At 55.9% G+C, this 230,686-nt stretch carries 208 protein-coding genes, 7 tRNA genes and 2 pseudogenes (1 of these 217 only partly in view); 117 read left to right on the forward strand and 100 right to left on the reverse strand.

What is annotated here, in order from left to right; translation table 11 throughout:
• Nucleotides 1–11: 11 nt before the first annotated feature.
• From tolB to sdhC, 17 genes are all read right to left on the reverse strand, one after another.
• Nucleotides 12–1,304, reverse strand: coding sequence for a Tol-Pal system beta propeller repeat protein TolB (gene tolB, locus PGR10_RS15535; protein WP_015367659.1), 1,293 nt, complete (start codon nt 1,302–1,304; stop codon nt 12–14).
• A gap of 132 nt (nt 1,305–1,436) precedes the next feature.
• Nucleotides 1,437–2,759, reverse strand: a complete 1,323-nt coding sequence (tolA, locus tag PGR10_RS15540) for a cell envelope integrity protein TolA (RefSeq protein WP_396279828.1) — start codon at nt 2,757–2,759, stop codon at nt 1,437–1,439.
• Nucleotides 2,760–2,849: 90 nt separating this feature from the next.
• Complete coding sequence (gene tolR, locus PGR10_RS15545; RefSeq protein ID WP_015367661.1) at nt 2,850–3,278, reverse strand: colicin uptake protein TolR; 429 nt, start codon at nt 3,276–3,278, stop codon at nt 2,850–2,852.
• 3 nt (nt 3,279–3,281) lie between these two features.
• The gene (tolQ, locus tag PGR10_RS15550) at nt 3,282–3,974 is read right to left on the reverse strand and encodes a Tol-Pal system protein TolQ (RefSeq protein WP_015704769.1); all 693 of its coding nucleotides are present in this window, start codon (nt 3,972–3,974) and stop codon (nt 3,282–3,284) included.
• Nucleotides 3,971–4,375, reverse strand: coding sequence for a tol-pal system-associated acyl-CoA thioesterase (gene ybgC / locus PGR10_RS15555; RefSeq protein WP_004859689.1), 405 nt, complete (start codon nt 4,373–4,375; stop codon nt 3,971–3,973). Before ybgC ends, tolQ begins: the two co-directional genes overlap by 4 nt.
• Nucleotides 4,376–4,535: 160 nt before the next feature.
• A complete protein-coding gene (ybgE, locus tag PGR10_RS15560; protein WP_087860209.1) occupies nt 4,536–4,826 on the reverse strand; it encodes a cyd operon protein YbgE in 291 nt (96 codons plus the stop codon).
• Nucleotides 4,826–4,939 (reverse strand): cytochrome bd-I oxidase subunit CydX, encoded by a 114-nt coding sequence (gene cydX, locus PGR10_RS15565; protein ID WP_004100325.1) that lies wholly within the window; start codon nt 4,937–4,939, stop codon nt 4,826–4,828. Before cydX ends, ybgE begins: the two co-directional genes overlap by 1 nt.
• Before the next feature lie 15 nt (nt 4,940–4,954).
• Nucleotides 4,955–6,094, reverse strand: coding sequence for a cytochrome d ubiquinol oxidase subunit II (cydB, locus tag PGR10_RS15570; RefSeq protein ID WP_015367665.1), 1,140 nt, complete (start codon nt 6,092–6,094; stop codon nt 4,955–4,957).
• 15 nt (nt 6,095–6,109) lie between these two features.
• Nucleotides 6,110–7,678 (reverse strand): cytochrome ubiquinol oxidase subunit I, encoded by a 1,569-nt coding sequence (gene cydA, locus PGR10_RS15575; RefSeq protein WP_015367666.1) that lies wholly within the window; start codon nt 7,676–7,678, stop codon nt 6,110–6,112.
• A gap of 791 nt (nt 7,679–8,469) precedes the next feature.
• The gene (gene sucD / locus PGR10_RS15580) at nt 8,470–9,339 is read right to left on the reverse strand and encodes a succinate--CoA ligase subunit alpha (protein WP_015367669.1); all 870 of its coding nucleotides are present in this window, start codon (nt 9,337–9,339) and stop codon (nt 8,470–8,472) included.
• Entirely contained in the window at nt 9,339–10,505 is a 1,167-nt protein-coding gene (gene sucC, locus PGR10_RS15585; protein WP_015367670.1) for an ADP-forming succinate--CoA ligase subunit beta, read from the reverse strand. Before sucC ends, sucD begins: the two co-directional genes overlap by 1 nt.
• Nucleotides 10,506–10,650: 145 nt before the next feature.
• Nucleotides 10,651–11,871: a 2-oxoglutarate dehydrogenase complex dihydrolipoyllysine-residue succinyltransferase gene (gene odhB / locus PGR10_RS15590; RefSeq protein ID WP_020079338.1), complete on the reverse strand. Its 1,221-nt coding sequence runs from the start codon at nt 11,869–11,871 to the stop codon at nt 10,651–10,653.
• Nucleotides 11,872–11,885: 14 nt separating this feature from the next.
• Entirely contained in the window at nt 11,886–14,693 is a 2,808-nt protein-coding gene (gene sucA, locus PGR10_RS15595; protein WP_430923743.1) for a 2-oxoglutarate dehydrogenase E1 component, read from the reverse strand.
• A 253-nt stretch (nt 14,694–14,946) separates the two neighbouring features.
• Complete coding sequence (gene sdhB / locus PGR10_RS15600) at nt 14,947–15,663, reverse strand: succinate dehydrogenase iron-sulfur subunit SdhB (protein WP_020079339.1); 717 nt, start codon at nt 15,661–15,663, stop codon at nt 14,947–14,949.
• A 15-nt stretch (nt 15,664–15,678) separates the two neighbouring features.
• The gene (sdhA, locus tag PGR10_RS15605) at nt 15,679–17,445 is read right to left on the reverse strand and encodes a succinate dehydrogenase flavoprotein subunit (protein WP_430923744.1); all 1,767 of its coding nucleotides are present in this window, start codon (nt 17,443–17,445) and stop codon (nt 15,679–15,681) included.
• Nucleotides 17,445–17,792 carry a succinate dehydrogenase membrane anchor subunit gene (gene sdhD / locus PGR10_RS15610; RefSeq protein WP_015367674.1) on the reverse strand — a complete coding sequence of 116 codons (348 nt, stop codon included), beginning with the start codon at nt 17,790–17,792 and terminating at the stop codon, nt 17,445–17,447. The genes sdhA and sdhD overlap by 1 nt, the downstream gene beginning before the upstream one ends.
• The gene (gene sdhC / locus PGR10_RS15615) at nt 17,786–18,190 is read right to left on the reverse strand and encodes a succinate dehydrogenase cytochrome b556 subunit (protein WP_020079340.1); all 405 of its coding nucleotides are present in this window, start codon (nt 18,188–18,190) and stop codon (nt 17,786–17,788) included. The genes sdhD and sdhC overlap by 7 nt, the downstream gene beginning before the upstream one ends.
• 324 nt (nt 18,191–18,514) lie before the next feature.
• Here sdhC and PGR10_RS15620 point away from each other — a divergent pair, with 324 nt between their 5' ends.
• Both PGR10_RS15620 and gltA read left to right on the forward strand, forming a co-directional pair.
• Nucleotides 18,515–18,646 carry a hypothetical protein gene (locus PGR10_RS15620; RefSeq protein ID WP_418268990.1) on the forward strand — a complete coding sequence of 44 codons (132 nt, stop codon included), beginning with the start codon at nt 18,515–18,517 and terminating at the stop codon, nt 18,644–18,646.
• A 183-nt stretch (nt 18,647–18,829) separates the two neighbouring features.
• Entirely contained in the window at nt 18,830–20,113 is a 1,284-nt protein-coding gene (gene gltA, locus PGR10_RS15625; protein WP_015367676.1) for a citrate synthase, read from the forward strand.
• Nucleotides 20,114–20,210: 97 nt separating this feature from the next.
• Here the strand turns inward: gltA and nei are convergent, their stop codons facing one another.
• From nei to ybgI, 8 genes are all read right to left on the reverse strand, one after another.
• Entirely contained in the window at nt 20,211–21,002 is a 792-nt protein-coding gene (nei, locus tag PGR10_RS15630) for an endonuclease VIII (protein WP_430923745.1), read from the reverse strand.
• Between the two features lie 15 nt (nt 21,003–21,017).
• Nucleotides 21,018–21,662, reverse strand: coding sequence for a pyroglutamyl-peptidase I (gene pcp, locus PGR10_RS15635; protein WP_430923746.1), 645 nt, complete (start codon nt 21,660–21,662; stop codon nt 21,018–21,020).
• Nucleotides 21,663–21,671: 9 nt separating this feature from the next.
• Nucleotides 21,672–22,667, reverse strand: coding sequence for a DUF979 domain-containing protein (locus tag PGR10_RS15640; RefSeq protein WP_430923747.1), 996 nt, complete (start codon nt 22,665–22,667; stop codon nt 21,672–21,674).
• Complete coding sequence (locus PGR10_RS15645) at nt 22,664–23,389, reverse strand: DUF969 domain-containing protein (protein WP_015704763.1); 726 nt, start codon at nt 23,387–23,389, stop codon at nt 22,664–22,666. The genes PGR10_RS15640 and PGR10_RS15645 overlap by 4 nt, the downstream gene beginning before the upstream one ends.
• Before the next feature lie 73 nt (nt 23,390–23,462).
• Nucleotides 23,463–24,206, reverse strand: a complete 744-nt coding sequence (gene pxpA / locus PGR10_RS15650) for a 5-oxoprolinase subunit PxpA (protein ID WP_087860213.1) — start codon at nt 24,204–24,206, stop codon at nt 23,463–23,465.
• Nucleotides 24,196–25,128, reverse strand: coding sequence for a 5-oxoprolinase subunit PxpC (gene pxpC, locus PGR10_RS15655; protein WP_430923748.1), 933 nt, complete (start codon nt 25,126–25,128; stop codon nt 24,196–24,198). Before pxpC ends, pxpA begins: the two co-directional genes overlap by 11 nt.
• Nucleotides 25,122–25,778 carry a 5-oxoprolinase subunit PxpB gene (pxpB, locus tag PGR10_RS15660; RefSeq protein WP_430923860.1) on the reverse strand — a complete coding sequence of 219 codons (657 nt, stop codon included), beginning with the start codon at nt 25,776–25,778 and terminating at the stop codon, nt 25,122–25,124. The genes pxpC and pxpB overlap by 7 nt, the downstream gene beginning before the upstream one ends.
• 14 nt (nt 25,779–25,792) lie before the next feature.
• Complete coding sequence (ybgI, locus tag PGR10_RS15665) at nt 25,793–26,536, reverse strand: radiation resistance protein YbgI (protein ID WP_032707631.1); 744 nt, start codon at nt 26,534–26,536, stop codon at nt 25,793–25,795.
• Between the two features lie 268 nt (nt 26,537–26,804).
• Between ybgI and dtpD (PGR10_RS15670) the strand changes: the two genes are divergently transcribed.
• Nucleotides 26,805–28,283, forward strand: a complete 1,479-nt coding sequence (gene dtpD, locus PGR10_RS15670; protein WP_087860216.1) for a dipeptide permease DtpD — start codon at nt 26,805–26,807, stop codon at nt 28,281–28,283.
• A 3-nt stretch (nt 28,284–28,286) separates the two neighbouring features.
• On the opposite strand, the gene phrB is transcribed toward dtpD (PGR10_RS15670), so the two are convergent.
• Together phrB and PGR10_RS15680 are read right to left on the reverse strand one after the other, a co-directional pair.
• A complete protein-coding gene (gene phrB, locus PGR10_RS15675) occupies nt 28,287–29,696 on the reverse strand; it encodes a deoxyribodipyrimidine photo-lyase (RefSeq protein ID WP_430923749.1) in 1,410 nt (469 codons plus the stop codon).
• Between the two features lie 178 nt (nt 29,697–29,874).
• Nucleotides 29,875–30,081 carry a DUF2517 family protein gene (locus tag PGR10_RS15680; RefSeq protein ID WP_015367687.1) on the reverse strand — a complete coding sequence of 69 codons (207 nt, stop codon included), beginning with the start codon at nt 30,079–30,081 and terminating at the stop codon, nt 29,875–29,877.
• Nucleotides 30,082–30,394: 313 nt separating this feature from the next.
• On the opposite strand from PGR10_RS15680, the gene kdpF reads away from it, so the two are divergent.
• Genes kdpF through kdpE form a run of 6 tightly spaced genes read left to right on the forward strand, consistent with a single transcriptional unit; the run spans nt 30,395 to nt 38,180 of the window.
• Complete coding sequence (gene kdpF, locus PGR10_RS15685; protein WP_020079348.1) at nt 30,395–30,484, forward strand: K(+)-transporting ATPase subunit F; 90 nt, start codon at nt 30,395–30,397, stop codon at nt 30,482–30,484.
• Nucleotides 30,484–32,163, forward strand: a complete 1,680-nt coding sequence (gene kdpA / locus PGR10_RS15690) for a potassium-transporting ATPase subunit KdpA (RefSeq protein WP_113373866.1) — start codon at nt 30,484–30,486, stop codon at nt 32,161–32,163. Before kdpF ends, kdpA begins: the two co-directional genes overlap by 1 nt.
• 20 nt (nt 32,164–32,183) lie before the next feature.
• Nucleotides 32,184–34,232, forward strand: coding sequence for a potassium-transporting ATPase subunit KdpB (kdpB, locus tag PGR10_RS15695; protein ID WP_015704756.1), 2,049 nt, complete (start codon nt 32,184–32,186; stop codon nt 34,230–34,232).
• Nucleotides 34,233–34,242: 10 nt separating this feature from the next.
• The gene (gene kdpC, locus PGR10_RS15700; protein WP_430917158.1) at nt 34,243–34,815 is read left to right on the forward strand and encodes a potassium-transporting ATPase subunit KdpC; all 573 of its coding nucleotides are present in this window, start codon (nt 34,243–34,245) and stop codon (nt 34,813–34,815) included.
• A gap of 3 nt (nt 34,816–34,818) precedes the next feature.
• Entirely contained in the window at nt 34,819–37,506 is a 2,688-nt protein-coding gene (gene kdpD / locus PGR10_RS15705) for a two-component system sensor histidine kinase KdpD (protein WP_087860220.1), read from the forward strand.
• Nucleotides 37,503–38,180 (forward strand): two-component system response regulator KdpE, encoded by a 678-nt coding sequence (kdpE, locus tag PGR10_RS15710; protein WP_047049246.1) that lies wholly within the window; start codon nt 37,503–37,505, stop codon nt 38,178–38,180. Before kdpD ends, kdpE begins: the two co-directional genes overlap by 4 nt.
• Nucleotides 38,181–38,182: 2 nt before the next feature.
• On the opposite strand, the gene PGR10_RS15715 is transcribed toward kdpE, so the two are convergent.
• The 3 genes from PGR10_RS15715 to seqA are packed head-to-tail and all read right to left on the reverse strand — an operon-like array spanning nt 38,183 to nt 40,887.
• Nucleotides 38,183–38,599 (reverse strand): arginine:ornithine antiporter, encoded by a 417-nt coding sequence (locus PGR10_RS15715; RefSeq protein WP_430923750.1) that lies wholly within the window; start codon nt 38,597–38,599, stop codon nt 38,183–38,185.
• 54 nt (nt 38,600–38,653) lie between these two features.
• Nucleotides 38,654–40,294, reverse strand: a complete 1,641-nt coding sequence (gene pgm / locus PGR10_RS15720) for a phosphoglucomutase (alpha-D-glucose-1,6-bisphosphate-dependent) (RefSeq protein WP_087860223.1) — start codon at nt 40,292–40,294, stop codon at nt 38,654–38,656.
• A 32-nt stretch (nt 40,295–40,326) separates the two neighbouring features.
• Nucleotides 40,327–40,887, reverse strand: a complete 561-nt coding sequence (gene seqA / locus PGR10_RS15725) for a replication initiation negative regulator SeqA (protein ID WP_045393006.1) — start codon at nt 40,885–40,887, stop codon at nt 40,327–40,329.
• A 229-nt stretch (nt 40,888–41,116) separates the two neighbouring features.
• Between seqA and ybfF the strand changes: the two genes are divergently transcribed.
• The 8 genes from ybfF to PGR10_RS15765 all read left to right on the forward strand — a co-directional run bounded on the left by ybfF (nt 41,117) and on the right by PGR10_RS15765 (nt 48,759).
• The gene (ybfF, locus tag PGR10_RS15730) at nt 41,117–41,890 is read left to right on the forward strand and encodes an esterase (RefSeq protein WP_113373861.1); all 774 of its coding nucleotides are present in this window, start codon (nt 41,117–41,119) and stop codon (nt 41,888–41,890) included.
• A 133-nt stretch (nt 41,891–42,023) separates the two neighbouring features.
• Nucleotides 42,024–42,317 carry a LexA regulated protein gene (gene ybfE / locus PGR10_RS15735; RefSeq protein WP_015367696.1) on the forward strand — a complete coding sequence of 98 codons (294 nt, stop codon included), beginning with the start codon at nt 42,024–42,026 and terminating at the stop codon, nt 42,315–42,317.
• A gap of 149 nt (nt 42,318–42,466) precedes the next feature.
• Complete coding sequence (gene fldA, locus PGR10_RS15740) at nt 42,467–42,997, forward strand: flavodoxin FldA (RefSeq protein ID WP_015367697.1); 531 nt, start codon at nt 42,467–42,469, stop codon at nt 42,995–42,997.
• Between the two features lie 292 nt (nt 42,998–43,289).
• Complete coding sequence (gene fur / locus PGR10_RS15745) at nt 43,290–43,742, forward strand: ferric iron uptake transcriptional regulator (protein WP_015367698.1); 453 nt, start codon at nt 43,290–43,292, stop codon at nt 43,740–43,742.
• A 113-nt stretch (nt 43,743–43,855) separates the two neighbouring features.
• Nucleotides 43,856–44,782, forward strand: a complete 927-nt coding sequence (gene tcuR / locus PGR10_RS15750; protein ID WP_430923751.1) for a tricarballylate utilization LysR family transcriptional regulator TcuR — start codon at nt 43,856–43,858, stop codon at nt 44,780–44,782.
• A gap of 96 nt (nt 44,783–44,878) precedes the next feature.
• On the forward strand, nt 44,879–46,282 hold the full coding sequence (tcuA, locus tag PGR10_RS15755) for an FAD-dependent tricarballylate dehydrogenase TcuA (RefSeq protein ID WP_430923752.1): 1,404 nt from the start codon (nt 44,879–44,881) through the stop codon (nt 46,280–46,282).
• A complete protein-coding gene (gene tcuB, locus PGR10_RS15760; RefSeq protein WP_430923753.1) occupies nt 46,269–47,408 on the forward strand; it encodes a tricarballylate utilization 4Fe-4S protein TcuB in 1,140 nt (379 codons plus the stop codon). Before tcuA ends, tcuB begins: the two co-directional genes overlap by 14 nt.
• Nucleotides 47,409–47,463: 55 nt before the next feature.
• Complete coding sequence (locus PGR10_RS15765) at nt 47,464–48,759, forward strand: MFS transporter (protein WP_430923754.1); 1,296 nt, start codon at nt 47,464–47,466, stop codon at nt 48,757–48,759.
• A 52-nt stretch (nt 48,760–48,811) separates the two neighbouring features.
• On the opposite strand, the gene chiQ is transcribed toward PGR10_RS15765, so the two are convergent.
• From chiQ to nagE, 4 genes are all read right to left on the reverse strand, one after another.
• The gene (chiQ, locus tag PGR10_RS15770) at nt 48,812–49,144 is read right to left on the reverse strand and encodes a ChiQ/YbfN family lipoprotein (RefSeq protein WP_113373857.1); all 333 of its coding nucleotides are present in this window, start codon (nt 49,142–49,144) and stop codon (nt 48,812–48,814) included.
• 47 nt (nt 49,145–49,191) lie between these two features.
• Nucleotides 49,192–50,592: a chitoporin ChiP gene (gene chiP / locus PGR10_RS15775; protein ID WP_045392987.1), complete on the reverse strand. Its 1,401-nt coding sequence runs from the start codon at nt 50,590–50,592 to the stop codon at nt 49,192–49,194.
• Between the two features lie 435 nt (nt 50,593–51,027).
• Nucleotides 51,028–52,695: a glutamine--tRNA ligase gene (glnS, locus tag PGR10_RS15780; protein WP_045381516.1), complete on the reverse strand. Its 1,668-nt coding sequence runs from the start codon at nt 52,693–52,695 to the stop codon at nt 51,028–51,030.
• Between the two features lie 177 nt (nt 52,696–52,872).
• Nucleotides 52,873–54,825, reverse strand: coding sequence for a PTS N-acetyl glucosamine transporter subunit IIABC (gene nagE, locus PGR10_RS15785; RefSeq protein WP_113373855.1), 1,953 nt, complete (start codon nt 54,823–54,825; stop codon nt 52,873–52,875).
• A 314-nt stretch (nt 54,826–55,139) separates the two neighbouring features.
• Here nagE and nagB point away from each other — a divergent pair, with 314 nt between their 5' ends.
• The 12 genes from nagB (at nt 55,140) to PGR10_RS15845 (ending at nt 62,097) form a co-directional block, all read left to right on the forward strand.
• Nucleotides 55,140–55,940, forward strand: coding sequence for a glucosamine-6-phosphate deaminase (nagB, locus tag PGR10_RS15790; RefSeq protein WP_015367707.1), 801 nt, complete (start codon nt 55,140–55,142; stop codon nt 55,938–55,940).
• A gap of 102 nt (nt 55,941–56,042) precedes the next feature.
• Nucleotides 56,043–57,191 (forward strand): N-acetylglucosamine-6-phosphate deacetylase, encoded by a 1,149-nt coding sequence (gene nagA / locus PGR10_RS15795; protein WP_015367708.1) that lies wholly within the window; start codon nt 56,043–56,045, stop codon nt 57,189–57,191.
• Nucleotides 57,192–57,199: 8 nt separating this feature from the next.
• A complete protein-coding gene (gene nagC, locus PGR10_RS15800) occupies nt 57,200–58,420 on the forward strand; it encodes a DNA-binding transcriptional regulator NagC (protein ID WP_087860229.1) in 1,221 nt (406 codons plus the stop codon).
• Nucleotides 58,421–58,465: 45 nt separating this feature from the next.
• The gene (locus PGR10_RS15805; protein ID WP_045392984.1) at nt 58,466–59,218 is read left to right on the forward strand and encodes an HAD-IIA family hydrolase; all 753 of its coding nucleotides are present in this window, start codon (nt 58,466–58,468) and stop codon (nt 59,216–59,218) included.
• A gap of 279 nt (nt 59,219–59,497) precedes the next feature.
• Nucleotides 59,498–61,162, forward strand: a complete 1,665-nt coding sequence (gene asnB / locus PGR10_RS15810; protein WP_015367711.1) for an asparagine synthase B — start codon at nt 59,498–59,500, stop codon at nt 61,160–61,162.
• Nucleotides 61,163–61,388: 226 nt separating this feature from the next.
• A tRNA-Met gene (locus PGR10_RS15815) sits at nt 61,389–61,465 on the forward strand.
• A gap of 8 nt (nt 61,466–61,473) precedes the next feature.
• Nucleotides 61,474–61,558 (forward strand) — tRNA-Leu (locus PGR10_RS15820).
• 23 nt (nt 61,559–61,581) lie between these two features.
• A tRNA-Gln gene (locus PGR10_RS15825) sits at nt 61,582–61,656 on the forward strand.
• A gap of 36 nt (nt 61,657–61,692) precedes the next feature.
• Nucleotides 61,693–61,767: transfer RNA gene (locus tag PGR10_RS15830), tRNA-Gln, on the forward strand.
• Between the two features lie 23 nt (nt 61,768–61,790).
• Nucleotides 61,791–61,867: transfer RNA gene (locus PGR10_RS15835), tRNA-Met, on the forward strand.
• Between the two features lie 45 nt (nt 61,868–61,912).
• A tRNA-Gln gene (locus PGR10_RS15840) sits at nt 61,913–61,987 on the forward strand.
• A 35-nt stretch (nt 61,988–62,022) separates the two neighbouring features.
• A tRNA-Gln gene (locus tag PGR10_RS15845) sits at nt 62,023–62,097 on the forward strand.
• Between the two features lie 114 nt (nt 62,098–62,211).
• Here PGR10_RS15845 and ubiF read toward each other — a convergent pair.
• Entirely contained in the window at nt 62,212–63,387 is a 1,176-nt protein-coding gene (gene ubiF, locus PGR10_RS15850; protein WP_430923755.1) for a 3-demethoxyubiquinol 3-hydroxylase, read from the reverse strand.
• Nucleotides 63,388–63,557: 170 nt separating this feature from the next.
• On the opposite strand from ubiF, the gene miaB reads away from it, so the two are divergent.
• The 11 genes from miaB to PGR10_RS15905 all read left to right on the forward strand — a co-directional run bounded on the left by miaB (nt 63,558) and on the right by PGR10_RS15905 (nt 76,765).
• Complete coding sequence (gene miaB, locus PGR10_RS15855) at nt 63,558–64,982, forward strand: tRNA (N6-isopentenyl adenosine(37)-C2)-methylthiotransferase MiaB (RefSeq protein ID WP_045381508.1); 1,425 nt, start codon at nt 63,558–63,560, stop codon at nt 64,980–64,982.
• 156 nt (nt 64,983–65,138) lie between these two features.
• The gene (locus PGR10_RS15860) at nt 65,139–66,185 is read left to right on the forward strand and encodes a PhoH family protein (protein ID WP_087860232.1); all 1,047 of its coding nucleotides are present in this window, start codon (nt 65,139–65,141) and stop codon (nt 66,183–66,185) included.
• On the forward strand, nt 66,182–66,655 hold the full coding sequence (gene ybeY, locus PGR10_RS15865; protein WP_087860233.1) for an rRNA maturation RNase YbeY: 474 nt from the start codon (nt 66,182–66,184) through the stop codon (nt 66,653–66,655). The genes PGR10_RS15860 and ybeY overlap by 4 nt, the downstream gene beginning before the upstream one ends.
• Nucleotides 66,656–66,813: 158 nt before the next feature.
• Complete coding sequence (gene corC / locus PGR10_RS15870) at nt 66,814–67,692, forward strand: CNNM family magnesium/cobalt transport protein CorC (RefSeq protein WP_015704743.1); 879 nt, start codon at nt 66,814–66,816, stop codon at nt 67,690–67,692.
• Between the two features lie 22 nt (nt 67,693–67,714).
• Nucleotides 67,715–69,253 (forward strand): apolipoprotein N-acyltransferase, encoded by a 1,539-nt coding sequence (lnt, locus tag PGR10_RS15875; protein ID WP_308957912.1) that lies wholly within the window; start codon nt 67,715–67,717, stop codon nt 69,251–69,253.
• 427 nt (nt 69,254–69,680) lie between these two features.
• Complete coding sequence (locus tag PGR10_RS15880) at nt 69,681–70,592, forward strand: amino acid ABC transporter substrate-binding protein (RefSeq protein WP_087860235.1); 912 nt, start codon at nt 69,681–69,683, stop codon at nt 70,590–70,592.
• Nucleotides 70,593–70,755: 163 nt separating this feature from the next.
• Nucleotides 70,756–71,496, forward strand: a complete 741-nt coding sequence (locus PGR10_RS15885; RefSeq protein ID WP_087860236.1) for an amino acid ABC transporter permease — start codon at nt 70,756–70,758, stop codon at nt 71,494–71,496.
• A complete protein-coding gene (gltK, locus tag PGR10_RS15890) occupies nt 71,496–72,170 on the forward strand; it encodes a glutamate/aspartate ABC transporter permease GltK (protein WP_045381494.1) in 675 nt (224 codons plus the stop codon). The genes PGR10_RS15885 and gltK overlap by 1 nt, the downstream gene beginning before the upstream one ends.
• Nucleotides 72,170–72,895 (forward strand): amino acid ABC transporter ATP-binding protein, encoded by a 726-nt coding sequence (locus PGR10_RS15895; RefSeq protein ID WP_015367722.1) that lies wholly within the window; start codon nt 72,170–72,172, stop codon nt 72,893–72,895. Before gltK ends, PGR10_RS15895 begins: the two co-directional genes overlap by 1 nt.
• A 363-nt stretch (nt 72,896–73,258) precedes the next feature.
• Complete coding sequence (locus PGR10_RS15900) at nt 73,259–74,932, forward strand: ShlB/FhaC/HecB family hemolysin secretion/activation protein (RefSeq protein ID WP_213317392.1); 1,674 nt, start codon at nt 73,259–73,261, stop codon at nt 74,930–74,932.
• A 39-nt stretch (nt 74,933–74,971) separates the two neighbouring features.
• Nucleotides 74,972–76,765 (forward strand): filamentous hemagglutinin N-terminal domain-containing protein, encoded by a 1,794-nt coding sequence (locus tag PGR10_RS15905; protein ID WP_430923756.1) that lies wholly within the window; start codon nt 74,972–74,974, stop codon nt 76,763–76,765.
• A 44-nt stretch (nt 76,766–76,809) separates the two neighbouring features.
• Here the strand turns inward: PGR10_RS15905 and PGR10_RS15910 are convergent, their stop codons facing one another.
• Nucleotides 76,810–77,292 carry a zinc ribbon-containing protein gene (locus tag PGR10_RS15910; protein WP_430923861.1) on the reverse strand — a complete coding sequence of 161 codons (483 nt, stop codon included), beginning with the start codon at nt 77,290–77,292 and terminating at the stop codon, nt 76,810–76,812.
• Nucleotides 77,293–77,518: 226 nt separating this feature from the next.
• Here PGR10_RS15910 and leuS point away from each other — a divergent pair, with 226 nt between their 5' ends.
• The 15 genes from leuS (at nt 77,519) to lipA (ending at nt 92,968) form a co-directional block, all read left to right on the forward strand.
• Complete coding sequence (gene leuS, locus PGR10_RS15915; RefSeq protein WP_430923757.1) at nt 77,519–80,101, forward strand: leucine--tRNA ligase; 2,583 nt, start codon at nt 77,519–77,521, stop codon at nt 80,099–80,101.
• Between the two features lie 14 nt (nt 80,102–80,115).
• Complete coding sequence (gene lptE / locus PGR10_RS15920; protein WP_087860239.1) at nt 80,116–80,706, forward strand: LPS assembly lipoprotein LptE; 591 nt, start codon at nt 80,116–80,118, stop codon at nt 80,704–80,706.
• Nucleotides 80,706–81,737 (forward strand): DNA polymerase III subunit delta, encoded by a 1,032-nt coding sequence (gene holA / locus PGR10_RS15925; RefSeq protein WP_430923758.1) that lies wholly within the window; start codon nt 80,706–80,708, stop codon nt 81,735–81,737. The genes lptE and holA overlap by 1 nt, the downstream gene beginning before the upstream one ends.
• Nucleotides 81,730–82,380, forward strand: a complete 651-nt coding sequence (gene nadD, locus PGR10_RS15930; protein WP_162750181.1) for a nicotinate-nucleotide adenylyltransferase — start codon at nt 81,730–81,732, stop codon at nt 82,378–82,380. The genes holA and nadD overlap by 8 nt, the downstream gene beginning before the upstream one ends.
• 51 nt (nt 82,381–82,431) lie before the next feature.
• The gene (locus PGR10_RS15935; protein WP_430923759.1) at nt 82,432–83,040 is read left to right on the forward strand and encodes an adenosylcobalamin/alpha-ribazole phosphatase; all 609 of its coding nucleotides are present in this window, start codon (nt 82,432–82,434) and stop codon (nt 83,038–83,040) included.
• Nucleotides 83,041–83,283: 243 nt separating this feature from the next.
• On the forward strand, nt 83,284–83,601 hold the full coding sequence (gene rsfS, locus PGR10_RS15940; RefSeq protein ID WP_002894623.1) for a ribosome silencing factor: 318 nt from the start codon (nt 83,284–83,286) through the stop codon (nt 83,599–83,601).
• Between the two features lie 3 nt (nt 83,602–83,604).
• On the forward strand, nt 83,605–84,072 hold the full coding sequence (rlmH, locus tag PGR10_RS15945) for a 23S rRNA (pseudouridine(1915)-N(3))-methyltransferase RlmH (protein ID WP_015367732.1): 468 nt from the start codon (nt 83,605–83,607) through the stop codon (nt 84,070–84,072).
• Nucleotides 84,073–84,099: 27 nt separating this feature from the next.
• A complete protein-coding gene (mrdA, locus tag PGR10_RS15950; RefSeq protein WP_015367733.1) occupies nt 84,100–86,001 on the forward strand; it encodes a peptidoglycan DD-transpeptidase MrdA in 1,902 nt (633 codons plus the stop codon).
• Nucleotides 86,001–87,113, forward strand: a complete 1,113-nt coding sequence (mrdB, locus tag PGR10_RS15955; RefSeq protein WP_008805635.1) for a peptidoglycan glycosyltransferase MrdB — start codon at nt 86,001–86,003, stop codon at nt 87,111–87,113. Before mrdA ends, mrdB begins: the two co-directional genes overlap by 1 nt.
• Nucleotides 87,114–87,123: 10 nt before the next feature.
• Nucleotides 87,124–88,266, forward strand: a complete 1,143-nt coding sequence (gene rlpA, locus PGR10_RS15960; protein ID WP_430923760.1) for an endolytic peptidoglycan transglycosylase RlpA — start codon at nt 87,124–87,126, stop codon at nt 88,264–88,266.
• A 142-nt stretch (nt 88,267–88,408) separates the two neighbouring features.
• Complete coding sequence (dacA, locus tag PGR10_RS15965) at nt 88,409–89,608, forward strand: D-alanyl-D-alanine carboxypeptidase DacA (RefSeq protein ID WP_015367735.1); 1,200 nt, start codon at nt 88,409–88,411, stop codon at nt 89,606–89,608.
• A 113-nt stretch (nt 89,609–89,721) separates the two neighbouring features.
• Nucleotides 89,722–89,985, forward strand: coding sequence for a DUF493 family protein YbeD (gene ybeD / locus PGR10_RS15970; RefSeq protein WP_015367736.1), 264 nt, complete (start codon nt 89,722–89,724; stop codon nt 89,983–89,985).
• 100 nt (nt 89,986–90,085) lie between these two features.
• Nucleotides 90,086–90,727 carry a lipoyl(octanoyl) transferase LipB gene (lipB, locus tag PGR10_RS15975; protein ID WP_087860243.1) on the forward strand — a complete coding sequence of 214 codons (642 nt, stop codon included), beginning with the start codon at nt 90,086–90,088 and terminating at the stop codon, nt 90,725–90,727.
• A 143-nt stretch (nt 90,728–90,870) separates the two neighbouring features.
• A complete protein-coding gene (locus PGR10_RS15980; protein WP_430923761.1) occupies nt 90,871–91,821 on the forward strand; it encodes a YbeF family transcriptional regulator in 951 nt (316 codons plus the stop codon).
• A 181-nt stretch (nt 91,822–92,002) separates the two neighbouring features.
• Nucleotides 92,003–92,968, forward strand: coding sequence for a lipoyl synthase (gene lipA, locus PGR10_RS15985; RefSeq protein ID WP_015367739.1), 966 nt, complete (start codon nt 92,003–92,005; stop codon nt 92,966–92,968).
• Nucleotides 92,969–93,171: 203 nt separating this feature from the next.
• Here lipA and tatE read toward each other — a convergent pair whose 3' ends face one another.
• On the reverse strand, nt 93,172–93,378 hold the full coding sequence (gene tatE / locus PGR10_RS15990; RefSeq protein WP_045381457.1) for a twin-arginine translocase subunit TatE: 207 nt from the start codon (nt 93,376–93,378) through the stop codon (nt 93,172–93,174).
• A gap of 138 nt (nt 93,379–93,516) precedes the next feature.
• On the reverse strand, nt 93,517–94,305 hold the full coding sequence (locus tag PGR10_RS15995; RefSeq protein ID WP_411325853.1) for a deaminated glutathione amidase: 789 nt from the start codon (nt 94,303–94,305) through the stop codon (nt 93,517–93,519).
• Between the two features lie 89 nt (nt 94,306–94,394).
• Here PGR10_RS15995 and crcB point away from each other — a divergent pair, with 89 nt between their 5' ends.
• Nucleotides 94,395–94,778: a fluoride efflux transporter CrcB gene (gene crcB, locus PGR10_RS16000; RefSeq protein WP_087860424.1), complete on the forward strand. Its 384-nt coding sequence runs from the start codon at nt 94,395–94,397 to the stop codon at nt 94,776–94,778.
• Between the two features lie 57 nt (nt 94,779–94,835).
• On the opposite strand, the gene cspE is transcribed toward crcB, so the two are convergent.
• A complete protein-coding gene (cspE, locus tag PGR10_RS16005; RefSeq protein ID WP_012542460.1) occupies nt 94,836–95,045 on the reverse strand; it encodes a transcription antiterminator/RNA stability regulator CspE in 210 nt (69 codons plus the stop codon).
• 193 nt (nt 95,046–95,238) lie between these two features.
• Nucleotides 95,239–95,814: a lipid IV(A) palmitoyltransferase PagP gene (gene pagP, locus PGR10_RS16010; RefSeq protein WP_162750180.1), complete on the reverse strand. Its 576-nt coding sequence runs from the start codon at nt 95,812–95,814 to the stop codon at nt 95,239–95,241.
• Between the two features lie 291 nt (nt 95,815–96,105).
• Here pagP and dcuC point away from each other — a divergent pair, with 291 nt between their 5' ends.
• From dcuC to uspG, 4 genes are all read left to right on the forward strand, one after another.
• Nucleotides 96,106–97,479, forward strand: a complete 1,374-nt coding sequence (dcuC, locus tag PGR10_RS16015; protein WP_213794475.1) for an anaerobic C4-dicarboxylate transporter DcuC — start codon at nt 96,106–96,108, stop codon at nt 97,477–97,479.
• Between the two features lie 93 nt (nt 97,480–97,572).
• Entirely contained in the window at nt 97,573–98,370 is a 798-nt protein-coding gene (gene rna, locus PGR10_RS16020) for a ribonuclease I (RefSeq protein WP_087860247.1), read from the forward strand.
• Between the two features lie 172 nt (nt 98,371–98,542).
• Entirely contained in the window at nt 98,543–98,953 is a 411-nt protein-coding gene (gene rnk / locus PGR10_RS16025) for a nucleoside diphosphate kinase regulator (RefSeq protein WP_015367745.1), read from the forward strand.
• Nucleotides 98,954–99,141: 188 nt separating this feature from the next.
• Complete coding sequence (uspG, locus tag PGR10_RS16030; RefSeq protein ID WP_015367746.1) at nt 99,142–99,570, forward strand: universal stress protein UspG; 429 nt, start codon at nt 99,142–99,144, stop codon at nt 99,568–99,570.
• An 86-nt stretch (nt 99,571–99,656) separates the two neighbouring features.
• Here uspG and ahpF read toward each other — a convergent pair whose 3' ends face one another.
• On the reverse strand, nt 99,657–101,222 hold the full coding sequence (gene ahpF / locus PGR10_RS16035; RefSeq protein ID WP_015367747.1) for an alkyl hydroperoxide reductase subunit F: 1,566 nt from the start codon (nt 101,220–101,222) through the stop codon (nt 99,657–99,659).
• Between the two features lie 128 nt (nt 101,223–101,350).
• On the reverse strand, nt 101,351–101,914 hold the full coding sequence (ahpC, locus tag PGR10_RS16040) for an alkyl hydroperoxide reductase subunit C (RefSeq protein ID WP_004859485.1): 564 nt from the start codon (nt 101,912–101,914) through the stop codon (nt 101,351–101,353).
• Between the two features lie 402 nt (nt 101,915–102,316).
• Between ahpC and dsbG the strand changes: the two genes are divergently transcribed.
• The 4 genes from dsbG to PGR10_RS16060 all read left to right on the forward strand — a co-directional run bounded on the left by dsbG (nt 102,317) and on the right by PGR10_RS16060 (nt 106,149).
• A complete protein-coding gene (gene dsbG, locus PGR10_RS16045) occupies nt 102,317–103,069 on the forward strand; it encodes a thiol:disulfide interchange protein DsbG (protein WP_430923762.1) in 753 nt (250 codons plus the stop codon).
• Between the two features lie 193 nt (nt 103,070–103,262).
• Nucleotides 103,263–104,165 carry a DNA-binding transcriptional repressor CitR gene (gene citR, locus PGR10_RS16050; RefSeq protein ID WP_430923763.1) on the forward strand — a complete coding sequence of 301 codons (903 nt, stop codon included), beginning with the start codon at nt 103,263–103,265 and terminating at the stop codon, nt 104,163–104,165.
• 149 nt (nt 104,166–104,314) lie between these two features.
• Nucleotides 104,315–105,538: a phosphoadenosine phosphosulfate reductase gene (locus tag PGR10_RS16055; RefSeq protein WP_430923764.1), complete on the forward strand. Its 1,224-nt coding sequence runs from the start codon at nt 104,315–104,317 to the stop codon at nt 105,536–105,538.
• On the forward strand, nt 105,523–106,149 hold the full coding sequence (locus PGR10_RS16060) for an IbrB-like domain-containing protein (RefSeq protein ID WP_087860251.1): 627 nt from the start codon (nt 105,523–105,525) through the stop codon (nt 106,147–106,149). Before PGR10_RS16055 ends, PGR10_RS16060 begins: the two co-directional genes overlap by 16 nt.
• Here PGR10_RS16060 and PGR10_RS16065 read toward each other — a convergent pair whose 3' ends face one another.
• Nucleotides 106,150–107,295: a pyridoxal phosphate-dependent aminotransferase gene (locus PGR10_RS16065; protein WP_430923862.1), complete on the reverse strand. Its 1,146-nt coding sequence runs from the start codon at nt 107,293–107,295 to the stop codon at nt 106,150–106,152. It abuts the gene before it with no gap.
• Between the two features lie 184 nt (nt 107,296–107,479).
• Between PGR10_RS16065 and mtnC the strand changes: the two genes are divergently transcribed.
• Complete coding sequence (mtnC, locus tag PGR10_RS16070; RefSeq protein WP_087860253.1) at nt 107,480–108,169, forward strand: acireductone synthase; 690 nt, start codon at nt 107,480–107,482, stop codon at nt 108,167–108,169.
• Entirely contained in the window at nt 108,166–108,708 is a 543-nt protein-coding gene (locus PGR10_RS16075) for a 1,2-dihydroxy-3-keto-5-methylthiopentene dioxygenase (RefSeq protein ID WP_113373842.1), read from the forward strand. Before mtnC ends, PGR10_RS16075 begins: the two co-directional genes overlap by 4 nt.
• 3 nt (nt 108,709–108,711) lie before the next feature.
• On the opposite strand, the gene PGR10_RS16080 is transcribed toward PGR10_RS16075, so the two are convergent.
• Complete coding sequence (locus PGR10_RS16080) at nt 108,712–109,317, reverse strand: methylthioribulose 1-phosphate dehydratase (RefSeq protein WP_430923765.1); 606 nt, start codon at nt 109,315–109,317, stop codon at nt 108,712–108,714.
• A 25-nt stretch (nt 109,318–109,342) separates the two neighbouring features.
• Nucleotides 109,343–110,368, reverse strand: a complete 1,026-nt coding sequence (gene mtnA, locus PGR10_RS16085; protein WP_315709669.1) for an S-methyl-5-thioribose-1-phosphate isomerase — start codon at nt 110,366–110,368, stop codon at nt 109,343–109,345.
• Between the two features lie 104 nt (nt 110,369–110,472).
• On the opposite strand from mtnA, the gene mtnK reads away from it, so the two are divergent.
• Nucleotides 110,473–111,672 carry an S-methyl-5-thioribose kinase gene (mtnK, locus tag PGR10_RS16090; protein ID WP_213794473.1) on the forward strand — a complete coding sequence of 400 codons (1,200 nt, stop codon included), beginning with the start codon at nt 110,473–110,475 and terminating at the stop codon, nt 111,670–111,672.
• Between the two features lie 8 nt (nt 111,673–111,680).
• Here mtnK and PGR10_RS16095 read toward each other — a convergent pair whose 3' ends face one another.
• The 3 genes from PGR10_RS16095 to PGR10_RS16105 are packed head-to-tail and all read right to left on the reverse strand — an operon-like array spanning nt 111,681 to nt 115,263.
• A complete protein-coding gene (locus tag PGR10_RS16095) occupies nt 111,681–112,745 on the reverse strand; it encodes a sugar ABC transporter substrate-binding protein (RefSeq protein ID WP_087860258.1) in 1,065 nt (354 codons plus the stop codon).
• A 20-nt stretch (nt 112,746–112,765) separates the two neighbouring features.
• Nucleotides 112,766–113,764, reverse strand: coding sequence for an ABC transporter permease (locus tag PGR10_RS16100; RefSeq protein WP_032714059.1), 999 nt, complete (start codon nt 113,762–113,764; stop codon nt 112,766–112,768).
• A complete protein-coding gene (locus PGR10_RS16105) occupies nt 113,761–115,263 on the reverse strand; it encodes a sugar ABC transporter ATP-binding protein (RefSeq protein WP_430923766.1) in 1,503 nt (500 codons plus the stop codon). The genes PGR10_RS16100 and PGR10_RS16105 overlap by 4 nt, the downstream gene beginning before the upstream one ends.
• Nucleotides 115,264–115,460: 197 nt before the next feature.
• On the opposite strand from PGR10_RS16105, the pseudogene PGR10_RS16110 reads away from it, so the two are divergent.
• Together PGR10_RS16110 and PGR10_RS16115 are read left to right on the forward strand one after the other, a co-directional pair.
• Nucleotides 115,461–115,571: pseudogene (locus PGR10_RS16110) on the forward strand (hypothetical protein); the annotation flags it as partial.
• Nucleotides 115,541–115,666, forward strand: a pseudogene (locus PGR10_RS16115) (helix-turn-helix domain-containing protein); the annotation flags it as partial. The pseudogenes PGR10_RS16110 and PGR10_RS16115, both read left to right, overlap by 31 nt.
• On the opposite strand, the gene PGR10_RS16120 reads toward PGR10_RS16115, so the two are convergent.
• The 7 genes from PGR10_RS16120 to entC form a co-directional block, all read right to left on the reverse strand.
• Nucleotides 115,663–115,860, reverse strand: a complete 198-nt coding sequence (locus PGR10_RS16120) for a YbdD/YjiX family protein (RefSeq protein ID WP_002893903.1) — start codon at nt 115,858–115,860, stop codon at nt 115,663–115,665. The pseudogene PGR10_RS16115 and the gene PGR10_RS16120 sit on opposite strands and share 4 nt — an antisense overlap.
• A gap of 79 nt (nt 115,861–115,939) precedes the next feature.
• The gene (cstA, locus tag PGR10_RS16125; protein WP_430923767.1) at nt 115,940–118,045 is read right to left on the reverse strand and encodes a pyruvate/proton symporter CstA; all 2,106 of its coding nucleotides are present in this window, start codon (nt 118,043–118,045) and stop codon (nt 115,940–115,942) included.
• Nucleotides 118,046–118,342: 297 nt separating this feature from the next.
• Nucleotides 118,343–118,756, reverse strand: a complete 414-nt coding sequence (gene entH / locus PGR10_RS16130; RefSeq protein WP_087860261.1) for a proofreading thioesterase EntH — start codon at nt 118,754–118,756, stop codon at nt 118,343–118,345.
• Nucleotides 118,757–119,512: a 2,3-dihydro-2,3-dihydroxybenzoate dehydrogenase EntA gene (entA, locus tag PGR10_RS16135; protein WP_087860262.1), complete on the reverse strand. Its 756-nt coding sequence runs from the start codon at nt 119,510–119,512 to the stop codon at nt 118,757–118,759. It abuts the gene before it with no gap.
• A complete protein-coding gene (entB, locus tag PGR10_RS16140; protein WP_430923768.1) occupies nt 119,512–120,363 on the reverse strand; it encodes an enterobactin biosynthesis bifunctional isochorismatase/aryl carrier protein EntB in 852 nt (283 codons plus the stop codon). The genes entA and entB overlap by 1 nt, the downstream gene beginning before the upstream one ends.
• Nucleotides 120,364–120,376: 13 nt before the next feature.
• Nucleotides 120,377–121,984, reverse strand: coding sequence for a (2,3-dihydroxybenzoyl)adenylate synthase EntE (entE, locus tag PGR10_RS16145; protein ID WP_430923769.1), 1,608 nt, complete (start codon nt 121,982–121,984; stop codon nt 120,377–120,379).
• A gap of 9 nt (nt 121,985–121,993) precedes the next feature.
• Nucleotides 121,994–123,169, reverse strand: coding sequence for an isochorismate synthase EntC (gene entC / locus PGR10_RS16150; RefSeq protein ID WP_045361975.1), 1,176 nt, complete (start codon nt 123,167–123,169; stop codon nt 121,994–121,996).
• A 187-nt stretch (nt 123,170–123,356) separates the two neighbouring features.
• Here entC and fepB point away from each other — a divergent pair, with 187 nt between their 5' ends.
• Nucleotides 123,357–124,316 carry a Fe2+-enterobactin ABC transporter substrate-binding protein gene (gene fepB, locus PGR10_RS16155; RefSeq protein WP_113373833.1) on the forward strand — a complete coding sequence of 320 codons (960 nt, stop codon included), beginning with the start codon at nt 123,357–123,359 and terminating at the stop codon, nt 124,314–124,316.
• Between the two features lie 229 nt (nt 124,317–124,545).
• Nucleotides 124,546–126,669: a glycosyl hydrolase family 18 protein gene (locus PGR10_RS16160; protein ID WP_430923770.1), complete on the forward strand. Its 2,124-nt coding sequence runs from the start codon at nt 124,546–124,548 to the stop codon at nt 126,667–126,669.
• Between the two features lie 57 nt (nt 126,670–126,726).
• On the opposite strand, the gene entS is transcribed toward PGR10_RS16160, so the two are convergent.
• Nucleotides 126,727–127,968 carry an enterobactin transporter EntS gene (gene entS / locus PGR10_RS16165; protein ID WP_430923771.1) on the reverse strand — a complete coding sequence of 414 codons (1,242 nt, stop codon included), beginning with the start codon at nt 127,966–127,968 and terminating at the stop codon, nt 126,727–126,729.
• 112 nt (nt 127,969–128,080) lie between these two features.
• On the opposite strand from entS, the gene fepD reads away from it, so the two are divergent.
• The 3 genes from fepD to fepC are packed head-to-tail and all read left to right on the forward strand — an operon-like array spanning nt 128,081 to nt 130,868.
• Nucleotides 128,081–129,088 carry a Fe(3+)-siderophore ABC transporter permease gene (gene fepD / locus PGR10_RS16170; RefSeq protein ID WP_213794466.1) on the forward strand — a complete coding sequence of 336 codons (1,008 nt, stop codon included), beginning with the start codon at nt 128,081–128,083 and terminating at the stop codon, nt 129,086–129,088.
• Entirely contained in the window at nt 129,088–130,077 is a 990-nt protein-coding gene (gene fepG / locus PGR10_RS16175; RefSeq protein ID WP_213317422.1) for an iron-enterobactin ABC transporter permease, read from the forward strand. Before fepD ends, fepG begins: the two co-directional genes overlap by 1 nt.
• Complete coding sequence (fepC, locus tag PGR10_RS16180; protein ID WP_087860268.1) at nt 130,074–130,868, forward strand: iron-enterobactin ABC transporter ATP-binding protein; 795 nt, start codon at nt 130,074–130,076, stop codon at nt 130,866–130,868. Before fepG ends, fepC begins: the two co-directional genes overlap by 4 nt.
• On the opposite strand, the gene citG is transcribed toward fepC, so the two are convergent.
• The 8 genes from citG to PGR10_RS16220 are packed head-to-tail and all read right to left on the reverse strand — an operon-like array spanning nt 130,865 to nt 137,934.
• The gene (gene citG, locus PGR10_RS16185) at nt 130,865–131,716 is read right to left on the reverse strand and encodes a triphosphoribosyl-dephospho-CoA synthase CitG (RefSeq protein WP_430923772.1); all 852 of its coding nucleotides are present in this window, start codon (nt 131,714–131,716) and stop codon (nt 130,865–130,867) included. The genes fepC and citG overlap by 4 nt on opposite strands.
• Entirely contained in the window at nt 131,694–131,888 is a 195-nt protein-coding gene (locus PGR10_RS16190; protein ID WP_430923773.1) for a hypothetical protein, read from the reverse strand. Before PGR10_RS16190 ends, citG begins: the two co-directional genes overlap by 23 nt.
• A 13-nt stretch (nt 131,889–131,901) precedes the next feature.
• Complete coding sequence (gene citF, locus PGR10_RS16195) at nt 131,902–133,419, reverse strand: citrate lyase subunit alpha (protein WP_430917107.1); 1,518 nt, start codon at nt 133,417–133,419, stop codon at nt 131,902–131,904.
• A gap of 22 nt (nt 133,420–133,441) precedes the next feature.
• Nucleotides 133,442–134,314, reverse strand: a complete 873-nt coding sequence (gene citE / locus PGR10_RS16200) for a citrate (pro-3S)-lyase subunit beta (protein WP_113373827.1) — start codon at nt 134,312–134,314, stop codon at nt 133,442–133,444.
• A complete protein-coding gene (gene citD, locus PGR10_RS16205; RefSeq protein ID WP_113373826.1) occupies nt 134,314–134,604 on the reverse strand; it encodes a citrate lyase acyl carrier protein in 291 nt (96 codons plus the stop codon). The genes citE and citD overlap by 1 nt, the downstream gene beginning before the upstream one ends.
• Nucleotides 134,605–134,632: 28 nt before the next feature.
• Nucleotides 134,633–135,673 carry a [citrate (pro-3S)-lyase] ligase gene (gene citC / locus PGR10_RS16210; protein ID WP_430923774.1) on the reverse strand — a complete coding sequence of 347 codons (1,041 nt, stop codon included), beginning with the start codon at nt 135,671–135,673 and terminating at the stop codon, nt 134,633–134,635.
• An 11-nt stretch (nt 135,674–135,684) separates the two neighbouring features.
• On the reverse strand, nt 135,685–136,566 hold the full coding sequence (locus PGR10_RS16215; RefSeq protein ID WP_430923775.1) for a fumarylacetoacetate hydrolase family protein: 882 nt from the start codon (nt 136,564–136,566) through the stop codon (nt 135,685–135,687).
• 21 nt (nt 136,567–136,587) lie between these two features.
• Nucleotides 136,588–137,934, reverse strand: a complete 1,347-nt coding sequence (locus PGR10_RS16220; RefSeq protein WP_113373823.1) for a 2-hydroxycarboxylate transporter family protein — start codon at nt 137,932–137,934, stop codon at nt 136,588–136,590.
• A gap of 305 nt (nt 137,935–138,239) precedes the next feature.
• On the opposite strand from PGR10_RS16220, the gene PGR10_RS16225 reads away from it, so the two are divergent.
• Together PGR10_RS16225 and PGR10_RS16230 are read left to right on the forward strand one after the other, a co-directional pair.
• Nucleotides 138,240–139,877: an ATP-binding protein gene (locus tag PGR10_RS16225; protein WP_430923776.1), complete on the forward strand. Its 1,638-nt coding sequence runs from the start codon at nt 138,240–138,242 to the stop codon at nt 139,875–139,877.
• Nucleotides 139,858–140,568, forward strand: a complete 711-nt coding sequence (locus tag PGR10_RS16230; RefSeq protein ID WP_113373821.1) for a response regulator — start codon at nt 139,858–139,860, stop codon at nt 140,566–140,568. The genes PGR10_RS16225 and PGR10_RS16230 overlap by 20 nt, the downstream gene beginning before the upstream one ends.
• A 99-nt stretch (nt 140,569–140,667) precedes the next feature.
• Here PGR10_RS16230 and entF read toward each other — a convergent pair whose 3' ends face one another.
• From entF to fes, 3 genes are read right to left on the reverse strand one after another with little or no spacing between them, the layout of a single operon-like run.
• Complete coding sequence (gene entF, locus PGR10_RS16235; protein WP_430923777.1) at nt 140,668–144,549, reverse strand: enterobactin non-ribosomal peptide synthetase EntF; 3,882 nt, start codon at nt 144,547–144,549, stop codon at nt 140,668–140,670.
• 10 nt (nt 144,550–144,559) lie between these two features.
• Nucleotides 144,560–144,763 carry an MbtH family protein gene (locus PGR10_RS16240; protein ID WP_430923778.1) on the reverse strand — a complete coding sequence of 68 codons (204 nt, stop codon included), beginning with the start codon at nt 144,761–144,763 and terminating at the stop codon, nt 144,560–144,562.
• Between the two features lie 3 nt (nt 144,764–144,766).
• Nucleotides 144,767–146,035: an enterochelin esterase gene (fes, locus tag PGR10_RS16245; protein ID WP_430923863.1), complete on the reverse strand. Its 1,269-nt coding sequence runs from the start codon at nt 146,033–146,035 to the stop codon at nt 144,767–144,769.
• Between the two features lie 236 nt (nt 146,036–146,271).
• Here fes and fepA point away from each other — a divergent pair, with 236 nt between their 5' ends.
• Nucleotides 146,272–148,500: a siderophore enterobactin receptor FepA gene (gene fepA / locus PGR10_RS16250; RefSeq protein WP_058676001.1), complete on the forward strand. Its 2,229-nt coding sequence runs from the start codon at nt 146,272–146,274 to the stop codon at nt 148,498–148,500.
• A gap of 44 nt (nt 148,501–148,544) precedes the next feature.
• On the opposite strand, the gene PGR10_RS16255 is transcribed toward fepA, so the two are convergent.
• Together PGR10_RS16255 and PGR10_RS16260 are read right to left on the reverse strand one after the other, a co-directional pair.
• On the reverse strand, nt 148,545–149,486 hold the full coding sequence (locus PGR10_RS16255; protein WP_430923779.1) for a transketolase family protein: 942 nt from the start codon (nt 149,484–149,486) through the stop codon (nt 148,545–148,547).
• A complete protein-coding gene (locus PGR10_RS16260; protein ID WP_087860274.1) occupies nt 149,479–150,309 on the reverse strand; it encodes a transketolase in 831 nt (276 codons plus the stop codon). The genes PGR10_RS16255 and PGR10_RS16260 overlap by 8 nt, the downstream gene beginning before the upstream one ends.
• Before the next feature lie 373 nt (nt 150,310–150,682).
• Between PGR10_RS16260 and PGR10_RS16265 the strand changes: the two genes are divergently transcribed.
• The 10 genes from PGR10_RS16265 (at nt 150,683) to PGR10_RS16310 (ending at nt 161,950) form a co-directional block, all read left to right on the forward strand.
• Nucleotides 150,683–151,633, forward strand: coding sequence for a sugar-binding transcriptional regulator (locus PGR10_RS16265; RefSeq protein WP_087860276.1), 951 nt, complete (start codon nt 150,683–150,685; stop codon nt 151,631–151,633).
• Nucleotides 151,634–151,981: 348 nt separating this feature from the next.
• Nucleotides 151,982–153,502 carry an FGGY family carbohydrate kinase gene (locus PGR10_RS16270; RefSeq protein ID WP_430923780.1) on the forward strand — a complete coding sequence of 507 codons (1,521 nt, stop codon included), beginning with the start codon at nt 151,982–151,984 and terminating at the stop codon, nt 153,500–153,502.
• 169 nt (nt 153,503–153,671) lie between these two features.
• Nucleotides 153,672–154,607, forward strand: coding sequence for a D-ribose ABC transporter substrate-binding protein (locus tag PGR10_RS16275; protein WP_015367786.1), 936 nt, complete (start codon nt 153,672–153,674; stop codon nt 154,605–154,607).
• 43 nt (nt 154,608–154,650) lie between these two features.
• Complete coding sequence (locus tag PGR10_RS16280; protein WP_430923781.1) at nt 154,651–155,271, forward strand: DUF2291 family protein; 621 nt, start codon at nt 154,651–154,653, stop codon at nt 155,269–155,271.
• A 1-nt stretch (nt 155,272) separates the two neighbouring features.
• The gene (locus tag PGR10_RS16285; RefSeq protein ID WP_087860279.1) at nt 155,273–156,817 is read left to right on the forward strand and encodes a sugar ABC transporter ATP-binding protein; all 1,545 of its coding nucleotides are present in this window, start codon (nt 155,273–155,275) and stop codon (nt 156,815–156,817) included.
• A 17-nt stretch (nt 156,818–156,834) separates the two neighbouring features.
• The gene (locus PGR10_RS16290) at nt 156,835–157,902 is read left to right on the forward strand and encodes an ABC transporter permease (RefSeq protein WP_015367789.1); all 1,068 of its coding nucleotides are present in this window, start codon (nt 156,835–156,837) and stop codon (nt 157,900–157,902) included.
• Nucleotides 157,903–157,964: 62 nt separating this feature from the next.
• Nucleotides 157,965–158,762: an SDR family oxidoreductase gene (locus tag PGR10_RS16295; RefSeq protein WP_087860280.1), complete on the forward strand. Its 798-nt coding sequence runs from the start codon at nt 157,965–157,967 to the stop codon at nt 158,760–158,762.
• Nucleotides 158,763–158,850: 88 nt separating this feature from the next.
• Nucleotides 158,851–159,636, forward strand: a complete 786-nt coding sequence (locus tag PGR10_RS16300) for an SDR family oxidoreductase (protein WP_087860281.1) — start codon at nt 158,851–158,853, stop codon at nt 159,634–159,636.
• A gap of 275 nt (nt 159,637–159,911) precedes the next feature.
• Nucleotides 159,912–160,892, forward strand: coding sequence for a DUF1852 domain-containing protein (locus PGR10_RS16305; protein WP_430923782.1), 981 nt, complete (start codon nt 159,912–159,914; stop codon nt 160,890–160,892).
• A 26-nt stretch (nt 160,893–160,918) separates the two neighbouring features.
• The gene (locus PGR10_RS16310; protein ID WP_430923783.1) at nt 160,919–161,950 is read left to right on the forward strand and encodes a methionine synthase; all 1,032 of its coding nucleotides are present in this window, start codon (nt 160,919–160,921) and stop codon (nt 161,948–161,950) included.
• A gap of 67 nt (nt 161,951–162,017) precedes the next feature.
• On the opposite strand, the gene betT is transcribed toward PGR10_RS16310, so the two are convergent.
• Nucleotides 162,018–164,051 carry a choline BCCT transporter BetT gene (gene betT / locus PGR10_RS16315; RefSeq protein WP_015704693.1) on the reverse strand — a complete coding sequence of 678 codons (2,034 nt, stop codon included), beginning with the start codon at nt 164,049–164,051 and terminating at the stop codon, nt 162,018–162,020.
• A 128-nt stretch (nt 164,052–164,179) separates the two neighbouring features.
• On the opposite strand from betT, the gene betI reads away from it, so the two are divergent.
• The 5 genes from betI to PGR10_RS16340 all read left to right on the forward strand — a co-directional run bounded on the left by betI (nt 164,180) and on the right by PGR10_RS16340 (nt 169,990).
• Nucleotides 164,180–164,773 (forward strand): transcriptional regulator BetI, encoded by a 594-nt coding sequence (betI, locus tag PGR10_RS16320; RefSeq protein ID WP_045392822.1) that lies wholly within the window; start codon nt 164,180–164,182, stop codon nt 164,771–164,773.
• Between the two features lie 11 nt (nt 164,774–164,784).
• Nucleotides 164,785–166,257 (forward strand): betaine-aldehyde dehydrogenase, encoded by a 1,473-nt coding sequence (betB, locus tag PGR10_RS16325; protein WP_430923784.1) that lies wholly within the window; start codon nt 164,785–164,787, stop codon nt 166,255–166,257.
• Between the two features lie 14 nt (nt 166,258–166,271).
• Nucleotides 166,272–167,936 (forward strand): choline dehydrogenase, encoded by a 1,665-nt coding sequence (betA, locus tag PGR10_RS16330; RefSeq protein ID WP_032714033.1) that lies wholly within the window; start codon nt 166,272–166,274, stop codon nt 167,934–167,936.
• Nucleotides 167,937–168,094: 158 nt separating this feature from the next.
• A complete protein-coding gene (locus PGR10_RS16335; protein WP_430923785.1) occupies nt 168,095–169,210 on the forward strand; it encodes a YbdK family carboxylate-amine ligase in 1,116 nt (371 codons plus the stop codon).
• A 48-nt stretch (nt 169,211–169,258) separates the two neighbouring features.
• Nucleotides 169,259–169,990 (forward strand): phosphodiester glycosidase family protein, encoded by a 732-nt coding sequence (locus PGR10_RS16340; protein ID WP_430923786.1) that lies wholly within the window; start codon nt 169,259–169,261, stop codon nt 169,988–169,990.
• A 40-nt stretch (nt 169,991–170,030) separates the two neighbouring features.
• Here PGR10_RS16340 and PGR10_RS16345 read toward each other — a convergent pair whose 3' ends face one another.
• Nucleotides 170,031–172,754 (reverse strand): cation-transporting P-type ATPase, encoded by a 2,724-nt coding sequence (locus PGR10_RS16345; protein WP_430923787.1) that lies wholly within the window; start codon nt 172,752–172,754, stop codon nt 170,031–170,033.
• Nucleotides 172,755–173,255: 501 nt separating this feature from the next.
• On the opposite strand from PGR10_RS16345, the gene PGR10_RS16350 reads away from it, so the two are divergent.
• Entirely contained in the window at nt 173,256–173,504 is a 249-nt protein-coding gene (locus PGR10_RS16350) for a DUF1158 domain-containing protein (RefSeq protein ID WP_015367805.1), read from the forward strand.
• A gap of 57 nt (nt 173,505–173,561) precedes the next feature.
• Here the strand turns inward: PGR10_RS16350 and PGR10_RS16355 are convergent, their stop codons facing one another.
• Entirely contained in the window at nt 173,562–173,903 is a 342-nt protein-coding gene (locus PGR10_RS16355; protein ID WP_015367806.1) for a RamA family antibiotic efflux transcriptional regulator, read from the reverse strand.
• Between the two features lie 32 nt (nt 173,904–173,935).
• Nucleotides 173,936–175,051, reverse strand: coding sequence for an MBL fold metallo-hydrolase (locus PGR10_RS16360; RefSeq protein WP_430923788.1), 1,116 nt, complete (start codon nt 175,049–175,051; stop codon nt 173,936–173,938).
• 173 nt (nt 175,052–175,224) lie between these two features.
• On the opposite strand from PGR10_RS16360, the gene PGR10_RS16365 reads away from it, so the two are divergent.
• The 3 genes from PGR10_RS16365 to nfsB all read left to right on the forward strand — a co-directional run bounded on the left by PGR10_RS16365 (nt 175,225) and on the right by nfsB (nt 176,948).
• Nucleotides 175,225–175,806 carry a TetR/AcrR family transcriptional regulator gene (locus PGR10_RS16365; protein ID WP_087860289.1) on the forward strand — a complete coding sequence of 194 codons (582 nt, stop codon included), beginning with the start codon at nt 175,225–175,227 and terminating at the stop codon, nt 175,804–175,806.
• On the forward strand, nt 175,806–176,174 hold the full coding sequence (locus PGR10_RS16370; RefSeq protein WP_430923789.1) for an MmcQ/YjbR family DNA-binding protein: 369 nt from the start codon (nt 175,806–175,808) through the stop codon (nt 176,172–176,174). The genes PGR10_RS16365 and PGR10_RS16370 overlap by 1 nt, the downstream gene beginning before the upstream one ends.
• Before the next feature lie 120 nt (nt 176,175–176,294).
• Nucleotides 176,295–176,948 carry an oxygen-insensitive NAD(P)H nitroreductase gene (gene nfsB, locus PGR10_RS16375; protein ID WP_015367810.1) on the forward strand — a complete coding sequence of 218 codons (654 nt, stop codon included), beginning with the start codon at nt 176,295–176,297 and terminating at the stop codon, nt 176,946–176,948.
• Nucleotides 176,949–177,419: 471 nt separating this feature from the next.
• Here the strand turns inward: nfsB and PGR10_RS16380 are convergent, their stop codons facing one another.
• Together PGR10_RS16380 and PGR10_RS16385 are read right to left on the reverse strand one after the other, a co-directional pair.
• Complete coding sequence (locus PGR10_RS16380; protein WP_430917080.1) at nt 177,420–178,457, reverse strand: DUF2157 domain-containing protein; 1,038 nt, start codon at nt 178,455–178,457, stop codon at nt 177,420–177,422.
• A gap of 24 nt (nt 178,458–178,481) precedes the next feature.
• On the reverse strand, nt 178,482–179,351 hold the full coding sequence (locus PGR10_RS16385; RefSeq protein ID WP_162750177.1) for a helix-turn-helix transcriptional regulator: 870 nt from the start codon (nt 179,349–179,351) through the stop codon (nt 178,482–178,484).
• A gap of 109 nt (nt 179,352–179,460) precedes the next feature.
• Here PGR10_RS16385 and PGR10_RS16390 point away from each other — a divergent pair, with 109 nt between their 5' ends.
• The 3 genes from PGR10_RS16390 (at nt 179,461) to PGR10_RS16400 (ending at nt 182,760) form a co-directional block, all read left to right on the forward strand.
• Complete coding sequence (locus PGR10_RS16390) at nt 179,461–180,888, forward strand: MFS transporter (RefSeq protein WP_213317357.1); 1,428 nt, start codon at nt 179,461–179,463, stop codon at nt 180,886–180,888.
• A gap of 77 nt (nt 180,889–180,965) precedes the next feature.
• Entirely contained in the window at nt 180,966–182,210 is a 1,245-nt protein-coding gene (locus PGR10_RS16395; RefSeq protein ID WP_430923790.1) for a mechanosensitive ion channel family protein, read from the forward strand.
• 133 nt (nt 182,211–182,343) lie between these two features.
• Nucleotides 182,344–182,760 (forward strand): Exc2 family lipoprotein, encoded by a 417-nt coding sequence (locus PGR10_RS16400; protein ID WP_045381305.1) that lies wholly within the window; start codon nt 182,344–182,346, stop codon nt 182,758–182,760.
• A 36-nt stretch (nt 182,761–182,796) separates the two neighbouring features.
• Here the strand turns inward: PGR10_RS16400 and pheP are convergent, their stop codons facing one another.
• From pheP to PGR10_RS16415, 3 genes are all read right to left on the reverse strand, one after another.
• Entirely contained in the window at nt 182,797–184,173 is a 1,377-nt protein-coding gene (gene pheP / locus PGR10_RS16405; RefSeq protein ID WP_047054926.1) for a phenylalanine transporter, read from the reverse strand.
• 106 nt (nt 184,174–184,279) lie between these two features.
• A complete protein-coding gene (locus tag PGR10_RS16410; RefSeq protein WP_316424388.1) occupies nt 184,280–185,584 on the reverse strand; it encodes an NAD(P)/FAD-dependent oxidoreductase in 1,305 nt (434 codons plus the stop codon).
• Nucleotides 185,585–185,911: 327 nt separating this feature from the next.
• On the reverse strand, nt 185,912–187,396 hold the full coding sequence (locus PGR10_RS16415) for an aldehyde dehydrogenase family protein (protein WP_213317355.1): 1,485 nt from the start codon (nt 187,394–187,396) through the stop codon (nt 185,912–185,914).
• A 158-nt stretch (nt 187,397–187,554) separates the two neighbouring features.
• Here PGR10_RS16415 and PGR10_RS16420 point away from each other — a divergent pair, with 158 nt between their 5' ends.
• From PGR10_RS16420 to PGR10_RS16435, 4 genes are all read left to right on the forward strand, one after another.
• Nucleotides 187,555–188,856 (forward strand): NAD(P)/FAD-dependent oxidoreductase, encoded by a 1,302-nt coding sequence (locus tag PGR10_RS16420; RefSeq protein ID WP_087860297.1) that lies wholly within the window; start codon nt 187,555–187,557, stop codon nt 188,854–188,856.
• Between the two features lie 13 nt (nt 188,857–188,869).
• Nucleotides 188,870–189,235: a cupin domain-containing protein gene (locus tag PGR10_RS16425; RefSeq protein ID WP_113373801.1), complete on the forward strand. Its 366-nt coding sequence runs from the start codon at nt 188,870–188,872 to the stop codon at nt 189,233–189,235.
• A 373-nt stretch (nt 189,236–189,608) separates the two neighbouring features.
• Complete coding sequence (locus PGR10_RS16430; protein WP_087860299.1) at nt 189,609–191,108, forward strand: APC family permease; 1,500 nt, start codon at nt 189,609–189,611, stop codon at nt 191,106–191,108.
• Nucleotides 191,086–191,640: a DUF3156 family protein gene (locus PGR10_RS16435; RefSeq protein WP_213794443.1), complete on the forward strand. Its 555-nt coding sequence runs from the start codon at nt 191,086–191,088 to the stop codon at nt 191,638–191,640. Before PGR10_RS16430 ends, PGR10_RS16435 begins: the two co-directional genes overlap by 23 nt.
• 18 nt (nt 191,641–191,658) lie before the next feature.
• Here the strand turns inward: PGR10_RS16435 and PGR10_RS16440 are convergent, their stop codons facing one another.
• The 5 genes from PGR10_RS16440 to PGR10_RS16460 all read right to left on the reverse strand — a co-directional run bounded on the left by PGR10_RS16440 (nt 191,659) and on the right by PGR10_RS16460 (nt 195,547).
• The gene (locus PGR10_RS16440) at nt 191,659–192,021 is read right to left on the reverse strand and encodes a helix-turn-helix domain-containing protein (RefSeq protein WP_172408062.1); all 363 of its coding nucleotides are present in this window, start codon (nt 192,019–192,021) and stop codon (nt 191,659–191,661) included.
• Nucleotides 192,022–192,324 carry a type II toxin-antitoxin system HigB family toxin gene (locus PGR10_RS16445; protein ID WP_045393363.1) on the reverse strand — a complete coding sequence of 101 codons (303 nt, stop codon included), beginning with the start codon at nt 192,322–192,324 and terminating at the stop codon, nt 192,022–192,024. It abuts the gene before it with no gap.
• A 116-nt stretch (nt 192,325–192,440) separates the two neighbouring features.
• On the reverse strand, nt 192,441–193,556 hold the full coding sequence (locus tag PGR10_RS16450; RefSeq protein ID WP_308958075.1) for a class II histone deacetylase: 1,116 nt from the start codon (nt 193,554–193,556) through the stop codon (nt 192,441–192,443).
• A complete protein-coding gene (locus tag PGR10_RS16455) occupies nt 193,553–194,746 on the reverse strand; it encodes an MFS transporter (RefSeq protein ID WP_430923791.1) in 1,194 nt (397 codons plus the stop codon). Before PGR10_RS16455 ends, PGR10_RS16450 begins: the two co-directional genes overlap by 4 nt.
• A gap of 117 nt (nt 194,747–194,863) precedes the next feature.
• The gene (locus PGR10_RS16460) at nt 194,864–195,547 is read right to left on the reverse strand and encodes a helix-turn-helix transcriptional regulator (RefSeq protein ID WP_015367829.1); all 684 of its coding nucleotides are present in this window, start codon (nt 195,545–195,547) and stop codon (nt 194,864–194,866) included.
• Between the two features lie 425 nt (nt 195,548–195,972).
• Here PGR10_RS16460 and PGR10_RS16465 point away from each other — a divergent pair, with 425 nt between their 5' ends.
• The 4 genes from PGR10_RS16465 (at nt 195,973) to PGR10_RS16480 (ending at nt 200,620) form a co-directional block, all read left to right on the forward strand.
• Nucleotides 195,973–197,160: an anaerobic sulfatase maturase gene (locus PGR10_RS16465; RefSeq protein WP_430923792.1), complete on the forward strand. Its 1,188-nt coding sequence runs from the start codon at nt 195,973–195,975 to the stop codon at nt 197,158–197,160.
• Nucleotides 197,161–197,204: 44 nt separating this feature from the next.
• Nucleotides 197,205–198,938, forward strand: a complete 1,734-nt coding sequence (locus tag PGR10_RS16470; protein ID WP_430923793.1) for an arylsulfatase — start codon at nt 197,205–197,207, stop codon at nt 198,936–198,938.
• Between the two features lie 88 nt (nt 198,939–199,026).
• A complete protein-coding gene (locus PGR10_RS16475; protein WP_087860306.1) occupies nt 199,027–199,803 on the forward strand; it encodes an SDR family NAD(P)-dependent oxidoreductase in 777 nt (258 codons plus the stop codon).
• Nucleotides 199,804–199,828: 25 nt separating this feature from the next.
• Nucleotides 199,829–200,620 (forward strand): MoaF C-terminal domain-containing protein, encoded by a 792-nt coding sequence (locus tag PGR10_RS16480; protein WP_430923795.1) that lies wholly within the window; start codon nt 199,829–199,831, stop codon nt 200,618–200,620.
• A 114-nt stretch (nt 200,621–200,734) separates the two neighbouring features.
• Here the strand turns inward: PGR10_RS16480 and PGR10_RS16485 are convergent, their stop codons facing one another.
• From PGR10_RS16485 to PGR10_RS16495, 3 genes are all read right to left on the reverse strand, one after another.
• A complete protein-coding gene (locus PGR10_RS16485; protein WP_213794435.1) occupies nt 200,735–201,688 on the reverse strand; it encodes an aldo/keto reductase in 954 nt (317 codons plus the stop codon).
• A gap of 129 nt (nt 201,689–201,817) precedes the next feature.
• Nucleotides 201,818–202,594: an ABC transporter substrate-binding protein gene (locus PGR10_RS16490; RefSeq protein WP_430923796.1), complete on the reverse strand. Its 777-nt coding sequence runs from the start codon at nt 202,592–202,594 to the stop codon at nt 201,818–201,820.
• A gap of 19 nt (nt 202,595–202,613) precedes the next feature.
• Nucleotides 202,614–203,792: a M20 aminoacylase family protein gene (locus PGR10_RS16495; RefSeq protein ID WP_087860309.1), complete on the reverse strand. Its 1,179-nt coding sequence runs from the start codon at nt 203,790–203,792 to the stop codon at nt 202,614–202,616.
• A 236-nt stretch (nt 203,793–204,028) separates the two neighbouring features.
• On the opposite strand from PGR10_RS16495, the gene PGR10_RS16500 reads away from it, so the two are divergent.
• The 3 genes from PGR10_RS16500 to PGR10_RS16510 all read left to right on the forward strand — a co-directional run bounded on the left by PGR10_RS16500 (nt 204,029) and on the right by PGR10_RS16510 (nt 207,441).
• Entirely contained in the window at nt 204,029–204,619 is a 591-nt protein-coding gene (locus PGR10_RS16500) for a YSC84-related protein (protein WP_430917050.1), read from the forward strand.
• 163 nt (nt 204,620–204,782) lie between these two features.
• Nucleotides 204,783–206,327 (forward strand): nucleoside hydrolase-like domain-containing protein, encoded by a 1,545-nt coding sequence (locus tag PGR10_RS16505; RefSeq protein ID WP_430923797.1) that lies wholly within the window; start codon nt 204,783–204,785, stop codon nt 206,325–206,327.
• Nucleotides 206,328–206,424: 97 nt separating this feature from the next.
• Nucleotides 206,425–207,441 (forward strand): ROK family protein, encoded by a 1,017-nt coding sequence (locus PGR10_RS16510; RefSeq protein ID WP_430923798.1) that lies wholly within the window; start codon nt 206,425–206,427, stop codon nt 207,439–207,441.
• Nucleotides 207,442–207,501: 60 nt separating this feature from the next.
• Here the strand turns inward: PGR10_RS16510 and PGR10_RS16515 are convergent, their stop codons facing one another.
• The 7 genes from PGR10_RS16515 to PGR10_RS16545 all read right to left on the reverse strand — a co-directional run bounded on the left by PGR10_RS16515 (nt 207,502) and on the right by PGR10_RS16545 (nt 212,547).
• Complete coding sequence (locus tag PGR10_RS16515) at nt 207,502–207,966, reverse strand: RcnB family protein (RefSeq protein WP_113373789.1); 465 nt, start codon at nt 207,964–207,966, stop codon at nt 207,502–207,504.
• A 174-nt stretch (nt 207,967–208,140) separates the two neighbouring features.
• On the reverse strand, nt 208,141–208,566 hold the full coding sequence (locus tag PGR10_RS16520; RefSeq protein WP_045393394.1) for a hypothetical protein: 426 nt from the start codon (nt 208,564–208,566) through the stop codon (nt 208,141–208,143).
• A gap of 115 nt (nt 208,567–208,681) precedes the next feature.
• The gene (locus tag PGR10_RS16525) at nt 208,682–209,824 is read right to left on the reverse strand and encodes an HlyD family secretion protein (protein WP_411325827.1); all 1,143 of its coding nucleotides are present in this window, start codon (nt 209,822–209,824) and stop codon (nt 208,682–208,684) included.
• Nucleotides 209,824–210,159, reverse strand: a complete 336-nt coding sequence (locus PGR10_RS16530) for a DUF3302 domain-containing protein (RefSeq protein ID WP_020079414.1) — start codon at nt 210,157–210,159, stop codon at nt 209,824–209,826. The genes PGR10_RS16525 and PGR10_RS16530 overlap by 1 nt, the downstream gene beginning before the upstream one ends.
• A gap of 93 nt (nt 210,160–210,252) precedes the next feature.
• Nucleotides 210,253–210,894 carry a helix-turn-helix domain-containing protein gene (locus tag PGR10_RS16535; protein ID WP_430914478.1) on the reverse strand — a complete coding sequence of 214 codons (642 nt, stop codon included), beginning with the start codon at nt 210,892–210,894 and terminating at the stop codon, nt 210,253–210,255.
• 118 nt (nt 210,895–211,012) lie between these two features.
• Complete coding sequence (locus tag PGR10_RS16540; protein WP_087860313.1) at nt 211,013–211,951, reverse strand: LysR substrate-binding domain-containing protein; 939 nt, start codon at nt 211,949–211,951, stop codon at nt 211,013–211,015.
• A gap of 110 nt (nt 211,952–212,061) precedes the next feature.
• Entirely contained in the window at nt 212,062–212,547 is a 486-nt protein-coding gene (locus PGR10_RS16545; RefSeq protein ID WP_271032031.1) for a DUF1097 domain-containing protein, read from the reverse strand.
• A gap of 259 nt (nt 212,548–212,806) precedes the next feature.
• Here PGR10_RS16545 and PGR10_RS16550 point away from each other — a divergent pair, with 259 nt between their 5' ends.
• The 6 genes from PGR10_RS16550 (at nt 212,807) to PGR10_RS16575 (ending at nt 219,754) form a co-directional block, all read left to right on the forward strand.
• On the forward strand, nt 212,807–213,412 hold the full coding sequence (locus PGR10_RS16550; protein WP_430917262.1) for an ankyrin repeat domain-containing protein: 606 nt from the start codon (nt 212,807–212,809) through the stop codon (nt 213,410–213,412).
• Nucleotides 213,413–213,451: 39 nt separating this feature from the next.
• On the forward strand, nt 213,452–214,315 hold the full coding sequence (locus tag PGR10_RS16555) for a DUF2877 domain-containing protein (RefSeq protein WP_430923799.1): 864 nt from the start codon (nt 213,452–213,454) through the stop codon (nt 214,313–214,315).
• Nucleotides 214,305–215,852: an acyl-CoA synthetase FdrA gene (gene fdrA / locus PGR10_RS16560; RefSeq protein WP_430923800.1), complete on the forward strand. Its 1,548-nt coding sequence runs from the start codon at nt 214,305–214,307 to the stop codon at nt 215,850–215,852. The genes PGR10_RS16555 and fdrA overlap by 11 nt, the downstream gene beginning before the upstream one ends.
• On the forward strand, nt 215,852–217,270 hold the full coding sequence (locus PGR10_RS16565; protein ID WP_213794424.1) for a DUF1116 domain-containing protein: 1,419 nt from the start codon (nt 215,852–215,854) through the stop codon (nt 217,268–217,270). The genes fdrA and PGR10_RS16565 overlap by 1 nt, the downstream gene beginning before the upstream one ends.
• A gap of 127 nt (nt 217,271–217,397) precedes the next feature.
• Nucleotides 217,398–218,348, forward strand: coding sequence for a carbamate kinase family protein (locus tag PGR10_RS16570; RefSeq protein ID WP_430923801.1), 951 nt, complete (start codon nt 217,398–217,400; stop codon nt 218,346–218,348).
• A gap of 17 nt (nt 218,349–218,365) precedes the next feature.
• Nucleotides 218,366–219,754 carry an amidohydrolase family protein gene (locus tag PGR10_RS16575; protein ID WP_430923802.1) on the forward strand — a complete coding sequence of 463 codons (1,389 nt, stop codon included), beginning with the start codon at nt 218,366–218,368 and terminating at the stop codon, nt 219,752–219,754.
• A gap of 58 nt (nt 219,755–219,812) precedes the next feature.
• Here PGR10_RS16575 and lysS read toward each other — a convergent pair whose 3' ends face one another.
• From lysS to cadC, 5 genes are all read right to left on the reverse strand, one after another.
• A complete protein-coding gene (lysS, locus tag PGR10_RS16580) occupies nt 219,813–221,330 on the reverse strand; it encodes a lysine--tRNA ligase (protein WP_015704650.1) in 1,518 nt (505 codons plus the stop codon).
• 162 nt (nt 221,331–221,492) lie between these two features.
• Complete coding sequence (gene dtpD / locus PGR10_RS16585) at nt 221,493–223,007, reverse strand: dipeptide permease DtpD (protein ID WP_430923803.1); 1,515 nt, start codon at nt 223,005–223,007, stop codon at nt 221,493–221,495.
• Between the two features lie 60 nt (nt 223,008–223,067).
• Entirely contained in the window at nt 223,068–225,215 is a 2,148-nt protein-coding gene (gene cadA, locus PGR10_RS16590; protein WP_015367858.1) for a lysine decarboxylase CadA, read from the reverse strand.
• 82 nt (nt 225,216–225,297) lie between these two features.
• Nucleotides 225,298–226,635 carry a cadaverine/lysine antiporter gene (cadB, locus tag PGR10_RS16595; protein WP_015367859.1) on the reverse strand — a complete coding sequence of 446 codons (1,338 nt, stop codon included), beginning with the start codon at nt 226,633–226,635 and terminating at the stop codon, nt 225,298–225,300.
• A gap of 365 nt (nt 226,636–227,000) precedes the next feature.
• Nucleotides 227,001–228,527 carry a lysine decarboxylation/transport transcriptional activator CadC gene (gene cadC, locus PGR10_RS16600; RefSeq protein ID WP_087860322.1) on the reverse strand — a complete coding sequence of 509 codons (1,527 nt, stop codon included), beginning with the start codon at nt 228,525–228,527 and terminating at the stop codon, nt 227,001–227,003.
• Between the two features lie 205 nt (nt 228,528–228,732).
• On the opposite strand from cadC, the gene PGR10_RS16605 reads away from it, so the two are divergent.
• Complete coding sequence (locus PGR10_RS16605; protein ID WP_430923804.1) at nt 228,733–229,839, forward strand: alkene reductase; 1,107 nt, start codon at nt 228,733–228,735, stop codon at nt 229,837–229,839.
• A gap of 102 nt (nt 229,840–229,941) precedes the next feature.
• On the opposite strand, the gene PGR10_RS16610 is transcribed toward PGR10_RS16605, so the two are convergent.
• Together PGR10_RS16610 and PGR10_RS16615 are read right to left on the reverse strand one after the other, a co-directional pair.
• Entirely contained in the window at nt 229,942–230,214 is a 273-nt protein-coding gene (locus tag PGR10_RS16610) for a DUF1471 domain-containing protein (protein ID WP_015367862.1), read from the reverse strand.
• Nucleotides 230,215–230,442: 228 nt separating this feature from the next.
• Nucleotides 230,443–230,686, reverse strand: the end of a protein-coding gene (locus PGR10_RS16615; protein ID WP_087860324.1) for a Kdo(2)-lipid IV(A) acyltransferase. 677 nt of this gene lie beyond the right edge of the window; only the last 244 of its 921 coding nucleotides appear in the window; its start codon lies beyond the right edge, outside the window — the gene reads right to left on this strand; the stop codon is at nt 230,443–230,445.

A 230,686-nucleotide genomic window follows, 5' to 3' on the forward strand; every position in this document is an offset into this window, starting at 1 on the left:
ATTATTTATTATCACAGATACGGCGACCAGGCAGGGAATTTTACCTGTCCATCAGTTGCCGGAAGACGCGCTTTGAAACGCCCATCTGTAGAAACCAGATTCAGCACGGATCCCATCCCCTGAGAAGAGCTGTAGATTACCATAGTGCCGTTAGGTGCCAGACTTGGCGTTTCATCTAAAAACGTTGATGACAGAACCTGTACACCACCCGCTTCCAGATCTTGCTTAGCAATGTGTTGCTGACCGTTGGCCGAGCTCACCATTACCATAATTTTACCATCAGCGCTGACGTCAGCATCCTGGTTCTGCGAACCTTCCCAGGTAATACGCTGCGGCGTACCGCCGTTGATGTTGACTTTATACACCTGAGGACGGCCAGCCTGGTCGGAAGTAAACGCCAGATTCTGGCTATCCGGGAACCAGCTCGGTTCGGTGTTATTGCTGCGACCGTTAGTCACCTGACGAATCTGGCCGGAGCCGAGGTCCATCACGTACAGGTTCAGGCTACCGGTTTTCGACAGTGCGAATGCCAGTTTGCTGCCGTCCGGCGAGAAGGCCGGTGCGCCGTTATGCTGCGGGAAGGAAGCAATCTGACGGACTGCGCCATTCGCCAGCGTCTGGACTACCAGCGCGGAGCGGCCGCTTTCGAAGGTCACATAGGCCAGTTTAGAACCGTCCGGAGACCATGCCGGCGACATCAGCGGCTGCGATGAACGGTGAACCAGGAACTGGTTGTAGCCATCGTAGTCAGAGACGCGCAGCTCATACGGGAACTGGCCGCCGTTGGTGCGAACCACATAAGCGATACGGGTACGGAAAGCGCCTTTAATCCCGGTCAGCTTTTCGAATACCGCGTCACTGGCAGTATGTCCGGCATAACGCAGGTACTGCTTGGTCACTTTGAAAGAGCCTTGCGACAGGATGGTACCCGGCGCACCGCCGGTATCCACCAGCTGATAGGCAACCTGGTAAGAACCGTCAGGGTTCGGCGTCACCTGGCCTACGACCACGGCGTCAACGCCCAGCGCAGACCATGCCGCAGGCTGCACTTCCTGAGCGCTACCCGGCTGCTGAGGCAGGCGCGAGCGATCCAGCGGATTAAACTTGCCGCTGTTACGCAGGTCAGCCGCTACCACGCCGCCAATATCTTCAGGCGCAGCGCCCGGGCCAGCCCACTGGAATGGCACCACACCGATGGGGCGCGCCGAGTCCACCCCCTGGGTGATCTCGATGCGTACTTCTGCGTGCAGCACCGCCGCCCACAGCATCAAAAAACCAAATGCTACTCGTAATGCCTGCTTCATCATATCTCCCTTATCCGGGCGGAAAGCCCACGATAATTTAGCAGAATGTTAACAAACCCAAATACACAAAACTACCAAAACCCTGTGACTACCATAGATTGTTTTTCCCCGCTTGCACGGGGAATTTTCTACTTATGGTTTAAAGTCCAGTGGCGCATTTTTGAATGTTTCATAAATAGCCTGTGACGGCGGTTTAGGGAACTTCGTCATCCGGTTTGTCGCCGCCAGCATTTGCTGACAGAACGCCGGATCGCCGCCTTCAGATTTCACACTCAACAATGTTCCATCCTGAGCCAGGTTCACACGCAAAGTACAGGTTTTGCCCTTATAGGTATCCCAGTCATAGAGATGGCCTCTAATGGCATTCTGAACCAGTTGACTATAGTTGTTAATCTCAGCCTGAGATGCTCCACCCTGCCCCTGCTTACTTCCTTTAGCAGGAGAAGAGCCCCCAGCGCTACCGCTGGTGTTACCTTTCGGCGCATTCTTACCTGAACTCAGATCGCCGAGCAGATCGTCAACCCCGCTTGCTTCTTTAGCAGCAGCAGCTTTCTTGGCCGCGGCGGCCTTCGCGGCTGCGGCTTTGGCCGCTTTATCAGCCGCCGCTTTTTCTGCGGCGGCTGCTTTGGCGGCAGCGGCTTTTTCGGCAGCTGCGGCTTTTTCAGCAGCGGCCTTCTCGGCGGCAGCTTTTTCCGCGGCAGCTTTCTGGGCAGCGGCTTTCTCAGCGGCGGCCTTTTCTGCCGCAGCCTGTTTCGCCGCTTCCTGCTGGGCTTTCTTCTCGGCCTGCTGCTGCGCTTTCTTCTCTGCATCCTGCTGAGCTTTTTTCGCAGCTTCCGCTTCGGCTTTCTTCTGCGCATCCGCGGCGGCTTTGGCCGCTTCGGCTTCCGCCTGCTTCTTGGCGTCGGCAGCCGCTTTAGCCGCCGCCTTAGCGGCAGCCGCTTCCGCGACTTTCGCCTGAGCATCGGCCTTAGCTTTGGCATCAGCAGCGGCTTTGGCGGCAGCTTCCTGCGCCTCTTTCGCCTGGGCATCCGCTTTCGCTTTTGCCGCGGCGGCAGCCTTAGCTGCGGCCTCTTCAGCCTGTTTCTGCTGTTCTTTCGCTTCTTTCGCCGCTTCCTGCGCCTGCAGACGTTCTTGTTCCATTTGCTTCAGGCGTTCCTGCTCGGCCGCCTGTTTTTCCCGCAGCTCTTCAGCCTGCTGCTGAGCCTGCTTTTCTCGCTGCTCGGCCGCGCGACGCGCGCTGGACTGCTGCTGTTGCTGGCGGTTGTAGTTGTTGACTACCGCGCCTGGATCGACCATGACTGCATCAATGGATGAACCTCCGCCGCCGCCGGCAGAAGCATCCAGATGCTCATCGAACGAACTCCAGATCAGTAGCGCAATCAGAATGATGTGCAGCACCACTGAAACTATGATCGCTCGTTTAAGCTTATCGTTTTGTTCGGTTGCCTTTGACACTATCGGTTCCCAAAAACTGTTCGCCTGTTGCCGCTTAAAAGCAACGGCGGAATGCTATCGATATCCACCGCCGCTCGCTTTGCGGGCCGATTAAATAGGCTTGGTCATTAAGCCAACCGATTTAACCCCTGCACTATGCAACAGGTTAAGCGCTTTAATAATTTCATCGTAAGGCACATCTTTCGCGCCGCCGATAAGGAACACCGTCTTCTCATTCGCTTCGAGTCGGCGCTTCGCTTCAGCAATGACCTGCTCCGGCGGCAACTGAGACAACGTTTCCTGACCGACTTTCACGCTGTACTGCCCTACTCCGGAGACTTCAACGATAACCGGTGGTTCATCGTTGCTTTTCACCGCTTGCGATTCCGTGGCGTCCGGCAGATCGACTTCCACGCTCTGCGTAATGATCGGCGCTGTCGCCATGAAGATCAGCAACAGCACCAACAGGACATCCAGCAGCGGAACGATGTTAATCTCGGACTTCAGTTCGCGACGTCCGCGTCCACGTGCTCTGGCCATGGCTTACCCCTTATTGCTTTCGCTGCTGGTAAACGCCTGACGGTGCAAAATGGCGGTGAACTCTTCCATAAAGTTGTCGTAGTTCAGTTCAAGTTTGTTCACGCGCTGGTTCAGACGGTTGTAGGCCATAACCGCCGGGATGGCGGCGAACAGACCGATTGCCGTGGCGATCAGCGCTTCCGCGATCCCCGGCGCAACCATCTGCAGCGTCGCCTGCTTCACCGCGCCGAGGGCGATAAAGGCGTGCATGATCCCCCAGACGGTACCGAACAGGCCGATATACGGGCTGATAGAACCCACGGTGCCAAGGAACGGAATATGCGTTTCCAGCGTTTCCAGTTCGCGATTCATCGAGATACGCATCGCGCGCGACGCCCCTTCGACAATCGCTTCCGGCGCATGGCTGTTGGCGCGATGCAGACGCGCGAACTCTTTAAAGCCGCTGTAAAAAATCTGCTCGGAACCGGCGAGGCTATCGCGACGGCCCTGGCTCTCCTGGTACAGGCGAGACAGTTCAATGCCGGACCAGAACTTATCTTCAAACGCTTCGGCTTCGCGGCTGGCGGAATTGAGGATACGCGTTCTCTGAATAATAATAGCCCAGGAAGCGATAGAAAAACCAATCAAAATCAACATGATAAGTTTAACCAGAAGGCTCGCCTTCAGGAACAAATCAAGGATATTCATGTCAGTCACTGCTTAAACTCCGCGACAATAGACTTGGGAAGCGCACGAGGCTTCATTAAGAGTGGATCAACGCACACAATGAGAACTTCAGCTTCGTTCAAAACTGTATTCTCGGCGTTGACGATTCGCTGCGTGAAAACCAAAGAGGTGCCTCGCATCGAGGTAATTTCCGTCTGGATTTCGAGCATGTCGTCGAGTCTGGCGGGCGCAAAATACTCCAGCGTCATTTTGCGAACGACAAAGGCAACTCGTTCAGCCAACAGAACCTGCTGACTGAAGTGATGGTGGCGCAGCATCTCTGTGCGTGCTCTTTCATAAAAAGCGACGTAACTGGCGTGGTAAACCACACCACCGGCATCGGTATCTTCGTAGTAGACCCGGACCGGCCATCGAAACAGCGTTGTATTCACTTTACATCCCGGTAATGCAAAAAAAGAGTAGTGCTTTCAAACTTCGCTACTATACGCGCGGGAATCGTGGTTTGGAATGGGAGAAAGTAAACGGCGAGTAAATTTTTATGGGCTTATGCAAGCCCATGCGGTTAACAGACTTCTCTTATACTCTTATCTTTCAAAAGAAGAAAAAGATCAGGCCTGCGAAGAGAACGATATCAGCGATAAGCGGACAAAAAATCCCCTGCCAGTGCACGGCTTTCGGACGGAAGCCCACACCGTGAATGACGCCAGCGCACACCGCCCACATCAGCAAGAATCCATGCCAGATTTCAAGCTCGCTGGTCTTCGCCGCAAAGCGCGACGGATCCCAGAAGATGCAGCCTGCCAGCAGCAGCGCCAATAATAAGGAAAGCGCCCTTAACGGGCGCTTGTCCATTATCGCGTAAAGGGTCGCGATAATTTTCATCAATGCTCTTCTTTACCTGCTTTGGTGGCTTCTACGTGCTCAAGCGCCAGCGCGGTAATCACCCCAAAGGCACAGGCAAGCAGCGTTCCCAAAATCCATGCGAAGTACCACATATATAGCTCCTTACCTTAGTACAGCGAGTGGGTGTTCTTTTCGATGTCTTCGCGGGTAATGCGGCCAAACATCTTCCAGTAACACCAGGTGGTGTAGCCGAGGATAATCGGCACAAACACGATAGCCACGTAGGTCATCACATTCAGCGTCAGCTGGCTGGAGGTGGCATCCCACATCGTCAGGCTCGCATTCAGCATCGTGCTGGACGGCATGATGAACGGGAACATCGCGATACCCGCGGTCAGGATGATGCAGGCCAGCGTCAGCGAGGAGAACAGGAACGCCATCGCGCCTTTATCTGCTTTTGTTGACGCGACGGTCAGCAGCGGCAGCACCACGCCCAGGGCAGGAATAGCCCACAGCGCTGGCATATTGTTAAAGTTCACCATCCACGCGCCGGCTTCACGCGCCACTTCTTTGGTCAGCGGGTTAGACGGGCCGGTATGATCCAGCACCGATTTCACCACATAGCCGTCGATGCCGTAGTAGACCCAAACGCCCGCCAGCGCGAAGCAGACCAGCGTCACCAGCGCCGCCACCGTGGAGACGGTGCGGGTGCGCAGATGCAGTTCGCCTACGGTACGCATCTGCAGGTAGGTCGCGCCCTGCGTCAGGATCATCGCCACGCTGACGATACCCGCCAGCAGACCAAACGGATTCAGCAGCTGGAAGAAGTTGCCGGTGTAGTACAGACGCAGATACTCATCGATATGGAACGGTACGCCCTGCAGCAGGTTGCCGAAAGCCACGCCGATAACCAGCGGCGGCACAAAGCTCCCCACGAAGATGCCCCAGTCCCACATGTTGCGCCAGCGGGTATCTTCAATCTTGGAACGGTAGTCAAAGCCCACCGGACGGAAGAATAAAGACGCCAGCACCAGAATCATCGCCACGTAGAAACCGGAGAACGCGGCGGCGTATACCATCGGCCAGGCAGCAAACAGCGCGCCGCCGGCGGTGATGAGCCACACCTGGTTTCCGTCCCAGTGCGGGGCGATGGAGTTGATCATGATTCGACGCTCGGTGTCATTACGACCGAGGAAACGGGTGAGCATGCCCACCCCCATGTCGAAACCGTCGGCGACGGCAAAGCCAATCAGCAGAATGCCGATCAGTAGCCACCAGATTAAACGCAATACTTCATAATCGATCATTTGACGACTCCTGTCTTAGCGTGCCGACTGAATAGCCGCGGAGGACTGTTCAAAGTGATAGCGACCCGTTTTCAGGCTGCTCGGTCCTTTGCGGGCAAACTTGAACATCAGGAACAGTTCAGCCACCAGGAACAGCGTATACAGACCGCAGATCAGCAACATCGAGAAGATCAGATCGCCCGCGGTCAGCGATGAGTTCGCCACCGCTGTAGGCAGCACTTCACCAATCGCCCACGGCTGACGGCCATACTCGGCAACAAACCAGCCCGCTTCAACGGCAATCCACGGCAGCGGCAGACCGAAGAACGCGGCGCGCAGCAGCCATTTTTTCTCGCCAATGCGGTTGCGAATCACGGTCCAGAAAGAGGCGCCGATAATCAACAGCATCAGTACGCCGCACGCCACCATGATACGGAAGGCGAAGTACAGCGGCGCTACGCTCGGAATAGAGTCTTTGGTCGCTTTAGCGATCTGCTCTTCCGTGGCGTCAGCGACGTTCGGGGTATAGCGCTTGAGCAGCAGGCCATAACCGAGGTCTTTCTTAACATCATTGAACCGATCGCGTACCGCCTGATCGGTGGAGCCGGCGCGCAGCTGTTCCAGCAGCGCATAGGCTTTCATCCCGTTACGGATACGCTCTTCATGCTGCGCCATCAGATCTTTCAGACCGATAACCGGCTTATCCACCGAGCGGGTAGCGATGATACCCAGCGCGTAAGGGATCTGGATGGAGAAGTGGTTGGTTTGCGCTTCCTGATCGGGAATACCAAACAGGGTAAAGGCAGCCGGCGCCGGCTGAGTTTCCCATTCCGCTTCAATCGCCGCCAGTTTGGTTTTCTGCACGTCACCCATTTCGTAACCGGACTCATCGCCGAGGACGATAACGGAGAGGATAGCGGCCATACCAAAGCTTGCAGCAATCGCGAAGGAACGCTTAGCAAAGGCGAAATCACGGCCTTTAAGCATGTACCAGGAGCTGATGGCAAGGATGAACATCGCGCCAGTCACATAGCCGGAGGCCACGGTGTGGACGAATTTAACCTGAGCAACCGGGTTCAGGACCAGCTCGGAGAAGCTGACCATCTCCATACGCATGGTTTCAAAGTTGAAATCCGATGCGATCGGGTTCTGCATCCAGCCGTTGGCCACAAGGATCCACAGCGCGGAGAGGTTAGACCCCAGCGCGACCAGCCAGGTCACCGCCATGTGCTGAACTTTGCCCAGACGATCCCAACCGAAGAAGAACAGACCTACAAAGGTAGATTCGAGGAAGAAGGCCATCAGACCTTCAATGGCCAGCGGCGCACCGAAGATATCGCCCACATAGTGAGAATAGTAAGACCAGTTAGTCCCGAACTGGAACTCCATGGTCAAACCGGTTGCGACACCCAGAGCGAAGTTGATACCAAACAACTTGCCCCAGAACTTGGTCATATCTTTATAAATCTGTTTGCCGGAAAGGACGTAGACCGTTTCCATGATGGCCAGCAGGAACGCCATACCGAGCGTTAGCGGCACAAAAAGGAAGTGGTACATCGCGGTCAAGGCAAACTGTAAGCGCGACAGTTCGACTATATCTAACATCATGACTCCTTGCTCATCGCATGAAGACTCCGAGAACGAACCCAAAATTCAGGTTCATACGCATGCCCCAATACAAAATTATTTGCTCCCTGGTACGTTACTGCTCATCTGGCGATGAAACAGCGCCCTCGCAAAGGTTACAAATACGTTAACGAAAAAACCAAATGATTCTCTAATATATTACGCCGCAATAACCTTACAATAAATAGGATTTTATTGTTCCAGCTTTACATTTTTCGACGGTGATCAATATATAGCGAAAATGCCCTGAATAGGCCAATTTGATTTGCGACAATTTAACGTTTTTTGGGGATTTTTTCCAAGTATTAAGCATTGATATAAATCAATTTTTCCCACCCATGTTAATTATGTGGCGCAATAAAGAATAACAGTGAAATTGATGTTAAAAATGTGTTTAAAATCTGCCGCTAGCGGTTACTAAAAAGAGAGAGATGAGAATTATAGGTAATATAATTTTAACTTTGACCAATTTAAGGTAAGAAATGATGCGATCCTAATAATGTTAGACCGGTCACACTATTTTTCCCAATCGAAATGCAAAAAATAACGTCTGCGTTTTTCTGTTTATTTTCACATAAAATTAACCATCTCCCCTCCCCCGGAAAGCGGCGAGTGATTATTCCCAATAATATTCATCAAATCAATACAATAGCGTTTTTTAACGCAAGGGAGAGCCTGCGGCATGACGACAAGGCAAAAAAAAGGCCACCTGACGGTGGCCAACCATGTCGAAATCGGACATTAGTCTGCTCCTGAGGAGCAGTGAGGGTTTACTTGATGATTGCTTTCAGCGCTTCGCCGATATCCGCCAGGCTGCGAACGGTTTTCACACCGGCCGCTTCCAGCGCAGCAAATTTCTCATCAGCAGTACCTTTACCGCCCGCGATGATGGCGCCGGCGTGGCCCATACGCTTGCCTTTCGGCGCGGTAACGCCCGCGATGTAGCCGACAACCGGCTTAGTCACGTGCTCTTTAATGTAAGCTGCCGCTTCTTCTTCCGCGCTGCCGCCGATTTCACCGATCATGACGATCGCTTCGGTCTGCGGGTCTTCCTGGAACATTTTCAGGATATCGATGAAGTTGGAGCCCGGGATCGGGTCGCCGCCGATACCGACGCAGGTAGACTGGCCGAAGCCGTAGTCGGTGGTCTGCTTAACCGCTTCATAGGTCAGGGTACCGGAACGGGAAACGATGCCCACTTTACCCGGCTTGTGAATGTGACCCGGCATGATGCCGATTTTGCATTCGCCCGGAGTGATAACGCCCGGGCAGTTAGGGCCGATCATGCGAACGCCAGCTTCGTCCAGCTTCACTTTCACGGTCAGCATATCCAGGGTCGGGATACCTTCGGTGATGGTGATAATCAGCTTAATGCCCGCGTCGATAGCTTCCAGAATGGAGTCTTTGCAGAACGGCGCCGGAACGTAGATGACGGTCGCAGTCGCGCCGGTGGCTTCAACGGCTTCGCGCACGGTGTTAAATACCGGCAGGCCCAGATGAGTGGTGCCGCCTTTACCTGGCGTTACGCCGCCAACCATCTGAGTGCCGTAAGCGATCGCTTGTTCAGAGTGGAATGTACCCTGGCTACCGGTAAAGCCCTGGCAGATAACCTTGGTGTCTTTATTAATTAAAACTGACATTATTTCCCCTCCACTGCGGCAACAACCTGCTGTGCTGCGTCCGTCAGACTTTTCGCTGCAATAATATTCAGGCCGCTGTCAGCCAGTTTTTTCGCGCCCAGTTCGGCGTTGTTACCTTCGAGACGAACCACAACCGGTACGTTAACACCCACTTCTTCAACCGCGCCGATGATGCCGTCAGCGATCAGGTCGCAACGTACGATACCGCCGAAGATGTTAACCAGAACCGCTTTAACGTTGTCGTCAGAGAGGATGATTTTGAACGCTTCGGTCACGCGCTCTTTGGTTGCGCCGCCGCCAACGTCGAGGAAGTTAGCCGGTTCGCCGCCGTGCAGCTTAACGATGTCCATGGTGCCCATCGCCAGGCCTGCGCCGTTAACCATGCAACCGATGTTGCCGTCGAGGGCAACGTAGTTCAGTTCCCACTGCGCCGCCTGAGCTTCGCGCGGATCTTCCTGAGACTGGTCGCGCATTTCGCGCAGATCCGGCTGGCGGAACAGCGCGTTGCCGTCAGCGCCCAGTTTACCGTCAAGGCAGATCAGGTCGCCCTGCTTGGTGATAACCAGCGGGTTGATTTCGATAAGCGCCAGGTCGCGCTCCAGGAAGATGGTCGCCAGACCCATGAAGATCTTGGTGAACTGCTGAACCTGTTTACCTTCCAGACCCAGTTTAAACGCCAGTTCACGCCCCTGGTAAGGCATCGGGCCCGCCAGCGGATCGATAGCGATCTTGTGGATCAGGTGTGGGGTTTCTTCCGCCACTTTTTCGATTTCCACGCCGCCTTCGGTAGACGCCATGAACACCACGCGACGGGAGCTACGGTCAACAACCGCGCCCAGATACAGTTCTTTATCAATATCGGTCGCCGCTTCAACCAGAATCTGGTTTACCGGCTGGCCGTTAGCATCTGTTTGGTAAGTCACCAGGCGTTTGCCCAGCCAATGCTCAGCAAAAGCGCGAATCTCTTCTTTGCTCTTAACTACTTTCACACCGCCCGCTTTACCGCGGCCACCAGCGTGAACCTGACATTTCACTACCCACGGACCCGCGCCGATTTTTGAAGCGGCTTCTTCTGCTTCACGCGGAGTAGTACAGGCATAACCCACCGGCGCCGGTAAGCCATAGCGGGCAAAAAGTTGTTTTGCCTGATATTCATGTAAGTTCATGTGTTCAGTCCATCCTTCAGGTAATAATTATCTTTAAACCTGTAGGCCTGATAAGACGCGTAAGCGTCGCCATCAGGCATCTCATCAACGCCGGATGGCGGCGCGAACGCCTTATCCGGCCTACGGTAGGTAATACTCTTACTGACTACACGTCCAGCAGCAGACGAGTCGGATCTTCCAGCAGCTCTTTAATCGCTACCAGGAAGCCTACCGATTCACGTCCATCGATCAGACGGTGGTCGTAGGAGAGCGCCAGGTACATCATCGGCAGAATTTCTACCTTGCCATTCACCGCCATCGGACGGTCTTTAATGGCATGCATACCCAGGATGGCGCTCTGCGGTGGGTTGATGATCGGCGTGGACATCAGAGAACCGAATACGCCGCCGTTGGTAATGGTGAAGTTACCGCCGGTCAGGTCATCTACGGTCAGCTTGCCGTCACGGCCTTTCACTGCCAGCTCTTTAATATTCTTTTCGATATCCGCCATGCCCAGCAGGTCAACGTCACGCAGAACCGGAGTCACCAGGCCGCGCGGCGTAGAAACCGCCATACTTACGTCGAAGTAGTTGTGATAAACCACGTCGTCGCCATCGATGGAAGCATTCACTTCCGGGTAGCGTTTCAGCGCTTCAACCACCGCTTTCACGTAGAAGGACATGAAGCCCAGACGGATACCGTGACGTTTTTCGAACGCTTCGCCGTACTGCTTACGCAGATCCATAATCGGCTTCATGTTGACTTCGTTGAAGGTGGTCAGCATGGCGGTAGAGTTTTTCGCTTCCAGCAGACGCTCGGCAACGCGTTTACGCAGACGGGTCATCGGTACGCGTTTTTCAGAACGGTGGCCCAGTTGCGCAACCGGCGCCGCAGCAGCGGCTGGCGCTTTCGCTTCAGCTTTCGCCGGCGCGCTCGCCAGATGCTTCTCAACGTCTTCGCGGGTCAGGCGGCCGCCAACGCCGGTGCCTTTAATCGCCGCCGCGTCGAGGCTGTGTTCAGCCAACAGACGACGGATAGCCGGGCTAAGCGCGTCGTTGCTTTGCTCTTCCAGAGACGCTTGCTGACGCTGAGCCGGGGTGGACTCTTTAGTATCAGCTTTCGCATCAGCGGCTTTACCGGCGCTGTTGCCTTCACGCAGGCGGCCCAGAATCTGACGAGACAGCACGGTGGCGCCTTCGTCTTCCAGTACTGCATCCAGAATGCCGTCCGCTGATGCCGGTACTTCCAGTACCACTTTGTCAGTTTCGATTTCGACCAGAACTTCGTCGCGGACTACCGCGTCGCCCGGTTTTTTGTGCCAGGTGGCGACGGTTGCGTCAGCTACGGACTCAGGAAGGTCGGGAACCAGAATATCTACGCTACTCATTGTGTATCCTTTAATTAATCGACGTTCAGCGCGTCATTGACCAGATCTTGTTGCTGTTTCTGGTGAACGGACATATACCCTACCGCCGGAGAGGCGGAGGCCGGGCGGCCTGCATAACGCAGAGAGGCCCCAAATGGAACTACTTCACGAAGGTGGTGCTGGCTGCAGTACCATGCGCCCTGGTTGAGCGGCTCTTCCTGGCACCAGACAAAATCGTGGACGTGCGAATAAGCTTTCAGCGCTTCCTGCACCGCCTGATGCGGGAACGGATAGAGCTGTTCGATACGCACGATGGCGACATCTTTTTGCTCGTTTTTGCGGCGCTGTTCCAGCAGGTCGTAGTAAACCTTACCAGAGCACAGTACGACGCGTTTCACGGCTTGCGGATCGAGCTCGTCGATTTCGCCAATCGCCGGCATAAAGGTGCCGTTCGCCAGTTCGTCCATGCTGGAAACCGCCAGCGGGTGGCGCAGCAGAGATTTCGGCGACATGACCACCAGCGGACGGCGCATACCGCGCAGCGCCTGACGACGCAGCATGTGGTAAACCTGTGCCGGAGTGGACGGTACGCAAACCTGCATGTTCTGCTCAGCGCACAGCTGCAGATAACGTTCCAGACGCGCGGAGGAGTGCTCCGGGCCCTGCCCTTCGTAGCCGTGCGGCAGCAGCATCACCAGGCCGCACATCCGGCCCCATTTCTGCTCGCCGGAGCTGATGAACTGATCAATCACCACCTGCGCGCCGTTGGCGAAGTCGCCGAACTGCGCTTCCCAGATGGTCAGGGTGCGTGGTTCCGCGGTGGCGTAACCGTATTCGAATGCCAGTACCGCTTCTTCAGACAGCACGGAGTCCCAGACGCGGAACTGGCCCTGGCCGTTGTGTACGTTCTGCAGCGGCGTATAGGTAGAGCCGTTGCTCTGGTTATGGATAACCGCATGACGGTGGAAGAAGGTGCCGCGACCGGAGTCTTCGCCGGACAGACGTACCGGAATACCTTCGTCAACCAGGGTGGCGTACGCCAGGTTTTCCGCCGCGCCCCAGTCGAACAGCTTCTCGCCCGCCGCCATCAACTGACGGTCGCCGTAGATTTTCGCTACGCGAGACTGCATCTCAACGCTTTCCGGTACCGTGCTGATGCGTTTGGCCAGCTCTTGCAGACGTTTTGGCTCAACTTTATCCGGGTAGCTCTCGTCCCACTCATGGTTGAGGTACGGAGACCAGGTAAAGGAGTGCATGTTCATCGGACGCCATTCCGCTACCACGCAATCGCCGGCATCCAGCGCATCGCGGTAGAGGTTAACCTGTTCGGTAGCGTCTTCCAGCGTCGCGACTTTGTCCTGCTCCAGCTTGTCAGCATAGATTTTGCGCGGAGTCGGATGCTTTTTGATTTTCTGGTACATCAGCGGCTGGGTTGCGCTCGGCTCGTCGGCTTCGTTGTGGCCGTGACGGCGGTAGCACACCAGGTCAATGAAGACATCGCGTTTGAAGGTATTACGGAAATCCAGCGCCAGACGGGTAACGAAAGCGACCGCTTCCGGGTCATCCGCGTTAACGTGGAAAATCGGCGCCTGAACCATCTTACCGATATCGGTGCAGTAAGGCGTAGAACGCGCATCCAGCGGGTTGGACGTGGTGAAGCCAACCTGGTTGTTGATAACGATGCGAACGGTACCGCCCACTTCGTAACCGCGCGCTTTGGACATGTTCAGGGTTTCCTGAACCACGCCCTGGCCGGCTACCGCGGCGTCGCCGTGGATGGTGATTGGCAGAACTTTGTTGCTGCTCGGCTCGTCCAGACGATCCAGACGGGCGCGTACGGAGCCGATAACCACCGGGCTTACGATTTCCAGGTGCGACGGGTTAAACGCCAGCGCCAGGTGAACCAGGCCGCCTTCGGTTTCCATATCGGAAGAGAAGCCCATGTGGTACTTCACGTCGCCGGTGCCGAGGTGTTCTTTATGTTTGCCCGCGAATTCGTCGAACAGATCCTGCGGTTTTTTACCCAGCACGTTAACCAGTACGTTCAGACGACCACGGTGCGCCATGCCCAGCACCACTTCACGGGTGCCGCTCTTACCGGCGTGACGGATGATCTCTTTGAGCATCGGGATTAACGCATCGCCGCCTTCCAGCGAGAAGCGTTTCGCGCCCGGGAATTTGGCGCCGAGGTAGCGCTCCAGGCCTTCCGCGGCGGTCAGTTCGCTCAGGAAGCGCTTTTTCTCTTCCGCGGTGAAGCTCGCTTTACCAGCTACTGACTCAATACGCTGCTGGATCCAGCGTTTTTCTTCAGTAGAGGTGATATGCATGTATTCCGCGCCGATGGAGCCGCAGTAGGTTTGCTTAAGCGCCGCAATCAGGTCGCCCAGCTTCATCGTGTCTTTTCCGATGGCGAAAGAACCTACGTTATAGCTTTCCTGGAAATCGGCCTCGGTGAGATCGTGGTAAGCCGGATCGAGATCCGCCACTCTCTCTTGCTGCCACAGTCCCAGCGGATCGAGATTCGCCTGCTGGTGACCGCGGAAACGGTATGCGTTGATGAGCTGCAGGACTTTAACCTGCTTCACATTGGTATCAGGGTCGGATATCGAAGAAGTGTAACGTGAGACATCCTTCGCCAGTCGACGGAAATAATCACGTGTTTTCGAATGAAATTGATCCGGTTTAACTCCGGTGCCAGGTAACTGCTGGAACATCGAACGCCAGTTGGCGTCAACAGAGTCAGGATCGGTTAAGAAGTCTTCATAGAGCTGTTCTATCCAGCTCTGGTTCGAACCAGAGAGGTAAGAAGAGTCCAGCCAGGCTTTCATTGCGCCGTTCTGCATCGTGATCCCTTAAGCATTTTTATGCTTATTTCGCCGTAGAAACTACCACGCACACCGAGTGCACGTGCCGGGGTTCACTTGTTGCGGACGAGTTGTGGTTTCTATCCGCTAAGGAACCTTTAAAAACTGTCTAACTATCAGGGGCAGTTTTTAGAGGTTTCCTGCTATATCCCCGGCGGCGCTAAGGCTTGCCGGGGCTACTGCTTTGGTAGCCCGGATAAGCGCACGCGCCATCCGGGACAGACCGTGTTGCTTACGCGCTGCGCTGCAGCAGCATCGACTTAATATGGCCGATGGCGCGCGTTGGGTTCAATCCCTTAGGACAAACACTGACGCAGTTCATGATGCTGTGACAGCGGAATACGCTGAAAGCATCGCTCAGACCTTCCAGACGCTCGCTGGTTTCGGTATCGCGGCTGTCGATCAGGAAGCGATACGCGGCCAGAAGGCCTGCCGGGCCGATGAACTTGTCCGGGTTCCACCAGAACGACGGACAAGAAGTCGAACAACATGCGCACAGAATACACTCGTACAGACCATCGAGTTTCTCGCGCTGCTCAGGCATCTGCAGATGCTCGCGAGCCGGAGGATTTTGCCCATTATTCAATAAGTAAGGCTTGATCTTCTCATATTGTGCGTAGAATTGCCCCATGTCTACCACCAAATCGCGGATAACCGGCAATCCAGGCAGCGGACGGATAACAATTTTCTTACCCGGCTGATTCAGCGCGGAGATCGGCGTGATGCACGCCAGACCATTTTTACCGTTCATGTTCAGACCATCGGAACCGCACACCCCTTCACGGCAGGAGCGGCGGAACGACAGCGACGGATCTTTTTCTTTCAGCTGGATAAGCGCATCCAGCAGCATCATGTCGCGACCTTCTTCCGCGTCGAGGGTGTAATCCTGCATATGCGGAGCGTCATCAACATCCGGGTTATAGCGATAAATTGAAAACTCGAGTTTCATATTCCTGTCTCCGCATTAATAAGTACGAATCTTCGGCGGGAATGCCGGACGCAGTTTCGGTTCCATGTTGACCGCTCGACGCGTCATGGATTCCGACTCTGGCAGATACAGGGAATGGCACAGCCAGTTTTCATCATCACGTTCCGGGAAGTCGAAGCGGCTATGCGCGCCGCGGCTTTCGGTACGGAAGTTAGCGGATACCGCCGTGGAATACGCCGTTTCCATCAGGTTATCCAGCTCCAGGCACTCAACGCGCTGGGTGTTGAACTCGCTGGAAGTGTCGTCCAGGCGCGCATTTTTCAGACGCTCGCGGATCTCTTTCAGCTGTTCCAGACCTTTATGCATCGCGTCGCCTTCACGGAAGACCGAGAAGTTATGCTGCATACATTCCTGCAGCGCTTTGCGGATAGCAACCGGGTCTTCGCCGGAACGGGTGTTGTTCCAACGGTTGAGGCGATCCAGGGAAGCTTCGACATCGGACTCGCTGGCAGCACGCAGCGCGCCCTGCTCGGCGATGGACTCCTGCAGATGCAGACCCGCCGCGCGGCCGAAGACCACCAGGTCCAGCAGCGAGTTGCCGCCCAGACGGTTGGCGCCGTGTACCGATACGCAGGCGATTTCGCCAACGGCGAACAGGCCCGGAATCACCGCATCTTCGCCCTTCTCGTTCACGGTCAGCGCCTGGCCGGTCACTTTGGTCGGAATACCGCCCATCATGTAGTGGCAGGTTGGGATAACCGGAATCGGTTCTTTAACCGGGTCAACGTGGGCAAAGGTACGAGACAGTTCAAGAATGCCCGGCAGACGGGATTCCAGCACTTCTTTACCCAGGTGATCCAGTTTCAGCTTGGCGTGCGGGCCCCACGGACCATCGCAGCCGCGGCCTTCGCGGATTTCGATCATGATGGAACGCGCCACCACGTCACGACCCGCCAGGTCTTTCGCGTTCGGCGCATAACGCTCCATGAAGCGCTCGCCGTGTTTGTTCAGCAGGTAACCGCCTTCGCCGCGGCAACCTTCGGTGACCAGCACCCCTGCCCCGGCGATACCGGTCGGGTGGAACTGCCACATTTCCATATCCTGCACCGGAACGCCCGCGCGCAGAGCCATACCGACGCCGTCGCCGGTGTTGATGTGGGCGTTGGTGGTGGATTGATAAATACGGCCTGCGCCGCCGGTCGCCAGCACGGTAGCGCGGGCTTTGAAGTACACCACTTCACCGGTTTCGATGCACAGAGCGGTACAACCGACCACCGCGCCGTCCTGGTTTTTCACCAGATCGAGGGCATACCATTCGGAGAAGATAGTGGTGTGGTTTTTCAGGTTCTGTTGATACAGGGTGTGCAGCAGCGCGTGACCGGTACGGTCGGCCGCCGCCGCGGTACGTGCCGCCTGCTCGCCGCCGAAGTTTTTCGACTGGCCGCCAAACGGACGCTGATAAATACGGCCGTCATCAAGACGGGAGAACGGCAGGCCCATATGTTCCAGCTCAAGAATCGCTTCCGGGCCGGTCTTACACATATATTCGATGGCGTCCTGGTCGCCGATATAGTCCGACCCTTTCACGGTGTCGTACATGTGCCATTCCCAGTTATCTTCATGGGTATTACCGAGCGCAACGGTGATGCCACCCTGCGCGGAAACGGTATGGGAACGGGTAGGGAAAACTTTAGAGAGCAGCGCACAGGTCTGTCCGCTCTGGGAAATCTGCAGCGCCGCGCGCATACCTGCGCCGCCGGCACCAATTACAACTGCATCAAATTCTCTGACTGGCAATTTCATTACACACCCCACACCACAACAAATCCATAAAGAACGTAAGCCACCAGCGCCACAACGATAATCAGTTGCAGAACTAAGCGCACGGCCAGTGGTTTAACGTAGTCCGTCAACACCTGCCACATACCGATCCAGGCGTGAATCAGGATGGAAACGAGAGCCAGCAGGGTAAAGACTTTGGTGAACGCGGAGGAGAAGAATCCGGTCCAGATTTCCCAGGAGATCTCACCGGAGGTGGCGAAGAAGCCAACCATGTAGATGATGTAGAGGGTCAGAACGATGGCGGTAGCACGGACCAGAATAAAGTCATGTACGCCGTTGCGTCCCAGTGCTGAGGCGTTGCTTACCATACGAGGACTCCTGCGAGAAGTGAAAGCACGACAGTAATAACAAAAGAAATTTTGGCGGAGCGTGTCCCTGCTTCGAGGGTTTCTTCCAGATAGCCAAAGTCCATCAGCAGATGGCGGATACCGACAACGGCGTGATAAGCCAGCGCGGTGAGGATGCCCCACATGATGAACTTCACGAAGAAGCTATTCATGATGGAAGCGGCCGTCAGGAAGCCCTCCGGAGAGGAAAGGCTGGTGCCCAGCAACCAAAGCAGAATACCGACCGCCACAAAAGTGATCACACCGGATACGCGATGGAGAATGGACGCTATCGCCGTGATTGGGAATCGAATCGTTTGTAGATCCAGATTGACAGGTCTTTGTTTTTTCACATTTCTTACCATGAATAACGCCCACATGCTGTTCTTATTGTTTCCTTCCTCCGGTCTGCTTGCGGGTCAGACAGCGTCCTTTCTATAACCAGAAGTCATGTTAAAACCCCTTTCCAGGAGTAAAAGCGTGACCAAACAACGCTGGGTGGCTCGGGATTGCAGGGTGTTCCGGAGACCTGGCGGCAGTATAGGCCGTTCACAAAATCATTACAATTAACCTACATATAGTTTGTCGGGTTTTGTCCGGAACAGTGATCAAGGTCACGATTACAACATTATTTTAAATTTTAATCACCTGATTTGACAAATATTAAACATTATTGTTACAACCATTACTAGATTAATGCAATAATGCCCAAAAGTTATGGGGTCACTCTTTCACCTGAGAATAAGTTATGTAACAGTGTGATGGTATTGACCGATGTAATCAGGACAGTTATTAGTGGTATACAGGTTTTAATATTCGGGCTGCTAAAACGCTGATTTGCTGCCGTTTCACTCCCGGGCTGAAGACGTACCATCAAGCGCCTGCGCTCTGTACCCTGCAATTTTCGCGACACAGAGCTGTGAGCAACATAACAATCTGGTAACGTAGTCAGGTTCGGGCCGAATGCAAATCCACCACCCGGCAGTCTTAAGCAATAAAAGGCGCTAAGGAGACCATAAATGTCTGATGCTAAAGCAAAAATCACCCTGGGTGGTGACACTGCTATTGAACTTGATGTGCTAAAAGGCACGCTCGGTCAGGATGTTATTGATATTCGTAGTCTTGGTTCAAAAGGTGTCTTCACCTTCGACCCCGGTTTCACTTCAACAGCCTCGTGTGAATCTAAAATTACTTTTATCGACGGCGATGAAGGGATCCTGCTCCACCGCGGTTTCCCGATCGATCAGCTGGCTACCGAGTCAAATTATCTTGAAGTGTGCTACATCCTGTTGAACGGCGAAAAACCGACTCAACAGCAGTACGACGAATTCAAAACTACCGTTACCCGCCACACCATGATCCACGAGCAGATTACCCGTCTGTTCCACGCGTTCCGCCGCGACTCTCACCCGATGGCGGTGATGTGCGGTATTACCGGCGCGCTGGCGGCGTTCTATCACGACTCCCTGGACGTAAATAACCCACGTCACCGTGAAATCGCTGCCTATCGTCTGCTGTCTAAAATGCCGACCATGGCAGCAATGTGTTACAAATATTCTATCGGCCAGCCTTTCGTGTATCCGCGCAACGATCTCTCCTACGCGGGTAACTTCCTGAATATGATGTTCTCCACGCCGTGCGAAACCTATGAGGTTAACCCGGTACTGGAACGCGCAATGGACCGTATCCTGATCCTGCACGCTGACCACGAACAGAACGCATCAACCTCTACCGTGCGTACCGCTGGCTCTTCCGGCGCTAACCCGTTCGCCTGTATCGCTGCGGGTATCGCCTCCCTGTGGGGACCGGCGCACGGCGGCGCCAACGAAGCCGCGCTGAAAATGCTGGAAGAGATCAGCTCCGTTGAACACATTCCGGAATTCGTGCGCCGCGCGAAAGACAAGAATGACTCTTTCCGCCTGATGGGCTTCGGCCATCGCGTGTACAAGAACTACGATCCGCGCGCCACCGTAATGCGTGAAACCTGCCACGAAGTACTGAAAGAGCTGGGCACCAAGGACGATCTGCTGGAAGTGGCGATGGAACTTGAGCACATCGCGCTCAACGACCCGTACTTCATCGAGAAGAAACTGTATCCGAACGTCGATTTCTACTCCGGCATCATCCTGAAAGCGATGGGTATTCCATCCTCGATGTTTACCGTCATCTTCGCGATGGCGCGTACCGTCGGCTGGATTGCCCACTGGAACGAAATGCACAGCGACGGTATGAAAATTGCCCGTCCGCGTCAGCTGTATACCGGCTACCAGAAGCGCGATTTCAAGTCCGATCTCAAGAAGTAATTTCACCCCTTTTGGGGTTAGCAAAAAAAATCGGGGACCTTCCCCGATTTTTTTTATTTAAGCGTACAAAAAAATTTGAATCACTCAACAACTGGCGTTAGTGCTGGCAGCCAGGGCACCAGTAAAAGGGTCGCGATGACAGCATGGTTTTCTCAATGATACTGCCGCAACGTTCGCAGGCCTCACCCTCGCGATGGAAAACCTTAAAGCGGAATAGCGCGCCATGATGTTTGTTTTCATCCACCTGGCCGCGGGTGCGGTAAGAAAGGCGCGGGATATCCAGCAGCGCGTGCGCCAGCGCATCGAGCTGCGTGTCATTGAGCTCGGCGGCCTTATGCTGCCCGGTCAGCCCTACCTGCCACAGGATCTCCACCCGCAGATAGTTACCGAGCCCGGCGAGAAACGCCTGGTCCAGCAACAGGCCGGAAAACTGGCGATTGCGGAATTTCGCCGACAGCAGGCGCTCTCTGACCTGCCCGGCGGTTAACGTCATATCCAGCACATCCGGCCCGACCCGTTGTAAAAACGGATGATCGGCCAGCTGTTGCGCCGTCAGCATCTCAATCTCCGAGGCGCTATAGAGCAAAATCGCCTTGCGTGCGGTCTGCAGTCTGACGCGCAGTACGCGGTTCGATTGCGGCTCAATGCCAGCATCCACCACGCGCCAGACCCCATACAGCTGGTTATGGCTATACAGCGTCAATCCGCCGGAGAAGTGGGTTAACAGGGCCTTGCCGCGGGTGGCGATATGGGTCACCCGTTGGCCAATCAGCTGGCTTTGATAGGGTTGCAACTGTGGAAAGGCGAACCAGGCTTCGGTTAACGGTTCGCCTTTGATAGCCGCCTCCAGGTTATCCGCCGCGCGGCGGATCTCCGGGCCTTCAGGCATAGTATCGTCCTTCTGTTAGTGCGTGGCGCCGCCGCCAATTTTGACGTCGTCATCCTGTTCAAGAGCGACGGCAATCGCCGTTTCCAGCGCCGCGCGTACCGTCTCGACCGACATACTCGCCTGCCCCGGATGAGCCGCCGCCTGTTCAGGCAGATACGGAATATGGATAAAACCGCCCTTCTGCCCGGCTTTGCCCTGCAACTGATGCAGCAAGCCATACATCACGTGATTGCAGACAAAAGTGCCCGCGGTTTGCGACACCGAGGCCGGGATCCCCTGCTGGCGCAACGCGCTAACGATCGCTTTGATCGGTAGCGTACTGAAGCATGCCGCGGGGCCGTCAGCGACGATCGGCTCATCGATCGGCTGCTGGCCTTTATTGTCGGGGATCCGCGCATCATCGACGTTGATAGCCACACGTTCGACGGTAATATCGACACGGCCTCCGGCCTGCCCGACGGCAATCGTTAGCTGCGGTTGATAGGTTTCCAGCGCGGCCTTCAGCGCCGTCAGCGCCTCGCCGAACACGCAGGGTAACTGTTTAGCCACCACCTGCTGCCCGCGAATCATCACGCCATCAAGCTGCTTAACCACTTCCCATGAAGGGTTAATCGTTTCGCCGCCGAACGGCTCAAAACCGGTAATTAATACGCCAGCCATCATCCCTCCTTACAGGAACATCAGGAAATAGAGTAAGAATACGTTGACGATCAGCAGCGGGATACCGGTCGGTACCTGGGCTTTAATCACCGCGTTTTTATCCGGCAGTTCGAGCAGCGCCGCCGGCACGATATTAAAGTTCGCCGCCATCGGCGTCATCAGCGTACCGCAGTAGCCGGAAAACATACCAATCGCCGCCATCACCGCCGGATTGCCGCCGTGCTGCAGGACTAAAATCGGAATGCCAACCCCGGCGGTCACGATCGGGAAAGCGGCAAAGGCGTTGCCCATCACCATCGTCAGCACCGCCATGCCGATGGCGTACACGGCCACGGCGATAAAGCGGTTATCTACCGCCAGATAGTGCTCGGTCAGCCATGAAATGCTGGTTCCGACGCCCGCCGCGGTAAATAGCAGCCCCAGCACCGCGAGGATTTGCGGCAGGATAAAGGCCCAGCCGACGGAATCCAGCAAACGGCGCGCTTCCTGCATCGGTTGCGCCACCGTTTCATGCGTCATACGAATCGCCATCGCCAGGCCAATCAGCGTACCGACGGTCATCGAGAACAGGGTAATCAGCGTCGCGTGGTTGCCCGGCCCGAAGAGCGCCACCTGCCATGAAGGCAGATTGTTAAACAGCAGAACGCCAATAACGGTGACGACCGGAATCGCCAGCGCCGGGTAGAAAAGTTTGTTGCCGAGGCGTTTCGCGCTGGCGGTTTTCTCTTCCTGGGTACGCTGATGGTAGCTGCCGAGGCGCACGCCGCCAAAACCAGCGATTAACGCCAGTACAACCACCAAGCCGCCGACGGCGATGTTCACCGTACGCTTATCGCCCACCAGTTGATACGTCCAGTCGCCGAGCAAGAACACCAGCCCGTACAGGCCCCAGAACAGGCCGGTTGTCAGGCGCCGCGGATTGCTTTTGTCGCGCCAGGACATGATAGCCACGACCAGCAGTACCGCGCCGGCCAGCCAGTATAAATACGTTTGTTGGAAGTTCATGCCGCACCGCCTTTCGCCTGCCCGGCGTTAACGCGGTCCAACTCGCGCTGGAGATGGCGATCGAGGCGCCACAGGCGCGCGGCGTGGATCAGAAAGGCGCAGATAGCCGTCGGGATCCCCCACAGGGCAATATGCAACGGTTCCGTCTGGATCCCGCCCGACTCCAGCATAAAGTTGTGCATGAAGATGATCGCGCCAAAGGCGACAAAAATATCTTCACCGAAGAACAGGCCAACGTTGTCGGTCGCCGCCGACATCGCACGCAGGCGGTAGCGCACATGACCCGGCAGCGGGCCAAAGCGCTTTTCCGCCGCCCCCTCCGCCATCGGCGCCAGCAGCGGGCGCACCATTTGCGGATGTCCGCCGAGGCTGGTCAAGCCCAGGGCGGCGGTGGCTTCGCGCACAAACAGATAGACGATCAGCAGACGTCCGGCGGTCGCGCTATGGATCTTCGCGATCCACGCCTGCGCCCGCTCTTTCAGACCATGGCGCTCCAGCAGCCCGATCACCGCCAGCGGCAACAGCAGAATAAACGGCAGATTACGGGTATTAAGGAAGCCCTCGCCCAGTTTCTCCAGAATAGTGGCTATTGGCATATGCGCCGCCACGCCGGTGACGATCCCGGAGATAATCACCACCAGCACCGGGTTAAAGCGTAATACAAAACCGACCACAATCACGGCAATGCCGATCAGCGGCCAGAGGGATATCGCCTCTTGCATAATAACGTCCTGTTCAGTTGTGAGTGTTGTTAGTTATTTGATTTAATTATTATTAAAATACTAAGGCGGACGATTAATCGATGTCCGCGCTGACGTCGATATTGCGCCCTGCGAAAGCAGCGCGCAAGCGTCGGGCGAAATCGAGCGCATGAGCGCCATCGCCATGCAGGCAGACCGTTTCCGCCTTCACATGCGCCCATTCGCCGCTCAGGCTGCGCACCCGGTTGTGCTGCACCATTTCCAGCGTTTGCGCCAGCGCCTGCTCTTCGCTCTCAATCAGCGCGCCCGGCTGGCTGCGCGGCACCAGGCTACCGTCAGCGAGATAACCGCGATCGGCGAAGACTTCCTGACGCGTCGTCAGCTGATAATGCTGTCCGGCGCGAATAAGCTCGCTCCCCGCCAGCCCGACCAGCACCAACCCGGCGTCGGCATCGCGCACCGCACGGGCGATGGCATCGGCCAGCGGTGGCTCTTTCGCCGCCTGGTTGTACAACATGCCATGCGGTTTGACGTGCCGCAGCTCGCCGCCCTGGGCATGCACAATCGCCGCCAGCGCGCCAATTTGGTACAGCACCTGGGCGTAGACCGTTTCTGGCGGTAACTGCATTGCGGTTCGACCGAAATTTTCCCGGTCCGGGAAGCTCGGGTGTGCGCCAATAGCGACGCCGTTTTTCAGCGCCTCGCGCACGCACTGCTGCATAAGCAGCGCATCGCCGGCGTGAAAGCCGCAGGCGATATTGGCGGAAGAGACCAGCTGCAGCAGCGCGCTATCGCTGGCGCAGCCTTCACCGAGGTCGGCATTTAAATCAATTTTCATCGCTCAATCTCCAGGCCAGTTGTTCAAGGTAACGCTGCTGGTCGGCGCGCGCTTTCAGCGCTTCTTCCAGCGAACAGGGGACGAAATGGATCGGCTGACCCAGCGGAATTTGCGCCAGTTGGTACATATCGGCTTCAATAATGCAGGCTATACGCGGATAGCCGCCGGTGGTCTGCGCATCGTTCATCAATACGATCGGCTGGCCGTTATGCGGCACCTGTACCACCCCAGGCAGTAGGCCATGGGAGAGCATTTCACGGTCGGTTGTGCGCTTGAGCGGCTGACCCTGCAGGCGGTAGCCCATACGGTTGCTCTGCGGGCTAAGCCGCCACGGCGAACGCCAGAACGACTCCTGCGACACGCTGTCGAATTCGTGATACTCCGGCCCCGGCAGCGCACGAATGATATTACCGGTCGGTAGCTGTTTAACGCCGCACGAGACGCTAAAGCGGCGGGAGGATTTCCCAATCTTCAATTGATCGCCATCCTGCAATCGGCGCCCTTCGATTCCGCCGATGCCAACTTTCAGATCGGTAGAGCGGGAACCTAAAACTTCAGGTACGTCGATGCCGCCCGCCACCGCCAGGTAGCTGCGGATCCCATGCTGAGGATTTTTCAGCACCAGCCGCTGTCCGGCCTTTGCTTCCATTCGCCAGCCCAGCCAGACCGGCGCGCCGTCGAGCGTCGCTTCACAGGCGGCGCCGGTCAACGCGAACCAGCAGTGGCGGGTAAACTGCACATCGATCTGACCCAGCGTAATTTCCAGCGCCGCCGCCTCCGGCGCATTGCCTACCAGCAGATTGGCAATGGTCATCGCCGGTTTATCCAGCGCGCCGCAGCGGCTAATCCCCCACTGCCGCTGGCCTTCCCGGCCGCCATCCTGTACCGAGGTGTACATGCCGGCGCGGATAAATTTCAACATACCCCCTCCTTCTGCGGCACAAAGCGTACGCGATCGCCAGAACGTAGTAGCACCGGTTCTTCACGCTTTGGATCGAATAATGCCAGCGGCGTGCGCCCCAGCAGCTGCCAGCCGCCCGGCGTCGCCAGCGGATAAATACCGGTTTGCGATCCGCCGATACCGACGGATCCCGCCGGTACCAGTACGCGCGGCTCGGCGCGACGCGGCATGGCCAACTGCTCCGGCAGGCCGCCAAAGTACGGAAATCCCGGCTGGAACCCCAGAAACCACACCACATACTCCACCGAAGAGTGCAGTTCGACCACCTGTTTTTCGCTCAACCCGCTATGGCGCGCGACGTCGCCAAGATCTGGCCCCGCTTCACCGCCATAGATAACCGGGATACTTATCTCACGGGATTCCGGCTCCAACGTATCGCTCTCTTCCCACCAGCACTGCAGCTTGTCAATCGCCTCCCACGCCATCTCCTGCGGACGACGCAGCACAACGGTGATGTTGTTCATCCCCGGGATCACTTCAATCACCTCTTCGCGATCGGTTAACCGCTGCGTCAGGCCCCAGATACGTTTTTGGCTCTCCAGGGTCACCGGAGGCTCAAGCTCCAGGACCACCGCCGTTTCACCTAATAGATAACAACGCGCTCGCTGCACTTTTTTCTCTCTCATCAGGCCGGGTTAGGGATATCAATGAAGGTGACGTCCAGGTCGGTATTTTCCGTCAACCACTCGCTCAGGGCGCGAATACCGCCACGCTCGGTGGCATGATGGCCGGCGGCATAAAAATGCAACCCCTGCTCACGAGCGGAATGGATGGTCTGCTCAGACACTTCACCGGTAATAAAGGCATCGACGCCAAAGCGGGCCGCGCTATCGATAAAGCTCTGGCCGCCGCCGGTACACCAGGCGACGCGGGTAACTTTGTCCGGCCCGGTATCGCCGCACCACAGCGGTTTACGCCCTAATCGCGCTTCAATCCACGATGCCAGTTCCAGCCCGGATACCGGCATAGACAGCTCGCCCCAGGGCACCAATGGTTCGATTTCCCCCATCACATTGATCCCCAGCAGCTGCGCCAGTTGGGCGTTATTGCCCAGCTCCGGATGCGCATCCAGCGGTAAATGCCAGCCATAAAGATTGATATCGTTGGCCAACAGCGTTTTCAGGCGATTGCGCTTCATGCCGCGGATCACCGGCGATTCGCCTTTCCAGAAGTAACCGTGATGCACAATCACCGCATCCGCCTGCAGACGCACGGCTTCATCGAGCAGCGCCTGGCTGGCGGTGACGCCGGTGACGATTTTCCGCACCGTCTCCCGCCCTTCCACCTGCAGGCCATTCGGGGCGTAATCACTGATGGCCGCGCTATTCAGTTTTTCGTTAATTAATTGTTCCAGTTCGCTATTTTTCATTGCCGCTCCATCAGAAAATCTGTTTGTACAAACCTATAACATAACCACATCCGCCCGAGTCGTCGATAGCGACGCCAAAGGGTCCATTTCAGCCATTCGCATAATCGCCCAAATTGCCTCTTCCCCTCACCGCGCATTAGTGTATATTTATGCACTTATAAAGCATATTAAATAACCAGAAAGCCATTTAGGCCATGAATAACACCAGACAAACGCTATTCATGCAGAAAGATCGACTTTCGTTTTACGGCCAGGAAATGAACGTTACATGAACAGACAAACTTCACAGCCACGGGCGATTTACTACGTCGTTGCGCTGCAAATTTGGGAATACTTCAGTTTTTACGGCATGCGGGCGCTGTTAATCCTGTACCTCACCAACCAGCTCAAGTACGACGATAATCACGCCTATACCCTGTTTAGCGCCTACTGCTCCCTGGTCTATGTCACCCCTATTCTCGGCGGCTTCCTCGCCGACAAACTGCTCGGCAACCGCATGGCGGTGATGCTCGGCGCGCTACTCATGGCTATCGGCCATCTGGTGCTCGGCGCCAGCGAAGTCGCCCCCACCTTCCTCTATTTATCGCTGGCGATTATCGTTTGCGGTTACGGGCTGTTTAAATCCAACGTCAGCTGCCTGCTTGGCGAACTGTATGAGCCGACCGATCCGCGCCGCGATGGCGGCTTCTCGCTGATGTACGCCGCGGGAAATATTGGTTCGATCATCGCGCCTATCGCCTGCGGCTACGTGCAGGAAGAGTACAGCTGGGCGATGGGCTTTGCGCTGGCGGCAGTCGGTATGATTGCCGGTCTGGTGATCTTCCTCTGCGGCGGTCGCCACTTCCGCCATACCACCGGCGTTAACCGCGAGGCGCTGCGCGCGCGGACCTTCCTCCTGCCGAACTGGGGCTGGCTGCTGGTATTGCTGGTGGCGACGCCGCTGTTGATTACCGTGCTGTTCTGGCAGGAGTGGTCGGTGTATGCGCTGATCGTCGCGACGGTGATTGGCCTGGCGGTACTGGCGCGTATTTACCTGCGCGCGGAGAACGACAAACAGCGTAAAGAGCTGCGTCTGATTATCGTCCTCACCGGTTTTAGCCTGCTGTTCTGGGCCTTTGCCCAGCAGGGCGGCAGCTCCATCAGCCTCTATATCGACCGTTTCGTGAACCGCCACGTCATGAGCTATGAAGTACCAACCGCGATGTTCCAGTCGGTTAACGCCTTCGCGGTAATGCTCTGCGGTATGGTGCTGGCATGGCTGGTCAAAGAAAACATCAAGGGCAACCGTACCGTGCGTATCTGGGGGAAATTCGCCCTCGGTCTCGGGCTAATGAGCGCCGGGTTCTGCATTCTGACCTTAAGCGCCCGCTGGTCGGCCGCGTATGGCCACTCCTCCATGCCGCTAATGGTTCTAGGGCTGGCGGTGATGGGTTTCGCCGAACTGTTTATCGACCCGGTAGCGATGTCGCAAATCACCCGGATCGAAATCCCCGGCGTCACCGGAGTGCTGACCGGTATCTATATGCTGCTTTCCGGGGCGATCGCCAACTATCTGGCCGGCGTCATCGCCGACCAGACATCGCAGGCGTCGTTTGATGCCGCGGGCGCGGTTAACTATTCGATTGAAGCCTACATCGACGTCTTCAGCCAGATCACCTGGGGCGCGCTGGCCTGCGTCGGCCTGGTGCTGGTCATCTGGCTGTATCACTCCGTGAAGGTCAAAACCCGCCAACTGGCGGTAGAATAAAAACTATCTGGCGGCTTCCCAGGCCGCCAGCGTCTCCAGCCGCGCCTGCTTATGGTCAACCAGCGGGCGCGGATACCTCAGCGCTACCCCCTGTTTATCCGCCCACAGCCACGGCTGATGCAGCGCTTTCTCTGGTACTTCAGCCAGTTCCGGCAGCCAGCGGCGAATAAACTCGCCCTGCTTATCAAACTTCTCCCCCTGGGTCGTCGGATTGAAAATACGAAAATAAGGGGCTGCATCGGTACCGGTCGAGGCCGCCCACTGCCAGCCGCCGTTGTTGGCCGCCAAATCGCCGTCGATCAGCTGACTCATGAAATAGCGCTCTCCGTGCCGCCAGTCGAGACGAAGGTCTTTCGCCAGGAAGCTGGCGACAATCATCCGCAGGCGATTGTGCATCCAGCCGGTGGCGTTAAGCTGCCGCATGGCGGCATCGACGATGGGGAAACCGGTTTGCCCCTGTTGCCAGGCCCGCAGTTCATCCTCATTGCTGCGCCAGGCGACCTTGTCGGTCCAGGCGACAAACGGCCGGCCTTTACACAGTTTCGGGTAGTAAACCATCAGATGACGATAGAACTCGCGCCAGATAAGCTCGTTCAGCCAGCTTGCGCCCGCTTCGCCATCCAGCGCGCCGGGCTGCTCCCGTAACAAGCGATGCAGGCACTGGCGCGGCGACAGTACGCCTATCGCGAGACACGGCGATAGCCTGCTGGTTCCTTCTATTGCCGGGAAATCGCGCTGCTGATCGTAATCCGCCGCCGGCTGCTGGCAAAACGCGCGCAATCGAGCCAGCGCCGTTTTTTCATCCGCCGCGAACAGATCGGTGTCAAATGCCGTTTGCGGATAGTTGATCTCAGGCAGCGGCGGCGCCTGCCCGGCGGCTGACTGGCGTGCTTTCGGCGCCGCCACGCACTCCGGCAGCCCTTCACGCAGGCGGCGGATAAACGCATTTTTAAACGGCGTAAAGACTTTATACATCTCACGGTTGCCGGTCATCACGCTGCCCGGCGGCAACAGTACGCTGTCGTCAAACCCCTGGCAGGTAACTTCTGTCAGGGTTTTCTCGACGTCGGCGTCGCGCCGGCGCTCATTAAACTCATACTGATAGTTATAAAATAGATGGCTCACCTGGTGCTGTTTACAGAAGCGCGTCAGCAACTCGATGCTGGCGGCGAAATCGTCCGCCTCTTCTACCAGCAGCGGAATACCGCGTTCCGCTAATGCCGCGTGCAGACTGCGTAAATGGCTGGCGATAAAGGCCGCCTGGCGCGACGCCATATGATGCTGGCGCCACTGCTCTGGCGTGGCGATATAGAGCGCCAGCACCCGCGCCTGCGGGTCGCGGCAGGCGGCGGCCAGCGCCAGATTATCGTGTAGGCGTAAATCCATGCGAAACCAGACCAGATGGGTGGCCATAAAACTCCTCACTCTCCGTAAGCAAAACTCATCACTCAGGCCGGCAAAATAGCGCGCTGCGACAAAATAAGCACCTGCCAATTCTGCCACGGCGCGTGAAAGCTAAGTGTAGACAGCGGACGAAAAAAAACCGCCGGTCGTCAACCGGCGGTTTTTATATTCGTCGCAGCAACGCGGATTAGTAGAAGTCGTGCGCGGCTTTTTCCGCCTGCGCCATCCATACCGGCTGTTCACTGGTTTTCGCCCATACGCGATGCAGCCAGCTGTAGTAACGGGCGCGATCTTTCCAGAACAGCATCACCGGCAGCGCAGCAACCCCGGCCACGACGGCGAAAGCGCGACGCATCAGGATAATGTGAGCAGGATAAGCTTTGTACAACGCCATAATTTCTCTCCCCTTTGTCAGGCCGGCAAGCAGCGCCGGTAAATGTCACAATGTTTGTCTGCACAAATAGTACCGCGCTGGTTGTAATTTTACTACTCATCCGACCACTAAAAAGCACTTATTTATACTTAATTTACATTCACGGCGTAACTGAGTTACAAAAAAGTTAAATTAATACTAACCATTAGTTAAATTGTGCCTTTAGCCATTTTTATACTTTTTTTACACCGCCCGCGGCGATTTTTGCGAAATCTTTGCGCCGAAATTCCTACCCTCTCGGTATATCAATAAGAGACACACCCGGAGGTGGAAAGTGACTACAGGCATCATTGCTGGCGTAACGCTGGTATTCCTGCTGCTGGCGTATCTGGTCTATGCCCTGATACATGCGGAGGCGTTCTGATGGCCGCGCAAGGGTTCTTACTTATCGCCAGCTTCCTGCTGGTACTGCTGGTACTGGCGCGGCCGCTCGGTTCGCTGCTGGCGCGAATGATCAACGACCTCCCGCTCCCGGGGCTTGCCGGCGTTGAGCGCGGTATCTGGCGGCTGGCGGGGATTCGCAGCCAGGAGATGGACTGGCGGCAGTACTTGATCGCCATTGTGCTGTTTAACGCGATTGGTCTCGCGGCGCTGATGGCGCTGCTGATGTGTCAGGGTTGGCTGCCGTTCAATCCGCAGCACTTCCCCAATCTGTCCTGGGATTTAGCGTTGAATACCGCGGTAAGCTTCGTCAGCAACACCAACTGGCAGGCCTACGCCGGGGAAACCACCATGAGCTATCTCAGCCAGATGGTAGGTCTGGCGGTGCAAAACTTCCTGTCGGCCGCGACCGGTATTGCGGTTATCTTCGTGCTGACCCGCGCCTGGGCGCGACAGAAAGTCAGCACCCTCGGCAACGCCTGGGTCGACCTGACCCGCATTACGCTGTGGCTGCTACTGCCTCTTTCTCTGCTGATCGCGCTGTTCTTTGTGCAACAGGGCGTGCCGCAGAACCTGCAGGCTTATCAGCCGTTCACCAGCCTGGAAGGCGTTCGCCAGTGGCTGCCGATGGGACCGGTCGCCTCGCAGGAAGCGATCAAAATGCTCGGTACCAACGGCGGCGGCTTCTTTAACGCCAACTCATCGCATCCGTTTGAGAACCCGACGGCGTTAACCAACCTGGTGCAGATGCTGGCGATCTTCCTGATCCCGGCGGCGCTGTGTTTTGCCTTTGGCGAAGCGGTCGGCGATCGCCGTCAGGGACGCGCAATCCTGTGGGCAATGGCGCTGATTTTCGTGGTCTGCGTGGCGGTGGTGATGTGGGCGGAAACTCGCGGAAATCCGCACCTGCTCAGCCTTGGCGCCGACAGCAGCCTGAATATGGAAGGGAAAGAGAGCCGCTTTGGCATTCTCGCCAGCAGCCTGTTTGCGGTAGTCACTACCGCCGCCTCCTGCGGCGCGGTCAACGCGATGCATGATTCCTTCACCGCGCTGGGCGGCATGGTGCCGATGTGGCTGATGCAAATTGGCGAGGTGGTCTTCGGCGGCGTGGGCTCCGGGCTGTACGGCATGCTGCTGTTCGTCATGCTGGCGGTATTTATCGCCGGGCTGATGATTGGCCGCACGCCGGAATATCTCGGCAAGAAAATCGACGTGCGCGAAATGAAAATGATCGCGCTGGCGATTCTGGTGACCCCGACGCTGGTACTGCTCGGCACCGCGTTGGCGATGATGACCGAAGCCGGTCGCAGCGCCATGTTGAATCCGGGCCCGCACGGCTTTAGCGAAGTGTTGTACGCGGTCACCTCGGCGGCCAACAACAACGGCAGCGCCTTCGGCGGCTTAAGCGCCGGCACGACCTTCTGGAACCTGCTGCTGGCGTTCTGCATGCTGGTGGGCCGCTTCGGGGTGATCGTCCCGGTGATGGCGATTGCCGGGTCGCTGGTGAACAAGAAAATTCAGCCCGCCAGTTCCGGCACGCTCGCCACCCACGATGCGCTGTTTATCGGCCTGCTGATCGGTACCGTCCTGCTGGTCGGCGCCCTCACCTTTATCCCCGCACTGGCGCTCGGCCCGGTGGCGGAACACTTCTCTTTACTTTAAGCGATGCGGAGCAGCCTGTTATGAGTCGCAAACAATTAGCCCTGCTGGAGCCGACGCTGGTGCGTCAGGCGCTGCTGGATGCCGTGAAAAAACTCAGCCCTTCGGTGCAGTGGCGTAACCCGGTGATGTTTATCGTCTGGATTGGCAGCGTGCTGACCACCCTGCTGGCGATGGCCATGGCCGGGGGATATCTTACGGGTCACGCCGGCTTTACCGCAGCCGTGAGTCTGTGGTTGTGGTTTACCGTGCTGTTCGCCAACTTCGCCGAAGCGATGGCCGAAGGACGAAGCAAAGCGCAGGCCAACAGCCTGAAAGGGGTGAAAAAAACCGCTTTCGCCCGTAAGCTGCGCGCGCCGCAGCACGATGCCCCGATGGATCACGTCCCAGCGGAAGAGTTACGCAAAGGCGATATCGTACTGGTGGAAGCCGGCGACATTATCCCCTGCGACGGCGAAGTGATCGAAGGCGGCGCTTCGGTAGATGAAAGCGCCATCACTGGGGAATCCGCGCCGGTTATCCGCGAGTCCGGCGGCGATTTCGCCTCGGTCACCGGCGGCACCCGGATCCTCTCTGACTGGCTGGTGATCCGCTGCAGCGTCAATCCGGGTGAAACCTTCCTCGACCGGATGATCGCCATGGTTGAAGGCGCGCAGCGCCGTAAAACGCCGAACGAAATCGCATTGACGATCCTGTTGATCGCCCTGACGCTGGTGTTCCTGCTGGCCACTGCCACCATCTGGCCCTTCTCGGCGTGGAGCGGTAATGCGGTTAGCGTGACCGTACTGGTGGCGCTGCTGGTATGCCTTATCCCAACCACCATCGGCGGCCTGCTCTCCGCTATCGGCGTCGCCGGGATGAGCCGAATGCTCGGCGCCAACGTTATCGCCACCAGCGGGCGCGCGGTGGAAGCCGCCGGCGATGTCGACGTACTGCTGCTGGATAAAACCGGCACCATCACCCTCGGCAACCGTCAGGCCTCAGCTTTTCTGCCGGCTCGCGGCGTCGAAGAGCGCGTGCTGGCCGATGCCGCCCAGCTATCGTCGCTGGCGGATGAAACGCCAGAAGGCCGCAGCATCGTGGTGCTGGCGAAACAGCGCTTTAATCTGCGCGAACGCGACCTGCAGTCGCTGCACGCCACATTTGTCCCCTTCACCGCCCAGACCCGTATGAGCGGTATTAACATCGACCAACGCATGATCCGTAAAGGGTCGGTGGACGCGATTCGCCGCCATATCGAAGCTAACGGCGGCCACTTCCCGGCCGATGTCGATAAGCAGGTAGAAGAGGTCGCCCGCCAGGGGGCCACGCCGCTGGTCGTCGCCGAGGGCGAACGCGTGCTGGGGATTATTTCGCTCAAAGATATCGTCAAAGGCGGCATTAAAGAGCGTTTCGCCCAGCTGCGCAAAATGGGCATTAAGACGGTGATGATCACCGGTGATAACCGTCTGACCGCCGCCGCCATCGCCGCCGAAGCGGGGGTTGATGATTTTCTTGCCGAAGCGACGCCGGAAGCCAAGCTGGCGCTGATTCGCCAGTATCAGTCGGAAGGACGGCTGGTGGCGATGACCGGTGACGGTACCAACGACGCCCCGGCGCTGGCGCAGGCTGATGTGGCGGTCGCGATGAACTCCGGCACCCAGGCAGCGAAAGAGGCGGGCAACATGGTGGATCTCGACTCGAACCCGACCAAACTGATTGAAGTGGTGCATATCGGTAAACAGATGCTGATGACCCGAGGGTCGTTAACCACATTCAGTATCGCCAATGACGTCGCCAAGTATTTCGCGATTATTCCGGCCGCCTTCGCCGCCGCCTATCCGCAGTTGGCGATGCTGAACGTGATGCATCTGCACTCGCCCTCTTCGGCGATCATGAGCGCGGTTATTTTTAACGCCCTGATTATCGTCTGCCTGATCCCTTTAGCGCTGAAGGGCGTGAGCTATCGTCCGCTGTCGGCATCGGCGATGCTGCGCCGCAACCTGTGGGTTTACGGCCTCGGCGGGCTGATCGTGCCTTTTGTCGGTATTAAAGCTATCGACCTGTTGCTGACCCTGACCGGTCTGGTGTGAGGAAATTACCATGTCATTGATTCGTCCGGCACTTGTGCTATTTATTCTGTTAACCCTGCTCACCGGCGGCCTGTATCCGTTACTGACTACCGCCTTAGGGCAGTGGTGGTTCCCGCAGCAGGCTAACGGCTCGCTGATCCATCTCGACGGCGAGGTGCGCGGCTCCGCTCTGATCGGGCAGAACTTTACCGCCGCCGGTTATTTCCACGGCCGCCCTTCCGCGACGGCAGAGGTGGCGGATAATCCGCTGGCCTCCGGCGGCAGTAATCTGGCGGTCAGCAATCCGGCGCTGGATAAAGCGATAAGCGAACGGGTACAGGCATTACGCGCCGCTAACCCGCAAGCGAGCCCGACGGTGCCGGTCGAGTTGGTTACCGCGTCGGCCAGCGGACTGGATAATAACCTGACCCCAACCGCGGCGCTGTGGCAGGTACCGCGCGTCGCCAAAGCGCGCAATCTCAGCGATGCGCAGGTGAAACAGCTAGTGGATCAGGCGACGCAAAAACCGTTGCTCAGTTTTCTCGGTCAACCTGTGGTAAATATACTGCAACTGAATATGGCGCTGGATGCCCTAAAGGATTAATCAATGAGTGACGAGCCGCTGCGCCCGGACCCCGACCGTCTGCTGCAACAAACCGCTGCGCCGCATCGCGGCAAGCTGAAGGTGTTTTTCGGCGCCTGCGCCGGGGTGGGCAAAACCTGGGCAATGCTGGCGGAAGCGCAGCGGCTGCGCGCTCAGGGGCTGGATATTCTGATCGGCGTGGCGGAAACCCACGGCCGCAAAGATACCGCCGCCATGTTGGAGGGGCTTAGCGCCCTCCCGCAAAAGCGCATTTCCCACCGCGGACGCTACGTTCATGAGTTTGATCTTGATGCCGCGCTGGCCCGCCGCCCTGCGCTGATCCTGGTGGACGAACTGGCGCATAGCAACGCGCCGGGTTCGCGCCACCCAAAGCGCTGGCAGGACGTCGAAGAACTGCTCGAAGCCGGTATCGACGTCTTCACCACCGTCAACGTCCAGCATCTTGAAAGCCTCAATGATGTAGTCAGCGGTATTACCGGCGTGCAGGTACGCGAAACCGTCCCCGACCCCTTCTTTGACGCCGCCGATGATGTGGTTCTGGTGGATTTGCCGCCGGACGATCTGCGCCAGCGCCTGAATGAGGGCAAGGTGTACATCGGCGGCCAGGCCGAACGCGCCATCGAAAACTTCTTCCGCAAAGGTAATCTGATCGCCCTGCGCGAACTGGCGCTGCGTCGTACCGCCGATCGGGTAGATGAACAAATGCGCGCCTGGCGCGACCGCCAGGGGCAGGAAAAAGTCTGGCACACCCGCGACGCCATTCTGCTGTGCATCGGGCACAATACTGGCAGCGAAAAACTGGTTCGCGCCGCCGCCCGGCTGGCGGCCAGGCTCGGTAGCGTCTGGCACGCGGTCTATGTAGAAACGCCCGCGCTGCACCGTCTACCGGAGGCCAGGCGGCGGGCAATCCTCGCCGCGCTGAAGCTAGCGCAAGAGTTAGGCGCCGAAACCGCGACGCTCTCCGACCCATCGGAAGAAAAAGCGGTGCTGCATTACGCTCGCGAGCACAACCTCGGCAAAATTGTGATTGGTCGCCAGGGAGAGCGCCGCTGGTGGGAACGAGCCGGGTTTGCCGACCGTCTGGCGCGTCGCGCCCCGGACCTCGATCTGGTGGTGATCGCGCTGGATGAAAAACCGGCCTCCCTGCCCGCCCGCGCAAATGACAATCGTACGGCTATTGATAAATGGCGCCAACAGTTGAAGGGTTGTCTGTTGGCCGTGGCGCTGTGCGCCATTATCACCGTGGTCGCCATGCAGTGGCTGATGGCTTTTGAAGCCGCCAACCTGGTGATGCTCTATCTACTTGGCGTGGTGATAATCGCCCTGCTGTATGGCCGCTGGCCATCGGTGCTGGCGACCTTTATCAACGTGATTAGCTTCGATCTCTTTTTTGTCGCCCCACGCGGTACGCTGGCGGTTTCCGACGTTCAGTACCTGCTGACGTTCGGCGTGATGCTGACCGTTGGTCTGGTGATCGGCAACCTGACCGCCGGGATGCGATACCAGGCGCGGGTGGCGCGTTATCGCGAGCGGCGTACCCGCCATCTGTATGAAATGTCAAAAGCGCTGGCGGTCGGCCGCAGCCGTGAAGATATCGCCGCCACCAGCGAACGCTTTATTACTTCCACCTTTCAGGCCCGCAGCCAACTACTGCTGCCTGATGAGAACGGGCAGTTGCAGCCGATGACCCAGCAATCCGGCGTTTTCTCGTGGGATGATGCGATTGCCCGCTGGAGTTTCGATAAAGGTCAGCCAGCCGGGGCCGGTACCGACACTCTCCCCGGCGTGCCGTATCAAATTCTGCCGCTACAAAGCGCCGCCCGCACCTGGGGGCTGCTGCTGGTCGAACCGGAAAATCTGCGCCAGCTGATGATCCCCGAACAACAGCGACTGCTGGAAACCTTTACCCTGCTGGTGGCCAGCGCGCTTGAGCGCCTGACCCTGACCGCCAGCGAAGAGCAGGCGCGCTTGACCAGCGAACGCGAAAGCCTGCGCAACTCACTGCTGGCCGCCCTCTCTCACGATCTGCGGACGCCGCTGACGGTCCTGTTCGGCCAGGCGGAGATCCTGACCCTCGATCTGGCCAGCGAAGGGTCGAAGCACGCGCCGCAGGCCAACGAAATTCGCCAGCACGTGCTCAACACCACCCGGCTGGTGAATAATCTACTGGATATGGCGCGTATTCAGTCCGGCGGTTTTAATTTGCATAAAGAGTGGTTAACTCTCGAAGAGATCGTCGGTAGCGCCCTGCGTATGCTGGAGCCTGGGCTTGGCGGCCAGCGCATCCAGCTGTCGCTGCCGGACCCGCTGCTGCTGGTCCACGTTGACGGCCCGCTGTTTGAACGGGTGCTGATCAACCTGCTGGAGAACGCGCATAAATACGCCGGCGCACAGGCGCAGATTGGCATTCATGCCGAAGCGGATACACAACAGTTGATCATCGAAGTCTGGGATAATGGTCCAGGGATCGCGGCAGGCCAGGAACAGGCTATCTTTGATAAATTCGCCCGCGGTAATAAAGAGTCGGCCATCCCCGGCGTCGGCCTGGGGCTGGCGATTTGCCAGGCCATTGTCGAGGTGCACGACGGCAGCATTACCGCCAGCAACCGTCCGGAGGGCGGCGCCTGTTTCCGTGTTACACTGCCGCGAGAAGCCCCCCCAGAACTGGAAGAGTTAGCCGAGGAAATGTGATTAACGTTTTAATCATCGAAGACGAACACGCTATTCGCCGCTTTCTGCGCACCGCGCTGGAAGCCGACGGCATGCGCGTATTTGAAGCCGAAACCCTGCAGCGCGGACTCATCGAAGCCGCCACCCGCAAACCGGATTTAGCGATCCTCGATCTTGGCCTGCCGGACGGCGACGGTAATGATTTTATCCGCGAAGTCCGCCAGTGGAGCCAGATGCCGATTATCGTGCTGTCGGCGCGCAGCGAAGAACATGACAAGATCGCCGCCCTTGACGCCGGCGCCGATGACTACCTAAGTAAACCGTTTGGTATAGGCGAACTGCAGGCGCGGCTACGCGTCGCGCTGCGCCGTCACGGCAGCGCGCAGGCCGATGAGCCGGTGGTGCGTTTTGCCGATATTAGCGTCGACATCCCCGCCCGCCGTATCGTGCGCGGCAGTGAAGAAATTCACCTGACGCCCATCGAGTTTCGCCTGCTGGCAGCGCTGCTGAACAATCCGGGCAAAGTGCTCACCCAGCGCCAGCTTCTGAATCAGGTATGGGGACCTAACGCCGTCGAACACAGTCACTATTTGCGGATTTATATGGGACACTTACGGCAAAAGCTGGAGGTTGACCCGGCGCGGCCGCAGCATCTGCTGACCGAAACCGGGATTGGCTATCGTTTTATGCCCTGATGCTATTTCCTGAACCGCCACACGGTATACATTTTTAGCGCTTCAGAAAGCAGTAGAAATGATAAATTTAATATGACATTACCAATTTGCATTTTGTTTAGGAGCCATACCCCCACGAAGAGCGAAGGCATCACAAAAAACAAACGGAACGGCGCTTGTATCCACATCGCCGCGGTGGCATAGCGGCTTTGTTTAAAAAACAGGATCATCGACAGCGGAATACTAAGAACAAGCAAGATGCTTACCGGGAATTGCCAGGCTAGCGCGGGGTCGATAGAGTCCAGCAATTGCACAAATGCCAGGGTATCGTCATAGATGGGGATTCGGCGTAAGGAAAAGTTACACCACATTATGTCGAGAATGAAACATAGATCCATCCATCCCCAAAACAGTAATACGTTTTTCCGTTGCAATTTCATCGCATTCCTTGCGAAAAAATCAGGCCCGCAGGGGGCCTGATGCTGATAGGACAATCAGGCGTTTTTCAGCACTTCGCTGACAATCTCTACCGCTTCTTTTTCAATTAGCTTGCGATGCTCTTCGCCAAGGAAGCTCTCGCAGTAGATTTTGTAGGCGTCTTCGGTGCCTGACGGACGGGCCGCGAACCAGCCGTTGTCGGTCATCACTTTCAGCCCGCCGATAGAAGCGCCGTTGCCCGGCGCCGCGGTCAGACGCGCGGTGATCGGATCGCCCGCCAGCGTATCGGCGCTCACCATTTCCGGCGAAAGCTTAGACAGCGCCGCTTTCTGCGCGGAAGTGGCCGATGCCTGCAGACGGTTGTAGCTCGGGGCGCCAAAGCGTTCCGCCAGCTCGTTGTAGTGTTCCTGCGGGTTCTTACCGGTCACCGCGGTGATTTCCGCCGCCAGCAGGCACATGATGATACCGTCTTTATCGGTGGACCACGGCGTGCCGTCGAAACGCAGGAACGATGCCCCCGCGCTCTCTTCGCCGCCGAAGCCGAAGCTGCCGTCGAACAGACCGTCAACAAACCATTTAAAGCCTACCGGCACTTCCACCAGCTTACGGCCCAGATCGTTAACCACGCGGTCAATCATCGCCGAAGAAACCAGCGTTTTACCAACCGCAACATCTTTGCCCCACTGCGGACGATGCTGGAACAGGTAGTTGATAGCCACCGCCAGATAGTGGTTCGGATTCATCAGGCCAGCCGGGGTCACGATACCGTGACGGTCGTAATCCGGATCGTTGGCGAAAGCCAGATCGAACTTATCGCGCAGCGCCAGCAGACCCGCCATCGCACACTCGGAGGAGCAGTCCATGCGGATCGCGCCATCTTTATCAAGGTGCATAAAGCGGAACGTCTGATCGACCTGATCGTTGACGATGGTCAGATCCAGCTTGTAGTGCTGGCCGATGCGTTTCCAGTATTCGATACCCGAACCGCCCAGCGGGTCGACGCCCAGTTTCAGGCCCGCTTTCTGGATAGCCGCCATATCGACGATATCCGCCAGCCCTTCAATAAACGGCTGTACCAGGTCCTGCTCTTTCACGTGGCCGGAAGCCAGCGCGGCGTCGAGAGAAATACGTTTCACGCCCTGCAGACCAGCAGCCAGCAGTTCATTAGCGCGGTTCTCTACCACTTTAGTCACGTTAGTATCAGCCGGGCCGCCGTTTGGCGGGTTGTACTTAATACCGCCATCTTCCGGCGGGTTGTGCGACGGGGTAATGACAATACCATCCGCCAGCGGCCCGCCTTTTTTGTTATGCACCAGAATCGCGTTGGAAACCGCCGGCGTCGGGGTGAAGCCGTTGTTTTCCTGAACGATCACATCAACACCGTTTGCCGCCAGCACTTCCAGCACGGAAATGAAGGCCGGTTCGGATAAAGCGTGGGTATCCTTACCCACGTAGCACGGGCCGGTGATGCCGTTTTTCGCGCGGTTTTCCGCAATCGCCTGCGCAATCGCCAGAATATGCTGCTCATTGAAATTGTGGCGCCCTGCGCTACCGCGATGGCCGGAGGTGCCGAATTTAACCGCATGCTCCGCATTGCCCGCTTCCGGCTTCAGCACATAGTACTGAGCGGTCAGCTGGGCGACGTTAATCAAATCACTCTGTTGTGCCGGCTGACCCGCACGTTTATCGATTGCCATTGCCTGATCCTTCTGGTGCAAAGTTTAATTAACTAGATCGTGCCGCAAACCTTTTCAATCAGCTCCGCAGGGAACTGCATTGATTGCATGATGTGTTCGATCATGCTGCATTTACGGCCGGTATTAGTATTGGTGATAACCCACCACGGCGTACCAGGAACCTGTTTCGGTTTGGTCTGATTACCGCTTTTCAGCAGCGTCCGTGAATCTTCGGCGAAGTATACGCGGGTGCGCCCGTGCAGAGATTCAGTGGCTTCTGAAAAAGCCTTACTGTCTAACGAGTAAAGCGTAGTCAATACCAGCATGAAGCGGTTAACCGCGCGCTTTTGTTCCGCGTATTCGTCAGATAACAGCAGCTCGCGCATCGCGCGGACTTTATCTTTAACCGGGTTGGCCGGCTTCGCTTCGACGACTGGCGCCGCCGCAGGAGCAGCCGCCGGCGCGGCTTTCGCCGCAGGCGCGCCAGATGCAGGTTGAGAAACGGCGGTAAATTTCAGCATGCGCCGTAAAATGTCGGATGCGCTCTCGCCGATATGCAGAGTGTGGCTGGCAATATAGCGGTAGAGCTCATCATCAACTTCGATTGTTTTCATCTTAATCCAGTGCGATTTCTTTGTTTCTGAATACAAGTCGTCGGGATTAACTATCCTTTGTCTTTCACGCCGCAGCGCAACAGGCAGCAGATAGAGGACAAATCCCAACCGCGAATAGCGTCAAACCAGGATGGCGTTAAAACTCAGAATGCTTCCGGGTCTTGCAGCCTAATGGCAGAATGTCCAACATAATACCCTAACCCGACGGAGCGAAAAAAAGAACTTTGCCATGAAATTAAATAGCCGAGCGCAATCTGCACAAAACCCGCACAATAAATCCCCAATCGTCCTGGTACATGGCCTGTTCGGCAGCCTGGACAATCTTGGGATCCTCGCCCGCGATCTGGTCGCCGACTACGATATATTGCAGGTCGATATGCGAAACCACGGTTTATCCCCGCGTTCGCCGGAGATGACCTACCGCGCGATGGCGCAGGATCTGCTGGATACTCTTGACGATCATCAGATAGAGAAAGCGACTTTTATCGGCCATTCGATGGGCGGCAAAGCGGTGATGGCGCTGACCGCGCTGGCGCCGGATCGCATCGCCGGGCTGGTGGCGATTGATATTGCGCCGGTGGCTTATCACGTCCGCCGTCATGATGAGATCTTCGCGGCGATTAACGCGGTCAGCGAATCCGCCGCCAGCACCCGCCAGCAGGCGGCGCAGGTGATGCGCGAGCATATAAAGGAAGAAGGCGTCATTCAGTTTCTGCTGAAATCCTTTGTCGACGGCGCGTGGCGCTTCAACGTGCCGGCGCTGTGGGATCAATACCCGCATATTGTCGGCTGGGAAACCGTGCCAGCCTGGCCGCACCCGGCGCAATTTATTCCCGGCGGCAACTCCCCTTATGTCACCGATGAATACCGCGACGCGCTGCTGGCGCAGTTCCCGCAGGCCCGCGCCCACGTCATTGCCGGCGCCGGACACTGGGTGCATGCGGAAAAACCCGAGGCGGTTTTACGCGCAATTCGCCGTTATCTGAGCACAATTGAAGCCTGAGTGGCTAAAAAACGCCCGACCGCGCGGCAGAATGCCCGCGGTCGTTGGCGCAGCGGTTCGCCTGATGTATTATGGCGCGCTATCTGCGCCGGCTATAGCCCGGCAGCTTGTTTCCCCGAAGTCACTCTGAATCATGGCAAAAGAACAAACGGACCGAACGACATTAGATTTGTTCGCAAATGAGCGTCGCCCGGGTAGACCGAAAACCAATCCGCTTTCGCGCGATGAACAACTGCGCATCAACAAACGCAATCAGCTCAAACGCGATAAGGTTCGCGGCTTGAAGCGCGTTGAGTTGAAGCTCAACGCCGATGCGGTCGACGCGCTTAATGAGCTGGCGGAAGCCCGCAATATGAGCCGCAGCGATCTTATCGAAGAGATGCTGATGCACCAACTGGCCTGCCTGCGTAACCAGGGCGAAGTCTGAAAAACGCAAAAAAATCGCTTTCATGTAGCAGAGTGTGCACCAGGACGTTATTGCTGTTTCCGCGCCCTTCCCTGTTCTGCTATGATTGCCGTTAACTGTAGGCATAATGCCACTACCACATCATTAAGTTTCAAGAGGTTATTTTACTCATGGCAATCATCGGCATCTTTTTTGGCAGCGACACCGGCAACACCGAAAATATTGCAAAAATGATCCAAAAGCAGCTCGGTAAAGACGTTGCTGAAGTTCACGACATTGCCAAGAGCAGCAAAGAAGATCTGGAAAGCCACGATATTCTGCTGCTCGGCATCCCAACCTGGTACTACGGCGAAGCGCAGTGCGACTGGGACGACTTCTTCCCGACGCTGGAAGAGATCGACTTCAACGGTAAGCTGGTAGCCGTCTTTGGCTGCGGCGACCAGGAAGATTACGCAGAATACTTCTGCGATGCGCTGGGCACCATTCGTGACATCATTGAACCGCGCGGCGCAACCATCGTTGGCCACTGGCCGACCGCGGGCTACCACTTTGAAGCGTCGAAAGGCCTGGCGGACGACGATCACTTCGTAGGTCTGGCGATTGATGAAGACCGTCAACCGGAACTGACCAACGAGCGCGTTGAGAAGTGGGTGAAGCAGATTTCCGAAGAGCTGCATCTGGAAGAAATCAAAAACGCCTAAGAATCAAACGGCGCAGCTATTAAGCTGCGCTGAATTAATAGATAAAAGCAATCAAACTAATAGCTACAAGTTTTTAACTTTTCATCACATATCTGTACAATGTCCTCTGATTCCACGAGGTCACGTGACACAGTTTGTAGCTGGTAATTCGTTTTTGACAGCTTACAAGGCGCGATGCTTGCAGTTTTCATTTCAGAGTAGCAGCTCTATAATGAGACGCATTACATCGGGTGATTCTCTGTATTGCTTCCCTTTGAAGGAAGCCGATCTTTAGCAACAGGACAGATTCCGCATGACTGACAACAATATCGCATTAAAGAAGGCTGGCCTGAAAGTCACACTTCCCCGACTGAAAATTCTGGAAGTGTTGCAGGAACCGGATAACCATCACGTCAGTGCGGAAGATTTATATAAACGCCTGATCGATATGGGTGAAGAGATTGGTCTGGCTACCGTTTACCGCGTGCTGAACCAGTTCGACGATGCAGGCATCGTGACTCGTCACAACTTCGAAGGCGGTAAATCCGTATTCGAGCTGACTCAGCAGCACCACCACGATCACCTGATTTGCCTCGACTGCGGCAAAGTGATCGAGTTCAGCGATGATTCTATCGAATCCCGCCAACGTGAAATTGCTGCGCAACACGGCATCCGCTTAACTAACCACAGCCTGTACCTGTACGGCCACTGTGCGGAAGGCGACTGCCGCGAAGATGAACATGCCCACGATGCGGTGAATAAATAATTTCCCGTCTCGTTTGTCGTAAAAAGCCAACCTGAAGGTTGGCTTTTTTTATGGGCGAAATCCGCCTGAATGCGTATTCTGTCAGAGCCTATCGCCTTGTACGGAGAGTCACTATGGAGCTGCGCCAGCTACGCTATTTTGTCCGCATCGTGGAAACCGGCAGTATGGGCCGCGCCGCGCTCGATCTGAATATTGGCGTCTCTGCGCTCAGCCAGCAAATGGCGCGTCTGGAAAATGAACTCGCTATCCGCCTGCTGCAACGGACTTCGCGTGGCGTAATGCCCACCAGCGCCGGGCTGGCCTTTTACCCACAGGCGCAACTGGCGCTGCGCCATGCTGACGATGCCATTCTCGCCGCGCGTGAAGCACGCCTTTCCGGTCACGTCAGCGTCGGTATGGCGCCCAGCACCGCTTCTGTACTTGGCGTACCTTTTATCAACGCCATGCGCGAAAGCTACGCCGACGTCCGCCTGCACCTGGTGGAGAGCCTCTCCGGCAATCTGGAACGGATGATCAATACCCGCCAGCTCGATTTAGCCATCGTTTTCCAGAAAGAGAAGATCCTGCGCTGGAGCGCCAGACCCATTCTCGAAGAGCGCCTGTTTCTCATTGGCGCCCATGACGTGCTGGCGCCGCTGCCCGGCGATAGCATCTCCCCGAACCAACTGGCCGCCATCCCGCTGATTATGCCAAGCCAGGGGCATGGCCTGCGCGGCAGGCTGGACGCTATTTGTCAGGAGCACGCCATCAACGTTGACGTGGTGGCTGAAATCGATGGCCTGGCCCTGCTGATGCGCGCCGTCCGTGACGGGCTCGGCGCCACGCTGCAGCCGGGCGCGGCGATTTCTCATCTCGACAGCGAGGCGCTAAGAGTGATCGGCGTCGACAATCCGGTACTAAGCCGACCTAATTTTCTGGTCAGTCTCTCAGATGATGAACTCACCCCGGCAGGCCTTGCCGCGCGCGTGATATTGACCAAAGTCATGCGTCAGCTTGTGGAAACTGGCTGCTGGCCGGGCGCCAGTCTTTACACTTACTAAACCCCTCTTTAGCTTTACGCCATAGCGCCTGCCGCCCCTACATCTTACATTTCCATTACAAATTTAACAATTAGTCAAAGCGTAATGGAGCCGATAATGGTGGATGTACTGGTGATTGGCGGCGGCAACGCCGCGTTATGCGCCGCCTTAACCGCCCGGGAAGCAGGCGCATCCGTCCTGCTGCTGGAGGCCGCGCCGCGGGAATGGCGTGGCGGTAACTCTCAGCACACGCGTAACCTGCGTTGTATGCACGATGTGCCGCAGGATGTCTTAGTCGACAGCTATCCGGAAGAAGAATACTGGCAGGATCTGCTGCGCGTGACCGGGGGCAACACCAACGAAACGCTGGCCCGGTTGGTGATCCGCACCTCGTCGCAATGTCGGGACTGGATGCGCCGTCATGGCGTTAACTTTCAACCGCCCTTATCCGGCGCCCTGCACGTCGCACGCACCAACGCCTTTTTTATGGGCGGCGGTAAAGCCCTGGTCAATGCCTATTACCGCAGCGCCGAGCAGATGGGCGTGCAGATCCGCTATAACACTCCGGTGCAGGCGCTTGAATTACGTGATGGCGAATTCGTCGCCGCGCTGGCGGGCACCGAGCGGATCGCCGCGAAAACCTGCGTGCTCGCCGCCGGCGGTTTTGAATCTAACCGCGAGTGGCTGCGCGAAGCCTGGGGGCAAAATGAGCGCGGCGAATGGCCTGCCGACAACTTTCTCATCCGCGGCACCCGTTTTAATCAGGGGGTGCTGCTCAAATTTATGATCGACGCCGGGGCCGATATCATCGGCGATCCTTCGCAGTCGCACTGCGTCGCCATTGACGCCCGGGCGCCGCTCTATGACGGCGGCATCTGTACCCGCGTCGACTGCGTGTCGCTGGGGGTGGTGGTGAACCGCGATGCTGAGCGCTTTTATGATGAAGGGGAAGATTTCTGGCCCAAACGTTACGCCATCTGGGGCCGTCTGGTCGCCCACCAGCCGGGGCAAATCGGCTATTCGATCATCGACAGCAAAGCCGTTGGACAGTTTATGCCGCCCGTATTTCCGGGCGCCCAGGCCAATACCATCGCGGAACTGGCGCGCCAGTTGGGGCTGGACGGCGAACGTTTGTCACAGACCATCGCCAGCTACAATGCCGCCTGTACGCCAGGCCAGTTCGACCATACCCGTCTTGATAACTGCGCCACCGCCGGCCTGACGCCGCCGAAGACCCACTGGGCGCGGCCTATCGATACGCCGCCTTATTACGGTTATGCCCTACGTCCAGGGATCACCTTCACCTACCTCGGGCTGTACGTCAATCAACACGCCGCCGTCCACTTTGCCGGCAAGCCGAGCCGCAATCTGTTTGTCGCCGGCGAAATGATGGCCGGCAACGTGCTGGGCAAAGGCTATACCGCCGGCGTAGGCATGTCGATCGGGACCACATTCGGCCGCATTGCCGGTCAGCAAGCCGCCCTGGCGGCGCAGCAGGAGAAACATCATGAAGTCGCTTGAAAAGCTGATCATCGAGGCGCAAATCATCACCGAGCCGGAAGCGGAAGTCGAACGGGTGATGCAGGTCTGTAACGCCTGCCGCTATTGCGAAGGCTTTTGCGCCGTATTTCCGGCCATGACCCAGCGTCTGTCCTTTGGCAAGGCGGATATTAACTATCTGGCGAACCTGTGCCACAACTGCGGCGCCTGCCTGCACGCCTGCCAGTATGCCCCGCCGCACGAGTTTGCGATTAATGTTCCCAGAGCGATGGCGGAAGTGCGGCTGGAAACCTATCAACATTACGCCCGGCCCGCCGCTTTCGGCAGTTTATATCGCCGTGCGGGGATCGCCACGGTGCTGGCGCTGGTCGCGGGTCTTGTCCTGTTTCTGCTGCTGGCGATGGGGCTCAAAGGCTCGCTGCTGCACCCGCCGCTGGCCGGCGATTTCTACCAGATTTTCCCACATAACCTGCTGGCGTGGATGTTTGGTTCAGTCTTTATTTTGGCCATCGGTTTACTGATGAGCGGGGTGATTCGTTTCTGGCGCGAGATCTCGCCGGGCCAACCGCAGGCGGCTGATATCGCCAGGGCCTCACATGATGCGCTGACCTTGAAATATCTCGACGGCGGACACGGTAAAGGCTGTAACGAGGCCGATGACGCCTTCACCCTGATGCGCCGCCGTTTTCACCACTTCACCTTTTACGGTTTTATGCTCTGTTTCGCCGCCACGGTTGTGGCCACCGGCTATCACTACTTCGCCGGCTGGGAAGCGCCCTACCCGTTCTTCAGCGTACCGGTGCTGCTGGGCACGCTTGGCGGGATCGGGCTGCTGGTAGGCCCTGCGGGTTTGCTATGGCTGAACCTGCGCCGCTCGCCGCTGCACGGCGACGCGCGGCAAAAACCGATGGATCGTGGTTTTATCTTGCTATTGCTGCTGACCAGTTTTACCGGGCTCGCGCTCCTGGCGGGCCGGGACACCTCGTGGATGGGCATTCTGCTCGCTATCCATCTCGGGGTGGTGATGGCGCTGTTTTTAACGCTGCCTTACGGAAAATTTGCCCACGGATTTTATCGCTGTGCGGCGTTACTCAAGTGGGCGATTGAGAAGCGGCGCGGAAAACAGGCGGCAGTCGCAGGCGACTAACCCGCTCACTCTTACCTCTATAACAACAAGATAAAGACAATGGAGAGCAAACTCTATGACTCAACCAACATCGCGCGCCGGTACCTTCGGCGCAATTCTCCGCGTAACTAGCGGTAATTTTCTCGAGCAATTCGACTTCTTTCTGTTTGGTTTCTATGCCACCTATATCGCCAGAACCTTCTTTCCGGCAGAGAGCGAGTTTGCGGCGTTGATGCTCACCTTTGCCGTATTTGGTTCCGGCTTTCTGATGCGCCCCATTGGCGCGGTGGTGCTGGGCGCCTATATCGACAGGATCGGGCGCCGTAAAGGACTGATGGTCACCCTGGCGATTATGGGCTGCGGCACGTTACTGATTGCGCTGGTGCCGGGTTACCAAACCATCGGCGTGCTGGCGCCGGTGTTGGTATTAATTGGCCGTTTGCTGCAAGGATTCTCGGCCGGGGTCGAGCTCGGCGGCGTGTCGGTCTATCTGGCGGAAATCGCCAAACCGGGGAAAAAGGGGTTCTATACCAGTTGGCAGTCCGCCAGCCAACAGGTGGCCATCGTCATGGCGGCGCTGATTGGCTACGCGCTGAACGAGACGCTGGGTCACGACGAGATTGCAGAATGGGGCTGGCGCATTCCCTTCTTTATCGGCTGCCTGATTATCCCGCTGATTTTCGTGCTCCGGCGTTCGCTGCAGGAGACCGAAGCCTTTCTTCAGCGTAAGCATCGTCCCGATACGAAAGAGATACTGACCACAATTGTTAAAAACTGGCGCATCATCAGCACAGGCACCTTACTGGTAGCGATGACGACCACCACCTTTTATTTTATTACCGTCTATACCCCAACTTACGGCAGAGCGGTACTGCATCTGAGCGCACGCGACAGCTTGCTGGTCACGATGCTGGTCGGTATCTCTAACTTTATCTGGTTGCCGATTGGCGGGGCGCTGTCAGACAAAATAGGTCGTCGTCCGGTGCTGATGGGAATCACCGTCCTGGCGTTGCTGACCACCTGGCCGGTGATGCAATGGCTCACCGCCGCGCCGGACTTCACCCGCATGACGCTGGTGCTGCTGTGGCTCTCGTTCTTCTTTGGTATGTATAACGGCGCAATGGTGGCGGCGCTAACGGAAGTGATGCCGGTCTACGTTCGCACCGTGGGCTTTTCGCTGGCGTTTAGCCTCGCCACCGCTATCTTCGGCGGCCTGACGCCGGCTATCTCTACCGCGCTGGTGGAAATCACCGGCGATAAGAGCGCGCCGGGCTGGTGGCTGATGTGCGCGGCGCTATGCGGATTCGCCGCCACCGCCATGTTGTTCATGCGTCTGAGCCGCGGCTATCAACCAGCGGAAATACCGCGTTAAAATAGCGACGGGCGGAGTGTGCGCTCCGCCCGTATACGCTTAACTGTCTGCTTTACTTAGTGGTGTTATTACTGCGGATCTCCTGCCAGATTTTATCGCAGCGCGCTTTGACCGCCTGGTCATTACCGGTGCGCGTCGCCTGAATACAGGCCTGATAATCCAGCACTCTGACACTCTCCTGCGTCGCAAACTGCTGATGCGGTTTCTCTTCCTTCAGGACATTGAGCACGCTCTGACAGGCTTCAATTTTGTCCGGATTACCTTCCGCCGTGTTGATACAGGCGCTATAGGCATCTTTCAATTTGGAATCTTCTTTCGGCGCTGGCGATTGCGCGCAGGCAACCAAACCCGATGCCATGATGGCGATGAGCAGCAGCTTTTTCATAATTATTCTCCCGGAGGGGCGGCAGGCTCACGCCCGCCGCGCAGGCATCAGAAAATGGTGAACGGTGCGATAACCATAAACTTCACGTCACGCTCATCCTGGAAGATGTTGCCGTAACCGCCGCTCCAGCTCGGGATGTCGGAGTGGTTGTCGTATTGCGTGAAGTGCAGTTTGAACATCGTTCCTTTCGCGCGGCCTTCCTGCAGGGTGTAGATAGCATCCAGGCTGTAGGCGGATTCTTTCAGACGATAGTTAGGATCGTAGTAAGCATCCGGGGATGCCATTCTGCCAGGCTTAGCATCCCAGGCGTAAACATAGGATGCGCCAAACGCCCAGCCCGGCATGTCCCAGTTCTTCATGTCGTACATCGCACCGAAGAACACCGCTTTCTCGCCGTTGGCGTTAAAGTCAGAGCGGTTATCCCACCAGATATCGAGACGACCGTTAGAGGAGGCATAGGTTGGCGTCATACGCTGCAGGAAGTAGCCCTGCTGACCATCGGCTTTCACCCAGGTCCCTTCCAGACGCAGATCCAGCACATCGGCCGCTTTATAGCCGAAAGTGATCGCCTGCAGCCACGCGGTGCCGTCGTAGATATCGTTGACGCCGCCGTTGCTGACTTTATCGCGGGTACCGTAGAACTGATAGCTGGTGCTCAACGGCGAACCCGCGATATCAAATTTGTAGCTGGCTTTAGCAAAGTACTGATCGATATAGCCCTGGGCCTGTCCAAATGCGGCTTCCAGCACCAGATCGTTTTTAAAATCGTACTTCGCGCCAAGAGAGTGAAGATAGTCAACTTTGGTTTTCTTATCGTTCTGGTAGAAATCATCCATCTCGATATGCCACGGCGCCTTATATTCGTTAGTCCACATATAGGAGAAACTCAGCGCGCCGTTATCGCCATAGTCGAAGTTGGCTCCGGCTTCCGCACCCTGATAGGTACCCGGCATAAAGCTCCAGTGCGGCGCCAGCAGCGTTTGTCCGGTCGGCTGGATATAACCCGCGCGCGCCCACGCCGGGCCAAATTTAAATTTTGCTGCCGCTTTATACAGGCTTATCCCGCTCTTATCGCCGGTATAATCTTCGCTGTACGCACGGTTGCTGGAGGAGAAAGCAATTTCGTTCGGATGGCCGCTGTCGCCGTTTTCCGCCATTTCAATCGCGGTGAAGGCAGCAATATCCAGACCAAACATATCGGCGGCATAGCCGGACTGGAAATCCAGGTTGGCGTTCCAGGTAGAATGGGAAAGGTTAGTTTCGTATTTGTCGGTTTCTACGTTTTTACGGTCGCGCTCGCGCTGCCAGTAATAGATACCGCCGGTTAAGGTAGAATCATCGATAAAGCCTGCTGCGCTGGCCTGTGGAGCCACAACCCAACCCGACATCGCGGTGACGGCGGCAATAGCCAGCGCCAGCGTACTACGTTTGCCACTAAACGTACGCATGTGCATATCCTCTTTGACGTTTTAAAATTGCGATTGCCAAAGGCAGCTCGCTAAAAAAATAAAAAAGTACTAAAAGCGGTGCGGTTAAAAGTCCGCGAAACCACTATGGATAGACTATTTTTCGTGACGCGAATTATCAATCTCTTTCGCAGAGCAAAGCTTAAGATTATGACAAAGCGCACATAATTTATGTCGTTTTGTTACAGACTTACTTCTCAGCTTTTTTAACGATAAGTCATGGTTATATCGAAAAAAAATTGAAAATCCGTCAAAGCTGAAACGGTTAAATGTAAATACGCAGGCAGGAAGAGATGGGGAATTATTACTGCGTTTTAATAAGATTAATTCGCATCGAAAAAATATCGATTCTTAATTCACTGATTCTGAAATAAAAAAAACGCCGCAGTGCGCGGCGTTTCATGAAGACGGTGAGCATTACTCGCCGATTTTAGCCCAGGTGTCACGCAGGCCAACGGTGCGGTTGAAGACCAGATGGCTCTCGGTGGCGTAGCGGCTGTCGAGGCAGAAGTAACCTTCGCGCTCGAACTGGTATGCTTTACCCGCCTGCGCTTTCGACAGGCTCGGCTCCGCGAAACCTTGCTTGATGACCAGCGATTCCGGGTTCATTACCGCCAGGAAGTCATCCGCCGCGCCCGGGTTCGGCACGCTAAACAGACGGTCATAGAGGCGAATTTCAACCGGCAGCGCGTGCGCCGCGCTCACCCAGTGGATAACGCCTTTAACCTTGCGGCCATCGGCCGGGTCTTTGCTCAGGGTGTCGGCATCGTAAGTACAGAAGATGGTAGTGATATTACCTTCTGCATCTTTCTCAACGCGTTCCGCTTTAATCACGTAGGCGTTGCGCAGACGCACCTCTTTACCCAGCACCAGACGCTTGTACTGTTTGTTGGCTTCTTCGCGGAAGTCCGCGCGATCGATCCAGATCTCAGCGCTGAATGGTACCTCGCGGCTACCCATTTCCGGCTTGTTCGGATGGTTCGGCATCGCCACCATTTCGCTTGCGCCCTGCGGATAGTTTTCGATAACCAGTTTAACCGGATCGATTACCGCCATCGCGCGCGGCGCGTTTTCGTTAAGATCTTCACGAATGCACGACTCCAGCGACGCCATCTCAATGGTGTTGTCCTGCTTGGTCACGCCGATGCGTTTGCAGAACTCGCGGATGGATTCAGCGGTATAACCACGACGGCGCAGACCGGAAATAGTCGGCATACGCGGGTCATCCCAACCTTCCACGTGCTTTTCCGTCACCAGCTGATTCAGCTTACGCTTGGACATCACGGTGTATTCGAGATTCAGGCGCGAGAATTCATACTGACGCGGATGCACCGGAATACTGATGTTGTCGAGCACCCAGTCGTACAGACGACGGTTGTCCTGGAACTCCAGGGTACACAGCGAGTGGGTGATACCTTCCAGCGCATCGCTGATGCAGTGGGTGAAGTCGTACATCGGGTAGATGCACCACTTGTTGCCGGTCTGATGGTGTTCCGCAAATTTAATGCGATACAGCACCGGGTCACGCATCACGATGAACGGCGACGCCATGTCGATCTTCGCGCGCAGGCAAGCTTTACCCTCTTCAAAGCCGCCGGTGCGCATTTTTTCGAACAGCGCCAGGTTCTCTTCCACGCTGCGATCGCGGTATGGGCTGTTTTTACCCGGTTCTTTCAGGGTACCGCGGTATTCGCGGATCTCGTCGGCGGACAGTTCGTCAACGTAGGCCAAACCTTTGTTGATCAGTTCAACCGCATACTGATGCAGCTGATCGAAGTAATCAGAGGAGTAGCAGACATCGCCGGACCAGTGGAAACCTAACCACTGCACGTCGTTTTTAATCGACTCCACGTATTCGATATCTTCTTTCACCGGGTTGGTGTCATCGAAACGCAGATTACATTGACCTTGGTAATCCTGAGCGATGCCGAAGTTCAGGCAAATGGATTTTGCATGGCCAATGTGCAGGTAGCCGTTCGGTTCCGGCGGGAAGCGGGTATGAACGGTGGTGTGCTTACCGGTAGCCAGATCTTCATCGATGATCTGACGGATAAAGTTAGTCGGGCGGGCTTCTGCCTCACTCATCACGGGTTCCTCAAAGCGTAAACAACGTATAACGGCACATGATCTTACAAGCAGGGCGCAGAGACAACTATTAGTTACGCAAAATACGTATCTGTTGTTGGATATGGGGGTATTTGCGGCAAAAAAAAGCGGCGCAGGTTTCGCTGCGCCGCTGAGGCAAAACTCTACTCAGGAGCCTTACTTGCCTTTAATCTCGAACAACGGCGTTTGGCCGGCGACAACGTTACCCGTTGCCTGAATCACCAGCGCGCTGTAATCATCGCTGTTGCTGCAGACGACCGGACTAATCATCGAGCGGGCGTTGGCGTTGAGGAACGCCAGATCCATTTCCAGAATCGGCTCGCCGGCTTTCACCTGTGCGCCCTCTTCAACCAGACGTTTAAAGCCTTTGCCTTCCAGCGCGACGGTATCGATGCCCATATGGACGACGATTTCCGCGCCATTATCGGTTTCCAGGCAGAATGCGTGGTTGGTGTTGAAGATTTTCACCACCGTACCGGCCGCCGGCGCGACAACGATGTTATCGGTCGGTTTCACCGCGACACCGTCACCGACGGCTTTGCTGGCGAAGGCTTCATCCGGCACCTGCTCAAGCGCCACCACTTCGCCGGTAATCGGGGAAACCAGCGCTTCGACGGTTTTAGCGTTTGCAACCGCCTGCGGTTTGGCCGCAGGCGCGGCGGCTGGCGCGCTGTCAGTCGAGACGGCGGTAGCGGCAACCGGACCACGGGCAACCACTTTCTTCATGGCGTCGCCAACGGATTCCGCTTTCGCGCCAACGATGACCTGGATAGTCTGTTTGTTCAGTTTCACCACGCCGGAGGCGCCGAGACGTTTACAGGCGGCATCGTTGACTTTCGCCGAGTCGCCGACGGTCAGACGCAGACGGGTGATACAGGCATCAATGGCTTTCAGGTTATCGGTACCGCCTACGGCTGCGATGTAGTTGGTCGCCAGCTGAGTCAGACCTTCTTCGGTGTTGCTGTTAGCTTCTTCAGTCACGACGTCGTCGGTTTTATCTTCACGACCCGGCGTTTTCAGGTTGAACATGCGGATAACCGCGCTGAACAACAGGAAGTAAACGAAGAAGAACACCACGCCCATCACCAGCAGCATCCAGACGTTTTTGCTGGCTGCCGGCAGGCTGTACATCAACACGTAGTCGATAGCGCCCGCGGAGAAGGAGAAGCCCGCATGGATACCCAGCGCCGTTGCGATGAACAGGCTGATACCGGTCAGGATAGCGTGCAGGAGGTACAGCAATGGCGCCAGGAACATGAACAGGAATTCCAGCGGCTCGGTCACACCGGTCAGGAAGGCGGTGATGGCCACGGACAGCAGCATACCGCCGACCATCGGACGACGCTCTTTCGGCGCAGCCATGTACATCGCCAGCGCAGCGCCCGGCAGACCAAACATCATGATCGGGAAGAAGCCGGACATGAACATCCCCGCGGTACCGTCACCGGCATAGAAGCGGTTGATGTCGCCGTGGAAGACCGCGCCCGCGGCGTTGGTGAACTCGCCAATCTGGAACCAGGCGATGGTGTTCAGCACCTGATGCAGACCGGTTGGGATCAGCAGACGGTTGATGAAACCGAAGATACCGGAACCCAGCGCGCCCGCAGACACGATCCATTCGCCGCCCGCATGAATAGCGTGCTGCACCGGCGGCCAGACATAGCCGAAGATGGCAGCCAGCACCAGACAGAAGAAGCCGGTAGCGATAGGTACGAAGCGTTTACCGCCGAAGAAGCTCAGGAAGTCTGGCAGTTTAATGCCGGCCCAACGGTTATAAACAGCACCCGCGACCAGACCGGTAATGATACCCGCCAGCACGCCCATGTTAATTTCCGGGTTAATGGTGACCATCGCTTTGGTCATCACGAAATAACCTACCGCGCCGGCCAGCGCCGCAGAACCCGCGTTATCTTTGGACCAACTTGATGCCACGCCGATGGCGAAGATCAACGCTAAGTTGTCAAAGATTGCCCCACCCGCTTGCGCGATGAAGGGTACGTTCAGCAGATCTGGTTGCCCGAATCGCAGCAGCAAGGCCGCGACCGGCAGCACTGCGATAGGGAGCTGTAACGCCCTACCCAGCCGCTGAAAGAAACCTAAAATATTCATCTTATTCCCCCTATGAGACCCCGATGAGGCTCATTTCAAAGCCACTTTTTTATTGTGTAACAAGGTCGGATTTATCACTTACCGGCAAAGTGTGTGAAAAATTAATTCGTATCGCAAATTAAACGGGTATTTTTTGTGACTATAATCACCAAATATCGTATTCCCCCCTCCCTTTGACTGGCTAACATCGAAAACTTATTTTATCATTCAAAAAATCAACACGGATTGACCCCGGTCGGCGCAGTTGCTGCAATACTCTTCATAGTATGCTGGCGCCAATCCGCCAGGTTCTAATTTAACTATAGAGGTGAAGAATGAGACTGATCCCCCTGGTAACAGCTGAACAAGTAGGTAAATGGGCTGCCCGTCATATCGTTAACCGCATTAACGCGTTCAAACCGACCGCGGACCGTCCGTTCGTACTGGGTCTGCCTACCGGTGGTACGCCTCTTACCGCTTACAAAGCGCTGGTTGAAATGCATAAAGCAGGCCAGGTTAGCTTCAAGCACGTTGTTACCTTCAACATGGATGAGTATGTCGGCCTGCCGAAAGAGCATCCAGAAAGCTATCATAGCTTCATGCACCGCAATTTCTTTGACCATGTTGATATTCCAGCTGAAAATATCAACCTGCTGAATGGTAATGCGCCGGATATCGATGCAGAATGCCGTCGTTATGAAGAAAAAATCCGCTCCTACGGTAAAATCCACCTGTTTATGGGCGGCGTAGGTAACGATGGTCATATCGCGTTTAACGAACCGGCCTCTTCTCTGGCGTCCCGTACCCGTATTAAAACCCTGACCCATGACACCCGCGTGGCCAACTCCCGCTTCTTCGACGGCGATGTGGATCTGGTGCCGAAATATGCGCTGACCGTGGGCGTGGGTACTCTGCTGGATGCGGAAGAAGTGATGATTCTGGTGCTGGGCCATCAGAAAGCGCTGGCGCTGCAGGCGGCGGTCGAAGGTAACGTCAACCACATGTGGACCATCACCTGTCTGCAGCTGCATCCGAAAGCGGTTGTGGTCTGCGACGAGCCGTCCACGATGGAACTGAAAGTGAAGACTCTGAAATATTTCAACGAATTAGAAGCTGAAAATATTAAAGGTCTGTAATGTAGTCCGTCTCGCGCCCTGGCGTGGGACCATCTTTTTCTTTGTATGCCACACCAGAACAATGCGAGTTGAGCTGGTGGGGCGTATATACCGGGGGTCGTAATGTATGCATTAACCCAGGGCCGGGTTTACACCGGTCATGAAATTCTCGATGACCATGCGGTTGTTATCGCCAATGGCCGTATCGAACGTCTCTGTCCGCTGGCTGATTTGCCGTCTGAAATTGAGCAACGCTCGGTCAACGGCGCGATTATTGCCCCCGGTTTCATCGACGTCCAGCTGAACGGCTGCGGCGGCGTGCAGTTCAACGATAGTCCGGATGCGGTCACCGTCGAAACGCTGGAAATTATGCAGAAAGCGAATGAACGTTCCGGCTGCACCAACTTCCTGCCGACGCTGATTACCTCCAGCGATGACCTGATGAAGCAAGGCATTCGCGTGATGCGCGAATACCTGCAAAAACACCCGAACCAGGCGCTGGGTCTGCATCTGGAAGGGCCGTGGTTGAATATCGTTAAAAAAGGCACTCACAACCCGGACTACGTGCGTAAACCGGACGCCGCGCTGGTCGACTTCCTGTGCGACAACGCCGACGTTATCACCAAAGTGACGCTGGCCCCTGAACGCGTCGAACCGGAAGTGATCCGTAAACTGGTTGCCGCCGGCATCGTCGTTTCGGCAGGCCACTCTAATGCTACGCTGAAAGAGGCGAAAATCGGTTTCCGCGCCGGTATCACTTTTGCGACGCACCTTTATAATGCCATGCCATATATTACCGGTCGCGAACCAGGCCTGGCCGGCGCCATTTTCGACGAGCCGGATGTCTACTGCGGTATCATCGTCGACGGTATGCACGTCGATTACGCCAACGTGCGTAACGCTAAACGCCTGAAAGGCGATAAACTGTGCCTGGTGACTGACGCCACCGCGCCGGCAGGAGCTAATATTGACCAGTTCATTTTTGCTGGTAAAACAATATACTACCGCAATGGTCTGTGCGTGGATGAAAACGGCACCCTCAGCGGCTCTTCGCTGACCATGATTGAAGGGGTACGTAACCTCGTTGAACATTGCGGCGTGGCGCTGGACGAAGTGTTGCGTATGGCGACGCTCTACCCGGCGCGCGCGATTGGCGTGGACAAGCAGCTCGGCAGCATTGCGCCGGGTATGGTCGCTAACCTGACCGCTTTCAGCCGCGATTATAAAATCATCAAGACCATCGTTAATGGTAACGAGGTCGTCACTGAGTAAGTAAAAGTATGACAGCAGGCGGACAAGCTCAAATTGGTAACGTCGATCTGGTAAAACAGCTGAACAGCGCGGCCGTCTATCGGCTGATTGACCAACATGGTCCCATCTCGCGCATTCAGATAGCGGAACAAAGTCAGCTTGCCCCTGCCAGCGTAACCAAAATTACGCGTCAGCTTATTGAGCGCGGCCTGATCAAAGAAGTCGATCAGCAGGCCTCCACCGGGGGGCGCCGCGCCATCTCTATCATTGCTGAGACCCGCAATTTCAACGCCATCGGCGTGCGGCTTGGCCGCTATGACGCCACCCTGACCCTCTATGATTTAAGCAGTAAGACGCTGGAAGAAGAGCATTTCCCGCTGCCGGAGCGTACCCAGGAAACCCTCGAGCACGCGCTGCTGAATATCATCGCCACCTTTATTGAAAATTGTCAGCGCAAAATCCGCGAGCTTATCGCCATTTCGGTCATTTTGCCGGGGCTGGTCGATCCGGAAAGCGGCGTTATCCGCTATATGCCGCATATTCAGGTCGAGAACTGGGGGCTGGTCGGCGCGTTGGAAAAACGCTTTAGCGTCACCTGTTTTGTCGGCCACGATATCCGCAGTCTGGCATTGGCCGAGCACTATTTTGGCGCAAGCCAGGATTGCGAAGACTCCATCCTGGTGCGCGTACACCGCGGTACCGGCGCGGGCATTATTTCCAACGGGCGTATTTTTATCGGCCGTAACGGTAACGTCGGTGAAATTGGCCATATCCAGGTTGACCCATTAGGCGAACGCTGTCACTGCGGCAACTTCGGCTGTCTGGAAACCGTCGCCGCGAACGCCGCCATTGAGCACCGCGTCCGTCATCTGCTTGAGCAGGGCTATCAAAGCCGTATCACGCTTGATGACTGTAATATCAAAACCATCTGCAAAGCGGCAAATAAAGGCGATGCGCTGGCCTGTGAAGTGATCGAATACGTTGGTCGTCATCTGGGTAAAACCATCGCCATCGCCATCAATCTGTTTAACCCACAAAAAGTGGTGATTGCCGGCGAAATCGTCGAGGCGGAAAAGGTGCTGCTGCCGGCCATTGAAGGTTGTATCAACGGCCAGGCGCTGAAAGCGTTTCGTAAAAACCTGCCCGTGGTACGTTCGACGCTCGATCACCGCTCGGCCATCGGCGCCTTCGCGCTGGTCAAGCGCGCGATGCTCAACGGCATCCTGCTACAGCATTTGCTGGAAAGCTAATCCAGCTTTATAGTTTCGCCTTTCGTTAATGATGTTGGACTGTCCATGACCATTCAAAACGTAATTTGTGATATCGACGGCGTGCTGATGCACGATAACGTGGCTGTTCCCGGCGCCGCTGAATTTATCAAACGCATCCTGGATAAAGGCATGCCGCTGGTGATGCTGACCAACTATCCTTCGCAAACCGGCCAGGACCTGGCCAACCGTTTCGCCACCGCCGGTATCGAAGTGCCGGATACCGCGTTCTACACCTCCGCCATGGCCACCGCTGATTTCCTGCGTCGCCAGGAAGGTAAAAAAGCCTATGTGGTTGGCGAAGGCGCGCTCATCCACGAACTGTATAAGGCCGGCTTCACCATCACCGACGTTAACCCTGATTTCGTCATCGTTGGCGAGACTCGCTCCTTTAACTGGGAAATGATGCATAAAGCGGCTTTCTTTGTCGCCAACGGCGCGCGTTTCATCGCTACCAACCCGGATACCCACGGCCGTGGCTACTACCCTGCCTGCGGCGCGCTCTGCGCGGGAATCGAAAAAATCTCCGGCCGTAAACCGTTTTATGTCGGTAAGCCGAGCCCGTGGATTATCCGTTCCGCGCTTAACAAAATGCAGGCCCACTCCGAGCAAACGGTGATCGTCGGCGATAACCTGCGTACCGATATCCTCGCCGGCTTCCAGGCGGGCCTTGAGACCATTCTGGTGCTCTCCGGAGTCTCCACACTGGATGATATCGATAGCATGCCGTTCCGCCCGTCGTGGATTTATCCATCGGTCGCCGAAATCGACGTTTTTTGAACCCAAACCACGTCCCAGGACGTGGTTTTTTATTTTTGGTGCTGCCAAAAATAGATTCATCTAATGAAAATGGCTTACCACTAAACAATCATCAATAAAGCCGCGCTAAACATACTCATTTTTCAACATCCGGCAATCAGTATTGCACTTTTTACTTTTCAGCCGGTAAATCTCTTGCGCCCCACTCTCCTTTACGGCATTTTCTTTAACACGCACTAAGACCTTGCAAGAGACGAGGTCTGCACAACATCACTACAAGACAGGGTAACGGAGAAGGCTATGTGTTCTATTTTTGGCGTACTGGATATCAAAACTGACGCAGGCGAACTGCGTAAAAAGGCACTGGAACTTTCCCGCCTGATGCGCCACCGCGGACCGGACTGGTCCGGCGTTTATGCCAGCGATAAAGCGATTCTCGCCCACGAACGTCTGTCGATAGTCGACGTCAACGCCGGGGCCCAGCCGCTCTATAACCAACAAAAAACCCATGCGCTGGCGGTCAACGGTGAAATCTACAACCACCAGGCGCTGCGCGCCGAATATGGCGATCGCTACCAGTTCCAGACCGGTTCCGACTGTGAAGTAATCCTCGCGCTGTACCAGGAAAAAGGGCCTGAGTTCCTCGATGAACTGCAGGGGATGTTTGCCTTCGCGCTGTATGACAGCGAGAAAGACGCTTACCTGATTGGCCGCGACCATATCGGTATTATCCCGCTGTATATGGGCCACGACGAGCACGGCAACTTCTACGTCGCCTCTGAAATGAAAGCGCTGGTGCCGGTCTGCCGCACCATTAAAGAGTTCCCTGCGGGTAGCTACCTGTGGAGCCAGGATGGCGAAATTCGCCAGTACTATCAGCGCGACTGGTTCGACTACGACGCGGTAAAAGACAACGTCACGGATAAAAACGAGTTGCGTCAGGCGCTGGAAGAGTCAGTAAAAAGCCACCTGATGTCCGACGTACCTTACGGCGTGCTGCTCTCCGGCGGCCTGGACTCGTCGGTGATTTCGGCCATTACCAAAAAATACGCCGCCCGCCGCGTTGAAGATCAGGAGCGCAGCGAAGCCTGGTGGCCGCAGCTGCACTCATTCGCGGTCGGCCTCGAAGGCTCCCCTGACCTGAAAGCGGCGCAAGAAGTCGCGAACCACCTCGGCACCGTGCATCACGAAATTCACTTTACGGTGCAGGAAGGGCTGGATGCGATCCGCGACGTTATCTATCACATCGAAACGTATGACGTGACCACCATTCGCGCCTCGACGCCGATGTACCTGATGTCGCGTAAAATTAAAGCCATGGGCATTAAAATGGTGCTCTCTGGCGAAGGTTCCGATGAAGTCTTCGGCGGCTATCTCTACTTCCACAAAGCGCCGAACGCCAAAGAACTGCATGAAGAAACGGTGCGTAAACTGCAGGCGCTGCACATGTTTGACTGCGCCCGCGCCAACAAAGCGATGTCTGCCTGGGGGGTAGAGGCCCGCGTGCCGTTCCTCGATAAGAAATTCCTCGATGTGGCGATGCGCATCAACCCGCAGGATAAAATGTGCGGCAACGGCAAAATGGAAAAACATATTTTGCGCGAATGCTTTGAGTCCTATCTGCCAGCCAGCGTCGCCTGGCGCCAGAAAGAGCAGTTCTCCGACGGCGTGGGCTATAGCTGGATTGATACGCTGAAAGAAGTGGCGGCAAAACAGATTAGCGACCAGCAGCTGGAGACGGCAAGCTTCCGCTTCCCGTACAACACGCCGACCTCTAAAGAAGGCTATCTGTACCGCGAGATCTTCGAAGAGCTGTTCCCGCTGCCAAGCGCGGCGGAATGCGTACCCGGCGGCCCGTCCGTCGCCTGCTCTTCAGCGAAAGCCATCGAGTGGGATGAAGCGTTCAAAACCATGAACGATCCATCAGGACGCGCGGTCGGCGTGCACCAGTCAGCTTATAAATAAGCCATTCTGGCGAACAACGGACCCTACGGGGTCCGTTTTTTTTATGCCGAATTTGGCAAATAAAAACGATAAATAATCAATTCTTGCCGATTATTGCACCATGCTGTTCGCAACCTAACCAAACAGTCACATTACGACGATTTTCCTTGAAAAAGTGGTTGACGCTCGCAGGCCCAATACGCATAATGCGCCCCGCAACGCCGATAAGGTAACGCGAAAAAAAGATGGCTACGTAGCTCAGCTGGTTAGAGCACATCACTCATAATGATGGGGTCACAGGTTCGAATCCCGTCGTAGCCACCATCTTTTTTGCGGGAGTGGCGAAATTGGTAGACGCACCAGATTTAGGTTCTGGCGCCGCAAGGTGTGCGAGTTCAAGTCTCGCCTCCCGCACCATTCACCAAAAAGCGTTGCACGGATGGGGTATCGCCAAGCGGTAAGGCACCGGTTTTTGATACCGGCATTCCCTGGTTCGAATCCAGGTACCCCAGCCATATTTCTTCGATATTTGCGGTTAGCCGCGACGGTATTGGGGTATCGCCAAGCGGTAAGGCACCGGTTTTTGATACCGGCATTCCCTGGTTCGAATCCAGGTACCCCAGCCATCGAAGAAACAGCATGACAATTTGGCTACGTAGCTCAGCTGGTTAGAGCACATCACTCATAATGATGGGGTCACAGGTTCGAATCCCGTCGTAGCCACCATATTCAGGACTATCGGTTAACATCGGTAAATCCGTAAAAATTTGTTGGGGTATCGCCAAGCGGTAAGGCACCGGATTCTGATTCCGGCATTCCGAGGTTCGAATCCTCGTACCCCAGCCAAATTCAAAAGACGTTCCTCTGTGAACGCAGCCTGTTGGGGTATCGCCAAGCGGTAAGGCACCGGATTCTGATTCCGGCATTCCGAGGTTCGAATCCTCGTACCCCAGCCACTTATTCACAAAAAAGCTCACTTCGGTGAGCTTTTTTGCTTTCTGCGGATAGTCACATTGCCGATGTAGGTACTGCAAAACCTCAGTCTGCAGCCCCCATCGGCAAAAGCTCCTTTACAACCCTAGTGCATACTTCAATGCCTGGCGCTTTAATACTCCAGCACGTTCGGCTGCCATCAAGCCAATATTACGTAACACGCGTACCGGCGCTAAATCGTTGCTGAAGCCCGCATAGAACAGATCCATGCCGGATTGCATAATAAAGTTATCCGCCCGACGCCGCGCCTGATAGCGCTTCAGCACCGGCAAGCTGGACCAGGCTTCCCCGCGCCCGCGGGCTTCCGCCAAAATATCCAGCAGCGCGTCAACGTCGCGATAGCCAAGGTTAACCCCCTGCCCCGCCAGCGGATGAATGGTATGCGCAGCGTCCCCCACCAGCGCCAGTCCCGGTTGCACGTACTGCAATGCATGACGGCGGGTTAACGGGAAGGCGCCGGCGCTCATCGGCGTCACGCCGCCCAGACGTTTCGGAAAATGCGCGCTGATTTCCTGCTGCAGTTGGGACATCGACATCCCCTGCAGCTGGCGGATGCGCGCCGGGGTGTCGTACCACACCAGCGACGCCCAGTTATCGAATAGCGGCAGGAAGGCGCGCGGCCCGCTGGGGGTAAACTGTTGCCAGGTGCTATCACCGGGATCGTCGGCGCACTGCACGCTAATTAGCATACAGGATTGTTGATATTGCCACGCCTGAACGCCGATGCCGGCCAGTTCGCGCACCTGAGAATTCGCGCCGTCTGCGCCGATCGCCAGTTGCGCCGTGCAAACGCTCTCATCGCTCAGGCGCAGCGAAACGCCCTGCGGCTCACGATTAAGCTCGCTTAACGTCACGCCAACCCGCAAGGTCACCTGCGGATGGGCTTCGAGCGCCTGCCACAGCGCCAGCTGTAGCACGTTATTTTCCACCATATAGCCAAGCTCAGGCAGCTTCAGTTCGGCGGCATTAAAGTCAACGTGCGCGCTTTCCCACTCCCAGGTTTCAAGACGACGATAAGCATGCGCGCGCATAGCGCGCACCGCCTCCCAGACGCCGAGGCTTTTGAGCAAGCCGACCGACGATGCGCTGATCGCCGAAATACGCATATCCGGCGCCGCAGCGGCATCAAAGGCCGGAGGCGCGTGTTTTTCTATCACCGTCACCGAAAACCCGTGTTGCGCCAGCCCCAGCGCCAGCGCGCCGCCGACCATTCCGCCGCCGACAATGGCGATATCTGTTGCATGAATTGTCATGGCAATTATCCTTAAAGCTGATTTCCTTAAGTTTACCGGATTTTTTGCGCCTTGCGGGGGATCGTGGTCGCACTGGTCAGGTGGCAACCAAAGCATTACAATGCGTACCCTGCAAACGAATTCTAATTCTTAACTTATACCCGTCTTTATAATTGAGCATGAGCAAGTCGATGACAAAAAAACTCCATATTAAAACCTGGGGCTGTCAGATGAACGAATACGATTCATCCAAGATGGCCGATCTGCTGGATGCCACCCATGGGTATCAACTCACAGAAGTGGCCGAAGAAGCGGACGTGCTGCTGCTCAACACCTGCTCAATTCGCGAGAAGGCGCAGGAAAAAGTGTTCCATCAGCTTGGCCGCTGGAAACTGCTGAAAGAGAAAAAACCCGGCGTGATTATCGGCGTCGGCGGCTGTGTCGCCTCCCAGGAAGGCAAGCTGATTCGCCAGCGCGCCCATTACGTTGACATTATTTTTGGCCCGCAGACGCTGCACCGCCTGCCGGAGATGATCGACGCGGTGCGCAACAACCATAAACCGGTTATCGACGTGAGCTTCCCGGAAATCGAAAAATTCGATCGCCTGCCGGAACCGCGCGCCGAGGGGCCGACCGCCTTCGTTTCCATCATGGAAGGCTGCAACAAATACTGCACTTACTGCGTGGTGCCCTATACCCGCGGTGAAGAAGTAAGCCGCCCGTGCGACGATATTCTGTTTGAAATCGCCCAACTGGCGGCGCAAGGGGTGCGTGAAGTCAATCTGCTCGGGCAGAACGTGAACGCCTGGCGCGGCGAAAACTACGACGGCACGACCGGCAACTTTGCCGATCTGCTGCGTCTGGTCGCCGCCATCGACGGTATCGACCGTATTCGCTTCACCACCAGCCACCCGATTGAGTTTACTGACGATATCATCGAGGTCTATCGCGATACCCCTGAGCTGGTGAGCTTCCTGCATTTACCGGTGCAGGCCGGTTCCGATCGCGTACTGAACCTGATGGGCCGTACCCACACCGTGCTGGAATATAAAGCGATTATCCGCAAGCTGCGCGAAGCGCGCCCGGATATTCAGATTAGCTCCGACTTTATCGTCGGCTTCCCGGGCGAAACGACGGAAGACTTCGAAAAAACCATGAAGCTGATTGCCGAGGTTAACTTTGACGTCAGCTACAGCTTTATCTTCTCTGCCCGCCCGGGCACCCCGGCGGCGGATATGGTCGACGATGTCTCTGAAGCCGATAAAAAACAGCGCCTGTACATTCTGCAGGAGCGTATTAATCAACAGGCGATGGCGTGGAGCCGCCGCATGCTCGGCACCACCCAGCGTATTCTGGTAGAAGGCACGTCGCGTAAGAGCCTGATGGAGCTCTCCGGGCGCACCGAGAACAACCGCGTGGTGAACTTCGAAGGTACGCCGGATATGGTCGGTAAATTCGTCGACGTGGAAATCGTCGATGTCTACACTAACTCACTGCGCGGCAAAATTGTCCGCACCGAAGACGAGATGGGGCTGCGCGTCGTGGAATCGCCGGAATCGGTCATTGCGCGTACGCGTAAAGAAAACGATCTGGGCGTCGGCATCTATCAGCCGTAATCCCCGCAGGCCTGTCGGTTCCGACAGGCCTTGTATTTCCCCTCCTCGCCCCTATATCTACAGCAATGCTTGCGCCATATTCCCGTGACGTGAATAATTTCCTTATTGGCCGGATGACGAACGCCCTCCGGCAACACGCGTAATAAGAGGAACAGTTTGAACATAGAAACCCGTGAAATTACCCTGGAGCCAGCGGACAACGCCCGCCTGTTAGGGCTGTGCGGCCCGTTTGACGACAACATCAAACAGCTGGAGCGCCGGTTGGGTATTGAGATCAACCGCCGCGACAATCATTTTAAACTGACCGGCCGCGCCATCTGCGTACACGCCGCGGCAGATATTCTGACAAGCCTGTATGTTGATACCGCGCCAATGCGCGGCCAGATTCAGGATATTGAACCGGAACAAATCCACCTGGCTATTAAAGAAGCCCGGGTGCTCGAGCAAAGCGCCGAGAGCGTGCCGGAATACGGCAAGGCCATCAATATCAAAACCAAACGCGGGGTCATCAAACCGCGTACGCCAAACCAGGCGCAGTACATCGCCAATATCCTCGACCACGACATTACCTTTGGCGTCGGGCCTGCGGGTACCGGTAAAACCTACCTCGCGGTTGCCGCGGCGGTAGATGCCCTGGAGCGCCAGGAAATTCGCCGTATTCTGCTGACCCGTCCGGCGGTCGAAGCAGGCGAGAAGCTCGGCTTCCTGCCGGGCGACTTAAGCCAGAAGGTTGACCCGTATTTGCGCCCGCTGTATGACGCGCTGTTCGAGATGCTCGGCTTTGAGAAAGTTGAGAAGCTGATTGAGCGTAACGTCATTGAAGTCGCGCCGCTGGCCTACATGCGCGGGCGTACGCTGAATGACGCCTTTATCATTCTCGATGAAAGCCAGAACACCACCATCGAGCAGATGAAGATGTTCCTGACCCGTATCGGCTTTAACTCGAAAGCGGTTATCACCGGCGACGTTACCCAAATCGACCTGCCGCGCAATACCAAATCAGGCCTGCGTCACGCCGTTGAAGTGCTGGCGGAAGTCGATGAAATCAGCTTCAACTTCTTCCACAGCGAAGACGTGGTGCGCCATCCGGTAGTCGCCCGCATCGTCAATGCCTATGAGGCATGGGAAGAAGCCGAACAAAAACGTAAAGCAGAACTGGCCGCCGAGCGCAAACGCGAAGCCCAGGAACAGGAGCAAAAATGAGTCAGGTGATTCTCGATTTACAGCTGGCCTGCGAAGACACCGGCGGACTACCGGACGAAGCCCTCTTTCAACGCTGGGTGGATGCCGTCATCCCGCAGTTCCAGGAAGAGTCAGAGTTAACGATTCGCCTGGTCGATGTCGCCGAAAGCCACGAGCTGAACCTGACCTATCGCGGCAAGGATAAGCCGACTAACGTCCTCTCCTTCCCCTTCGAAGCCCCGCCGGGCATTGAGATGCCGCTGCTCGGCGATCTGATCATCTGCCGCCAGGTGGTTGAACAGGAAGCCAAAGAGCAGGAAAAACCGCTGGAGGCCCACTGGGCGCACATGGTCGTGCACGGTAGCCTGCACCTGCTGGGCTACGATCATATCGAAGACGACGAAGCGGAAGAAATGGAAGGCCTCGAAACAGAGATAATGCTTGCTCTGGGCTATGAGGATCCGTACATTGCCGAGAAGATTGCTGAATAGTAACTTGCCGGATGACGGCGCGAGCGCCTTATCCGGCCTACATTCATGCGTATCCCAAGCCTGATAAGCGTAGCGCCATCAGGCGAAACATGCCGTACGACGCTGAGTTTACGCGCGACGAGCGACAATTAAATCAACACGAGAACCCATACGACGCCATGAGCGACGACAATTCACACAGTAGTGACACAGTAAACAGCAAAAAGGGATTTTTCTCCCTCTTACTCAGCCAACTTTTCCACGGTGAACCGAAAAACCGTGATGAATTATTGGCGCTGATCCGTGACTCCGGGCAGAACGAGCTTATCGATGAAGATACGCGCGACATGCTCGAAGGGGTAATGGATATCGCCGACCAGCGCGTCCGCGATATTATGATCCCGCGTTCGCAAATGATTACCCTGAAACGCAACCAGACGCTGGACGAATGCCTCGATGTCATCATCGAATCCGCCCACTCGCGTTTCCCGGTCATTAGCGAAGATAAAGATCACATTGAAGGGATTCTGATGGCTAAGGATCTGCTGCCGTTTATGCGCAGCGACGCCGAAGCTTTCAGCATGGAAAAAGTGTTACGCCCGGCGGTTGTCGTGCCTGAAAGCAAGCGGGTTGACCGCATGCTGAAAGAGTTCCGCTCGCAACGTTATCATATGGCGATCGTCATTGACGAGTTCGGCGGCGTCTCCGGCCTGGTAACTATCGAAGATATTCTTGAGCTTATCGTCGGCGAAATCGAAGACGAATACGATGAAGAGGAAGATATCGATTTTCGCCAGCTAAGCCGTCATACCTGGACGGTACGCGCGCTGGCTTCGATTGAAGACTTCAATAAAGCCTACGGTACCCACTTCAGCGATGAAGAGGTCGATACCATCGGCGGACTGGTGATGCAGGCCTTTGGTCATCTCCCGGCCCGCGGCGAGTCGATTGACATTGATGGTTACCAATTCAAGGTCGCAATGGCTGACAGCAGACGTATCATTCAGGTCCATGTAAAGCTTCCTGATGATGCGCCGCAGCCGAAGCTGGAAGACTAATTTAACGGGACGATTAACCTAAATGGTATTTGCCTCTTTACTTGAACGCCAGCGCGTACGTCTGCTGCTGGCGCTGTTATTCGGAGCCAGCGGAACGCTGGCTTTTTCACCTTACGACTTCTGGCCGGCGGCAATTGTCTCGCTGTTTGGCCTGCAGGCGCTCACTCTCAACCGTCGCCCGCTACAAAGCGCGTGGATTGGCTACTTCTGGGGGCTGGGGCTATTCGGTACCGGCATCAATTGGGTTTACGTTAGCATCGCGCAGTTCGGCGGCATGCCGGGCCCGGTTAACGTTTTCCTCGTTGCCTTGCTGGCGGCCTATTTATCGCTGTATACCGGTCTGTTCGCCGGGATCCTCGCGCGGCTGTGGCCGAAAACCAACTGGATCCGTCTGGCCATCGCCGCGCCTGTCATCTGGCAAATTACCGAATTTCTCCGCGGCTGGGTGCTGACCGGTTTCCCGTGGCTGCAGTTCGGCTATAGCCAGATTGACGGCCCGCTGAAGGGGCTGGCGCCGGTGATGGGCGTTGAGGCGATAAACTTTCTGTTGATGATGGTCAGCGGCCTGCTGGCGCTGGCAGTCGTACAGCGTCACTGGAAACCGCTGCTGGTGGCGATGGTGCTGTTTGCCCTGCCCTTCCCGCTGCGTTATATCCAGTGGTATCAACTGCTGCCTGAACGGGCGACGGAAGTCTCTTTGGTGCAGGGCGATATTCCGCAGGCGATGAAATGGGATGAAAACCAGCTGGTAAACACCCTGAAAACCTATCTCGATCTCACCCAGCCGCATATGGGTAAATCGCAGCTGATTATCTGGCCGGAGTCGGCGATTCCGGATCTGGAAATCAATCAGCAGCATTTCCTTAGCATGGTTGATGACCTGATGCGGGCAAAAAATAGCTCGTTGATTACCGGTATTGTCGATGCGCGGCTCAATAAACAAAACCGCTACGATACCTACAACACCATCATCACGCTGGGTAAAGATAACCCGTACAGCTACGACTCGAGCAATCGCTATAACAAAAACCATCTGGTGCCGTTCGGCGAATTCGTACCGCTGGAGTCGATTTTACGCCCGCTGGCGCCGTTCTTCGATTTGCCGATGTCCTCGTTCAGCCGCGGACCTTACGTGCAGCCGCAGCTGGTGGCGCATAACCTGAAGCTTACGGCGGCAATTTGCTACGAAATTATTCTCGGCGAACAGGTCCGCGATAATTTCCGCCCGGATACCGATTATCTGCTGACCATCTCCAACGATGCGTGGTTTGGTAAGTCAATTGGCCCATGGCAGCACTTCCAGATGGCGCGGATGCGCGCGCTTGAGCTGGCGCGCCCGCTGCTGCGCAGCACCAACAACGGTATTACCGCCGTTATCGGCCCGCGTGGTGAAATTCAGGACATGATCCCGCAGTTTACCCGCGCGGTGTTGACCACTAAGGTCACGCCAACCACCGGCCTGACGCCGTATGCCCGTACCGGCAACTGGCCGCTGTGGGCGTTAACCGCCCTCTTCGGCTTTGCCGCGCTGGTGATGAGCCTGCGCCAGCGTCGTCGCTAACCTTCTCCGCCGGGCTGCCGCCCGGCCAACTCCCGGCGGCGTTTGTCGCCGGTGACTCTTCCCAGCTTTACGCTCCCTTGCGCCAATCTGGCACGCCCATTGCTTAATTTCCCCCTGTAGACGATTTTGACCGCGGTTGTACCGGGGTTGCACCGAAAGCGTTCGCACTTCGCGCCAGGTTGGTGCAACAACCCATTTTTGCCCACAAATGGTGCGGAGCACTTCGCAAAAATAAACAATAAAGCATCAAAATCTTTACATTAAGCCAAACTAAATGCTAACAAGCTCATACAAATACTGCACTTTAAGATTGCAGACGATTCCCGAAAGCGCCGCCTTACCGCAGTGCCGGCAGGAATAACAACACATACACACAATCACAATGGGTATCACTAGCGTCCCTGGCGTTAAAGATAAGGAGTTGGATATGCAATTACGTAAACTGGCCGCCGCAATGCTGGTCATGGGAGTGACCGCCGGTCTGGCGCACGCTGAAGATGCCGCCCCGGCCGCAGGTCAGAGCACGCTGGATAAAATCGCCAAAAACGGGGTGATCGTCGTCGGCCACCGCGAATCGTCAGTACCATTCTCCTATTACGATAACCAACAAAAAGTGGTGGGTTACTCTCAGGATTACTCCAACGCTATCGTTGAAGCCATCAAGAAAAAGCTGAACAAACCCGACCTGCAGGTGAAACTGATTCCAGTCACCTCGCAGAACCGCATCCCGCTGCTGCAGAACGGCACTTATGATTTCGAGTGTGGTTCCACCACCAACAACCTTGAGCGTCAGAAGCAGGCCGCCTTCTCCGATACCATTTTCGTCGTCGGCACTCGTCTGCTGGTGAAAAAAGGCGGCCCGATTAAAGACTTCCCGGATCTGAAAGACAAAGCGGTAGTCGTTACTTCCGGTACCACCTCGGAAGTGCTGCTGCATAAGCTGAACGACGAGAAGAAAATGAACATGCGCATCATCAGCGCGAAAGATCACGGCGACTCCTTCCGCACTCTGGAAAGCGGCCGCGCGGTAGCCTTTATGATGGACGATGCCCTGCTGGCCGGCGAGCGCGCAAAAGCGAAGAAACCGGATAACTGGGAAATCGTCGGTACGCCGCAGTCAAAAGAGGCTTATGGCTGCATGCTGCGTAAAGATGACGCATCGTTCAAAACGCTGGTCGATGACACCGTCGCCCAGGCGCAGACCTCCGGCGAAGCGGCAAAATGGTTCGACACGTGGTTCAAGAACCCGATTCCGCCGAAAAATCTGAACCTGAACTTCGAACTGTCAGAAGACATGAAGGCGCTGTTCAAATCACCGAATGACAAAGCTCTTAACTAATTAAAAAAACAGGGGCTCGACTAAGTAGCCCTCCCGATTGTTGCCTTCGCACGGACAGACTATACGGTGGCTGGTCGTTCCCCAGCCGCCGCGAATACCGAAACAAGCAGGGCAACAATCTTCGAGGGTAGCGCTGCTACCCTTTTTTTTCTGGAGTTTATTTATGTCAATAGACTGGAACTGGGGAATATTCCTACAACCCGCCCCGTTCGGCAACACGACTTACTTAGGCTGGTTATGGAGCGGCTTTCAGGTTACCGTCGCGCTGTCGATTAGCGCCTGGATTATCGCTTTCCTTGTCGGCTCGCTGTTCGGCATTCTGCGTACCGTCCCTAACCGCTGGTTAGCCGGGATCGGCACCTGCTACGTCGAGCTGTTTCGCAACGTTCCACTGATCGTACAGTTTTTCACCTGGTACCTTGTTATTCCGGAATTTCTGCCGGAAAACATCGGCATGTGGTTTAAGTCAGAGCTGGATCCCAATATCCAGTTCTTTGTCTCCTCAATGCTGTGCCTCGGGCTGTTTACCGCTGCCCGCGTCTGCGAACAGGTTCGCGCCGCGATACAGTCTCTGCCGCGCGGGCAAAAAAATGCCGGCCTGGCGATGGGGCTGACCCTGCCGCAAACCTATCGCTACGTGCTGCTGCCGAACGCCTATCGCGTTATCGTGCCGCCGATGACCTCGGAAATGATGAACCTGGTAAAAAACTCGGCCATCGCTTCTACCATCGGCCTGGCGGATATGGCGGCGCAGGCCGGCAAGCTGCTGGATTACTCTGCCCACGCCTGGGAATCCTTTACCGCGATCACCCTCGCCTATGTCTTCATCAACGCCGTCATTATGCTGGTGATGTACGTGGTTGAACGTAAAGTTCGTCTGCCGGGCAATATGGGAGGCAAATAATGTACGATTTTGACTGGAGTTCAATTGTCCCTTCCATGCCCTACCTGCTGGCAGGATTGGTCATTACGCTGAAAATCACCGTCACGGCGATTATATTCGGTATCGTCTGGGGTACGATTCTGGCGGTGATGCGCCTGTCGAGCTTCCTGCCGCTGGCGTGGTTCGCCAAGACCTACGTTAACGTTTTCCGCTCGATTCCGCTGGTGATGGTGCTGCTGTGGTTCTATCTGATTGTTCCCGGCTTCCTGCAAAACGTGCTGGGACTGTCGCCGAAAACCGATATTCGCCTGATTTCGGCGATGGTGGCATTTTCAATGTTTGAAGCGGCCTACTATTCGGAAATTATTCGCGCCGGGATCCAGAGTATTTCCCGCGGTCAGTCGAGCGCCGCGCTGGCGCTGGGGATGACCCACTGGCAATCGATGAAGCTGGTGATTCTGCCGCAGGCCTTCCGCGCAATGGTCCCGCTGCTGTTAACCCAAGGTATCGTCCTGTTTCAGGATACCTCGCTGGTGTATGTCCTGAGCCTGGCCGATTTCTTCCGTACCGCTTCCACTATCGGCGAACGCGACGGAACCCAAGTGGAAATGATCCTGTTCGCAGGCGCCGTTTATTTTGTATTTAGTCTCAGCGCATCGCTGTTGGTCAGCTGGTTGAAGAAAAGGACTGTGTAATGATTACCCTGAAAAATATTTCGAAATGGTATGGTCACTTTCAGGTGCTGACCGATTGCTCCACCGAAGTGAAAAAAGGCGAAGTGGTGGTAGTTTGCGGGCCGTCTGGCTCCGGTAAATCGACGCTGATTAAAACCGTTAACGGCCTTGAGCCGGTGCAGCAAGGCGAAATTATCGTTGATGGCACTCAGGTTAACGATAAGAAAACCAATCTTGCTAAACTGCGTTCCCGCGTCGGTATGGTATTCCAGCACTTTGAACTGTTCCCGCACCTGTCGATCATCGACAACCTGACGCTGGCGCAAATTAAGGTTCTCAATCGCGATAAAGAATCTTCGCGTAAAAAGGGACTTAAGCTGCTGGAACGCGTGGGTCTGGCGGCGCATGCGGAAAAATATCCGGCGCAGCTCTCCGGCGGCCAGCAGCAGCGTGTCGCGATCGCCCGCGCGCTGTGCATGGATCCGATTGCGATGCTGTTCGATGAGCCGACTTCAGCGCTTGACCCGGAGATGATCAACGAAGTGCTGGATGTCATGGTTGAGTTGGCTAACGAAGGTATGACTATGATGGTGGTGACGCACGAAATGGGCTTTGCCCGTAAAGTAGCCAACCGGGTCATCTTTATGGATGAAGGTAAAATTGTCGAAGATGTCGATAAAGAAGCCTTCTTTGCCAACCCACAATCAGAACGCGCTAAAGATTTCCTTGCCAAAATCCTGCACTAAAATCCCAGCGCGCACGTCATGTGCGCGCTTTCTTCCCCTGCGGTATTTGCATACATATATTAGTGGTTTATTTTAAGCTTCCTTCTATCAGGCAAATAAATAATTCAACCTCCTCGCCTAATAATTCACATTCTAAATTAGTTTAATTCATATAAAATTCAGTTTCCTTCGCATGGCTAAGCGTTACCGCCACCGCTAACATACCCCCCTTTAAAAACGACCTCAGGAAATACGTCTCTACATAACATTATCAACAATAAAAATAATATTTTTATAGATGACCCTATGGGCTTAATTACGCCACGCCTTGAGCGCGCTTAAACAACGGCATACACACTCAATGAAACAAATGGATCTTGCTTCATGTTTAATAAACACAATCTGCTTCACGCTCTACTAATTTTATTATTATGCCAGCATCAGGCTATTGCCAACACCATTGCCTCGGCCACAACGAATCAAAACGAGCAGGATAAAGCGCGTCAGGCGGCGCTGACGCCACAGCATCAGGCCGCCCAGGCTTCACAAATTAATACCGACCGGCAAACGCTCACCTTTCCGGAGGAAGAAAACTGCAGGCTCATCAATAATATTTATATCGATTCTGCCGAGCCGAAGCTCACTCATCAGCTTCTGGACAACCTTACAGCTCAGGCTCTGCATCGTTGTCTGGGGATTAACGGCATTCAGCATCTCGCCATGGCATTACAAAATGAGTTAATCGCCCGGGGTTATATCACTTCATTGGTGACCATCCCGGAACAATCATTGGCGGAAGGGACATTAAGGCTCGAGCTGGCTTATGGCAAAATCGGTGAAATACTCTGGTCAACCGCAAGTGAGCAAACCACCAGCATCTGGAACAATATCCCCGCCAGCAAGGGAGATATTCTGCGCCTCTCCGATCTCGAACAGGGGATGGAAAACCTGCGTCGCCTGCCGGGAAGCTCAGCGAATATGCAAATATTGCCGGGACAGCGAGAGGCGGAAAGCAATCTGCAGCTTACGCGGCGTCTGGATAAAAAGTGGCAGGTCGGCGCCTGGATGGATGATGCCGGCAGCCGCGCCAGCGGCCGCTATCAGGCCGGCGGCGCGCTCTATCTTTATGATATCACCACGCTCAACGATATATTCTATGTCTCCGGCGGCGGCGATATTGAATTTAATCAGCATAATGACGGCAACCAGAATGGGAGTCTGTATTATTCGATCCCTTTCGGCTACTGGGCATTAAGTCTTTACGGTTCGCAGAGTCAATATAGGCAATTGTTCAAAGGCGCCTGGTCGCAAACGGACTATAAAAGTAAAAACCGCTACTACAGCGCGACGCTGTCGCGGCTCCTGTCACATACTCGTCAACAGCAAACGTCGCTGGATTTACGCATCGCCAAAAGCTCATCACATTACTACTTTGGCGGAGAGGAGCTCGGGGTGATGCGCAAACAGAACCCGACATGGGAGCTGACGCTCCGCCAACAACGCTACTTCGATAAAAAAGTCGTCGCCGCCAGCCTGGGGCTGCAACGCCGCCTTCCGTGGCTAAGCTCCGTCGCCACGCCCGAAGAAAAAGCGGGCCTGTTCAGTAAGCGTTCACGTGTCGTACATGCCGATTTACAGGCTTTGATGAAATTCGATGTAACCGGCGATAAATTTAGTTACGCACCGCATGTTAATGCGCAATATAGCCCGGACATCCTCTCTTCGGACAACCAATTTAATATTGGCAACCGCTGGACGGTCCGTGGATTTGATGGCGAATATACTCTCTCCGGCAATCAGGGCTGGTACTGGAGTAATGATTTCATCTGGGATATCGCCGGCCCGGAACAGCAATTTTATTTAGGATTAGATATTGGTCGTATTATTGGCAGTGAACAATATCGGCAAGGAAAAGTTATTTCAGGTGCGGTTAGCGGATTACGTGGCAAGCTATTGTTCACACAATATGATCTTTTTATCGGCACGCCGCTAAGTAAACCGGATAACTTTCAGAGCGACTCACTTAATCTGGGCTTCGCATTGAAATGGAAGTATTAAAACCCACGTATTATCAATCATATTTAAAGGAATAAATTCATGTTTAAGTTTAAATTAACCTATGTTGCGTTAGCAGCGGCGTTAAGTTCTACGATAGCGTACGCCGACCCAACGACTTACACCCATCTGTCAGGAGCAACGGTTGTAGATATTGAAGCCCCTAACGCCTCCGGCGTCTCGCACAATCTGTATCGCGAATTTAACGTAGGTAGCAATGGATTAATACTCAACAACAGCGACAGCGATATCAATCACGCGACTTTTGGCAATATTGCTAAAAACAATAATCTGACCAACGGCGGCGCATCGGTGATCCTCAATGAAGTCACTTCAAATAAAGCCAGTTCCCTGAATGGTTTTATTGAGGTCGCCGGACTAAAAGCCGATGTCGTGATTGCCAACCCCAATGGCATTACCTGCTCTGGTTGTAGTTTCGTTAATACCAACAAGGCGGTATTAACCACAGGCCAGGTCAATATGACCGATGAAGGCGCTATCGGCAGCTATACCATCACCGATGGCAAAATTACTATTGGCGAAAAGGGCATGGATGCCACCACCAGCTATGCCGCATTGCTGGCTGATGCCGTCGCCATCAATGGCATGGTCAACGCAGGTAACGCCACGGTCGGCGGCGGTAACTTCACCTTCGACAACAGCACGGGCGCCATGACTAGCGCAGGTAAAAGCGCTACCGTCCTGCAAATGATAAGCCCGGTATACAGCATTGATATCAGTAGCCTGGGCGGCATTAAAGCCAACAGTATCAGTATGGTCGGCAACAATTTGGGCTTTGGCGTGCGTAACAAAGGGTCAATCACCGCCAACTCGACGCTTTCTATCACCAACAATGGATTACTGACCAACGATGGCTCCATCGCCAGCAATGGCCTTCTCACCAGCATCGCCGCCTCCGGTAACTTCACGAATAACGGTACGCTGACGACTAAAAACTTGACGAAAATCACCACATACGGCGCACTCACTAACGGCAGTAAGGGCAGTATCAGTTCCACTAAACAATTAATTCTGAGTGCCGCAGGCAATTTACAGAACAGCGGAACGATTAGCGCGACGTCCAGCCTGGTGGCCGCCAGCAACGGGGCAATAACCAACAACGCCGGCGCGAAAATCACCTCGGATGCGCAGATTACCGCTACCTCGCTAGGTAATTTCACCAATGCCGGTACGATTAACGGTAAAAACGTCGCGCTGAATTTTATTGGTACTAATTTTAAAAATACCGGAACCATCGCCGCGACCAGTAATGTCGCCGTGAAATCGTTAAATCAGGACAGCACCCTCAACACCGGTGAGATTTACAACTTAGGCAGTATTAGCGGCGCAAATATCGATATGCAAACCGACGGCACGTTGGCGCAGAGCACTGACGGCAAAATGACAGCAACAGACGCTTTTACCGCCCATAGCTATTGGTTGAATAATAATGGCGCGATAAAGGCGGCGACTATCACTACCGATCATGGTCCGGTCAACAATACGGGATCCATAAAAGGTGACACCATTTCAATCACATCCAGATTTGATATCGTAAATGAAGGCACCATCTTCAGCACCGGCGATCTGCTGCTGGATACGCAGAATAAAGCGAATATTTACAATTACTATTTACTGCAGGCGAACGGCACCTTAACCATGACGGCTAAAAAGGTAGTTAACGGCGGTCGCGGCTGCGGCTGGTTAAAATTGAGTACCTGCGACGTCGGCACTATCTATGCCGACAAGATGATCCTCAACTCCTCATACAAATACGCCAGCGAGATGGGCGGATATCAATACTTTAAGATTGCGGAAATCAATACCGTTCTGTAATGACTCAGCGATGCGCAGCGCAATGCGCATCGCTGCTTTAGCGTTTACGGCTCAAATGGCTGCCGCTGGAACTGGTCATGCCCGCATTTCGGGCAGCGCGGCAGCACATCCGGGGTGTATACCGCCAGATGGTAGTGGCACTTTTCACACACCAGGTTGCCAAGGCCCACCACTTCTCCGCTGTGATAGACGCCATGGTGGTTCAAATCCTGGAATACCTCGCGCCATTCAAGCTGCGTTTTATCCGTAATATCAGCAAGCTCCTGCCACAGGCTCTCTTTGATCACCCGCATAAAGACGCTGTCGCTATCATCTTCATGGCTCTCTTCGTAGCTGCGGGCGAACTCTTCTAAATCGCGCTTTACCGCCGCGATCAGTGATTCAACCTCGCTCTGCGTCAGATCGCCGGCCTGGACTATCTTCTCCCTCGCCTGCTTCACCAGCGCGTCAATGTCACGCTCTCCATTGCGCAGCCGTTCACTGAGCGAGGAGACCAGTTCCCGGTAATATTGAGCAACCTTGTTCATCATTTCGCCTCCGGTGTGATTAACTGCTTCTAATAATAGACGTTATCAGCGGTTTGCATTGCCAGCCGCGCCACAGAGTCGCGAAAAATTCTACGTCGCTTTTGCCGATGTTAATGTGCGAAAGGCTGTTTTGACGTGGACGTTTGGGCTATGCTATGCCGATCTGAAACAACACATCCATTGGCTACATTTTGTAGCTGTATTGAAAACAGGACCACTGGCTGCCATGCAAGAGCAATACCGCCCGGAAGAGATAGAATCGAAAGTCCAGCTTCACTGGGACGAAAATCGTACATTTGAAGTAACTGAAGACGAGAGCAAAGAGAAGTATTACTGCCTGTCGATGCTTCCTTATCCTTCTGGTCGACTACACATGGGTCACGTGCGTAACTACACCATCGGCGACGTCATCGCGCGCTATCAGCGCATGCTGGGCAAAAACGTCCTGCAGCCGATCGGATGGGATGCGTTTGGTCTGCCTGCGGAAGGCGCAGCGGTGAAAAACAACACCGCGCCGGCTCCGTGGACTTACGACAACATCGCTTACATGAAAAACCAGCTGAAAAAGCTGGGCTTCGGCTATGACTGGAGCCGTGAAATTGCGACCTGCACCCCGGAATACTACCGCTGGGAGCAAAAATTCTTCACCGAGCTGTATAAAAAAGGCCTGGTATACAAGAAAACCTCCGCGGTCAACTGGTGCCCGAACGATCAGACCGTGCTGGCTAACGAACAGGTTATCGACGGCTGCTGCTGGCGCTGCGACACCAAAGTTGAGCGCAAAGAGATCCCGCAGTGGTTTATTAAAATCACCGCCTACGCCGACGAACTGCTCAACGATCTGGATAATCTGGATCACTGGCCTGACACCGTTAAGACCATGCAGCGCAACTGGATCGGCCGCTCTGAAGGGGTAGAAATCTCCTTTGACGTCAACGACTACGCCGATAAGCTGACTGTCTACACCACCCGCCCGGATACCTTCATGGGCTGCACCTACCTGGCGGTCGCTGCGGGTCACCCGCTGGCGCAGCAGGCTGCGGCTAATAATCCGGCGCTGGCCGCCTTTATCGACGAATGCCGTAACACCAAAGTTGCCGAAGCTGACATGGCGACAATGGAGAAAAAAGGCGTCGACACCGGCTTTAAAGCTATTCACCCGCTGACCGGCGAAGCCATCCCGGTATGGGCGGCGAACTTCGTGCTGATGGAGTACGGCACCGGCGCGGTGATGGCCGTTCCGGGTCACGACCAGCGTGACTACGAGTTTGCCAGCAAATACGGCCTGAACATCAAGCCGGTAATCCTCGCCGCCGACGGTTCTGAACCGGATCTCTCAGAGCAGGCCCTGACCGAGAAAGGCGTGCTGTTCAACTCCGGCGAATTTAGCGGCCTGGATTACGAAGCGGGCTTCAACGCCATCGCCGACAAACTGGCCGCGATGGGCGTTGGCGAGCGCAAAGTGAATTACCGCCTGCGCGACTGGGGGGTTTCCCGCCAGCGTTACTGGGGCGCGCCAATTCCGATGGTGACCCTGGAAGACGGTACCGTGATGCCGACGCCGGAAGATCAGCTGCCGGTTATCCTGCCGGAAGACGTGGTTATGGACGGCATCACCAGCCCGATCAAAGCCGATCCTGAGTGGGCGAAAACCACCGTTAACGGCATGCCGGCGCTGCGTGAAACCGACACCTTTGACACCTTTATGGAGTCTTCCTGGTACTACGCTCGCTATACCTGCCCGCAGTACGATAAAGGCATGCTGGATCCGAATGCCGCGAACTACTGGCTGCCGGTGGATATCTATATCGGCGGTATCGAACACGCCATTATGCACCTGCTCTATTTCCGCTTCTTCCACAAGCTGATGCGCGATGCCGGTATGGTGAACTCCGATGAGCCAGCCAAACAGCTGCTGTGCCAGGGCATGGTACTGGCCGATGCGTTCTACTACGTCGGCGAAAACGGCGAGCGTAACTGGGTATCACCGATTGACGCCACCGTTGAGCGTGATGAAAAAGGCCGCATCGTCAAAGCCTTCGATCCGCAGGGTCGTGAGCTGGTGTACACCGGCATGAGCAAAATGTCCAAGTCGAAGAACAACGGTATCGACCCGCAGGTTATGGTTGAACGTTATGGCGCGGATACCGTACGTCTGTTCATGATGTTCGCGTCTCCGGCTGAAATGACCCTGGAGTGGCAGGAATCCGGCGTAGAGGGTGCAAACCGCTTCCTGAAACGCGTCTGGAAACTGGTTTACGAGCATACCTCTCAGGGTCCGGCTGTCGCCCTGGACATGGCAAGCCTCAGCGAAGATCAGCAAGCGCTGCGTCGCGACGTGCACAAAACGATTGCCAAAGTGACCGATGACATCGGCCGCCGTCAGACCTTCAATACCGCCATTGCCGCGGTGATGGAGCTGATGAACAAACTGGCGAAAGCGCCGCAGGAAGGCGAACAGGATCGCGCGCTGATGCGTGAGGCTCTGCTGGCCGTGGTACGTATGCTCAACCCGTTCACCCCGCATGCCTGCTTCACCTTGTGGCAAGAACTGGGCGGCGAAGGCGATATCGATAATGCGCCGTGGCCGGTAGCGGACGAAAGTGCAATGGTTGAAAACACGACTCTGGTCGTCGTCCAGGTAAACGGTAAAGTTCGTGGTAAAATTACCGTTGCGGTAGATGCAACCGAAGAGCAGGTTCGTGAACGTGCAGGCCAGGAACATCTGGTCGCAAAATACCTTGAAGGCGTGACCGTACGTAAAGTGATTTACGTTCCGGGCAAACTGCTCAATCTGGTCGTTGGCTAAGCGCGGGAGGAAGCGTGCGATATCTGGCAACAATGCTGTTATCTCTGGCGGTGTTAATCACCGCCGGTTGCGGCTGGCATCTGCGTAGCAATACGCAGGTTCCAACCACAATGAAAACTATGATTTTCCAGTCAAGCGATCCGAATGGTCCGTTAAGCCGTGCGGTACGCAATCAGCTGCGTCTGAATGGCGTCGAGCTGATCGATGCCGATACGCTGCGTAAGGACGTTCCGTCCCTGCGTCTGGGTAACTCATCCATTCAGAAAGATACGGCATCCATTTTCCAGGATGGTCGTACTGCTGAATACCAGATGGTGCTGACCGTTAACGCCACCGTATTGATACCGGGTCATGACATTTACCCAATCAATACCAAGGTTTATCGTTCGTTCTTCGATAACCCGCAGGCGGCGCTGGCGAAAGATGCCGAGCAGGACATGATTGTTCGAGAGATGTACGACAAGGCCGCGGAACAACTGATCCGCAAATTGCCGAGCGTGCATGTTGCGGATGTCGAAGCCACCAAAGAGGCTGAGCAGCCGGTGTCTGGAACCCCGGCCACCTCGACCTCTGGCAACCGCGTCTCCACTACGCTGGGTAACTGATGATTCGGTTGTACCCGGAACAACTCCGCGCGCAGCTCACTGAAGGGCTGCGCGCGGCGTATTTATTGCTTGGTAGCGATCCATTGCTGTTACAGGAAAGCCAGGATGCGATCCGCGAAGCCGCGGCCGCTCAGGGCTTTACCGAACATCACACCGCGACCATCGATGCCAGCACCGACTGGCCCGCCCTTTTCTCTTTAAGTCAGGCGCTGAGCCTCTTTTCCAGTCGCCAGACGCTTCTGCTTATTCTGCCGGAAAACGGCCCGAATGCGGCGATTAACGAACAGCTTGCCACGCTGGTCGGTATGCTGCATGAAGATTTGCTGCTGATTGTCCGCGGCAACAAGCTTACCAAAGCCCAGGAAAATGCAGCATGGGTGACCGCGCTTGCCAGTCGCGCCGTACAGGTCAGCTGCCAGACGCCGGAATATGCGCAGCTACCGCGCTGGCTGGCCGCCCGCGCTAAACAGAACAAGCTGCAATTAGATGACGCCGCCAGCCAGCTGCTGTGCTACTGCTATGAAGGTAACCTGCTGGCGTTAGCGCAGGCGCTGGAGCGGCTCTCGCTGCTGTGGCCTGACGGCAAGCTGACGTTGCCTCGCGTTGAACAGGCGGTGAATGATGCCGCCCACTTCACGCCGTATCACTGGGTCGATGCCCTGCTGGCCGGCAAAAGCAAGCGCGTACTGCACGTCCTGCAGCAGTTGAGGCTTGAGGGCTGCGAACCCGCCATTTTGTTGCGTACGTTGCAGCGCGAACTGCTGCTGCTGGTGAACCTGAAGCGCCAGTCGGCACATACGCCGCTACGCACGTTGTTTGATAAACACCGGGTCTGGCAGAACCGCCGTCAACTGGTTGGCGACGCGCTCACGCGCCTCAGCGCCGAGCAACTACGCCAGGCCGTCACGTTATTAACCCGCGCCGAGCTCACCTTCAAACAAGATTATGGCCAGTCAATATGGCCCGAGCTGGAAAGTCTTTCGTTACTGCTCTGCCATAAAGCGCTGGCAGACGTTTTCATTGATAGTTGATATGACTCAGTTGCAGGCGATGTACGGCGGCACCTTCGATCCGGTGCATTATGGCCACCTGAAGCCGGTAGAAATTCTGGCTAACCAGATCGGTCTTAACCGGGTGATTATCGTCCCCAATAATGTCCCGCCGCATCGTCCGCAGCCGGAGGCCACCAGCGCCCAGCGCGTACATATGCTCGAGCTGGCGATTGCGGATAAACCGCTGTTTGTCCTCGACGAGCGCGAGCTGCGACGCGATACCCTCTCATGGACGGCGCAAACGTTGCAGGAGTGGCGGCAGGAACAGGGTCCCGAGCGGCCGCTGGCGTTTATCATCGGCCAGGATTCGCTGCTGACCTTCCCCACCTGGCATAACTACGCCACGATCCTCGATAACGCCCATCTGATCGTCTGCCGCCGCCCGGGATATCCACTGGCGATGAAGCGTGAAGAAGATCAGCAATGGCTCGATAAACATCTCACCCACGACGTCGAGCAGTTACATAACCGCCCCGCCGGAGCTATCTATCTGGCGGAAACCCCGTGGTTCGATATTTCCGCTACGCTGATTCGCCAGCGTCTGCAGCAGGGCGTCTCCTGCGCCGATATGCTGCCTGCAGCCGTGCTGGACTACATTCACCAGCAGAAGCTCTATTGCTGAGAACCCGCTACGGGGATATCGTTACGCTACGCGAGTTCCACGGAGTGCATCATGAAATTATGGCTGGTTCGCCACGGCGAAACGCAGGCTAATGTCGACGGACTGTATAGCGGTCATGCCCCAACCCCTCTTACCGAACGCGGGATCCAGCAGGCTCGCTCGCTGGGTGACTATCTGCGGGCGGTGCCTTTCGAGCTGGTATTGTGCAGCGAGCTGGAGAGAACCCAGCATACCGCCGACTTATTGCTCGCTGGACGGCCAATCCCACGGCAAGTGATTCCTTCGTTGAATGAGATGTTTTTTGGTGATTGGGAAATGCGCCACCATCGCGATCTGCAACAAGATGACCCGCAGAACTACGCCGCCTGGTGCAAAGACTGGCAACATGCTGCGCCGACCAACGGCGAAAGTTTCCAGGCCTTCGCGCAGCGTATCGCGGCTTTTACCGCCACCCTCGGGCAATATCAGCAGCGGGATAATCTATTGATCGTCGGCCACCAGGGCGCTTTAAGCCTGTTAATCGCACTTTTATTGCAGATGCCTGCGGCAGCAATGTGGCATTTTCCCCTCGCCCACGGTAGCTGGAGCCTTATCGAACGGCGCCACGATTTTACTACCCTGCGGGTATTAAATAGCCAGGCGCGGTGGCGCGCGGAATAAGAATTAATCGTCGCCCATTGACAGCCAAATGCAGGCTGTTATTCTCCGCAGCCAGGCTACACCCGCTATACGCATCTTGCAGAAATTGTTTTACAAAAATGGCGATGCATTCGTCGGCAAGGGATGGGATGATAGCCCGCTTTCAAGGGCTGAAAGCTGACTTTTCTCCCGACATTGCCATGACTTCGGGTATACTGTCAGGCTCGTTATTGTTATCACTCTTCACGCACCCAGGGGGAACACTTGCAGGGTAAAGCACTCCAGGATTTTGTTATCGACAAAATTGATGACCTGAAAGGTCAGGACATCGTCGCCATTGATGTACATGGCAAATCCAGCATCACCGATTGCATGATTATTTGCACCGGCACGTCTACGCGCCACGTGATGTCCATCGCCGACCATGTGGTGCAGGAATCCCGCGCCGCCGGGATGCTGCCGCTGGGCGTTGAAGGTGAAGCCGCCGCCGACTGGATCGTGGTCGATCTGGGAGACGTGATGGTTCACGTCATGCAGGAAGAGAGCCGTCGTCTGTACGAGCTGGAAAAACTCTGGAGTTAATGCGTGAAGCTACAATTGGTGGCCGTTGGCACCAAAATGCCGGACTGGGTTCAGACCGGCTTTAGCGAATATCTGCGCCGTTTTCCAAAAGATATGCCGTTCGAACTGGTAGAGATCCCTGCCGGTAAGCGCGGAAAAAATGCCGATATCAAACGCATCCTCGAAAAAGAGGGCGAAATGATGCTGGCGGCCGCAGGCAAGAACCGTATCGTGACCCTGGATATTCCCGGTAAGCCGTGGGATACGCCGCAGCTGGCGCGAGAACTGGAACGCTGGAAGCAGGATGGCCGGGACGTCAGTTTACTCATTGGCGGCCCGGAAGGTCTCTCTCCGGCCTGCAAAGCGGCAGCGGAACAGAGTTGGTCGCTTTCCACGCTCACGTTGCCTCACCCGTTAGTTCGCGTGCTGGTCGCTGAGAGCCTGTATCGTGCGTGGAGCATTACGACTAACCACCCTTACCACCGTGAGTAATGATGACCTGGGTAGACTAAGCAGCGAATGAAATTACAGAATTCTTTCCGCGACTATACGGCTGAATCCTCGCTGTTTGTACGCCGGGCGCTGGTCGCTTTTACGGGCATTTTGTTGCTTACCGGCGTGCTGATTGCCAACCTCTACAACGTACAGATTGTCCGTTTCAACGACTATCAAACGCGTTCCAATGAAAACCGCATTAAGCTGGTCCCTATTCCGCCCAGCCGCGGCATTATCTACGATCGCAACGGCACGCCGCTGGCGCTGAACCGCACCATCTATCAGCTAGAGATGATGCCGGAAAAAGTCGATAACGTGCAGCAGACGCTGGATGCGCTGCGCGACGTCGTCGACCTGACCGACGACGATATCGCCGGCTTTAAAAAAGAGCGCGCGCGCTCTCACCGCTTCACCTCGATTCCGGTGAAGGTCAATCTTAATGAAGTCCAGGTGGCGCGCTTCGCCGTAAACCAGTACCGCTTTCCCGGCGTCGAAGTCAAAGGCTACAAGCGCCGCTACTATCCCTATAACTCCGCCCTGACCCACGTTATCGGCTACGTTTCTAAAATCAACGATAAAGACGTCGATCGCCTGGATAAAGAGGGCAAGCTGGCCAACTACGCATCGACCCATGACATCGGTAAGCTTGGAATCGAGCGCTATTATGAAGACGTGCTGCACGGGCAAACCGGTTATGAAGAGGTTGAAGTCAACAACCGCGGCCGCGTTATTCGCCAGCTTAAAGAAGTGCCGCCGCAGGCCGGACGCGATATCTACCTAACCCTTGATTTGAAGCTGCAGCAGTATATCGAAACGCTGCTGGCGGGCAGCCGCGCGGCGGTAGTGGTCACCGACCCGCGCAGCGGCGCGATTCTGGCGCTGGTTTCAACCCCGAGCTACGATCCCAATCTGTTTGTTGATGGTATCTCCAGCAAAGATTATTCCGGACTACTCAACGATCCGAATACCCCGCTGGTTAACCGCGCGACGCAGGGGGTTTATCCACCTGCATCGACGGTGAAACCCTACGTCGCCGTCTCAGCCTTGAGCGCCGGCGTGATTACGCGCAACACCAGTCTCTTCGACCCCGGCTGGTGGCAGTTGCCTGGTTCGGAAAAACGCTATCGCGACTGGAAAAAATGGGGCCACGGACACCTGAACGTCACCAAAGCGCTGGAAGAGTCCGCGGATACCTATTTCTATCAAGTCGCCTATGATATGGGCATCGATCGCCTTTCCGAATGGATGAGTAAGTTTGGCTACGGCGACTACACTGGCGTTGACCTGGCGGAAGAACGCTCCGGCAACATGCCCACTCGCGAATGGAAGCTCAAGCGCTTTAAGAAACCCTGGTATCAGGGTGATACCATCCCGGTCGGTATCGGCCAGGGCTACTGGACCGCTACGCCGATTCAGATGAACAAAGCGCTGATGATCCTGATAAACGACGGCGTGGTCAAAGTGCCCCATCTTCTGCAAAGCACTCTCGAAGACGGTAAACAGGTACCGTGGGTACAGCCGCATGAACCGCCGGTCGGCGATATTCATTCCGGCTATTGGGAAATCGCTAAAGACGGCATGTACGGCGTTGCTAACCGCGGCAACGGTACCGCGCACAAATACTTTGCCAGCGCGCCGTATAAGATTGCGGCGAAGTCCGGTACCGCGCAGGTATTCGGCCTGAAAGCCAACGAAACCTATAACGCGCACCGAATTTCCGAACGTCTGCGTGACCACAAACTCATGACGGCGTTTGCGCCTTACAACAACCCCCAGGTCGCGGTGGCGATGATCCTGGAGAATGGCGGCGCCGGCCCGGCGGTCGGTACTATTATGCGCCAGATCCTCGATCACATCATGCTGGGTGATAACAACACCAATCTGCCGAGTGAAAGCCCGGCGGTGACGGCGGGGGAGGATCAATAATGACCGATAATCCGAACAAAAAATCACTATGGGATAAAATCCATCTGGACCCCACGATGCTGCTCATCCTGCTGGCGCTGCTCACCTACAGCGCGCTGGTTATCTGGAGCGCCAGCGGCCAGGATGTGGGAATGATGGAGCGCAAAATCGGCCAAATCGCCATGGGCGTGGTGATTATGATCGTGATGGCGCAGATCCCGCCGCGGGTATACGAGGGCTGGGCGCCCTACCTCTATATTTTCTGTATTATTTTACTGGTTGCCGTAGATGCCTTCGGCGCCATCTCCAAAGGCGCGCAGCGCTGGTTGGATCTCGGTATTGTGCGCTTTCAGCCCTCGGAGATTGCCAAAATAGCCGTGCCGCTGATGGTGGCGCGGTTTATTAACCGCGATGTCTGTCCGCCGTCATTGAAGAATACCGCTATCGCGCTGGTCCTGATCTTCCTGCCGACCCTGCTGGTTGCGGCGCAGCCAGACCTCGGCACCTCGATTTTGATCGCCCTCTCCGGCCTGTTTGTTCTGTTCCTCTCCGGCCTCAGCTGGCGCTTGATCGGTATTGCGGTCGTGCTGGTCGCCGCCTTTATTCCGATTTTATGGTTCTTCCTGATGCACGACTACCAGCGTCAGCGCGTGATGATGCTGCTCGACCCGGAGACCGATCCGCTGGGCGCGGGCTATCATATTATTCAGTCGAAAATCGCTATTGGTTCCGGCGGATTACGCGGTAAAGGATGGTTGCATGGTACTCAGTCGCAGCTCGAATTCCTGCCGGAGCGCCATACTGACTTTATCTTCGCCGTGTTGGCGGAAGAGCTGGGTCTTATCGGGGTGTTGATCCTGCTGGCATTGTACATTTTGCTTATCATGCGCGGACTGTGGATCGCCGCCCAGGCGCAAACCACCTTTGGCCGCGTCATGGCGGGCGGTTTAATGTTGATTTTATTCGTTTATGTCTTCGTAAATATTGGTATGGTAAGTGGTATTTTGCCGGTGGTGGGGGTACCTTTGCCGCTGGTCAGCTACGGGGGCTCAGCCCTGATCGTATTGATGGCCGGGTTTGGTATCGTGATGTCGATCCATACCCACAGAAAAATGTTGTCGAAAAGCGTTTAAGGGGTTCGCAATGCGTAAGCAATGGCTGGGGATCTGCATAGCAGCAGGGCTGCTGGCGGCATGTTCGGGTGAAGACGTTCAGCAGAAGACGGTTAGCGTCCCGCAGCCGGCCGTCTGTAATGGTCCGACGGTAGAAATTAGCGGCGCCGATCCGCGTTTCGAAACGCTGAACGCCACGGCCAATCAGGATTATGAGCGCGACGGCAAAAGCTATAAAATCGTTCAGGATCCGGCTAACTTCACCCAGACCGGTCTGGCGGCAATTTATGATGCCGAACCGAACAGCAATCTGACCGCCTCTGGCGAAGCGTTCGATCCAACTCAGCTCACCGCCGCGCATCCAACCTTGCCCATCCCGAGCTACGCGCGTATCACGAACCTGGCCAACGGCCGGATGATCGTGGTGCGCATTAACGATCGCGGCCCGTACGGCAATGATCGGGTCATTTCCCTGTCCCGCGCGTCCGCCGACCGCCTGAATACCTCGAACAATACTAAAGTTCGTATCGATCCTATTATCGTCTCTCAGGACGGCGCTTTGTCGGGCCCGGGTATGGCGTGTACCACCGTCGCCAAACAAACCTATGCCCTGCCTTCACGGCCAAACCTTGATGGCGATGGTTCCGCGGCCATCGCCCCGGCCGACCAATCAAACGTTCACGCCATCAGCAACTCAACGCTTAAGCCTGAGGATAACGTGGGCGCGCCGGTCAGCAATAGTGGATTCCTTGGCGCGCCGACGCCGCTGAATAATGGCGTGCTGGAAAGCAGCGAACCTGCTGCTGCGCCTGCCGCCGTCGCCGCGACGCCGACAGCACCCAGCGCTCCAGTCACCGCGCCGGGCTCGATTCAGGGGAGCGTTGCGCCTGCCGCGGCCGCAGCAGCAACCGCGACTGTTGCCGCGCCAAGCGCCAGCGCCAGCACCAGCGGCGAGTTCGTCGTGCAGGTCGGCGCCGTTAGCGACCAGGCTCGCGCCCAGCAATATCAGCAGCGCTTGAGCCAGCAGTTCGCCGTTCCGGGCCGAGTGATGCAAAATGGCGCCGTGTGGCGAATCCAATTGGGTCCATTTACCAGTAAGTCGCAAGCGTCGACGGTACAGCAGCGCCTGCAAAACGAAGCGCAGCTGCAATCATTTATTACTCGCGCCAACTAAACGTAACGCCGCGGTATCTCCCGCCGCCGCATATGTAAAAGTCGTTAACAAAGTCATATGCAATGTCGGATGCCGCTGCGAAACGCATTTGTTATAGTAAGGCACTTTTTTTAATTTCATCACGGATGCCGTTGTTCTAACCATGAAGACCTCTTTCACCGCTCGTTTACTCGTTACGGCCCTCTCCGTTGCGGCACTGTCTACCGCTGCCCGCGCCGATGACCTGAATATGAAAACCATGATCCCAGGCGCTCCGCAGATCGATGCTGAATCCTGGGTTCTTATCGATTACAACTCAGGTAAAGTGCTGGCGGAAAACAACGCCGACGCCCGTCGCGATCCGGCGAGCCTGACCAAAATGATGACCAGCTATGTCATTGGCCAGGCCATGAAGGCGGGCAAATTCAAAGAATCCGATCTGGTCACCGTAGGTAACGACGCGTGGGCAACCGGTAACCCGGTGTTTAAAGGTTCTTCCCTGATGTTCCTGAAACCGGGCATGCAGGTGCCGGTTTCTCAGCTGATCCGCGGCATCAACCTGCAATCCGGTAACGATGCCTGCGTGGCGATGGCCGACTACGTTGCCGGCAGCCAGGACGCGTTTGTCAGCCTGATGAACAATTACGTTAACGCGTTGGGCCTGAAAAACACCCACTTCCAGACCGTTCACGGCCTGGATGCCGACGGTCAGTACAGCTCCGCGCGTGACATGGCGCTGATCGGCCAGGCGCTGATCCGCGACGTACCGAATGAGTATTCCATCTACCGTGAGAAAGAGTTCACCTTTAACGGTATTCGCCAGCTGAACCGTAACGGTCTGCTGTGGGATAACAGCCTCAACGTCGATGGCATTAAAACCGGCCATACCGATAAAGCCGGCTACAACCTGGTTGCCTCTGCTACCGAAGGCCAGATGCGCCTGATCTCCGCGGTCATGGGCGGGCGTACCTACAAAGGGCGTGAGTCCGAGAGCAAGAAACTGCTGACCTGGGGCTTCCGCTTCTTTGAAACCGTCAACCCTATTAAAGCAGGTAAAGAGTTCGCCTCTGAACCGGCCTGGTTCGGCGATAGCGATCGCGCCTCTCTGGGCGTAGATAAAGACGTCTATCTGACTATCCCGCGCGGCCGTATGAAAGATCTGAAAGCCAGCTATGTGTTGAATAACACCGAGCTGCACGCGCCGCTGCAGAAAAACCAGGTGGTCGGTACCATCAACTTCCAGTTAGATGGCAAAACTATCGATCAGCGTCCGTTAGTGGTGCTGCAGGAAATTCCGGAAGGTAATTTCTTCGGCAAAATCATTGATTACATTAAGTTAATGTTCCATCACTGGTTTGGTTAAAAATTGAACACTTGAAAGTGTGATTTCTATCCCCATATACTATTCATCAAAGAAACCTGATAACTCCCACATTACGTGGGAGTTATTATTTTAGTCGTCACACCGGAGCTGACATGAAAACCAAACTTAACGAACTGCTTGAATTCCCTACTCCATTTACTTACAAAGTAATGGGGCAGGCGTTGCCTGAGCTGGTTGATCAGGTGGTGGAAGTGGTACAGCGCCATGCGCCTGGTGATTACTCTCCGTCAGTAAAACCGAGCAGCAAAGGTAACTACCACTCGGTCTCCATCACCATTAACGCTACCCACATTGAGCAGGTCGAAGCCCTGTACGAAGAGTTGGGCAATATCGAAATCGTGCGGATGGTGCTGTAATCCATCTCCTTACCCGGCCTCAAGGGCCGGGTAATCCTCCCTCTTTCGCTGTGATATACTCTCCCCCACTTAAGTCATCCCTCTCGGCGGAGACGTTGTTTTGCAGCACAATACCATTCTTATCCGACAACTCGGCCTGCAACCTTACGAACCCATCTCGCAGGCAATGCACGAATTTACCGACAGCCGTGACGACACGACGCTGGATGAAATCTGGCTGGTAGAACATCACCCGGTCTTTACTCAGGGTCAGGCCGGTAAAGCCGAACACGTGCTGGTGCCAGGCGATATCCCGGTTATTCAGAGCGATCGCGGCGGTCAGGTGACCTATCACGGGCCAGGCCAACAGGTGATGTATGTATTGCTGAATCTTAAACGGCGTAAACTCGGCGTGCGTGAATTAGTGACGCTACTGGAGCAGACCGTGGTCAATACTCTCGCGGAGTATCAGATTGAATCCCACCCACGCGCCGATGCGCCGGGGGTTTACGTTGGTGAACAGAAAATTTGTTCACTGGGGCTGCGTATTCGTAAAGGCTGTTCTTTCCACGGCCTGGCGCTGAATGTGGCAATGGATTTGACGCCATTCCTGCGCATTAACCCGTGCGGCTATGCCGGTATGGAGATGACGCAAATGCGCCAGTGGCAGCCGCAGGCCACCACGGAAAACGTCGCGCCGCGACTGGTCGCCAACCTGCTGGCGCTGCTGAATAACCCACCGCATGAGTATGTAGCCGCTTAAGAAGCTTCGCGCTCTGAAATCTCAGAGCGCCTGTAAATTGCGCAAGTCATTATTAATACTTTATATTTGCAATCAATTATCACGTTCCGCAATGCCACGGCCCGCTATAATAGCGCTATACACCCGACAACCGGATACGCTGAGTGGCAGAAAACCATCCCCCATCGGAACTCAATGAACAACCTGAAGATCGGCAGATTTTTCGTATTCTGCGTAATATCGATCTTAATCTGCTGACCATCTTCGAAGCGGTGTACGTGCATAAAGGTATCGTCAACGCGGCGAGGGTGCTAAATATCACCCCTTCGGCCATCAGCCAGTCCATCAATAAATTACGGGCTCTGTTCCCTGACCCGCTCTTTATTCGTAAAGGACAGGGGGTGACGCCGACGGCTTTTGCCACTCACTTGCATCAATATATTAGTCAGGGGATGGAAGCCTTTCTCAATGCGCTGGATTTGGGCAGCAGCTCGCAGCAACAGCGCGTGCTCACCATCGCTACCACTCCAACCATCGGCGCCCTGGTGATGCCGACGATCGCCAATGCGTTGAAACCGAGGTTTCCTCAGGTATTACTGCACAATATTGCGATTACCGATGCCGCCAGCCAGCTCAACCAGCGGCAGGTTGATTTGCTGATCGACAGCTATAACTATAGCGGGCTGGCCATTGCACACCAGGTACTGTTTTCCGAACCGGTCGTTATGTTCTGCCGGAAAGATCATCCCATTTTGCCTCTTCCGCTGACGCGGGAAAATCTACAGCAGTTTGAGTTTGCGCTGCTGCTGCCGGAAGGACAGCGCTACCCTACCCTGCATCGGCAACTTGATGAATTTATCGGCGAACGCCGCTGCGGTTTTAGCAGCTATAACCTGTTGACCCAGGCGGCGATGATGAATAATAGCGATTTGCTGGGGCTGACGCCTGAGAGCATGTTCGCGCTGGTGGCGAAGATCTGGGATTTACAAGCGATTCCTTTTCTACCGCTGCAGGACCAGCGTATTGATATTTCGCTCCATTACAACCGACAAAGCGCCCAGGAGCCGTTACTGAAAGAGATTATCGACACTATTGTGCAAACTTATTCCTGCTAACCGCACGCGAGGGAAAAGGATAAAACAACAACTATTTTACAATTTGCCGGGTAACCAGGCTGCTTTCAACCCCGTATCAATGATATACTGCCTGTCCTTAGTTCAAAAATAGTTGATAAATACAACATTTGATTGAATTAATTCGCTTTCCTTCGTGACTCGCAACTGGAACACGCACGCTATGAGTAAACCCATTGTGATGGAACGCGGTGTTAAGTACCGCGACGCCGATAAAATGGCCCTTATCCCGGTGAAAAACGTGGCAACTGAGCGTGAAGCTCTGCTCAGAAAACCGGAATGGATGAAAATCAAACTTCCGGCTGACTCGTCCCGTATTCAGGGGATCAAGGCAGCGATGCGTAAGAATGGCCTGCACTCCGTGTGCGAAGAAGCCTCTTGCCCGAACCTTGCCGAGTGCTTCAACCACGGCACCGCGACCTTTATGATCCTCGGCGCTATCTGTACTCGCCGTTGTCCGTTCTGCGATGTTGCCCACGGTCGTCCGGTGACGCCTGATGCCAATGAGCCGCAAAAACTGGCGCAAACCATCGCCGACATGGGTCTGCGCTACGTGGTGGTGACTTCCGTTGACCGCGACGATCTTCGTGACGGCGGCGCGCAGCATTTCGCCGACTGTATCAGCGCTATCCGCGAAAAGAGCCCGAACATCAAGATTGAAACGCTGGTGCCGGATTTCCGCGGTCGTATGGATCGCGCGCTGGATATCCTGAAAGTGACGCCGCCGGATGTGTTTAACCACAACCTGGAAAACGTACCGCGCCTGTATCGCCAGGTACGTCCGGGCGCAGATTACAACTGGTCGCTGAAGCTGCTGGAGCGCTTTAAAGAAGCGCATCCGGAAATCCCGACCAAATCGGGTCTGATGGTGGGTCTTGGCGAGACCAATGAAGAGATCATCGAAGTAATGCGCGATCTGCGCCGTCATGGCGTCACTATGCTGACGCTGGGTCAGTACCTGCAGCCGAGCCGTCACCACCTGCCGGTGCAGCGCTACGTCAGCCCGGAAGAGTTTGAAGAGATGAAAGCTGAAGCCATGGCGATGGGCTTTACCCATGCCGCCTGCGGCCCGTTCGTCCGCTCTTCCTATCATGCCGATCTGCAGGCAAAAGGTATGGAAGTAAAATAACCTCTGCCTTTCTTTGGCCGCCGTTCGCGGCGGCCAGATTTACCTGCTAACGCCCCTTTCTATCGTCACACTTGGTTGCAACTTTTTCGCATCCCAAACAACGACCATAAAAAAGGCGACAACGAATACGCTGCCGCCTCTTTGCCGCCAGAGCTTCACACCCGGCCGCGACGCGCCCCCGCTTATCGGGAGCCCGTGATTAATTACTCTTTATGAGAGAGTTTCTGTGCCGGCGCTTCTTCCTCAGCGCTGGTCTTTTTGGCACTGTCATCGTCATCATTCATGGCTTTCTTGAAGCCTTTGATAGCCGAACCCAGGTCTCCACCCAGCGTGCGTAATTTTTTGGTACCAAACACTAAAATAATCAGCGCTGCGACTACCAGCAGTTTGGTAATACTAATCTCACCCATAGCTAACCTTCTTCTCTATACAAGCTCAAGCTGCGAATACGCCATCATACACATATACGCATACAATTAACGGCTATTTGACGCGCCGACACAATAGCAATCTGTAACAAGGTGAATCAAGCCTTGTTTAAAAAAACGTCACAATAATTGCGGTGGCGCAAATCTGCGATTACGCAGCACCGGCAAACTCTCACGCACCTGATGAATATAATCTGCGGATATCTCAGCAAAAATCAGCTGCGGCTGGGCTGCGGCGCCAGCAATGGTGGTACCGAGCGGGTCGATAATCCGGCTCTGGCCGATATTACGCGTTCCACACTCGCCTGCCGCAATAATGTAGCAGGTAGTATCCAGCGCCCTTGCCGCCAGCAGCGTCGCCCAGTGATGTTCTTTCAATGGCCCACGCACCCAGGCTGTCGGAAGCACCAACACTTCAGCCCCCTTTAACGCTAACGATAGCGCTAATTCGGGAAAGCGTAAATCGTAGCAGGTCATTAAGCCGATTCGCATCCCATTTACCTCTATTAACGGCGGGATTTGCTCGCCGGCATCCACCAGCCGTGACTCCTGCATATTAAACGCATCGTACAAATGGAGTTTCTGGTATTGTGCGCAAATCGCCCCTCGGCATATCGCCACCAGCGTATTGCTCGCGCGCCCTTCAGCAGAGGGCACGTGTAGCGTTAATATCGTGGTTAAGTCATTCCGCCGGCTTTCCGCCAGCAACTGCTGCATAAAGCCGCCATCCAGCGCCTGCGCGGATTTTACCGACATATCCGGGTCGTTATCGGCTCGCGCCAGTAACGCCTCGGGCAAGACCAGTAACGAAGCGCCGCATTCTGCCGCCTGATGCATCAGCTCAACGCAGGTCTGCGCATTTTTTTGCCACTGCGCCGTGACGGCGAATTGTCCCGCAGCTACCCGCATCTCTTTCTCCCACTTGCGAATCCATAGCCAAAAACGCGTTTATCGCGCTACACTCAACCCTCTATCTAACGTATTAGCAGGAAATGACCGTGTTACAACTCCTTTTAGCCGTTTTTGTTGGCGGCGGAACCGGCAGCGTGTTGCGCTGGTGGCTGGGCATGAAATTTAACCCCATGCATCATGCGATTCCCATTGGCACGCTAGTCGCTAACCTGCTGGGCGCCTTTATTATCGGTGCCGGGCTGGCGTGGTTTAATCGTCTGACGCATGTCGATCCTATGTGGAAGTTGCTCATCACTACCGGTTTCTGCGGCGGCCTGACGACCTTCTCCACCTTTTCCGCAGAAGTCGTCTTCCTGCTCCAGCAGGGGCGTTTCAGCTGGGCGTTGCTAAACGTTCTCGTCAACCTGCTTGGTTCTTTCACCATGACCGCGACGGCATTCTGGCTATTTTCACAGTCAGCCGCCCGTTAACGACAGGCAAAAAAAAACCCGCTATAAGCGGGTTTTTATATTCTACTGACGTGTTGGTTAGATAGCCATTACGTTTGCAGCAGAAGGGCCTTTGGCACCGTTAGTGATTTCGAACTCTACGCGCTGACCTTCAGCCAGAGTTTTGAAACCGTTGGACTGGATTGCAGAGAAGTGTACGAATACATCTTTGCTGCCATCTTCCGGAGTAATGAAACCGAATCCTTTGGACTCATTAAACCACTTAACGTTACCTTTAATCTTAGACATCAAAATTACCTTTAAATTAAAAAACGACACTAATGCTGTGTCGGATACCAGTACATCAATTGTGATGCCTTTTGTCCAGCGTAACTTTCTTAAAAAGTGATAAAAGTCTCTATCTTTATAGCCGGCAGTTACGTTAGTCGTTGTTTTTCAACAAGACAAAGAACTTATCACTTTTGTCACTACGTTATAACGATTAAAACTGAATGCGCGCCCAGGCAAAATAAACGTTGCCGTTGTTATAAGTTCCGGGGATGTAGGTCATCTGGAACGTCGCCGGGCCGTAGCCAATCGATGCCAGCGGCAGCACCACTGGGATCGGGATATAGTTCCAGTTGTCGCGCGCCGTTACGCCAAGGGTGTAACCAAGGCCAAGGTGGAAGTTGTCATCGGCCAGCGGACGCCAGGTTTTTTCCCAGCCATAGCCGCCAATCGGCTCCCACTTATTAAAGGAATCTTTAAACGCCATCAGATACAGGCCGTGCCAGTTTCCTTTATCGTCCCAACGCGACACGCCGAATCCCGCCCCCCACGGGCGTTCGTTGTACTTATCGGTTTTCTCTTTGTCATAGGCAAAACGCGCGTGCCAGGTGATCGCCGGAACGTACAGATCGTAGTGCTCAGGCTCGTTCCAGGTTTGCGAGACATTGTCCGTCAGCGTATTGTAGCCATCGCGGAGCGTTGACGAGAACGAGGCGTTAGCATAACCGGACGACAGCAGCAGGCCGGACAGCGCAAGAATAAACAATGTAAATTGACGTAGTTTCAACACTTCTCTATTACCGATTTCAATTTTAAAAACGAAGTAAAGTAACAAATGTAATCTTAATAGACTGTTAACGGAATAAGGCAAAATCCTGAATTGCGCCATGGCAAAAACCGCATCCAGGGAGACGACTTTTGTGATGTTAGCCGCGCCGCAGGTTCCGATTAGTCAATTCTCAGTAGTTTATTGATTTGGGTCAGCAAGTTCTGTCCGTTTTTTGGGCACATTCCCTCACTTAATTTTTGTAGTGCTTTAGATATCAGCAGATTCTTTGGGTTAATGGCTTAGGGGTAAAGTATGCTTACGCTTGTTGAGATCCTAATCGGGGTCGTGGTTATTGTGGGCGTCGCCCGCTACATTATAAAAGGCTATTCCGCGACAGGGGTGCTGTTTGTCGGCGGTTTAGTCTTACTTATCGCCAGCGCCATCATGGGGCATAAGGTTCTCCCGGCCAGCGCCGCCAGTACGGGTTACACCGCGACCGACATCTTCGAGTATATTAAAATACTGCTCATGAGCCGCGGCGGCGACCTCGGCATGATGATTATGATGCTCTGCGGCTTCGCCACCTATATGACGCATATCGGCGCCAACGATATGGTGGTTAAACTGGCCTCTAAACCGCTGCGATATATTAACTCACCTTATCTGTTGATGATTGCCGCCTACTTCCTCGCCTGTCTGATGTCGCTGGCGGTCTCCTCAGCGACCGGCCTGGGTGTGCTGCTGATGGCGACGCTGTTCCCGGTAATGGTCAACGTCGGCATCAGCCGCGGCGCCGCGGCGGCGATTTGCGCCTCCCCTGCCGCGTTGATCCTGTCTCCGACCTCCGGTGACGTAGTACTGGCGGCCAAAGCTGCCGAAATGCCGCTAATCGATTTCGCGTTCAAAACCACCTTGCCTATCTCGATTGCCGCTATCGTCTGTATGGCCATCGCTCACTTCTTCTGGCAGCGCTACCTCGATAAAAAAGAGAACGCCTCGCACGAAATGCTCGACGTCAACGAGATAACCACCACCGCGCCGGCGCTGTACGCCATTCTGCCTTTCACGCCGATTATCGGGGTGCTGATTTTCGACGGCAAATGGGGTCCTGAATTACACATCATCACTATTCTGGTGCTCTGTATGGTGCTGGCTTCGGTACTGGAATTCCTGCGCAGTTTTGACACTAAAAAGGTCTTCGCCGGGCTGGAAGTCGCCTATCGCGGTATGGCTGACGCCTTCGCCAGCGTCGTCATGCTATTGGTCGCGGCCGGCGTATTTGCCCAGGGTCTGAGCACTATCGGTTTTATCGACGGACTTATCTCCATAGCCACCTCGTTCGGTTCCGCCAGTATCATTCTGATGCTGGTGCTGGTGATTCTGACCATGCTGGCGGCGATGACCACCGGCTCCGGCAACGCGCCATTTTATGCCTTCGTAGAGATGATCCCGAAGCTTGCCCACTCTTCCGGCATCAATCCGGCTTACCTGTCGATCCCTATGTTGCAGGCGTCGAATTTGGGACGCACTATTTCACCGGTTTCCGGCGTGGTGGTGGCGGTGGCGGGAATGGCGAAGATTTCGCCATTTGAAGTCGTTAAGCGCACCTCGGTCCCCGTTATCGTTGGCCTGTTGGTGGTGATCGTCGCCACCGAGATTCTGGTCCCCGGCGCCGCGGTTCAATAAACTACAAACCACAGTGAAAAGGCGCCAGCAGGCGTCTTTTTTATGCTTTAATAAATCCCAGCAATTAATCATCTCCCACTATCAGGAATAAAAATGTTCAGGAAGGATGTCGTCGCCATTGCCCTTTTACTCGGCGCAACGCAGGTTGGCGCAGAGCCGCTTACCGCGACGAAATACGGTGATTTCGATCGTTACGTGCTGGCACTGTCCTGGCAAACCGGTTTTTGTCAGAGCATGCTGGATAGTAACCGTAATGAGCCCGAGGAGTGCCGGCTACAGCAGGACGAACGCAACAAAGCCGATTTTCTGACGGTACACGGCCTATGGCCGGGCCTGCCGAAGTCGATCGCCTCACGCGGCGTCGACGAGCGCCGCTGGATGCGCTACGGCTGCGCGACGCGCCCGATCCCCAATATGCCGGAAGTCAAAGCCGGACGTAAATGCCAGGCCGCGGAAACCGGGCTGTCGCTGGAAATGGCTAATAAGCTGAATAGCGTGATGCCGGGTTCTGGCGGGAACTCTTGTCTGGAACGTTATGAGTATGCCAAGCATGGCGTCTGTTTCGGCTTCGATCCGGATAGCTACTTCGGTACGATGGTGCGCCTGAATGGCGAAGTGAAGCAAAGCGCAATCGGTGATTTTCTGGCAAAACACTACGGACAAACCGTTAGCCGTAGCGATTTTGATGCCGCCGTCGCCAAAGCGTATGGCGCGCAAAACGTCAAAGCCTTTAAATTAACCTGCGACGGCAACCCGGCTTATTTAACGGAAATGCAAATTTCCATCAAAGCTGGCGCTATCAATTCCCCGTTGGGCGCAGATTCGTTCCTGCCGCAGCCGCATCCGGGCAACTGCGCTAAGCAATTTGTTCTGGACAAAGTCGGTTCTTGATAACAGGGCGATGCGCCCACTTCATCTGCTTTTGCTCATGATGCGCTGAATGTGCGCTTAATCACTTCAAACATCAGGCAAGTCTCAGTATGATGAAGGGACATTAACCCTTGCCCCTTTCGGCGAGGGTTTTCTTTTACGGAAAAGGTTCCTGGATAACATGGAGTATGCAATGACCAGACCCGCAATCATTATTAACGAATTCGATGCTGAACGTATCGACAGACTGCTTGAGCAACCGGCTTACGCCAATTCGCCGGTCGCCGATGCCCTGAACGACGAACTGGATCGTGCGCAAATGCTCGCGCCGGAAGCAATGCCACACGACGTCGTGAGCATGAACAGCAAAGTCCGCTTTCGCGATTTAACCAGCGGCGAAGAACGCGTGCGGACTCTGGTCTTCCCGGCTCAGGCAACCGATAGCGCCACTCAGCTTTCGGTTCTGGCGCCGGTTGGCGCAGCGCTGCTTGGGCTGAAAGTCGGCACCTCCATTCACTGGGAGTTGCCTGGCGGCGCATCGGCGCATCTGGAAGTGCTGGAGCTGCTGTACCAGCCGGAAGCCGCAGGCGAATTCCACCGCTAAGTTCCCCGCTGCCTGAGGCGTTTCACGCTTTATTCAGAGGATGCCTCGTCATCCTCTTTCTGTTTCCCTTCCTCTCTGACAAATTTTTACCTCATCCCGTGACGGCGTATACAGTTTTGCGACCTGAATGCCACAATATCCTTGTATAATATGTTGATATAGAAACAGACAAACAAGGAGAAATGCATATGTATAAAACTATCATTATGCCGGTTGATGTCTTTGAAATGGAGCTGAGCGACAAGGCTGTCCGCCATGCAGAGTTTCTTGCCCAACAGGACGGCATTATTCATTTACTTCACGTCTTACCCGGCTCATCCAGCTTCACCATGAGCCGTTTTACCGCCGATCTACGCCGCTTTGAAGAGCATTTGCAGCATGAAGCGGAAACCCGCTTGCAGACCATGGTCGGCCACTTCAGCATCGACCCTTCACGCATCAAGAGCCATGTACGTTTCGGCAATGTACGCGATATGGTTAATGAACTGGCCAATGAAATAAAAGCTGACGTAGTAGTAATTGGTTCCCGCAATCCGTCGATCAGCACCCATTTGCTGGGTTCAAACGCCTCAAGCGTCATCCGTCATGCGCATATTCCGGTGATGGTCGTGAGATAACGAAACGGTGAAATAAGCAAAAAAAAGAGGCGACCCTATGGTCGCCTCTTTGCTGTATGCAGGTATTGTCTTACGACTTTTTATGTTTATGCGCTTTTGGTGCGAATCAGATAATCGAATGAGCTCAGAGAAGCTTTCGCGCCTTCGCCAGTGGCGATAATAATTTGCTTGTACGGTACGGTGGTGCAGTCACCGGCCGCAAACACGCCCTTCACGTTGGTTTCACATTTGGCATCGATGATGATTTCACCCATGCGGTTACGCTCAACCGTACCTTCCAGCCAGTTGGTGTTCGGCAGCAGGCCGATCTGGACAAAAATACCGGCTAACGCGACATGATGCTCATCGCCGCTGACGCGGTCACGGTACTGCAGCCCCGTCACCTTGCTACCGTCGCCAACCACTTCGGTAGTCTGGGCGTTGAGAATAATATCGACATTTTTCAGGCTGCGTACTTTGTCCTGCAGCACCTGGTCGGCTTTCATTTCTGGTGCGAATTCCAGTAGCGTCACGTGCTCAACGACGCCCGCCAGATCAATCGCCGCTTCAACGCCGGAGTTACCGCCGCCAATCACCGCCACGCGTTTACCTTTAAACAGCGGGCCGTCGCAGTGCGGGCAGTAGGTTACGCCTTTAGTCCGGTATTGGTCTTCACCCGGTACGTTCATGTTACGCCATTTGGCGCCGGTCGCGATGATCACGCTGCGCGCTTTCAGCACCGCGCCGGAGGCGGTTTCAATCTGATGCAGGCCGCCTTCGACGGCTGCCGGGATCAGTTTTGCCGCGCTTTGTGAATCAATCACATCAACATCATACTCACTGACGTGCGCTTTCAGCGCCCCCGCCAACTTCTGACCTTCGGTTTTCGGTACGGAAATATAGTTTTCGATATCTACGGTATCCAGTACCTGACCGCCGAAGCGTTCGCCCATCAGACCGGTACGAATGCCTTTACGCGCGGAGTATACCGCCGCCGCGGCGCCAGACGGGCCGGAACCCACAATCAGAACGTCATAAGCATCGCGTTTGTTAAGCTCTTCCGCCGCACGTTTTTCCGCGCCGGTATCCACTTTGGCAACGATTTCAGTCAGCGTCATACGACCTTGACCAAATTCCTGACCATTCACAAACACCGCCGGTACGCCCATCACGTTGCGATCGGTGATTTCATTCTGGAAGGTCCCGCCATCAATCGCCGTGTGTTTGATACGCGGGTTAAGCACCGCCATCAGGTTCAGCGCCTGCACCACGTCCGGGCAGTTGTGGCAAGAGAGCGAGTAGTAGGTCTCAAACTCAAAATCACCGTCAAGATTGCGGATCTGTTCCAGCAGCGACTGGGCTTCTTTCGACGGATGGCCGCCGGTCCACAGCAGCGCCAGCACTAATGAGGTGAATTCATGTCCCAGTGGAGAACCAGCAAAACGCGGGCCCTGGTTGGAACCTGGGTTAGTAATCAGGAACGATGGCTTACGTACCGCCAACGTATTGTCTTCTTTAAAGGTAACTTTGTCTGACAGTTCAGCGATTTCAGCCAACAGTTCCTTGATCTCTGCCGATTTAGCGCTGTCATCCAGCGTGGCAATCAGCTCAACAGGTTTGGTCAGCTTCTCAAGATAGGCCTTGAGCTGGGTTTTCATGTTGGTGTCGAGCATTTTTATCTCCTGGGCTTAAAACATCATCATGCAAGCGGCCTTTATCAGGCAGCCTGAATGCGCTTGCATCATGGTGTTGGAATAAAACGGGCGCGGGTACGCCCGTTGATTAGCGGGAATAAAACGAATTAGATCTTACCAACCAGATCTAAAGAAGGAGCCAGCGTCGCTTCACCTTCTTTCCACTTAGCCGGGCACACTTCGCCTGGGTGGGAAGCAACGTACTGAGCGGCTTTGATTTTACGCAGCAGGTCAGACGCATCACGGCCGATACCTTCAGCGGTAACTTCGATTGCCTGGATGATGCCCTGCGGGTCAACAACGAAGGTCGCGCGGTCAGCCAGACCTTCATCTTCACGCATGTTGTCGAAGTTACGGGTCAGGGCGCCAGTCGGGTCGCCGATCATCGCGTATTTGATTTTAGCGATGGTGTCAGAGCTGCTGTGCCACGCTTTGTGGGTGAAGTGGGTGTCGGTAGATACAGAGTACACGTCTACGCCCAGTTTCTGCAGTTCTTCGTAATGGTCAGCCACGTCGCCCAGTTCTGTCGGGCAAACGAAAGTGAAGTCAGCCGGGTAGAAGAAGAAGACGCTCCAGCGGCCTTCAGTATCTTTTTCGGTAACTTCGATGAATTCACCGTTTTTGAATGCCTGGTTTTTGAAAGGTTTGATTTTGGTATTAATTAAAGACATCGATACTTCCTCCGTGTTTTTGTTGAGGTCTAAGTTAACGAATTTTTCCTGACTCGACCAATGCGTTTGCATTATCAAATCAATAAGCGTTATCTAACAACCGCCACAAGACAACTTTGTGAACCTGCCGTCGCGATCGCGGTTTTTACCCGTGTTTCGCCTCATTTCGCTAAAAGTAAAAAGGCCGCCCTCTCAGGCGGCCCCGTTACCTGAAATACCCGCAGGTAGCTTCAGCGCCAGAATGGCTGGCAATATGTTGCGCTCTACACCTTAATGTAACAGCATGAAGGATTACATCATTCGCCGAACTAAAGGGCAACCAAACGCCCGGCAGGTCTTATCTATGACTGCGATAGGTTTCACCACCACTTCGCATTAGCTTCTGATTTAAAAGGAATACTCATGTTAAAACGACTGCTTTTCCTGAGCCTGTTGCCGTTGTGCAGCTATGCCGAAGACCTCCCCGCCCCCGTAAGAGCGATAGAAAAACAGGGTATTACTATCATTAAGCCCTTTGAAGCTCCCGGTGGCGTCAAAGGCTGGCTCGGAAAATATCAGGATATGGGTGTTGCTATCTATCTCACCCCCGACGGTAAACACGCCATTTCCGGCTATATGTATGACGAAAAAGGCAACAATCTGAGCGAACAGCTTTTCCAGAAAGAGCTCTATACCCCGGCGGGACAGGCGATGTGGAAAAAACTCGAATCCGCTAATTGGCTACTGGAAGGCAAAAAAGAGGCGCCCATCGTCCTTTATGTGTTTGCCGACCCTTTCTGCCCTTACTGTAAACAGTTCTGGCAACAGGCGCGACCGTGGGTTGAATCCGGTAAGGTGCAGCTGCGCACCTTATTGGTCGGCGTGATTAAACCAGAGAGCCCGGCCACCGCGGCAGCCATTCTGGCCAGCAAAGACCCGGCGCAAACCTGGCATGATTACGAACAGTCCAACGGCAAAATGAAGCTAAACGTACCGGCAGATATCCCTGCAGCTTTGATGAGGACACTGAATGTCAACCAGCAGCTGATGGATGACCTCGGCGCTAATGCCACCCCGGCTATTTACTATATGAATAAAGACAACATGCTGCAGCAGGTAGTGGGGTTACCTGATAAAGAGAAACTGCAGGTGATGATGGGTGAAAAACAGCAGTAAAAAATAACGTATTTCCGCCAGAGTCTTAAGGACAAAAAAGGATCTGGCGGAAAGCGATTGGTTGGTATACATTTAGTAGGGATTAATTGTAGATTTAGCTATAATAATGATAATTCATGGCATCGCTCCAAATTTATAACGGGAAGAAATAGTAATCCGTTCGCCTCGATGCAACATAAACAGGACGTTAAGCATGGCCAACCTTTATGACTTAAAAAAATTCGATCTAAACCTGTTGGTTATCTTCGAGTGTATTTATCAACATCTTAGTATCAGTAAAGCCGCAGAAACGCTGTTTATTACCCCTTCTGCGGTTAGTCAGTCGCTGCAGCGGTTACGCAATCAATTAAACGATCCGCTATTTGTCCGTTCGGGCAAGGGGATAACGCCAACGATCGTTGGGGTGAATTTACATCATCACCTGGAACAGAACCTCAATCAATTAGAAAAAACAATTAATATTGCCAATCATTCTGAATTAAGTAAAAGATTTGTTATTTATAGCCCACAATTGTTTGTTGCCCCTGGTACAATGGATTTGATCAATGATTTATATCAGGATCCAAACCTCCAAATTGAACACCGCGATCTTCTTTTATCTTCGGAGAGCGCTGATGATTTGATGGCCTATCGAAAAGCGGATCTGGTTTATAGTCTAACGCCAATCTCAAATCATAGTGTCGTATGCCAACCATTTCAGGAAATTGAGGTGGTTCTGATTTGCCGTAAAGATCACCCAAGAAAGGCGTTACTTAATACACAGGAAGCGATTGAGAAGGAAGGATTCACTTATTATATTTCTAATGATCCAGGTGTGAAATTATTTCAAAATCAAAATGAAAATATATTTACCAATCGTAGAATTGCGTTCCAAAGCAACTCGTTGATAGCTATTTTAACCATGATTCACCAAAGTGATTTTATCGGTTATATGGCCAGACACGTACTGGATTACTTTAAAGGTTCACTTGATTTTCATGAAATCATTCAGCCACACCCCGTACCGCCCATCAAGACATATATGATTTACAATCGTTCATCACTTAACAATCCTAAATTTGCTGCTTTTATCAGCAGACATAAAAACACCGATTAATTAAACCCACAATATATTCACATAACAAATATATTGTGGACCTCCATTTATGAACCAGGTGAAACATTACTAATATATATTAACCTTACCATTAATGTGTTCTACACTATCCGTGAAATCGTACCTATCACATTAAAGGATTAATGGTAATGTCATTAATAAAAATTCCATTACCCGAGTCCGTTCTTCAAGCAAGCCAGCAGCGGATACAGTGGGTATTAGAAAATTTTTCACGCATCTGCATCTCTTTCTCCGGTGGAAAAGACTCCACCACTATGCTGCACCTGGCGGCGCTTTGCGCCCGGCAAATGGGCAAGAAATTCAGCGTGATGTTTATTGATTGGGAAGCGCAATTTTCCTGCACCATTCAGCATTGCGAAAATATTCGCACCGAATACCAGGATGTTATTGAAAAATTTTATTGGGTGGCCCTACCGCTCACCACGCAAAACTCACTGACGCAGTTTTCGCCGGAGTGGCAATGCTGGGAACCTGGCGTCAACTGGGTACGCCAGCCGCCCGCTGACGCTATTACCGATCCCGGCTATTTTCCGTTTTATAGATGCGGAATGAGCTTTGAAGAGTTCGTTCGTGATTTCGCCGACTGGTTTTCGCAAAATCGCCCGGCGGCGATGATGGTGGGTATCCGGGCAGATGAATCGCTTAATCGTTTTATGACCATCTCATCGCAGCGTAAGCTGCGCTTTGCCGATGACAAGCCATGGACAACATCGGCGCCGGGCGGTCATACCTGGTACATCTACCCGATCTATGACTGGAAAACCGCCGATATCTGGACGTGGTTTAGCAAAAGCGGCCATACCTATAACCCCCTTTACGATCTGATGTATCAGGCCGGGGTGCCGCTACGCTATATGCGCATCTGTGAACCTTTTGGCCCGGAGCAGCGCCAGGGACTCTGGCTGTATCACGTGCTGGAACCCGAGCGCTGGGCAGCCATCTGCCAGCGCGTAAACGGCGTGCACAGCGGCGGTATTTATGCCGGATATGACAACAAATTCTATGGTCACCGTAAGCTCGATAAACCCGGACACCACAGCTGGAAGAGTTATGCCCTGTTTCTGCTGGATAGCATGCCGCGGCAAACCGCCGAGCACTATCGCAACAAAATCGCGGTCTATCTGCATTGGTATCAAAAACAGGGAATGGACGATATCCCCGATAGCCAGGAGAGCGACATCGGCACCCGGGATATCCCTTCATGGCGACGCGTCTGCAAAGTGTTATTAAACAATGATTACTGGTGTCGCCAGCTTTCATTTAGCCCAACTAAGGCCACCCGCTATAAAAACTACTGCGAGCGCATAAGTAAAAAACGCCAACAATGGGGACTGTTATGCAACAACGACTAATAACCCAGATAGAAGAGTATCTGGCCGCGCTGCCGGAAGAGGAAAAAATCGACGCGCTGAACCGCTTTCGCCAGGCTCTGCACCGCCATAGCCCTTTTCGCAACCAGCCGGTTGACTGCGTGCTATGGGTTAAAGAGGAAGAAGTGGTTCCCAATGACTACAACCCTAACAATCTTGCACCGCCGGAAAAGCGGCTGTTGTTAACTTCGCTGGAGGCCAACGGCTTTACGCAACCTATCGTGGTGCAGCATCAGCAGCCAAAGCGTTATACCATCATTGACGGTTTTCACCGCCACGAACTGGTTAGCAGCAAAGTGTCATTAAAAAAGCGGCTCAAGGGATATTTACCGGTAACCTGTTTGACGGAGAATAGCCACCCGCGCGATGCCCTGATGGCCGCCACTATTCGCCACAATCGGGCCCGCGGACGTCATCAGATTCACGCGATGTCGGAAATTGTCCGCGAGCTGGCCAATCTCGGTTGGAGCAACGCAAAAATCAGTAAAGAGTTGGGGATGGATGCCGATGAAGTGTTGCGCCTGAAGCAAATTAACGGTCTGGCCGAGATGTTCGGCGACCGTCAATTTTCCCAGGCGTGGACGGTGAAATAGCTACAGCCGACGCAGACGGTCTGCCGCCGCCAGCAGGGTTTCCGGCTGCTTAGCGAAGCACAGGCGAATCAACTTATGCGGGAACGGATCGGCACAGAATACCGACAGCGGGATCGCCGCCACGCCGACGTCCGTGGTCAGCCAGCGACAGAAGCTGACGTCATCAAGGTCAGAAATGGCGCTATAGTCCGCCAGCAGAAAGTAGGTGCCTTCACACGGCAGGATCTCCAGCCGGCTGTCGCGTAGCGCATCGATAAACAGATCCCGGCGCTCCTGATAAAACGCAGGCAGCTCGCGGTAGTGCTCCGGCTGCGCGCGCAGCATATCCGCCAGCGCCAGCTGAGCCGGCGTATTAACGGCAAAGGTTAAATACTGGTGCACTTTACGCAGCTCGGCGCTGATGGCGGCAGGCGCCACGCAATAACCCACTTTCCAGCCGGTCATATGAAAGGTTTTACCGAAAGAAGAGACCGCTACCGCCCGTTCACGCAACTGCGGATGAGCCAGCACGCTGGCGTGCCCCTGCTCTGCAAAACAGATATGCTCATACACTTCGTCGCTGATAACGTAAATTTCCCGCCCGGCGATCGCCTGCCACAGCGCGGCAAAATCTTCCCGCTGCCAGACGGTGGCTGATGGATTATGCGGCGTATTAAGAATGACCAAACGGGTGCGGTCGCTTAACGTGGCGGCAAACTGCTGCCAGTCAACGCGGAAATGCGGCGGCTGCAGAGCAATAGGTTTCAGCACGCCGCCGGAAAGTTCTACCGCCGGCGCGTAGCTGTCATAGCTCGGGTCAAAGCAGATCGCCTCATCGCCGGCTCTGACCAGCGCAGTAATCGCCGCATACAGCGCTTCAGTCGCGCCGGCGGTCACGGTCACTTCGCTATTAGCATCCGGGCGATAGCCATAAAGTTCAGCGGTTTTATCGGCAATGGCTTCGCGCAGCGCCGGTACGCCGGTCATCGGAGCATACTGGTTGGCTCCCTGGGCGACATGCCACGCCAGGCGTTCCTGTAAATAGCGCGGGCCGTCAAAATCCGGGAAACCTTGTGATAGATTTATGGCCTGATGCTGCTGCGCCAGCGCGCTCATCTGGGTAAAAATGGTGGTGCCTAATGCAGGGAGTTTACTCTCAGGAATCAGTGGCTTATTGCTCATTATCTTCGTTCCGATTGTAATGCTGTTGTTGAAGCCACTATAACACGATGTTAATATTTGGCAATCAAGACGCTTAGACGTCTAAATGCTAACGTTATTTCGCTTGCCGCAGGCAGGCGGCAAACCGACGCCACCGGCAGCACGGCGCACTATCCACTCTGGAGATACCATGATCCGCGCTATCGTGACCGATATTGAAGGCACCACCAGCGACATTCGCTTCGTCCATAACGTCTTATTCCCCTACGCCCGCGAGCGGCTGGCCGCATTTGTCACCGCGCAGCAGTATGTCGAGCCGGTCAGTACCATTCTCGACAATCTGCGTACGGAAATCGCCGCCCCCGAAGCCAGCACCGCAGCGCTTATCGAGACGCTATTCCGCTTCATGGATGAGGATCGTAAATCGACGGCGCTGAAAGCGCTGCAGGGCATTATCTGGCGCGAAGGCTATCTGAACGGTGATTTTACCGGCCATCTTTACCCCGATGTTCTGCCGTCGCTGGAGAAATGGAAGGCAATGGGCATTGATTTATATGTATATTCCTCAGGCTCGGTCGCCGCGCAGAAATTGTTATTTGGCTACAGCGACGAAGGTGATATTACTCATCTCTTTAGCGGCTATTTCGATACCCTGGTCGGCGCCAAACGCGAAGTTCAATCCTATCGCACCATCGCTGAGCAACTGGGGCATAGCCCGGCGCGCATTCTGTTCCTCTCTGATATTCATCAGGAACTGGACGCCGCTGAAGAAGCGGGTTTCCGCACTCTGCAGCTGGTACGCGGCGACCGCGATCCGGCCAGCCATCATCCACAGGTTCAGCGTTTTGACGACATCGACCCGGAGCAACTTCCCTCATGAGCGCATTAACTATTTTTTCCGTTAACGATGCCAGCCATCCACGCTGGCACAGCAGCAACGCCGATGAGATCCAACAGCAATTGCGCGCGAAAGGGGTGCGCTTCGAGCGCTGGCAGGCCGATCGCAACCTTGGCCCGGCGCCAAGCGCTGAAACCGTTATTGCGGCCTATCAGCACGCGATTGATAAACTGGTGGCTGAAAAGGGCTATCAGAGCTGGGACGTCATTAGCCTGCGAGCGGATAATCCGCAGAAAGAGGCGCTGCGGGCAAAATTCCTCAATGAGCATACCCATGGCGAAGATGAAGTGCGCTTCTTTGTCGAAGGCGCCGGGCTGTTTTGCCTGCATATCGGCGATGAAGTCTTTCAGGTGCTGTGCGAAAAGAACGATCTGATCTCCGTCCCGGCAAATACCCCACACTGGTTCGATATGGGTTCGGAGCCGAATTTCACCGCCATTCGTATTTTTGACAATCCGGAAGGCTGGATAGCGCAGTTCACCGGCGATGCTATCGCCGATGCCTACCCGCGCTTACCCTAACCTTTATGCATAGCGGCGGCGCAGCAGCTCGCATTCGAAGAGAAATTCGAGCCCTTCCAGTTGACGCCGCGCCTCGCTAACATCCCTGCCCCAACAGGTTAAACCGTGGCCGCGGATCAAAAATCCATAACGTAAAGGATGTCTACGGGCATACGCTTCAATCCGCGCCGCCAGCGCCTCAATATCCTGATCGTTATCAAAAATCGCCACCGGTACGCTATCGAGATGGCTATGCTGCCCGCTCAGCGTTTTTTGCATTTCATAGCCCTGCAACTGCAGGGTATCGCTGGTTTCAAGACGTGAGAGCACCGTGGCGTGCACGGTATGCACGTGCAGCACGACGTTCGCTTGCGGAAACAGACGATAAACCAGCGTATGCAACCCGGTCTCCGCCGACGGTTTACGGCCCGACGGCGCGCGATTGCTGGCGATGTCCACCTGCAAAAAATCGTCGCGGGTCAGGCTGCCCTTATCGCGCCCCGATTCACTTAACCAACACCAGCGCGCATCCTCGCGTACTGACATATTGCCGCCGGTTGCCGGCGCCCACCCTTTCGCGCCAATCCAGTGACAGGTGGTCACCAGTTGTGCGAGTCGCTCTTGCCACATAATCGTTCCTTATCGATGTTAACCGTTACGCCAGCGGCGCAAATATGCCGTCCGCCACCTGCTGTGGCGTGACCACGCCGCTATCCAGCACCCAACCGCTGATTAACGACGCTGGCGTCACGTCAAAGGCAGGGTTGTAAACCGGCGCGTTTTCTGGCGCCCACTGTACGGCGCCAAAGCTGCCTTTTACGCCGGTCACCTCTTGCGCCGCACGCTGTTCAATCGGGATCGCCGCGCCGTTCGGGCAGTGGCGATCGAGAGTGGTTTGCGGCGCCGCCACGTAGAAAGGAATGCGATGATAGTGAGCCAGCACCGCCAGCGAATAGGTCCCAATTTTATTCGCCACGTCGCCGTTGGCGGCGATACGATCCGCACCGACCCATACCGCATCAACCTGCCCCTGCGCCATCAGGCTGGCGGCCATTGAGTCGGTAATAAGCTGATACGGCACGCCCAGCTCCCCCAGTTCCCAGGCGGTCAGGCGGCCGCCCTGCAGCAGCGGCCGCGTCTCATCGACCCAGACGTTAGCCACCTTGCCCTGTTCATGGGCCAAAGCGATAACCCCCAGCGCGGTGCCAACCCCCGCCGTCGCCAGACCGCCGGTATTACAGTGGGTTAACAAGCGGCTACCCGGCGTCACCAATGTATTACCGGCTTCGGCAATACTGGCGCACAGCTGTTTATCTTCGGCAATCAGGCGCAGCGCTTCGCTCTCCAACGCCTGCGGATAGTTTTCCTGCGCCAGCGCCTGCTTCATCCGATCGAGATTGTTCATCAGATTGACCGCGGTCGGCCGCGCCGCACGCAATGTTTCCAGCGCCTGAGCAAGCTCGTCGCGGGAAAGACCGCGCTGGGCTAACAGCGCCAACAGCAGGCTGGCGGAGAGACCAATCAACGGCGCGCCGCGCACCCGCAAAGCATGAATATGGTCCACCAGCAGCGCAACGTTATCCGCCGCCAGCCAGCGTTTTTCCTGCGGCAATGCCTGTTGATCGAGAATAAAAAGCTGATTTTCGCTTACCCGCAGGCTGGTGGTCTGTAGTGTCTGCATATCGTTAAATCCCTGTTGCGTTGTTGTATCACATTGTGTCAGGATGAAATCCAGATGTATAGACGTCTGAACGGCTTAATTCAGCACTTTTGAGGATCGAGGCAATGTCGCAATACCATACCTTCACGGCCAGCGATGCGGTGGCTTACGCACAACAATTTGGCGGGCTCGACGATCCGTCTGAGCTGGTGTCGGCGCAGGAGGTAGGCGACGGCAACCTCAATCTGGTGTTCAAAATTTTCGATGCTCAGGGCGTGAGCCGAATTATTGTTAAGCAGGCGCTGCCCTACGTGCGCTGCGTCGGCGAATCCTGGCCGCTGACACTGGACCGCGCGCGCCTCGAAGCGCAGACCCTGGTCGCCCACTATCAGCACAGCCCGCAGCATACGGTACAGATTCTTCATTTCGATCCCGCTCTGGCGGTGATGGTAATGGAAGACCTTTCCGATCACCGTATCTGGCGCGGCGAGCTTATCGGCAACGTCTACTATCCGCAGGCAGCAAGCCAGTTGGGCGAATATCTGGCGCAGACGCTGTTCCACACCAGCGATTTCTATCTCCATCCGCATGAGAAAAAAGCGCAGGTGGCGCAATTTATTAATCCGGAAATGTGCGAGATCACCGAGGATCTGTTTTTTAACGATCCGTATCAGATCCACGAGCGCAATAACTACCCGGCGGAGCTGGAAGAAGATGTTGCCGCCCTGCGTGAGGACGCTCAGCTTAAACTGGCGGTCGCGGCGCTGAAGCACCGCTTTTTCTCACAGGCCGAAGCCCTGCTGCACGGCGATATTCATAGCGGCTCCATCTTCGTCGCTGAAAATAGCCTTAAAGCCATCGATGCCGAATTTGGCTATTTCGGCCCAATCGGTTTTGACGTCGGCACCGCCATTGGCAACTTGCTGCTTAACTACTGCGGTTTGCCCGGTCATCTCGGCATTCGCGATGCCGCCGCCGCGCGCGAACAACGGCTCAACGATATTCAGACCTTGTGGCACACCTTCAGCGAGCGTTTCCAGGCGTTAGCGACGGAGAAAACCCGCGATACCGCGCTGGCCTGCCCCGGTTACGCCTCAGTATTCCTCAAAAAGGTTTGGTGTGATGCTATTGGATTCTGCGGAACCGAACTGATACGCCGCAGCGTCGGGCTTTCACACGTCGCCGATATCGATTCTATTCAGGACACGGCCATGCGCCACGAATGCCTGCGCCACGCAATTACGCTCGGCAAAGCGCTGATCGTCATCGCCGAGCGTATCGATAGCGTGGACGAACTTATCGCCCGCGTGCGTCAGTACAGCTAAACGCGTGATTATTTATGTTGAGCTTCCAGCGTGGCAAACCACGGGGCAATAAAATCTTCGGTCTGCCCCCAGCCCGGGATTATTTTCCCCAGCGACGCCACGTTGACCGCCCCAGGCTGTGCCGCCAGCAGCGCCTGCGGGATCGCCGCCGCTTTGAAATCGTAGGTAGCCGGGGTGCTTTCTCCGGCAATCTTATTGGCAATCAAGCGCACGTTGGTGGCGCCGATGAGTTTCGGGTCGACCGCCACGCTAACCTTCCACGAACTACCGGCTTCCCGCATCAGCTGTAAATCCTGATTGGAAATATCGATGCTGTAGAGTTTGATTTCGCTGCGTCCGTTTTCTTTCAGCGCCTTATAGGCCCCCTGGCTAAAGGCATCCCAGGTGCCCCAGATGGCGTCGATTTTCCCTTTCGGATACTTGGCCAGAATCGCGCCGACTTTGTTAGCGGTGTCACCCTGCACGTCGGATGAAACGGCGCCGATAGACTCCAGCTCTTTAATCCCCGGATTTTGTTTAAGCAGCGTCTGGTAGGCCGCCTGCCGGCGTTCCATTGGCGGGAAGCCGGCCACCCACAGCTTGATAATGTTGGCCTTGCCGTTGAAATCTTTCACCAGTTGGCCAAAAGAGAGCTCGGTCAACGAGGCGTCATCCTGCTGGCTAACCGTCACGCCGGGGATGGATCCCTGCACAGCGGTATCGAACACCGCGACTTTGATCCCGGCATCGACCGCCTTTTTCACCAGCGCGGTCGAGTACGGGTCGCGCCCCTGGGAAAGAATAATACCGTCATATTTCTGGCTAATGGCCTGATTGACGAAGTCCTGGAATTTGGCGTCATCACCGTTGCTCAGGAAGGCGCTGACTTTAAAACCGAGCTTTTTACCTTCCTGAATCGCCCCGGCGACAAACTGGGTAGTGTTATCGTCAGAACCGAGATTGCGAATCACCGCGATGCGGATCGGGCCGTTATGCTCAGCGATCGCCGCCGGAACCGGCGTCGGGGTCTGCGCCAGCGCTGCCATCGACTGCAGCAGGCCCAGCGCTATAAGAGAAAGTGCTATCTTTTTCATTTTGTTTACCCTGTAAAGTGTTAGGTCCGGCGCTGAAAATAGGTCAGTGCCAGCGCGCCAGCCAGCACCAGCCCTTTAATAATGTCCATCGCGTAATAGGGCACCGACAGCATCACCAGGCCATTGGAAAGCACGCCGAGGATCACCGCACCCACCAATGTACCCAGCGCATTCGGCTTGCCGGAGCCCGCCAGCGAAAAGCCGATCCACGCCGCCGCGACCGCATCCATCAGGTAACCGCCCCCGGCGTTCACCTGGGAAGAACCAATCCTAGATGCCAGCAGAATGCCGCCCAGCCCGGCCAACAGCGAGGCAATCACGTAGGCCGCCACTTTATAGCGCGTGATCCGCAGGCCGGAGAGTCGCGCCGCCTCGGGGTTGCCGCCGATGGCGTACATCCTCCGCCCGTGAGTGGTGAACGACAGCGCCAGCTGCGCGATTAGCGTTACCACCAGCATGATAATGACGATGGTCGGTACCTGCCCCAGCGCGCCAAACGCCGCCGGGATCGTACCTTCGGCCATCTCGCCACTCGGCAGCACCATATTTTCGGTGATCGAGCCGCCGTAGCTGTAGGTCATCGCCACGCCCTGAATCACAAACAGGCTGGCAAGCGTGGCGAGCATGTCAGGAATGCGCAGCACCACGATCAGAAACGCGTTGAATAGCCCAACCAGCGTACAGAGCGCGAGGGTGATCAGAATGGCTTCAGTGGTGTTCAGGCCGTGCCAGACAAACAACGAAATCACTAACGCATTCGCCAGCGACGCCGTCGACCCCACCGACAGATCAAAGCCGCCGATGGTAAGAGAAATCGATACCCCAATGGCAATCACCGTCACGATAGCGATGGAGCGCAGAATGTTGATGATGTTAAACGGGTCAAGAAAGTTATCCGAGGCCAAACCAAAGACGCCAACCAGCAGCACCACGGTCAGCAACATGCCCCATTTATAGAGAAAATCGAAAAACCGCTGACGGCCCGATACCGTCGCGTTAACTGCCAGAGCCTTGCTCACGCTGCCGCTCCTCCGGTGGAGTAATAAAGAATCGTCTCCTCCCGCGCCTCGGCGCCGGGAATTTCCGCCACAATGCGCCCATCCCACAGCACGCAGATGCGATCGCACAGGCCTACCAGCTCGGAAAATTCGCCGGAGGCGTAAATCACGCCCCGGCCTTCCCGCGCCAGGCCATCAATCAACTGAAACAGATCGGTTTTCGCTTTCACGTCCACCCCTTTCGTCGGCTCGTCGAAAATCAGCACGTTTGCACCGCCGCGCAGCCATTTGCCGATGGCCACTTTTTGCTGATTACCGCCGGAGAGGCGGCGCAGCGTCTGCCCCGGCCCGGTGGCGCGCACGCCGATACGGGCAATAACCTCCTGCGCCCACCGCCACGCCTGCCGATGACCGAACAGGCCCCAGCGCGAAAAGCTGTTATCGGCGCTGACCGCCAGATTCATGGCGATCGCCTCATCGATGAATATCCCCTCTTTGCGCCGCTCTTCCGGCACCAGCGCCAGCCCCTGGAGGACGGAATCGCCCGGATCGCGCGGCCGCCACGGCTGGCCGTTAAGTTCGCCGTAGCGCACCCGGCTTTTACTGGCGCCGAATAAGGCTTTGCAAAGTTCAGTTTTCCCCGCGCCCGCTAAGCCGGCGATACCGAGAATTTCGCCCTTATGCAGACGTAGCGAGATATCCTGCAACAGCGCTTCGTCATGCAAACCGTCAACCTGCAGCAGCACCTCTTCGCCATGCGGCGGACGCGCAGGCGGAAAAATATCGCTCAACTCGTGGCCGAGCATTTTTTCGACGATCTGCTCGCCGCTGAGCTGCGCCATCGGGCCGCTTTCGATTAAACGGCCATCGCGCAGTACCGTCAGGGTATCGCAAATCGCTTTTAGTTCATGAATACGATGCGAAATAAAGACCACGCCGATCCCCTGCTGCTGCAGACGACGAACCACCGCAAATAAGCGTTCGCTTTCGTGCTGATCCAACGGCGCGGTGGGTTCATCAAGAATCAAAAAGCGGCAATGGTGCGACAGTGCGCGAGCCAGCAGAATTTGCTGTTTTTCGGCAAGGGTACAGCTATCGATTGAACGTCGAACATCCAGCGCAATATCAAGCTGCGCCAGCGCTTCGCGCGCCTGCTGACGCACATGCGACCAGCGAAAAACCGCACCCGGTTCAGCCAGCCTGTCCAGCATGATGTTTTCGGCAATGCTCAGCCCCGGAACCAGCGCAACATCCACCTCCTGCTGTACCAGATGGATGCCCAGTTGCTTTGCATCGCGCGGCGAACGAATGCTAACCGGCTGGTTATTGATCGCGACTTCGCCTTCGTAATCGGCGTGCGTCCCGCACAACACCGCCATCAGCGTCGATTTGCCAGCGCCGTTGGCGCCGGTCAGCGCATGCACCGTTCCGCCCTTAAGGGTAAAATTCACCTTGCTCAGCGCCTGAAAGCCGGAAAAGGCCAGGCTAATGTTATGCATCTCAAGGCGATTCACGCTCATCACCCTCCCCAGGGCAATTAATATTCTGATTTAACGAATTTTTCACAGCTGCCGATGCCTGACAACTGCGTAAAAAGCATAAGATAAAACCAAATAATATTAGCCATCTGGATGTCCAGATATGAGCGGGCTTACAGTGGAGGTACGGAGGAAGATTGTCTGGTCAAAAACGGCAGATAAGCAATTTTCTAAAATCGATAGTGGCGGTTAAACGCCGAACCACCGCCACCTACCTTCATGAGGAACATACCGAATATGACTATTCAGTACATCAAGGAAGTCCGCGGTGTCACAGCTGGAAGCGCTGAACTCCCATCCGCAGAAGCGAACCCGCGAAAAACTGGCGGCGATTTACGGCTGTACCCAGGAGCAAATCAGCCTTTATTTACCGAAAGAAGGCTAGCAGCACTTTGCCCCGCCCTTACCGCCGTAGCGTGCGTCCTGGCGTTCGCGGAAGAATTCTTCATAGGTCATCGGCGTCTGGTCCGGATGCGTGATCCGCATGTGTTCGACGTAGTTGTCGTAATCCGGCACGCCGATCATCATCTTCGCCGCCTGGCCTAAATATTTTCCTGCTTTTGAAAGGGTGTCGAACATAATGAGTTTCTCGCTTATTCCCCTCACCCCAGCCCTCTCCCACAGGGAGAGGGAGGAGAAGAAAGGTAGGCCAAACAGGTTAATGCGCGCGCTTCGCCTGCGCCGTTAAGGTCTGCGCATCCGCGGGCATCGCTTCATACGGCGTCTCTTTCGCCGTCGGTTTATCCTCTTTCAACGCCGCCAGTGCGGTTTTAATCGAGAACAGCGCCAGAACCACCACCACAATCATAAAGAAGATAGTCAGCCCGGCGTCGAGACGGTTATTAAACACCAGCTGCGCCAGCTGCGATTCCGTATACTGCGGCGGAATGGCGCCGCTGTCGATCATCGCCTGGAATTTATTGGCGATGGCCAGGAAACCGACTTTGGTATCCGGGCTAAACGATTTCTGCCAGCCGGCAGTCAGCGTACAAATCAGCAGCCAGCTTGTCGGCAGCAGCGCCACCCACGCATAGCGCTGGCGTTTCATCTTGAACAGTACCACCGCGCACAGCATCAGCGCCATTCCCGCCAGCATCTGGTTGGCGATACCGAACAGCGGCCACAGGGTATTGATGCCGCCCAGCGGGTCAACCACCCCCTGATGCAGGAAGTAGCCCCACGCCAGGACGCACAGCGCGGTCGCCAGCAGGTTAGCCGGAAGCGAGCTGGTTTTTTTCAACCCGGGGCTAATCACGCCCAGCAGATCCTGCAGCATGAATCGCGCCGCGCGGGTGCCGGCATCGACCGCCGTCAGGATAAACAACGCCTCAAACAGAATGGCGAAGTGGTACCAGAAAGAGACATCCATCAGCCCGCCCAGCGAGCCGTGCAGAATGTAAGCCATCCCCACCGCCAGCGTCGGCGCGCCGCCGGCGCGTGAAATAATCGACTGTTCGCCGACCTCATGGGCTATTTGATTCAGCGTATCCGGGGTAATGCTAAAGCCCCAGCCGCTCACTACCTGCGCCGCCGAGGCCACGACGTCAGTCGTCCCCGCCGGCGCCAGCACCGCCATCGGGCTGTTCATCGCGAAGTAGACGCCCGGGTCGATAATACAGGCCGCCACCAGCGCCATAATCGCCACGAAGGATTCCATCAACATGCCGCCGTAGCCGATAAAGCAGGCCTGGCCTTCGTTGGCTAACATCTTCGGCGTGGTGCCGGAGGAGATCAGCGCGTGGAAACCAGAAACCGCGCCGCAGGCGATGGTGATAAACAGGAACGGGAACAGGTTGCCGGTCCAGACCGGGCCGGTACCGTCGACGAACTTCGTCAGCGCCGGCATAGTCAGCGTCGGGCGCATAATCAGGATGCCAATCGCCAGCCCAACGATGGTGCCGATTTTCAGGAACGTGGAGAGATAGTCGCGCGGCGCCAGCAGTAGCCAGACCGGCAGTACCGCGGCAACAAAGCCGTAACCCACCAGAATCCACGTCAGCTGTACGCCGGTATAATCAAACCACGGCGCCCAGGTCGGGCTTTCCGCCACCCAGCCGCCGGAAATAATCGCGAACACCAGCATCACCAGGCCTATCACCGACACCTCGCCGATGCGCCCCGGGCGCAGGTAGCGAATATAGATGCCCATAAAGATCGCCAGCGGGATGGTAAAGGCGACGGTGTATGTCCCCCATGGACTGTGGGTCAATGCTTTCACCACGATCATCGCCAGTACCGCGAGGATGATCACCATGATCATAAAACAGGCCACCAGCGCCAGTACGCCAGCGGTCGGCCCCATCTCCTCTTTAACCAGTTCGCCAAGCGAACGGCCATCGCGGCGGGTCGAAACAAACAGCACCATAAAGTCCTGCACGGCGCCGGCCAGCACCACGCCGGCGAGGATCCAGATCATCCCCGGCAGGTAGCCCATCTGCGCGGCAAGCACCGGGCCAACCAGCGGCCCTGCGCCGGCAATCGCGGCAAAATGGTGACCGAACAGCACTTTTTTGTCGGTCGGAACATAATCGAGACCGTCGTTATGTCGTACTGCCGGCGTCATCCGCGTTGGGTCAACGCCGAGGACGGTTTTGGCGATATACAGGCCGTAGAAACGATACGCGATCAGATAAACGCAGACCGCCGCGACGACAATCCACAGCGCGTTTATCTGCTCACCCCGGTTTAAGGCGATATAGCCGAGGGCAAAGGCTCCGATTACGGAGAGCATTGTCCAGATAAGGTATTTCCCTGAATTATTCATTGTTGTGGTCCACCGGTAGGGTAATCAGGATGTTACAGTTTGTTTCTAGAACACAACGCAGAATTTAACAACTTCGAAACAGCGCAGATGCCATGCCGCGGCGGAGATTTGTCTCACATTGCTAGCGGGATCACTTAAGACAGGGAAATTAATGAAAGGATTACCGTGAACGGTGCCGTTTTTTTGTCGGGTGGCGGCCTCAAAACCCCCGGTGGCGCTACCGCTTACCGGGGCTACAGCGCTGTGCGATTTGGTAGCCCGGCTCAGCGCAGCGCAAGCCGGGGAAATAGCGGCGTCTTAGCCAAGCACCGCGGTACCCAGACGACAGGTGCAGCAGCGCCGCCCTTTTTCGTCATACACTACAATTTCCCAGCTCTGACTCTGGCGGCCAAGATGCAGCGGTCGGCATTCACCGCGCACTTTACCGCTGGAGACCGGACGATGGTGGGTAGCGTTAAGCTCGGTGCCCACCACGCACTGCCCATCCTCCGTCATCAGCCAACCGGCCATCGAGCCCAGCGTCTCCGCCAGCGCCGCGGAAGCGCCGCCGTGCAGCAGGCCAAACGGCTGATGCGTGCGCGCATCCACCGGCATCTCCGCCTCCAGTAGCCCCTCTTCCAGCCGGGTGTAGACGATGCCAAGATGCGCCACCATGGTGTTTTCGCTGCTGGCGTTCAGCGCCGCAAGCGTGAGCTCTCGTTTCCAGGCCATCTACGCCCCCAGCGTCGAGCCGCCATCGACCACAATATCCTGCAGCGTGATATGGCTGGCGTGAGAAGAGGCGAGGAACAAAATGGTATTGGCGATCTCCTGCGGTCGGGCGATTTTGCCCAGCGGGATGCCAAGCTTAAACTGCTCGCCAAATCCGCGGATCCGCTGCTGTTCAGCATCTTCATTGACCCACAGGGTACGTTGCATATCGGTGTCGGTGGAGCCCGGCGATACCAGGTTGCAGCGCACGCCGCTGCCTGCCAGCTCAAGCCCGACAGTCAACGCCAGGCTTTTCAGCGCCGCTTTCGAGGCGCCATAGGCGCTCATGCCGATACGCGGAGTATGCGCGGCATCGGAGGCGACGGTGACGATCGCCCCGCCCTGCTGACGGCGGAACTGCGCCATCGTCTGCTGAAACAGATTAAACGCGCCGCCGACGTTCACCGCGAAGGTCTGCTGCCAGTCCTCCGCGCTCAATTGATCGGTCGCCCCCATGCGCAGGATCCCGGCCGCATTCACCAGCACGTCCAGTCGTTCGATATCGTTGAGTAGACGCGCGCAAACGTCGCGTACCTGGTCGGCATCGGCGACGTCGAGCATTTCGGTGGCAAACGGGTAGCTTTCGCCGTCAAAGGCAAGGTCGAAACCGGTGACGTTGGCCCCGGCCTCGACGAAAGCCAGCGCGGTGGCATAGCCAATGCCTTTACCTGCGCCGGTCACCCACACGGTCTGGCCGTGAAAATCCAGCGCAGCCATTATTTCACCTCGCGGGAAAGCAGCGCCCACCAGGCGTCGATGGTCGGGTTTTTCGCCAGCATCACGAAGTCGATATCGCCGTGCACTTTGCGCCAGCGGGCGGCCAGCGCCATCATACGCACCGAATCCAGACCGTAGTCGATCAGGTTTTCATCATCCAGCGGTTCGTCGGATTCGTCGAGCAGCGGCAGAATTAGTGCTCGCAGGGCCGCTTTGGAGGCCGGCAGCGGCAGTAGTTCTTCGGTCATCACCACCCGTCCGGAACGGCCAGCGACGTATTTCAGCGCCATCAAATGCTCTTCGCGGCTGAAGTCCGCCAGCGCATCGGCGACAAAGAACGGTTTGATATCGCGCATAAAAGCGTCGGTGGCGGTAGTCATGCAGCCGATATGGGCGTAAACGCCGGTGATGATCAGCTGGTCGCGGCCGGTCTCTTTCAGCATTTCTTCAAGCGGCGAACGATGAAACGCGCTGTAGCGCCATTTCACCAGCACCGTATCCTGCTCATCCGGCGCCAGCGCGGCAATCACCTGTTGCTGTTCCGGCGAGCGAGTCAACCCCGGCCCCCACATATCATTCAGCAGGGCGCGGTCTTCATCGCTCTGCTCTTTCGGCTGGGCGGTGTAGAACACCGGAATACCGTTTTGTTTGCAGAAGTCGCGCAGAGCGGCGATATTGGCCACCACTTTTTCCATCATCGCGCTGTTTTCGCCCCAGAAATTGAGGAAATACTCCTGCATGTCGTGGATCAGCAGCGCGGCGCGCGACGGCTCAAAGGCCCAGTTAACTTTGTTCGCCGGAATATCGCTGGCTTCCGGCAGCGCGTAAGCCTGTAATTTAGGGATTGCCATTTTCTGTTCTCCTTCAGCCCAGCTTGCCTTCGGCCAGCCACTGACGTAATTGTTTTTTATCGACTTTGCCCACCGGCGTCAGCGGCAGCGCGGCAACGCACTCCACGCGATCCGGCAATTTAAATTCCGCCACGCCCTGCTCGCGCAGGAAGCGGCGCACCGCGACGGCGCGCAGCGGCGATGTCACCACCAGATAAGCGCAGCTCTTCTCGCCCAGCAGATTGTCCTCAATGCTAACCAGCGCGGCGTGGATCACCGCCTCATGGCGCAGCAGCAGGTTTTCTATCTCTTCAGCGGCGATCTTCTCGCCACCGCGGTTGATCTGATCTTTTTCCCGCCCCTGGACGGTGATATAGCCATCTTCATCGATCGAAATCAGATCGCCTGAGCAGTAAAATCCATCGGCATCAAAGGCTTCCGCGTTATGTTGCGGGCTGTTGTAGTAGCCGCGGAAGGTATAAGGCCCGCGGGTCATCAGACGGCCCACTTCGCCGCGCGGCAGCGGGTTGCCGTCGGCATCCGCCACCCACACTTCGTCGTCAGGGCACATCGGGCAACCCTGGGTATTGATAATCCGCTGCGGGCTATCGTTTAGGCGGGTGTAGTTAACCAGCCCCTCCGCCATGCCGAACACCTGCTGCAGCTGGCAGCCGATTTCCGCCGGAATGCGCGCGGCGAGCGTTGCGGACAGGCGCGCTCCGCCAACCTGCAGTAACTGCAGCGATTGCAGTTGCGCGTTGCTGCCCCATTCATGAATAGCCTGCAGCCACAGGCTGACCGCCGGCGGCACCAGCGACGCGACGTTAATCTGATGTTTTTCAATCAACGGGAAACAGAGCGTGGCGCTCGGGTCGGCGGCGAGGATCACCCGGCCGCCGGCGAGGAAGACGCCCAGTGAGCCCGGCGAGCTCATCGCATAGTTGTGCGCCGCCGGCAACGCGTTGAGATAGCGCGTATCGGCGTTAATACCGCAGATCTCGTTGCTGCGGCGGATACTGTAATCGTAATCGTTATGGGTACGCGGGATAAGCTTCGGCGTCCCGGTGCTGCCGCCAGAGAGCTGGAAAAAAGCCACTTCGTCAGCCGGGGTCGGATTGGCGACAAAGTTATCCGCCGTACGGTTAATTTCCGTCGCCAGGTCGCGCTCGCCGCCATCGTTACGCAGCAGCGCGACGCGCAGTGAAGGATGCTCAGCGATAAAACCATTGAGGAAGCTATCGTCCGCAAACAGCGCGTGTTCGCGGTCGGCAATCAGCAGCGAGGGTTTGATCTGCGTGGCGTAGGCGTTGAGTTCGCTACGCTGGTGGCTAAACAAGGCGTTAACCGGAGCGACGCCGATGCGCAGCAGCGCAAAGAAGGTAATGTAGAACTCGGCGACGTTGCCAAGCTGCACCAGCGCGGTTTCTCCGCGCTTAAGCCCCTGATGCTGCAGGGAAGACGCGAGGTTATCCACCAGCAGGTTAAACTGGCGGAAGCTAATCTGCCGCTCGCCGTCGATAATCGCCACGGCGTCATTTTCCGCATGACGAGTAATCAGATTGGTTAACGGCAGATCCTGCCAGTAGCCTTTTTGACGATAGCGGGCCGCAAACTCTTCCGGCCAACGGGTAAATGCAATCATCCTTGCCTCTTAATTCAAGCCAAATACGTTAAGCATGGTGGTGAGTTTGACGCCGGTTTCGCGCCATTCGCCCAGCGGCGAGGAGGCCGGGACGATCCCCGCGCCGGCAAACAGGCGCAGCGAGCGTTGATGTAGGCGCGCGCAGCGGATGGTCACTACCCATTCGCCGTTGCCTTCGTCATCGCACCAGCCGACAATGCCGCCAAACAGCTGGCGATCGAACGGTTCGAGCTCGGCAATCAGGCGCTTCGCCACCTGGTGCGGGAAACCGCTCAGCGCCGGGGTCGGGTGCAGCAGGCAGGCCAGCGACATGGCGTTTTCTTCCGCCAGCGCCGTACCTTCGATCGGCGTCGCCAGGTGCCATAAGGTTGGCGTGGTAATCAACTGCGGTGATTCCGGCAGCGACAGCTGGCTACTGCGCGGGCCAAGCACGCTCTTCATCGCCTGGGTCACCAGCTCGTGCTCATGACGATCTTTACCGGAGGCCAGCAATTTATTGCCTGCTTCGCGGTCCAGCACGTCGTCAGGCTGGCGGCGGGCAGAGCCGGCCAGCGGCAGCGAACTGAAATGCAGCCCTTCTTTACGCAGCAGGAGTTCCGGGCTGGCGCCCAGCAGTACCCCGCCGTCTGACAGCGGGACATGGAAATTAAAGCTCGCCGGGTTCTGGGCAATCAGCCGCTCCAGCAGCGCGCCGCTATCGACTCGGTCGCGGGTAGTGATATCAATCAGCCTTGAGAGCACCACTTTGTCGACTTCCGGAGTCGCCGTCAGCGCGGCGGCACGTTCCACCATCGCCAAAAACTCGTCCTGTTCCGGGATCTCCTGACGATCGACAACATCCATCGCCTTGAGCGGCGCCGCGTAACGCGCGGACTGCTGTTTGTCGGTACGGGAGAAGGTTTCCCAGCGTTCGGGGATATAGAGCTCGGAAGGCTGATTGGTGTCGAACGGAATCGCCCCGACCATTACCGGCTTGCGGATCCCCGCCGCGCGGGCTTCGGCAAAAGCGGCCGCCATTTTCTGCTGGAACTCGCCGTTCAGCGAATCACCGCCGACGGCAGGTTGGGAAAAACGGCTAAAACAGCCGGTGGTGCTGAAGCTGCGGTACGGCGACATAAAGAAGAAGCTTTGCGGCGACAGGGTCTGCGTTTTTTCCTGTACATCCTCAGCCAGTGACGTTTCCATATCATCCTCCAAAAACGATAAAGATATTAAGAATAATTATCATTTATATTTTTGTTGGCTAACCTAAAAGGTATTGCTCTCCTTGTCAACCGCACAAACAGCAGGTTATGCGACTTAAACTTGCATCCATGCAACACAATGTTGAAAATGAGACGTATTTACTACAACTGACTCAGGATGCGAATTCGTGAATTTTGCCACTTTTTGCCGTCGTACTTTACTCGCCAGCGGGCTGTGCCTTTTAGGAATTACCTCAGCGCTGGCGGCGGACTGGCCGCGTCAGATCGCCGATAGCCGCGGCACCCATACGCTGGAAAGCCAGCCGCTGCGCATAGTCTCAACCAGCGTTACCCTCACCGGCTCGCTGCTGGCTATTGATGCGCCGGTGGTGGCCAGCGGCGCAACCACGCCGAATAACCGCGTGGCAGACGCGCAGGGCTTTCTGCGCCAGTGGGGCGATGTCGCGAAAAAGCGCAAACTGGCGCGACTATATATTGGCGAACCCAGCGCCGAAGCGGTGGCGGCGCAGATGCCGGATCTGATCCTGATTAGCGCCACCGGCGGCGATTCCGCTCTCGCCCTGTACGACCAGCTTTCGACTATCGCGCCTACGCTTGTCATCAACTACGACGATAAAAGCTGGCAGACGCTGCTTACCCAATTGGGACATATTACCGGTCATGAAAAGCAGGCGGACGCGCGCATTGCCGAGTTCAATAAACAGCTCGTTTCGTTAAAAGAGAAACTGAAGTTGCCGCCGCAGCCGGTCACCGCGCTGGTTTATACCGCCGCGGCGCATAGCGCCAATATCTGGACGCCGGAATCAGCGCAGGGTCAGATGCTGGAACAGCTAGGCTTTAAGCTGGCGGCGCTGCCGGGCGGCCTTCACGCCAGCCAGAGCCAGGGTAAGCGTCACGACATCGTGCAGTTGGGCGGCGAGAATCTGGCGGCGGGTATCAACGGCGAAAGCCTGTTCCTGTTCGCCGGCGACCAGAAAGACGCTGAGGCCATTTACGCTAACCCGCTGCTGGCGCACCTGCCGTCGGTTGCTGCGAAGCGCGTTTATCCGCTGGGTACCGAAACCTTCCGTCTTGACTACTACAGCGCCATGCTGGTCCTGCAGCGTTTATCCGCGCTCTTTGCCTGAGTCTCCCTTCCCGGCGCCAGGCGCCGGGATCTCATTTCATCTCATCAAACACATCATCTATCTGTTACAAAAGACTTTTTATTCCTTTTCCCCTTTGATATCTCATCCATTCCTCATGCGAAACATCATCATTTGAGGTGTTGTTTTGTGATTAGCCATCGTCGCCGCCTTCCCCGAATATCTGCCCCACACCACTTGAGGTGGACATTCAACTCAGAAGGAACTTACCGTGACCACTAGCAAATTGATCAAGGGCGATACCCTGACCGAAACCAGCAACGCAGCAGATGGTTTTAACCCGGCAACTGAAGTCAGCAACTACAGCTACACGTCAGACCGCGTCGCCAAACCGGTCTATAACAAATACAAAAGCGCAACCACCAAACCAAAGGTATTCGGTTACTACACCGACTGGTCTCAGTATGATGGTCGCCTGCAGGGCAGCGATGCGAAAGATAACCGCGGCCGCGGCTACGACCTGACCAACGTCTCACCGACCGCTTACGATAAAATCATCGTTGGCTTCGTCGGCGTGACCGGCTTCCATAAAGTGGATGGTCTGTATCGCGATGTGGTGGCCGAAGGCGCCGAGCAGTGCGGCAAAGTCAAATATGAACCGACCTTCCTCGACCCGTGGGGCGACTTCCAGTCTTACGTTAACGTTGGCCACAGCGTTAGCGGCTGGGACGTCGATCCGAAAACCGTAACCCAGACGAACACTAAAGGCCTGCTCGGCGGCCTGCGCGACCTGCAGGCGAAAGCCAAACAGCAGGGCCACAACCTGGTGCTGTCCATGAGCATCGGCGGCTGGACCATGAGTAACGGCTTCCATGAAACCGCGGCATCTGATTCCGCACGTAAAACCTTCTCTAAAGGCGTGGTGAAGCTGTTCAAACAGTTCCCGATGTTCAGCGAAGTGGATATCGACTGGGAATACCCGAACGCTGAAGGCGCCGGTAACCCTTATGGCCCGGAAGATGGCGATAACTACGCCCTGCTCATTGCCGAACTGCGTAAGCAGCTGGATTCCGCCGGCCTGAGCGATGTCAAAATCTCTATCGCCAGTTCGGCGGTGGTGAAGACTTTCGATTATTCCAACGTCAAAGCGCTGCTCAGCGCCGGTCTGTACGGCATCAACCTGATGACCTATGACTTCTTCGGCACCCCGTGGGCCGAAAGCATTGCTCACCACAGCAACCTGAACGCCATTGAACAAGGCGGCTGGGCGGTTAACACCATCGTTGAACATCTGCTGGCGGAAGGTTTCCCCGCTGAACGTATCAACATCGGTTACGCCGGTTATACCCGTAACGGCCGCAACGCCGAGCTGGAGTCGCTGTCTCCGCTGAAAGGTACCTATAACCCGGGTAACGGCACCACCGTCGGTACCTTTGAATCGGGTACCACCGAATGGTATGACGTCATTTATAACTACCTGGACCTGGAAAACCAGAAAGGGCGTAACGGCTTTAACGTTTATACCGACCAGGTGGCTGACGCTGACTACCTCTACAACCCGGAATCCAAACTGTTTATGTCGCTGGATACGCCGCGCACCGTGAAAGCCAAAGGCGAATACGCGGCGAAGCTGGGCCTCGGCGGCATGTTCACCTGGACTATCGACCAGGACAACGGCGTGCTGGTTAACGCCGCCCGTGAAGGTCTGGGATATGAAATCGCTTCTGAAGTTATCGATATGGACCCGTTCTATTTCGAAGGCATCAACGTTGCGCCAGCTGATGAACAAGAGGAAGAAGATACAGACCAGACTGAACCGACGGTAAACCATGCGCCAGAGGCGGCGATTGAGATGATGGTCGTAGGCGGCTCCCGCGTTCGTCTGTCCGGGGAAAAGTCGTCTGATGAAGATAGCGACGAGCTGAGCTACAGCTGGGGCGTGCCGGCAGCGATTGATGTTGCGGATAAAACCGCTGCGGTTATTGAGTTCGATGTACCGGAAGTCACCGCGGATACCGAGTTTACCTTTACCCTGTTCGTTCGCGATACCTGGGGCGAACCGTCAACCCAGCAGCGCTTTATTCTGTCGGTGGTCGTCGCTTCCCAGGGGGAACCAAGCGCTGATGAGCCGGCCGATGAGCCTGCGGATCAACCCGCTGATGAAGGAAAAGATACCGATGACGCGCCGGCAAAGGATGATGAAGTCGTGCCGTCTGACGACGCCACGCCTTACCCGCTGTGGGATGCCAAAACCGTTTATGGCGGCAACTGGGGTACCTTTGAAACCGTGAGCTGGAAAGGTCACAACTATCAGGTGAAATGGTGGTCTCAGGGCAACCAGCCTGACCTGTACTGCGGCCAGTTCGACGTCTGGAAAGACCTCGGCGCATACTAAGTGTTATAAGTGAAGCCAGGCCCCGGAGCAATCCGGGGCCTTTCGCTATTGTTGCGCTTAACTTTCGCTGACCATTTCCGGACGCTGAAAACGACGTAGCTCGCGTAATAAGCCAACCAGTAATACGCCAACAATTACCAGCGCCCAGCCGCTGGCGCTGGCTGAAGCCACCGGGGTCATCACCGCCCCTAATCCGCCAAGCAACGCCGCGCCAATGGCATCACCGGTGACGTTCTGCGCGGTCCACAGGCCATTAATGCGCCCCAGCATATTCTCCGGCGTTTGCGTCTGGATAAGCGTGTACTGTAGCAGCGAGCTTATCGCGCTCAGCCAACCAAACAGCGCCAGACAGAGCGCGCCCAGCGCCCAGAACGGCATCACGCTGAATAAAGCGATCGCCACAAATGCCCCTACCGTTGTCATCAGCATTAACGCTCCCGGCCTGGCGGTATGCGCCAGTTGCCCGCTGGTTAACGCTCCCAGCGCCGCGCCAAGCGGGATGGCGGCGTACAACAGGCCAATTTGCGAATTTGACATCTGCCAGCCTTCCGCCAGCGCCGGATAAAGCACCCGCACCGCGCTGGCCATCGTCAACAGGCCGCCGAGCAGCGCAATACCGCCAATAAGCGGGCTATTAAAGAGAAATTTTAGCCCCGCCAGTAACGATTTCAGCGGATGCTCGCGCGGCTGCGGCGGTGGCGGCAGCAGCGGCAGGCGTAGCAGCGTCAGGGTGGTAATGAACGTCCCTGCCGCCGCCAGGCCATAGTTCCAGGCAACACCGCCGGTCGCCAGCAATAGCCCGCCAATCATCGGCGAGATCACCGAACCGAGACGCACGGTCAACATGGTGATCGCCCCTGCCTGCATCAGATTTTCGCGGCCGACTAACGCCGGCGTTGCCGCCAATAGCGCGGTTACGCCTAAAGAGGCGAAGAAGCCATCCCAGATCCCCAGCAGGTAAATTGCCGCCAGCGAGGGTTCCGGCAGCATGGCGTTCAGGCACAGGCCGACGAAGCCAACGCCGCAGGTGCCACGCGCCAGCAGGATCAGGCGTTTGCGTTCATAACGGTCGGCCAACACGCCGCCGACCATCAGCCCAATGAACATTGAACAGCCGGTCAACATCACCGAGAGCCCCACCTGCCAGGTCGAATGGGTCATCATCTGGATTTGTACCGGGATCGCCACGCCTAGCAGGCCAAGCGACAGGATCGAGATAAAGCGAGCGATAAAGACGGCGCGGAACGCCGGATGGGTGCGCAGGAGGCTGACATCAAGCAGCCGGGAAGGTCGGTTCATGCAAGGGCCTTGTCGTTATTTTTCATACCATTTTTATGGTTTCTCATGATAACATACCTGAATAAAATCGATAACGATAACTACTATCATTATCATATCAGGGATTTGAACTATGTCGTTTTCTACGACCACGGTGCGCGCCGTCGCCGTGCCTGGTCTCTTGTTACTTTTAGCTCTCGCGATTGCGCTCAGCCTGCTTATCGGCGCCAAACCTCTGCCGCCTTCCGTGATTGTCGATGCCTTTTCCGGCAGTTGTCAAAGCGCCGACTGTACCATCGTACTGGATGCCCGCCTGCCGCGTACGCTGGCTGGATTGCTCGCCGGCTGCGCGCTCGGTCTCGCCGGCGCGCTGATGCAAACCCTCACCCGTAACCCGTTGGCCGACCCGGGCCTGCTCGGCGTCAACTCCGGCGCCAGCTTCGCCATCGTGTTAGGCGCGGCGCTGTTGGGTATCACTTCGCCGCAGGAGCAGCTGCTGATGGCCTTCTGCGGCGCCTTCGCCGCGTCGCTACTGGTCGCGTTTACCGGCAGCCAGGGCGGCGGCCAGCTTAGCCCGGTGCGCCTGACCCTGGCGGGCGTGGCGCTGGCGGCGGTACTGGAAGGCTTATCTAACGGCATCGCCCTGCTCAACCCGGACGTATATGACCAGCTGCGCTTCTGGCAGGCCGGCTCGCTGGATATTCGCACCCTGCAAACGCTGAAAATCGTCCTGCTGCCGGTACTGATTGCCGCCGCGGTAACGCTGTTTCTCAGCCGGGCGCTAAACAGCCTGAGTCTCGGCGCCGACACCGCCACCGCGCTCGGTAGCCGGGTCGCGCGCACCCAGCTTATCGGCCTGCTGGCAATCACCGTCCTGTGCGGCAGCGCGACGGCGCTGGTCGGCCCTATCGCCTTTATCGGCCTGATGATGCCGCATATGGCGCGCTGGCTGGTCGGCGCGGATCACCGCTGGTCATTGCCGGTTACGCTGCTCGCCACTCCCGCCCTGTTGCTGTTTGCCGACGTGCTTGGCCGCCTGTTGGTGCCCGGTGAACTGCGCGTTTCGGTGGTCAGCGCCTTTATCGGCGCGCCGGTGCTGATCTGGCTGGTTCGCCGTCAGCCGCGAGGAGGTGCGCTGTGATGGCCCCTTCCCGCCGCCTGATTTTCTGCTGCCTGCTGCTGATCGCCGCCAGTCTGCTGGTGTCGCTGCTCGGTCTGGGTAATGGCCTGGTGCCGCTCAGCATCGAACAGGTGGTTTCGGCGCTACTCGGTGACGCGCCGCGTAACGTCAGCATGGTGGTCACCGAATGGCGCTTGCCGCGCGTGCTGATGGCGCTGCTTATCGGCGCCGGGCTTGGCGTCAGCGGCGCCATTTTTCAGTCATTGATGCGTAACCCGCTGGGTAGCCCGGACGTAATGGGCTTCAACACCGGCGCCTGGAGCGGCGTGCTGGTAGCGATGGTGATGTTCGGCCAGAACCTGACCGCCATCGCGCTGGCGGCGATGCTTGGCGGCGTGCTGACCTCGTTGGTGGTGTGGCTGCTGGCGTGGCGCAACGGCATAGAAACTTTCCGCCTGATCATTATCGGCATCGGCGTGCGCGCCATGCTGGTGGCATTCAATACCTGGCTGCTGCTGCGCGCGTCGCTTGAGACCGCCCTTTCCGCCGGATTATGGAATGCCGGTTCGCTCAACGGCCTGACGTGGGGCAAAACCTGGCCATCGGCGCCGCTGATTCTGCTGATGTTGGCGTGCGGCGCGCTGCTGGCGCGGCGGATGCGGCTGCTGGAGATGGGCGACGATACCGCCTGCGCGCTGGGGGTTCGGGTCGAACGTTCGCGCCTGCTGCTGATGCTGGTAGCGGTGCTGCTGACCGCTTCCGCCACCGCGCTGGCCGGGCCTATTTCTTTCGTCGCGTTGGTCGCGCCGCATATCGCCCGGCGGATAAGCGGTACCGCACGCTGGGGGTTAACCCAGTCGGCGCTGTGCGGCGCGCTGCTGCTGGCGCTGGCCGATTACTGCGCTCAGCGCCTGTTCATGCCTTATCAGTTACCGGTAGGGGTGGTCACCGTCAGTCTTGGCGGTATCTACCTCATCGCGTTATTAATTCAGGAGTCCCGCAAAAAATGACCGCTGTAACTTCCCGTTTGCGCGGCGACCAGTTGACCCTGGCCTACGGCAAAAAGACCATCGCCGAATCGCTGAATGTCACAATTCCTGACGGTCATTTCACGGCGATTATCGGCCCCAACGGCTGTGGTAAATCAACCCTGCTGCGGACCCTTAGCCGTCTGATGACGCCGTCCAGCGGACACGTTTATCTCGACGGCGAGCAGATCCAGCGCTACGCCAGCAAAGAGGTGGCGAAGCGGATTGGCCTGCTGGCGCAGAATGCCACCACGCCCGGCGATATCACCGTACAAGAGCTGGTGGCGCGCGGGCGCTATCCGCACCAGCCGATGTTTACCCGATGGCGTAAAGAAGATGAAACTGCGGTAAATAACGCGATGCGGGCGACGGGTATTGTCGACCTCGCGCTGCAGAGCGTGGATACCCTCTCCGGCGGCCAGCGCCAGCGGGCATGGATTGCGATGGTACTGGCGCAGGAGACGGCGATTATGTTGCTTGATGAGCCGACGACCTGGCTGGATATCAGCCATCAGATCGACCTGCTGGAACTGTTAAGCGAGCTGAATCGCGAGAAGGGATATACGCTGGCGGCGGTACTGCACGATCTCAATCAGGCCTGCCGTTACGCCACCCATCTGATCGCCCTGCGCGACGGTAAGATCGTTGCCGAAGGCGCGCCGAAAGAGATCGTCACGGCGGATCTGATTGAGCGTATCTACGGCCTGCGCTGCACGATAATCGAGGATCCGGTGGCGCATACGCCGCTGGTGGTGCCGCTGGGGCGTCGTTAAGCATATAGCATAAGCACCTGGGCAACGGCTAAAAGGTCCGCACTCCCTCCGGGACTAAGGTTTCGGTTGGTTAGCGCTTTGTCCATGATCGCTAAATCCGCAGTAGTCCAGCCATGTGCAAGTAATTGGCTGGCGTACAATTGGACAAAATGTAATCCTTCCAGCCCCCCTCTTGAGACGAGATTAGTATCGGGATTAACGGCCATTAAACTTAAGAGCGCCTGATGCAAACGTTTCTGAGGACAATGCTCAGTAAACCACCAGGGCAGTATATGCTGGCGAATGATCTGAAACCCGCTTTCGGCCTCCCCTCGCGCCCCGGTTAATCCGTATTGTTGATATAATCGCTCTCCCGCGGTCTTTCCAGAGCTGCCACCCTGTAGTTCTTTTGCCACAATGCCACGAGTAATGCGCCTGACCGTTTCGCAAAGGGATGACAACGTTAGCGCTTCGCTACGTCCGCTCAACCATCCTGCCGCAGCACAGAGTAACCCAAGAGAAAAGATGCCGCCTTTATGGGTATTAATACCATGAGTGGCGGTAAACATCGCTTGTTCACAAGCCAACCCAATTGGGCGAATCAGCGGCAATAGCGCGGTTTCATCCACATGGCAGTATTGCTCAGCCTTAAACCAGAAATGAGATAGCCACGGAGTAATCGCATCGATGCTGCGTAAGAATAGCGATAAATCCATATCCCGGTGCGCGCCATTATTAGCCGCATCCACCAAACCTGGCTTAGGTGTTAAGTAAACTTCATCAAGCAATGCCTGTCTGGCAGCCATGACAATATCAGGCATGGTTAATTGACTGGCGATACGCACGTTAATCACGACTAAACCAACCATCAATACGTTGTTCTATCTGGTTAGCCGCATCCGACAGCGGCCTCACCAGCAGTAAGAAAATAAACGGAAATTGCCAACGCGTCAGCCACTCCTGCTGGCGTGGAGCACAAAGCGCTTTCACCGCCAGCAGGAGATTGAGACTCACGCCCGCCATTTCAGGCGTTGGTAGCATGGATTGTTTTACCCTATTTCACCTGGTGCACCACATCAATGACGCTACCATCGCGATAGCGAATTATCCCCACCACGCGGTCGGTAAATTCGATAGGCTTTGGCTCGCCAGTCAGGGTGAGCGCGCGGGCATACAGCTCCGCCATCTCCAGTACCGGCAGACCGGCCGCCAGCAGACGCTCGCGAACTTCCGGGCGCGCCGGGTTCACTGCGATGCCGTGGTCGGTCACCAGCACATCAATGCTTTCGCCCGGCGTCACCATGGTAGTTACCCGCTTCACCACCGTCGGGATTCGGCTACGAATCAGCGGCGCCACGACAATCGTCAGGTTCGCTGCCGCCGCCACATCGCAGTGGCCGCCGGATGCGCCGCGCATCACCCCGTCGGAACCGGTGATGACGTTGACGTTAAAGTCGGTGTCGATTTCCAGCGCGCTGAGGATCACAATATCCAGCTGGTCGCAGCTGGCCGCTTTCGCCCCCGGATTGGCATACACATTAGTGGAGATTTCGATATGATTCGGGTTACGCGCAAGCGACGCCGCCGCCTGGCTGTCGAAGCACTGGGTGTCGAGCAATTTCTCAATTAACCCTTTTTCATGCAGATCGACCAGGCTGCCGGTAATGCCTCCCAGCGCGAAGCGGGCAACAATATTGTTGCGCTCCATCTTCTCTTCCATAAAGCGGGTGCAGGCGGTGGACGCCGCGCCGGAACCGGTCTGCATTGAGAAACCGTTATAGAAATAGCCGGAGTGCTCGATCACTTCCGCCGCGCGACGGGCGATCAGCAGCTCTCGCGGATTACTGGTGACGCGCGCCGCGCCGACGCTGATTTTCGCCGGGTCGCCAACGCTGTCCACTTTAACAATGTAATCAACCTGATCCTGTACCAGGCTCGCCGGCATGTTCGGGAACGGCACGAGTTCTTCCGTCAACAGCACCACATTACGCGCGAACTGCGCATCGACCATCGCGTAGCCGAGAGCGCCACAGCAAGCCTTACCCTGAGTCCCGTTGGCATTGCCGTATTCATCGCTGCAAGGTACGCCGAGGAACGCCACGTCGATTTTAATCTCACCATCCTGCAATAGCTTCACGCGACCCCCGTGCGAGTGGATCTGCACCGGCTCTTCCATCAGGCCATGGGAAATCGCCTCCGCCAGCTTGCCGCGCATACCGGAGGTCCAGATGCGGGTAATCACCCCGGACTGAATATGTTCAATCAGCGCGTCGTTGCAGGTCATCAGCGAGCTGGATGCCAGGGTCAGGTTTTTGAACCCCATTCGCGCCAGCAAAGCGACCACGTCATTGATCACCCTGTCGCCTTCGCGGAACGCGTGGTGGAAAGAGATGGTCATACCGTCTTTCAGGCCGCTGCGTTTTACGGCCTCTTCAAGATTGGCGCACAGCTTGCGGTGGTGTTTAGCGTCGTTATCCGACAGCCACGGCGTCATGGTATGCGCGCTGGTAAAAGGTTGTAGATGACGCAGGTGCGCGTATTTCTGGTGCAATTCTTCAGTTAACTTACTCATTACTTTTCCTCGCTGCGCACAATTAACGGCGAATGCCGGATTTCGCGCGTTCCAGAACGCGACGTGCATGGTCAATAATCGGGCCGTCAATCATTTTGCCGTTCAGCGATACCACGCCGAGGCCATTACGTTCGCCCTCTTCCGCTGCTTCTACCACGCGCAGCGCGTGGTCGACTTCTTTCTGCGTCGGGGCATAGGCGTTGTGCAACAAATCGATCTGGCGCGGGTTAATCAGCGATTTGCCGTTGAAACCCAGCTTGCGGATGTGATCGACTTCTTTCAGGAAACCTTCTTCGTCGTTAATGTCAGACCACACCACGTCGAAGGCGTCGATGCCCGCGACGCGCGCGGCATGCAGCACGGCACAACGGGCGTAGAACAGCTCGCTGCCATCACCGCGCTCGGTTTGCATATCCATCACATAGTCGAAGGCCGCCAGCGCAATACCGATCAGGCGCTTCGAGCAGCGGGCAATGGCAACGGCGTTAACCACGCCCAGCGCCGACTCAATCGCCGCCATCACGCGGGTAGAGCCCACTTCTCGACCACAGGCTTTTTCGATGCGTTCGATGTGTGCTTCCAGCTCGTAGATATCTTCCGGGGAATCCGTTTTCGGTAAACGGACAACATCCACGCCTGCGCGCACCACCGCCTCAAGATCCTGCAGGCCAAAGGGTGTATTCAGCGGATTAATACGAACGACGGTTTCGATATCCTGGTACATCGGGTGCTGGAGGGCATGAAATACCAGAACCCGCGCAGAATCTTTTTCACGCAGCGAGACCGCGTCTTCCAGATCGAACATGATCGAGTCCGGGCGGTAGATAAAGGCGTTTGACAGCATGGCGGCGTTAGCGCCCGGGAGGAACAACATACTGCGGCGAAGTTTGCTCATTACATTTTCTCCCAGTCAATGGCGGTGACATCGGCCGCACGCATCACCGCGCTTTGCAGCCGGGCGCGGATCACGCAGTCCAGCGCCCCTTTATCTTCAATCACGATCAAACCTTCGCGAACGTCCAGCTTCGCCAGCGTCTCCTCGACGACTTCACGAATACGTTCGCCAAACTGCTTAAACACTTCGCTACGGATAACAATATCCAGCTCGCCGTCAGCAGGGGCGATTTTCACCATCAGGTCGCTTGATTCGACCGTTCCGGATAACGCTTCCTTAACGATTTTCATAATTTATTTCCTGGTAAATTCATTAAAATCATGCCGTTGCGGCAAAATAATTATCTACTAAATGGTGGTAAGTGGTCTCCGGCACCATCTCACGAATCATCGCGAACTGGTGCTTATCCACCAGACGTCGCACTTCAGAAGCAGAGATTGGCGGACCATTACGGCGGGCTTTACGCGGCAACTCTTCCACCTGAACCGGCGGCAGCCGCGGGTTCGACGGCGCACTCAGGCAACGACGCATCGCCTCGTTATACTGGCGGGTGATCGGGCAAAATGGCTCGCTGCCGACGAAGCGATGGGTGATCCCCAACGCCGGCGCGATGTGCTGGCGGAAAATTTGCAAATCCAGCTCACACCACGCGGTCTCCACCAGCCCGCTGGCCTTCAGGAAGTAAGAGGGAAAGGTCGCACGCGAAATCACATACTCGCCGCCTTCGTGGACGGTGACGTTCTGCAGATGCGACACGCCTTCGCGGACCATCGCCAGCCGTTCGCGAAACGGGAAGAATGACGCTTCTTCGCGTACCACAAAGAGATGCAGCCAGTCGCAGCGTTTCGCCGCCTGTTCGGCCAGGTAGCGGTGTCCAAGGGTGAACGGATTGGCGTTCATCACCACGGCGCCGAGGGTGGCGCCTGGCTTACGCCGTTTGGTCAGCCCGGCACAGTACTGAGAGATACCGCGCGGGGTATTTTCCATCAGCAGCACGTTTTTCGTTTGCGACACCGGCCAGAAACCACACTGACGGAAACGTTCGCCGTTACAGGGGCGGGTGTAGAGGAACAGGTGAAAATGGCCCTTCTCCAGGGCCAGATTTTGTACCTCGCTGAGCAGACGCGCGCTGAGGTTCAGACCGCGCCAGCGGTCATCAATCGCCACGCATTTGATGACGTTAGCTACCAGACCTGCGCAACCTACCAACGCATCCCCTGCCCAGGCGGTGACAAAAAGCGTCACTCCGCTGTCCATAACCAAGTCATTTGCCGCCAGCAGCGCCTGAATCGCCGCCAGCCTGGCCGGCTGGCGGGAGACATCAACGGTCCGCAGGTCAATACATTGGCTATCAAACATTACCCGCGTCCTTATGCCACCTGATGGCAAACTGCTTCGGTATTCGCCACGCTCACTGGCGCATCGGCAATCACGTTGCTCAGGCGACCGATTTGCTCGATCTCCACTTCGATGCGATCGCCCGCCTGCATAAAGACCGGAGGGTTACGTTTTTTACCCACGCCGCCAGGGGAACCGGTGATGATCACATCACCTGCGCTTAATGCGGTAAACGTGCTGATATAAGCAATTAGCTCCGCCACGCGGTGGATCATGCTGCCAGTATTATCGTCCTGCATCAGCTTGCCGTTCAGCCAGGTACGGATGCCCAGCTGGTGCGGATCGGGGATAATATCGCTGGTGGTCATCCACGGGCCAAATGCGCCAGTCTGGCGACCATTTTTACCCGCGGTATACCAGGTGTGCTGCCAGTCGCGCGCCGAGCCATCCATATAGCAGCTGTAGCCCGCAACAAAATTCAGCGCCTGTTCTAACGGAATGTTTTCGCCGCTATGTCCGATGACAACGGCCAGTTCGCCTTCATAGTCGAACTCAGAAGAATAATGCGGCTTCAGTACCGGCTGGCGGTGCCCGGTTTGCGAATCCGCAAAACGCACAAACAGCGTCGGTGCTGGGTTAAGTTCGTTAAACTCTTTGCGTTTTTCGGCATAGTTCATGCCGACGCAAAGGATCTTACCCGGGGTCTCGATCACCGGTAAAAATTCAACCTGTTCCATGGCGACATCCGCTTTTTCATGCGCAAACGCACGAGCTTCTGTCACAGCATTCCCTGCCAGTAACGCCTTTAAATCACCGTAGCGTTGTCCCAAACGGCTTCCGAGATCGACAATTCCATCGTCGGTAACGATGCCGTAGCTGCGGACACCGTTGAGTAAATAACTAGCAAGTTTCATAACCAGACTTCTTCTTTAGCATTACAGAATAAATTTACTTAGCACCAGCAACGACAAAGCGACGTTGAGTGCCCCACCGATACGAATCGCAATTTGAGCGAAAGGCATCAGAGACATGCGCTCAGCTGCGGAGAGAATCGCCACTGCGCCGGTACCGCCCTGACCGCTCTGGCAGCAAGAGATCACCGCCACATCAATCGGATACATGCCCAACTTTTTGCCTACGAAAGAACCGGTCAGCACTAGCGCGCCAACGGTCGCAATAATGACCACCAGGTTAGAGATGGTGAACGCGCTCATCAGGTCCTGCCACGGCGTAATCGCGACGCCCACAGCGAACAGCACCGGATAGGTGACGGCGGTCTGGAAGAATTTATATACAACCTGCGAGCCTTCCAGCATCCGTGGAGAGACAGCATTGGCTATCTTCAACAGTACGGCGACAAACAGCATGCCAACCGGCGCGGGTAAACCGGTGTATTTCTGGATAAGCATCCCCAGCATATAGAGCAGTACGGCCAGCAGCGCGCCGGAAGCCAGCGTCGTGACGTCAACCTTACCGCTCATGGCGTTGGTCAGGCTGTTGCCCACATCGCTCTGGTGATCCGGCATCAGTTCGCCATTACCGGTCAGGTGTGGGAAGCGCTTGCCAAGTTGGTTCAGACAACCAGCCATCACCACCGCCGACAGACCGCCCAGCATAACGATTGGCAAGACCTTACCCAGCGCCACGCCCTGATCCATATGCAAAATGGTGGCATAGCCGATCGACAGCGGAATCGCGCCTTCCCCGACGCCGCCCGCCATAATAGGCAGAACCAGGAAGAAGAACGTGTGGAACGGCGACATCCCGAGCAGATAACCCATCGCCACGCCCACCACCATGCCAACCGCTTCGCCGCAAACCATAGGAAAGACGATACGGAAGAAGCCGCGAATTAGCGTAGTGCGGTTCATACTCATGATGCTGCCGACGATGATGCAGCAAATGTAGAGATAAAGAATGTTGGTGGATTTATAGAACTCGGTGGTGGATTTCACCACGATCTCCGGTAACCAACCGTAGTACACCAATGCAGAAGGAATAAAGGTTGCACAAATCGCCGCTGCGCCAATTTTTCCTAACCATGGCAATCTTTTACCAAATTCACCGCAGGCAAAACCAAAAAACGCCAGCGTTGCCACCATGACCACGATATCGGCCGGTAATTTACCGTTCAGGCAGTCGACCGCAATGAGTGCGCCAGCCAGAACAAACAATGGCAACGGCACAATACCAATTTTCCAGGTATCGAGTATTCGCCACCACTTATCCTTCAATGATTTTTGTGCTGTTTGTGGAACAGCCACAATATCTTCAACGCTCATAAAAGCCCCCCAATTTTGTTAGCTGGGCTAGATTATTCAACGTTAAGCATAGAAATATGTGACAGCTAGCATATTAGAACTAGAGTTTTAAAGGTGAGTATGGCGTTTAATGTTTTTTTATTTATTACGCAACAAAAAATCAACTCAAAATATAAACAATAAAAACAAACGTATCCAATTATGTTTGAGGCAACAATTATTTACTTTTATCAATCATAGCTATCGCCAAAAGCTAACCTTTAGGTGGACTTCTTCTATCCCCATGGTAGTATGTTAAAATTACCTTACAAAACATAAATCAGGTTATGAAATTTAACTTTCAGATTAGATTATTTATTAATCTGGCACTTCTTATCGCATCACTCTTTATTATTTTAGGCGTTTGGTTGTACATTGGCCTGACTCATCAACTATATAATCGGATATCTTACCGAGCAGAACACGAGGCTGAACAAATAGCCTCCATTCCTGATTTACAACAAGCCATTGAATCTCATAACATAAAAAAAATCGCCAGCATTATGGATACCATAGTGAAATTCAGCGATGCCAGTTTTATTGTTGTGGGCGACACCAGAGAAATACATCTTTATCACTCTGTGACCCCTGCTATTGTCGGGAAACAAATGATTGGTGGTGATAACGCATCAGTTTTAGCAGGCAAAAGTACGATCACCAAAAGGAAAGGGACTCTGGGGTTGTCACTCAGAAGTAAAGTTCCCGTATTTAATGCAAAAGGAAAAGTAATAGGCATCATCTCTGTCGGTTACCTACAGAGTTATCTGGATGAAATTACCCTTGGTCATATAGTCCATATTACTTTCGCTGTATTATTCATTATTGCTATTCTCTTTATTTTTTCCTGGCTTTTCACCCGTAGCATCAAACGTCAGATGTTTTCACTTGAACCCTGTGAAATTGGCATGTTGGTCCGCCAACAAAAAGCCATTCTTGAATCAATCTATGAAGGGGTCATTGTTATTGATACCCACAAAAGGGTTAAAATACTCAATCAAGCGGCCAAAAAATTACTGAATATTCAGCAAGCGAAAGCGACCATCCAAAAAAACCTCATGACCGATATCATACAGGACAGTGCGTTCCTCGATCCTCAGATAATGGAAAGCGATGATGCGTTTGATGAAATTGTTATTTTCAATCGCGTAACCATCGTCGCCAGTCGGGTCCGCGTTTATGTGGAAGGGAAATTGCAGGGATGGGTGATCACTTTTCGTGATCAAAATACAATAGACCGGCTCAGTGAGCAGTTAAGTCAGGTGAAACATTATGTCAACGACCTCCGGGTTATGCGCCATGAGCAGCTGAACCGTATCTCAACTATCTCTGGCTTACTGACCATGGGCCATTATGATGAAGCGCTGCATTACATCCAAACACAGTCTTCGCATATCCAATTAGTTTTGGATTTTCTGACGCAACGCTTCCAGTCACCTCTACTTTGCGGTCTATTACTCGGAAAATATTCCCGGGCGCAAGAGAAAGGCATCACATTAAATTTCGACCCTGGGTGTTTTATGCCGCAACAGAGTACCGTTTTCTCCGAATCTGAGCTTATCTCCATCGTCGGGAATCTACTGGACAATGCCATTGAAGCGACCCAAAAAGTGCCTCTTCCTCACCGGCCGATCGATGTGCTAGTTCAGCAAAATGAACGGGAGTTACTTATTGAAGTAGCAGATTACGGCATTGGTATTTCCTCGGAATTGAAATCAAGAATGTTCCAGCCTGGCGTGACCACCAAGCAAGATGACGATCACGGACTGGGGTTACATTTGATCTCCAGCTATGTCCTGCGTGCCAACGGACTCATTGAGGTTTCAGACAACGCTCCGCACGGAACCATTTTCTCATTATTCATTCCTTCGCCACTACCTTATCCTACAGATAAAGAAGAACCTGATTATGCAACCCGAAATTATTGATGTATTAATTATTGAGGATGAACCCCAACTGGCTCACTTCCATGCGGAAATACTCACCCGACACCCTTTATTACGGCTTGCGGGTATCGCTGCCAACCTGAAAGATGCACGTAAGTTTTTACGTGCATCATCGCCACGACTCATTCTACTCGATAATTATCTACCAGACGGTAAAGGTATTTCCTTACTCAACGATCCAGAACTAAAATCACTTCAGTGTGCGGTTATCTTTATCACTGCCGCCAGCGATATGGAGACCTGTAGTATGGCCATCCGTAACGGCGCATTTGATTATCTGCTTAAGCCAGTCTCATTAAAAAGACTGGAGCAGTCCTTAGTACGATATATTAAATTTTATGAACAGCAACGAATCTGGAAAGTTGTCGATCAGCAAGGAATTGATGAGCTGCTGTCCCTACAGGCGGTCAACACCACATTACCATCCAGTAATAAGGGTATTGAAGAAGCAACATGGCAGAAAATTTTATCAGTATTTAATGACGATAAAAGAAAAGCGTTAACCATTGACGATATTGTCACCGCTACCGGACTCAGCAAAACCACACTACGGCGTTATCTTGAACATTCTGTTAGCAGCAACATACTGAGCGTTGAGAGATCCTATGGCCAGCCGGGACAACCCCGCCGACTTTACCGATTTATTGACAACGATAACCTACAATCCCATTAAGAACCTGGCCCACCAGGCGTATTGAGCGCAGCCAGTTTGTTACCCGGCTTGCGCTGCGCTGAGCCGGGCTACCAAAAACGGGTAGCCCGAGCTCTATCGTTACCCCAGAATTTCCCGCACTACCGGGCCTATCGCTTCAAAGGCCTGCGGCGAGATAATCTCGACGTGAGCGCAGTTCTGGCTGAACACCTCCAGCTCGCCAACCCACGGCCCCCATGCGACCTGCGGATCCATCCCTTTCTGGCGCGTTTTCTCCGCCACAAATAGCGTTGCTTTACCGTCAAACTTTGCGCTGTGCGCGGTCGTCAACAGGCGCACCGCATCGGCGTAGTTACCTTCGATCGCGCTGAACAGCTCGCCGGAAGCCTGCCCCTGCTGAGCGGCGAGAAACGCTTCGCGCTCGCGGGCGATTTCCGCCAGTACTTCGGGATCCAGGCCGTTCGCCTCTTTCTCCGCCCAGTTTTGCGTCTCCGGCGGCCAGGTATCGAGCAGGCCGAGGAACGCCACCTCTTCGCCGCGCTGACGTAAACGGGCGGCAATCCCCTGCGCCAGCGTTCCGCCGAGCGAATAACCAAACAGATAGTAAGGCCCATGCGGCTGCTGCGCTAAAAGCGTGCGCAGATGGTGCTCGCAGACTTCGTCGAGGTTGGCGGCGGAGGCCATCGGCCCCGTCGGACGCGGCGACTGAATACCGGTAATCGACCAGCGCGGGCTAAGATAACGCGCCAGCACGCTGAACTGCCAGGCAAAACCGGAGGCTGGATGGAAGCAGAACAGCGTCGGACCGTCGCTCTCACGCAGCGGCAACAGCGCATCGAAGCCCAGGCGCTGCGCCTGCTCGTCGCTCAGGTCGGAAGCCAGCAGCGCGCTCAGCTTGCCGACCGTCGAAGCAACCATCACCTGCCCCGGCGTCACCTGCCGCGCCAGCTCGCGGCTAAGCTGCGCCGCCAGACGCATCGCCAGCAGCGAATGGCCGCCGAGGGCGAAGAAATCGGCCTCGATATCATTTACCTCGCAGCCCAGCAGTTGGCTGAACGCCGCGGCAACGGCCATTTCGGTAGCCGATTGCGGCGGGCGACCGCTGCGCTCGCTGCTTAAGGAGGGGAGCGGTAGCGCTTTACGATCCAGCTTACCGTTGGCGCTGAGCGGGAAAGATTCCAGTTGGATCAACACCACCGGCACCATGTGCGGCGGCAGCTGTTCGCTAAGACGGGCCTTCAGCGCCGCCACGTCCAGCGGCTGGCCGGACTCGCTCACCAGATAACCGACGAGCTGGCGGGCATCGCCGCCGGTGGCCGCCGCCTGATTGAAGACGCAGGCGTGGCACACCGCCTGCGCGACGTCCGGCAGCGCCGCCATCACCCGGTCGATCTCGCCAAGCTCAATGCGCTGGCCGCGAATTTTCAACTGATCGTCGCTGCGGCCAAGATACTCTACCGCCCCGTTATCCAGCCAGCGCGCCACATCGCCGGTGCGGTACATGCGCTCGCCGGGGGCAAACGGGTCGGCAATAAAGCGGCTGGCGGTGAGATCCGGGCGGCCCATATACCCCTGCGCCAGCTGAATGCCCGTGAGGTACAAATCACCCGCCACGCCCGGCGGCACCGGGCGCATGGCGGCATCAAGAATACGTAATCCGGTGTTCCATACCGGCCAGCCGATAGGCACGCTGTTGCCGGTTACCGCCGCCAGCTCTGGCCCGCAGGCGGGATACCAACTGACGTCCACCGCCGCTTCCGTCGGCCCGTACAGGTTATGCAATGGCGCGCCGGTTAAACGCTCCCATTCGCGACACAGTTCCGTCGGCAGCGCTTCGCCGCTACAGAAAACGCGTTTTAGCGTCCGGCAGGATGACACATTATCGCTATCCAGCGAGGCGACAAACGCCGCCAGCATCGACGGAACAAAGTGGGTGGTGGTCACGCCGTACTGCGCGAAGAACCGCTGCATCGCCAGCGGATCGCGATGCGCCTCCGGCGCCGCCATCACCAGCTGGGCGCCGGTCATAAACGGCCACCAGAATTCCCATACCGAGACATCAAAGCTGCACGGCGTCTTCTGCGCCACCACATCGGCGGCGGTTAACGGATAGTGATTTTGCATCCACAACAGGCGGTTCACGATGGCGGTCTGGCCGACCATCACCCCTTTCGGCCGTCCGGTGGAACCGGAAGTGAAGATGATATACGCGGTATGTTCCGGTTTTGACAGCGCCAGCGGCGTATCATCTTCAGCAGCCAGCGGCTGCTGATAACACAAGCTGGTCAGTCCCGGAATATCGCTAAACCGGGCCAGTTGATCGTCAGAGGTAATCAGCAGCGATGGCTGCGCATCCTCCAGCATCATCCGCAGACGGTCATCCGGGTAGCCGGTATCCAGCGGCAGCCAGGCGGCGCCGGCTTCGACGATACCGTGCAGCGCCAGCGTCAGGAAGACCGAACGCGGTAAGGCAACCGCCACACTATCCCCCGGCTTCACGCCGCGTTGCCGCAGCAGGTTGGCCAGCGCCACCACCTGCTGGCGCATTTCGCGGTAGCTAAAGCGCCAGTTGGCATCCGCCAGCGCCGGGGCATCCGGCGTTTTCCGCGCCTGTTCCGCCACCAGCGCGCTGAGGGTGGTGGTCGGCAGCGGCATCGCGGTATTGTTGATCAATGCCAGCTGCGCGCCTTCTTCCGCCGACAGCATCTCCGCTTCGCCGCAGCGCAGCGCCGGATTGGCGGCAAACTGCGCCAGTAACGATGTCAGACGCAATACGTGACGGTTCAGCGTCGCCTCATCGTAGCGTGCTTTGTTGGCGAGGATCTCCAGCGACAGGCCGCCGCGTTCGTCCGGGAACAGTGCCAGCTCGAGGTCATTCACCGGGCCGGTGGCGAGGGTATGCGTCTGCGCCTGCACGCCGTCGATATCCAACTGGTAATCAAAGACTTTGATGTTCAGCACCGGGCCGAACAGCGGTTCGTCGCCCGCCGCTTTGCCGCTATCGCGGACAATTTGCTCAGCATCGTAGCGCTGATGGCGGCGCATTTTTTTCAGCTGCCCGGAGAGACGCGTCGCCAGCTGCGCCAGCGTCTCCTGCGCGTCGATATTCACCGCCAGCGGCAGTACGTTGAGTACCGGGCCGGTAGCGGTCAGCGCCGCCGATCCCATGCGGCGCATAAAGATAAAGCCCGCCGCGTAATCCATGCGGCCGCACAACCGTCCCAGCCACAACGTCGTCAGCGCCAGCGCCAGATCGGCGCGCTGGCACTGCGGCGCGCTGGCGGCGATCTGGCTGAAAACAGCCGGATCGGCCTCCAGTTTCAGGCGCCAGATATCACTGCTGGTCGCCCGCCCGGCCAGCGGCGCGTCAGATAGCGAAGCCGGAGACGGCAACGCCTGACGCTGCGCCTGCCAGAAGGCTTTATCGCGCTGCCACGCCTCGCTGCCGTAGTAGCGCTGATACTCTTCCACTACCTCGGCGAACGGGGTAAACGGTGAATCCGGCGTCTCTTCCCCGCGTTGCCAGGCGCGATAAATCGCGGCGATCTGGCGGGTAATGGCCGGGAAGCTAAAGCCATCAACCAGCAAATGGTGATAGCGCTGATACCAGTACCAGCAATCGTCGCCAACGCGCATGAGCTGATGGCAGACCAGCGGATTACCGCTATCGACACGCAGATTCTGCCCGAGATCGCTTTGCATCAGGGCCAGCGCGGCCATGTGCGGATCGGCCTGCTGGCGCAGGTCGACGTTTTGCGGCTCGGCAAACTCGCGCGCGTCATCAACCCACTGCCACGCTTCGCCGTTATCTTCGCAAAAGCGCATGCTCAGGGTATCGGCCTGCTTAAGCCCGGCGACGATCGCCTTGCTCAACAGCGCCGGATCGAGATTGCCGCGCAGTTCAACATAGTGGGCAACGCTCCAGGCGCCGGGTAGCGTAGAGAGGCGTTCAGCCATCCAAATCCCCGGCTGCGCCGCAACCAGCGGTAAACGTGTACTCATCGAAAGCTCCTCAAGAGGCGTAGTGCGCTGGAATAAGGGTTGACCAGTTGGCGGCAAGCCAGGCGTTACAGGCCTCTAATGACTGCGGCGGACACTCCACCGTCCAGCCTGTCGGCAGCGTGCAGTGATGCGGCCACAGGCTAAATTGCCCCTGTGCGTTGCGCAGAATGTAAAACTGCCCTTGGGGATTATCGAAGGGGTTGCTGAATTGCATCTCTCACTCCTCGTTAAGCGCGTGTTGTTGCCCGCGGCGCAAAGACTGCCACAGCTGGATAAGCCCGGACGTCAGCCCGCCGCGCCAGCATAGCGCGTCATGCCCGCCGTCAACCTGGCGCCAGAAAATGGACGGCGTGGTCTGCCGCAGCTGCGCGAAAAGCGCCTGGTTGGCGCGAAAAATAATCGGTTCGCGCACGCCGGCTTCCAGCCAGATACGCAGCCCCTGCGGCCGAAGTTCGCCGCGCTGCAGTTGTTCAAGTATCACCCCCGGCTGGCTACTGCCGCGCTGCGGCCACCAGTACGACCCCGACTGGCTCAGGACGCAGCCAAAACGCTGCGGCCAGTGGAGCGCGGCATACATGGCCGCCAGACCGCCAAAGCTCTGCCCCGCCACTACCGTCCGGTCGGCGCGATCGCTGAATGGCGCCACTGCCTGCACCTGCGGCAGCAGTTCTTCCTGTACCGCCAGCCAGAAATCACGGTTGCAGGGCAGCTCGACGCTGCGGTGTTGATTGTCGATAACGTCGATCAGCACATAGACCGCCGGCGGCAGGCGGCCTTCCCGCGTCAGTCCCGCCAGCGGCGCAAAAATCGGCATGCTTTCGGCCCAGAACTGGCCGTCAAGCAGGACCGCCAGCGGGCGATCCGTCCCACTGCCGGTGGTGTAAATCCACACTCGTCGTTGGTTACCTAATCGCTGGCTGCGCCATTCAATACAGCGCGGCGCTGGCGAAACCGGCTCGCGATAATGCCAACCCGGCTGTTCCGGCGCCTGCGGCAGTTCCAGCGCCGAGACCGCGTGGCCGCGTCCCCCCTTCCAGCTTTGCGGATTGCGGGGATCGGCAATCGCCCGCGGCAGCAGTTTGCGCCAGCCTTCGCGCAGCAGCGCGCGGTCCGGCGCTTCACCGTTAAAAAGCTGCGGGGAAAAATCGTCGTCGCGTTCGGAGGGAATAAAACAGTAGCTGCCGCGCCAGCTGGCGGGGAGCGTGGTTTGCCAGCGCCAGGCATCGGTACCGGGGATGCGCTGCAGGGTTTGCGGCGCCGCGTTGTGGTGATGATCGGTGACGCCGGTAATGTAAATCCACACCCGCCGAATCGGCGACGTGGTTTCGCTGCCCGCCGGATCGCGCCACCAGAAGGTCACCCGATATGCGTCGCCCAGCGCCTCAGTCTGCGGGCCGGCGATCCCCCGCCACCAGTCATCACTTCCCGTTATTTGCATTCCGTCAGTAACCCTATGTTTACCGTGATTTTTATCAACAAAGGCAATATTTATTGATAATATTATTGATAACTATTTGCATTTGCAATAGCGTATTAACGCGCCTATGGGTAGCGCGTCTTCTCATTACATTAAATCAAGGTCAGAGAGGGTCTTTTCAGAGCGTTTGGCTCGGTCGGCTACGGAAAGCGTTCACCTTCTACTGGCTACATTTATGCCGTCTCCCCTCCCGGTGGGAAGGGGCTTCTGGGGAAAGCGGCAAAGAAAAGCGGAACTGACTTACAATGAATAACAGGATTAAGTCCCTGGCCTTAATGGTCAATCTGGGTATCTACGGGGTGGCATTCCCGCTGTGCGCGGCAGAAGAAACCACCGACAGTAAACAAACCGCCGGTGAAGAAACGATGGTAGTCACCGCCGAGGTGCAAAACCTGCAGGCGCCGGGCGTTTCTACCATTACCGCCGATGAAATTCGCAAACGTCCGCCGGCGCGCGACGTCTCTGAAATCATCCGTACCATGCCGGGCGTCAACCTGACCGGCAACTCCACCAGCGGCCAGCGCGGCAACAATCGCCAGATTGATATTCGCGGTATGGGCCCGGAAAACACTTTAATCCTGATTGATGGTAAGCCCGTGACCAGCCGTAACTCTGTTCGTCTCGGCTGGCGCGGCGAACGCGACACCCGCGGTGATACCAGCTGGGTACCGCCGGAAATGATCGAACGTATTGACGTTATCCGCGGCCCGGCGGCGGCGCGCTACGGCAATGGCGCGGCGGGCGGCGTGGTCAACATCATTACGAAAAAATTCGACAACCAGTGGCATGGTTCGTGGAACGCCTACATGAACATGCCGGAGCATAAAGACGAAGGCGCGACCAAGCGTACCGACTTTAGCCTCAGCGGCCCGCTGGGCGGCGATTTCAGCTTCCGCATGTACGGTAACCTCGATAAAACCCAGGCTGATGCCTGGGATATCAACCAGGGCCATCAGTCTGAACGTACCGGCATTTACGCCGATACCCTGCCCGCCGGGCGTGAAGGGGTAGAAAACAAAAACATCAACGGCGTGGTGCGCTGGGATTTCGCGCCGATGCAGTCGCTGGAGTTTGAAGCCGGCTATAGCCGCCAGGGCAACCTGTATGCCGGTGATACGCAAAACACCAACAGCAACGATCTGGTGAAAGAGAACTACGGTAAAGAGACCAACCGTCTCTATCGCAATACTTACTCCGTGACCTGGAACGGCGGCTGGGATAACGGCGTGACCACCAGCAACTGGGCGCAGTACGAACACACCCGCAACTCGCGTAAAGGCGAAGGTCTGGCGGGCGGCACCGAGGGGATCTTCAGCAGCAACCAGTTTACCGATATCGACCTGTCGGACGTGATGCTGCACAGCGAAGTCAATATTCCGTTCGACCTGTGGGTTAACCAGAACCTGACGCTGGGTAGTGAATGGAACCAGCAGCGCATGAAGGACAACGCCTCCAATACTCAGGCTCTGTCTGGCGGCGAAATTCCGGGCTATGACAGCACCGGCCGCAGCCCGTATTCGAAAGCGGAAATCTTCTCCCTGTTCGCCGAGAACAACATGGAAGTGACCGATACCACCATGCTGACGCCGGCGCTGCGTTTCGATCACCACAGTATTGTCGGTAATAACTGGAGCCCGTCGTTGAACCTGTCGCAGGGTCTGGGCGACGACTTTACCCTGAAAATGGGTATCGCCCGCGCCTATAAAGCGCCGAGCCTGTATCAGACCAACCCCAACTATATTCTCTACAGTAAAGGTCAGGGCTGCTACGCCAGCCAAGAGGGCTGCTACCTGCAAGGGAATAAAGATTTAAAAGCCGAGACCAGCATCAACAAAGAGATCGGCCTCGAGTTCAAACGCGACGGCTGGCTGGCGGGAGTTACCTGGTTCCGTAACGATTACCGTAACAAGATTGAAGCGGGCTACGCCCCGGTTTATCAAAATGCTAATCGCACCGACCTGTACCAATGGGAAAACGTGCCGAAAGCGGTAGTTGAAGGGCTGGAAGGCACGTTGAACGTGCCGGTCAGCGAGACGGTGAACTGGACCAACAACATCACCTACATGCTGCAGAGTAAGAACAAAGAGACCGGCGATCGCCTGTCGATTATTCCGGAATACACGCTGAACTCGACGCTGAGCTGGCAGGTTTATCAGGACGTTTCTGTGCAATCGACCTTCACCTGGTACGGCAAGCAGGAACCGAAGAAGTACAACTACAAAGGCCAGCCAGTCACCGGCAGCGAGAAGAACGAGGTCAGCCCGTATAGCATTCTCGGCCTGAGCGCGACCTGGGACGTGACCAAAAACGTCAGCCTGACCGGCGGCGTGGATAACGTCTTCGACAAGCGCCACTGGCGCGCGGGTAACGCCCAAACCACCGGCGGCGACAAAGGGAGTATGTACGGCGCTGGCGCGGAGACCTATAACGAATCCGGCCGTACCTGGTATATGAGCGTCAACACCCACTTCTGATAATATTAGTGTCTGACGCCCTCCCCGCCGGGAGGGCGTTTTTTTCAACACTGCGCTATTTTCTGTACCCGCGCGACAATCGACGCCGCATCAAAACCGTGATACTGACGCAACCAGCCGCGATCGGCGGCCGCCGCATACTCGCCATCCGGGATCCCCAGACGCTGCAAGGCAATCCCTGTCCCCGCTTCCGCCAGCACTTCGGCGACCAGGCTCCCCAGCCCGCCGTTGACGTTATGTTCTTCGACGGTAATAACTGAACGGCATGACTGCAGCGCCGCCAGCAGCGCCGTGGTATCGCAGGGACGAATCGACGGCACGCTGACCACTTTCGCCTCAATGCCGAGGTCGGCAAGCTGCTGCGCCGCCTCCACCGCTTCGTGCACCGTTGAACCGGTCGCTACCAGCGCCACCGCTTCGCCTTCGCGCAGGGTCAGTACCGCGCCGGGCACAAAACGGTACGCGTCGTCATGCAACTCCGGCAGCGCCTTGCCGTCAAGGCGGATATAAACCGGCCCCTGATACGCCAGGGCGTAGTCGATAATCTGCCGACATTCGCGCGGCGTGGAGGGGGCGAAAATCTGGATATTGCCGAAACCGCGCATTATCGCCAAATCATCTATGGCATGGTGGGTACTGGCCAGTGGGCCATAGCTGGCCCCGGCGTTAAGGCCAAACAGCTTGACGTTGGTGTTGTTGTAGCAGACATCGACTTTAATCTGCTCGTTAGCGCGGGAGACAAGGAACGGCGCGGCGTTACAGGTCACCGCCACTTTACCGCCGAGCGCCAGCCCCGCGGCGGTGCCGACCATGCTCTGCTCGGCGATACCGACGTTAACCAGCCGTCCGGGGAACTGCTTAATAAAAGGAGCGATCTTGGCCGTTGAGGTGGAGTCCGCGACCACCGGCACCAGATCGACGCCCTTTTCCACCGCGGCGATAAACGCCTCGACCATCACGTTCGCCAGGTGTTCTGCATTACTCATCTTTCAGTTCCTCCAGCGCCAGTGCGATTTCCTCGCCTTTCGGCACCCGGTGATGCCACTCCGGGCGCCCCTGGATAAAGGAGATGCCCGCGCCCTTCGTGGTGTTGGCAATAATGACGTTAGGTTTACCGTTCTGCTGCAGCCCTTCGATAGCCGCGACCACCGAGGCCATATCGTTACCCTCGCATTCGCTGACCTCCATGCCGAAGGCGCGCCATTTATCGGCCAGCGGATCGGTATTCATAATTTCGCGGGTTGGCCCAGCCAGCTGAAGATTGTTCTTATCATTAATAATGACCAGGTTATCGAGACCATAATGGGCCGCCGCCAGCGCCGCCTCCCAGTTACTGCCTTCCGCCAGTTCGCCGTCGCCGGTGATTAAAAAGATGCGGCGGGAGCTATTGCTTTTCTTTGCGGCCAGCGCCAGCCCCACCGCAACGGGCAAACCGTGGCCCAGCGCGCCGGTGTTTAGCTCAATGCCCGGCGTTTTCTGCCGCACCGGATGGCCGGGAAGGTGCGAGTTCGCGTGCTGGTAGGTCTCCAGCCATTCGATCGGGAAGAAACCCGCTTCCGCCAGTACGCAGTAGTAGCAGCCCACCGCATGGCCTTTCGACTGGATATAGATATCGCGCTGCGGGTCGTCAAGACGATCGGGCGCCGCATTGAGCACACGGAAGTAGAGCGCGGTTAACAGCTCGACCTGCGACAGGTCGGCCCCGGTGTGCCCGCCCGCCGGACTATTGGCGTTTAAGCGGACAATGTGGCGGCGCACGGCGCGCGCTTTGCGCTCAAGCGTCTGGACATCAAATCTGTAGGGATTCATTTAATACCTCTGAATTTATTTTCAATATGGAATATTTATTCCGTCAGGGACTAAAAAAACCAGATATCCCCATGCCGGTGGTTAGCCTTCCACCACAGCGCCGTACTCAGGAACATTCTGCCTCCCGCTCCAGGCGAAGCCCGGATAAACTCGTTGACTCAAAGCCACCTTGAATATATATTCAATGATGATTCTTTATTCGATTATGACCTGGCTGTTTTGTTTTTGTCCATAGTCGATTTTGATGAGTGGCAAAAATTTGACCACCATCACACTTAAGTGTGATTTTTTTTCGCGTATGATAAAAGTCACTACGATAATGGCTGCAGCTAAACGCCTGAAGAAAGGCGATAAATGATTTTCGAGGATAAATATGGCTAAGCAGGATGAACAACGGCTATTGGTGAAGATTGCCACGCTTTACTATCTGGAAGGACGAAAGCAGTCTGATATCGCCCAACTTCTCTCGCTATCTCAGTCATTTGTCTCTCGCGCGATTACCCGCTGCCAAAAAGAGGGCGTCGTGAAAATCAGCGTCGTGCAGCCATCGAATATTTTCCTCAATCTTGAAAAGGGGCTTGAGGATCGCTACGGGCTTAAACAGGCGGTGGTGGTCGATACCGAAGAAGAGGCCAGCGACCATACCATCAAGCGGGCGATAGGTTCGGCCGCCGCGCACTACCTGGAAACCCGCCTGCGGCCAAAAGATCTGATTGGCGTCTCTTCATGGAGCTCGACCATCCGCGCGATGGTTGATGAGGTCCACGCGCAAAATCTGAAGGCCAGCGGCGTCATCCAGCTGCTTGGCGGCGTCGGGCCCAACGGCAACGTGCAGGCGACGATCCTCACCCAGACGCTGGCCCAGCGTCTTAACTGCGATGCCTGGCTGCTGCCGTCGCAGAGCATCGAAGGTTCCATGGAAGAGCGCAACCGCCTGCTGGCCAGTAAAGATGTCGCCGACGTGGTTTCCCGCTTTGACGAGGTCGATATCGCCATTGTCGGCATTGGAATTCTCGAACCTTCCCAGTTGCTGAAAACGTCGGGTAACTATTATCACGAAGATATGCTGCAGGTGCTGGCGGCGCGCGGCGCGGTTGGCGATATCTGCCTGCACTACTATGACAAATACGGCCAGCCGGTGTTGCGTGATGATGAAGATCCGGTGATCGGCATGGCGCTGGAGAAAGTCAAAAAATGCCCGAACGTGGTCGCGCTGGCCGGCGGCACCGACAAAGTCGCGGCAATTAAAGGCGCGCTTACCGGCGGCTATATCGACGTTTTAATCACCGATTACCCCACCGCCAGACTACTGGTTAGCGACTAACCCACCGCAGTTTCCCGCCTCGACAATCCCTGAGGCTGTTTTTTCAGCCACAGGGATTGCAAAATAAATAATTATAATTCAATAAATTAAGCCATCCCCCTCCCCGTCTTCGCGGCATATTCCCAATCTGTGAAATGTGATTGCCAGCACAATTGATGATTTTTCAGGTAGCCCATCACCGGGTTTGTGGCTTAAGGTATCAAATAAATAATCACTATCGAATATATATTCAGTGATGAAAAAGTGATAACGATATGTCACATCATGGCCTGCGTAGACGCATGCAATGGCCGGAGATAAACCATTCTCCGCCGTTCCAGGACAATGTGTGACCGAGGAGAGCATCATATGCAGGCGACAGCCAAAGAGTTCATCATTGCGCTGGATGAAGGCACCACCAACGCGAAAGCCGTGGTGCTGGACGGCAAAGGCAAAGTTAGCGTCAAGTTCTCGCAGCCGCTGGCGATCCAAACCCCTCGCGAAGGTTGGGTGGAACAATCCGGCGAGGCGCTGGTGGCGGCCTCGCTGGCGGTGATCGCCAAAGCGGTGGCTCACGTTGGCGCGGAAAACGTCGCGGCGCTGGCTATCAGCAATCAACGTGAAACCGCCATCGGCTGGTATCGCGCCAGCGGTGAACCGATTAACGCCGCCATCACCTGGCAATGCACCCGCAGCGCCGCGTTCTGCGACACCCTGCGTCGCGATCGTCAGGAACAGCACATTAAGCACGCCACCGGCCTGCCGATTGCGCCACTGTTTTCCGCCTCTAAAATGCGCTGGCTGCTGGACGCCACTCCCGACGGCTATCAGCTTGCCGAACGCGGCGAGATTTGCCTCGGCACTATCGACAGCTGGCTACTGTGGAATTTGACCGGCGGACAATCCTTCTTCTGCGATTACTCCAACGCCGCCCGCACCCAATTGCTGAATCTGCACCGCGGCGAGTGGGATGACGAGATGCTGACGCTGTTTGGTATTCCGCGCGCGGCGCTGCCGGAGATTAAACCGTCGAGCGGTCTGTTTGGCTACACCAAAGGGCTAACGGCGATCCCCGACGGTATCCCGGTGATGGCGATGATCGGCGACTCACACGCCGCGCTATTCGGCCACGCGCTTGGCGAAGCTGGCTGTGTGAAAGCCACCTACGGCACCGGCTCCTCGGTGATGGCGCCGGTCAAATCGGCCCAGTGCGATATTGCCGCTCTGGCGACCACCGTCGCCTGGCACGATGGCGACCAGCTGGTGTGGGGGCTGGAAGGCAACATTCCCCATACCGGCGATGCGGTAGCATGGATGGCGGACAGCACCGGACTGAGCGAACTCTCCGCCGCCGATCTGGCCCATGAGCTGAATACCCTGCCCGCCTCCGTCGATTCGACCTTAGGGGTCTACTTCGTACCGGCGCTGACCGGGCTCGGCGCCCCCTGGTGGGACGACAGCGCCCGCGGGGTGATCTGCGGTCTGAGCCGCGGCGTCAAGCGCGCGCACCTGATCCGCGCGGCGCTGGAATCCATTACCTATCAAATCGCCGACGTGGTGGCAGCGATGCGCCAGCACGCTGAATTCACCCTGACGGCGTTAATGGTCGACGGCGGCCCAACCAACAACGACTGGCTGATGCAATACCAGGCCGACCTGCTCGGCTGCCCGGTGATGCGCAGCGATATCCCGGAACTGTCCGCCATCGGCGCGGCGTTGCTGGCGCGAAAAGCCCTCACTCCGGGTGAAACCGCCGACCTGCAAGCCTTCTTAACCGAACACAGCGCTTTTCAACCCGACATGGCCCGCCACCAGCGCCTACAGCAGCGCTGGCAGGAGTGGCGCCATGCGGTAAACAGAACATTATGGAAACCGGATTCGCCGGCCTGATGCCCATCGGCGTCAGATTGGGCGACGAACCTTATTAACCCACTACAGGAGAACCCCGGCCCATAACGATGTATCGCAACCCCCGAATTTATTCTGGGGAAATTTCAGACCGTAAACCCTGCCCGCTCAGGGATCATTTGTTCGAATATAAAAATACAGGAACAGAGTCATGAAATTACGTTTAACTCTTTTAACCGCTGCGACCCTGACCGCCTTTTCCTTTGCCGCGCATAGCGCCGAAAAAGGCACCATTATGATAATGGTTAACTCGCTGGATAACCCTTATTACGCCTCGGAAGCCAAAGGCGCCAGCGAAAAAGCGCAGGCCCTCGGCTATAAAACGACCGTGCTCTCGCATGGCGAAGATGTGAAAAAGCAAAATGAGCTGATTGATACCGCCATTGGTAAAAAGGTGCAGGGGATTATTCTCGATAACGCCGACTCCACCGCCAGCGTCGCCGCCATTGAAAAAGCCAAAAAAGCGGGTATTCCGGTGGTATTAATTAACCGTGAAATTCCGGTTGATGATGTCGCGCTGGAACAAATTACCCACAATAACTTCCAGGCGGGTTCAGAAGTCGCCAACGTATTTGTTGAGAAAATGGCGGAAAAAGGCAAATACGCCGAACTGACCTGCAACCTCGCCGATAATAACTGCGTCACCCGTTCTAAATCCTTCCACCAGGTGATTGACCAGTACCCGGATATGGTCAGCGTGGCAAAACAGGATGCCAAAGGCACCCTGATCGACGGCAAACGCATTATGGATAGCATTCTCCAGGCTCACCCGGATGTCAAAGGGGTGATCTGCGGCAACGGCCCGGTGGCTCTTGGCGCCATCGCGGCGCTAAAAGCGGCCAATCGTAACGATGTGATCGTCGTCGGTATCGACGGTAGCAACGACGAACGCGATGCGGTGAAGGCAGGCACGCTACAGGCGACCGTGATGCTCCAGGCGCAGGCCATCGCCGCCCAGGGCGTGACCGATCTCGATAACTACCTGCAAAAAGGCGAAAAGCCGGCGAAGCAGCGCGTGATGTTCCGCGGCATTCTGATTACCCAGGATAACGCAGATAAAGTTCAGGACTTCAATATCAAGTCCTGAGTTCGGGTGGTTGCGCCCCTGCGGGGGCGCAGAGGAGAGCATTATGTATAAGAAAACCTGTCTGGCGCTGGCCGTTCTGGCGCTTGGCGGCTGCCGCATCGTCTCGCAGCAGGAGCTGGCAGACCTGAAATCCCCGCCCAATCCGCATATGGCGAACATCGATAAAACCTGGCAGCAGAGCATCGTGCCGCAGGTGGTCGCCAACGCCCGCCCGGCGGCGGAGTTGATGAGCGCGCTGAAGGCGCAAAAAGATATCGATAGCGCCTGCAAAGCGCTGGGCTACCGCGCCCAGGACGAAAACCCGTGCATCTTTTACGTCAAGGTGGCGGGCGCCGTCAGCAAGCTGGATAGCGCCTCGCGCAGCGGCAAGATGACCCTCGCCGATGACAGCATCGGTAATGTACTGGTGCAGATTGGCCCTACTCTGCGCGGCACCCTGCTGCGTGACGGTTATCGCGACGCCAGCTACCAGGACTTTAACGACCAGGTGCTGTTTGGCGAATACAGCAAAAATATTAACAGTCAGGCGGTCAAAATGATTCAGGCGGCCAACCTGAAAACCGGCGACAACGTAGAAGTGTATGGCGTCTTCTCGGCCTGGGATATTCCACAAACTATTCCGGAAATCACCCCGGCGAAAATCGTTCATCCGGGAGGTCAATAATATGACGCCGCAAGATATCGTCGCTCCCCAACCAGTCGAATCTGAAGTGATTATCGAAACCCGCGGCCTTTCGCGCATTTATCCCGGCGTGACCGCGCTGGATAACGTGAACTACCGGGTCTATCGAAATAAGGTTAACGTTCTGATCGGAGAAAATGGTGCGGGTAAATCCACCATGATGAAAATGCTTGCCGGCGTTGAAACGCCCTCCTCCGGTCAAATTATTCTCGATGGCGAGGCGGTGACTTTAAACTCTACCCATCAGGCAGAGAAAGTCGGCATCAGCATTATTTTCCAGGAACTGAATTTATTCCCCAATATGAATGTGATGGACAACATATTCATGGCTAATGAATTCTTTCAGAAAGGACGCATCAACGAAAAATATCAATATGCGTTAGCCAAATCGCTGCTGGAGCGGCTGGAGCTCGACGTCGATCCCTACACGCAACTGGGCGAACTGGGGATTGGCCATCAACAGCTGGTTGAAATCGCCCGTGCGCTATCGAAAGACACCCGCGTGCTGATTATGGATGAACCCACCTCGGCGCTGAGCCAGTCCGAGGTCAAAGTGCTGTTTAAGGTCATCGAGCAGCTTAAGCGCCGCGGCGTCACCATTATCTATATTTCGCATCGCCTCGAAGAGCTGATGGAGATTGGCGACAATATCACCATTTTCCGCGACGGTCGCTTTATCAGCGAGCGCAACGTCAGCGACGCCAGCGTGCCGTGGATCATCGAACAGATGGTCGGCGATAAGAAAAAGCACTTTGATTATCAGCCCGCGCCAAAAGGCAACGCGGTGCTTGACGTCAAGGGGCTGACCGCGCTGCATCCGAGCGGCGGCTACAAACTCAATGATGTCACCTTCACCCTCAGCAAAGGCGAAGTGATCGGCATTTACGGCCTGCTTGGCGCCGGGCGCACCGAGCTGTTTAAAGGGCTGGTCGGCCTGATGCCCTGTCAGAGCGGCGAGGTACATCTTAACGGCGAAAACATCGGCAAATCGCGCTTTCAACACCGCCTGAAAAAGGGGCTGGCGCTGGTGCCGGAAGACCGTCAGGGCGAAGGCGTGGTGCAGATGATGTCGATTCAATCCAACATGACGCTCTCTGATTTTAGTCTGCAGGGGTTTCGCCGCGCCTGGCGGTGGCTGAATCCGCAGAAAGAAGAGTCCTGCGTAAAAGAGATGATTCAGCAACTGGCGATCAAAGTGAGCGACGCCAATTTGCCCATCACCTCGTTGAGCGGCGGCAATCAACAAAAAGTGGTGTTGGGTAAGGCGCTGATGACCCAGCCGCAGGTGGTGTTCCTTGATGAACCGACGCGCGGTATCGACGTCGGCGCGAAAACCGACGTCTATCACCTGATCGGCAAAATGGCCCAGCAGGGGCTGGCGGTCATGTTCTCCTCTTCGGAGCTGGATGAAGTGATGGCGCTGGCCGACCGCATCCTGGTGATGGCCGATGGCCGCATTACCGCCGATTTACCGCGCCATGCGGTGACCCGCGAAAAGTTAATCGCGGCTTCAACACCTCAAGATTAATCAGGCTGGAATCCATCATGAACCAGAAATATATGATTTATATGTACCTGCTGAAGGCCAGAACCTTCATCGCCCTGCTGCTGGTGATCGCATTCTTCAGCGTGATGGTACCGAACTTCCTGACCGCCTCTAACCTGCTGATCATGACCCAGCACGTGGCGATTACCGGCCTGTTGGCCATCGGTATGACGCTTGTGATCCTCACCGGCGGCATTGACCTGTCCGTCGGTGCAGTGGCGGGTATCTGCGGGATGGTCGCGGGCGCGCTGCTGACCAACGGGCTACCGCTATGGAACGGCGACATCATCTTCTTTAACGTCCCTGAAGTGATCCTTTGCGTCGCGGTCTTCGGCGTGCTGGTAGGGCTGGTTAACGGCGCGGTGATTACCCGCTTCGGCGTCGCGCCGTTTATCTGTACCTTAGGGATGATGTACGTCGCCCGCGGCTCCGCCCTGCTGTTTAACAACGGCAGCACCTACCCGAACCTCAACGGTATGGAGGCGCTGGGCAACACCGGTTTCGCCACGCTGGGCTCCGGTACCCTGCTTGGGGTTTATCTGCCGATCTGGTTGATGATCGGCTTCCTGGTACTGGGCTACTGGCTGACGACTAAAACTCCGCTTGGTCGCTACATCTACGCTATCGGCGGCAACGAATCCGCCGCTCGCCTCGCCGGCGTACCGATCGTCAAAGCCAAAATTTTCGTCTACGCCTTCTCCGGCCTGTGCGCCGCCTTCGTCGGCTTGATCGTCGCCTCTCAGCTACAAACCGCCCACCCGATGACCGGCAACATGTTTGAGATGGACGCCATCGGTGCCACCGTGCTCGGCGGAACCGCGCTGGCAGGAGGCCGCGGTCGGGTGACCGGCTCGATTATCGGCGCCTTCGTGATCGTCTTCCTCGCCGACGGCATGGTGATGATGGGCGTTAGCGACTTCTGGCAGATGGTCATTAAGGGCCTGGTGATCGTCACCGCCGTTGTCGTCGACCAGTTCCAGCAGAAGCTGCAGAACAAAGTCATCCTGATGCGCCGCCATGAAGAGAAGCTGGCCGCCATCCCGCCGAACGGCGCCACCTCCAGCTAATCGGCAACCGTATACACGTATTCCGCCGGGCCTGGCGCCCGGCTTATCGAAAGGGAAAAAATATGCAACGAGATTTCCATAATAAAACGGTGGTTATCACCGGCGCTTGCCGCGGCATCGGTGCAGGTATTGCGGAACGTTTTGCCCGCGACGGCGCTAATCTGGTGATGGTCTCCAACGCCGAGCGCGTTCACGAAACCGCCGAAACGCTGCGTCAGCGTTATCAGGCGGATATTTTATCGCTGCAGGTCGATGTGACCGACGAAGCGCAGGTGCAGGCCCTGTATGAGCAGGCCGCCGCGCGCTTCGGCACCATTGACGTCTCCATTCAGAACGCCGGGGTGATCACCATTGATTACTACGATCGGATGCCAAAAGCCGATTTTGAAAAAGTGCTCGCGGTTAACACCACCGGCGTGTGGCTGTGCTGCCGCGAGGCCGCTAAATATATGGTGAAACAGAACCACGGCAGCCTGATTAACACCTCTTCCGGCCAGGGGCGTCAGGGCTTTATCTACACGCCGCACTACGCCGCCAGCAAAATGGGCGTGATCGGTATTACCCAAAGCCTGGCGCACGAGCTGGCGCCGTGGAACATCACCGTCAACGCCTTCTGCCCCGGCATTATTGAAAGCGAAATGTGGGATTACAACGATCGCGTGTGGGGAGAAATTCTCAGCACCGAGCAAAAGCGTTACGGCAAAGGCGAACTGATGGCGGAATGGGTCGAAGGGATCCCGATGAAGCGTGCCGGTAAGCCGGAAGACGTGGCCGGGCTGGTGGCCTTCCTCGCCTCCGACGATGCACGCTACCTCACCGGGCAGACCATCAATATCGATGGCGGTTTGATTATGTCCTGAACGCGGTAGCCCGGATAAGGCGCTACGCGCCGCCATCCGGGAAACCGGGCTCCCGACGTTCGACACTATTTTGAAGAGAGTAATCACTATGATCGGCAAAGACTTTGCACAACAGCTGTTTAACCTGCAGGAGCGCGTCGCTTTCGTGACCGGCGCCGGCAGCGGCATCGGCCAAACTATCGCCTGCGCGCTCGCCAGCGCCGGCGCGCGGGTGGTCTGTTTTGATCTTCGCGACGACGGCGGGCTGGCGGAAACGGTCAGCCATATTGAATCCATCGGCGGCCAGGCGTGTTCTTATACCGGCGATGTCCGCCAGCTTGCCGACCTGCGCGCCGGCGTTGCGCTGGCAAAAAGCCGCTTTGGCCGCCTCGATATCGCCGTCAACGCCGCCGGGATCGCCAACGCCAATCCGGCCCTGGAGATGGAAAGCGAGCAGTGGCAGCGGGTTATCGATATCAACCTCACCGGCGTATGGAACTCCTGCAAAGCAGAAGCGGAATTAATGCAGGAGTCTGGCGGCGGGTCGATTATCAATATCGCCTCGATGTCGGGGATTATCGTGAATCGCGGCCTCGATCAGGCGCATTACAACTGTTCGAAAGCCGGCGTTATCCATCTGTCGAAAAGCCTGGCCATGGAGTGGGTTGATAAAGGGATCCGCGTCAACGCCATCAGCCCAGGCTATACCGCCACGCCGATGAATACCCGCCCGGAGATGGTGCATCAGACCCGCGAGTTTGAAAGCCAGACCCCGATGCAGCGCATGGCGAAGGTAGAAGAGATGGCCGGCCCGGCGCTGTTCCTCGCCAGCGACGCCGCCTCATTCTGCACCGGCGTGGATCTGGTGGTCGACGGTGGGTTTGTCTGCTGGTAAAACCGGTCTTACCCCGGCTAACGATGCACAAGCCGGGGCGTTTTCTTCAGCCGTCTTGCACATCTATGCAGAGCACATGATGGATCATGAAGATGGCTCATGCAGTATTGAAATTAACTCTCTTTCACTCACTCAATGACTCTGGCAAAAATAGTCTTCAGCAACTGCAGACAATATGAATGCTACTGAATAATAAATCCAGATAAATCGCAAGGTCATTCTGGGAATGTGAAATACCTGCATTTTTATATCAGAACCCAGGGTGGAAAGAGACGATGACAGACTTTACCTTTACGATTAAACGTAGTCGTTTTGATGAACACTATAACCCGGCGGAAAATACGCGTATTACAACCAATTTTGCCAACCTGGCGCGGGGCGAAAACCGTCAGCAGAACCTGCGCAATGCGCTGGCAATGATTGATAATCGCTTTAATAACCTGGTGCAGTGGGATAATCCGCACGGCGACCGTTACTCCGTCGAACTCGATATTATTTCGGTCGAGATGAATATTACCGATAACGGCCACAATGCGGCATTCCCGGTGATTGAGATTCTGCAAACCAATATTATTGATAAAGCCACCAATACGCGTAGCGAAGGCATTGTAGGGAATAACTTCTCCTCTTATGTGCGCGATTATGATTTTAGCGTATTACTGCCGGAATATAATAAAGATAAAGCCACATTCAGCGTGCCGGAAAATTATGGCGTTCTGCATGGCAATATTTTCAAACATTTCATACGCTCTGCCGAATACCATGAATATTTTAAAAAGTCGCCGGTCATCTGCCTGAGCGTATCCAATAAGCATACCTACCGCCGGACCGGCAATCAGCACCCTATTCTCGGCGTCGAGTACCAGCAGGATGGCGTGGCGCTGACCGAGGCCTATTTCAATAAGATGGGCCTGCAGGTGCGTTACTTTATGCCGACCAATAGCGTAGCGCCGCTGGCCTTCTTCTGCGCGGGCGATCTGCTCTGCGATTACAGCAACCTTGAGCTTGCTAGTACCATTAGCACCATGGAAACCTTCCAGAAGATTTATCGCCCGGAAATTTATAACGCTAACTCCGCGGCCGGGCAGTGCTATCAGCCGAACCTGAATAATCAGGATCATTCGTTGACCCGGATTGTTTATGACCGCGAAGAGCGCAGCCGCCTGGCGATTGAACAGGGCAAATTTACCGAACAACAGTTTATTAAGCCGTACCAGCATATTCTTGAGCAATGGTCAGCTCATTACGCTCTCTAAATCATAAAAAAATAAAGGTCACCTGTATGAAAACATTGCTCCCGACATCCACCGCAGGCAGTTTACCGAAACCGACCTGGCTGGCGCAGCCCGAGACGCTGTGGTCACCGTGGAAATTACAGAATGAAGAGTTAGTACTAGGCAAACGCGATGCGCTGCGTTTATCTCTGGACGATCAGCTGCGCGCAGGCATTGATATCGTCAGCGATGGCGAGCAGACGCGTCAGCACTTTGTCACCACCTTTATTGAACATCTCAGCGGCGTCGATTTTGAGAAACGGCAAACGGTGAGAATTCGCAACCGCTATGACGCCAGCGTGCCGACCGTAGTCAGCGCCGTCGAACGCCAGCAGCCGGTGTTTGTGGAAGATGCAAAATACCTGCGTCAACTCACCAACAAACCGATTAAATGGGCCCTGCCTGGGCCAATGACGATGATCGATACCCTGTATGACAACCACTATAAAAGCCGTGAAAAACTGGCGTGGGAATTTGCCAAAATTCTCAACCAGGAAGCCCGGGAATTAGAGGCCGCCGGGGTAGATATTATTCAGTTTGATGAACCCGCATTTAACGTCTTTTTTGATGAAGTCAATGAATGGGGAATCGCCGCGCTGGAAAGAGCCGTTGAAGGTCTGAAATGCGAAACCGCCGTGCATATCTGCTATGGCTACGGTATTCAGGCCAATACCGACTGGAAAAAAACGCTCGGCTCCGAATGGCGCCAGTATGAAGAGGCGTTCCCGAAACTCCAAACCTCCTCTATCGATATTATTTCGTTGGAGTGTCATAACTCGCGCGTACCGATGGACCTGCTGGAGCTCATCCGCGGCAAGAAAGTGATGGTCGGAGCAATCGATGTGGCGACCAACGCCATTGAGACGCCAGAGGAGGTGGCCAGCACGCTACGCAAAGCCCTGCAGTTCGTCGACGCCGACAAGCTCTATCCATCAACCAACTGCGGCATGGCGCCGTTATCGCGTCAGGTCGCCAGCGGTAAGCTTCATGCGCTAAGCGCCGGGGCGGAAATCATTCGCCGGGAGCTGGCGGCGAAATAATCGCCGCCAGCCGTTCACTTCTGAAACAAGGCGTCATTGAAAACATGACGCCATATCAAAAGCGGGTTTACATCCCCGGAAACGTTACGCTATTCCCCGGCGCTTCCCTGTGTAGATGAATAAAGTTCAGGTGTCGCTCGTACTGGTCGAGAATATCGGTGATCACCTGCTCTTTGCTGTAATCCATCAGGTCATTGCCCTGGCTCCCCTCCAGCAGGAAAGTCTCAAGACGGTAGTAGGTCGATTTGCCGCTGCGCGCCCGATAGGTAAAACCAGGAATCGAGTACTGCTGCGGCCAAATCTGGTAGACGAAGTTTTGTTCGTCGCCCATATGCACCAGCAGATCGAGGTGACCAAGGTTATCGCCCTCTTCCGGCGGCAGGCTTTTCAGCTCAACGTAAGCGCCGCGCAGCTTCAACTCCTGCGCCACCTCTTCCATCGCCGGGAAGCACACCGTCTCCATCATCTGGCGGGTATAGCGCGTGCCGGGATAGTTCATTAAGCGTGACAAGCGCTTTTTCCAGCTCAGACGATCCTGTACGCCCAGCGGGCGCGGCGCAGTGTCGCGATTGGCGCTTTCGCGGCGATAATCTTCCACCTTCAATGACTTATATAACCCCGCCATCACGAAGAAAATCACAAAGCTGAACGGTAGCCCCATGATCACCGTCGCGTTCTGTAGCGCGGAGATGCCGTTAGTCATCAGCATACCGAGGGTCAACAGGCCAATCACCACCGACCAGAAGATGCGCAGCCAGTTCGGCGCATCGCTATTAATATCCTTCAGCTTCGAAGTGAAGTTGCCGAGCACCAGCGCGCCGGAGTCCGCTGAGGTGACGTAAAACAGCAGGCCGGTAATGGTGGCGACCGAGGCGCTAAAGGTAAACGCCGGATACTGCGCCAGCAGGTTATAGAAACCGCGCTCCGGGTGAGCGATGGCCTCGGCGGCAAAATCTGCATTGCCATGAATAATTTCATACAGCGCGCTATTGCCGAATACCGACAGCCACAGCAAGGTGAAGGTGAACGGAATAATTAAGGTACCGACCACAAACTGGCGAATGGTGCGCCCGCGCGAAATACGCGCCAGGAACAGGCCGACGAACGGTGACCACGCCACCCACCAGGCCCAGAAGAATAACGTCCAGTTATTCATCCATTCAACCGGGCGGTCGAAGGCAAAGCTGTTCAGCGTCATTCCCATAAAGCGATTGACGTAATCCCCGACGTTCAACACCAGCGCGTTGAGCAGGAACTCGGTATCGCCCATAAACAGAATGAATAAGATCAGCCCCAGCGCCAGTACCACGTTGAGCTCGGAAAGGATACGAATGCCCTTATCCACGCCGGAGGTCACCGAAATGGTGGCGATAATCACCGACAATACAATCAGCGCCGCCTTTGCGCCCAAGGAATCAGGAATATGGAACAGCACGCTCAGACCGTAATTGAGCTGCACCACGCCGATACCGAGGGTAGTGGCGATGCCGAAAATCGTACCGATCACCGCGGCGATATCGACGCTGTGGCCGATGGGGCCATTAATCTTTTTCCCGAAGATAGGATAGAGCGCGGAGCGGATGGTGAGCGGCAAATTATAACGATAGCTAAAGTATCCCAGCGCCATTCCCATCAGGGCGTACATCGACCAGCCGGTGAGGCCGTAGTGGAATAGCGTCCACACCATCGCCTGGCGTGCCGCTTCCATGGTCTGCCCCGCCCCTTCCGGCGGCTGCATATACTGCGTGACCGGTTCGGCGACCGAGAAGAACATCAGGTCGATGCCGATACCGGCGGCAAACAGCATCGCCGCCCAGCTCAGCACGCTGAACTCCGGCTTCGAGTGTTCCGGCCCCAGCTTCACCGAGCCAAAGCGCGAACAGGCAATACAGACGACGAACACGATATACAGCGTGGCGGCGAGTAAATAATACCAGCCGAAGGTTTTAGAAACCCAGTTCAGGGTACGGCCAATCCAGGCCGCGGAAAAATCGCTGAAGAAGATAGTCATCAGGGAAAACAACAAAATCAGTCCTGCGGAAGTGTAAAAAACCACCGGATTGATTTTGTCCTTTTCTCTGCTCGGCGAAAGGTCTGTCATCCATTCTCCTTACATTTATTGCAACTATTAAAAAGCAAATCGGCAACAATTAAGACACATTTTATATTGAACGTCCAATCAAAAACCGCTTTAATAGATAAACAAATCTGATGAATGGAGTCCGGGAAATGCCAAAACTGGGGATGCAATCGATACGTCAGCGGCAGCTGATCGACGCCACGCTGGCGGCGATTAATGAGGTCGGCATGCATGACGCCACCATCGCGCAGATCGCCCGCCGGGCGGGCGTATCGACGGGCATCATCAGCCACTATTTCAAGGATAAAAACGGACTGCTGGAAGCGACGATGCGCGACATCACCGGCCAGCTACGCCATGCGGTGTTACAGCGGCTGCGGGCGCTACCCGGCGCCAGCGCTGAACGGCGTCTGCGGGCTATCGTCGCCGGCAATTTCGATGACAGCCAGATAAGCGGCGCGGCGATGAAGGCCTGGCTCGCCTTCTGGGCCAGCAGTATGCACCAGCCGATGCTCTACCGCCTGCAGCAGGTCAGCAGCAAGCGTTTGTTATCGAATATCGTCTATGAGTTTCAGCGCCAGCTGCCGCGCGAGCAGGCGCAGGAAGCGGGCTATGGCCTGGCGGCGCTAATCGATGGCCTGTGGCTGCGTGCGGCGTTAAGCGGTAAACCGCTCGACAAAGCCCGCGCTGAGGCGCTCGCGGACCATTTCATCAGGCAGTATCTGCCACCGACTTCGCAATAATGGAGGAAAACATGTCCCGAATGGCCGAACAGCAGCTTTATATTCACGGCAAGTTTGTCGCCGCCACCAGCGGTAAAACTTTCGAGACCATCAACCCTGCCACTGGGGAAGTGCTGGCAACCGTCCAGGCCGCCGGGCGTGAAGACGTCGACCGTGCGGTAAAAAGCGCCCAACAGGGGCAAAAAGTCTGGGCGGCGATGAGCGCGATGGCGCGCTCGCGGATCCTGCGTAAAGCGGTTGATATTCTGCGCGAACGTAACGATGAGCTGGCGCGTCTGGAGACGCTCGATACCGGCAAACCGCTGAGCGAAACCGCCGCCGTCGATATCGTGACCGGCGCCGATGTACTGGAGTACTACGCCGGATTGATCCCGGCGCTGGAAGGCAGCCAGATCCCGCTGCGCGACAGTTCTTTTGTCTACACCCGCCGTGAACCGCTTGGCGTGGTCGCCGGTATCGGCGCCTGGAACTACCCGATCCAGATAGCGCTGTGGAAATCGGCCCCGGCGCTGGCCGCCGGTAACGCGATGATCTTTAAACCGAGCGAAGTCACTCCGCTCACCGCGCTGAAGCTGGCGGAAATCTACCGCGAAGCGGGTCTGCCGGAAGGGGTCTTCAACGTCCTGCCGGGGATCGGCGCCGAAACCGGCCAGTACCTGACCGAGCATCCGGATATCGCCAAAATCTCCTTCACCGGCGGCGTCGCCAGCGGCAAAAAAGTCATGGCCAACTCCGCCGCCTCTTCTTTAAAAGAGGTGACCATGGAGCTGGGCGGTAAATCACCGCTGATTATCGCGGAAGATGCCAACCTCGACCTCGCCGCCGATATCGCCATGATGGCCAATTTCTACAGCTCCGGTCAGGTCTGCACCAACGGCACCCGCGTGTTTGTGCCCGCGAAGTTTAAAGCCGAATTTGAACACAAGATCCTGCAGCGCGTGGGCCGTATCCGCGCCGGCGACCTGTTTGCCGACGATACCAACTTCGGCCCGCTGGTCAGCTTCCCGCATCGCCAGAATGTACTGCGCTATATCGAGAGCGGCAAAAGCGAAGGCGCTCGCCTGCTGTGCGGCGGCGATGTGCTGAAAGGCGAAGGCTTCGATAATGGCGCATGGGTCGCCCCGACGGTCTTCACCGACTGCACCGATGACATGACTATCGTACGCGAAGAGATCTTCGGACCGGTGATGTCGATTCTCAGCTATGACGACGAAGCGGAAGTGATTCGTCGCGCCAACGCCACCGAGTACGGCCTTGCCGCTGGCATCGTCACGCCGGATCTGAACCGCGCTCACCGCATCATCCACCAGTTGGAAGCGGGTATTTGCTGGATCAACAGCTGGGGCGAATCGCCGGCGGAAATGCCGGTCGGCGGCTATAAGCACTCCGGCATTGGCCGAGAAAACGGCGTGATGACGCTACAGAGCTATACCCAAGTGAAATCCATCCAGGTTGAGATGGGTCAGTTTCAATCCATATTTTAACCAGGAGGTCATTTTTGCAGTTTGACTACATCATTATTGGCGCCGGCTCCGCTGGCAACGTCCTCGCGACGCGTTTAACGGAAGATCCCAACACCACCGTCCTGCTGCTGGAAGCGGGCGGTCCGGATTACCGCTTTGATTTCCGCACCCAGATGCCCGCCGCGCTGGCTTTCCCGCTGCAGGGCAAACGCTACAACTGGGCCTATGAGACCGAACCGGAACCCTATATGAACAACCGCCGCATGGAGTGCGGACGCGGTAAAGGGCTCGGTGGATCCTCGCTGATTAACGGCATGTGTTACATCCGCGGCAACGCCATGGATCTTGATAACTGGGCCGCCGCGCCGGGGCTGGAACACTGGAGCTACCTCGACTGCCTGCCCTATTACCGGAAAGCGGAAACCCGCGACATCGGCCCTAACGACTATCACGGCGGCGACGGCCCGGTGAGCGTCGCTACGCCGAAACAGAATAATAATCCACTGTTCCATGCGATGGTGGAAGCCGGCGTGCAGGCGGGCTATCCGCGTACTGACGATCTCAACGGTTATCAGCAGGAAGGGTTTGGCCCGATGGATCGCACCGTGACGCCGCAGGGACGCCGCGCCAGCACCGCCCGCGGCTATCTCGATCAGGCCCGCAGCCGCGCGAACCTGACCATCCGCACCCACGCCATGACCGATCACATTATTTTTGACGGCAAACGCGCCGTCGGCGTCGAGTGGCTGGAAGGCGACAGCAGCGCGCCGTCGAAAGCAATGGCCAATAAAGAAGTGCTGCTGTGCGCCGGCGCCATCGCCTCGCCGCAAATTCTGCAGCGTTCCGGAGTCGGTAACCCAGAACTCCTGCGCCAGTTTGATATTCCGCTGGTCCACGCCCTGCCCGGCGTCGGTGAAAATCTGCAGGACCATCTTGAGATGTATCTGCAGTACGAGTGCAAAGAGCCGGTTTCGCTGTATCCGGCGCTACAGTGGTGGAATCAGCCGAAAATCGGCGCGGAATGGCTGTTCGGCGGCACCGGGATCGGCGCCAGCAACCAGTTTGAAGCGGGCGGATTTATCCGCAGCCGCGAGGAATTCGCCTGGCCGAATATTCAGTACCACTTCCTGCCGGTGGCGATTAACTACAATGGATCCAATGCGGTTAAAGAGCATGGTTTCCAGTGCCACGTTGGCTCGATGCGTTCACCAAGCCGCGGCCATGTGCGTCTGAAATCGCGCGACCCGCATGCTCATCCGGCAATCCTGTTTAACTATATGTCGAGCGAACAGGACTGGCAGGAGTTCCGCGACGCCATCCGTATTACCCGCGAAATCATGAACCAGCCGGCGCTGGATAAGTATCGCGGACGCGAAATCAGCCCTGGCGTTGAGTGCCAAAGCGATGCGGAGTTAGATGAGTTTGTGCGTAATCACGCCGAGACCGCGTTCCACCCGTGCGGCACCTGTAAAATGGGGTACGACGACATGGCGGTGGTTGACGGCGAAGGCCGCGTCCACGGCATGGAAGGATTACGTGTGGTCGACGCGTCGATTATGCCGCAGATTATTACTGGTAACCTGAACGCCACCACAATCATGATTGGCGAGAAGATGGCCGATGCCATTCGCGGGCGTCAGCCGTTACCGCGCAGCACCGCAGCGTACTATGTCGCCGGCGACGCGCCGGTTCGCCGCTAAACGAGCAGGTCCCCGGATTGCGCTGCGCTCATCCGGGCTACCAAATCGCACAACGTTGCAGCCCCGGTAAGCGACAGCGCTACCGGGGTTTTCTCATCCCGCCCGCACTCTCTGTGCTTCACCTATACTTGCAGTTTAAGCGGGACAGGAGAACGACGATGACGCTACCCGATTTTCACGTCTCAGCGCCTTTTACGCTTGGTATTGAGCTGGAGTTACAGGTCGTCAACCCGCCGGGATACGACCTCAGCCAGGATGCCTCCACGCTGATTGCCGATGTGCAGGATGAACTGACGGCGGGAGAGGCCAAACACGACATCACCGAAAGCATGCTGGAGATAGCGACCGGCATCTGTCGCGATATCAGCCACGCCACAACACAGCTCGGCGCCATCCATCAGGCGGTACAGCGCGCCGCACTCCGTCACCACCTGCAAATCTGCGGCGGCGGTTCGCACCCTTTCCACGCCTGGCAGCGTCAACAAATCAGCGATAACCCGCGCTATGTGAAAACCGTCGAGCACTTCGGCTATCTGGCAAAGCAGGCGACGGTGTTTGGCCAGCACGTCCACGTCGGCTGTCAAAACGGCGATGACGCCATCTATTTACTACACGGGCTGTCTCGCTTTGTACCGCACTTTATCGCCCTCAACGCCGCCTCGCCGTGGTTCGACAGCACCGACAGCCGCTTCGCCTGCTCGCGCCTGAACCGTTTCTCTTCCTATCCCGATAACGGGCCGATGCCGTGGGTAGAGAACTGGCAGGCCTTTCAGCGTTTATTCCGCCGCCTGAGCTACACCAGCATGATCGACAGCATGAAGGATCTGCACTGGGATATTCGCCCGAGCCCGGTTTTCGGTACCGTCGAAGTGCGGGTGATGGATACGCCGCTGACGATAGGCCAGGCGGTGAATATCGCCGGATTTATCCAGACGCTAGCCTGTTGGCTGTTAAGCGAACGGCCGTTTAAACATCAGCCGGAGGATTACCTCCTCTACCCTTTCAACCGCTATCAGGCCTGTCGTTACGGCCTCGACGGGGTGATAACCGATGTCTGGTCCGGCGAACAACAGAGCATCCGCGCGAACATTATTCAGTTAGCCGACCGATTGGCGCCCTTTGCCCATAAGGTGCACGCCAGCGCGGCGCTGGAATCGGTTGTGCGCCAGACCAGGTCCACCATCAGCGAAGCGCAGCAGATGCGCGAATTCATCGCCAACGGCGGTTCGCTGATCGGTCTGGTACAAAAGCACTGCGAGATTTGGGCGGCATAAGGAAGCGAAACGGGTATACTCGGCGCAGGATATTTAAAAGGATTGTTCATGTTATTACGCCGCCTGATCCCGCTTGCGCTTCTCCCCTTCACCGCCTTTACCCATGCAGCCTGTACTCTCACCGACCCAACGCTGATCTTGCAAAGCTATACGGTTAATCCGCAGCAAGAGCGCATCGTGATGTACTGGCAAAAGCAAAATGGCAAAGCCTGGGGATCGCTACACTCGCTGCTGTCCGATATCAATAAAGACGGCAGCGTCCAGATGGCGATGAACGGCGGGATATACGATAAAGCCTACGAACCGCTGGGTTTGTATATCGAAAATGGCAAGCAGATAAAGCCGCTCAACCGCGCCTCCGGCGGCGGCAACTTTTTCATTCGCCCCGGCGGCGTATTCTGGCTGAAGGGCCAGCGGGCGGGAATAACGCCTATCAATAAATTTAAGCCCTCGCCTGAGATAACCTACGCCGTGCAGTCTGGTCCGATGCTGATTGAAAACGGCGCCATTAACTGGCGGCTGAAGCCCTCCGCCAGCTCGCGTAAGCTGCGCAACGGCGTCGGCATTGATAAACAGGGACGGGTGGTATTTATGCTTAGCGAGCGCGAAACCAATTTCTACGATTTTGCCTGTTACGCGCAGTCCAAACTCCACGTGCGCCAGATGCTGTACCTCGACGGCACGATTTCAAAAATGTATCAAAAGGGCGGCGGCATACCGTGGCAGTATCACCCTTTCGTCACCATGATAACCGTAGAAAGAAAAAACCTGGCTAAATGAAAATGGCGCCCGCTCAATCCTGAAGGGGCGCCGGACGGTATCAAGCAGGTTTACGCAAACGGCGGGTCAGCCGCTTCTCGACTTCAACCACCAGGAACATGGCCACACCAATTACCAGAGTCACGAACCAGTAGCGCAGCGGTAGCGCTTCGGTGCCGAACATGTTCTGCATTAGCGGTACATAGATGATGACCAACTGCATCAGCAACAGAACGCCGGTCACCAACCAGATGCCTTTGTTGCGCAGCAATCCTTTGTTCAGGGAGAAGCTGTCGCTGCTGCGGCAGTTAATCATATAGACCCACTGCGCGGTCACCAACATCTGCAGCAGCACGGTGCGGATGAACTCGGCGCTGTGGCCGCGCGGCGCCAGCCAGGCTTCGAGAATAAAAGCGGCGACGGCAATCATCGAACCGACAAAGGCGACGCGCCAGACGGCAAACCCATCCATCACGTGCTGGCCGGTCTTACGCGGCGGGCGATTCATCACGTTGCGCTCGGCGGCTTCAAAGGCCAGGCCGAAGGAGAGCGTGGCCGAGGTCGCCATGTTCATCCACAAAATCAGCACCGGCGTCAGCGGAATAATATTGCCCGCCAGCAGCGCGATGATGATCAACAGCCCCTGCGCGAGGTTGGTCGGCATGATGAACAGGATGGTCTTTTTCAAGTTGTCATAGACGCGACGCCCCTCCTTCACCGAGCTGGCGATGGTAGCGAAGTTGTCGTCGGTGAGCACCATATCGGCGGCCTCTTTGGTCACCTCGGTCCCTTTAATGCCCATGGCGATGCCCACGTCGGCCTGGCGCAGCGCCGGGGCGTCGTTAACGCCGTCACCGGTCATGCCGACCACTTCGCCGCTATCCTGCAGCGCCTTGACCAGACGCAGTTTATGCTCCGGACTGGTACGGGCGAAAATATCAAACTCCACTGCAGCCTTCGCCAGCTCGGCATCATCCATATGCTCAAGCTGATAGCCGGTTATCGCCTGGCGGCTATTGGCGATCCCCAGCATCTGGCCGATGCTCATCGCCGTCTGCGGGTGGTCGCCGGTGATCATCTTCACGCGGATCCCGGCGGTCTGGCAGGCGTGGATCGCGTCAATCGCCTCCGGACGCGGCGGATCCATCATTCCGGCGATGCCGAGGAACACCAGCCCCTCACGCAGATCGTCGTGGCTCAGCGTAGTACTACCGACGGCTGCCGGTTTGCAGGCGGCGGCAACCATCCGTAACCCCTGGCGGGCAAAGCGCGCCATTTCGTCTTCCCAGTACTGACGGTCAAACGGCATTGGCCCCTGCTTGCTCATCTGCTGGCCGCACAGGGCGAAGATGACATCCGGCGCGCCGGTAATCAGCACCCGCTCCTCATCGCCAATCTGCTGATGGGTGGCCATATATTTATACTGCGAATCAAACGGAATCTTCGCCACCAGCCGGGTAACGAGGGGCGCCAACCGGGCTTTTGCCGCCAGCACCTTCAGCGCCCCTTCGGTCGGACCGCCGGTGATACCCCACAGACCACGCTCGTCCTGAACGATCTGGCTGTCGTTGCACAGATCGATGGTGCGCAGGTAGGTTTCCAGCACGCTACCCGGCTGGACCACCACCGGCTCGTCGCTGCCTTCCTGGAAAATGCGCCCCTGCGGCTCATAGCTATCGCCTTCTACGCGGTAGCAGCAGTCAGCGGTGATGACTGCTTTCACCGTCATTTCGTTCATGGTCAGGGTGCCGGTTTTGTCCGAGCACACCACGGTCATCGCGCCAAGCGTTTCAACCGTCGGCAGCTTACGGATAATCGCCCGCTTGCGCGCCATCGCCTGTACGCCGAGCGACAGGATAATCGAGATAATCGCCGGCAGGCCTTCCGGCACCGCCGCCACCGCGAGGCTAATCAGCGACAGCAGCAGCTCGCCCAGCGGAATATCGCGCAACGCAAGGCTGAAGAAGAACAGCGCCACCATCATCGCGAGAATGATGACAAAAATCGCTTTCCCCAGCTTATCCATCTGCACCAGCAGCGGAGTACGGTGCTTTTCAATAGCCGCCATCATCTGATTGATGTGGCCTAGCTCGGTCTCTTGACCGGTAGCGGTAACCACACCGACGCCGCTGCCGGCGCTGATAGTGGTGCCGGAGAAGACCATATTGGTGCGGTCGCCCAGCGGCAATTCCCCCTGTAGCGTCACGGTGGTTTTATCCACCACCGTCGACTCACCGGTGAGGATAGCCTCTTCTACCCGTAGATTGTGACTTTCAATCAGGCGCAGATCCGCCGGAACGCGATCGCCGGCGCGCAGAATAACAATATCGCCCGGCACCAGGTCACGGGTGGGAATCGTTTCATGCTTGCCGTTTCGCTGTACGCGGGCATCGCTGGAGAGCATGTTGCGGATCCCCTGCAGCGATTTTTCGGCATTGCTCTCCTGAATATGACCGATCAACGCATTAATGACGGTAACGCCGAGAATAACCAGAGTATCGACCCAGTGGCCCATCACCGCAGTAAGCGCGGCAGCGGCCAGCAGGACGTAAATCAGGACATCGTTGAAGTGGGCGAGAAAACGCAGCCATGCGGGTTTGCCTTTCTTTTCCGGCAGTGCGTTAGGGCCGTATGATTTCAGGCGACCGGCGGCTTCAGCGCTGCTAAGACCGTCGGCATGGCTCTTTTTTTGCGCCAGTACCGCCTCGACTGTTTGCTGATAAGCCTGCTGCGGCGCGCTGTCGCCCGAAGGCGTGATGTTGTGGGGATTAATCATCCTGGTCAAAATAAAGTTTCCTTTTAAATTCCGTGAATCGGAAAGCCTGAAATCATTTCTGGCCAATGAATTAATGCGTTTTGCGAGCAAGATCAAATTATCCAGCCACAACATTTATTTGCTCGCAAATTAAAAAATACATGGTAAGTTGGTTCTGAAAAACAAATATTACAGGGTATTTCTAAACCATTTATAAACGAGGTGAAACATGTTTGGAATCTACCGCGGACGCCGACTGGCGCTGTATGTCGCGTTGGCAATCATTATTGCCACAATAGTGGGATATAGTACCTATACTTTTGTAAAAATGCTGGGGTAATAAATGACGTTAATTTACATCCAGGTGAAATTAACTTAATCACAAATATTACCCAATAAATTAACAGAGGGTTTTTTATTAATAATATTAGAAATAATATGAATGACGTAAATCAATCAGCAGATAAAGCATATTGCGTTAACGGACTTTTTACCGGACAATATGTTTTTTAACTGACGATTAACATCATAATGAAACACCCGCTGGAAACGTTATTATCCGCCGCCGGCATTTTGCTGTTAGCCCTGATCTCATGCTTGCTGTTGCCGGCGCCCTCGCTCGGCCTGACGCTGGCGCAAAAGCTAGTCACATCCTTCCACCTGATGGATCTCAACCAGCTCTATACTTTGATCTTCTGCCTGTGGTTCTTAGCGCTGGGGGTAGTTGAGTATCTGGTATTGCGCTGGATATGGCGCCGCTGGTTCTCGCTGGCAGATTAAGCCGCAAGCGAGCAAAAAAAAGCCCGCCGAAGAGGCGGACTGGTATGCGACCGGCGCTCAATGCGCGCGACTGTGGTTCTCTTTGCGATACGCGCCCGGCGGCTGATTGAAAGTACGGGTAAAGATGCGGGTAAAGGTTTGCTGAGAATCAAAGCCGTATTTCAGGCAGATATCATAAACCCGCTGGTCGGTATCTCGCAGGTCGCGCGCCGCCAGCAGCAGTTTACGCTCGCGAATGTAGCGCCCGAGACTTTCCCCTTTGTACTGTAAAAACAGCCGTTGCAGATGCCATTTTGAGTATCCGGCATGGCGCGCAATATCATCAATTCGCAGCGGTTGATGCAGATTGTCATCAATCCATTCCACGATAGTGTCAATCACCTGAGCGGATATATTCATATCTCTTCTCTCCTCCTGAACCACTCTGGCGGTTAGCGCCACCAGGCGTTAAATGATTGTGTCTTATCAGCGACCCACACCGGTTCGCCCAGCATTGGCGTGACTAAACGCCACTCACGTCCTTCACTGGCTGCCGCCAGCCGCTGGTACGGATCGTCCCAGCTGTGTTTTGCCAGCACAAAGCGTCCGGCATGCCCCGGTAATACCGACCGGGCGCGTAAATCATCGGCGGCCTGCGCCGTTTCTTCCGGCATCATGTGGATGTATTTCCAGTCCTGGTCATATTGACCGTTTTCCATGATTGCCAGGTCGATGGGACCAAACTGCTCGCCAATGGCCTTAAAATGCGGGCCATAGCCGCTATCGCCGCTGTAATAAATCTTTTGCTGCGGGGTGACGAACAGGAAGCTGGCCCACAAGGTTTGGTTGCGTTTCAACCCGCGGCCGGAAAAATGGCGAGCCGGCAGCGCGTGTACGGTCAGTTCATCGCTGATTTTTACCGCCTGGTTCCAGTCCATTTCATCAATGATCGCCGCATCCATTCCCCAGTAGCGCAGATGCGAGCCGACGCCGAGCGGCGTCACCACGCGTTTAACTTTCGGCATCAGCGCTTTGATGGTGGCGTAGTCGAGATGGTCGTAGTGATCGTGGGAGATAATCAGCAGATCGATTTCCGGCATCCGCTGCGCGTTCCACGGATAATCACCGGGGAAAGCCTTATTGATGAAAGAGAACGGCGCGGCGTAATCGCTAAATACCGGGTCGATCAGGATACGTTTACCCGCCAGCTGCAGATACCACGATGAGTGACCGAGCCAGACCATCACGTCTTCACCAGAAGGTAGATCGGCAAGATCGGTATTCACCAGCGGCAACGGCTGCTGCGGGCGCGCGTTCTCTCGCTTCGTGACCAGAAAATCCCACCACGCGGCCAGCATGTTTTTCTGCCCGGTGAATCCCGGCGTCGGCAGTTGGTTATGGAACTGGCCGTCACGGTAGTTCGGCGACTGTTCGACAAGACTGAGCTGCGCACCCTGCGGCGCTTTGCCAAAACCGGCATTGAGAACAAACGGCAATGTCGTTGCTGCTGCTAATAACATAATGGCGACCACGCTAAAGGTGACACGGTTCATATCCTGACCAGACAAAAGCCCCATCCAGGGGACTTTATGATATAACTTGATTATGAGTGAGTAAGCACTCATTATTAGGAAGGAGTAGAAAATCGTCAAGACTATTTTCAATTTTTGACATCTGGCGTTGCAGTTGTGCGGTCCGCCGTGATTAGATCGAGGTTTAACTTTCAGCGAGGTAAAATGTAGTGGCTCGTCCTAAGAGTGAAGATAAAAAACAAGCGTTACTGGAAGCCGCCACGGCCGCTTTCGCCCAGTCCGGCATTGCCGCTTCAACATCGGCGATAGCCCGCAGCGCGGGGGTTGCTGAAGGAACGCTGTTTCGCTATTTCGCCACTAAAGATGAGTTGCTCAACGAGTTATACCTCGCCATTAAGATGCGCTTAGTACAGACGATGATCGACGGGCTCAATCCTGACGAAAAGCGCCCGAAAGAGAACGCGCGCAACATCTGGAACAGCTATATCGACTGGGGGATGCGTAACCCTATGGAATACCGCGCCATTCGCCGCATGGCATTGAGCGAACGCATCACCGATGAAACCCGCAGCCAGGTCAAAGAGAGTTTTCCCGAGCTGAACGAGATGTGTCAGCTGTCGGTGAAAGCGGTTTTCCTTAGCGACGCCTATCGCGCCTTCGGCGATGCCCTGTTCCTGTCGCTGGCCGAAACCACCATCGAGTTCGCCAGCCACGACCCGCAGCGCGCCCGCGAAATTATCGCCCTCGGTTTTGAGGCTATGTGGAATGCGCTGCATGAGAATGAGCATTAATGGATAACGAAGCGCTACACCATCAAGCGCAGCGTATCGCGCTGACCTACCCTTTTACCGAACACTGCTGGCCGTTTGGCCCAGAGTATGACGTGTTTAAAGTCGGCGGGAGGATTTTCATGCTGACCATGACCCTTCGCGGGCGGGCGATCGTTAACCTGAAGGCCGATCCGCAAAAATCGCTGCTCAATCAGCAAATTTACCGCAGTATCGAGTCGGGCTATCACATGAACAAAAAGCACTGGATCACCGTGGTGCCGGGCAAGGATATCAGCGAGGATTTACTTGCCGAGCTTATTGATGACTCGTGGAATCTGGTGGTGGATAAGCTGGCGAAAAAAGACCAACGTCGGCTACGTCCCGGCTGATTTTCAAATAAATGCGATAAGTGTTATCGCATTTTTCACTCTTATCATTTCCCGCGCATCGCTGTACTCTTCCTCCCACGAAATGTGCCCGTAAGGGGCTGAAAATTGTGAGGAAGAGTCATGGATATTATCTCAGTTGCCTTAAAACGTTACTCTACTAAGGCTTTCGATCCGGCGAAAAAACTGACGGCCGAACAGGCGGAAAACCTGAAAACGCTACTGCAATATAGCCCGTCGAGCACCAACTCCCAGCCGTGGCACTTTATCGTCGCCAGCAGCGATGAAGGGAAAGCCCGCGTCGCGAAAGCGGCCAGCGGCACCTACGTGTTCAACGAACGTAAAATCCTCGACGCTTCCCACGTTGTCGTGTTCTGTGCGAAAACCGCGATGGACGATGCGTGGCTGGAAAAAGTCGTTGATCAGGAAGATGCCGATGGCCGTTTTGCCACTCCGGAAGCCAAAGCCGGTAACCACAAAGGCCGCACCTTCTTTGCCGATATGCACCGCAAAGAGCTGAAAGATGACGATCAGTGGATGGCGAAGCAGGTTTATCTTAACGTGGGCAACTTCCTGCTCGGCGTGGCGGCAATGGGTCTGGATGCGGTGCCGATCGAAGGCGTCGATTTCGCCATCCTCGACGAAGAGTTTGGCCTGAAAGCGCAAGGTTATACCAGCGTAGTCGTGGTGCCGGTCGGTCATCACAGCGTGGAGGACTTCAACGCCGCACTGCCGAAATCCCGCCTGCCGCAGTCTACCACCATCACAGAGATCTAATCTCCGCGCGCTGCCCTCCCCGGATGGCGGCGCTTTGCGCCTTATCCGGGCTACCTCCGTTACAACCGCATCAATGCTGACTGAAACTGCTGGTGTTGGTGGCCTCAAAATCGCTGAGACGTTCCCGGAAGGCCGGGGCAGCCCGCATGGATGCGGGCTGAGGGCCGTGATTTGCAAGGACGCTGCCTCGGCCCGACCCGAAGCCTGCAGGGATAAGTCGAAGGTACCACGAAGTGGCGATTTTGGCGGCCAGAGCCCGGGAGTACAGAGGGCGGCGGCGACTGGCCGCCCTCTGTGCGCTCCCTGCACCATGAGAGACATAACGCAGAAGAATTATCGGGAGCGCAATGTGCTCGGAAACAGCGCAGAACAACCGTTTTTCCAGGAGCGAAGCAATCGAAAACCGATAACAAGGGCTACGGTCCAGTACTCGGTTGGTAGCCCCGGTAAGCGTAGCGCCACCGGGGAAGGTTACTTTTTCTCCCCCTCTCCGGCGTGCCAGATCCGCTCGGCATAGCGGCCAATCATCGCCAGCGATGCCGCCAGGATCAGGAAGAACACCACCTTGTGCAGGCTATACCAGAAGAATTCGAAGAAGCGGGTGTAGAGGTTGATGGCGAGGAACGTCAGGCCAAATCCACGCAGCATGCCATCGTCGGTTTTCAGGCTGATATAAATACACAGCACCGCCGCCAGCGCAAACAGCAGCCCCCACGGCAGCAGTTGCGCCTGGCTCACCCCATACCAGCTCTCGGAATCGTAGTTGCCGAAAATCGACAGGATCCACAGCGCGACAAACAGCCAGGTCAGCCCCATAGCCTTACTGACGGTAAACAACTGCCGCTGGCGTAATACATTTTGCATCAAGTAGCACAGCGCCAGCAGCACGCCGCCGAACAGCACGAAACGAATCGGGAAGCTCATCCCCAGCCAGTAGGCGCCCCAACCTGATACATAGCCGGTTTCCGCGCCAAACCAGTTCCCCAGCGCCAGCAGAAAGAACAGCCACACCAGCCCGGAACGGGCGAAATACCCTATCAGGCCGTAAATCGCGCAGCCGAGCAGTATCAGCGGCGCCACGTGGCCGCTGCCGTCGTCCAGCCGATCGCCTAGCTGCCACAAGGCAATGGCGGTGCAAATCACGCCGAGGAACAAAATCGCCTCGGTGCTATAGTGCCACTGCGCTTCGCGACGCTGACGGCGGAACCCCCAATAATAAAATGCGATGGCCAGCAGCGTCGGCAGGATAATGCGCGCGACAGCGGAGTCGCTGAAAAGATTGATAATCGCCGTAATCAATTCGGCGTCGGCGAACAGACTCCCCAGCGCAATCAGTACGCAGGCCATCGCGGTCCAGAAGGCATAGCGGCTCAGGCGCTGCCAGTCGAAAGCGCGAACAGATAGCGACGCTGACAGCCGTTGGCCGTCGCTGCTGTTCAGGATCCCCTCCTGCTGCCATTGCTCGATAGCACGTTGAAGAATCCGCTGCTGCTTGCGGGTGACGTTCATAAGCGTTCCTTGTCCATTGCGGGCTTAGCCCTGTTGATCCAGCCAGGCCAGCGCCTGTTCTCCGGTTTCATCCAGCGGTAAATAGACCAGCAGACGCGAACCGTTGCGCGGCGCGGAATACCAGTACATTTGCTGCAGACTAAAGCGCCCGAGCTGCGGATGGTTAAAATTTTTCACCTGGTTTTCGACGCCGCGTACCTCGTAGCGCTGGTGCCATAGCGCTTCAAACTCCGCCGAGGCGGCGAAAAAACGAGCCAGCTTATCTTCCCACTCTGGCGAGCCGCGATGCTCAGCCATCGCCGCGCGAAAATAGGAAACAAAAGTGGGCAACACATCGCGATTTTCAATGCGGCTACGCCAGGTTTCGCAGGTGAGATAGAGATAAATGCAATTGCGGTCTTCTTCGGCAATCGTCGCGAAATCAACGCCCATCAGGCGGCAAAAGCTGTCGTTCCAGGCGACGATATCAAAGTTTGGTTTCTGAATGCTGGCGGGCTGCGGCATCAGGCTATCAAGCATGCGTCGGGTTCCGGGACTGATCCCCTCGCAGACCGTGGCCTGCGTATTCTCCGGCGGCGTTAAGCCTGCCAGAACGAACAGATGACGGGTCTCAAGCGGGCTGCACTGAAGCGCGCTGGCCACGCCGCTTAATACCGCCGCCGACGGATTCACTTCCCGCCCCTGCTCAAGCCAGGTGTACCAGGTCACGCCGACGTCCGCCAGCATCGCCACTTCTTCCCGGCGCAGCCCCGGCGTCCGCCGCCGCCCGACGCGCGGCAGGCCGAGACGCTGCGGGTCAAGGCTTTCGCGGCGGGCGCGCAGAAATGCCCCCAGCTGTTTACGGCTATCATCGGGCGCAAGGTTCGGGGCCTCACGTTGCAGTATTAGCGACATCGTTCCTCCAGCATGGTAGTACCAATACCAGTATAGACAGGAACTGGTACCCGTTTAATTAATCGGTGATGCTACGGCCATACGCTGAATGACGCAATGGAGAGATCCGATGAATTCGTCTGCTGTTTCACCCGGCCGCGCCGGTTTACTGCTGTTACTGACCGGCCAGATGCTGCCGTTAATCGATACCTCGATAACCAACGTGGCGCTGGACTCGATCACCCACTCCCTCGACGCCAGCGCCACCCAACTGGAGCTTATCGTCGCGCTGTACGGCGTGGCCTTTGCCGTCTGCCTGGCGATGGGCAGCAAACTGGGCGATAACTATGGACGCCGCCGCCTGTTCCTGTGGGGCGTGGCGGTATTCGGCATCGCCTCGCTGCTATGCGGGATGGCTAACTCAATCACTACCCTGCTGGCCGCGAGAACGCTGCAAGGCGCGGGCGCCGCGCTGATCGTGCCGCAAATACTCGCCACCCTGCACGTCACCCTGAAAGGTACCGCCCACGCCCGGGCGATAAGCCTCTACGGCGGTATCGGCGGCATCGCGTTTATCGTCGGCCAGATGGGCGGCGGTTGGCTGGTCTCCGCCGATATCGCCGGGCTCGGCTGGCGTAACGCCTTCTTTATCAACGTGCCTATCTGCCTGCTGGTGTTAGCTTTTAGCCGCCGCTATGTGCCGGAAACCCGCCGCGAAAGCCATTCCAGCATCGATTGGCAGGGAACGTTCAGCCTGGCGTTAATCCTCTGCTGCCTGCTGTTCCCGATGGCGCTGGGGCCGGAACTGCACTGGCCATGGGAGCTACAGCTGCTTTTGCTGGCCGTATTCCCCCTGCTCGGCTGGATGCGCCTGAGCGCGCTGCGTAAGCAGCAGCGCGGCGAGCAACCGCTGCTGCCGCCGCGGCTGTTGAAGCTCACCAGCATCCGTTTTGGTATGGCTATCGCGCTGCTGTTCTTCAGCGCCTGGTCCGGCTTTATGTTTTGTATGGCGCTGACCATGCAGGCCGGGCTTGGGATGGCGCCGTGGCAGTCCGGCAACAGTTTTATCGCTCTCGGGGTGGCCTATTTTATCTCCGCGCTGTACGCGCCGAAGCTTATCGCTCGCTATAGTATGGGGCGGATTTTGCTGATTGGCCTGGCGGTGCAGATTAGCGGCCTGCTGATGCTGAGTGTCACCTTTTATCAATTTGGCCTGCGGACCACGACGCTGGCGCTGGTGCCCTCCACCGCGCTGGTCGGCTATGGCCAGGCGTTAATCGTTAACAGTTTCTATCGTATCGGGATGCGGGACATTCGCGCCTGCGACGCCGGAGCCGGTAGCGCCATTCTCAGTACCCTGCAGCAGGCGACGCTGGGGCTGGGGCCGGCCATTCTCGGCTCGCTGTTCTTAACCCTGGCCCAGCGCGGCGGTGGCGACTATGCGCAGGCGCTGATCGTCTTCCTGCTGGTCGAGGTGGCGATGATGCTGCTGCTGGGCGCTATAGCCCTCTGGCTGCGCCATCACCTGAATCTGCAGCCGGCGGCGACGGCGTCCTGATTCACAACTGTGTAACCTCTGATTTGCATAATAGTCATCCAGCGGTCATCATAACCGCTGGATGTACAGGAGACGTTATGCAGGAATTAATATCGCAAATCGCCGCATTAGGCATCAAAATCACCCCAACCACCTCGCTCATCATTACTTTTGGCATTATTTTTCTGACGGCGATTGTCGTTCATCTCATTCTACATAAAGTGGTACTACGCACCTTCGAAAAGCGGGCGCAGGCCAGCAGCCATTTATGGCTGCAGATCATCACGCAAAATAAACTTTTCCACCGCCTGGCGTTCACCCTACAGGGGATTATCGTCAACGTTCAGGCCGTGCTCTGGCTGCAGAAAGGCAGCGAAGCGGCGGAAATTTTATCCACCTGCGCGCAACTGTGGGTCATGGTTTACGCCATGCTCTCCTTCTTCTCGCTGCTGGACGTGATTTTCAATCTGGCGCAAAAATTCCCAACTGCCTCGCAGCTGCCGCTTAAAGGCATCTTCCAGGGTATTAAACTGGTTACGGCGATTATTATCGGCATTCTGATCATATCTCTGCTGATTGGCCAGTCGCCGGCGATTCTCATTAGCGGTCTTGGCGCGATGGCCGCCGTACTGATGTTAGTATTTAAAGACCCGATTCTTGGCCTGGTGGCCGGCATCCAGCTTTCCGCCAACGACATGCTCAAACTCGGCGACTGGCTGGAGATGCCGAAATATGGCGCCGATGGCGCGGTTATTGATATCGGCCTGACCACGGTAAAAGTGCGCAACTGGGATAACACAATCACCACAATCCCCACCTGGTCGCTGGTCTCGGATTCGTTTAAAAACTGGAGCGGGATGTCGGCCTCCGGCGGTCGTCGCATTAAGCGCAGCCTGAACATCGATACCACCAGCATCCATTTTCTTGACGAGCAGGAGCAGCAGCGGCTGATTCAGGCCAAATTGCTGAAGCCGTATATGGACTCGCGCCATCAGGAAATTAACGAGTGGAACCAACAGCACGCTAATGAACCCTCGGTGCTTAACCTGCGCAAAATGACCAATATCGGCACCTTCCGCGCCTATCTGCAGGAGTATCTGCGCAACCACCCTCTGCTACGTAAGGATATGACCATGATGGTGCGCCAGCTAGCGCCGGACGCTAACGGCCTGCCGATTGAGATCTACTGCTTCACCAATACCGTGGTGTGGGCGGAGTATGAAGGCATTCAGGCGGATATCTTCGACCATATCTTTGCGGTGGTTGACGAGTTCGGCCTGCGTATTCACCAGACGCCAACCGGCAACGACATTCGTTCACTGTCGGGCGCGCTGTCGTCCTGATTCCCGGCTGGCGCGCATTGCGGGCGCCAGCGTACTCTCACTCCACTATCATTTCTCAGGGCTAGCCGTCGACACAGTTTAAGCAGATGATCTTTTCACCAATATGGATTATCGCCAAAGGACGCTCTGCATAATGAAATTAACCACAACGTTTGTCGCGCTTGGCTGCGCTTTAGCACTCCTTTCCGGTTGCACCTCATCGAAGACCTCGCCAGAACGCCATGCTTATAGCTTCGTGTCTCACCGTTCAGATTTCGTCGGCGGTAATTTCACCGTTAACCGTCAGCAAAATTATCAGATGAACTTGCCTAACTTCCGCGATATCTACGCCCGCGGGCAAGAAGATCGGAAAAAAGGGGTGAGTGAAAGCGATGCGCAGCGAGTTGCCGACGCCATTAAGCAACAGGCGCTGGAAGGGGTGAAGTCGCAACACTCCTTCAACGGTAATGCGAGCGATCGGTGGAGCGAAACGATGGAAGCGAAGGATGCTCGTCTGTTTGGCAATGAGCTGGCTGGCGCCTATCTGGATGGCTTCCACGGGATAAAATAAGTTATGTCGCCCCGCCATTCCGCGGGGCGATAAGCCTTACGCCGGGCGGCGCAGCAGTTTGAAAGCGGCAAACAGGAAGATAATCCACACCGGCAGCAGTATCGCCGATAGACGCATCCCGTCAATGGTGCACATCAGCACCAGAATCAAACCGAGAAAAGCGATGCAAAAGTAGTTGCTGGCTGGCGCCAGTAACGCTTTGAACTTTGACTCGCGACCTTTACGACGCTGCGCGGCGCGAAACTTCAGATGCGCCATGCAGATCATTATCCAGTTCAGCAGCAGCGTCGCCACTACCAGCGCCATCAGTAACCCCAGCGCTTCATGCGGCAGCAGATAGTTCAGTACCACCACCAGCGAGGTAATGACGCCCGACAGCAGCAGCGAATTCACCGGCACGCCGCGTTTGCTGACGCGGGCGAGAAACTTCGGCGCGTTGCCTTGTACCGACAGGCCGAACAGCATCCGGCTATTGGAATAGACGCCGCTGTTATAGACCGACAGCGATGCCACCAGAATGACGAAGTTCAGCGCGGAGGCCACCACGTTGCTGTCAAGATTATGGAAAATCATCACAAACGGGCTGCTATCGGATTTAATCTCTACCCACGGATAGAGCGCCAGCAGCACCACCAGCGAGCCGATGTAAAACAGCAGGATACGGTAAACCACCTGGTTGACCGCTTTCGGAATGCTCTTTTCCGGGTCCTGCGCTTCCGCAGCGGTGATGCCGATAAGCTCCAGGCCGCCAAAAGAGAACATAATGACCGCCAACGACAGCACCAGGCCATGCCAGCCGGTCGCGAGGAAGCCGCCATGCTTCCACAAGTTATCAAAACCAGCTTTACTGCCGCCGTGACCGCCAAACAGCATCCACAGGCCAAAGGCGATCATGCCGATAATCGCCAGCACTTTAATCAGCGCGAACCAGAATTCCGCTTCGCCATACAGACGTACGTTGACCAGGTTGACGGCGTTAATAATGATGAAGAAGGCCGCCGCCCAAACCCAGGTGGGAACATCAGGGAGCCAGTACTGCATATAAATCCCGGCGGCGGTTAGTTCCGCCATCCCTACCAGCACGAACATCACCCAGTAGTTCCAGCCAGAGAGAAAGCCGGCGAACGGGCCCCAGTATTTATAGGCAAAGTGGGCAAAAGAGCCAGATACCGGCTCTTCCACCACCATCTCGCCAAGCTGGCGCATAATCAGAAAAGCCACAATACCGGCCACGGCGTAACCCAGTAATACCGCCGGGCCAGCCATTTGAATCGCGGGACCAATGCCAAGAAACAGGCCGGTGCCAATCGCGCCGCCAAGGGCGATAAGTTGAATATGTCGGTTCTGTAAACCGCGATGAAGCGTCGGGCCGCTCTCTTCCACGGCATCCGACGACGTTGACGCGTCTTTCACGTCGTTCCCCTGTGTATTTTTGTGAAGGGGCACCTTTTATCACTTAGGGGGAATTGTCGCAAGTTGCACGGGGCGCCGGGCCCCATGTCGGACTAAAAAACCACGATCAATGCAGCTTCAGGCGCGGGCGAATAATCCGGTTTATCCCCCCGGATAACATCATCAGGCCGGTTTTAAAATAACCGTGCAGCGTCACCTGATGCATCCGATACAACGAATCGTAAACCATCCGCGCAATACGGCCTTCGACCATCATCGGGCCAATCGGTAGATGTCCCATAATGCTGCCAAAGGTCGTGTAGCCGGAGAGAGAAACTAGCGAACCGCGATCGCGATAGGAGAACGATTTCAACTTATGTCCCTTCATGCGGGCGATAATGTTGTCGGCGGTCAAGAGCGCCATTTGATGCGCCGCCTGGCCGCGCGGCGGGATAAATCCACCTTCCGGACGCGGGCATGCCGCGCAGTCGCCGAAAGCAAAAATATCAGCGTCGCGCGTCGTCTGCAGCGTCGGGGTCACCACCAGTTGATTGATACGGTTGGTCTCCAGCCCGGCGATATCCTTCATGAAGTCCGGCGCTTTTATCCCCGCCGCCCAGACAATTAAACTCGCCTCGATAAACTGGCCATTTTTGGTCTGCAGGCCACCTTTTTCAACGCCGGTGATCATGGTATTGGTCATCACATTCACGCCAAGTTTACTCAGCTTTTCGTGCGCGGCGCGGGAAATCCGTTTTGGCAGTGCAGGTAAAATACCGTCGCCGGCTTCTATCAGACTGACATTTAACGCCTCGTTGGTCAGATCTTTATAACCGTAGCTGCGCAGTTCTTTCACCGCATTATGTAATTCAGCAGATAATTCAACGCCGGTAGCGCCACCGCCAACAATGGCAATATTGACCTTACCGGTCGTCTGCGGGTCGGCGGAATAGCGCAGAAATTGGTTCAGCATTTGCTGATGAAATACTTTTGCCTGCTCAGCGCTGTCGAGGAAAATACAGTGTTCTTTTACCCCTGGCGTATTAAAATCGTTCGACGTACTACCCAGTGCCATCACCAGCGTATCCCAGCGCAACTTGCGTTCCGGCACCAGTACTTCGCCCTGCTCATCCCGCAGCGCGGCGATAGTAATGGTCTTATTCTGCCTATCGATATCCATTACCGAACCGTGCTGGAAGGAAAAGTGGTGTTTGCTGGCATGGGCGAGGAAACTCAACGCATCCACGCCTTCATCCAGCGAACCGGTGGCGACTTCATGCAACAGTGGTTTCCACAGATGACTCTGGCTGCGATCGACAAGGGTAATATTCGCTTTCCGCCGACGCCCTAATTTACGTCCCAGCTGGGTCGCTAACTCCAACCCGCCGGCGCCGCCGCCGACAATAACGATCTCTTTTAATAGCGTAGTCAAAGTGACCTCTCAAATAATTAATTAAATGTTAATTAAAAACTCTCAGATAATTTTTAGTTAACAATAATTCAAACAATAAAATGCCAGTCATCCATTAGATGATTACGGAGTGCATATTGGTAATCGCAAATTTAATTGGCGGCAATTTTTACTCGGGATATTATTGTACAAGTTTTCGGGCGTTTTCCTTGAACGCATATTCGAGGTAAACAAAAAGGCCACTAAATTATTATTTAGCGGCCTGGCGGTGGGTTAGATAATAATAACCAGCAAGTCTTATCTTTCATTAATTAATAGTGATTAGCGGCATGCCGATATTCCTGTGCTTTAATAACGCATCATCACTGATTTAAGTTCGGTATAATCATCAATAAACGCGCTACCAAACTCACGGCCAATACCCGATCCTTTCATGCCGCCGAACGGCACTGCCGGGTCGAGGAAGGTATGCATGTTGACCCATACGATCCCGGCGTCAATGGCCTGCGAGTAGCGCAGCGCCTGGCGGATATTATCCGACCAGACGCTGGCCGCCAGTCCAAATGGGGAAGCATTAATTCGGGCCAGCGCTTCTTCTTCGCTGCGATAGCCAATAAAGCTGCATACCGGGCCGAAGGTCTCCTCGCGCATCAGGGTGCTCTCTTCGCTGCGCACCTTAACCGCCGTCGGCTGCAGGAAATAGCCCTCGCCGGGCAGCGCTTCGCCGCCGCAAACGATGGTATCACCCTCTTCGCGCGCGGTCTGAATGAGACGCAAGACTTTGTCATACTGCTGGCGGTTAGCCAGCGGCCCCATCAGCGTTTGTTCATCCAGCGGCGACCCCGGGGCGAAAGCGCTGAGCTTGTCTTTCAGCAGCGCCAGCACCGCATCCAGTTTTCCCTGCGGCAGATAAAAGCGCTCAGCGGCGGCGCAAATCTGCCCCTGGTTGAGGTAACCGGCTTCGATAATGCCGTTCACCATGGCCTCTGGCGGCAGGTCATCGAGGAACAGCGCGGCGTTTTTACCGCCCAGCTCCAGCGTAACCCGTTTACCTGACGCACTGGCCGACTGCTGGACTTTTTCCCCGGTCGCCACCGAGCCGGTGAAGCTCACTTTAGCGCAGGCCGAATGCGTGATAAGGCGTTGGGCGATTTCGCCGCCGGCGCCGTTGACCACGTTAATCACGCCATCCGGAATACCGGCTGCCTTCGCCAGTTCCGCCACCCGCAGCAGCGTCAGCGGCGTATACTCGCTCGGCTTGATGACGATAGTGCAGCCGCAAACCAGCGCCGCCGCCATCTTCCAGATGGCAATCATAATCGAGAAGTTCCACGGCACGATGCCGACCACCACGCCCAACGGCTGGCGGCGGGTAAAGGCGGTATATCTTTCCCCGGCCATCGACGGCAGTGACACATCCAGGGTTTCTCCGGTGATTTTCCCCGCCCAGCCGGCGAAGTAGCGCAAAAACGCTACCGACTGATCCAGCTCGAGCATCCGCGCCAGGGTGATCGTCTTACCGGAGCAGAGGCTTTCCAGCTGCGCCAGCTCTTCGCGATGCTCTGCCAGCGTGTCCGCCAGCTTTAGCAGCAGCGCGCCGCGGGCCAGCGTCGGCATCTCGCGCCACTGATTAAACGCCAGGCGGGCGCTCTCCATGGCGCGGTCCGCCTGGCCGACATCCGCCGCCGTGACTTCGGCGATTGACTCTCCGGTCGCCGGGTTTATCACAGCGAACGGCGCGCCGTGGCCCGCCTCACGATGGCCGGCAATAAACTGCCCGTGCGGCTGGCGTAAAAAGGCGGTCACTTCCGCCAGTATGGTTATCTCGCTCATCGTCAGCACCCGTTTTTTAGCAAAGTTAGCCCATCACAGCACGGTTGCGCCGCGCCGCCCATCGTTCTAAAGAACGTCATTCTTCCGGACGATATTCAACGCCCGCGCGGCGTGCTGTGATGAGGACATTGAGCCAGGCAAGACGACAGGGTAACGCGATGAATATTAAAATCGATGCGCTGAACTACTACGGCGCGACGAAGAAATACCAGCTCCATTTTCCGGCGCTGCGGGAAGATATCGAAGCCGATGTGGTGATTATCGGCGGCGGCTTTTCCGGTATTAACACCGCGCTGGAGCTGGCGGAACAGGGGATCACCAACGTGGTGGTGCTGGAAGCGCGCCATCTTGGCTATGGCGGCACCGGGCGCAACGGCGGCCAGGTGATGGCCGGGATCGGCCACGATATCGAAGCGGTGAAAAAACACGTCGGCAAAGAGGGGCTGGAGACGCTATTTAAAATCGCCAACCTCGGCGCGGGCATCATTCGCGAACGCATCCGCAAATACAACATCGACGCCGATTTCGTCCCCGGCTACGGCTACCTGGCCTATAACCAGCGGCAGCTCAAAACGCTACGCCAGTGGGAGAAGGAGTTTAAAGCCGCCACCCCGGATGAAGATATCGAACTGTATACCGGCAAAGAGGTACAGCAGGTGGTCGGCTCCGAGGTCTACTGCGGCGCGCTGAAACATATGGGCGGCGGACAGATCCATTCGCTCAATATGCTGCTTGGTTCGGCGCAGGCCGCGCATTCTCTGGGGGTGAAGATTTTCGAATCCTCGCCGGTAGTGGAAGTGAATTACGGCAAACAGGTACGGGTGCGCACCGCGATGGGCAGCGTTAAAGCCGCCAAACTGCTGTGGGCCTGCGACAGCTTCCTCAACAATATGGAGCCGGAGATCTACAACAAAACGCTGGTCACTTACTCTTATCAGGTATCGACCGAGCCGCTCTCCGATGAACTGATCGAGCGCATCAGCCCGCTGCGCGGCGCCTTCAGCGATATTCGCCCGGTGATTAACTACTACCGCGTCACCCGCGAAAACCGCCTGCTGTTCGGCAGCGCTACCCGCTTCGTGGAATATACGCCGAACGATTTCGCCGCCTGGAATCGTACGCTGCTGGCGGAGGTCTTCCCGTACCTGAAAGATGTGAAGATCGACTTCGCCTGGGGCGGGCCGATGGCCTGCAGCGCCAACCTGTTCCCACAGATCGGCACCTTACGCGACCATAACAATGTCTTTTACGTCCAGGGGTACTCCGGCTTCGGCGTCACCCCCTCGCACATCGTGTGCAAAATCCTCGCCGAAGGGATTAATGGCGGTTCCGACCGCTATCGCCTGCTAAGCAGCATTCCCCACGCGACCATCCACGGCCGTGACAGCCTGCGTCTGTTATTAGTCACCGCCGGAAAACTGATGCATCAAACCGCCGGTTTCTGGAAAGGCCGGAGTTAATCAGGAGAACGCAATGTACGCTTTTAAACTCGAACAACCGGTACCTGAACTGCAGCCGATCGGCAGCGTAAGTCTGCTCGGCGCGACGCCGACCGCCGGCGACCCGCAGGTAGCGGGCGCGATGATATATGGCGAGCCGCAGGACGCCTTTACCTGCGGACTGTTTTCGTCCACCGAAGGGAGCTTCACCATGACCTATCCATTTACCGAACACGCCACCGTGCTGGAGGGCGAAGTAGAACTGACCGTCGCCGGCGGCGAGCCGCAGCGCTTCGCGCCGGGCGACAGCTGGTTTGTCAAACAAGGCACCGAAGTGGAGTGGAAAATTCTCACCCCGCGTTTCGTCAAACACTATCTGGCGAACGTCGAGACGCGCTAACACGCTGATAATGCCCGGCGGCGCATTACGCCTTCTCCGGGCGACCAAATCGCACAGCGCTGTAGCCCCGGTAAGCGGCAGCGCCACCGGGGTTTTGAGGCCAAATTAAAGGCAGGCCGCACGGACCGTAGGCCGGGTAAGGCGCTAGCCGCCACCCGGCAGAAATACGCGCAACGTGGCAAGACAGATGGCCCCGCTTTCCGGGGCTATTTTATTTATCAACCGCCACATTCATGGACTACGTCACAGATTCACCCGTTGCTCTCCACCTTCCGGACGATATTCGTTGAGCAGGATGCCCGCCTAAATTATGACTATCCGGGAGTGGCGCTGGCTATTCCCTGCCCTCCCCTACATTGTGCAGAGGTTGACTATGTTTAGTAACAGACTCGCCAGCCATCTTGAACGCGGCGTCGTCGGCTTTCCGACGACCCTCGCCAGCTCGGTTGGGCTGATTATGGCAAGCCCGGTGATCCTGACGGTCACCAGCGGATTTGGCATGGGCGGCGACACCTTCGCGCTGGCGGTACTGCTGGCTTTTATTATGATGCAGGCGCAGGTCACTACCTTCGCCGAAGCCGCGACGTTAATCCCCACCACCGGTTCGGTGTACGACTATATCTCCTGCGGTATGGGCCGCTTCTTCGCCATTACCGGCGCGCTGTGCGCCTATCTTATCGTCCATATCTTCGCCGGAACCGCGGAGACCATTCTCGCCGGCATTATGGCGCTGGTGAACTTCGAATCGGTCAATGCGCAGATGGCCGCCCATCAAAACACCTGGATGGTGGGCGTCGGTATGGTGGTCATTTTCGGCCTGCTCAACGCCATTGGCGTGGAAATTTTCGGCAAGGTCGAAGTGGTGCTTACCTTTGGCATGTGGACGACGCTGACCATTTTCGGCCTGTGCGGCATTTTTATGGCGCCGGTGACTCACCTTTCCGGCTGGTTCGGCACGCCGCTGAACGTTAGCGATATCTCCGGCCTGTTCGGCTATATCGGCATGGCGATGTTTATGTTCGTCGGCTGCGAACTGGTGACGCCGATGGCGCCGGAAATCAAAAAAGCCCACCGCACCATTCCGCGGGCGATGGCGCTGGGTCTGCTGGGCGTCGCCAGCTGCATGTTTATCTACGGCGCGGCGATTAACCGCCAGGTGGAAAACGTGGTGGTCGATGCGGCGAATAACGTCCATCTGCTGGACACGCCGATGGCTATCCCGGCCTTCGCCGAGCGGGTGATGGGCCACGCTGGCCAGTATTGGCTCGGCGTCGGCCTGCTGCTGGCGGGCTGCGCCACGATTAATACCTTGATGGCCGCAGTGCCACGTATTATTTACGGTATGGCGCTGGACGGCGCGCTGCCGCGTTTTCTTACCTGGCTGCATCCGCGCTTCAAAACGCCGGTGATCGCGATTGCCATCGGCGTGGCCATCCCCTGCCTGCACGCATGGTACCTGAACGGCGATCTGGACCGCATCGTGCCGCTGATCCTCGCCGCGGTCTGCGCCTGGGGCGTGGCCTATCTGTTGGTGACGCTGTCGGTGGTGATGCTGCGCATTCGCCGCCCGGACCTACCGCGCGCCTACCGCTCGCCGTGGTTTCCGCTACCGCAGATTATCTCCAGCGTCGGGATTATCATCGCTATCGTGAATATTACCCCACCGGGGATGGACAGCCGCGAGGTGCTGGTGCCGTTCGGGATTATGCTCGGCCTGACCGCCGCCTATGCCCTGTTCTGGACGCTGTGCGTACAGCGCGTTAATCCGTTCAAGCCGCTGGCGGTAGAAGAGGTGGTCGAGCGCGCTATCGGCAACTATGAGAAACAGACCCGCGGGGAGATGACGCCTGATGCCCTCCGTCCCCTGGTTTGAAACGCCATTAATGAACGCGGTGCTGCGCGATTTAGCGGGCTGGCCGAGCGAAAAACTGAGCGAAAGCAGCGCGATGTTGCGCTTGAACGACGCCACCTTCGTCACCTACAGAGCGCGTCAGAAGCGACTATTTATGGCCAGCATTCACAGCTGCGAGTTTGTCGTCGAGGGGCCGGTTACCCGGCCCGCTCGCGGTAAGATCCGCGCTCACCAATCCGGCTGGCTGAAACGTCAGCCAGTCCGCTTTATCGGCGGTAAAGAGAGCGCGGAACTCGCCGGCTATCTCAACGGTTTTCCTAATCTTCAGCAGACCTTAAGCGAGCTGGACTACCGCCGTTTTTCGTTGACCTTTGACGGTCGCGGCTGGCGCTGCTGCATTGAACCCTGGGCCGCCAGCGAAGTGGTCTGCAAAATGCCGCCGCTGCGCCGTTATCTGAAGCTCGAAGCGCAGCAGCGGATGCTGCTGCTCAGCGTGATGGCGATGATTAATCAGGCGGTAAGTCAGTGGATGATTGAAAAAACCAATGATTAAGAGCTTATGGCCATGACATCACGCACCGATCAGACTCTCCAGAGGAATGCCGAACTGTGCATGAAGCCGGCGAATCATCGGGAGCGTCAGGTTGCGCGTGCCATTGAGAATTTCATAAACGCGATTAGATTTACCAATCGCCGGTTCCAGATCTTTTACGGTAAGCCCCTGCTGCTCCATGCGAAATTTTATGGCTTCAATGGGGGTGGGCGGCTCGATGGGATAGTGCCTTTTCTCATACTCTTCAATGAGCAAGCACATCACCTCAAAAAAATCTCCCTCTGGCGTATCAGGCGCTGGTTCATTATCAAAAAAAGGTTCAACCGCGCTTAACGCGGCTTCGTAATCTTGTTCAGTGCGGATAGGCTTAACATTCATCATTTACTTCCTCTCTATCGTCTCAGCGTTTATCACGTCATATTCCTTATGCGTTCCGATAAACTTAACGAACATCCATCCCCGCAGATAAGCAACAGCTACAATTAACCGATAATCATTTCCCTTTATGTTGAATACCACCCGCTTATTTTTCAATATGCTTGCGCTGCGGTATTGGTCCTTGATCTCCGCCGGGGTTTTCCAGTCAGCCTTTATTGCCTCGTCCACCCAAGCCTTTAGCGGTTGTTCCGCGTCGGGATTCTCCGCCCAGAAATCCCTGAGTACTTTCACTGAGATTATCTTCATGGACGGATATTAGTCCCAATTCGGGACCAGGTAAAGAAAAAAGTCCCAAACCGGGACTTTTGAGCCACATTGCGTCTTGCCCTTCTCCGCCATCACAGCGGGGAGGCTGAGGTGGTTTATAGCAGACCGAACTGCTGAGCCAGTCGATCGATAGCCTGGCGCTGGAACTGCGCGAACGCGGCGCGCGGCTGCTGCTGCTGAATGAATTCCAGCAGCGGATCCTGAACCTCGGTGCGCACGCCGCTCAGCGTTTCCATCACCGCCAGGCCGCAGAACGGCACGTAGGATTCGGCATAGCCGCCTTCGTGCACCATCACCAGTTTGCCGCCGCACAGGCGATCCGCCGCCTGCTGGACCTGTTCGGTCATCGCCCGGAAGCTGTCGCTATGTAGCTGCATCCGCGCCAATGGATCCATCGCGTTGGCGTCATAGCCGCAGGCGATAATAATCAGTTCCGGCTCAAAACGCGCCAGCGCGGGAATGACGATAGTTTCCAGCGCATAGCGCCAGCTATCGTCGCCCGCCCCGGCCAGCAACGGAATATTGATATTGTAACCTTCGCCGGCGCCAACGCCGCGATCGTCCTCGCCGGAGTAGCCCGGCGGGAAGCAGCCGTCCTGATGCAATGAGATAGTCAGCACGTCATCGCGCTGCAGATAGATATGCTGCGTACCGTTACCGTGGTGAACGTCCCAGTCAATAATCGCTACCTTGCCGAGCCCCAGCAACGCTTTCGCCCGTTCAACGGCAATGGGAATATTGGCGAGGAAACAAAACCCCATCGACTGCTCCGGCAGGCAGTGGTGTCCGGGCGGCCGCGACAGCGAATAGGCGTTATCCAGTTCGCCCTTAAGCACCGCCTCGACGGCGGCGCAGGCCAGCCCGGCGGAAAGGCAGGCGATTTCATAACTCCCCGGCCCCAGCGGCGCCTCTTTGCCGAGCATGCCGCCGCCGTTATCGCTGATTGCCTTAAAGCGCTCAAGATAGCTATCGGGATGGATCCGCCGCAGGTCTTCCAGGCTCGCTGCCGCCGCGCTGCGTAGTTCCAGCTGCGGCGTCAGCCCGGAGACGTCCATCAGGTTTTTCATCCGCCGTTTGGTCTCCGGCGACTCGGCATGGCCGCCGCCGGCAGGCGGCTGTACCCAACCACCGACCGGCAGCGTTACCGCGTGCAGGCCGGTACTGTGCCAGAAACAACGTTCATCAAAGAAGAAACCGGTTTTTCTTTTCACTCTATCCTCCCGTTGGCTAAACCTTTCCCGGCGGACGACGCCGCCGCAATCAAAATCAGCGACAGCAGCGCGCAGGCGCCTGCCGCCGCCAGCAGCGGATTGGCGCTGGCGAAGTGTTGCAGTAAGGCCCCCGCGATCGCCGGACCGGCGGCCATTCCGCCGCCGATCACCAGATTGATGCTGTTCATCAACCGGCCGTTGTTATCGAGCGCGGCCACGCGAGCGAGGATAAAGGGCAACACGAAAGTCCAGGTGAACTTAAACAGCAGCGCCGCGATGGCGTAACGCACCAGCAGCGGATGACCTGTCAGTAACAGCACGCTGGCGATCAGCAGCGCGTATCCCAGCCACACCGCCAGCCGGTCCGGACGTTGGGTACCGCGCAGCGCCGCGCCGCCGGCGCCGATAATGCCGAACACCGTCGCCGCCGCCAGCACCAGACCGACCTGTGTCGGACTCAACCCCGCCCCGCTGCCGATGGTGCCGATAAAGGTCCATACGGCGCTGAGGCTGATATAGAAGGTGAGAACCGCCAGCACCGCCAGCGCCTTTCGCCACGACGCCGCAGACGGCTGGCGATGGGAAGCCGATTGCGCTTGAAAACACGACGGGAAAGCGGAAACCAGCGGCAAACAGCAGAGCATGATGGCGGCAAGAATCAGATAAACGACCTTCAGGCCAAAGGTCACAAACAGGCCGGGTAACACCAGCAGGCCAAGCATGCCTAACAGCAGTTGCCCCAGTACCCAGAATGCGTACACCCGTGATGGATTCGGCGTTCCCGCCGCGCAGCTGATGCACAAGATCATCAGCGTGCCTCCCGCCAGGGAAGCAATAAAGCGTACCGCCAGCAGAGACGAATACTGGGTTACCGCCGCCGAGGCAAGGTTAGCGAGCAGAAATACCGCACAGGCAACGAGCGCGACCCGCCGCCAGTCGAGGCGGCTCATCCACCACCACGCCGGGAGCGTCGCCAGGCTCATCGCGCCGAGCTCCGCCGAAAATAGCCAGCCGATCTGCCCGGGTTTAAGGTGCCATTCGCTGGCCAGCTGCGCCGCCACCGCCGGCGCGGTCATTAAAATCCCCGGCGCAATGGCGGCGAAAATGACAATCGCCGCCAGCAAACGCAGCGACACCACCAGCCTGCCAGGCCGCGAAAGAGTATTATCAGAAAGAGGTGTACTCGACATCGTAGGGCGTGCTCCAGTCAAAAAAGCCTCCCCCCGGACGGTTATCCAGGGAGTGATACCCTCAGGCATCAGGAAAACGCCGTGCTGCCACGGCGCGCGCGGGATGCGATAGTCAGATTACAGATGCAGCGTACGCTGAGCGGCAGGCATCCAGGTTCGGGAAACGAGTTCAGTCCGGTTGACGACTTCAGTCTTGGCGAAAATATTGCGCAGATGGGTTTTCACCGTCGAGAGCGAGATATCCAGCTGGCGGGCAATCAGCTTGTTGCTGGCGCCTTCACGCACCATGCCGACGATTTCGCGCTCTTTGGCTGTCAGGATGGCGGGGAGTTCATCCTCTTCCTGCAGGAAATCGCGAATAGCCAGTTCCACCAACGGCAGTACCGCCTGGGCCCGCAGCCGTTCTTCGCTGGAAAAAGGCACGTCGCGCATCAGCGAGATACCGGCAACGATCCGCCGTTCGCGGCGAATAAAGATTTCGGTCATGTCGCGTACGTTATTCGGCAACATAAATTCATGGTAGTAGTGCCGGTTACGGTCGCAGAGCCGCGGCGTCATCGCCGCCATGGTCGTGCTCTGGTGGCTAAAGTGCGCCGGCAGGTGTGGATCCAACGGCTGGAAGCTCTCCAGATATTGTTGGTGTGTATTATCCGAAATATTATGCAATATATAGTTTTCAGGTTTTAAACGATTATTTACTCGATAAAAAACCGCTGAAGACAGTGGAATTAACTGTGAAATAGTCTGTAAACAACGGGCTATTATCGCATCATTACGACTGGCTTTTAATAAAGCAGACATGATATTTCCCCCCGTCAAGGTGGTGGTGCGTAACACGCGGATTACCAGAGTAAGATGAAGCATACATTTCACATTTAAGTAACACAATCATTAACATGTTAACAATGTGATATCGATTACATTATTTTCATCAATGCATTGTTATTTAAAGCATTTAAAAATCACCCCGCTATCTGTTAACGTAGCGGCGTTAAAACATAAACAAAAGTTATTAACATCACGCGTTATTTTCTCGTGAGGATTAAAAACCCTTATATTGGCAGGTCCGATCTCATCCTTAAGAACGATAGTTTTTTGCATTTTTTCATTTATACCCTAAAAAGGATGTCGATAATTTAACGCCGCGGCTTAATCAACGGATTACGCCTGACTTGCTATTGCCCAAATACGCCGCCCCAGGCCAGCAATTAATAGAGGATAAGCCGATGCTGAATATCGCCGCCTTACGCCAGCAGCAAATTCCGCTGGCCGTCGAACCGCGCTCATCGCTGCCGTTTCATATTCTGATGAAACCGATTGGCCCCGCCTGTAATCTCGCCTGCCGCTACTGCTACTACCCGCAGGATGAAACGCCGGTCAGGAAGATGGACGAGGCGCGGCTGGAGCAGTTTATCCGCCGCTATATTGCCGCCCAGCCCGCCAGCGCGCGGGAAATCAACTTTGTCTGGCAGGGCGGCGAGCCGCTACTGGCCGGGCTAAGTTTTTATAAAAAAGCGCTCGCCCTGCAGCAGCGCTACGCCCCTGATGGCGTAACCATCAGCAATAGCCTGCAAACCAACGGGACGCTGATTAACGACGCCTGGTGCCGGCTGTTTCGCGAACATCGCTTTATTATCGGCGTCAGCCTCGAAGGTAGCGAAACGCTGCAAAACGACCATCGTCCTGATAAACGCGGGCAGGCTTCCTGGCCGGCTGCGCTGCGCGGTATCGCCCTGCTCCACCAGCATCAGGTGGAGTTTAATCTGCTGGTAGTGGTGCATAACGAAATCGCCGCCCACGCGGCGGCGATTTATGACCGGATGGTCACGCTTGGCGCGCGCTATCTGCAGTTCCAGCCGCTAATGAGCGAAGGCGCGGCGCTGCGCGAGGGTTATCAGCTCAGCGCCGATAATTGGGGGCGTTTTATGGTCGGTATCTGGCGACAGTGGCAAAAGCGCTGCGATATGGGGCGGGTGTTCGTCATCAATATCGAACAGGCGTGGGCGCAGTACTTTACCCATAGCAGCGGCAGCTGCGTGCATAGCGCCCGCTGCGGCAGCAATCTGGTGATGGAGTCTGACGGACAGCTTTACGCCTGCGATCATCTGATCAACGCCGAACATCGGCTGGGCCGTCTTGACGAGCAGACGCTCGCCGCGGCGGTCGACGCGTCTGTTCAGCTCCCTTTTGGCCAGCAAAAAAGCCGGCGCCGCGAATGTCAGACTTGCGCTGTAAAAATGGTCTGCCAGGGCGGCTGCCCCGCGCATCTCAACGCCGCTGGCAACAACCGCCTCTGCGGCGGCTATTACCGGTTCTTTAGCGAAATCCTCGCGCCAGTACGCCCCTTTTCCCGCGACCTTAACGGCCTGAAGGCCTGGCGGGCCGCGTTTGTTGGGTCTGCGCATACTGCGTAGCGCCTTACCCTGATGATATCCCCCTCTGAACAGGAGAGTCAGTCGTGAACAAAAAAGCCATGGCCGCGGCGGTCAGCATGATCCTCGCCGGCGGCGCGCACGGCGCGCAGAATGAGCATCCAAACGTCATCGTGATTATCGCCGATGATATGGGTTATTCCGATATCAGCCCCTTCGGCGGTGAGATCCCCACCCCCAACCTGCAGGCCATGGCGGAGCAAAGTATCCGCATGAGCCAGTATTACACCTCGCCGATGTCGGCCCCGGCGCGTTCGATGCTGTTGACCGGCAACAGTAACCAGCAGGCCGGGATGGGCGGCATGTGGTGGTACGACAGTACCATAGGCAAGGAGGGTTACGAGCTGCGGCTGACCGACCGCGTCACCACCATGGCCGAGCGCTTTAAAGATGCCGGCTATAACACGCTGATGGCCGGCAAATGGCATCTCGGTTTTGTTCCCGGCGCCACGCCGAAGGACCGCGGTTTTAACCACTCCTTCGCCTTTATGGGCGGCGGCACCAGCCATTTTAACGATGCGATACCGCTCGGAACCGTCGAGGCGTTCCACACTTACTATACCCGTGATGGCGAGCGCGTCTCCCTGCCGGATGATTTTTACTCCAGCGAAGCTTACGCCCGCCAGATGAATAGCTGGATTAAAGCGACGCCGAAGGAGCAGCCGGTCTTCGCCTGGCTGGCTTTCACCGCCCCTCATGACCCCCTGCAGGCGCCGGACGAGTGGATTAAGCGCTTTAAAGGCCAGTATGAGCAGGGTTACGCCGAGGTCTACCGCCAGCGCATCGCCCGCCTGAAAGCGTTGGGAATCATTCATGACGACACCCCGCTGCCGCATCTGGAGCTGGATAAAGAGTGGGAAGCGCTAACGCCAGAGCAGCAGAAATATACGGCGAAAGTGATGCAGGTATATGCGGCGATGATCGCCAATATGGACGCGCAAATCGGCACGCTGATAGAGACGCTGAAACAAACCGGGCGCGATAAAAATACCTTGCTGGTGTTTTTAACCGATAACGGCGCCAACCCGGCACAGGGTTTTTATTACGAATCTACCCCCGAATTCTGGAAGCAGTTCGATAACAGCTATGACAACGTGGGCCGCAAAGGATCATTTGTCTCCTACGGCCCCCACTGGGCGAACGTCAGCAATGCCCCCTACGCCAACTATCACAAAACCACCAGCGCCCAGGGCGGCATCAATACCGACTTTATGATCTCCGGCCCCGGCATTACCCGGCGCGGTAAAATTGACGCCTCAACGATGGCGGTGTACGACGTGGCGCCGACGCTATATGAATTCGCCGGCATCGATCCCAATAAATCGCTGGCGAAGAAACCCGTGTTACCGATGATTGGCGTCAGCTTTAAGCGCTATCTAACCGGTGAAGTCCAGCAGCCGCCGCGCGGCAACTACGGGGTTGAACTGCATAATCAGGCGGCCTGGGTCGATGGCGAATGGAAGTTGCGGCGGCTGGTACCTCGCGGCCTCAACGCCGGCGATGCGCCGTGGCAGCTGTTTAACCTGCATGACGATCCGCTGGAAACGCATGACGTCGCGGCCCAACATGCCGATCGGGTCAAAACGATGAGCGACGCTTACGAGGCATTCGCCAAACGTACCATGGTCACCAAAGCGCAGGGCAAGATGATCGATTACGTCGGTATCAATAACAAAACCGGGCGTTATCTGGCGGTCGATCCGGCGACCATGAAGCCGGTGCCCGCGCCGCAGGCCATTCCTGTGAGCGAGGGCAAATAAACGAACCCGGCTATCGTTCTTCCGGGCGATAGCCGGAAGCTAACTCGCTTTCTAAGGTAATCCTGAACCCCATTACTGGAGAGAGCGAATGGCGAGAGTCGTGGTGATTACCGGCGGTGGAAGCGGGATCGGCGCCGCCTGCGCGCGGTTGATGAGCGCGGCGGGCGATCGGGTGTTTATTACCGGCAGACGCGAAGCGCCACTACACAAGATCGCCGTTGAAACCGGCGCGACGGCGCTGGTGGGCGATGCCGCCGACGGCGACGTCTGGCGGGAACGGCTGCTACCGCCGATTCTCGACCAGACTCACGGTATTGATGTACTCATCTGCAGCGCCGGCGGCATGGGCAATAGCGCCGCCGCCGATACCAGCGATCGCCAATGGCGCGAGGCGCTGAACGCGAATTTAAACAGCGCTTTCGCCAGCGTGCGCGCCTGCCTGCCTTCGCTTATCGCCAACCGCGGCAATGTGCTGTTTGTCGCCTCCATCGCTTCCCTTGCCGCCGGGCCGCAGGCCTGTGGCTATGTCACCGCCAAACACGCGTTAATTGGCCTGATGCGCTCCATCGCCCGTGATTACGGCCCACAGGGCGTCCGCGCCAATGCGATTTGTCCCGGCTGGGTCACCACCCCGATGGCGGATGAAGAGATGATCCCACTGATGCAGCAACACGGGCTGTCGCTTACCGAAGCCTATCAACGGGTGTGCCGCGACGTTCCGCTACGCCGCCCCGCCAGCCCCGAGGAGATAGCCCAGGCCTGTCAGTTTCTCTGCTCGCCGCAGGCCGCCATCATCAGCGGCGCGGCGCTGGTCGCCGATGGCGGGTCCAGCATCGTCGATGTTCCAACGCTGGCGTTTACTTAACGCCCTACTCTACTCAGGAGCTCACATGACTTCAGAAGCCGTATTTATCCAGGTCGGCGCGCTGGCCGATGGTTTCGCCCCGCACGGCAACCTGCTGGCCACCGCCAGCCTTCCCGCAGGCGAACGCTTTACCTTTTATGCCGCCGGGAGCGAGCCGCAGCAGTTGGTTATCGAAAATGACCAGACACTGCTTTGGAACGGCAAACGCGCGCCCTGGCGGGCAACCGCCCTGCGCCCCGATATTCTGTTTATCGATTTTCTTGACCCGGAGCGCGATAACGCCAGTATCAGCGCGGTATGCAACCTGACGCAGCGCAACGCCACGCTGGTATACGGCCAGCTACCTGACGAAGCCGCCGCGCGGCTGGACGCCTTCAGCCGGGTAGAGCAAGGGTTGCCGCTGACCGCCGTCGAGGCGCGATTTGTCTTCGCCCGTCTGGATGCCCAGCCGGGACCGCTGCCTGACTTTACCACCGCGCTGGTCGGCATGCGCAATCAGTACACCTATAGCCCGACCGAGCGTTATGAACACATCTATCTCAACGATAATTTTTACGCCTGGCAGTGTCTCGATGGCGTGGAAAAGGGGCTGGCGGATGTCGATCGCTGCCATTACGTGCAGGTGGCTGAGGATCTCTATTTGTTCGTCTGGCGGGAGAAAATCATTCCCACGCTGGGGGTTATCCTTATCGATCTTAAGCAGATGCGAACCGATGGCAAGATCATGGGTTATCAGGGCAGTGATTTTGGCGCCTTGAGCAATTTCCCGGTCGGCGCGAGCTCGAAGATCCTCAACGTCACCCGCCATCAGGAATAATATTGCGTGGCCGCAAAATCCCCGGTGGCGCTAGCGCTTACCGGGGCTACGGCACTGTGCGATTTGGTAGCCCGGACAAGGCGCAACGCGCCGCCTCCGGGGAGAGCGACTGACTCAGGCGCTGGCGCTGTCGAGCCGCGCCAGTTGTTCGCTGCCGAGGTTCAGCGCCGCCGCGCGGGCGAAGCTTTCCACCTGTGCCAGGCTGGTGGCGCTGGCAATCGGTGCGGTAACGCCTTCCCGGCTCATCAGCCACGCTAACGCCACTTCTGCAGGCTTCGCGCGCTGTTCTTCCGCCACCGCGACCAGCGTGTCAATAATCCGCATTCCGCGTGGATTGAGATATTTAGCGATGCCGCTGCCGCGCTGGCTTTGCGCTAAATCGGACGGCTGGCGATACTTACCGCTCAGGAAGCCGGAAGCCAGGCTGTAGTAGGTCACCACGCCTATATCGCGGCTGACGCAGAGATCGCGAAGCGCCCCTTCAAAGGCGGAGCGGTGATAGAGGTTATATTCCGGCTGCAACACCTGCCAGGCCGGAAGGCCGCCTTTACGCGCCACTTCCAGCGCCGATGACAGCTGTCCGGCGTCGAGGTTTGAAGCGCCAATCGCCCGCACCTTGCCGGCCTGCTGCAGCGCCTGGAAAGCTTCTAACGTTTCATCGATTGGCGTTTCAGGATCCGGCCAGTGGGCGAAATAGAGGTCGACGTAATCCGTATTCAGGCGGCGCAACGAGTCATCAATCGCCTGCTGGATCCAGGCTTTTTTCAACCCTTTATGGCCGGGTAGCCCCATATCAGATCCGACTTTGGTGAATATTTTGACTTTATCGCGTATGCCGGGGCGCGCCTGTAGCCAGCGGCCAATAATGGTTTCGGATTCACCGCCCCGATTGCCTTCCGCCCAGCGGGAGTACACATCCGCCGTATCGATAGCATCAAAACCGTGGTCAACAAAAGCATCAAGAATGGCAAAACTGGTTTTCTCATCGATGGTCCAGCCAAAGACGTTGCCGCCAAAGACTAATGGGGCGATGGAAAATCCGCTTTTGCCCAATGGACGTGTCATCATGCCGATACTCCTTAGCTTATATTCTGTTTCCCTCAGATAACCGCAGGGGGTCTGAAGAGGATGTCGAGTGGATAATCAGAAAAGGAATCTTGCGGCGGGCAGTCCATGCCCGCAGGGTACACTCTGACATTATGTCCCGGAATAAACGTCAAAGCTAAAATATTTCCCGGCCAGTTTTTTGTAGGTGCCGTCGGCAAGCATTTTCGCAATCGCGCCATTTATCTCTTCGCGCAGCGCATCGTCGCCTTGACGCAGGCCAATCGCCGCCCCGGCGCCGAACAGTTTATTATCCTGCAGTTGTCCGCCAACAAAGGCGAAATCCTTGCCCTGCGGCTGCTGCAGGAAGCTATAATCGGCCATCATGCCGGAGAGCACCGCGCCATCGAGACGACCTGATTCAAGGTCGCGAACGACGCTATCGGCCCCCTGATAGGCGACAATGTTAATCCCCTGCGGCCGCCAGTACTGGTTAACGTAAGTTTCCTGCGCCGACCCCTGCTCGACGCCGATAGTTTTCCCCTTCAACTGCTCTGGCGTATTGCCTTTGAGGGTATTTTTGCGCGCCACCAGAAACACCGGCCCGTTGTACAGCTTATCGCTAAAGGCAATCTGCTCTTTACGTTTTTCGGTCATATACATCCCTGAGAGGATCGCGTCGAATTTACGCGCCTTCAGCGCCGGGATGATGCCGTCGAAGTTGCTTTCCACCCACACGCACTTCGCCTGCAGCTGCTGACAAATCGCGTTGCCTAAATCGATATCAAATCCCGCCAGCTTGCCCTGCGGATCTTTCCATTCAAACGGCGCGAAGGTCGGGTCAACGCCAAAACGGATCTCTTTCGCCCCGGCGGCCAGCGCCGACGTCGACGCTATTAATGCCAAACATAACAACAGTGATTTTTTCATTCGAAGTCTTCTCCAGGGATTAACGGCAGTGCGCTTGCACTAAACGCGCGAACAGCGTCGCGCCGGTGCTGATAATGTCATCGTTAAAGTCATAACCGGGGTTATGCACCATGCAGCCGCCCTTCTCGCCTTTTTCACCGTTGCCGAGCAGGAAGTAGCAGCCCGGACGTTCGCGCAGCATAAAAGCGAAATCTTCGCTGGCGTTCATTGGCGATACCGACTCCAGCACCCCTTCGCGGCCAAAGACTTCCAGCGCCAGCGCCTGGGCGAAATCGGTCTCTTCATTACTGTTGGTTAATACCGGATAGGAGTCGTAAATCTCGACGTCGCTGCTGGCGCCATAGCTTTTGGCGGTAAACTCGGTCAGCTCTTGAATACGCTTGATCAGCAGGTCGCGAATTTCCGGTTTCATCGCCCGCACGCTGAGCTCCATCACCACGCTCTCCGGAATCACGTTCGAGGCGATGCCGGCCTGGAAAGTCCCCACGCTGACGACCGCCGTTTCCCCTGGCGGCACGTTGCGCGCGACGATGCTCTGCAGCGCCATCACCAGCGCCGCGCCGGCCACGATAGGGTCGACGGTGCGTTCCGGGTGTGCGCCGTGGCCGCCGTAGCCGGTAATCGTGATTTTGACCGTGTCCGCCGAGGCCATAAAGTTGCCGGCATAGAAGCCCAGCTTGCCAACCGGTAGCCCCGGCATATTGTGCAGACCGAAGATGCGTTCGCAGGGGAACTGCTCAAACAGGCCATCTTTAATCATCAGATCCGCGCCGCCGATGGCTTCTTCCGCAGGCTGGAAAATCAGATGCACCGTGCCGTTAAACTGGCAGGCCGGCGAGGCGATATATTTCGCCGCCGCGAGCAAAATCGTGGTATGTCCATCATGGCCGCAGGCGTGCATTTTTCCAGGTACCGTGCTGGCCCAGGGTAAATCGGTGGTTTCATAAATCGGTAATGCGTCCATGTCGGCACGCAGGCCAATAGTGCGCGGCGAATCGCCTTTACTCAGGCTGCCGACGACGCCGGTTTTACCGAGCCCGCGGGTCACCTGATAGCCCCATTCTGTCAGCTTACCGGCAACCAGCTCGCTGGTATTAAACTCTTCCAGACTTAATTCCGGATTGGCATGTAAATAATGACGGATAGAAATCATTTCATCTTCCGTGGCTTTAATTTCTGGAATTACACAATCAGACATGCCGTTCTCCGGGAATAGATTAAGAACTTAACAAGTTATCCTGGCTCAAAGTTTATGCAAGTAGCATTTCTAATTGCTGGAACGTCATCCATCATATTTTTAATACAGAAAAATCGCAGAACAATAGTCATTAAAACTGGCAAAATTTAAATATAAACGTTTATTTTATGGGTTCCATACCAACACTTACTCTACCATCCCCGCTTTAATTCAGTTTTAAATAAAAATAAACAGCCATGAAATATCATTTACTTTTACTTGCCTGCGCGCTGACGCTGACAGGCTGCAGCGCTGAGGGCGACACCGCCAGCCAGCAACGCGCCAGTATTCAAAAGATGCGTACCAACACGCTCAGTAAACTCTATAGCCTGTACCCGGAAGCACGTAGCGATATCCAGCATTCAAAGGGCTACGCGGTCTTCGCCAGCAACAGTAGTAAGATATTAGTCTTTGGCTTCGGCAGCGGTTACGGCGTCGTTAAAAATAGCGCCACCGGCAAAGATACCTATATGAAAATGGCCCAGGGCGGCGCCGGTGTGGGTATGGGCGTGAAACAGCTTCGCACCGTACTGGTATTCCACGATAAAGACGCCTTGAATACTTTCATTACTAAAGGCTATATGGTCGGCGCGGATGCCAACGCGGCAGCGAAATATGACGACAACGGCATCGCACCGATAGGCGCGTCGGCCAACGGCGTGGCGAAAGATACCGCCTCGCTGCCGTCAAAAGTCAACGTTTATGAAATCACCGAGAAAGGTTTGGCGGCTCAGGCAATGGTCAACGGTTATAAATACTGGCCGGATGACGAGCTGAATAAAAAGTAACCTTTCTTTGCTCCGCACAGAGCAGCGTGCGGCGCTCTCCCACCACAAGCAAAGCGCACAAAACTGCTACTCCTGTCACACTCCGTTTGTTTTTATTTTTACTTTGTTTCCTTGGTTAACTATGTTGGGTTCACTTTTATGGCAAGGGACTCTCGAGGTAAACATGATCCAATCACAACGCAGCAGGCTCGCTCAAAGTATCTGGCTGGCGATGGCCGGGCTATTGGCAGCCTCCGCGCCGCTGGCGGCCAGCGCCGATACCACCATCGGTCAAATAGCGGCTAAAGTGCTGCCGTATCAAGCCAAACCGCGCGTCTTCGTGCTCACCGACATTGGCAATGAACCGGATGACCAGATGTCGCTGACCCGTTTTCTGCTCTACGCCAATGAGATGAACGTTGAAGGACTGGTCGCAACCACCTCGACCTGGCAGCGCGAAAAGGTTCACACCGATATGATTGAACGGGTGGTGGGCCACTATGGTGAAGTGCAACCTAACTTGCTGAAACACGCCGCCGGCTTCCCAACCCAGAGCCAACTGGACGCGGTGGTCGCGCCGGGCGTGGCAGGCTATGGGCTGGCGGCGACCGGCGCCGGTAAACATACCGCCGGTTCCGATCTGCTGGTAAACGCTATTGAGAAAAGCACCAATGCCAGCCAGCCGCTATATATCAACCTGTGGGGCGGCGCCAATACCCTCGCGCAGGCCTTGAAAGACTTAAGCGCGAAGCATCCGGCCAGCACAGTGAACGCATTAACGCAAAACCTGGTGGTTTACGCGATTTCCGATCAGGACGATGCCGGCTTCTGGGTGCGGGAAAACTATCCTCAGATCACCTGGATTGGCGATCCCTCCAGCCAAACAGGCGAAGATTATGCCCGCGCCACCTGGACTGGCATCAGCGGCGATCGCTACTATCGCAACGCGCCGGGCGCGGATTTCACCACCGTTTCTCAGCACTGGCTGGATGACAACATCCGCAGCAAAGGGCCGATGGGCAAAGGCTATCTGCAGTATCTGTTCATTATGGAAGGCGACACGCCAGCATTTCTCGGGTTAATCCGTAACGGCCTCAATAGCGAGCGCAATCCGGGCTGGGGCGGCTGGGGCGGGCGCTATATTGTTCGTCAACCACAACACGAAACGCGCCCGTTCTGGAGCAGCGGCGGCGATTTCTATCCGGGTAACCCGAATGCAGCCGATACGGTCACCGGCGTCGATGGTCAGCGATATACCTCTAATCAGGCCACGATCTGGCGCTGGCGCGAAGCCTTCCAGCATGATTTCGCCGCGCGAATGGACTGGGGGATCAAAGACTATGCCGCGGCTAACCATAATCCACAGGCGGTGGTGAACGGTGATAGCGGGCAGGAAGCGTTGTTCCTGAATGCCAAAGTTGGCGAAACGTTGAAACTGAGCGCCGAGGGCAGTAAAGATCCCGATGGCAATCAGCTCAGCTATCGCTGGTTCCTCTATCCGGAAGCCGGCTCCGCCAGCTCACAGCCGGTGGCGGTTAACGACGTTCAGGGCCGTCGCGGCGAAGATAATCTGCAGGCGCCTGCGGTGCTGACGCTTGGCGAGGCCGCACAATCTCACACCGAGGTTAAAGCGCAGCGTGCGGGAACCGAGCATCTGATCCTCGCGGTAACCGATAACGGCACGCCGTCACTTACCGCCTACCGTCGGATCATCGTCACCGTCAAGTAACCCTCGCGGACAGGAACCGCCTGTTTTTCCCGCCCGCAATCGCGCGGGCGGGATGGTATGATGACGCCTGACTTAACGGTGACAGGGGCGTGACGGCGTGGACTACAGACAGCAGATCCTCAACATTTTGCATAGCGAAAGCGAATCGCGGGCGGAGATGACCCGGCGGCTCGGCGTCACTAAAGCCTACATTACCAAGCTCACCGCCCGGCTGCTGGAAGAGCAATTAATCGAAGAGCGGGAAGTAAAAGACGCCGCTTTTGGCCGCCCGCAGCAGTGCCTATCCGTTAAAGAAGGCAATGCCTGGAGCGTGAATATCATGCTGCGTCGCGGCAGTTTCCAGGGTACGCTCAACGATTACCATACGCTGAAAGCGCCGTTAGCCAGCCATCAGTTCAGCCTCCCGGAGCAAATGACCCCGGATACGCTGGCGCAGTTTATTGCCGATGGCCTGCAGGCGTTATGCCAGCAGGCTTCGTTGAAAACGGCGCAAATCAAGGTAGTCAGCGTGGCGCTGCAGGGCGGTATTGAACATACCACCGGCGTGGTGCGCTACTGTCCGTTATTCGCCGACAACAACATTAACCTGCTGGCGCTGCTGGAACAGCGCCTCGGCATCCCTACCCGCATCTACAACATCGCCCACTGCACCAATTACCTGCTGGCGAAACGCTCGCCGGGGATCTCATACGTGGCGTTTATGCCCGGCTTCGGCAGCCTCGGTTACGGCTACTGTACCAATGGCGTTCCGGGATTGGGCGAAAACGGTTTTTATCCGGAAATCGTCCATTTACCTTACGATGGCGGGCTGGAGCCGGCGTTTAACGTCGATCCGGCGAATAAAACCCCCGGTATTCAGGCGACCGCCCGCGCGCTTTATTTTGCCATCTGCTGTACCGCGCCTATTCACAATATTCGTCTGGTCATTGCCACCGGTGAGCTATTCGAAGATTACGGCGATGATATTCTGCCGCTGGCGCAGCAGATGCTGGATGACAACCCGAACCGTCATATTCGCGAGATTAAAATACGCCACTACAAAACCGGGCATAACTACGGCTGGCGAGGGCTTGTGCAGCTGAGCTCCGACGCGATTACCGCGCAACTGGCGTAAATAAGCCGGGTCAGACGTTAGCCTGACCCGGCGCGAATGCCATGCCGCAAGTATCATTATTTAATGACCGAGGGCGCCGCTTACCAGTATTGAGGTAATGATTCCTGTCGCCGCGGCGATCAGCACGTAATTGCCATCGATATAAGACCAGTGATGGCCCTCCGGCGGGCGCGGCAGGCCACGCTCGTTCCAGTTACTGACGCGATATTCATCACCGCGATAACGCTCCGGCGCCGGATGGCCTTTACGGAAATCGTTACCCCTCCAGGCGAAATGATCCTGCTCATGGCGTTCCTGGCGACGATCGTCATGACCGCTACGCTCCGGGCCGCGGTGGTCATTGTTGTCCTGATGGTTATCGCCAGGACCGCCCGGCTGGTGGCGTCCGTTTTGGTCGCCCTGCTTCGGGCCATTCTGCCATACCTGCTGTTGCCCCGGACGATGGTCATCATTTGGGCCATCGGCAAAAGCCTGAGCGCTCAGCACGCAGGATAAAATAACCGCCAGAGAAATAATCTTTTTCATAGTACACCTCCTGATATATTTCTTTTTTACCCTGCAAATGTGGAGAAATAGTGATTAGCAAGCTATCCAGGACTATTCCTGGCTAAATCAGGAAGGCAGCAAACAATAAATTCAGCGAGCGCCAGACGTAAAAAAGGCCGCTTGCGCGGCCATTTTATTCTCAGTGAGTCCGTTTTACTCAGAGACTTTATTCTTTAACTCTTCAGCGCCTTGCTTGGTTTTATCCCAGCCTTTCTCGCTGACTTCTTTGGTCTTATCCCAACCTTTGCTGGCGCCTTCTTTAGTGGCGTTCCAGCCTTTCTCAGTGCCTTCTTTGGTCTTATCCCAACCCTTCTCGGCGCCTTCTTTGGTTTTGTTCCAGGTTTTCTGCGTGCCTTCACTTACCTGGCTGCCGACGCTATCGCTTTTCCCTTCAGCAGCATGTTTGGACTTGAGCTTCATCTCTTCGCCCTGATTCTGCGCCTGGTGCAGTTTTTCTTTCGCCGTGTTGGCATTCTCATGCGCTGCGGCCACGGTGTCATCGGTTGCATGTGTAGTGGTTGCTGCGAATACCGGAGAAGCGACCAGAATAGCGGATAGTGCAATCATTGCTTTTTTCATATTTTTCCTCTCTTAACGCGTGCTTTATGTTACGAGTCACATTCAGCATGGCATAAGCTCCTGCGCTTAGCATTAGGAAAAGTTCTTAAAACTGCCTCATCGCTATTCTGTCGTTTTAGTGATCGAGATAAAGATAGCTTTCCCAGCTTTTCATGCGGATGAGGATCTTTCTTATCAGCGACAGGTGCTCAAAATGCTGCGAATAGACGGCGGCTTCGACGTCCGCGCCCTGCGGCAGCTGATAATTTGCCAGACGATCGTCGGTCACTTTTAATACCACCAGCGCTCGGCCGCGCGCCGCCAGATCGTTGGCCGTCAGCAACGTTCCCTGCCCCTGAAACTGGCTTTCGCCAATCGCCGGCAGCACTTCCGCTACCTGCGCTTTAAACACGGTTCCGGGAATAGAGGGGAACAGCAATTCAGCTTGTTCACCTTTTTGCAAACGCTGCAGCGCGTTTTGACGGAATGCGGCGACGTATTCACGTGAATTCACATTATCCGTTGGCACAAACGTCATCACCGGCTTCAACCCCAACGCGGTGGACATGGTCCCAGGACGCAGACCGACGGTACTGACGTAGCCGTCAGACGGCGCGCGTACCACCGTGTTATCGAGCTTAAATTGCGCCTCACGCAGCTGCGCCAGCAGCGAAGCAACTTTGGTGTTCTCGCCGTGCACCACCGAATTGAGATCGTTACGCGCCTGTACGACCTTTGCCCGGGCGGCGTCAACCGCCGCCTGCGTCGCTTTCCAGTTCTGGCGACGCGTATCGACCATCTGATCGGAAAAGGCCCCTTTATCATGACCTGCCTGGAAGCGGGCGTATTCACGCTGGGCCCGGTCGCGCTCGGCGACCGCTTTGCTTAAATCAGCCTGCGCGCTGGTTAACCCCGCATCCAGCGACAACGCATCCTGGCTGGCCGCTTTCACCTGTGCGGTCAGGTCGTCCACCTTCGCCTGGAACGGGGTTGGGTCGATGGTGAACAAGATGTCGCCTTCATGCAGCATCTGATTTGGTTTCACCGGCACGCTGGTGACTCGACCGCGGGTTTGCGAAACAATGGGCACCGTGCGATAAACCTGCTTCCCGACTTCGCTATAGGGGAAGTTATAATTCATACCGAGGATTAACATGCCAATCAGTATCACGCCACCTAATACCGCAGTGGGAACCGTCCATTTATTTAATGGAATACGGAATACTTTAAATATCACGATACACAAGGCGGCATAACACAGCAGTAATAACGTTTCCATTATTTACCCTCCTGATTGACGGCGCTATTTTTCAGACGGTTTAATTCCGCCTGCATAGCATCCAGACGCTGATGTAAATCGTGCTGGTCGGTCTTTAACTGCTGCATTCCCCAGCCGCGGTCTTCTCGCCACAGCGTGGCCCAGATCCACAGCAGCGGCCACAGCACGTGCAGGGTGAACAAGCTCACCCAGCCAGCGTAATGAATCGCATCCTGGTGCGGATGATTTCTTTTTTTGGCTATTTCATAAGGAATATCGTGGATCACGATAATTCCATAAAATAAAATCAGCACCACCGCAATCAGTATGGCTAAAGCAATATAATCCAGGGTCATAAAATAACTCCAGAATGTGTGACGTATTTCACATTCACTTTATACAGGCGTCAGCAAGCCGGGCATAACCGCCCTGATAACTGACCATATTAATCAGAATTTATCCGGTATTTTTCGGTCGATAGAAATGAGTTGACCTTTTTTCACCGTGATATAACCGCCTTCTTTTAACGCCGCTAAAACCTGATAAACATAGCTGCGCGAAAGATTGGTCCGTTTAATAATAAAAGCGGACAGGCTTTCACGTTTTCCATAATCGATCTCGTTACGGTACAGATAACGCGATAACATCGATTTTATGGTCTGAAAACCGGACAGGTTGCCGCGCTCGTTGTGCGCATCGAGAGCAAAAATGCCCATGTAGGCCAGAATGGTCGTCAGTTCTTTCATATACTCCGGCGAAGAGTAAAAGAAGATACGCTCGAAATCCTCCACGCTGATTCTGGCAAAACGACAGCGGTCGAGGCATTGATATAGCAGCTCTACCGCCGGGCAGTAATACTCAAGCAGGCCCAGCGGCATATGCTCAATCACAATACCCAACAGGTTGTCAGGGTCGTTGACTGCGAGGGTGATTTGCCCGGACAGCAGAAAGTAAATGAACCCATCCTGCGGCTGAAAACGCTCGCCGGCGGCGCACTCGACGTTTTCGCTACAGGCGATGACGTGCGGGAGATGCGCATTTAACTGCAGCTTCTGGTAGCACGCATGAATACGACCAAAACTGCTATTCAACTTCCCCGTATCCATTGCCGTACATTCCCGTATCACCGACGTCATCAAATATATATAAGGCAAAGCGAGGGGAAAAGTCCACAGCTGGAGTTTTGGCGTAAAGATATGTGTGGCAAGACTATTTCGCCTCTCCACGATGCAATAAATCAGCATATACAGCCGTTAAAATCCCGCCGGGGCGAAATTGCTTTTTTATCCACTGCGTCACCTGGCCGGTGGCGGCATGCTGCGTCGCCAGCAGCATGCCGGAATCCTGACGCGGATTGTGGATCTGACGGATCACCAACAGTTTCTCAGCTATCGCTTCGTTCACCATATAGTCAGGTAAAAAACCGATCCCCTCACCGAGGATCTGACACTGGCATTTAGTATTGAAGTCAGGGACCAGGATCGCCTCCTGACCATGCAGCAGCCAACCGACCTTTTTATTGATCGTGCTGGCGGTGTCCTCAACCATGATATTGGGATAGAGGCGTAACTGGCTTTCCGAAATAGGTTCGGGCATAAACGCCAGCGGATGATCCGGGGCAATGGCAAACACCCAGCGGATCGCGCCGATCTCGGTGTAATCAATACCTCCGCCGTCGAGCAGCGTGTCCGGCGCGCCGATGGCAATATTCGCCTGGTTATTGATGATCGAATCCCAAACGCCGTTGTACACCTCGGTGGTGACGGTTATCTGGCAGGTGGGAAACTGTTTTTTCAGCACCTGCAGCAGGCGGGCGGTATGGCGCGGCGTGTATAGCAGTTGATTAATGCAGATGCGCACCCGCGCTTCGATACCTTGCGAGATAGTATCTATGCTGCGCTTTATCGCATGGAAATCATTAAGCAGATCGGTGGCCTTGCGAAACAGATAGTAGCCGGATTCCGTCAGTTCAATGCTGCGGGTGTTGCGGGTAAACAGCACTACGTCCAGCCCGGCTTCCATCCGTTTGATGGTATAGCTGATGGCTGAGGTGGTTAACCCCAGCTCGTCGGCCGCCTTGCTGAAGCTGCCAAAACGCGCCGCGGTGGTGAATGCCAGCAGATTTTCTTCAGTAAAAATCGAGTTCATGCGCCCTTCCCGCCTCCGCTAAACCATACCTGAGCTGAATGTATTGGTTACCGGGACGCGGGGCAATCATTTTTGAACAATACTTAATACCCGTCGCGACTTCAGGCACGCTACTTACTGGTCGCCTCACTGAGTTTGCGCCCGCTATATTCTGAAATAAAGCCGACACAATTTCCCGCCAGAAATCCCAACAGCGTCACCGTCCAGTTCAAACCGGTGGCGAAAAAGAGCGTCATGCCGAGGAAACCGCCGGGAATAAACGAGGTTAGCGTAAAGCGCCCCTGCCAGACGATGACTGCCGAAAACGGCACCGTGGTAATGACGCTTGCCCAGAATCCCGACATACCGCTGGCTGAGGCGAGAGCGCCAGCGGCCAGCGCCGCCAGCCACGCCCACACCGCTCCGGAATAGTTAACGCACAGGCTTTTGACAAAGCCGGATTGGCCTCCCCCTGCCGCATAGAAACTACAGAACGCCACGAAGCCGATGGTTCCCAATAATTCCCAACCGTGCTGCAGCCCGACGTGCGAGGAAATAAGCTGCCAAACGCCTGCGCAAATACCGACGGTGATCCCCGTAGCGGTGAGTCCGTTCATCTCTTTCCCCTCTGAAAAATAGATCGATGACATTGCTTTCTGACGGCAACTATATCGAAAGAAAACCCGATTGCGTTAAGGGGTATAAGCGTAAAGAAGTAAACATTGCTCTGCCGCACAGTCTGCATCGATTGTTGAAAGTTATTCAATAATTTACCGGATTATGGCGAATAAAATTTAAGCGGGTTCTTTTATCTATTTCTGGTTGCTATGCTCAAGCCATCAAGAAAGTCTCAGCCGCAACAACAGGAGCAAGATGATGGCCACGGAAAATATTATTGCTGACTATCTTTTGGCTGCAGAGCAGGGAAATATCGCGAAACTAAAAGCCTGCCTTGCAAGCGGTGTCGATATTAATGCCAGTAATCGCCAGGGGCGAACCGCTATTACCCTCGCCAGTCTGAATAAACATTATGCTTGTGTCTCTGTTCTTATTGCCGCTGGCGCCGATATTAATAAGCAGGACCAGACCTGTTTTAACCCGTTTTTAATCAGCTGCCTGAATAACGACGTCGAACTACTGCGCTTAATTTTACCGGCAAAACCCGACCTCGAACGATTAACGCGTTTCGGCGGCGTAGGCCTGACGCCGGCCTGTGAAAAAGGTCATCTTGAAATCGTAAAAATATTGCTGGCGGAAACTGACATTAACGTTAACCACACCAATTTCGTTGGCTGGACGCCGCTGCTGGAAGCGATTGTCTTAAACGACGGCGGCGCGACGCAGCAGGATATCGTCAAACTGCTGCTGGAGCACGGCGCCAACCCACATATGACCGATAAGTATGGTAAATCGCCGCTGGAGCTGGCATGGGATAAGGGATTCAGTGAAATCGCCCACCTGCTGGTCGCCGCCGGAGCCTGAGGAAGGAGAATCGCCATAAACACCTCCTCGCGGCGGTGTGTGCAAGCGCTAACTGCGGATAAGAGCTTTCTCGCGCAGCGCGGCGGCGGACGGGTTGGAGAGGTTTTCGCCCATGCGGTGAACCTGCTAACCCCGGGCAAACCAGGTCTTCTGACGCTGCTGTGTGAAACCTCTGACAATGCGCCTAATAGCTGTAGGTTAGCACTCACCCACTTTGACAACCTGCTCCGGCCAGGGGAAAGCGTCCGGTTTACCGATTCAGGGATTTACGTTGGCGATAATACATGGATAGACATCTACCGTTGTGAGCACTGGCAAACGCCGCGGGCGGTATTAAACGCGGCAACATTTAACCAGATAGCCTGGCGACGATGGCATGACATTATCGTTACGCAGTTACATGAGGATGACACGTTATTTCTCTATCGCGGCGACAATCCCTTTTATCACGCGATGCGTCATGAACTCCAGCAGCGCCGGGAAACCTTATTTAAAGCACTTGGCGAAAATAAAAATATCGGCGCCGCCGTGGCGCACATGATCGGATTAGGCATTGGCCTGACGCCATCGGCGGATGATTATTTGCTAGGCCTGAGCGTTATTTTATTCATAAAGGGACACCCGGCTAATCAATACCGGGAAGCATTTATAACCGCGCTGCAGAGCGCCCAACAAAATACTACGCCGCTCAGCGCGATTACGCTGGAGGCAGCGATAAACCAACGTTATCGCGAAAGTATCGCCGTGTTGATTAATCTGATGGTTAATCAACCGACAACCTTTTCTATTAAGGCTATTGCCGATATTAAAAATATTGGCTCAAGTTCCGGCAGCGACATGCTATTGGGCATGGCGGATGCCTGCGCGCTGAGCCAAACGTATGGAGGGAATAATGTCAGTTAAAATAGTGGTGAAGAAGAATACCTATTTTGATTCCGTCTCATTAATGTCGATTTCCACCCGCGCTAATAAGCTCGATGGCGTAGAGCAGGCATTTGTGGCGATGGCGACGGAAATGAACAAAGGGGTGCTGAATAACCTGGGACTGCTGACGCCGGAGCTTGAAGCAGCGAAAAACGGCGACCTGATGATTGTTATCAAGGGCAAAGACGGCGCCGATAGTGAACAGATACTCGGTGAAATAGAAGCGCTGTTCAGCAAAAAGGCCGACAGCGGCCAGCACGAAGCGCGCTACGCCACCCTCGCCAGCGCCAAAAAACATCTTCCGCAAAGTAACCTCGCGATTATCTCGGTCAACGGTCTGTTTGCCGCTCGCGAAGCGCGCCAGGCGCTGCAAAACGATCTTAACGTGATGCTGTTTTCCGATAACGTCTCTATTGACGACGAACTGGCGCTGAAACAGCTGGCCCACGAAAAAGGGTTATTGATGATGGGGCCAGACTGCGGCACCGCCATTATTAACGGCGCGGCGCTGTGCTTCGGTAACGCGGTTCGCCGCGGCAACATCGGTATTATCGGCGCCTCTGGTACCGGTAGCCAGGAGCTGAGCGTCCGTATCCATGATTTCGGCGGCGGGATCTCACAGTTAATCGGTACCGGCGGTCGCGATCTGAGTGAGAAAATCGGCGGCCTGATGATGCTCGACGCTATTCAGATGCTGGAAGCCGATCCGCAAACGGAACTCATCGTCCTTGTTTCTAAACCACCGGCTCCAGCGGTGGCGAAAAAAGTGCTCGAACGCGCTCGCGCCTGCCGTAAACCGGTAGTGGCGTGCTTCCTTGGCCGCGCCGAGCCTCCCGCCGATGAGCAAGGTCTGCAGTTCGCCCGCGGCACTAAAGACGCGGCGCTGAAGGCTGTCCTGCTGAGCGGTATTAAGCAGGAAAATCTCGATTTACATCCGCTGAACCAGGCGCTGATTGCTGACGTTCGCGCGCAGCTCACGCCACGGCAAAAGTACATTCGCGGCCTGTTCTGCGGCGGTACCCTGTGCGATGAAACCATGTTCGCGGTACTGGAAAAACACGCGGATGTTTATAGCAACATTCAGCCGGATCCGGCCTATCGTCTGAGCGATATCAATCGCAGCATCAAGCACACTTTCCTCGATTTCGGCGATGACGACTTCACCAACGGTAAGCCGCACCCGATGATCGACCCGACCAACCGCATCAGCCGCCTGCTACAGGAAGCGCGCGATCCCGAAGTGGCGGTCATCGTCATGGACTTCGTGCTGGGCTTCGGATCGCATGAAGATCCGGTGGGTTCGACGATCGCGGCGATCAAAGAGGCCAAAGCCATTGCCGCCGCCGATGGGCGCCCATTGACGATCCTCGCTTACGTGTTAGGTACCGACATCGATACGCCGTCGCTGGAGCAACAGCGCCAGATGCTACTTGACGCTGGCGTCATTCTGGCCAGCAGCAGCACCAATACCGGTTTGCTGGCGCGTGAATTTATCTGCAAAGGGGAGCAAGCCTGATGAGCCAGTCGCTATTTAACCAGCCGTTGAACGTAATTAACGTCGGTATCGCCATGTTCAGCGACGATTTGAAAAAGCAGCATACCGCCGTCACCCAGCTCGACTGGACGCCGCCTGGCCAGGGCAATATGCAGGTGGTCGAGGCGTTGGATCGTATCGCCGACTCGCCGCTGGCGGATAAAATCGCCGCCGCCAACCAGCAGGCGCTGGAGCGTATTATTCAATCGCACCCGGTGCTGATCGGCTTTGATCAGGCCATTAACGTCGTGCCGGGCATGACGCCAAAAACTATTCTGCACGCCGGCCCGCCGGTGGAATGGCAAAACATGTGCGGCGCCATGAAAGGCGCGGTCACCGGCGCGCTGGTCTTTGAAGGGCTGGCAAAAGATCTGGATGAAGCGGCCGAGCTTGCCGCCTCCGGTGAAATTACCTTCTCACCCTGTCACGAACACGACTGCGTGGGTTCGATGGCGGGCGTAACGTCGGCGTCGATGTTCATGCACATCGTCGAGAACAAAACCTACGGCAATATCGCTTATACCAATATGAGCGAACAGATGGCCAAGATTTTACGCATGGGCGCCAACGATCAAAGCGTTATCGATCGCCTGAACTGGATGCGCGACGTGCAGGGTCCCATGCTGCGCGACGCCATGAAGATCATCGGCGAAATCGATCTGCGCTTAATGCTGGCGCAGGCGCTGCATATGGGCGATGAGTGTCATAACCGCAACAACGCCGGCACCACCCTGCTGATTCAGGCGCTCACGCCGGGGATTATTCAGGCCGGTTATCCGGTAGCGCAGCAGCGCGAGGTGTTTGAATTTGTCGCCAGCAGCGATTACTTCTCCGGCCCGACGTGGATGGCGATGTGCAAAGCGGCGATGGACGCGGCCCACGGCATTGAATACAGCACCGTAGTCACCACCATGGCGCGCAACGGCGTCGAGTTCGGACTGCGGGTCAGCGGCCTGCCGGGACAATGGTTTACCGGCCCGGCCCAGCAGGTGATAGGCCCGATGTTCGCTGGTTTTAAACCAGAAGACTCCGGCCTCGATATCGGCGACAGCGCCATTACTGAAACCTATGGCATCGGCGGTTTCGCCATGGCGACGGCGCCGGCTATCGTCGCGCTGGTCGGTGGAACGGTAGAAGAAGCGGTCGATTTCTCTCGCCAGATGCGTGAAATCACCCTTGGCGAAAACCCGAACGTCACCATTCCGCTGCTCGGCTTTATGGGGATCCCGACCGCGATCGACATCACCCGCGTCGGCAGCAGCGGTATTTTACCGGTGATCAACACCGCTATCGCCCACAAAGACGCTGGGATCGGCATGATCGGCGCCGGTATCGTCCATCCGCCGTTCGCCTGTTTCGAAAAAGCGATCCTCCGCTGGTGCGATCGTTACGACGTTTAACGTTGTAGCCCGGGCGAGGCGTTTGCGCCGACCCCGGGAAATCCCCGGCAGCCCTACGCCTGGCCGGGCGACTACCACGACCACACAATAACAATAACTACATCACCTTCTGTAACGGAAGCCAGATATGAAAGAACTCATCGTCGTCGCCATTGGCGGCAACAGCATTATCAAAGATAACGCCAGCCAGTCGATCGAGCATCAGGCCGAGGCGGTCAAAGCGGTGGCCAGCACGGTGCTGGAGATGCTGGCATCGGACTATAACGTGGTGCTAACCCACGGTAACGGCCCGCAGGTTGGGCTGGATTTACGCCGCTCGGAGATAGCCCACGAACGAGAAGGTCTGCCGCTGACGCCGCTGGCCAACTGCGTCGCCGATACCCAGGGCGGCATCGGCTACCTCATTCAGCAGGCGCTGAATAACCGCCTCGCCCAGCGCGGCGGGCAAAAGGCGGTCACCGTCGTCACCCAGGTTGAAGTCGAAAAAAACGATCCCGGCTTTACCCATCCGACCAAGCCTATCGGCGCGTTCTTCAGCGAAAGCCAGCGCGATGAATTGCAGCAGGCGCATCCTGAGTGGCGCTTTGTGGAAGATTCGGGTCGCGGCTATCGCCGGGTGGTCGCCTCGCCGGAGCCGAAACGCATTGTCGAAGCGGAAGCTATCAAGGCGCTGACCCGACAAGGCTTTGTGGTGATCGGCGCCGGCGGCGGCGGGATCCCGGTGGTACGCAGCCCGCAGGGCGACTACCAGAGCGTGGATGCGGTGATCGATAAAGATCTCTCAACCGCCCTGCTGGCCCGCGAAATTGATGCTGATATTCTGGTGATCACTACCGGAGTGGAGAAAGTGTGCGTTAATTTCGGCAAACCTAATCAGCAGGCGCTGGGTTGCGTTGGCATCAGCGAGATGAGCCGCTATATGCAGGAAGGGCATTTCCCGGCAGGCAGTATGCTGCCAAAAATCGTCGCCAGCCTCGCGTTCCTGCAACACGGCGGCAAACGGGTGATCATCACTACGCCGGAATGTCTGCCAGCCGCGCTACGTGGCGAAACGGGAACCCATATTGTGCATGACTGACACAAAAGGAAGAAAGAATGAATAAAGACAATAGCCGTCGCGAATTTCTTACCCAAAGCGGCAAGATGGTCACCGCCGCCGCGCTGCTGGCAGCGGGCGCGCCGGCGGCGTATGCCGCAGGAAGCCAATCGTCCGCGGCCACCTGCGATAATAAAGGCGCGGTCAACGTCGCCGATAAACATTACTACCTTGATAACGTGCTGCTGGAAAGCGGCTTCGAATATGAAAACGGCGTGGTGGTTCACACCCGGACCGAGCTGCAAACGCTGGAAATAAAAGACGGCAAAATCGTCGCCCTGCGCAGCAATAATAGCCACCCGGATGCCACGCTGCCGCGCTACGATGCGGGCGGCAAACTGATGCTGCCCGCCATGCGCGACATGCATATCCATCTGGACAAAACGTTTTACGGCGGCCCGTGGCGCTCGCTTAACCGCCCGGCGGGCACCACCATTCAGGATATGATCAAGCTTGAGCAGAAACTGCTGCCGGAACTCCAGCCTTATACGCAGGCGCACGCCGAGAAGCTTATCGACCTGATTCAATCCAAAGGCTCGACCATCGCCCGCAGCCACTGCAACATTGAGCCGGTGTCCGGGCTGAAGAACCTTGAGAATCTGCAGGAAGTGCTGGCGCGGCGTAAACCAGGCTTCGATTGCGAAATCGTCGCTTTTCCGCAGCACGGGCTGCTGCTGTCGAAATCGGAATCACTGGTTCGCGAAGCGATGCAGGCCGGCGCCCATTATGTCGGCGGTCTCGATCCGACTAATGTCGATGGCGCGATGGAGAAATCGCTCGATACCATGTTCCAGATTGCGCTGGATTACGACAAAGGGGTGGATATTCACCTGCATGAAACCAGCCCGGCGGGCGTGGCGGCGGTGAACTATATGGTGGAAACCGTGGAGAAGACCCCGGCGCTGAAAGGCAAGCTGACCATCAGCCACGCTTTTGCGCTGGCGACGCTGAACGAGCAGCAGGTCGATGCCATCGCGATCCGCATGGCGGCGCAGCAAATCACCATCGCCTCCACCGTGCCGATCGGCACTCTGCACATGCCGCTCAAGCAACTGCGCGAAAAAGGCGTCTTCGTGATGACCGGTACCGATAGCGTGATTGACCACTGGTCGCCCTACGGACTGGGCGACATGCTGGAGAAAGCCAATCTCTACGCCCAGCTGTATATCCGCCCCAATGAGCAGACCCTGTCGCGCGCGCTGGCCATCGCCACCGGCGACGTGCTGCCGCTGAATGACAAAGGCGAGCGCGTATGGCCAAAAGCACAGGACGACGCCAGCTTTGTGCTGGTCGATGCCTCCTGCTCCGCCGAAGCCGTGGCGCGAATTTCGCCGCGTACCGCCACCTTCCATAACGGTAAGATGGTCTGGGGCAGCGTCGGAGCCTGATGCCAGCGTCATGTAAAAAACCCCGGCAAGCCGGGGTTTTGTCATTTACCAAACACGATTACTTCTGCGGACGCATGGCCGGGAACAGGATAACGTCGCGGATGGTGTGGCTGTTGGTAAACAGCATCACCATGCGGTCGATACCGATACCCAGGCCGGCGGTCGGCGGCAGGCCGTACTCCAGCGCGGTGACGTAGTCTTCGTCATAGAACATCGCTTCGTCATCGCCCGCCGCTTTGGCGTTGACCTGATCCTGGAAACGCTGCGCCTGATCTTCCGCATCGTTCAACTCGCTGAAACCGTTACCGATTTCGCGGCCGCCGATGAAGAACTCGAAGCGGTCGGTGATTTCCGGGTTCACGTCGTTACGGCGGGCCAGCGGAGAAACTTCCGCCGGATATTCGGTGATGAAGGTCGGCTGGATCAGATGCGCTTCCGCCACTTCATCAAAGATCTCCGTGACGATACGTCCCAGACCCCAGCTTTTCTCTACCTGAATACCGATAGATTCCGCCAGCGCTTTCGCCGCGTCGAAATTATCCAGATCCGCCATGTTGGTTTCCGGACGGTGTTTCTTGATGGCTTCACGCATGGTCAGTTTTTCAAACGGTTTGCCGAAGTCAAACACCTGGTCGCCATACGGCACTTCGGTTTTGCCCAGCACCGTCTGCGCCAGAGTGCGGAACAGCGACTCGGTCAGTTCGATCAGGTCTTTGTAATCCGCATACGCCATATACAGTTCCATCATGGTGAACTCTGGGTTATGACGTACGGAGATCCCTTCGTTACGGAAGTTACGGTTGATTTCGAAGACGCGTTCGAAGCCGCCAACCACCAGACGTTTCAGATACAGTTCCGGCGCGATACGCAGGTACATATCCAGATCCAGCGCGTTGTGATGGGTGATGAACGGACGGGCGGAAGCGCCGCCTGGGATCACCTGCATCATCGGGGTTTCGACTTCCATAAAGCCGCGGGCAACCATGAACTGACGCATAGTGGCGAGGATCTGCGAACGGATACGGAACGTATGACGCGACTCTTCGTTGGCGATCAGATCCAGATAACGCTGGCGATAGCGGACTTCCTGATCCTGCAGGCCGTGGAATTTATCCGGCAGCGGGCGCAGGGCTTTGGTCAGCAGACGCAGCTCGGTGCAGTGAATGGAGAGTTCGCCGGTTTGCGTTTTGAACAGCTTGCCGCGGGCGGCGATGATATCGCCGAGATCCCATTTTTTAAACTGTTCGTTGTAGACGCCTTCCGGCAGGTCATCGCGCGCGACGTACAGCTGAATGCGGCCGCCGACGTCCTGAAGGGTAACGAAAGAGGCTTTACCCATGATGCGGCGGGTCATCATACGGCCAGCAACAGAGACTTCAACGTTCAGGGAAGCGAGTTCATCGTTATCCTTCGCATCGAATTCAGCGTGCAATTGGTCAGAGGTATGATCGCGACGGAAATCGTTCGGGAAAGCGACGCCCTGCTCACGCAGCGCAGCCAATTTTTCGCGACGAGTTTTCAGTTCATTATTAAGGTCAATTGCCTCATCGGCACCTTGTGCTTGTTGTTCAGACATGTTGGTTCCTCATAACCCTGCTTTCAAACTAGCTTCGATAAATTGAACCAGGTCACCATTCAGCGCGGCCTGTCTCTGGTAACACACCAGAGAACAATCTTAACGACTCTGGATTCACTACAAGCTGATCTCACTCAGCTATGGCTTCACTAACGGTATTTTTTATCGTTGGCTTCCGCGCCTGCCAGAATATCCACCTCCTGCTAACTTGGCTGTTGAGTTAATGTCCCCGGTCGCGCTGCGCTGGCCGGTGCTGCAAATCGCGGCAAAGGCGACAATGACAATCACCGCTACGCAGCCGATAGTCCATTCACCCATCTGCGAGAAGAAATGCTGATAGGCGGCAATCGCCGTGTCGCTGATTTGCGATTCGGTGGTTTGCTGCGCCACCACCCCGGCCAGCCAGTTGGCGACCGCGCCGGTGGCCAACATATAAATGCCGGTTAATACGCCGGTGACGCCGGGCATGTTCAGACGGGTTATCTGCGCCATCGCCACCGGGTCAATAAACAGTTCGGCAAAGCCCATCATTGCCAGCCCGGCGACCATCATGCCCATCGAGGCCTGACCATCAGCCGCGCCGTAGCGGGCATTCAGCGCCAGCAGCATAAATCCACCGCCCATCAGCAGCAGGCCGAAAGCAAATTTCAGCCACACTTTTAACACCGAGCGGGTTCGCCCTTCCGGGCGGATAAGCCACGCCAGGATCACGCCGGCGGCCATCACCGCCACCGCGTTAACCGACTGGAACAGCGCGGTCGGTACTTCAATATTGAACAGCCGGCGATCAACAAAGTGGTCGATAAACAGGCTAATCGAGCTGCCGCCCTGCTGCGCCAGCACCCAGAACAGCGTTCCGGTCAACATCAGCAGAACGATTTGCCACAGCGCGCGGCGGTGCTGCGGCGATTTGATCATGATCCGCGCCACCATTTGCGCGGCGAACAGGCAGACAATCGCCAGCAGATAACCGGACCAGTTGTTTTCTAACAGCAAGGTGAAGAAGACCGGCGCCAGGCACAGCATCACCACCAGCCAGCCCCAGGTCGGCAACACGAATTTCACCGCGCGCAGCGCCTGTTTGTCGACGCCGCGGGTGTCGCGGAAGTAGCGGCTGCCGCTTAAGAAAATCATCAGGCCGATAAACATGCCGATCCCCGCCAGCGCAAAGCCGATATGCCAGCCGTACCACTGCGCCGCCAGCCCGCAGGCAATGGGGGCGGCTATCGAACCGACGTTACCGGCGGCATACAGCAGCGAGAAACCGCCATCGCGACGATGGTCGTCAGCGGCGTACAGTTCGCCGAGCAGGCAGCTGATATTGGATTTGAACAGACCATAGCCGCAGATAATGATCGCCAGCGCCAGATAGAGGCTCCAGGTGGAATCAGATTCGACGCCCAGCACCACGTGGCCGAGGGTCATCAACAACGCCCCGGCAATTACCGCCGTGCGGTTGCCGAGCAGGCGGTCGGCAAGCCAGCCGCCGAGAATGGGGGTTACGTAAACTAAAGATGCGTAGGCGCTGAACAGACTGATGGCGTGGCTATCGTCAAAGCCAAGTTGGTGGGTGAGATAAAGGATGAGTAAGGCGCGCATGCCGTAAAAGCTGAAGTACTCCCAGATCTGGATCGCTACGATGTAGTAAATCGCGCGCGGCTGTGAGGGTGTTTTCATAGGTTCTCCTTGCAGCGTGAAAAAAGGGAAGTGGCAAGCCACTTCCCTTGTGTGCGTCTATTACTTGTTGTTTTCTTCTTTCAGCACTTTAACGGTGTAACGACCATCCGCCTGACGATATGCGCCGTGGATATCGGTTTCGAAGCCCGGGTAGTGAGCGCCGATTTCGCACAGCATCTGCAGGAATTCCAGTACCGGGCGGCTTTCTTCGGTGATCATCTCACCAGGCATAACCAGCGGTACTCCCGGAGGATACGGCAGGATCATGTTGGCGTTGACGCGGCCTACCATCTCTTCGAGGTACACTTCTTCAGTCTGACCGTGCAGCTCTTTCTGGAACGCGGCATACGGGGTCATCACCATGGATGGCAGCACTTCGAATGCGCGGAACATCAGGTCCGGCAGGTTGTGATGCTCAACCAGTTTATGAATGTTCTGCGCCAGGTCCTGAATACGCATGTTTTCATAGAATTCAGGATCTTCACGGTACAGAGACGGCAGCATGTTTTTCACCCGCAGGTTCAGGTCGAACGCGCGTTTGAAGTCGGTCAGCGCACGCAGCAGGCTCAGCGCTTTTGTCTTATCGATACCGATGCTGAACAGGAACAGCAGGTTGTACGGACCGGTTTTCTCAACCACGATGCCGTGTTCGTCGAGATATTTCGCCACGATGCTTGCCGGAATACCGAAATCATCCATGGTGCCGTCTTTCTTCATCCCCGGGGTCAGCAGCGTGACTTTGATCGGGTCGAGGTACATGTGCTCGTTATCGATGTTTTTGAAACCGTGCCATGCGCTATCGGAACGCAGCGGCCAGCATTCAGCGCCATCGATATGTTCCGGCTGCCATACATCGAAGAACCAGCCTTCAGACTCGCCTTTCAGACGTTTGATCTCTTTACGGAACTTGATCGAACGTTCGATAGAACCGTCGATCAGGCGTTTACCGGCGTTACCGCGCATCATCGCCGCCGCGGTTTCGGTGGAAGCCACGATACCGTAATGCGGAGAAGTGGTGGTGTGCATCATGTAGGCTTCGTTGAAGGTTTCTTCGTTAACGTCGCCTTTCACGTGGATCATCGAAGCCTGAGAGAATGCCGCCAGCAGTTTATGCGTGGACTGGGTTTCGTAGATCACTTTCCCTTCAACGCGGCCGCCGCTCATCCCGCATTTGCCTTCATAGATCGGCGAGAAGTTGGTGTAAGGCACCCATGCGGAGTCAAAGTGGATGGATTTCACATCCAGGGTTTTCTTGATGAAGTCGGTGTTATACAGCAGACCATCATAGGTTGAGTTGGTGATAACCGCGTGTACCGGCCAGGTCGCATTCGGCGTCTCTTTCACACGCTTGGCGATAGTCGCGTGCTGGAATTCGCTCTGCGGGATACCGCCGAGGATACCGTAGGCGTTACGGGTCGGACGGAAGTAGATCGGCGTAATGTCGCTCATCATCATCAGGTGAGTCAGCGATTTGTGGCAGTTACGGTCAATCAGCACGGTGCTGCCGGCAGGCGCGGAGTACATACCGACGATTTTGTTAGCGGTTGATGTACCGTTGGTCACCATGTAGCTGCGTTCAGCGTTGAAGACGCGAGCGATATACTCTTCCGCTTCTTTGTGCGGGCCGCTGTGGTCAAGCAGTGAACCCAGTTCAGAAACCGAAATGGAGATATCGGATTTCATGGTGTTGGAACCAAAGAAATCATAGAAGATGCTGCCTACCGGGCTTTTCTGGAACGCGGTACCGCCCATGTGGCCTGGGGTACAGAAGGTGTATTTGCCTTCACGTACATATTTGAACAGCGCTTTGGTCAGCGGCGGCAGAATGGTGTCGATGTATTCGTCAGTGTTCTGTTTGATTTTGTTCGCGATATCTTCAGCGGCGCCCAGCGCATATTCGAAGAAGCGAACCTGCATGCGCAGATCGTTGAGGCTAACGTCCAGAGTGGAGTAGGTGTTAGCGAAAGCGTACAGCGGCATGTACTCATTCATTTTGCTGATTTCTTCGCACAGTTCGAGATTGTATTTATCCCAGTCGAAGATCACGCCGCACAGACGAGAGTTGTTTTCGATAAGTTTTAATAAGTCGTCACGGTCGTTCGGGTAGACAATACGGAAGTCCAGGCGTTCGAGAGCACGATGCAGTTCACGGATGGGTTCTTCTTTGAAGTAAACACCCATGTGATTCATGATTGCAATAACGTTCATAGTCAAATCTCCAGATGTAGAAAGCCCCTCCCGTCTCGATGTGACAGGTGATGGAAGGAGCCTCAGGAAAAAGGGTTACTGATTAGTGCGCGTTAGCGGGGCTGTTGTTATCCGTTGCGTTGTTCTGCTGGCGCTGGTGCATTTTGCGACCGTAGAACATCAGGATAATCAGGCTAACGATAAAGGTGCCGGCCAGTTCGAAGGAGCTTGCGCCCATCAACGCGATGAAGCAGAACACGCAACCCAGTACCGAACAAATCAGGCTAACGAAGTTGCGGATGTTGATGCCTTCGAAACGAATCAGGTCAACACAGGAGTAGAAGTAAGGCAGCATGGTCAGCAGTACCGCGATACCGGTCAGCTCGCCGAACAGATCAGATGCTTTACCACCGGCGGAGTTCATCAGGGTAATCAGCACCATCAGCGCGGTCATTTTCACCGCGGCCAGCAGCAGGCCTTTTTTCGGGATACCGTTGCTATCGACTTCGCCATACACTTTCGGGAAGTTACCGTCGTTGGCGGCACGTACACCGGCCTGGCCAACCAGCATCATCCACGAACCCAGAGAAGTCAGGCAAGCGAAGGCGGTGAAAGCGGAAACCATCGGAGCAGCCCAGCCGCCGAGAATGGTAGAGGCGCTAATTGCGAACGGCGCACCGGACGCGGCCATCTGAGAAGCAGGATACATACCGGCGATAACCTGAGTCGCGGCGATATAGACGATACCGGCCATCGCCGTACCCAGCATGGTTGCCAGCGGTACGGTACGTTTCGGGTTTTTCACCATCCCGGTACTCACTGCGGCGGATTCTACGCCAACGAAGGCCCACAGGCAGAGCAGGATACTTTTAATGACCGCGTGGCTATCAGTGGTGCTGGAGGTGTTCCAGTTCGCCTGATAGGTTGCCGCGTCAAACCAATGCCAGCCGACGACCGCTGTCATTACCACCGGAATAAGCACCAGTACCAGACCAATAGTGGTCAGACGGCTTACCCAGGTCCCGCCGAGCATATTAACGAAAGTAAAGATCCACACGATGGCAATACAGGCAATACCTGCTGGCACCGGGTTATTTAAAATTGGGAAGAACGTAGAGAGATAAGAGACGGCGGTAATACCGATTGCCAGGTTACCAATCCAGTTTGCATGATAATAAAGGACGCCGGTCTGGAAACCGAAGGCCGGAGAAATTTCCCCTGCGTAAGCAATTGGACCACCCTGCTGTGGGTTCTTGGTCGCCAGTCGGGCATAAACATAAGCCAAAGACATCGCGCCAATAATAGAAATCACCCAACCCCAAATGGCAATACCACCGATGCTGGCGAGGTTCGCAGGTAATAGTGCAATACCGCTCCCCATCATATTACCGGCGACTACGCCGGTACAGGCAAATAGCCCGATCTTTTTGGCAGAACTCATGGTTGTTTTTCTCCTAAGTTTATTTGGGAGGTACAGATCATGATAGAGAACCATTTATTGACCCGACCAACTGCCAACAAGATTACTGATTCGTACGAGATAAATCCTAAAGATAAAGTGAAATAACTACAAACATCAGACAAATGATATTTTGACCTTTTTCGATTAACATATAAACATGACATGTTGATATCAAAAAAAGATAAACATCACCTACTTACAAAGAGTTAGACGTGCATACTGGTGTTGAAATTGTGTTACCAGGCAGGAAAATAACGCTTATTTCAGGTAACAATAAGAGTGCTCATGAGATACATAAATTTAACCTCATCATACTCAAAACCATGAGCATGATGAGGGTTTACTTATTCTGAAGCGAGGAAATTGTCGAGATATGGTACTACGCGGGTGACGGAGGTCTGGAATACTCCGTTTTCAATCCAGTACAAGGTGTTTTCGCCAGGGCGTAAATTAAACGCCGTCAGGTAGGCATCGGCAGCTTCGCGGTTCTGTCCTTTCATCTCATAAACTTTACCGAGCAGCACGTAATTCATCCACGACATTTCTAAATCAATGCCTGTGTTGATAGCGCTGTACGCCTCATCTATTTTCCCTTTGCCTAACATATCTACCGTTTTTATCTGGTAGAAGATCGCCATATCTTTAATGCCGGGCATTTCACCCACTTTTTCAACCTCGGCATACAGCGTCGCTAATTGTTTTTCATCCAACGGCTGCTGCGAATGACGTAATACATCCACCAGCGCTTTTTCGGCGTAAGCATAAATAAAGTCCGGCGATTGTTTAATGACGTCATCGAGTATATCGCTGGCTTTACCTAATGAATCGACATCACCTTTCATTAACAGCTGATGGGCCTGATAAAGACGGGTTAATGAAGGGCTTTGCGCGGGTTGATACTGTTTAAGCATCGCTTTCATGCGATCCGGCCACGGCTGCATTAGCGCTGTAGAGAGGCTATCCAGCAGGTCATTCTGAATGGTGAGCTGGTTATCCATGGTAATAAAGTAGCGTTTATCGAGCATCGTCGAGCCGTCGGCGTTATCGACCAGCTGCACCGACATAAAGCACTGCTGGGCGCGATAGTGGCGCTGATTAACGAATTCGATGGTCAACGTTTTACCCGAACTGCTGGGCTCGTTGATGTTGTAGTTGGTTTTATCGTGGACCATAAAGGTCGAGAAAGTGTTAAGCGAGGTGGTTACCAGGCTGCCCAACCCTACCGCATAGGCATGCTGCGACGCCCAGTTATTGCATGAACTGCCGTTTACCAGGTGTATGTCGATATCGCGCGGGTTTAGCAGCAGGCGAGTTTTGGTTTCCGGCGGCCGCGATTCTATCGACGACAAGGCGACTAACGCGACGCAACTGCCCAACGCCAGCAGGAACAGCGTCCACACCCAGAAGGTGGTGATCCGTTTACGTTTTTCCGGCACTGCCGCCGCCGCAGGCGAGGCAGATGAAGGAGAAATAGTCGGTGGCGACGTTTCAGGAACGGTGACAGGGGCTACTGGCGGGACAACCGGCGCCAACTCTTCGCCCTCTTCCGTACACCAAATTACCGGGACCGTCAGCTTGTAACCGCGTTTGGGCACCGTCGCAATATATTCCATGCTGCCGTCATCGCCGTCTTTCAGTGACTTACGCAACTCGGAAATACTCTGGGTGACGACATGGCTGGTCACCACGTTGCGCGTCCAGACGTGATCGATAAGCTCGTCCCGGCTAAGTACCTCGCCAGGATGTTGAGCAAAGTAGACCAGAAGATCGATTAAACGCGGTTCGAGAGTAAGCTGACGTCCGTTCCGGCTAATTTGGTTTACAGAAGGAGTAACGAGCCATTCCCCAACGCGAACAACAGGTTGTTGCATAAAAAAACCCCAGGACGAAAAGGGAAAGGCGCGATAATACCACATTTCGCCTACCTAATTATGCGGGTGGTCAATACCCCACACGTTTGGCATACGCTACCCCCTTTATATACAAATCAGTTAACAGTCTATGAACATCGTTGTCATTTAATCCAAAATAGCCAGGGTCTATGCTGCGTCCATCAAGTCGTTAAGGAGACGCATTATGTTATTCGACCACTATTCTTTGCCGGCCCTATCGTTAAACAACCGTATCGTGATGCCGCCGATGACGCGTTCCCGCGCCGGGGCCGGTGATGTCGCTACCGATCAGATGGCGGAGTATTACGCCCAACGCGCCAGCGCCGGTTTAATTATCAGCGAAGGCACGCAGATTAGCCAACAGGGACAGGGTTATGCCTGGACGCCTGGCATCTATAATGAAGCGCAGATCGCCGGCTGGAAAAAAGTCACCGCCGCGGTACACCAGGCGGGAGGCAAAATTTTTGCCCAGCTCTGGCACGTAGGGCGTGTCTCCCATACCGTACTGCAGCCGGGTAATGCCGCACCGGTTTCTTCATCTGCAATTCAGGCTGAAGGAGTGAAGGTCTTTGTCGATGTCGAAGGACGCGGTCCGGAAAACGGCGTTGGTGAAATGGTGCAGCACTCGATGCCGCGCGCCCTGACTCGCGAAGAGATCCCGGCTATCATCGAACAATATGCACAGGCCGCGCGTAACGCTATTGCCGCCGGTTTTGATGGCGTTGAGCTACACGGTGCGAATGGCTATCTGATCAATCAGTTTATTGATTCTCGTGAAAACCAGCGTACCGATGAGTACGGCGGTTCGTTAACCAATCGCCTGCGTTTCCTCAAAGAAGTGGCGCAAGCCGTTGCCGATGCGATTGGTAAAGAGAAACTGGGCATCCGCCTGGCGCCGCTGACCACCTTGATGGGGTCGAAAGATGATACGCCGGAAGCCACCTATCTGGCGGCGGCCAGCGTCCTCAATGATATCGGCATCGCCTATATCCATATCGCCGAAGCCGACTGGGATGATGCGCCAGTGATGCCCGCTGCCTTTAAAGAAGCGCTACGACAGGTGTTCCGCGGCACAATGATTTATTCGGGGAAATACACCGTAGAACGTGCCGAAGAAGCGCTGGCCAAAGGCTGGGCCGACCTGATTGGTTTTGGTCGCCCGTTTATCGCCAACCCGGATCTGCCGTATCGTCTGCAGCACAACCTGCCGCTCAATCAGCCAATCAGAGAGCAGTTTTTCGGCGGTGGTAAAGAGGGCTACCTCGACTACCCTACCGTCGACGCGAAGTAAACAGGATATATCGCTTCACAGTACTTAAATAAAAAACCCGGCAGCATGCCGGGTTAAAAATCAGACTTTCGACGTTTATATATAATTAATCAACGTGATTAATTATTTATACACTTCCGCCGTTGCTTCAAAGTTCGGCCCGTGTTCGCGCGCCGCGGTAATAATGTAATATTTACCGCCCTTCTCATCTGCCAGCTTAGAAAGCTGATCGTGAAGATCAGAAGGTGAAGAGAATTGCCCGCCAGACGGCCCCACAGAAATACTGCCCACGTGAGTCAGTTTGAAATGCGAAGCTTCTTCTTTAGTAATTAATTGCGCAGCAGAGGCGCCAAAGGCAACAGCAGAAAGAGCTAAAGCGACTAATACCTTTTTCATCCTACATTCTCCTTGGATTAGAGCCTAATTGAGGCTCTTTCAGTATATACTCGTCATACTTCAAGTTGCATGTGCGTTGGCTTTCCTCGCTCACCCCAGTCACTTACTAGAGTAAGCTCCTGGGGATTCTCTGCGTCGCCGCCTGCCTGCAACTCGAATTATTTAGAGTATAGACACTAGATTAATAAGCGCGCTATTTATCGGATTATTTTTCACCGGCCACCGCGCTTAGTACCGCGACGGAACCCCTTCCGGACGGGTCTTAAAACGACGGTGCAGCCACATGTACTGTTCCGGCGCCATCAGGATACATTGCTCAATAATTTTGTTCATCCAGCTGGCGGTAGTTTCCGGGGAATCCAGCGGCGGCGTCGCCTCTGGCTGCAGCGCAATCAGCTCATACCCGGCGCCGTTGGGCTTTCTTCGCGGAACAAAAGGCACGATGGTGGCTTTTGACATTCTCGCCAGCATC

The organism is Klebsiella sp. 141198 (assembly GCF_050600785.1).
GTDB classification, from domain to species: Bacteria; Pseudomonadota; Gammaproteobacteria; order Enterobacterales; family Enterobacteriaceae; genus Klebsiella; species Klebsiella aerogenes.

What these genes read in the sequence shown, in the direction of transcription:
- PGR10_RS15910 (WP_430923861.1), bottom strand. Translation starts at nt 77,292, where the DNA reads ATGAACAAGGTTGCTCAATATTACCGGGAACTGGTCTCCTCGCTCAGT.
- PGR10_RS16255 (WP_430923779.1), bottom strand. Translation starts at nt 149,486, where the DNA reads ATGAGTAATGCAGAACACCTGGCGAACGTGATGGTCGAGGCGTTTATC.
- pcp (WP_430923746.1), bottom strand. Translation starts at nt 21,662, where the DNA reads ATGGCTGGCGTATTAATTACCGGTTTTGAGCCGTTCGGCGGCGAAACG.
- PGR10_RS16540 (WP_087860313.1), bottom strand. Translation starts at nt 211,951, where the DNA reads ATGAACTCGATTTTTACTGAAGAAAATCTGCTGGCATTCACCACCGCG.
- citF (WP_430917107.1), bottom strand. Translation starts at nt 133,419, where the DNA reads ATGAGTAAGTTAACTGAAGAATTGCACCAGAAATACGCGCACCTGCGT.
- entB (WP_430923768.1), bottom strand. Translation starts at nt 120,363, where the DNA reads ATGGCAATCCCTAAATTACAGGCTTACGCGCTGCCGGAAGCCAGCGAT.
- PGR10_RS16260 (WP_087860274.1), bottom strand. Translation starts at nt 150,309, where the DNA reads ATGAATCCCTACAGATTTGATGTCCAGACGCTTGAGCGCAAAGCGCGC.
- PGR10_RS15715 (WP_430923750.1), bottom strand. Translation starts at nt 38,599, where the DNA reads ATGAAATTGCAACGGAAAAACGTATTACTGTTTTGGGGATGGATGGAT.
- ubiF (WP_430923755.1), bottom strand. Translation starts at nt 63,387, where the DNA reads ATGACAATTCATGCAACAGATATCGCCATTGTCGGCGGCGGAATGGTC.
- lipA (WP_015367739.1), top strand. Translation starts at nt 92,003, where the DNA reads ATGAGTAAACCCATTGTGATGGAACGCGGTGTTAAGTACCGCGACGCC.
- PGR10_RS16495 (WP_087860309.1), bottom strand. Translation starts at nt 203,792, where the DNA reads ATGTCTGATTGTGTAATTCCAGAAATTAAAGCCACGGAAGATGAAATG.
- PGR10_RS15640 (WP_430923747.1), bottom strand. Translation starts at nt 22,667, where the DNA reads ATGAACTTCCAACAAACGTATTTATACTGGCTGGCCGGCGCGGTACTG.
- rnk (WP_015367745.1), top strand. Translation starts at nt 98,543, where the DNA reads ATGACCAGACCCGCAATCATTATTAACGAATTCGATGCTGAACGTATC.
- PGR10_RS16265 (WP_087860276.1), top strand. Translation starts at nt 150,683, where the DNA reads ATGGCTAAGCAGGATGAACAACGGCTATTGGTGAAGATTGCCACGCTT.
- cadA (WP_015367858.1), bottom strand. Translation starts at nt 225,215, where the DNA reads ATGAACGTTATTGCAATCATGAATCACATGGGTGTTTACTTCAAAGAA.
- PGR10_RS16380 (WP_430917080.1), bottom strand. Translation starts at nt 178,457, where the DNA reads ATGAACGTCACCCGCAAGCAGCAGCGGATTCTTCAACGTGCTATCGAG.
- cstA (WP_430923767.1), bottom strand. Translation starts at nt 118,045, where the DNA reads ATGAATAATTCAGGGAAATACCTTATCTGGACAATGCTCTCCGTAATC.
- chiQ (WP_113373857.1), bottom strand. Translation starts at nt 49,144, where the DNA reads ATGAAAAAGCTGCTGCTCATCGCCATCATGGCATCGGGTTTGGTTGCC.
- nagA (WP_015367708.1), top strand. Translation starts at nt 56,043, where the DNA reads ATGTATGCATTAACCCAGGGCCGGGTTTACACCGGTCATGAAATTCTC.
- PGR10_RS16610 (WP_015367862.1), bottom strand. Translation starts at nt 230,214, where the DNA reads ATGAAAAAGGTATTAGTCGCTTTAGCTCTTTCTGCTGTTGCCTTTGGC.
- sdhC (WP_020079340.1), bottom strand. Translation starts at nt 18,190, where the DNA reads ATGTGGGCGTTATTCATGGTAAGAAATGTGAAAAAACAAAGACCTGTC.
- dtpD (WP_087860216.1), top strand. Translation starts at nt 26,805, where the DNA reads ATGAACAGACAAACTTCACAGCCACGGGCGATTTACTACGTCGTTGCG.
- PGR10_RS16350 (WP_015367805.1), top strand. Translation starts at nt 173,256, where the DNA reads ATGAAACACCCGCTGGAAACGTTATTATCCGCCGCCGGCATTTTGCTG.
- glnS (WP_045381516.1), bottom strand. Translation starts at nt 52,695, where the DNA reads ATGAGTGAGGCAGAAGCCCGCCCGACTAACTTTATCCGTCAGATCATC.
- corC (WP_015704743.1), top strand. Translation starts at nt 66,814, where the DNA reads ATGAGCGACGACAATTCACACAGTAGTGACACAGTAAACAGCAAAAAG.
- PGR10_RS16455 (WP_430923791.1), bottom strand. Translation starts at nt 194,746, where the DNA reads ATGTCGAGTACACCTCTTTCTGATAATACTCTTTCGCGGCCTGGCAGG.
- PGR10_RS16340 (WP_430923786.1), top strand. Translation starts at nt 169,259, where the DNA reads ATGTTATTACGCCGCCTGATCCCGCTTGCGCTTCTCCCCTTCACCGCC.
- seqA (WP_045393006.1), bottom strand. Translation starts at nt 40,887, where the DNA reads ATGAAAACAATCGAAGTTGATGATGAGCTCTACCGCTATATTGCCAGC.
- PGR10_RS16525 (WP_411325827.1), bottom strand. Translation starts at nt 209,824, where the DNA reads ATGGAAACGTTATTACTGCTGTGTTATGCCGCCTTGTGTATCGTGATA.
- fldA (WP_015367697.1), top strand. Translation starts at nt 42,467, where the DNA reads ATGGCAATCATCGGCATCTTTTTTGGCAGCGACACCGGCAACACCGAA.
- PGR10_RS16500 (WP_430917050.1), top strand. Translation starts at nt 204,029, where the DNA reads ATGAAATATCATTTACTTTTACTTGCCTGCGCGCTGACGCTGACAGGC.
- ahpF (WP_015367747.1), bottom strand. Translation starts at nt 101,222, where the DNA reads ATGCTCGACACCAACATGAAAACCCAGCTCAAGGCCTATCTTGAGAAG.
- mtnK (WP_213794473.1), top strand. Translation starts at nt 110,473, where the DNA reads ATGTCGCAATACCATACCTTCACGGCCAGCGATGCGGTGGCTTACGCA.
- cadB (WP_015367859.1), bottom strand. Translation starts at nt 226,635, where the DNA reads ATGAGTTCTGCCAAAAAGATCGGGCTATTTGCCTGTACCGGCGTAGTC.
- fepA (WP_058676001.1), top strand. Translation starts at nt 146,272, where the DNA reads ATGAATAACAGGATTAAGTCCCTGGCCTTAATGGTCAATCTGGGTATC.
- fdrA (WP_430923800.1), top strand. Translation starts at nt 214,305, where the DNA reads ATGTCAGTTAAAATAGTGGTGAAGAAGAATACCTATTTTGATTCCGTC.
- PGR10_RS16370 (WP_430923789.1), top strand. Translation starts at nt 175,806, where the DNA reads ATGGATAACGAAGCGCTACACCATCAAGCGCAGCGTATCGCGCTGACC.
- PGR10_RS16400 (WP_045381305.1), top strand. Translation starts at nt 182,344, where the DNA reads ATGAAATTAACCACAACGTTTGTCGCGCTTGGCTGCGCTTTAGCACTC.
- mrdA (WP_015367733.1), top strand. Translation starts at nt 84,100, where the DNA reads ATGAAATTACAGAATTCTTTCCGCGACTATACGGCTGAATCCTCGCTG.
- tolB (WP_015367659.1), bottom strand. Translation starts at nt 1,304, where the DNA reads ATGAAGCAGGCATTACGAGTAGCATTTGGTTTTTTGATGCTGTGGGCG.
- PGR10_RS16275 (WP_015367786.1), top strand. Translation starts at nt 153,672, where the DNA reads ATGAAATTACGTTTAACTCTTTTAACCGCTGCGACCCTGACCGCCTTT.
- sdhB (WP_020079339.1), bottom strand. Translation starts at nt 15,663, where the DNA reads ATGAAACTCGAGTTTTCAATTTATCGCTATAACCCGGATGTTGATGAC.
- holA (WP_430923758.1), top strand. Translation starts at nt 80,706, where the DNA reads ATGATTCGGTTGTACCCGGAACAACTCCGCGCGCAGCTCACTGAAGGG.
- PGR10_RS16565 (WP_213794424.1), top strand. Translation starts at nt 215,852, where the DNA reads ATGAGCCAGTCGCTATTTAACCAGCCGTTGAACGTAATTAACGTCGGT.
- PGR10_RS16285 (WP_087860279.1), top strand. Translation starts at nt 155,273, where the DNA reads ATGACGCCGCAAGATATCGTCGCTCCCCAACCAGTCGAATCTGAAGTG.
- PGR10_RS16440 (WP_172408062.1), bottom strand. Translation starts at nt 192,021, where the DNA reads ATGATGAATGTTAAGCCTATCCGCACTGAACAAGATTACGAAGCCGCG.
- PGR10_RS16530 (WP_020079414.1), bottom strand. Translation starts at nt 210,159, where the DNA reads ATGACCCTGGATTATATTGCTTTAGCCATACTGATTGCGGTGGTGCTG.
- dsbG (WP_430923762.1), top strand. Translation starts at nt 102,317, where the DNA reads ATGTTAAAACGACTGCTTTTCCTGAGCCTGTTGCCGTTGTGCAGCTAT.
- fepC (WP_087860268.1), top strand. Translation starts at nt 130,074, where the DNA reads ATGACCGCTGTAACTTCCCGTTTGCGCGGCGACCAGTTGACCCTGGCC.
- citR (WP_430923763.1), top strand. Translation starts at nt 103,263, where the DNA reads ATGGCCAACCTTTATGACTTAAAAAAATTCGATCTAAACCTGTTGGTT.
- citG (WP_430923772.1), bottom strand. Translation starts at nt 131,716, where the DNA reads ATGGTTGGTTTAGTCGTGATTAACGTGCGTATCGCCAGTCAATTAACC.
- tolR (WP_015367661.1), bottom strand. Translation starts at nt 3,278, where the DNA reads ATGGCCAGAGCACGTGGACGCGGACGTCGCGAACTGAAGTCCGAGATT.
- fur (WP_015367698.1), top strand. Translation starts at nt 43,290, where the DNA reads ATGACTGACAACAATATCGCATTAAAGAAGGCTGGCCTGAAAGTCACA.
- uspG (WP_015367746.1), top strand. Translation starts at nt 99,142, where the DNA reads ATGTATAAAACTATCATTATGCCGGTTGATGTCTTTGAAATGGAGCTG.
- betT (WP_015704693.1), bottom strand. Translation starts at nt 164,051, where the DNA reads ATGACAGACCTTTCGCCGAGCAGAGAAAAGGACAAAATCAATCCGGTG.
- PGR10_RS16435 (WP_213794443.1), top strand. Translation starts at nt 191,086, where the DNA reads ATGCCCTCCGTCCCCTGGTTTGAAACGCCATTAATGAACGCGGTGCTG.
- nagE (WP_113373855.1), bottom strand. Translation starts at nt 54,825, where the DNA reads ATGAATATTTTAGGTTTCTTTCAGCGGCTGGGTAGGGCGTTACAGCTC.
- cydA (WP_015367666.1), bottom strand. Translation starts at nt 7,678, where the DNA reads ATGTTAGATATAGTCGAACTGTCGCGCTTACAGTTTGCCTTGACCGCG.
- PGR10_RS16220 (WP_113373823.1), bottom strand. Translation starts at nt 137,934, where the DNA reads ATGAGCGTTGAAGATATTGTGGCTGTTCCACAAACAGCACAAAAATCA.
- PGR10_RS16385 (WP_162750177.1), bottom strand. Translation starts at nt 179,351, where the DNA reads ATGTCGCTAATACTGCAACGTGAGGCCCCGAACCTTGCGCCCGATGAT.
- phrB (WP_430923749.1), bottom strand. Translation starts at nt 29,696, where the DNA reads ATGGCCACCCATCTGGTCTGGTTTCGCATGGATTTACGCCTACACGAT.
- fepD (WP_213794466.1), top strand. Translation starts at nt 128,081, where the DNA reads ATGTCGTTTTCTACGACCACGGTGCGCGCCGTCGCCGTGCCTGGTCTC.
- PGR10_RS15805 (WP_045392984.1), top strand. Translation starts at nt 58,466, where the DNA reads ATGACCATTCAAAACGTAATTTGTGATATCGACGGCGTGCTGATGCAC.
- ybfF (WP_113373861.1), top strand. Translation starts at nt 41,117, where the DNA reads ATGAAATTAAATAGCCGAGCGCAATCTGCACAAAACCCGCACAATAAA.
- leuS (WP_430923757.1), top strand. Translation starts at nt 77,519, where the DNA reads ATGCAAGAGCAATACCGCCCGGAAGAGATAGAATCGAAAGTCCAGCTT.
- PGR10_RS16300 (WP_087860281.1), top strand. Translation starts at nt 158,851, where the DNA reads ATGATCGGCAAAGACTTTGCACAACAGCTGTTTAACCTGCAGGAGCGC.
- cspE (WP_012542460.1), bottom strand. Translation starts at nt 95,045, where the DNA reads ATGTCTAAGATTAAAGGTAACGTTAAGTGGTTTAATGAGTCCAAAGGA.
- cadC (WP_087860322.1), bottom strand. Translation starts at nt 228,527, where the DNA reads ATGCAACAACCTGTTGTTCGCGTTGGGGAATGGCTCGTTACTCCTTCT.
- PGR10_RS16515 (WP_113373789.1), bottom strand. Translation starts at nt 207,966, where the DNA reads ATGAAAAAGATTATTTCTCTGGCGGTTATTTTATCCTGCGTGCTGAGC.
- PGR10_RS15765 (WP_430923754.1), top strand. Translation starts at nt 47,464, where the DNA reads ATGACTCAACCAACATCGCGCGCCGGTACCTTCGGCGCAATTCTCCGC.
- entC (WP_045361975.1), bottom strand. Translation starts at nt 123,169, where the DNA reads ATGGAAACGTCACTGGCTGAGGATGTACAGGAAAAAACGCAGACCCTG.
- PGR10_RS16605 (WP_430923804.1), top strand. Translation starts at nt 228,733, where the DNA reads ATGTTATTCGACCACTATTCTTTGCCGGCCCTATCGTTAAACAACCGT.
- entH (WP_087860261.1), bottom strand. Translation starts at nt 118,756, where the DNA reads ATGGCCTGGAAACGAGAGCTCACGCTTGCGGCGCTGAACGCCAGCAGC.
- betB (WP_430923784.1), top strand. Translation starts at nt 164,785, where the DNA reads ATGTCCCGAATGGCCGAACAGCAGCTTTATATTCACGGCAAGTTTGTC.
- PGR10_RS16335 (WP_430923785.1), top strand. Translation starts at nt 168,095, where the DNA reads ATGACGCTACCCGATTTTCACGTCTCAGCGCCTTTTACGCTTGGTATT.
- PGR10_RS16295 (WP_087860280.1), top strand. Translation starts at nt 157,965, where the DNA reads ATGCAACGAGATTTCCATAATAAAACGGTGGTTATCACCGGCGCTTGC.
- PGR10_RS16075 (WP_113373842.1), top strand. Translation starts at nt 108,166, where the DNA reads ATGAGCGCATTAACTATTTTTTCCGTTAACGATGCCAGCCATCCACGC.
- mtnA (WP_315709669.1), bottom strand. Translation starts at nt 110,368, where the DNA reads ATGCAGACACTACAGACCACCAGCCTGCGGGTAAGCGAAAATCAGCTT.
- rlpA (WP_430923760.1), top strand. Translation starts at nt 87,124, where the DNA reads ATGCGTAAGCAATGGCTGGGGATCTGCATAGCAGCAGGGCTGCTGGCG.
- fepG (WP_213317422.1), top strand. Translation starts at nt 129,088, where the DNA reads ATGGCCCCTTCCCGCCGCCTGATTTTCTGCTGCCTGCTGCTGATCGCC.
- tcuR (WP_430923751.1), top strand. Translation starts at nt 43,856, where the DNA reads ATGGAGCTGCGCCAGCTACGCTATTTTGTCCGCATCGTGGAAACCGGC.
- citC (WP_430923774.1), bottom strand. Translation starts at nt 135,673, where the DNA reads ATGTTTGATAGCCAATGTATTGACCTGCGGACCGTTGATGTCTCCCGC.
- miaB (WP_045381508.1), top strand. Translation starts at nt 63,558, where the DNA reads ATGACAAAAAAACTCCATATTAAAACCTGGGGCTGTCAGATGAACGAA.
- entF (WP_430923777.1), bottom strand. Translation starts at nt 144,549, where the DNA reads ATGAGTACACGTTTACCGCTGGTTGCGGCGCAGCCGGGGATTTGGATG.
- mrdB (WP_008805635.1), top strand. Translation starts at nt 86,001, where the DNA reads ATGACCGATAATCCGAACAAAAAATCACTATGGGATAAAATCCATCTG.
- chiP (WP_045392987.1), bottom strand. Translation starts at nt 50,592, where the DNA reads ATGCGTACGTTTAGTGGCAAACGTAGTACGCTGGCGCTGGCTATTGCC.
- PGR10_RS15645 (WP_015704763.1), bottom strand. Translation starts at nt 23,389, where the DNA reads ATGCAAGAGGCGATATCCCTCTGGCCGCTGATCGGCATTGCCGTGATT.
- cydB (WP_015367665.1), bottom strand. Translation starts at nt 6,094, where the DNA reads ATGATCGATTATGAAGTATTGCGTTTAATCTGGTGGCTACTGATCGGC.
- PGR10_RS16105 (WP_430923766.1), bottom strand. Translation starts at nt 115,263, where the DNA reads ATGAGCGTGAATCGCCTTGAGATGCATAACATTAGCCTGGCCTTTTCC.
- nagB (WP_015367707.1), top strand. Translation starts at nt 55,140, where the DNA reads ATGAGACTGATCCCCCTGGTAACAGCTGAACAAGTAGGTAAATGGGCT.
- entA (WP_087860262.1), bottom strand. Translation starts at nt 119,512, where the DNA reads ATGGCTGCGCTGGATTTTCACGGCCAGACCGTGTGGGTGACCGGCGCA.
- PGR10_RS16425 (WP_113373801.1), top strand. Translation starts at nt 188,870, where the DNA reads ATGTACGCTTTTAAACTCGAACAACCGGTACCTGAACTGCAGCCGATC.
- PGR10_RS16420 (WP_087860297.1), top strand. Translation starts at nt 187,555, where the DNA reads ATGAATATTAAAATCGATGCGCTGAACTACTACGGCGCGACGAAGAAA.
- tatE (WP_045381457.1), bottom strand. Translation starts at nt 93,378, where the DNA reads ATGGGTGAGATTAGTATTACCAAACTGCTGGTAGTCGCAGCGCTGATT.
- PGR10_RS16225 (WP_430923776.1), top strand. Translation starts at nt 138,240, where the DNA reads ATGAAATTTAACTTTCAGATTAGATTATTTATTAATCTGGCACTTCTT.
- entE (WP_430923769.1), bottom strand. Translation starts at nt 121,984, where the DNA reads ATGATTGCATTTACCCGTTGGCCGGAAGAGTTTGCGGCCCGCTATCGT.
- PGR10_RS16095 (WP_087860258.1), bottom strand. Translation starts at nt 112,745, where the DNA reads ATGAAAAAGATAGCACTTTCTCTTATAGCGCTGGGCCTGCTGCAGTCG.
- PGR10_RS15935 (WP_430923759.1), top strand. Translation starts at nt 82,432, where the DNA reads ATGAAATTATGGCTGGTTCGCCACGGCGAAACGCAGGCTAATGTCGAC.
- tcuB (WP_430923753.1), top strand. Translation starts at nt 46,269, where the DNA reads ATGAAGTCGCTTGAAAAGCTGATCATCGAGGCGCAAATCATCACCGAG.
- kdpB (WP_015704756.1), top strand. Translation starts at nt 32,184, where the DNA reads ATGAGTCGCAAACAATTAGCCCTGCTGGAGCCGACGCTGGTGCGTCAG.
- PGR10_RS15995 (WP_411325853.1), bottom strand. Translation starts at nt 94,305, where the DNA reads ATGCGGGTAGCTGCGGGACAATTCGCCGTCACGGCGCAGTGGCAAAAA.
- ybgE (WP_087860209.1), bottom strand. Translation starts at nt 4,826, where the DNA reads ATGAAAATTATCGCGACCCTTTACGCGATAATGGACAAGCGCCCGTTA.
- PGR10_RS16475 (WP_087860306.1), top strand. Translation starts at nt 199,027, where the DNA reads ATGGCGAGAGTCGTGGTGATTACCGGCGGTGGAAGCGGGATCGGCGCC.
- PGR10_RS16505 (WP_430923797.1), top strand. Translation starts at nt 204,783, where the DNA reads ATGATCCAATCACAACGCAGCAGGCTCGCTCAAAGTATCTGGCTGGCG.
- ybeD (WP_015367736.1), top strand. Translation starts at nt 89,722, where the DNA reads ATGAAAACCAAACTTAACGAACTGCTTGAATTCCCTACTCCATTTACT.
- odhB (WP_020079338.1), bottom strand. Translation starts at nt 11,871, where the DNA reads ATGAGTAGCGTAGATATTCTGGTTCCCGACCTTCCTGAGTCCGTAGCT.
- gltK (WP_045381494.1), top strand. Translation starts at nt 71,496, where the DNA reads ATGTACGATTTTGACTGGAGTTCAATTGTCCCTTCCATGCCCTACCTG.
- PGR10_RS16355 (WP_015367806.1), bottom strand. Translation starts at nt 173,903, where the DNA reads ATGAATATATCCGCTCAGGTGATTGACACTATCGTGGAATGGATTGAT.
- PGR10_RS15895 (WP_015367722.1), top strand. Translation starts at nt 72,170, where the DNA reads ATGATTACCCTGAAAAATATTTCGAAATGGTATGGTCACTTTCAGGTG.
- sucA (WP_430923743.1), bottom strand. Translation starts at nt 14,693, where the DNA reads ATGCAGAACGGCGCAATGAAAGCCTGGCTGGACTCTTCTTACCTCTCT.
- pxpA (WP_087860213.1), bottom strand. Translation starts at nt 24,206, where the DNA reads ATGAAAATTGATTTAAATGCCGACCTCGGTGAAGGCTGCGCCAGCGAT.
- lysS (WP_015704650.1), bottom strand. Translation starts at nt 221,330, where the DNA reads ATGTCTGAACAACAAGCACAAGGTGCCGATGAGGCAATTGACCTTAAT.
- gltA (WP_015367676.1), top strand. Translation starts at nt 18,830, where the DNA reads ATGTCTGATGCTAAAGCAAAAATCACCCTGGGTGGTGACACTGCTATT.
- sucC (WP_015367670.1), bottom strand. Translation starts at nt 10,505, where the DNA reads ATGAACTTACATGAATATCAGGCAAAACAACTTTTTGCCCGCTATGGC.
- sdhD (WP_015367674.1), bottom strand. Translation starts at nt 17,792, where the DNA reads ATGGTAAGCAACGCCTCAGCACTGGGACGCAACGGCGTACATGACTTT.
- PGR10_RS15905 (WP_430923756.1), top strand. Translation starts at nt 74,972, where the DNA reads ATGTTTAAGTTTAAATTAACCTATGTTGCGTTAGCAGCGGCGTTAAGT.
- PGR10_RS16290 (WP_015367789.1), top strand. Translation starts at nt 156,835, where the DNA reads ATGAACCAGAAATATATGATTTATATGTACCTGCTGAAGGCCAGAACC.
- PGR10_RS16240 (WP_430923778.1), bottom strand. Translation starts at nt 144,763, where the DNA reads ATGCAATTCAGCAACCCCTTCGATAATCCCCAAGGGCAGTTTTACATT.
- ybeY (WP_087860233.1), top strand. Translation starts at nt 66,182, where the DNA reads ATGAGTCAGGTGATTCTCGATTTACAGCTGGCCTGCGAAGACACCGGC.
- PGR10_RS16120 (WP_002893903.1), bottom strand. Translation starts at nt 115,860, where the DNA reads ATGTTCGACACCCTTTCAAAAGCAGGAAAATATTTAGGCCAGGCGGCG.
- PGR10_RS16280 (WP_430923781.1), top strand. Translation starts at nt 154,651, where the DNA reads ATGTATAAGAAAACCTGTCTGGCGCTGGCCGTTCTGGCGCTTGGCGGC.
- entS (WP_430923771.1), bottom strand. Translation starts at nt 127,968, where the DNA reads ATGAACCGACCTTCCCGGCTGCTTGATGTCAGCCTCCTGCGCACCCAT.
- sucD (WP_015367669.1), bottom strand. Translation starts at nt 9,339, where the DNA reads ATGTCAGTTTTAATTAATAAAGACACCAAGGTTATCTGCCAGGGCTTT.
- kdpA (WP_113373866.1), top strand. Translation starts at nt 30,484, where the DNA reads ATGGCCGCGCAAGGGTTCTTACTTATCGCCAGCTTCCTGCTGGTACTG.
- PGR10_RS15680 (WP_015367687.1), bottom strand. Translation starts at nt 30,081, where the DNA reads ATGGCGTTGTACAAAGCTTATCCTGCTCACATTATCCTGATGCGTCGC.
- PGR10_RS16310 (WP_430923783.1), top strand. Translation starts at nt 160,919, where the DNA reads ATGAAAACATTGCTCCCGACATCCACCGCAGGCAGTTTACCGAAACCG.
- PGR10_RS16080 (WP_430923765.1), bottom strand. Translation starts at nt 109,317, where the DNA reads ATGTGGCAAGAGCGACTCGCACAACTGGTGACCACCTGTCACTGGATT.
- PGR10_RS16270 (WP_430923780.1), top strand. Translation starts at nt 151,982, where the DNA reads ATGCAGGCGACAGCCAAAGAGTTCATCATTGCGCTGGATGAAGGCACC.
- ahpC (WP_004859485.1), bottom strand. Translation starts at nt 101,914, where the DNA reads ATGTCTTTAATTAATACCAAAATCAAACCTTTCAAAAACCAGGCATTC.
- nagC (WP_087860229.1), top strand. Translation starts at nt 57,200, where the DNA reads ATGACAGCAGGCGGACAAGCTCAAATTGGTAACGTCGATCTGGTAAAA.
- PGR10_RS15885 (WP_087860236.1), top strand. Translation starts at nt 70,756, where the DNA reads ATGTCAATAGACTGGAACTGGGGAATATTCCTACAACCCGCCCCGTTC.
- PGR10_RS16460 (WP_015367829.1), bottom strand. Translation starts at nt 195,547, where the DNA reads ATGTCTGCTTTATTAAAAGCCAGTCGTAATGATGCGATAATAGCCCGT.
- dacA (WP_015367735.1), top strand. Translation starts at nt 88,409, where the DNA reads ATGAAGACCTCTTTCACCGCTCGTTTACTCGTTACGGCCCTCTCCGTT.
- kdpC (WP_430917158.1), top strand. Translation starts at nt 34,243, where the DNA reads ATGTCATTGATTCGTCCGGCACTTGTGCTATTTATTCTGTTAACCCTG.
- nei (WP_430923745.1), bottom strand. Translation starts at nt 21,002, where the DNA reads ATGCCTGAAGGCCCGGAGATCCGCCGCGCGGCGGATAACCTGGAGGCG.
- PGR10_RS16550 (WP_430917262.1), top strand. Translation starts at nt 212,807, where the DNA reads ATGGCCACGGAAAATATTATTGCTGACTATCTTTTGGCTGCAGAGCAG.
- rna (WP_087860247.1), top strand. Translation starts at nt 97,573, where the DNA reads ATGTTCAGGAAGGATGTCGTCGCCATTGCCCTTTTACTCGGCGCAACG.
- mtnC (WP_087860253.1), top strand. Translation starts at nt 107,480, where the DNA reads ATGATCCGCGCTATCGTGACCGATATTGAAGGCACCACCAGCGACATT.
- ybgI (WP_032707631.1), bottom strand. Translation starts at nt 26,536, where the DNA reads ATGAAAAATAGCGAACTGGAACAATTAATTAACGAAAAACTGAATAGC.
- pgm (WP_087860223.1), bottom strand. Translation starts at nt 40,294, where the DNA reads ATGGCAATCGATAAACGTGCGGGTCAGCCGGCACAACAGAGTGATTTG.
- PGR10_RS15880 (WP_087860235.1), top strand. Translation starts at nt 69,681, where the DNA reads ATGCAATTACGTAAACTGGCCGCCGCAATGCTGGTCATGGGAGTGACC.
- PGR10_RS16060 (WP_087860251.1), top strand. Translation starts at nt 105,523, where the DNA reads ATGCAACAACGACTAATAACCCAGATAGAAGAGTATCTGGCCGCGCTG.
- PGR10_RS16490 (WP_430923796.1), bottom strand. Translation starts at nt 202,594, where the DNA reads ATGAAAAAATCACTGTTGTTATGTTTGGCATTAATAGCGTCGACGTCG.
- PGR10_RS16190 (WP_430923773.1), bottom strand. Translation starts at nt 131,888, where the DNA reads ATGCTACCAACGCCTGAAATGGCGGGCGTGAGTCTCAATCTCCTGCTG.
- cydX (WP_004100325.1), bottom strand. Translation starts at nt 4,939, where the DNA reads ATGTGGTACTTCGCATGGATTTTGGGAACGCTGCTTGCCTGTGCCTTT.
- citE (WP_113373827.1), bottom strand. Translation starts at nt 134,314, where the DNA reads ATGAGCAAACTTCGCCGCAGTATGTTGTTCCTCCCGGGCGCTAACGCC.
- PGR10_RS16305 (WP_430923782.1), top strand. Translation starts at nt 159,912, where the DNA reads ATGACAGACTTTACCTTTACGATTAAACGTAGTCGTTTTGATGAACAC.
- PGR10_RS16485 (WP_213794435.1), bottom strand. Translation starts at nt 201,688, where the DNA reads ATGATGACACGTCCATTGGGCAAAAGCGGATTTTCCATCGCCCCATTA.
- sdhA (WP_430923744.1), bottom strand. Translation starts at nt 17,445, where the DNA reads ATGAAATTGCCAGTCAGAGAATTTGATGCAGTTGTAATTGGTGCCGGC.
- PGR10_RS15900 (WP_213317392.1), top strand. Translation starts at nt 73,259, where the DNA reads ATGTTTAATAAACACAATCTGCTTCACGCTCTACTAATTTTATTATTA.
- PGR10_RS15620 (WP_418268990.1), top strand. Translation starts at nt 18,515, where the DNA reads ATGCCCAAAAGTTATGGGGTCACTCTTTCACCTGAGAATAAGTTATGT.
- PGR10_RS16520 (WP_045393394.1), bottom strand. Translation starts at nt 208,566, where the DNA reads ATGAAAAAAGCAATGATTGCACTATCCGCTATTCTGGTCGCTTCTCCG.
- pxpC (WP_430923748.1), bottom strand. Translation starts at nt 25,128, where the DNA reads ATGTTGAAATTTATCCGCGCCGGCATGTACACCTCGGTACAGGATGGC.
- PGR10_RS16230 (WP_113373821.1), top strand. Translation starts at nt 139,858, where the DNA reads ATGCAACCCGAAATTATTGATGTATTAATTATTGAGGATGAACCCCAA.
- PGR10_RS16430 (WP_087860299.1), top strand. Translation starts at nt 189,609, where the DNA reads ATGTTTAGTAACAGACTCGCCAGCCATCTTGAACGCGGCGTCGTCGGC.
- PGR10_RS16465 (WP_430923792.1), top strand. Translation starts at nt 195,973, where the DNA reads ATGCTGAATATCGCCGCCTTACGCCAGCAGCAAATTCCGCTGGCCGTC.
- PGR10_RS16390 (WP_213317357.1), top strand. Translation starts at nt 179,461, where the DNA reads ATGAATTCGTCTGCTGTTTCACCCGGCCGCGCCGGTTTACTGCTGTTA.
- PGR10_RS16395 (WP_430923790.1), top strand. Translation starts at nt 180,966, where the DNA reads ATGCAGGAATTAATATCGCAAATCGCCGCATTAGGCATCAAAATCACC.
- kdpD (WP_087860220.1), top strand. Translation starts at nt 34,819, where the DNA reads ATGAGTGACGAGCCGCTGCGCCCGGACCCCGACCGTCTGCTGCAACAA.
- dcuC (WP_213794475.1), top strand. Translation starts at nt 96,106, where the DNA reads ATGCTTACGCTTGTTGAGATCCTAATCGGGGTCGTGGTTATTGTGGGC.
- tcuA (WP_430923752.1), top strand. Translation starts at nt 44,879, where the DNA reads ATGGTGGATGTACTGGTGATTGGCGGCGGCAACGCCGCGTTATGCGCC.
- PGR10_RS16570 (WP_430923801.1), top strand. Translation starts at nt 217,398, where the DNA reads ATGAAAGAACTCATCGTCGTCGCCATTGGCGGCAACAGCATTATCAAA.
- dtpD (WP_430923803.1), bottom strand. Translation starts at nt 223,007, where the DNA reads ATGAAAACACCCTCACAGCCGCGCGCGATTTACTACATCGTAGCGATC.
- lnt (WP_308957912.1), top strand. Translation starts at nt 67,715, where the DNA reads ATGGTATTTGCCTCTTTACTTGAACGCCAGCGCGTACGTCTGCTGCTG.
- PGR10_RS16480 (WP_430923795.1), top strand. Translation starts at nt 199,829, where the DNA reads ATGACTTCAGAAGCCGTATTTATCCAGGTCGGCGCGCTGGCCGATGGT.
- PGR10_RS16215 (WP_430923775.1), bottom strand. Translation starts at nt 136,566, where the DNA reads ATGAAACTTGCTAGTTATTTACTCAACGGTGTCCGCAGCTACGGCATC.
- asnB (WP_015367711.1), top strand. Translation starts at nt 59,498, where the DNA reads ATGTGTTCTATTTTTGGCGTACTGGATATCAAAACTGACGCAGGCGAA.
- nfsB (WP_015367810.1), top strand. Translation starts at nt 176,295, where the DNA reads ATGGATATTATCTCAGTTGCCTTAAAACGTTACTCTACTAAGGCTTTC.
- PGR10_RS16575 (WP_430923802.1), top strand. Translation starts at nt 218,366, where the DNA reads ATGAATAAAGACAATAGCCGTCGCGAATTTCTTACCCAAAGCGGCAAG.
- PGR10_RS16415 (WP_213317355.1), bottom strand. Translation starts at nt 187,396, where the DNA reads ATGAGCGAGATAACCATACTGGCGGAAGTGACCGCCTTTTTACGCCAG.
- PGR10_RS16545 (WP_271032031.1), bottom strand. Translation starts at nt 212,547, where the DNA reads ATGAACGGACTCACCGCTACGGGGATCACCGTCGGTATTTGCGCAGGC.
- PGR10_RS16055 (WP_430923764.1), top strand. Translation starts at nt 104,315, where the DNA reads ATGTCATTAATAAAAATTCCATTACCCGAGTCCGTTCTTCAAGCAAGC.
- ybfE (WP_015367696.1), top strand. Translation starts at nt 42,024, where the DNA reads ATGGCAAAAGAACAAACGGACCGAACGACATTAGATTTGTTCGCAAAT.
- betI (WP_045392822.1), top strand. Translation starts at nt 164,180, where the DNA reads ATGCCAAAACTGGGGATGCAATCGATACGTCAGCGGCAGCTGATCGAC.
- PGR10_RS16445 (WP_045393363.1), bottom strand. Translation starts at nt 192,324, where the DNA reads ATGAAGATAATCTCAGTGAAAGTACTCAGGGATTTCTGGGCGGAGAAT.
- citD (WP_113373826.1), bottom strand. Translation starts at nt 134,604, where the DNA reads ATGAAAATCGTTAAGGAAGCGTTATCCGGAACGGTCGAATCAAGCGAC.